This window comes from Pseudarthrobacter sp. RHLT3-21 (assembly GCF_059383495.1).
In genome coordinates this window covers 1-230686 of the sequence record NZ_JBWZCI010000001.1, presented here as the reverse complement: position 1 = coordinate 230686, position 230686 = coordinate 1, and the positions used below count along the sequence as shown (strand labels likewise).

Here is a 230686-nt window from a genome sequence, read left to right as displayed (position 1 = left end):
GCGGTGAGCAGCAGGCTCACGCCGGCGAGGGCTGCGAGGGACGTTCGGATGGCGGCGGGGTGGCGCACGGAAACCTCAGTTCAGTACAGGGATGGACTTCTTGCGTCTCCAAAAAGCTTACCCCTAAATGTGAATGATTCCTATTTAGGATAACCCCGCCTAATCTCCGTTCGGCTCGCCCAGCCTCCTGATGCCGGTGGCCTGGGTGGCGTCCCGGATCTCTCCCACGAGCTGTTCGATCACGTCTTCCAGGAAGAGGACGCCGTGGGTCTGCCCGTCCGCGCCGATCACGCGGGCCAGGTGTGAGCCCGTGCGCTGCATGACGGACATGGCCGTTTCAACTTCGTCGTGCAGCGCGAGGTTGGCCAGCGATCGGATCCGGCTCTCGGCGATGGGGTGCTGGTAGTCCGATTCGGGAATGGACAGCACATCCTTCACGTGGAGGTATCCGGACAGCATGCCGTCATCGTCCAGCATCGGGAACCTTGAGAACCCGGTCCTGCTGACGGCTTTTTCAAACTCCACCGGTGTGGTGGCTGCCTTCAGCATGACCAGATCGTCCAGCGGAACCATGAGGTCCGAAGCCGTATATTCGGAGAATTCCAGGGCGCCGGTGATCAGGCCTGCGTCATCGTCCACCAGCCCGTGGCGGGTGGACTCCTGCACGATCGACTGGACTTCTTCGAGCGTGAAGGACGAGTTCACCTCATCCTTGGGCTCAATCCGCAGGAGCTTGAGGATGTGGTTGGCGGACCAGTTCAGCGCGCTGATGGCCGGGTTGACCAGTTTGGCAACAAACATCAGCGGCGGCGCGAGCAGCAAGGCAGCCTTGTCCGCCACCGATACCGAGATGTTCTTCGGCACCATCTCGCCGAACGTCACGTGGAGGAAGGTCACCACCATCAGGGCAATGGCGAACGCTGCGACGTCGGCAATCTCCACCGGCAGCCCAACAGCTTCCAGGGGAGCCGCCATCAGGTGGTGGATGGCCGGTTCGGCCACCTGCAGGATCAGCAGCGAGCACACGGTGATGCCCAACTGCGCACAGGCCAGCATCAATGAGACGTTCTCCATGGCGCGCAATGTGGTCTGCGCCCGCTTGGAACCGGCCTCGGCAAGGGGTTCGATCTGGCTGCGCCTGGCAGACATCACGGCGAACTCGGCGCCGACAAAAAACGCGTTTCCCAGCAGGAGGACAACCAGCCAGGCAATTCCGGCCCAGTCACTCATCGTTCGCTCCCGTCTTCCGGAGCGGGCTCCGCTTCAGGCGCCGCCGGATGGAAGGAGATCCGTTCGATCCTTCGGCCGTCCATCCTGGTCACGCTCAGGGTGCCGCCGCCTACTTCGACGGTGTCCCCCACTGCGGCGATCCGGCCCAGTTCGCTCATGACGTACCCGCCCACGGTTTCGTAGGCGGCTTCGTCCGGAACAGTCAGCCCCGGGATCTGTTCGGAAAGCTCGTCGGGGCGCAGCAGCCCGGGGAAGTACCAGTCCCCGGAGGCGCTCTGGAGCAGTCCCGGGCGTACCTTGTCGTGCTCGTCGGACACTTCACCGACGATTTCCTCCACCAGGTCCTCAAGGGTGGCGATGCCGGCGGTTCCGCCGTATTCATCCAGGACAATGGCGAGTTGGAGGTTTCCCTCGCGAAGCTCGGCCAGGAGGGCATCGAGGTGGATGGTCTCCGGCACGCGGAGGACATCGGTCATGATGGCCCCGGCTTCCAGGTTGGCCCGCCGGTCCCACGGCACGGCAACGGCCTTTTTGACGTGGACCAGGCCCTTGATGTCGTCGGAGGACTCCCCGATGACGGGGAAGCGGGAGTACCCGGTGCGCCGTGCGGCGTCCAGGATGTCCGAGACAGGCTGGTCGGCGTCGATGGTTTCCACACGGATCCGAGGTGTCATAACGTCGGCGGCCGTCCGGGCCGAGAAGTTCAGTGTGCGCGCCACAAAGTTGGCCGTCCCGGCGTCGAGCGTTCCCATGGCGGCGGAGCGCCGCACCAGGGAGGCGAGCTCGGCCGGCGTCCGGGCACCGGAAATCTCTTCCTTGGCCTCCAGGCCAAAGACGTTCAGTACCTTGTTGGAAAAGCCGTTGAGCACCACGATGGCGGGCTTGAAGATGGCCGTAAAGACCAGCTGCGGCCGCGCCAATGCTTTGCCAACCTGGAAGGACAGCGCAATGGCCATGTTCTTGGGCACCAGTTCGCCAAGCAGCATGGAGAGCAGCGTGGCCAGCACCATGGCGATGACCAGGGAAACGGATGCGGCAGCCACTTCGGGAATTCCGACGGCGGCCAGCGGACCTTCGAGGATGCGGCCAACCGACGGTTGCATCACGTAACCGGTCAGGAGCGTGGTGAGGGTAATGCCGAGCTGACAGCTGGAAAGCTGGGTTGAGAGGGATTTCAGGCACTTGAGTAGCGGGACGGCACCGGTGTCACCGTTATCGATGGCACGTTGGACCGTGGCCTGGTCAAGGGCAATCAGGGAAAATTCGACGGCGACGAAAAAGCCGGTGCCGGCGATCAGCAGGAGGCCTGCCGCGAGGAGCAACCACTCCATTCAGCATCCCGCCCGAACATCGGGCGAGGTGCGTGTCCGGGGGAAACTGCCCGGCGGAGGATGATCGGCGGAAGCCGACGCTGTTTCCATAGGGGCTCCGTCGAGGTGGACTGACGGAGAGTGATGGGCACGTGTTCGGGGTTTGCCGGCTCTGCGGGTGGACTGCGCGGTGCTGTACTTCATGCTCCGCAGACAGCCCCCAGGCCGGCACCTAGATTTACTGTCCATAAGAATTTCAGTCTACAGGAGCAGATTGCGCCTTCCGGATGGCCGCCCGGAGGCCCTGGCACACCCGGGCACGGACAGCCTCCGGACGCCACAATCCGTGATCTCCGCGTCATTGCCATGATTTGGGTCACCGTTATTGGCAGTTAACACAGAATGCTCATTAGACTGGCAACGGTCCGGGTTCAGGACGCAGAGACTGGTTCGAATGTTGTGCTGCGGCACCGTGGCGGCCAGAGAGAAATCAAACTCATGGAAGAGGCGTATTTCAAGTGCCAGAGCAGCCTAGCCACCGTCTACCAGAGGAATTTGGCGGAAACGAGTGGCTCGTTGACGAACTGTACGAGCAGTATCAGAAAGACAAGAACACGGTGGATACCAAGTGGTGGCCCCTGTTCGAGTCCTTCGATTCAGGCAGCGGTTCTTCTTCCAACGGAAGCACGGCGGTAGCCGTGGCCCACCCAGCAACCCGCGAAATACCGGCTGTACCGCCGGCCCCTCCGGCTTCTGCAACTGCTGCACCGGCAACGTCGCCGGCCGCACAGCCCGCAGCGCCGGCCGCCGCCCCCGCGGCGGCAAAGAAAGCTCCCGCTACGGTCGCCCGCGATGGCGCGAAGAAGACCGAGCCCGGAAGCACGGCCCAGCCGATCCCCGCCCAGCTTCCCAAAAACGTCAAGGCACCCACGGCTCCGGAAGAGGACGTGGTCTCCGTTCTTCGCGGCCCGGCCAAGGCCATCGCCACCAACATGGTCACCAGCCTTGAGGTCCCCACGGCCACCAGCGTCCGGGCCATTCCGGCAAAGCTGCTGATCGACAACCGCGTGGTCATCAACTCCAACCTGGCCAGAGCACGCGGCGGCAAGGTTTCCTTCACGCACCTCATCGGCTACGCCGTGATCCGCGCACTCGCCCAGTTCCCGTCGATGAACGTCTACTACGACGAAATCGACGGCAAGCCCAGTGCTGTCCAGCCGGCCCACGTCAACTTCGGCATCGCCATTGACATGCCCAAGCCGGACGGCACCCGCCTGCTCATAGTGCCCAACATCAAGAAAGCGGAGACCCTCAACTTCTCCGAGTTCTGGCACACCTATGAAGACCTGATCAAGCGTGCCCGCAGCGGCAAGCTGACCGCTGATGACCACTCCGGCACCACGGTGTCCCTGACCAACCCCGGCGGCATCGGCACCGTTCACTCCGTGCCGCGTCTGTCCAAGGGACAGGCCGCCATCATCGGCGTCGGCGCGCTGGACTACCCGGCCGAGTTCCAGGGCGCCAGCGAAAAGATCATCGCGCAGAATGCCATCAGCAAGGTCCTTACGCTGACGTCCACCTATGACCACCGCGTCATCCAGGGAGCCGGCAGCGGCGAGTTCCTGAAGCTTGTGCACCAGCTGCTGCTCGGTGCCCAGAACTTCTACGACGACATCTTCGAGTCACTGCGCATCCCGTACGAGCCCATCCGCTGGAGCCCCGACCTTCAGGTGGACCCCGCTGACGAGATCAACAAGGTTGCCCGGATCCAGCAGCTGATCCACTCCTACCGTGTGCGCGGCCACTTGATGGCAGACACCGATCCCCTGGAGTATGTCCAGCGCAAGCACCCGGACCTTGACGTCCTCACCTACGGGCTGACGCTGTGGGACCTGGACCGTCAGTGGCCCACCGGCGGTTTCGGCGGCGCACCCATGCTCAAGTTCCGCGACATCCTCGGCGTACTCCGCGACGCCTACTGCCGCACCACGGGCATCGAGTACATGCACATCCAGGAGCCGGAAGAACGCAAGTGGTTCCAGGACCAGCTGGAGCACGCATACTCGAAGCCGAGCCGCGAAGAGCAGCTGCGCATCGTGTCCCGGCTCAACGCGGCCGAAGCGTTTGAAACCTTCCTGCAGACCAAGTTCGTCGGCCAGAAGCGCTTCTCCCTGGAAGGCGGCGAATCCCTGATTCCGCTGCTGGACGCCATCATTTCCGATGCCGCTGACGACGGACTGGACGAAGTTGCGATCGGCATGGCCCACCGCGGCCGCCTGAACGTCCTCACCAACATCGCCGGCAAGACCTACGCCCAGGTGTTCCGCGAATTCGAAGGCACCCAGGATCCCCGCTCCGTGCAGGGCTCCGGCGACGTGAAGTACCACCTCGGCACCGAAGGCACGTTCACCTCGGAAAACGGCAACGAGACCAAGGTCTACCTCGCCGCCAACCCGTCCCACCTCGAGGCTGTCGACTCGGTGCTCGAAGGCATCGTCCGCGCCAAGCAGGACCGCCTGGACCAGGGCGAGGCCTTCCCGGTCCTGCCCCTCATGGTCCACGGAGATGCTGCGTTCGCAGGCCAGGGGGTGGTTGCTGAGACGCTGAACCTGTCCCAGCTCCGCGGCTACCGGACCGGCGGCACCATCCACGTGGTGGTCAACAACCAGGTCGGCTTCACCACGGCGCCGTCGTCGTCGCGCTCGTCCACGTACTCCACGGACGTCGCCAAGATGATCCAGGCGCCGGTGTTCCACGTGAACGGTGACGATCCCGAGGCAGTGGTGCGCATCGCCCAGCTCGCCTACAAGTTCCGCCAGCGGTTCCACAAGGACGTTGTGATCGACATGGTATGCTACCGCCGCCGTGGCCACAACGAGGGTGACGACCCCTCGATGACCCAGCCCATGATGTACAACCTGATCGAAGCCAAGCGCTCCGTCCGCAAGCTGTACACCGAGGCGCTGATCGGCCGTGGCGACATCACCGAGGAAGAAGCCGAGCAGCTGCTCCGCGACTACCAGGAACGGCTGGAACGGGTCTTCGCCGAAACGCACGCGGCCCAGACCTCGCCCATTCCGATCATCACCGCGGACTCCGCCGCAGTCTCCGACATTGAGCGTCCCATCGCCCAGCAGGCTGACTCCGGCACCAACGCCCCGGCCTCCACTGCCATTTCGCCGGAAACCCTGGCGCACATCGGCAAGGCCCACGTCCAGATCCCCGAGGGCTTCACCGTCCACGCCAAGCTCAAGCAGCTCCTTGAGAAGCGCGAGCAGATGTCCCGCGAAGGCGGCATCGACTGGGGCTTTGGCGAGATCGCGGCCTTCGGCTCACTGATCATGGAAGGCGTTCCCGTCCGGCTTGCCGGCCAGGACTCGCGCCGCGGCACGTTTGTGCAGCGCCACGCAGTGTTCCACGACCGCGCCAACGGCAACGAGTGGCTGCCGCTGGGCCACCTCTCGGACAATCAGGCCAAGCTGTGGATCTATGACTCCCTGCTGTCCGAATACGCGGCCATGGGCTTCGAATACGGCTACTCGGTGGAACGCCCGGATGCCTTGGTGCTGTGGGAAGCGCAGTTCGGCGACTTCGTCAACGGCGCGCAGACCATCATTGATGAGTTCATCTCCTCGGCCGAACAGAAGTGGGGCCAGCGCTCCTCCCTGGTCCTGATGCTGCCGCACGGCTACGAAGGCCAGGGCCCGGACCACTCCTCCGCACGCATCGAACGCTTCCTGCTGATGTGCGCCGAAGAGAACATGATCGTGGCCAACCCCACCACGGCAGCATCACACTTCCACCTGCTGCGCCGCCAGGCCTACAGCAGGCCGCGCAAGCCGCTGATCGTCTTCACGCCGAAGCAGCTGCTGCGCCTCAAGGCAGCCGCATCGTCCGTCGAGGACTTCACCACCGGCGCCTTCCGCCCCGTCATCGGTGACCACGAGCAGCTGGCGGCAGACGCCGTCGAACGCGTACTGCTGGTCTCCGGCCGCCTGTACTACGATCTCCTGTCCACCCGGCAGAAGACCGATGACAAGACCACCGCGATTGTCCGCGTAGAGCAGCTCTACCCGCTGCCACACGAAGAAATCGCAGCGGAACTGGCCAAGTACCCGAACGCCGAGGTTGTCTGGGCACAGGACGAGCCCGCCAACCAGGGGCCGTGGCCGTTTATGGGCCTGAACCTCCCGGAGGCGCTGAACCGGCGCGTCCGCCTGGTGTCGCGTCCCGCGTCGGCCTCCACTGCGGCCGGCTCCATGAAGCGGCACGCTGCTGAGCAGGATACGCTCCTCAAGCAGGCATTTGCACGGAAGTAGTACCAGTGGCTGCCCGGCCGGACGTCGAAATACCAGACTCCGGCCGGGCAGTTCTGTTTAATGAAGATGGATCATAGCCACGCCGGTTGGCCTCAATCGGCACGGACGTAAAGAGGGACTTGTGGAAGACAGGAAGCTGCGGATCGCAGCTGTTGGAGATGAACTGCTGGCCGGGCTGGGCGATCCCAGGGCCCTCGGCTGGCTGGGCCGCGTGCTGGCCCGCACTCCGCAGGACGGCATGGTCATGGAGACCTACGCCCTCCCCTGTCCCCAGGAAGGAACGGAAGGGCTGGCAGCCCGCTGGCAGGAAGAGGCCGGACGGCGGTTCGGCGACCAGCACGAGAACCGCCTGGTGATCGGACTCTCGGGCCGGGACATCGAGTTCGGCCTCTCCACGGCCCGGAGCCGCCTGAACCTGGCCAACATCCTGGATACCGCCATGCAGAACGGGATCGAGGTGTTTGTGGTGGGCCCGCCGCCCACGCTGGACCCGGTCCAGAACCGCCGGCTCGCCGATCTGAACACGGCCTTCGCTGACGTCACCACCAGGCGCAAGCACCTCTACGTGGACACGTTCTCCCCGCTGCTGAACCACGAACAGTGGCGCCAGGACCTTGCGGCCAACACCGGCACTCCCGGGCAAGCGGGCTATGGCCTGATGGCCTGGCTGGTGCTCCACCGTGGCTGGTTCCAGTGGCTGGGCATGGACGCCCCCGAGTAGGGTTCCCCAGGATCCAGTCGCGATATATCTTGACGGGTCCAGCGGTCCGTTATATCTTGAAGTATCAGTCACGATATATCGCGATTTTGGAGGATTCATGACAGAAGACAGCTGGACCGTCACAGGTCCGCAAACCATCGATGTTGACAACGTCAGGTCGCTGAAGCTGGGCATGGTCCGCGGCAGGTTCGACGTCGTGACCCACTCCGACGCCGTTGCCCGCGTGGAGATCAACGAGGTCCATGGCGATCCCGTGTCGGTGACGCTGACGGACGGCAGGCTCGAGGTCCGCCACCAGCTGCACGGCCCCCAGGGCTGGTTCAAGAACCTGATGGGCACGGTCAACCACAACAGCAACAACTCCGCGGTTATCAGCATTGCCCTGCCGGCCGGCGTGGAGGTGGAGGCCGGCACGGTCAGCGGCGACGGCCTCGTCTCCGGAACCAGCGGGCACACCCGGCTCAATACCGTCTCGGGTTCTGTGATGGCAGACGGAACGTCCGGAGAACTTCACGTCAATACCGTCAGCGGAGAGGTCATCGCGCGAAACCACGACGGCGTCCTGACCGCCAAGAGCGTCTCCGGCGAGGTCACCGCATCGGGCCGGTTCAGCAACATCCGGGCTCACACCGTCAGCGGCGACATGAGTTTTGACCTGCTCGGCTTTACCCACGACTTCGGCGCCAATTCAGTCTCCGGCGACCTCACCATCAGGCTGCCCCACGACGTCGGGGTGGACATCGTGGCGAAGTCCGCCAGCGGCGTTGTGGTGATTGATGACCAGCAGTACTCCCAGCCCGGCGGCAAGGTGGAAACCATTGCCGGACCGGACGGCAAGCTGATGCTGGTCCGGATCAACTCGGTGTCCGGCAAGACGTCCATCTTCCATGGCCAGCCGGCCCGCAACGACGACGCAAGAAGCCCGGAAGCGGGGCACTGATGCCCCCGGTGTTCGCCCATGGTGCGCTCCGGCTGTACCTGCTCGCGCTGCTGGAGTCAGGGCCCAAACACGGCTATGAACTGATCAAAGCCCTCAGCGAACGGTTCGGCGGCACGTACTCCCCCAGCGCGGGGACCATCTATCCGCGGCTGGGGAAGCTGGAAGAAGAGGGGCTCGTCGACACCGAGTCTGTTGGCCGCCGCACCAACTACCGCATCACTGCGGCTGGCCTTGCTGAACTCAACAAGCGCCGGGAGGAACTCGCCGGCGTCGAGAACGACATTTCCGCTTCCGTCCGCCGCCTGGCGGACAACCTGCGGGCGGATATCCGCGCCAACATGCGCGGGTTGCGGGCAGACCTGGCGGCCACGGCAGAGGCGGCCCGTTCCACGGCGCGGGCCGCCGATTTCAGGAAGGCCGGCCGCCAGTCGTCGGAGGGGATCCGCGAGCTGAAGGAAGCGGAGATGCTGCTGCAGGCGTTCCGGGACGATCTGCGTGTGGAACTTCGGCTGCAGGCTACCCGACAGCCGCTCAGCGCCGTCACGCTGGAAACCGTCAGGACCGTCCTGGACCAGGCACGCATCTCCATCCGCAACTCACTGCCCGGCTGAGCCGCAGGCTCAGCCGACGGGCTGAGCAAACCGCCGGCCGGCGCCGCCGGTCGGTGTTGCCCCCGGTCACAGCCCGTTTCGGTTTCGCGGCGTGTCCCATGGTGTGGGAGACTTGAGGGCAGCTCTTTTGAGTACCAACATTTAAGGAGGCCAGCTATGAGCAAGCGTGCACGTAAACGTCGTGACCGTAAGCGTGGCGGCGCGAACCACGGGAAGCGCCCCAACGCCTAAGCTAAAGCTTGGAAAACGGTTTAAGCGAAGGACCCCGGAAGCCACACGGCTTCCGGGGTCCTTCGTCTTTGCGCTGCTTTTGCGCCTGCAGTACTGCTGACGGGCATCCCCGCAGTCAGGCGTCCACGCGGTCAGTCCCTGCAGACGGGTACCGCTTGTGTCAGGCGTCCACCGGGCGGATGGAGTGGATCCTGTCCAGGATGGCGTTCTTCAGGTTCTCCGGAGCAGCCTCGGTGCACGAGCGCTTCACCATGGTGCGGATCACGCACTCGAGGTCGTACTGCTCGGTGCACTCAGGGCACTCATCAAGGTGATGCTTGATTTCCCTGATGTCCTCCCGGGTCAAAGCCCCGTCGAGGTATTCGTAGATGCGTTGCATTCGGGCGTCATCGCAGTCGCCCAATCCCTGGCAGTCGCTCATTTCCTGTTCTCCTGTTTTGTGCTCGCGGCCGTGTCCTGTGATTCGACGGCGCCTTTGAATCCTCGTTCGGCGGCATAGTCCGCCAGCATGTCCCGCAGCATTTTCCGGCCGCGGTGAAGCCGGGACATCACTGTCCCGATGGGCGTGTTCATGATGTCCGAGATTTCCTTGTAGGCGAAGCCTTCGACGTCGGCGAAGTACACCGCCAGCCGGAACTCCTCGGGGATCGACTGGAGCGCCCGCTTGACGTCCGAGTCCGGCAGGTGGTCCAGCGCTTCAGCCTCGGCCGAGCGCAGGCCGCGGGACGTGTGTGACTCCGCCCTGGCCAGCTGCCAGTCCTCGATGGTGTCCGAGTTCGACTGCAGCGGTTCGCGCTGCCGCTTGCGGTACAGGTTGATGTACGTGTTGGTCAGGATGCGGTACAGCCAGGCCTTGAGGTTGGTACCGGGCTTGTACTGGTGGAACGCTGAGAACGCCTTGGTGTAGGCCTCCTGGACGAGGTCTTCCGCGTCGGCGGGGTTCCTGGCCATGCGCATGGCGGCCGAGTAAAGCTGATCCACGTACTGCATGGCATCACGCTCAAAACGGACCCGGCGTTCCTCCGCTGATTCGGTTGCCACGTCCACGGGTTGCTCAGCGGACACAGGCTCGGCAGGCTCAGCAGGCACAGGCTCAGCAGGCACAGGCTCAGCGGACACGGGCTCAGCGGACACGGGCTCGGCGGGCACGGGCTCAGCGGGCACGGGGACTTCCGCTTCAGGCTGTGCGTCACGCCCTGCCGGCGCGTCGCTGCTGGCAGTGGCGTCGCTGCTTGTTTTGGCTTCACGTTCGGAGGCCTCATACATGGCCTCTAGGGCCGGATCCAGGGTGCTCATTGCGTTCAAGTCTACTGTTACGGTCTTGGCGCGCGCCGTTCCGTACTCCGGAGGATCGGATTCCAGAGTCTGCAGTGCTACGGGTCCGGCGGACTTCGTCCCGTCCTTCAGTAACCTCAAGGGCAACTCCACTCTGTGTCAGGCCATGGTGTTCCAGGCAAATACCTGCCGGGCAATCCGTGGTGAGTCAATTCGTCCGGTGTTCGGCGGACCCGCAATCCATAACCGCTGGCGGCAGGCAAATATTCCTCAAAAGTGCAAGACTAGAACGGACTCCGCCGCATTCGGTGCGGTTCGTCCAGCCAGGAGGAAATCCATGTCCTTTGTCCGTACTCTCGCCCGCCCCATGCTGGCTTCCAGTTTCGTCGTCGCCGGACTGGACAAGCTGAAGAACGCCGATGACACCGCCACCCAGCTCTCGCCGCTCCTGCAGAAGGCGGCCGCGTCACTGCCGTTCCAGGCCGACGAGAAGATGCTGGCACGGGTGATCGGCGGAACGCAGGTGGGTGCCGGCGTACTGTTCGGCCTGGGCAAGTTCAGCCGCCTCTCGGCATCTCTGCTGACCGTTATCTCCCTCCTTAACACCTTTGTCGAGTGGCGCAGCGCGGACATCAGCACCAAGGAAGGCCGCCAGGCCCGCCGGAACCAGCTGCTCAAGAACATTTCCCTCAGCGGGGGCGCCCTGCTCGCCTCCGTGGACACCGCCGGCAAGCCGGGCCTGGCCTGGCGTGCCGAGCACCTCGCTGCGGACGCCCGGAAGACTGCTGCGGGTGCCCGGAAGACCACCGGCCAAAAGCTCCACAAGGCGGACAAGGCCGTGCGCCGCGCCGTGGATCACGCAACGGGGGAGTAAGGACGGATGACCGGTTCCACCCCGCCCGCAGCCACGGACTCCCACATCTCCACCGACACCGTTCCGCACTGGCCGGCACCCTTCGCCAGCAGGCCCATCAATGCCACCGTCACGGTGCCTGGTTCAAAGTCCCTGACCAACAGGTTCCTGGTCCTGGCCGCGCTGGCTGACGGGCCGTCCCGTCTCCGCGCACCCCTGCATTCCAGGGACTCCGCACTGATGATCGAGGCCCTCCGTCAGCTGGGAGCCACCATCACGGAAGTGCCCGGCGACGGCGCCTTCGGGCCGGACCTTGAGGTCACGCCCCTGAGCCAGGAGGCGCCGTCGTCGACGACGCACATCGATTGCGGCCTCGCCGGAACAGTGATGCGTTTTGTTCCGCCGCTGGCGGCACTGCGCAACGGCGTGAGCGTGTTCGACGGCGACCCCCACGCCCGGAAGCGTCCGATGGGCACCATCATCGAGGCCCTGAAGGCTCTCGGGGTGGCCCTGACCGCGGACGACGGCGGGACCCCCTCGTCGCTGCCGTTCACCGTTGAAGGCACCGGGGAAGTCCGGGGCGGCCACCTGGTGATCGACGCCAGCGCGTCATCCCAGTTCGTCTCGGCCCTCCTGCTGGTCGGCGCCCGGTTCACCGAGGGGCTCCACTTGGAGCATGTGGGCAAACCGGTGCCGAGCCTGGACCACATCAACATGACCGTGGCCGTACTTCGCGGCGTCGGCGTGGCAGTGGACGATTCTGTACCGAACCACTGGGTGGTGGCACCCGGTCCCATCCGCGCCTTTGATCAGCGCATTGAGCAGGACCTCTCCAACGCCGGCCCGTTTTTGGCAGCAGCGTTGGCCTCCGGCGGCACCGTCCGCATCCCGGACTGGCCCACCGGCACCACGCAGGTGGGAGATCTCTGGCGCAGCATCCTGGCGGAGATGGGCGCGGACGTCAGCCTGGCTGACGGGGTCCTGACCGTCATCGGCGGGCCAGAGATCATGGGTGCGGTTTTTGACGAAACCAGCGAACTCGCCCCCACCGTGGCGGCCCTCTGCGCCCTGGCCAGCGGACCTTCACGGCTGACGGGCATCGCGCACCTTCGCGGCCACGAAACGGACCGGCTGGCCGCGCTGGTCACCGAAATCAACCGCCTCGGCGGCGACGCGGAAGAGACCAGCGACGGCCTGGTGATCCGCCCGGCAAAGCTGCACGCCGGCGTCGTCCACAGCTACGCGGACCACCGGATGGCCACCGCGGGCGCCATCCTCGGCCTCGCAGTTCCGGGCATCGAGGTCCAGGACATCGCCACCACGGCTAAGACCATGCCGGAATTCCCGCAGATGTGGGCCGACATGCTGGCCCAGGGTGCGCCCGCCAATGACGCCACGGAAGGTCCCACTGGTGGCACGCAGCACTGATTCCTGGGACGAGTCCGATGTCCGGATCCGACCCAGCAAAAAGGGCTCCCGGCCGCGCACGAAGGACCGCCCCAGCCACGACGACGCCGTCACGGGCCGCATCATCACCGTGGACCGCGGCCGGTACACCGCCGTCGTCGGTGAGGACTCGGGCGACGAGCGGATCATTATCGCCGCGCGGGCCCGCGAACTGCGCCGCTCCCCCGTGGTGGCCGGCGACTTCGTCTCCCTTGTAGGCGATGTCTCCGGGGAGCCCGACACCCTGGCCCGCCTGGTCCGGATCCAGGACCGCAGGACCCTGCTGCGCCGCAGCGCCGATGACACGGATCCGATCGAACGTGCGGTGGTTGCCAACGCCGATCAGCTGGTGGTGGTGGTGGCCGCCGCGAACCCGGAGCCGCGCACCGGCTTCATTGACCGCGCCCTGGTGGCCGCTTACGACGCCGGCATTGAGCCGCTGCTGCTCGTCACCAAGGCAGATGTCAAGGATCCCGCGGAACTGTTGTCCAACTACGAACACCTGGACTTCCCGGTGATCATCAGCCGCACGTCGGACTCCGAGGCCTCCGGTATCGATGCCCGCTCCGATGACGGCCTCTCGGCCCGTTTGGACAGTGATGCAGTTTCGCAGCTCCGCGCATACCTTGAGGGCAAGGTCTCGGTGATGCTGGGGCATTCCGGCGTGGGCAAATCCACCATGGTCAACGCGCTCACGGGGGCCGAACGGGCTACCGGTGGCGTGAACGCGGTGACCGGTCGCGGCCGCCACACGTCGTCGTCGGCCCTTGCCCTGAAACTGACCGGAGCTCCCGCCGGAAGCTGGATCATCGATACTCCCGGCATCCGCTCGTTTGGCCTGGCCCATGTGGACCCGGACCGGATCCTGCGCTCCTTCCCGGACCTGGAGCCGGGCACGGATGCCTGCGAGCGTGGCTGCAAGCACAACACCGCGGCCGTCAACTGCGGAGTGGATGCCTGGGTGACGGCCGGCCACGCGGGCCCCACCGGCCCGTCCCGGCTCGCGTCGCTGCGGCGGCTGCTGGGTACTGATCCCCGACTGGTGGGCCAGGAAACCAAGGAACTGGGCAGCATCGGCTAGCGGCGGAACGCCGACGTCCCCAACCCCGCGGCCCTGAGACGGTAGTTTGGAACCATGATCCAACCCGCTTCGAGCTACAACGATGACCTGCGCCTTGCCCATGTGCTGGCCGATTCCGTGGATGACCAGACCATGAGCCGCTTCAAAGCACTGGACCTCCACATCGAGACCAAGCCGGACCTGACGCCGGTCACGGACGCGGACAAGTCCGCAGAGGAAGCCATCCGGGGCCAGCTCTCCCGCTCGCGTCCCCGGGACGCCGTGCTGGGCGAGGAATTCGGCAGCTCCGGCCACGGCTCCCGCCGCTGGATCATTGATCCCATCGACGGCACCAAGAACTTTGTCCGCGGTGTCCCCGTTTGGGCCACACTGATCGCCCTCGTGGACGAAGGCGAACCCGTGGTGGGAGTGGTCAGCGCGCCGGCACTGGGCAAGCGCTGGTGGGCCGCCAAGGGTTCCGGCGCGTACATGGGCAAGTCCCTCGCCGCCGCAACCCGGCTCCGGGTCTCGAACGTCGCTAAACTTTCGGATGCCTCGTTGTCCTACTCCAGCCTGGGCGGCTGGAAGGAACGCGGCAACCTGGATGAGTTCCTGGGCCTGACCGAGGACGTGTGGCGGACGCGCGCCTACGGCGATTTCTGGTCCTACTGCATGGTGGCCGAAGGTTCCGTGGACATCGCCTGCGAGCCGGAACTGAACCTGTACGACATGGCTGCCCTGGTGCCCATCGTGGTGGAAGCCGGCGGCCGGTTCACCTCCCTGGAGGGCCAGGACGGACCGTTCGGCGGCAACGCCCTGGCCACGAACTCCATCCTGCACTCAGAGGTCCTTAAGCGGCTGAACCCGGACCTGGACGATCTTCTGTAGGCACTTCTACCGAATTATCGACGGCGGGCGCCTCCTCAAGTGGGGCGCCCGCCGTCGTATCTTCGACAAATGTGCCATTCCTCAAACTCGCGTAACAAAGCCCTTAACATTGGGCCGGGCTTCCTTCTTGCCGCGGCCCATGTTCTACGCTCTTAACAGGTCACGAGTGCCAGCGCTAAACCCCGGTTTGCTGGCCGGCAACCCTCCATTCGCGGTGGGGTGCCCCGGGTGACGACCAGGCCGGTCCGGAACGGACACGGCAAGCGCGGATTCCCGGTACCGGGAGTCCTTTAAGAGTGAGGTCTCCGTGACTACTGCCACAGTCTCCCCCAACACTGTTTCTCCCAACAATGCCGCCCCCGCCAACGCCGCTTCGCTGTTCAGCGATGCCGCCGCCATCGCCGGGCGCCCCCTTTCCGCCGTCACCGGCGCGGAAATCCAGGCCCCGCTGATCCAGGGCGGTCATGTCCGCTATGCAAACCTGGACTACGGCGCATCCGCTCCCGCCCTCTCCGTGGTGTCCGCCTATCTCAACGAGATCCTGCCGTTCTACGCAAGCGTCCACCGCGGCGCCGGCTACGCGTCGCAGATCAGCACCTCCGTCTACGAGAACGCCCGGGACATCGTGCGCGACTTTGTGGGCGGGCGCCCGGACGACTCCGTCATCTTCACGCGGAACACCACCGACTCATTGAACCTGCTGGCGGGTTGCCTGCCAGCGACGGACGGGCGGCCGAATGGCGATGTCCTCTACCTGGACATCGAACACCACGCCAACCTCCTGCCCTGGCAGGGGGGCCCGCACCGGAGCGTCGTCGCCGCGGACACAATCGCAGGTACCATCGAGGTCCTCCGCGCCGAACTTGAGCAGGGCAACGTCAGCCTGCTCGCCGTCACGGGGGCGTCCAACGTCACCGGCGAGATCCTCCCGATCAGGGCCTTGGCCGCACTGGCCCATGAGTACGGCGCGCGGATCGTGGTGGACGCCGCGCAGCTCGCGCCGCACCGGCGCATCAGTATCAGCGCCGACGACGTCGACTACCTCGCCTTCTCCGGCCACAAGCTCTACGCACCCTTCGGCTCCGGGGTCCTGGTGGGCCGCGCCGACTGGCTCGACGCCGGAACTCCCCACCTGGCCGGCGGCGGCGCCGTTCGCGAGGCAAAGCTCGACGGCGTCAGCTGGGCCACCGGTCCGGCCCGGCATGAGGGCGGCTCCCCCAACGTCCTGGGCGCGGCCACCTTGGCCCGCGCCACCCAGGTCATCGCGTCCCTGGACCAGGACCGCTGGCATGCCCATGAGGCAGCTATCAGGTCATTCCTGGTAGACGGGCTCGGGAAGATCGACGGCGTCACCGTGCACCAGATCTTCTCGGACACGGACGCCGAGACCGGCACCATCGGCGTGGTGAACTTCTCCGTGGCAGGGTATGACGCCGGGCTGGTGGCTGCCTACCTGTCTGCCGAGCACGGCGTTGGCCTGCGGGATGGCCGCTTCTGCGCGCACCCGCTGCTCAAGCGCCTCGGCCTCCCCTCCGGTTCGCTGCGGGCCAGCTTCGGTGTGGGCTCCCGGTTGGAGGACGCCCAGCGGCTCCTTGCAGGCCTGGAACAGCTGCGCCGGAGCGGCCTGGGCTGGGACTACGTGGTGGACGCGGGCCGCTGGGTTCCGGCCAACGACACCCGCACGTACCCGCACTGGGCGCCCAACACGCCGGGCACCGCCGGCGCCGCCCCGTGCCTTGACGACTGACCGACGACTGACTGACCCGTTCCTCACCTGGCGGCTGCCCACCCGGCGGCGGCGCATACGGTAAATTCGAAGGATACCGACGGGCACAGTTGAAGGAGGCCGCACGTGGCACGGGGTGGCCCCAGGCTTGAGCACGGACGCCGCATGGAACTCGGACAGAGTTTCCAGGACGGCGGCGAACATTACCAGCGTGTACGGCCTGGCTACCCTGCCGAATCAGCGGACTGGCTGATCCCTGCCGGGGCCAGGGACGCTGCGGACGTGGGTGCCGGGACCGGCAAGTTCACCGCCCTGCTGCTTGAACGCGCGCTGGCGGTTTCCGCCGTGGACCCGTCGCAGGACATGCTTGGACAGCTGCAGGCCCACTACCCGGCGGCCGCAGCGACCCAAGGGACCGCAGAGGCCACCGGCCTCGCGGACTCCTCGTTCGACGTCGTGAGCGTTGCGCAGGCCTGGCATTGGTGCGATCCGCTGCCGGCGAGCACCGAGCTGGCGCGGATCCTGCGGCCCGGCGGAACCCTGGGGCTGATCTGGAACCAGCTGGACACGTCCGTTCCGTGGGTCCACCGGTTGTCCCGCATCATGCACGCGGGCGACGTCTACAAGCCCGGGTTCCGCCCGGTGGTCGGGCCGGAGTTTGAAGGCCTCGAAAGCCATGTGACGCGGTGGGAAGACAGCCTCAGTACGGCGGACATCATGGAACTGACGAAGTCCCGCAGCTACTACCTGCGCGCCGGCGAAGCCACCCGCAGCAAGGTCCTGGCCAACCTGGACTGGTACCTGCACGAGCTTCTGGGGCACGCCGTGGAAGAGGACATCAGCCTGCCGTACCTGACGCTGACGTGGCGGGCCACGAAGGCGTGACGGGCGCGGACCACCGGGTAGGCTTGGAGGCGTGAAGACCAGCGCGCCCTCCTCCTCGATCGAGGACTACGTCAAGGTCATCTACGGCTTCACGGAGTGGCAGGACAAACCGATCACGTCTTCCCAGCTCGCGCAGCGCCTGGGGGTGGCCAATTCCTCGGTCTCGGAGATGGTCCGAAAACTCAAGGACCAGGGCCTGGTGGACCACAAGCCATACAGCGCCATCACCCTGACGGACTCCGGGGTCCGGCTGGCATTGTCCATGGTGCGCCGGCACCGGCTCATTGAGACCTACCTCGTGCAGGAGCTCGGCTACAGCTGGGACGAAGTCCATGACGAAGCCGAACTGCTGGAGCACGCGGTGTCGGACACGTTTATTGAGCGCATGGCGGCGAAACTCGGCAACCCGCAACGTGATCCGCACGGTGACCCGATCCCCGCCGCGGACGGCACGGTGCTGCTGCCGGAGGCCCATCTCCTCGGCGGACTCGATCCCGGGCACACCGGCAGGATCACCCGGATCAGCGACGAGAATCCGGATCTGCTGCGGTATCTTTCCGCCGAGGAAATCGATCTCGATGCCGAGGTGGAGGTAGTGGGCCGCAAGCCGTTCGGCGGCGCGCTGATGGTGCGGATCAACAACGGGGGCCGGAAGCGGGACTACGATCTCGCGGATGAAGTCACCGCTGCGCTCTGGGTCCACAGCGTCCACCCCCACACCGGCTGCACCCTCAGCGACAGCTGAATGAGCAACGCCCACGTGCCGCGCTGGGGGGCCTGGCTGGCCGTTGCGGCAGGGGGCCTGGCCGGAACGGAACTGCGGTATGGCCTGGGACTCGCGTTTCCGGAAACCGCGGGGGCAATGCCTTGGACCACGCTGGGAATCAACGTCGTCGGAAGTTTTGTGCTGGCCGCCCTCACCACGGTCTGGATGGCCCGGCCGCATACAGCATTCTGGCTCCGCGCCGGCCTCGGGCCAGGCCTTCTGGGCTCGTTCACCACGTTCTCAGCCGTAATTTTCTCTCTTGACCAGCTGGCCACGGCCGGCGAACATCCCGTGTGGATTGCCTACCTGGGGTTGTCCCTGCTGCTGGGTCTGGGCGCCGCGGCCGGTGGCTGGCGGACCGGGCGGCTGCTCACCGACCGGCTGGAGGCAGCGTCATGATGGCCGCGGTCCTGGTGGGAGTGTGCGGCATGGCAGGCGCCCTGCTGCGCTTCGCCGTCGACAGCTGGTTCGCACACCGTGACGGGCTCCGTGCCACTGTCAGCGCCAGCGGTACGCCGCGGCACTGGCCGTGGGCCACGCTGACAGTCAACGTCACGGGGTGCTTGATCATCGGGCTCTCCATCGGCATCACCGGACGGCTCGGCCTTGGTCCCGAGTGGCAGACCGCCGTCGCCACCGGCCTTGCCGGCGGCCTCACCACGTTCAGCTCCTGGACCACCGCCACGGTGCGGCTCCTGAGTGAGTCGCGCTTCGGGGCGGCAGCCCTGAACATCGGAGCCAACCTCGCCGCGGGATTTGCCGCTGCGGCTGTGGGCATCGCACTGGCGTCGTAGGACGCTCTTTCGGGTTTGGCCCGGTCCCGTATCGTTGACTCTGATGATTAGCAGACGTGACGCGGCAATTGCCCTTGATGTACCGATGGAAATGGCCCAGCGCCATGGCATCCCCAAACGAATGACCGAGGCGGAGCTGGGCGACATCCTGGATAACCCGCCGGCATGGCTGACCCAGTCGCGGGCCAACAGGACCGGCAAGCGTCCGGTCTGGGTGCACCTGGAATGCGCCGTCTGCGGCTATGAGGAAGCGGCCCGGCCCAAGAAATGGTGGCCGGAATTCACGTATGTGGTGTGCGGGCACCATGCCCCGGATGAGGTTCCGTCGCTGCGTGCGGGCCTTATCAGGAGTGAGTTCGACGGCGTCGGGACCCGTTTTGTGGGCATCGCGGACGTTGCAGTTCCGGACTGATTCGGGGCATTACATTCGGGGCTGAACAGGCGTATTTTACGAAGTGGGACGCAGCCTGTCCCCCGTTGTAAGGAGCACGCCATGCCGGACAAGTCACCACACCAGCAGCTGCACAAAAAGCCGGTCAAAACCATCAAGGAAAAACGCGCCGAGAAGAAGGCCAAGAGCCCGATTGAAGGCCCGCAGGACCCGGTAGCGCACCTGAAGAAGCGCCGGTAGCGGTTTACCCGTTCCCGGCCATCTCTTCGGGCACTGCCACAATGTCCACTTCCTGGCCGTCCCTCAGCACACGGATCGGCAGCGGCTGGCCGATCGCATCGGCGAACAGCAGCTTCTGCAGGCTCTCAGCGTTGCTGACGGGGCGGCTTCCGGCTGTCAGGATGACGTCACCCGCCCGCAGGCCCCCGCGGTCTGCGGGCGAACCGGCCAGCACCTCCACCACGCGCAGCCCGTCCCGTTGTCCCGTCCTGATCACCGCGCTGGCATTGAGCCGGAAGGGTGTGCTGACAACGCCGAGATAAGCCCGCCTGACACGGCCGTCCTTCAGCAGCGCTGAGATGATGCGCCGCGTGGTGGTGTTGATGGGCACGGCCAGGCCCAGCCCGGCGCCGGCCACGGCGGTGTTGATTCCCACGATGCGGCCGTGCGTATCGGCCAGGGCACCGCCGGAACTGCCTGCGTTGAGTGCCGCGTCGGTCTGGATGACGTCCTCGATCACGCGCCGGTTGCCGCTGGACCACACCGGAATGGCGCGGCCCAGGCCGCTGACTACGCCTGCCGTGACTGATCCGGCCAGGCCCAGCGGATTTCCCACCGCAATGACCAGCTGGCCCACCCGGAGCGTCTCGGCATCGCCGAACTGCGCCGGGGCCACTTTCGGTGCCCGGCCGTGGACCACCGCGAGGTCGGACAGAGGATCCGCCCCTACCAGTTCAAGGTCGGTCCTGCTGCCGTCCGCAAAAGCGGCATGGCCTTGGTGTGTGCCGGCCACGACGTGTGAATTGGTCAGCAGGTAGCCGTCTTCCGTGAAGAGCACCGCCGAGCCGGCACCCATGCGGAAACGGCCGTTACGTCGGTTTCCGGTCATTTCAATGGCCGCAACATGCGGGGTGACTGTCTCAGCCACGCGCATGACGGTCTCCGAATACGAGTCAAGCGGACCGTCGTCGGCCGCTGCAGAGCTGGGTTCCCGCGCCGGGTCCATGGCGCACCTCCTGGCTGGCGTTGCTGCCTCCGGCTTCCAGACTTTGTGCTGCGCCGAAGCTTATTGTCGACAACCACGCGGTGGCGCCCGGTAGTCCCGGAACGGCTACGCCGTGGGTGAACAGGGCGCAGACACGGCGCTTAAATGCCAGAAGACCCGGACGCGGGTCCGGGTCTTCTGGCAATGTCTTGCGACATTCAAAATGTGGAGATGGGGGGAATTGAACCCCCGTCCGATATCGTGTTAACAGGTCTTCTCCGGGCGCAGTTTGCGTCGGATTTTCTCGGCCCCAGCCCTCCTGCAAACAGGTGGCTGATCCGGGCCCAGTCATCTAAGAGTCCCGTTTGCCCCGATGACGGAGGCAAGCAGCAGTGGCTATCTAAATGACGCCAGGATCCGGGGCAATAGCAACCTCGGGCTGACGGACTGTCTTACTGCTTAGGCAGCGAGAGCGAAGTCAGTGCGGTTTGATTTGGCACTTATTGGTTTGCAGACAGCGTTTACGAGATAATTCTGCATCCTCGGCCCGCTTCACCTGTCGCGACTAACATCGTCGAAACCGATCATCCCCGTATTTTGTTTTCAAACCGGCCGGGCTGTGCAGGCACAAATCCCTGCCGGACTACTTATTCTAACGCATGTCCGACGGAAATCATTCCTACCGGCGGTTGCGTTCCCGGACCTCGCGAAGGGCTTCGCGGTTGTCCTGCTGCTCACGCAGGGTCTGTCGCTTGTCGTACTCACGCTTACCGCGGGCGATCGCGATTTCCACCTTGGCCCGGCCGTCGAGGAAGTACAGCTGCAGCGGAACCACTGTGAAGCCGGACTCGCGGATCTTCACGGAGATCTTGTTGAGCTCCTCACGGTGCAACAACAGCTTCCGACGGCGGCGTGCGGAGTGATTGGTCCAGCTCCCCTGGTTGTACTCGGGGATATGGATGCCCTCCATCCACAGCTCATCGTTATAGAACGTGCAGAAGCCGTCCACCATGGAGGCGTGGCCTTCGCGCAGGGACTTGACCTCGGTCCCCATCAGGGCGATGCCGGCCTCGTAGGTATCCAGCACGAGGTAGTCATGCCGGGCCTTGCGGTTGGTGGCCACTACTTTACGGCCACTTTCTTTGGGCACGGTGGAACTCCTCAGTTCTTGGATCCTGGTATGGCTCCGGCCGTTCCGGCGCGGAGTCATACCAGTGTACGGCAGGCGCGGACGGTCGTTACAGCAACCGCATCGGGTCCACTGCGGCCCCGTTGAGCCAGGTTTCAAAGTGTGCGTGGCAGCCCGTTGAGTTGCCGGTGCTGCCCGAGTAGGCGATGAGCTGCCCGGCGGAAACCTGTTGGCCGTTGGAGACCACGATGCTGCTGTTGTGGTAATAGATCGTGGTCAGCGAGTTGCCTTCCACCACTCCGTGGGACAGCTTCACCCGCCAGCCGCCGCCGTCGGCGGAGTTCCAGCCTGAGGAGAAGACCTCACCGGCTGCCGCAGCGTAGACCGGTGTGCCGCAGGCGGCGCCGAAGTCGATGCCGGTGTGGAGGTAACCGCCGGTGCCGTAGAAGTCGATGGTTCCCGGCGGTGTGGCACGCCAGCCGAAGCCGGAGGTGATGGGCACGTCACCGGAGAAGGGGTGCCGCAGGCCAAAGGCCGACGGCGATCCCGTCACCGGGGCGTACGGCTGGACGGCCTGGCCCTTCGCAGCGGCAGCGGCGGCGGCAGCCTCCGCGAGCCGGCGCTGCTCCGCTTCCCACTGCTCGCGGAGCCTCCGGTCACGTTCGGCGATTTCGTTGGCAACGGAGTTCTGGCTTGCTGCAACCGCCGCCATCTGGCTCTGGATGCCCGGCTTTGCCGCCTGGAGTTCAGCGTCTAGCCGTGTTGTGTCGGCGATCAGCTGATCCACCTGGGCCTTCTTGGCAGCGGCCTCGTCGCGCGCGGCTTTTTCCCGCTCCAACGCAGCGTCAGCCTTGGCTTTGAGGTCCCTGATCTCGGCCTCAACGGCTTCGAGCCGGGCCTGGGAGTTCACGTTGGTTGCGCTTTGCTGGGACAGCTTGTCCATGGCGGCGTTCTGGCTGCGCATGGCCTGGTCCGCGAGGTCCATGGTGTCGGTCAGGCTGCCGCCGTTGGTGGCCCCGAAGAACAGAGTCAGGTTCGACGGAACGCCGCCGGACTTGTAGGCCTGGGTGGCGATCTGGCCGATCAGCTTCTTGGTGTCCGCAATTTTCTGCTTGTCAGCCTCAAGCTGCTGGGTGATTTTGGCCTTGTTCTGCTGCGCAAGGTCAACGCGCGCCGTCAGCGCTTCGACTTCCTTGACCGCACTGGCCACGCGCCCCTGGGCCTCCAGGAGGGCCTGCTGGGCGCCAGGCAGCTGGCCCTGGTAGATCACCAGGTCACCGGCGGCCTTCGCGATGCGTGAATCCACGAATTCCAAGGACTGCTGGACCCGGGCCGCCTCAGCTTCAAGGGCGGCACGCTTGTCATCGAGCTCATCAGCATGCGCCACCGGGGCTGAAGCACCCATGCTGGCGGCGAGCAGCAGTGCCAGGACGCCGCTGATCAGGCCGGCGCGGCGGCCTGCAGGTCGTCGGCGTTCGGCCCGGTGCCGGGGCGCAGTTCGGTGCAATTCGTTCATCAGGAGTCCTTGTTCGGTTTGCACAGCCTAAACCTTCAAATATCTGCGTAAGGTCAAGAGAGACGAAATTCCTGCCAAAGATCCGCCAAGGATCAGCAAGGCCGGCGCAAGAATCAGCGTCTGCCCCGGTGAGATAAAGGCCGTGTCCGGATACTGCTTGGACAGGTACTCGCCCAGGAAGAAGTGCGCCACCGCCCACAATGTGCCGGATGCCAGGGCTGCGCCGATCACTGCCGCAATCACGCCTTCCAGGATGAACGGGAGCTGGATGACCATTTTGGACGCGCCCACCAGACGCATGATCCCGGTCTCGCGGCGGCGGCTGAAGGCCGAGAGCCGGATGGTGGTGGCGATCAGGAGGATGGCGCAGACAATCATCACACCGGCGATGCTGACCGCCACGAGCGAGGCGGCGTTCATGGCGGAGAAAAGTCGCTCGAGCAGCTGGCGCTGGTCAATGACCGTTTCGACGCCCGGCTGCGAGGAGAACGTCTCGCTGATGATCTGGTATTTTTCCGGATCCTTCATGTTGATCCGGAAGGATGAAGGGAGCTGGTCCGGCGTGACGGAATCCACGATCGGAGAATTGGAGAACTGGTCCTTGAAGTGCTTGTAGGCCTCTTCCTTGGACTCGTACTGGAAATCGTTGACGTACTGGGCCACGGCAGGTGATTCGAGCAGGGTCGCCAGGTTGTCCTGCTGTTCCGGGGTGACCGGACCTGTGGCGCAACCGGCCGCCGTCGAACCATCACTGCAGAGGAAGATGGCAACCTGGACTTTGTCGTACCAGTAGCCCTTCATCTGGTTGATCTGGAGCTGCAGCATGCCTGCGGCACCCACGAATGTCAGTGAGACAAAGGTGACCAGGATGACCGAGACCACCATGGAAACGTTGCGTCGCAGTCCGCTGCCGATTTCACTGAGGACAAAGGCGAGCCTCATCGCTGCTCCTCCCCTGAGCCGGGATTGCGTTCGCCGGGTGCGGGGGGCTGAGCTTCATCCCGGCCGCTGGCGTCCCTGAGCCGGCGGGACTGGCCCACCACGGGGATCATGGAGGTATACAAAGCCCTGGCCTCGTCGCGGATCACGATGCCGTTCTTGAGCTCCACAACCCGCTTGCGCATCTCGTTGACGATGTCGTCGTCGTGCGTGGCCATGACCACCGTGGTGCCGTTCTGGTTGATCTTGTCCAGCACGCCCATGATGCCCATCGAGGTGGTGGGGTCCAAGTTGCCGGTGGGTTCGTCGGCAAGAAGAATGCCGGGGCGGTTGACTACCGCGCGGGCAATCGCCACACGCTGCTGCTCGCCGCCGGAAAGCTCATGGGGAAGGCGGTTCTCCTTGCCTTCCAGACCCACGGTCTTGAGCACTTCGGGGACAGTATCGCGGATGACGCTGCGGCTCTTGCCGATGACCTGCATCGCGAAGGCAACGTTGGCGAACACGCTCTTCTGCGGAAGGAGCCGGAAGTCCTGGAACACCACGCCGATGCCGCGGCGGAGCCTGGGCACGCGCCAGCTGGAGATCTTGGCGACATTCTGCCCGGCGACGTACACGGCGCCCGAGGAGGCCCGGTCTTCCTTCAGCACGAGCCGCAGGAAGGTGGACTTTCCGGAGCCGGAAGCGCCGACGAGGAAGGCAAATTCACCACGGTCAATCTCAAGGCTGACATCGTCCAGCGCAGGCCGGGCCGTCTGGTCGTAGACCTTGGTGACATTTTCGAATCGGATCATGGCCCTAAGTACCCTGCAGGGCATGGCTGGTACAGCCCAGATCTGCAGCCGGCGCACGGGCATTCGTTTGGGGGAAGTAGAGCTCCGGCTCCTCGACTATACGCAGTCTTTTCGCCGGTTTTCGGGGGCTTCGGGGGTGTGTCGCGCGATCCGGAGCACCGGGTAGGCATGGCAAGTGCTACTTCGCGGCGTTGCGGTTGTCGGTGCGCCAGCGGATCCCGGCGTCGATGAAGTCGTCAATTTCGCCGTCGAACACTGCGGAGGTGTTGCCCACCTCGTGTTCAGTCCGGAGGTCCTTGACCATCTGGTACGGGTTTAGGACGTAGGAGCGCATCTGGTCGCCCCAGGATGCCTTGACATCGCCGGCGAACGCTTTCTTTTCGGCATCCTCCTGCTCCTTTTTCAGGAGCAGCAGGCGGGACTGCAGAACCCGCAGGGCTGCTGCCCGGTTCTGGAGCTGCGATTTTTCGTTCTGCATGGACACCACGGTGCCGGTGGGGATGTGGGTAAGGCGCACCGCGGAGTCTGTGGTGTTGACGGACTGCCCGCCCGGGCCGGAGGACCTGAACACGTCCACACGGATCTCGTTGTCCGGGATGTCGATGGAGTCCGTGGATTCGATGAGCGGAATGACCTCGACGGCGGCGAAGGACGTCTGGCGGCGGCCCTGGTTGTCGAACGGGCTGATCCGCACCAGGCGGTGGGTTCCGGCTTCGACGCTGAGCGTGCCAAACGCATACGGTGCTTTGACTTCAAACGTTGCTGACTTCAGTCCGGCCTCTTCGGCGTAGGAGGTGTCCATCACGGTGGTGGGGTAACCGTGGCGTTCGGCCCAGCGCAGGTACATACGCATCAGCATTTCGGCGAAGTCTGCGGCGTCAACGCCGCCTGCCCCTGCCCTGATGGACACAACGGCTTCACGTTCGTCGTATTCTCCGGAAAGAAGGGTCACCACTTCGAGGTCTTTCAGCGATTTCCGGATGGACTCCAGCTCGGCAGCGGCTTCGCCCATGGAATCGGCGTCGTCCTCGTCCTGCCCGAGCTCCACCAGCACTTCGAGATCATCAATCCGCGACACCAGCTTGTTCAGCCGCTCCAGCTCGGACTGGCGGTGCGACAGGCGTGAGGTGATCTTCTGGGCCGCCGCGGGGTCATCCCACAGGTTGGGCTCGCCGGCGCGTTCGCTCAGTTCGGCGATGTCTTCCTTCAGAGCCTCAACATCGCTGACTTGCTCGATGGAGGTGTAGGTGGCGCGAAGAGCGCGGATTTCTGCGGAAAAATCAATAGTGGCCATGGTTCTTTAAGCCTACGCTATTAGGCCGGAGTGCCGGACTTCTCCTGACTTCTCCGCTTCCGGTCAGCGCGTGAGCCGGGAACGGGCCGTGGAGGCAGCCTCGATTCTGATGCCATCCGGCACCAGAAAGTTCACCACCGGCGGGTGGACTACAGCACTGAGAACCACGACGGCGGTGGACCCGTCAGGGCTGCCGGTCGCCGCTGAAACGGCTAACCCGTCGAACCGGGCCGACGACGGGTTCCGGGCGATAAGGTCGGCCGCAACGCTGCGGACGCGTCCAGAGCCCAGTACGGCTGAGGGGCTCCCGCCCTCTCCCCCGACCTCGCCCAAGGTGTAGCTGTCGGCGGCAGCCAGCGAGGCGCCGTCGGCCAGGGACAGCAGCCGCTTGTGTTCGAGGTAAACGCTGGAGATGCCGATGACGACGGTGACCACCAGCAGGGCCAGCAGGACGTAGCCGATGATCATGACCGAGGAACCGGGCGGACTGCGGTGTCAGGGTGCCCAACTCGACCAAGTGCTCAAGGCGGCTGGCCTTCACCACGAACTTCCGGATATTCACGGCCCAGTGCCTGCGGGTGACATCGGGAATGACCACGTGGAGTCTGGAGCCGTCGGGCAGGGCGGCATCTACAAAGGGCGATGACATGTCCAGGCGGCGGCCGGAACTCTTGAGCATGCGTTCCACCAGATCACGAACCTGCTGGTCAGTGAGGCTGAGGGAAGTCAGTTCCGATTCGCCGTTCCTGGCCACGTAAATTTCGTTGGGCGCGTTGATCCAGACTTCCTCGATGGTCGGATCGTCCAGCAGCGGCTGTAGGACGCCGAAGCCAGCCACCGCGTCGAAGACGAATCTGCGTGCGGCCTCCAGCGGACCAATCGGAGGAAGCGGTCCCATGAGGGCTCGTTCGTCGTAGTCGCTGACAGCAGCCTCGACCAGGCGGCGGACCTCTACCGCCTGCCGCAGCGGATCCAGACCCCGACGGCGGATCAGCTCGCGGACTTCGTCTTCAACGATTCGCACGGCGTCCATATTGTTCCCCAATACAACTGCCGCCCCCCGGCGGAGGCAGTTCAACTGGGATACAGCCTAGGGACCGTACACCATGCCGCCAAGTCATATGATGCGGGCTGTGGATAACAGTGACGCATCATTCACATTGGCAACACCGGAAACACTGGTCGCAGCAGACACTGCGGTGTTAGGGTGGGCGCGTTAAGACCCGATATTTCCAGTTCAGTGTCTCCTGAACTGCAACCCACTAGTGTCGCGCTCACGTTGGCGCCTCATTGTCTTCGGAGCCAAAATGAAGCGGAACCAGTCCAACAGTCGCCGTCCCCTCCTGCAAGTTTTGGGGACAGCACTTTTGGCTGCCGCTCTCATCGCGGGCCCCGGACTGGCGGGGGTTGCGTACGCGGTGGAGCCGACCCCGACTCCGACGCCGACGCCTTCAACATTCGCGCCGACGCCGGCTCCCACTACCGCGGTTTCTTCGCCCGCCCCGGAATCCACTACGACTGCATCCACTACGCCAGCTGCGCCAGCGCCTGATGCTACGCCGACCTCGACCGCGATGCCCTCGCCTGATCCTGCATCAGCCAGCAAGAACGAGTCCATGGCGGAGGCCGTAGGCGTCGGCGGTGCAGAAATGGGCCAACGCTCCGCACGAGTGGCTGCGTCATCCTCAAGCTCCAGCTTCAAAAAGCTCAGCGCTGAGTCGTTAGGAACCGAAGGTAGTTGGATGCCTACCTTTGGCGTCCAAGGACTGGACGTGAGCGGTCACCAGCCCAGTGTCGACTGGCAACAGCAGTGGAACATGGGTGCCCGATTTGCCTATGTCAAGGCCAGCGAGGGCAACTACTACACCAACCCGTCGTACAGCTCGCAATATCAGGGTTCACGGAACGTCGGCATGATCCGCGGGGCTTACCACTTCGCCATCCCCAACTGGTCCTCAGGCGCCGACCAGGCACGCTACTTCGTACAGAACGGCGGAGGCTGGACCGCCGATGGATACACGATGCCGCCGGTGCTGGACTTTGAGTTCAACCCGTACGAGGGCAGGACCATCAACGGCTTCTACTTCGGCAACACCTGCTATGGGATGTCTCCTGCACAGCTGACTTCCTGGGTCCGTGACTTCGGCACCACCATGCTCTCAATGACCGGCCGTTTGCCTGTCATCTACACCAATACAAACTGGTGGAACCAATGTCTCGGCAATCCCTCAGGTTTTGGTGACTACCCGCTTTGGGTTGCTGCCTACCCTGGTTCTCCGACAAACGACGCAGGCGCGATTCCCACAGCTAGCTGGAGCACCTACAGCATCTGGCAGTACAGCAGCACGGGACCGTTCGCCGGCGACTCGAATGTATGGAACGGGGACTACGGGAATCTGCTTGCCTTCGCGCGCGCTGGAGTGCCAGAGGAAGCAGCACGGGCCATTGCTGATGTCCGCGCGAGGACGCCCATCTTGGGAGGATCGACATCCGGAATTCTCTGTGGACTCCGCGATGGTGGTTGCTATCAAAATTTCCAATCCGGAGCAGTCGTGTGGTCGCCGGCGGCAAGTGCGCATCCGAGCCCTTCTGGCGCGGTCAGAACGGCCTGGCAACAGTCCGGCTTTGAAAACGGTGTTATGGGTTACCCAACATCGGCCGTCATCTGCGGCCTCAAAGACGGGGGCTGCTACCAGAATTTCCAAGGCGGCGCCATCATATGGACATCCGGCACCGGCGCAAGACTAAGCCCGAACGGCCCCATTCGCTCCGAGTGGGGAAATTCCGGGTTCGAAACCGGCCCCTTGGGCTACCCGCTCGGGGGACAAGTTTGTGGCCTATCGGGCGGGGGCTGCTACCAGGATTTCCAAGGCGGGGCCATCCTGTGGTCCGAGGCAACGGGGGCTCATCTCAGTCTCAACGGACCGGTGAGGTCGGCATGGCAGAAAACCGGATTTGAAGGTGGGCCGTTGGGTTACCCGACGAGTAATGCGCTCTGTGGGCTCAGGGATGGAGGATGCTTTCAGACCTTTCAGACTGGGAGCATTGCCTCTGCCAATGCAGCAGGAGCGCACGTCATCTGGGGAGAAATGGACTTGGCCTGGCGCGCGTCCGGACGCGAGAGCGGCCCCTTGGGATATCCCGTAGCTGACGAATCGTGTGGTCTCGTAAACGGCGGGTGCTACCAGAGCTTCGAAAAGGGGGCCACGATATGGTCTCCGGCCAGTGGTGCGCAACTATCCCCTAACGGACCCATACGAGCAGCGTGGCAGCAGCAGGGTTATGAAAACGGGGCTCTCGGGTACCCAACGACTGCACAGATTTGCGGGCTGGTCGACGGAGGCTGCTATCAAAGCTTTCAGGGCGGTGCAATCATCTGGTCGTCAGCGACGGGCGCTCAGGTCAGCGTTCCCGGCGCCATCCGCAGCGTCTGGGAGAAGAACGGCTTCGAAAACGGGCAACTGGGGTACCCCACGGGCTCTCAAACCTGCGGACTGGCGGAAGGTGGCTGCTACCAGAACTTTCAAAAAGGCACCATCAGCTGGACCCCGGCATACGGGGCGTTTTCCGTGCTGGGTCCAATCTTCACCAAATGGCAGGGGATGGAACGAGAGTTGGGACGGCTCAGCTTTCCGACAGCCGACCAGGTGTGCGGTCTCGTAGACGGAGGTTGCTACCAGAGCTTCAAGAATGGGGCAATGTTGTGGTCCGCGAAAACGAACGCCCAGCCAAGTGTCACGGGCGCCATACGTTCCACCTGGCAGGCCTCCGGATTTGAAACTGGCCCGCTTGGATATCCCACTGCAAGCGAAGTCTGTGGTCTTGCCGAAAACGGGTGTTTTCAAAACTTCCAGAACGGAACTGTCACGTGGACGCCGGCACGCGGCGCCTTCCCGGTGACAGGGCCGATCTTTGCTTCGTGGAACGCGCTGACGCGCGAGTCCGGGACCCTCGGATTCCCGACTTCGTCTCAGGAATGCGGACTCGTCGCCGGCGGCTGCTATCAGAACTTCCAAAAGGGAGCCATTCTCTGGTCGCCAGCGACCGGGGCGCAGGTCAGCCCAACGGGACCTATTCGCACCACTTGGGGATCGATGGGGTTCGAGCGCAGTGGCCTGGGATATCCCACGAGCGGGGTCGTCTGCGGCCTACGTGACGGCGGCTGCTACCAGAACTTCCAAGGCGGCGCCATTCTCTGGTCGCCGACCACCGGAGCCCAACCGAGCGTAGGACAAATTCGCCTTCGGTACGCCAGCCTGGGATACGAAAACAGCTCCCTTGGGTATCCCGTCACCGGAGACATTTGTACCTTGGCAAATGGCGGCTGTTACCAGAATTACCAACATGGTTCCATCACTTGGTACCCCGCAACGGGAACCACCGTCAGCAGCGTTCCCCGCTGACTGGGTTCGCTGTTCTTGAAGGGGAGAAGCTTCACGCTTCTCCCCTTCAGGATTTTCGCTGCTTAGGTGCTACGCGCCGTGCTCCAAGAGGTCGATCAGGTACCGCCCATAACCACTCTTGACAAGAGGCTCTGCCCGCTGGCGAAGCTCATCGTCACTGAGGAATCCGAGCCGCCAGGCAATTTCCTCTGGTGCACCAATCTTGAGCCCCTGACGGTTCTCAGTGGTCCTGACAAAGTTTGAGGCGTCGCTCAGGTCGTTGAAGGTTCCTGTATCGAGCCAGGCGGTGCCACGGGGCAATACTTCGACCTGGAGCTTGCCGCGCTCAAGATAGATCCGGTTGACATCCGTGATCTCAAGTTCGCCTCGGGGTGACGGTTTCAGATTCCTGGCGATTTCTATGACGTCATTGTCATAGAAATACAGTCCAGGCACGGCGTAGTGGCTCTTCGGTTTGGCGGGCTTTTCCTCCAAGGAGACTGCCTTGCCATCACCATCGAACTCCACCACCCCGTAGGCCTTCGGATCTGCCACCCAGTATCCGAACACCGCTCCCCCATCGATGTTCTCGAAGCGGCGCAACTGCGTCCCCATGCCCTGCCCATAGAAAATGTTGTCACCCAGCACCAGCGCAACGGGTCCATCGCCGATGTGCTCGGCACCCAAGACGAAGGCCTGGGCGAGTCCATCGGGGGAGGGCTGCTGGGTATAGGTGATGTTGATACCGAATTGGCTGCCATCCCCGAGCAGACGCTGGAACTGCTCGGCGTCGTGCGGCGTGGTGATGATGAGGATGTCCCGGATCCCCGCCAGCATCAAGGTGGACAGCGGGTAGTAGATCATCGGCTTGTCATACACCGGGACCAACTGCTTGCTGAGGCCCAATGTGATGGGATGGAGCCGAGAGCCGGTACCGCCGGCAAGTATTATTCCGCGCATGCCCCCCATCTTTCCCTTCGCTAACTGCAGCGGCAAATCCGGTACCCTTGGGAACTATGCAGCGACTTCTTGTTACCGGCGGCGCCGGCTTCATTGGTTCAAATTTTGTCCACTATGTTCTCGAAAACACCGATGACCATGTCACCGTGTTGGACAAACTGACCTACGCCGGCAACATGGAGTCACTCCGGGGGCTTCCGGAAGCCAGGTTTGAGTTCGTCCAGGGCGACATCTCAGACGCCTCCCTGGTGGATGGCCTGGTGGCCGGGACCGACGTCGTGGTCCACTACGCCGCAGAGTCGCACAATGACAACTCCCTGCACGACCCCCGCCCGTTCCTGGACACTAACATCATCGGCACCTACACGCTGATCGAGGCCGCCCGCAAGCACAACAAGCGCTTCCACCACATCTCCACCGACGAGGTCTACGGCGACCTCGAACTCGATGCCCCGGAGCGGTTCACTGAGGACACCCCGTACAACCCGTCCAGCCCGTACTCGTCCACGAAAGCCGGCTCGGACCTGCTGGTCCGGGCCTGGGTGCGTTCCTTCGGGCTGCAGGCGACCATCAGCAACTGCTCGAACAACTACGGCCCGTACCAGCACGTGGAGAAGTTCATCCCCCGCCAGATCACCAACATGATCGACGGCATCCGCCCCAAGCTCTACGGCAAGGGTGAGAACGTCCGTGACTGGATCCACGCCAACGACCACTCTTCCGCCGTCCTGGCCATCATCGCCAAGGGAAAGATCGGCGAAACCTACCTGATTGGCGCCGACGGGGAAAAGAACAACAAGGACGTCGTGGAGCTGATCCTCAAGCACATGGGCCAGTCAGCGGACGCCTACGACCACGTCGTGGACCGCGCCGGTCACGACCTGCGCTACGCGATCGACTCCGCCAAGCTCCGCGACGAACTCGGCTGGGAACCCCGCTTTTCCAACTTTGACGCGGGCATCGAGGACACTATCGCGTGGTACCGGAACAACGAGGACTGGTGGCGGCCGCAGAAGGCCGCCACAGAGGCCAAGTACAAGGAACAGGGCCAGTAGACCATGCCGATTGAGTTCTCCAAGAAGCTGACAGCGCACGAAACCCCCATTCCCGGAGTTGTGGTCTACGACCTTCCCGTCTATGGGGACAACCGTGGGTGGTTCAAAGAAAACTGGCAGCGGGAGAAGATGGTGGCCCTCGGGCTGCCGGACTTCCGGCCAGTGCAGAACAACATCTCGTTCAACGAGAAGGCCGGCACCACCCGCGGTATCCATGCCGAGCCGTGGGACAAGTTCATTTCAGTCGCCACGGGCAAGATCTTCGGCGCCTGGGTGGATCTCCGCGAAGGATCCTCCTTCGGTGCAGTCTTCACAACCGAACTGGACCCGAGCCAGGCGATCTTTATCCCCCGAGGCGTTGGCAATGCCTTCCAGACCCTGGAGGACAACACCGCCTACACGTACTTGGTGAACGACCACTGGTCCGCCGATGCCCAGGGCCAGTACACTTTCCTGAACCTCGCCGACGAAACAGCAGCGATCGACTGGCCCATCCCCCTGGATCAGGCAGAATTGTCGGACAAGGACAGGGCCCACCCGCTTCTCCCCGATGTCGTCGCGATGCCCAGAAAGAAAACGCTCGTGCTGGGCGCTGACGGCCAACTGGGCAAGGCTCTGCGGGAGATTTACGACGGCGACCCGTCAGTGGAGTTCGCGAGTCGGGCTGGCTTCGACCTCACCGATGAGGCGTCATACACAGATCGCAATTGGAAGGTTTACTCCACTGTCATCAACGCCGCGGCCTACACTGCCGTTGATGCAGCCGAAACCCCCGAAGGTCGCCAAGCCGCGTGGGCCATAAACGTCACAGCAGTCGCTCGACTGGCGCGGGCCGCCGTCGAACACGACCTGACGCTTGTCCAGGTTTCGTCCGACTACATCTTCGACGGCAGCCGCGAAAGCCACGATGAGGACGAGCCCGCCACGCCGCTGGGCGTCTACGGTCAGAGCAAGGCTGCAGGTGATGCCGCAGCTAGCGTCGTGTCCAGACATTACATCGTGCGGACGAGTTGGGTCATCGGTGAAGGCAATAACTTCGTCCGCACGATGGCGTCCCTCGCTGAACGTGGTGTCAAGCCCTCCGTCGTTAATGACCAGACCGGACGGCTAAGTTTCACAACAGACATTGCGTCAGGCATCAGACACCTGCTCGACACCGGAGCCCCCTACGGCACCTACAACCTGAGCAACGAGGGGGAACCCCAGACCTGGGCCGACATCGCGGCGGACGTCTTTGAACTAGCCGGAGCGGCGCGTGAAGATGTGACAGGAGTGAGTACGGCCGACTATTTTAAAGACAAAGCGGCTGCACCGCGTCCGCTCAATAGCACGCTGAACCTGGCCAAGCTCAAGTCTGTCGGCTTTGAGAGTGCGCCATCGGAAGCACGGCTACAGTCGTATGTGAAATCAACCATTGGTGCATCATGAACGCGCCAACTAGACGGCACGACACGCTTGTCATAATGCCTGCCTGGAATGAATCGGAATCCATCGGAAACACCATCCGCGAGGTCTACGAATTTGGTCCAGCCTGTGACGTGCTCGTTGTGGACGACGGCTCACGTGACAACACCGCCCAGGTGGCCCGCTCAGCTGGCGCGACCGTTGTGGAACTGCCGTTCAATATGGGTGTGGGCGGCGCCATGAGGACTGGCTTCAAGTACGCCAAACTACTGGGATACCAACAAGTCATCCAGGTTGACGCCGACGGTCAGCATGATCCCCGGGATATCAAGGCCGTGTTGGACGGCCTTCGCGGCGCCGACATCGCGATAGGCGCGCGCTTCGCTGATAAAGGAAGCTACGCCGTCAAGGGTCCGCGAAAATGGGCCATGAACGTGCTTGCGTGGACCATCTCTCGAATTGCACGCACCAAGCTAACAGACGTGACCTCAGGTTTCAGGGCCGCCAACGCCAAGGCAATCAGGCAGTATGTTGACCACTACCCGGCTGAGTACTTAGGCGACACAATCGATTCACTCGTCGTCGCCATCCGTTCCGGATGCACCGTATGCCAAGTCGGTGTCTCTATGCGGGAGCGCCAAGGTGGAACCCCCAGCCACGACCCCATAAAAGCGGCCATCTACTTGGCGCGGTCCGCCTTCGCACTTCTTTTTGCCTTGACCCGCAAGAAGAACGAACCCTCGTCCAACTAGGAGCTCAAGTTGAATATCTTCGTTGGCTTTTTACTCGTCCTCGCCATTCTGCTATTCGTATTCGAAATGCTGCGTAGGAAGCATCTGCGTGAAAAGTATGCCGTACTGTGGATCGTTATCGGCGTAGGTATGCTCGTATTAGTTGCGTTTCCGCAACTACTGTTTTGGGCCAGCCGGATGCTTGGCGTCCAAGTTCCCTCGAATCTTCTCTTCGCCATGGCCCTACTATTACTCGTTTCCGTCTGCCTGCACCTTTCGTTTGAGCAGTCGCAATCCGAAGACGAAGTGCGCATCCTCGCGGAAGAAGTCGGCATCTTGCGCCTGAAAGTCCAGGGACTCGAGGCCACAGTAACTGCACATGACGGTCCCAAAGCCGAAGGATAGTGGCCCGATCATGGAGTCTGCGGTGATGCTCCGGTCGCCTGGGTAAGACACGCGGTGGCGCTCTCGATGCTGTACTGCCAGTCCCTGGCAGCGCGGGGCCACCTCCGCTGCACGCATGCCGAGGGATCCGACGGCGTCTTTATCGCGTGCAGTAGTCGAACTGGGGGCGCGTCTCAATATTGACGCAACCCGATGACGTCTCCGTCCATGACGACGCCGGCAACCTCCGAATAGGCGCCAAATGCTGCACTGTGATCACCCACCCAATCGTTTGGGACAGGTGGCTCGAATTTCAGCCGTCACCGACCGCAGCATCACGAATTCCCGCTGCGCCTGCGCAGCAGCGAACGGTTGGCCCGGGACGACCTCCGGTTTCGAAACAAAAGGTGTGGAAACGGCACTGCCGTTTCCACACCTTTCAAGGACCGAACTCCCCCGGAGCGGCCGCACCGTTCGGCAACTGCCCCTAGCTGAATACGTGCTTAGCCAAACGGGGCAGAGAATCGGTCTTGCCCATAGCAATGGAACGCAATATTAGGGACGCGGCATTCAGACGGGAGGTGGTGTGGAAGCTCGCCGCCCTCGACGCTGAAGTCCATCCGAGCTGACCAAACCTGGCCGACTGGGATTCGAAGAAGGCCCGTTCCTCGTCAAAGCGACGACCGTCCAAGGCCCGCACTGATGAGTCAGATGCTGAATGACGGCGGTAGAGGAAAGAGAGTGTGGGGTCGACAACCATGGACCCTCCCTCGGCGGCGATGTCTAGGAGCAGGGCCAGGTCCTGAACGACATCAAGCCCTTCAGTGAACCCGATGCGCTTGATAACGTCCGTACGCCACGCCAGAGACGGGAAATAGGCCCAATCCGCGCGGACCAGGCTGGTTGCCATTTTTTCGCCCTGAAGTTCAAGCCGCACCTTGGTTGTCGGCGCGTATACCTTCTTTACAAGATCGACGAGTGGCGTACACGCGCGCCCCAATTCGTCGATGACTTGAACGCCGGGCTGCACAACGCTGGCCTCGGGAAACGCTTCAAAGGCCTTGGAGACCACATCGAGGTAGTTTGGCAGCATTATGTCATCGGCGCCCATGATGACTACTATCGGCGACTCGACCAGCTCAAGGGCCTTCCGGTAATTACCGTTGGCTCCTAGGTTCTGCTCGTTTTTTTGGTAGCTAACACGCGGGTCTCCGATGGACGCGAACCAACGTTCAGGCTCCGGGCTGGGATATCCGTCGTCAACTACGACGAGACGCCAATCCTGGAACTGCTGACTCATCACGCTCTGGGCGGCCAGTTTCATCAAGTCGACATCCCCGTAGTAGGGAAGCATTACGTCTACGGCCATAAGCCAGCTAGGTCCTTCTGTTAGTGCACGGTCCGATTGTTCGCTGTTCTGCGCACCTCTCTGGGCAGGGAGGTCACAGTCACACATCAACTATAAGTGAGGGTTCCGAGTCTCATGAGTTAACGTCAGCAGTCAGCAGCCCGGCAGGTTCATGTCTGAATATCCACACCTTGTAGAGCCAAAAATTCCACGTGGTGGTAACCACGGTCGCAACAACTTTTCCAATGCCGTAGGACATGCCCCAGAGGTCGAAGGCGTTCACTATGATGTCGATGGCCACCACATTGAAAACCACGAGCGCCAGATACTTGAGGAGGCTAACGTGGCGGCGGTTTTGGGCGCGGAAAGTGAACGAACGCTGAAGCACGAAATTGAAGACCAAACTCGCGACGAAGGCCAGCGGCGTTGCGATCCACAGGTCGACTCCGAACAGCTCGTGCAGCAATACGAGCAGGCCAAGATCGACGACGAAAGAAGCGCCTCCCACCAGGAGAAACTTGATCAGGTGGCTGCTCTCGACGATGCGAATAAGTTTGGCACCGAACTTTTGGGCGCGGTTCCAGAACCCACTCGTCCTGTTGGTTGTCTGCAAGCCGCTCCCCGTCATAGGTGCCTGGACAGTTATCTGCCAAGCCTAGGCAATTGTACCCGCACAACATTCCTCCTGAAGGCCTCCTGCGGCCGAGGGCCGCTGCCGCGCTGCATTTCTTGTAGTCCACGCCTCCTCTGCGGCGCAGGACAGGTTCGTCCCTGCTGATGGGAACAGCTGAACCAAACCCCGACCATCCAGCGCAAGGCTGCGACTAAATGGCCCGGGGCCGTTTTCTTCCGGCTCACGCTCATGCACAGAGGGACGATCCATGATGACGGTGCCGGGCGGGCGGCGATTCTGCTGTAGATTCATTCAGTACTGCCGTCACCGTCCAGGAAATTGACGCGCCGCCCGATCTGAGGAGTTCTCCCGGATCAGGCGTTCATGCAAGAAGGAAGAGCAGAGTGCCCCCGCAGAAAACGTCCACAATTCTGGGCGTCGGCCAACGAGGCTGGCGCTGGGCGACCGCCTCGGACCATCCAGCCCGAATCGCCGTCGTCGTGTTGTACGTAATACTGATTCTTACGGGTGGGACGACCTCGTCCATTGGAGTTGGCGATCTCCGGCAAGACCCTGGGCAGCCGCAAGGGCTCCAATTTGGTGCGGGTTCCTTGATCCGGTCCGACGAATACAACGCCTTCTCTCCAATCGCTATCTCCATCATGGCCACGGGCTCGGAACCGACCACCAGTGCCCTCGCGGCCCCGGCCGATGTCGTCCATCGGTACTCCTCCGGCGGATTCTTCGAATCGTTTGTGTACTTCGATTCAACGATCCTTCGTGCTGCGGCCGTACTTCCCGATGAAATGGTCTTTGCCGCCCGCTGGTGGCTCCCAGCCGTACTTCTGTTTCTGTTTTTGCCGAAATGGTTCTCCCAGATCGGTGCGTCCCGCCACATGGGCTGGATGGCAGCCTTCCTCATCGCGTTGTCTCCAGCCGCAGCCTGGTGGACGATGATGCCAATCCAGCTAATGGCGTACACCCTCGCGGGGTCCAGCCTGATGCTCTCGGCCTATAGCAACTTCAATTCCGGTCGCAAGGCGAGACCCGTTGTCCAGAGCATCGCAGCGGGTATTCTGCTGGCAGGGATCCCAAGTTTCTACATACCATGGTCACTGGTTTTGGGTTTGCCGCTCCTGGCTGCAACTTCCGTTTGGATCCTGACCCGGTCAGGCTCATGGCGACCAAAGGCGAAGGCGATTGGACTCGCTGGAGCCGTGGCGCTTCTGCTCGGTGTGGGCACCCTCGTGGAAAACCGAGACAGCATTAACGCGTTGTTGGATACCGTTTATCCGGGCGCGAGAAGATCCACAGGCGAGGCGCAGCCATTCGGTTTCCTTTTTGGCGCTCCATTCCTGGCCCATTTGAAAGACGCCGTACCGGTGGGGAGCAACCAGAGCGAACTCTCAACGGCATTCACCATAACATTCGTATGGGCCGTGTTGGTCTGGCTCGGTATCAGTGTCGTCGGCAGATGGCGGGACAACGTCGTTCCCCTCGTGCTTTCAATGTTTGGCGCCGTATGGCTGGTGTGGTGCACGGTTAATTTCGGGCCCCTCGGTGCCAAGATTCCTCTGCTCAACTACGTACAACCGGCTAGGGCAGCCCAGGTCTGCGGAATCATAGGCACCCTCTTGGTAGCGGTGCTGATATCCCGGCTGACTGACAGCCCGCGCTGGCGCCTCTCCGTCACCGCGGCGCTCTGCACTGGCCTCATAACAGCCTACGCCGGTTCCCAGCTGCAACTCACATATCTTCCAACAGCTTCAAGTGTCGGGCTTCTTCTCGCGGCCATGGGCGTCTCCGCTGTCGTCTTCTGCGTAACCAGCTTCCCGAAGGCCGTGTGGCCCGTTGGGCTCGCGGCGGTTCTTGCTTTCATCCCCGTTCTTGGCTCCAATCCCCTGATATTTGGTCTGGGAGACCTCCGCACTTCGGCGACGGCCAAGTATTTTTTTGAGGAAGGACGAGCCAGCCGCGAAGCCGGAACTCTTTGGGCAAGCGATAGGGCCTCGGTTGACACTGTCATGCTTGCCAATGGCGTGCCGTCCCTGACTGGTGTACAGCGTTCGGGCCCGGCTAAAGAGAAGTGGGCCGTCCTCGATCCGGAAGGCCATTTCGGGAATGACTGGAACCGGGGCGGCGGATTCATTCAGTTCGTGTGGACGCCAGGCATGCCTATGTCTTTCGGAAACAACGGCGGGGACAGGACGATTCTGCATATCGACCCGTGTGAACTCAAGAGGGTTGAACCTTCGCTGAACCACATCACTGCTTCGCAGGACATTTCCAGCGCGTGCCTAAGGTTTGAACGAGAGCTGATGTGGTCGGGTCAAAGCGTTCGGGTGTACAGCGTTTTGTGATCGAATGTGAGGATTTTCCCCGCAACGATAGACTGGACCCTCTGACCAGACGGCCCACCGTGCCCCGTCGAGCTGCCAAGTGTGCCAATGAAAAGGACTATTTGAAATGGACGACCACTCCGGCGCGCAAGTAATTGCGGTCATTTCAGCCTTCCATCCTCCTCAAGAACTGTCCGGAAGGGTCCAACGACTGATGCAACAGGTGGCTCACGTCGTCGTCGTTGATGACGGCTCTGATCCAACCGGGGTAAACCCATTCTGGGCGGATCTGGAAGCCGCAGGAGCCACGCTTGTGCGACTCGAGCGGAATTCAGGGATCGCCGCCGCGCTAAATCAAGGAATCCACACGGCGATAACCCTCTGGAAGCCTGGCTTCATCCTCACCCTGGATCAGGATTCCGAACTGGATAAAGGCTACGTCGCCGCTGCGCTCAAGACGTATTCGGATGCCACTCGGAGCGGTGTCGCCGTCGGTCTCGTTGCCGCACAGTCACACAATGACCGGAATGTGCCGCTGCTGGCTCCGTCCACAGGCTTTCAGGAAGCATTCGACCCCTTACAGTCTGGTGCGATCATTCCGTTGTCGACGTTTGAGAAAGTCGGGATGTTGGATGAACGGCTTTTCATTGACTGCGTCGATTCCGAATTCAACCTGAGGATACGGTCTCACGGCATGGCAACGCTTGTCGGACGTGGTTGCAACATGGAGCATGCGTTGGGTCACGCTCGCCCCATGACGATTTTGGGCTGGCACATTTCCGTGCGGGGCATTAAGCGCCACGTCCATTACCACGCACCATTCCGTGTGTACTACATCACGAGAAACAGCGCCTACCTTTGGCGGCAGTATGGGCTGCTGTTCCCCGGATGGCTCCTGAGACGGCTGCGGTTCCAGATGGAGAGCGACGGTTTTAGGCTTCTGTACGGACCCAAGCGGCGACAGCAAATCATCGCAATCCTCCGCGGTTTCGCTGACGGGCTTCGCGGTCATCTGGGCGAAATTGATGCCGCCCTCAAGACCAGGATCGGCGCATGACTGATAACAACGAAAATCCGGTTGTGTCGGTGTGTATGGCTACATATAACGGGGCGGAATTCATCAGTGACCAGATGTCCTCGATACTAGAGCAGCTGGGCCCTAGCGATGAGGTGATCGTAGTTGACGACGCCTCCTCGGACGGAACTCTCGACGTCATACGTAGCTTGGGCGACGCGAGGATTACCGTATTTCCCAGCACGGTCAATCGTGGCTATGTTTCGGCATTCGAAAGGGCCATTACAGAAAGCAAGGGCAGATACATACTGCTCTCCGATCAGGACGATGTCTGGATGACAGGCCGGGTCGACTCCATGATCGCCGCTCTGCAGGAAAACTGGTTTGTTGCCAGCAACTTTTCGGTTTTTGGCGGCGCTCCCAATAGGCTGCATAGGATCCTGCTGAGGGAGCGGGACAGCAAGCGCCGGCTGGCCAATCTCTTCGCGACGTGGGTCGGATACCGACCATATTACGGGTGCACGATGGCGTTTCGAGCGGAAGCAAAGCCTCTGATCCTTCCATTTCCTACCTACTTGACTGAAACTCACGACCAGTGGATAGCCATGGTGGCGAACCTTCACCGAAAGATGTATCACCTTGAGAAGCTCACCGTGGCACGCCGGCTTCACGATTTGAACACGACCCCCAAGGGGATCCGCCCGCTGAAGGTAATCATCGCCGCGCGCATAATGCTGGTGCGGGCCCTAGCTTCCGCCTGGGTTCGAAAGTCACGGGCAGCATGACGGCTTCGCCTCAGGGTCCCGAACTATCCTCGATTTCAAGCTCTTACACAGGCAGCTTCGGCGTGGTTGCCTTGGCGGCCTACCGACCCGACGAGAGCCTTTTCGAGCGCCAACTGCAGTCTATTCAGGCACAAAGCCACACCAATTTCCAGTGCCTGATCACCATAGACGGCGACCCCGCAATCGTCCGGGAATTGGTTGCCAAAATTTGCGGTGAAGACGACCGTTTTCGCGTGCTGGGTTTCAAAGAACGGCTCGGATTCCATCTCAACTTCGAGCGAGTCCTGAAAGTTGTGCCGGACGGGGCAAGGTGGATTGCGCTGAGCGATCAGGACGACTACTGGTACCCCGATAAAATCGCAACGCTGCTTCCGTTTCTCGCTGAAGCCGACCTCGTAACGGGCCAGGCCCGCGTCGTATCCACACGAATCGGCGACGGGTTTCATCCGGAAAGCGTCAGAACAAGCCGAAGGAACGTTCCCGCGGCAGACATGATCGCCACTAATCAGGCGACGGGATCGATGTGCGTTTTCAGAACCGAACTGCTGGCACTCGCACTGCCGTTTCCCCAGCTGGGGACGCCATCGCAGTACCACGACCATTGGCTCGGCCTGTGCGCTCTAGCCGGCGGCGGCATCCTGATCAGGGACTCAGTTCTTCAGGACTACATCCAGCATGAGGGCAACGTAGTCGGCGAATCGTCGCAAGCCTTGTCACGGTCAGTCCGGAACACACTCAAGATTGTGCGCCGCTTCGAACCAGACGCCAGCGTAGCGAGCATTTCCAGATTGATCTACAAAACCGGACTGGGCTGGCGAACGCTGATGGCCAGTACCCTGCTCAGTCGTCTCCGAGAGTCCGGACGGACGGCGCCAGAGGATGTAACAACCGCACTCCGAATATACGCATCCCCCAAGAGCATTCATGTCGTCAGCTCCCTCGCTAAAGGCGTGGCGAGAAGAAACGTCTCACCTGTCAGGTTCCTCGAAATCGCATTGGGAGTACTGATCCGCCCCTGGCTCCACAAGGGATAGCTCAGTTCCCCCCACACGCGCTGGTGTACCAGCGGTAGCGTACCTTGCTTATTCCGAGCCCCTGCAGCTGGCCAGCTGCAGGGGCTCGGAACGAAACGGCCAGCTTACTTGAACTTGGAACATCTCCCCCAGAGCAGGAACTAGCAGCGGATGGCCTGCCTGCGATCGACGGGGAGAGTGGCCAACAATTCTCCAGGGAGGCGTCTGGCTGGCCTGCTGGCAAACCCCTGCCAGTATCCCTTGGCTACGGCAACGAGCCAGTCCTTCTTGCTGCGGGCAGCTAATCCCTGCTGAAGCGAGTGTTGGATCAAAAGGAGCACGTCGAACACGTTCGTTCCCAGCGGAAACTCGCGTTCGCGGATGTACCAAATGCTGTTGCGGACATGAAAGAAGAGCCGGGAACCCATGTCTTCGCCAATCCCCTTGGACACCGGATGATTGACCTGGCTTTCCTTGACGGTCATCGCGAGCCCACTGCGGGACAGACGATGGGTGTACTCAGAGTCGTCGATCCAGATGAAGAAGTCGCTGAATGGAAGGTGCGTGGCAGCGGCGAGCTCCAGATTGATCAGGACCCCAACGAAGGTTGCCGCGTCTATCGCGATGCCGCCGAGCTCGCTCGCCTTCACCTGCTTCTGGGCGTCCTTGCTGATAACGGGAGGATTGCGTGTGTTGAAGTTTCCGCGGCCTGCAGTCACCAACGAGGCCAGGAAGGCAGGTTTCGGTGTCATAGACCCGAATTTGTCCACGAGCGGTGCCAACGCATCCAGCTCCGGCTCCGCGTCATCGTCCATAAGCCAAGCAGCCTCATGCCCGTGAGCCAGGGCGATCTCTACGCCCCAAGCGAAGCCGCCCGCGCCTCCGAGATTCTCTCCGGTCTCAAACATCGTGATGCCTGGGTGAGTCTGGCGAATGTAGTCAGCACTACCGTCCGTTGAACCGTTTTCAACGACGATTATTTCGTCCAGAGGGAGGGTCTGGTTTTCCAGAGCCGTGAGGCATTTTTTGAGATAATCCAGACGGTTGTATGAAACAACCACGGCTGCTACGGACATGCGCATTCCTGACTCATCGATTCAACTTCCCAATACATCGTAGTCGACCAAGGGAGAACCGGCCTTGACCGGCGACACACGCTGGCTGCTCTAAGCTAGATACTTTGGCACCACTCGCACACGGTTTCGCAAGTTGAAGGGCTCCGCGCTAAATGAAAGCAATTGCCGCAGCGCTGGCCAGACTGGCCACGTTCGCTTTGACAGTGGGCCTTGGCACAGTGGTGGGACTTATAGCGATCCCCATCATTACCGGAGTTGTGGGATCAGACGCATGGGCCGTCCAAGCGTTGGTTCAGGCGTTGGCAACGCTGTTCGGCGTTCTGGTAGCGTTCGGCTGGGGCACCGTAGGCCCCGCCATGATCGCCGCTGCTCCGCCGTCTCGGCGTCCCCAGATGTTCGCCGATTCACTCGTTACCCGAGGCTACCTATACCTACTGACAGCCCCGCTTATGGCCGGTGTCATGGTTCTACTTCAACCCGGCCACGCGTTATTCGTCGTTCTGTCGTCGCTGGCCTACCTACTGCCCTATTTGGGGGCCTCCTGGTACTTCATTGGAGAGGCTAAACCCCTTCGGCTATTCCTTGCCGACGCCCTCCCGCAACTCGTCGGCACCGTCATAGGACTCTTTGTCTTGACGGCTACACGGGACTTTACGTTGCTGGTGGCCACCCAGTTGATTTTCAACGTCATCGGAGTGTTAATCAGCTCCGCAGTGGTGCTCAGGGGAACGGCGCACATCGACTTTGACTTCGCGCTCCGAAGCTCCTTGTCCCGTATGGCACGTCAACGCCACGGTGTGGTCACTGCGGCCACCGGCGGCCTTTACGTGAACCTGCCCATAGTGGCGGTGAACTTGCTGCTCCCAGCCCAGCTGGATGTCTACGCTTTCGCAGACCGACTGTTCCGATTCTCTGCCACAGTCTTTTCCCCCATTCTTCAATTCATCCAAGGTTGGATACCGGAAGGAGGATCCGATGTGGTCGCCCACCGCATCAGGCGAGCCTCCCAGGTGGCCCCTGCTCTCGGCATCGTCGGCGGAACAGGCCTGGCCCTCCTTGGTCCCACCGCCGCCGAGATACTAGTGCAGGACTCGATCGATTTTGGTTTCAATCTGAGTGTTCCGATCGGCTTGTGCTTTGCAGCTGTCGCGGTGTCTCAGGTCCTAGGACTGGCTTGCCTCGTGTCGATCGGCCGATCAAAAGAACTAGCCCGATCCACCGTCGTGGGTGCCGTATTCGGAATCCCCCTCATTCTGGCTGGCGCTCTGCTGGCCGGGGTGGTTGGAGTGGCTTGGGCTGTAGCCGTCTCCGAGGTGTTAGTTGCCGGCTTCCAGTTTGTTGTGCTGCACCGGTACTTCCGCGCTCAGGACAAGTCGCGAGGCGCACAGGACGCAATGAAGTAGATGTGACTCCCACGCCGTCCGCAACCTCCGTGGGAGTTGGGACTGACCGCCGGGCACAGAATCCTGACCTCTGCACTGAACCGCACTCTGAGCAGGGGCGGCCCTGGCCCGGCGTTTGATGGTGTCCAAGTGTACTAAACCGCTACGCGAGGCCCGTGTGAAGTCTCATGGGGAAATGTGAGGTGCAGCGATAGGTGGCCGCGGCCCCACGATGAGTCGGCCCAAGCGCTCCACGATCATTGCCTGCAAGAATCCACTTTGTACAGCTTGGCGTCACCCTGCGAGTCCTCCAGAGTGGCTACCCCCTGAGCTACTAGGTCGTCCAAGCCCCGATAGCCGTGGTCCCGACCCTGGACCTCACGGTGCCCAAAGTCCAGGACGTATTGAACTCGCAGCCGTTCCACGCTCGCGCATACCTCAGGATCGGAGTTCGCAGCGTTAAGACCGTTGATGATTCCCTCAGCACCATCAGGCACCGCGCTCAGAATGTGCAGCTGCAGCAACTTCCGCTCTGCGAAGGCATAGGCCAGCGAGCTGCCGTTCCAAGGGTTACCAACCATGATCGCGTCCGGAGGAACCTGCTCCGGGAGTCGCTTGATGAGCGCCATCTCGTCGGTCGAAACCAGGGCCGAGTTTTCCGAGAGGCGATTAGAGTCTGCCATTGACTGCTGGGCCTCTCGAACGTTGGCCCCTTGAGTGCTGACAACCAGGATACCGATCAGCGCACCAGCTGCCAGCAAGCCCGGACCGTTCCGCCGGAGGAGCGCGGCGGAAGCGGTCCGGGCGGGACGTGCGACACCTTCGACGTGCCTGCTCCGATCGATATTTTCAGCAACGCGAGAACCCGCAGGCAATAGCCACTTGTCCCAGAGGTGAACGGCACCTCGGGTAGCGAGCGGAAGGGTGACAAGTGGAAGCAGAGAAGCCAAGCGCGGCGGGTCATTATACCAGATGCCGGTGATCAAGGTACGGAAGCCACCCGAAGGAAACGAAGCGACGACCACGAAGAGGAAAGTCCCCATGCCGTAAATGCCGACCATCCAGAGCTGGTTCCGCTCCAGGAGCGCCATGAAGAGCCCGATGACGGCAAGAACCATTACGGCCCACGCTACGGGCCGTCCGATTCCGGAACTCGAAATGACTTCACCTATGGCCTGGCCAGTAGTCTCAACCGGCGGCCAAAAGGCGGCCTCCTCCGGCGGGCGAACATACTTCCAGAGCACTACAAAAAGGACGGAGCCCGCAATCAGAACGGCGGCCATGGTACCCAAGGCCAGCCACCGGCGTCGAGCCTGCCGGCCTGCCATGCCCAGGGTTGCACGACCCCACACATAGAGCAACGGTGAAACCATGAGAGCGATAACCGCCATCATGCTGCTCGGGTGCGCCAGCATGATGCCAGGGGCTACGACTAGCAGCAGTAACCAGTCAATAATCCTGAATTGCGACTGCCGACGGGACAGTCCCAATGCCTGCACGCCGACTGCCAAGACGATCGGGAGAAGGGCGTTGCCAAGAAAGTTCGGGTAAAGCACGCCGAAGTCCAATAGCGACATCGGGAAAGCCCCGAAAGCTGCTGCTAAGACACCTGCGATCAGGCTAACGGCCGGGCGGTTTCCTAGGACGGTGTGGGCCAGATACATGCACCCGAGCGGCCAGACCAAAGAAGCTACGACGATGTTAACGACGTTGACTGAAACCGGGATGCTAGCGCCCGTCGCACTGAGCACGAGCGCTACGACGTCGTGCCAAGCCCCCGGGTAGAAACCTGCCCCCGTCATGGAATTAAGCGTTAGCGATGAGCCCGAACCGGTGTCCTGTATGTATCGGATGGCGTTTAAGTGGAAGACATTGTCGAACGTTTGCGAGAAAAACTCCGGCTCGCCGAGTGCCGCGACAAGTCGGCGGCCGATAAGCGTGGCTGCGAGAACGACGGCGGCAAACTGCGCGATTGCATTCGCCCAAGCAAAACGCATCCTAAAGGGGCGAATAGGGGCGGACGCGCGTCTCGAAACTAGCGATGCAACCGCATATGCCGTCAGGACCATGAAAACAGTGAAGCCTAGGACGGGAATAAGCGACCATCCGATTCCCACCAGGGGTGCCACTATGGCTGATACGGCCATAATGGTCATGCTGATTGCCGGCGCTATGGCAATGACAGGGAATCCCCGCACCCTGCTGGCATACGCCACGGCAGCCCCCGGAACAAAAACAATAGCCGCCGCAACAATGAGTTGCGGGACTACATTTAACCAGGGCACAAAAATCCTCCAGGGCAGGTGAGACGGTCGGGCTGCCGAACTCGTTGATCGGCCGGACAAGCACCTGAAAGATCTTACTTGATTGGACGCTCAGACCAGTTTCTACACCGAGGTTGTGGCGATGTCTGGTTGGTGGACAAGCGGCATCGTTGACGTCGTGAGCCGGCCCATTTCTAAGACCTCAGGAGGGCGACGGCGTCGTGAATCGGGCCGTCGAACATCACGTTTCCGTGCTCCAGCAGAATCCCGCGATCGCAGATGCGAGAAACAAGGTCCAGGTCATGGCTTACCACCACGAGGGTTTTGCCGTGCTCAGAGAGTTCTTGAATCTTGTCGATGCATTTACGCTGGAACGGTTCATCGCCTACAGCCAGAATCTCGTCGATCAGGAAGACTTCCGGGTCCGTGTGGACCGCTACCGAGAACGCCAGCCTCAAATACATCCCGGAAGAATAGAATTTAACCTCCGTGTCGATGAACTGGCCGATTTCGGAAAATTCAACGATGGCATCAAAGCAGTCATCCACCAGCTGCTCTGTCATACCCAGGATGGCACCATTGAGGTACACATTGTCGCGGCCGGACAGGTCCGGATGGAACCCGGCGCCTACTTCAATCAGCCCTGCCACCCGTCCCCGGGTGCGAACAGTGCCAGAATCGGGCAGCATCACGCCTGAAATGTGCTTCAGGAGTGTGGACTTACCGGAACCGTTCAGGCCCAAGAGGGCGACGGTTTCACCCGTCTCTATGTCCATGGAGACATTTTTCAGGGCATGGAATTTCTGGGACATATCGCCTTTTCGCCCCTTGGCCAGCCACACAACGGCTTCCTTGATGGAACGGGTATGGCGAAGAACGAACTCCTTGCTGATGCCGGAGACCTCTATTGCATTAGTCACTCACAGCTCCTGAGCAAAGCGGCCCTCAAGCCGCCGAAAAGTGAATTGTCCCAAAACGAGAACCGCGAGGGAAACTACGAGCCCTACTGGCAACCACAACACGAACAAATTCGGGGGTATCGCCGATGAACCGTCAGTCGTCGGGAACCAGAAAGCGTAGTGGAACAGCTCGACGCCAATCGTGACCGGGTTTGCCTGATAGATGGCATAACCGACAGAGCCAAGCTTGTCGTGCACCATGGTCCATGCGTACATCACCGGCGACGCCCAGGTCGCCACCATGAGCAACATATCTACGATGTTCTCGGAATCCCTGAAATACACGTTGACGGCCCCGAACAACAGGCCAAGCCCCGTGGCGAGCAAGGCCACCACTACGAATCCACAGAGTGCGGTGAGCAGCTGGAAGGCATCAGGACGCCAACCGGCAAACAGGCAGGCAGCCACCAGGACGACTAGCTGAGGAAAGAAATGAACTGCCGACACCCAGACCGACGCCACGGGAAACAATTCCCGGGGAAGGTAGATCTTCTTGATGAGATTGCCGTTATTGACTATCGACCGGGCGGCGTTCCCCAGTGCCTCGGAAAAGAAGTTGATGAGAACAATGCCTGAAAACAGGTATACGGCGTAGTTCGCCAATCCCTCCGGATTCCTCGGGCTGCGTTCCAGCCCGAGGAATACGCCCAAAGCCACATAGAAGACAATGAACTGCACGCCGGGCTTTACATAGGACCAGAGCATGCCTAAGGCGGAACCCCGGTAGCGGATTTTGAGTTCCTTGCGGACCAACAGTTTCAGTAGGAAACCCGATTGCCGGATGTCGCGGAGTCCTCCGCTCACCCCCGGCGCAGTCAGTTCCGCGGCACTGATACCGCTCACTTGATCTCGTTCTGAGTGTGCTCCTCGAACGTCTTCCGCCAGGAATCAATCGACGTGAGGTCATTCATGGCGGCCTTGTACCTCTTGCTGAGCGCCGGCCATTCTTTGAGGAGCTCTGCGTGCAGGCGCGCGCTTTCTGCCAACATCTTCCGAAGTTTCTTGGGATCGCGCCGGTACCAAGACGCGCCCGTTCCCTCGGCGTTGGACACTACAGCACTGTCGTACTGGGCCATCCGCCACCAACGGTTGTCCTGATGGGCGACAGTGGCCTGGGGACGTTCGCCGCTTAGTCCGCTGACCGGGGACGCTAGCTGCTTAATCACGGTTTTGGCCGCCCAGGGAAGGAGCGAGATCTTGGATGGCTGTGAAATCCCGTGTCCCCGGCGCGGAGGCTTGTCCATTTTCGGGGCTGGGAATTCATCAGGGTCGGAGCGGAAGACAGAATCGGAGTATCCCGACATCATCTCTTTGATCTGCGGCAGCTTGGCCGATAGCAGGTCGCGAAGTCCTTCCGGACCCTTCAGTACGTCTTCCAGCGCCCAACGGCGGCCGTGGGCGGTCGCATACTGCATGGAAACGAGATGCTTGATATCTGCATACTGCGACTCCCGTGGCACACGGCCACCGAATTCATACGGACCGTGCAGCAGCGCTACGATGGCACGATTTCGTGCGTGGAAGTAGGCCTGCCACCCGACGAGGTCATCCTTGTCAATCCAGGACACGTGCCAGACGGCAGATCCAGGAAGCGAGACCGTGGGGTAACCATGTGCCTTCGCTCGTAGTCCATATTCCGAATCGTCCCACTTAATGAACAAGGGAAGGGAGAGCCCGATTTCACGAATCACCTTCGTGGGAATCAGGCACATCCACCAGCCGTTGTAGTCCACGTCGCAGCGGCGGTGCAGCCAAGAAGTCTGGCGGAGGTTCGAGGACATGAAGTCGTGTCCAAGGATCATCTCTTCGTTGGGCAGCGAGGGCTGGAACCGATATGGGTTCACGGTTTCGCCGAAGGTGTGTAGAACTGTCCGGTTGTACAGGTCGAACATGTGTCCGCCGACGATCGTGGGCGTCTTGCAGCGGTCCGCGAATGTCAGCAGCCGCGTGATGCTTTCAGGTTCGACGACGACGTCGTCGTCCATCAGCAACACATAGTCGCTGCCGTTTTCAACAGCTTCAAACATCCCACGGGCGAACCCTCCGGAGCCGCCAAGGTTGGACTGGTTGATTATCCGCAGTTTCCCATCGAGGGAATCCCTGACCTCCGCGAAACCCTCCGCGTCCGCAACTTTCTGGGATCCCTGGTCGACCAGGAGGATTTCCTGGACGTTATCGAGCGCCTCGCCGTTTTCAGCGAGGAGGCGCAGGTTGTTAAGGCAGAAGTCGGTCTTGTTAAGGGTGGTGATCTGAAGCGTCACCGAACCATTGGGCTTCTCGGCCGCCGGTCCCTGCCATTCCGCATCGAGCATGACGAGGGGTTCCGAACCGGCCACGAGATCGAACCAATACCAGCCGCCGTCGCCGAAGGGTGCCAGGGAGAGATCGAAGAAGTTCTCCGAAATTCCCTCCACCCTGCGGGTGTCCACGCGCTGCAGCGAACCGCGCGCATTCGACTTGTAGACAATGACAGATCCAGCCCCTTGCGTGCGCACATGCAGGCGAATTTTGTCGACACTGGTCCAGCGGCGCCAGTAGCTGGCAGGAAATGCGTTGAAGTAGCTGCCGAAGGAAACCCGCTCGCCGGATCGGACTGACGTCGAGAAGCGCGACAGGAAGTCCTCAACGTGGGCCTCTTTCGTCGGGCTGCTAACGGTCCGCGGCTTGCTCGCCTTGTCGTCGCGGTCGCCCATAGTGGGCAGCTGGACTCCCGTGGCAGTACCCATATCCATATACAGAGGCACTGTATCCATCTGGCTGGAGCTGGGTAGGATTACCCGCTGCAGCGTATCCCAGCGTTCTTTGTTAGCCAGGGGGATTTCTGTGCCATTCGTGCTTTCCGTTGAGACACTCATGCGTCTACGCCTCCGCTTTCAAGCTTCGCTCCGGCCTCAAAATGCGGCCGAATCTGGTTGTCAAACATGGTCAGGGCCGAGCCGATGGCCATGTGCATGTCGAGGTACTTGTACGTGCCGAGCCGCCCGCCGAAGAGGACGTCCGTTTCGGCTGCAGCCAGGTCGCGGTATTTCAGCAGGCGTTCCCTGTCCGTGGGCGTGTTGATTGGGTAGTAGGGCTCGTCGCCCTTCTCCGCGGCTCGCGAGAATTCGCGCATAATGACGGTTTTTTCCGTCTGGTAGTCGCGCTCGGGGTGGAAATGCCGCGGCTCAATAATGCGTGTGTACTCCACATCCGCGTCGTTGTAGTTAACCACCGACGTTCCTTGGAAGTCGGCGACGTCGAGCACTTCTTCTTCGAAGTCGATCGTGCGCCAGGAGAGGTCACCCTCGGCAAAGTCAAAGTAACGGTCGACAGGACCCGTGTAGATAACGGGGATATTGCCGACGACCTTGTCTTTGCTGTACTCGTGCGACTCGTCGAAGAAGTCCGTGTTCAGTCGTACTTCAATGTTCGGGTGTTCCGCCATTTTTTCGATCCAGGCCGTGTACCCGTTGGTCGGCAGGCCCTCGTATTTGTCGTTGAAGTACCGGTTGTCGTAGTTGTAGCGCACCGGGAGGCGGGAGATGATGCCGGCGGGGAGATCCTTGGGATCTGTCTGCCACTGCTTGCCGGTGTAGTGCTTGATGAACGCTTCGTAGAGCGGCCGCCCGATGAGCTGGATGCCCTTGTCGTTCAGATTCTGCGGATCAGTTCCGGCGAGCTCGCCAGCCTGTTCCTGGATCAGTGCCTGGGCCTGGGCCGGCGTCAGGTTGGCGCGGAAGAATTGGTTGATCGTGGCCAGGTTGATTGGCAGCGAGTAGACCTCGCCTTTGTGCACGCCGTAGACCTTGTGGACGTAGTTCGTGAATTTGGTAAACCGGTTCACGTATTCCCACACGCGCTCGTTCGAGGTGTGGAACAGGTGAGCACCATAACGGTGCACCTCGATCCCGGTCTGCTCTTCCTTTTCGCTGTACGCGTTCCCACCGATGTGGTGGCGGCGGTCGAGGACGACCACCTTCAAGCCGAGCTCAGTGGCGGCCTGTTCTGCGATTGTCAGGCCAAAAAAGCCAGACCCTACGATGACGAGGTCAGCGGTCACAAAATCTCCTGGTTCGAAAGCGGGCAGCGCAATGTTGCGCATTGTCTGCTGAACCAGCCTACCCGAGACCCCATCGTGACCTACTAATCCGGGGCGGGCGCCACCATGCTGCCGAGCACATTACGGCCGCTAATCCCGCAACTCTCGCAGGCCGCCGTCGTGCTCCTCGTAGCGGATGCCAGTGCGCGGACACACCCACGAACCGTTGTGCTGATGCAGCGGAAGTCCCGCTTGACCCACCCAGCCAATGCGTTTGGCAGGGACACCTGCTACCAAGGCGAAGTCGGGCACATCGCGTGTCACCACTGCGCCGGCGGCTACCGTGGCCCAGGCACCGATGGTCACCGGAGCAATGCATACGGCACGAGCCCCGATCGCGGCACCTTCTTTGATGGTGACGCCCACCTTGTCCCAGTCATCCTCGGTCTTCAGGGTCCCATCGGCGTTGATGGCCCGTGGAAATACGTCATTCGTTAGCACCACCGCCGGACCTATAAAGACACCCTCCCCCAGCACGGCAGGCTCGTAGACCAAAGCGTAGTTCTGCACCTTGCAGTTGTTGCCCAGCTGCACGCCGGGACCAATGTAGGCGCCGCGGCCGACGATGCAGTTCTCCCCGAGCCTGGCCCCCTCGCGGACCTGCGCTAGGTGCCAGACCTTGGACCCCTTACCTATCTCTGAGCTGGCTGAAACGTCGGCGCTTGCTTCCACTGAACTCAAGGGAATCGCTCCTTCTGGTGGAGGGCTCGGACATTGCGTGCGGCGTAGTGCCACTGATCCTAACCGAGGCGTGCCGGCTGTGACAGGCTCCGAGGAGGCACCTGTGCTTATCCACATACGTCACTTCATCCGCGACACCCTCCTGCCTGATGGCTACGTTGGAAACAAGCTGACCGTTAGGAATTCCACATCATGCCGCTGCACTGCACCCTCGTTCGGAGCCCGGGCGCAGCGTTCCAGGAGCCACCCGTGGAGCTGACCATCGAGGGTCCACCCGGAGCTTCCGGTGCGGAACTGCAGGCCGCGCTGACGGCAAAGTTCGGGACCGGGATGGTGTCGGTCGACAGCCAGGCCGTCAGTGAGCTCACGCTCGGACGGCCTCCGCTGGTCAACGGAGCCACGCTCGTCGATGGAGCGGACCTCTCGGCGCGCAGGTCCCGGCAGCGCACCTCCGAGCCTCCGGCGTCACTGGCATTGGCAGTCCACAGCGGTGCCGGCTCGGGGACGGTTGTGCCGCTGCGGCGGGGCACGTACACAATCGGCCGCAGCAATGCCGACATTCTCATCCCAGACGCCGAGCTTTCGCGCGCCCACGCACGCCTGGTGGTCACGGAGACAGCCATCACGATTGTTGACCTGGACAGTGCCAACGGCACAGACGTGGGAGGCGAGCGCGTGAGGAATGCCGTGATTTCGACCGGCTCCACCATTCGTTGCGGCAACTCCACCATGTCGTTAGTGTTCCTCGAGCGTACCGGCGACGGCCCGGCCGACGCCGGGACGGATGTCCACCAGCCGTTGGTTGTCAGCCGCCGCGACGATCCCACGAACCGCGCGGCCCTGCTCCTGACGGCTGTGCTGCCGGTGGTCATCGGCGTGGGCCTTGCAGTCATGACCGGAATGTGGATGTTCCTGGCCTTCACCGCCGTCTCTGCAATCTCCATCCTGGTGCCGGTGATCGGCGGGCGCCGGCAACGCCGCGAACTCGCTGCCGCGGTCAGAGCCGCTGTAACCCAGGACCAGGAACGACGACGGCGGGCCGCGCCGCCGCTCTCGGACCTGACCATCGGGGGTACAACAGGTAGGGACAGGACCGGCCCGGTCACCAACGAGGGCATCTGGCTGCGGTTGGGCCAGGCCATTCAGCCAGCCAACATCCGGTTCGAGCCCACGGGTCCGGGCCGCGCAATTCCTGCGGCCGGCATGCTGCCACTCACACTCAGTCCGGCCAGGCCCGTCACCACCATCCGCGGGCCACGCGCCGCCGTCGACGGGCTGGTGCGCTCACTCCTGATGCAGCTCGCCGGTTATCCGTTAGGCCGGAATTCCCGGGTTGTCATCCATGGCAGCGCTGAGCAGCTCCCCCTCGCCGCACGATATCTGGACAGCGTCACTCTTTCCAGTAACTCCAGCACAATCGGGACCCTGCTCCAACAAGGCTTCGGACCTGCTCATGTACACGGACTGCTCCTTCTTATGGACGGCACGGAGTCCGCGGCCAGCATCACTGCCACGGCGTTGGAACACGGGTGGCAGGTCATCCATGTCCCGGAAGGCAGGACCATGCTGGCGACAGCCGACGTGGAACTCGGTGAACGCTCGTCCGTGTTCAACGCTGCTGACGAAAGCATCCGATTCGCCCCTGATCTGGCGCCCGTTGACGTCTTCAACAGGTTTTGCCACAGCTTGGCGCGGCATGAGAACCGGTCCGGCGGCTCAGGACGGACCATCCCCTCGGTCTGCCGGCTCGCAGAGCTGCTCCCCCACTCCACGCCCGACACATCCAGGCGATGGTCGGCAAACAGCAGCCGGCCCGGGCTAGCCGTTCCCATCGGGCGCGGTCTTGAGGGTGTCCGGACACTCGATCTCCAAAACGACGGACCGCACCTGCTGGTCGCCGGCACCACCGGATCAGGCAAATCCGAACTCCTGCGCAGCCTGACTGTTGCCCTCGCCCTCAGCTATGCGCCGGACCGCATCAACTTCCTGTTTGTGGATTTCAAGGGCGGCTCCGGACTCGGACCCCTGACCGGGCTCCCGCACTGTGTCGGAATGCTCACCGACCTGAGCAGCCACGAGCTCGAACGCGCCCTGCAGTCCCTCCGTGCAGAGATCAGGTTCCGCGAAGAGGCCCTCGCGGCAGTTCAGGCGCCGGATCTGACGTCATTCCGGGCGACATCGGCGGGCCGGGCCTCGCCGCTCCCCCACCTCGTGATTGTCATCGACGAATTCCGGATGCTGGTGGAGGTGGCACCCGAATCGCTCCGGGAACTCATGAGGATCGCCGCCATCGGCCGTTCGTTGGGGATCCACCTGATCATGGCCACGCAACGGCCCCAGGGCGCTCTGACAGCCGACATTCGCGCCAACGTCACCACCAGCATCGCGTTGCGCGTCCAGTCGGACATGGAATCGGTGGACATCATCAATTCGAAAGCCGCGGCCGGAATCAGCGTGGATACGCCGGGCCGGGCTTATCTGGCCCGCGGAACGGAGGCTCCTCTGGAGTTCCAGGCCGGATCGCTGACAGCCGGAGCCATCCGGTCCGAACCGGCGGGAGTCTCCGTATGGTTGGCCTCCGAGTTCATTGATGCCCCCGCCGTACCGGAGGGTTCCGGATCTCACGGCAGTGATCCGACTCCGGCTGAGGCAACCGCCCCGTTGATAGCTTCCATGTCCGGGTTGTGGAAGGCCATGAACCGTCCGGCCATCCGGAAGCCGATTGCTGCGCCGCTCCCCTGTCTCCTCCCCGAACCTGCCGGATCACCGGAGGAGTGTAGCGACGGCTGGTCGGTGAGGCTCGGCCTGATGGATCTGCCCACTGAACAGCGAACTGCACCTTTAGTCTGGGAACCTGCCGGCCACGGACACCTGGCGCTTGTCGGCGGACCGGAATCCGGAGTACCCGAAGCAATCCGACTGGCAGTCCTCCGTTTGGCATCCCACGCGCGGGAATCGCACTTGTATGTGCTGGACCCGGACAGTTCGTTCGCGGGATTGGCTTCCCACTGCCGGGTGGGCGCCAGGGCAGGACTGCACGAGCTTCGCCGTGCAGTACGCATCCTGGAGCGTCTGGCACGGGAGCAGTCCCGCCGGCTCGGACGTCCCGCCACTGAGGAAGACATACAGCTCGTGCTGGTGATCGCTGGCTGGGGATCCTGGCTCTCGGCTTTCCGTGCCGGGCCGCTGGCCTGGGCCGAGGACGTTCTCCATGACCTCGTCCGTGATGGAAGCCGGGCCGGAATTACGGTGATCATCTCCGGACAGCGGGAACTGGTCACTTCCAGGTTCTTCGCAGCCGTTCCCAGCCGCGTGTACTTCCCTACCGGCTCCAGCGACGACAGCCGGATTGCCTGGCCGAAACTGCCTCCGACAGCGCCCGTGGTTGGAAGGGGCGTCGCTGTGGGCGCGCTGTCGGGTGGAAGAACTGCCGTCTGCCAGTTCTTCACGGCCGCTGGCGCTCAGGACGCAGATCCGGGGGCAACCCAGGCGCAGGAGCTGTCCCTGCGGAGTCGGCCATTCCGCGTTGAGCCTTTGCCGGCCGTGGCGCCGGCGGCCAAGATCCGGGACCAGGCGGCCGCTCAGATCCCGAATGGATGGACAGCCAGGGTCACGCACGGGCATCGTCTCCTCCTCATCGGCGTCGGCGGCGACGAACTTGAACCGGCAGCCGTCCGGGTGCCAGCAGGTGGAGTGCTGGCCGTAATGGGCGGGCCGTCGTCGGGAAAGTCATCATTTCTCCGGCTCCTGTCGCGACTCAACCCTGAAGCAGGTCCGTGGCTCCGGCCGGAGCAGGACGCCGAGCCGGGGGCCTACTGGTCCGGGGTTCTGCGCCAAGCGACAGCCGGCGGCCTGGAACGGAACTCAGTGGCATTGGTTGACGATGCGGACCTGCTGCCGCAGGATGTCAACCACGACCTTGCCGACCTCAACACGCTTGGTGTCACAGTGGTGATGACGGCCGGATACAGCCCGATCCTCGCCCAGCGTGTTCCGCTGGCCCTCCAGGCGCGCAACCTGGGCTGCGGCATCCTGATCGCGCCCCGGACCTTCATGGATGGCGACCTCTTAGGTGTCCGCTTCGAGGCGGAACCCAACCCTCCACCCGGACGGAGCGTCCTTATCCAGAACGGCCGCGCTCTGGCAGTCCAACTGGGCTGGGTACCGCCGGATCAGTGGCTGGAACGAGTGGCAGCCTAGATGTCGGTAATACACCTAGAGTGCCGGGGGTAACCCGCCTGTCCGGGACGCATAGCTGATGACGCGTTTGTCGAACAGGAGCACTATGGCCGCAAGCGCCGGCACCAGCATGGCAATCCCCGCCCACACAACGCCACCGGTCAGGGTGGGGACGCCGATAGTAAGGACAAACAACTGGGCCACCAAGGCCGCTGCCCGCGTCCACCGGCGCCCCCGGAAGAGGAAGTGACCCACCGAATAGAGCCAGGCCGAGAACGCGAGCAGCAGCCCAAGGGTGAATACGGCTCCCCAGAAAGACAGGACCGGCGCACCGGTCAGGAGTTCGTAGCCATACCAGGCGGCGGCAATCAACAGCGCGGTGGCCTCGACGGCAACAACGAGCGCTATCGCCACAATGCCGCGCGGGCGCGTGGAAGGCGACGGATCAGTAGGGTTCATGGGGGGTCTTGACACACTGGCACCCTACCGGAGATAGTCGGAAAGTGGTGGGGGCCGGCGATGCCCGTGTGACGTATCGCTCAGCTATCCGGGGATTTCAAGCTCTATTACCCCTTGTTTACACAGCGTTAACATGACAGGCTTGACTGAGATGACCAAGGGGGCCCCTCAGGGCCCTTTTCCTTTGTAGCTACTAGTGAATTATTTCACAAACGGCTTATCCCAGAATTGGAGCAACTGATCAGCATGGATTGGCGTAACCGCGCGGCGTGCCTCGACAAGGACCCGGAACTGTTTTTCCCCGTAGGAAACACAGGGCCTGCCCTCCTCCAGATTGAGGAAGCCAAAAGCGTTTGCCGCCGCTGCCCCGTCGTTGACACGTGCCTCCAGTGGGCTCTCGAGTCCGGCCAGGACGCCGGCGTCTGGGGCGGCATGAGCGAAGACGAACGCCGCGCCCTTAAGCGCCGCGCCGCACGCGCCCGCCGCGCCTCCTAGGCTCAACTAACCAGGCCAATTACTAAAAGGCCAAAGCACCAACAGCCTCACATGCCGATGGCCGCGACCCTTCCGGGTTGCGGCCATCGGCGGTTATGTCACCGGCAGTTAAGTGACCGGCTAGCCACCCGGCTACCTGGCGGCCAGGCTGAGTCGGATCTGGACAGCCGTTCCGCCGCCGTCGCGCGGATGCCACGCGATAGTGCCGCCCAACTCACTGGTCACCAGCGTGCGGACAATCTGCAGCCCGAGTCCCTCGACGTGCGGCGTATCCGGGAGTCCCACACCGTCGTCGGCAATGGTGACGGTCAGCAGTTCCTCGCCGTCTTCCTCTTCGGAACGGTCGGCGATGAGCCATACGGTGCCCGTGCGTCCTTCGAGGCCATGCTCGACGGCGTTGGTCACCAGCTCGTTGATCACCAGTGCCAGCGGCGTGGCGAAGTCGCTGGGAAGTTCCCCAAAGAGTCCGGACTTCTCGGTCTTGACCTGTTGCGAGGGCGACGCGACCTCAGCGGACAACCTGAACTGGCGGCCGATGAGCTCGTCGAAGTCAACGCTCTGCGCCAAACCCTGTGACAGCGTCTCGTGGACCAGCGCGATGGTGGCCACGCGCCGCATCGCCTGCTCCAGGCCCTGCTTGGCCTCGTCGCTGACCATCCGGCGGGACTGCATTCGCAGCAGGGCCGCAACGGTCTGCAGGTTGTTTTTCACCCGGTGGTGGATCTCGCGGATCGTTGCATCCTTGGTGACGAGTTCCATCTCCCGGCGCCGCAGCTCCGAGACGTCCCGGCACAGCACCAGCGCACCAAAGCGCTGCTGTTCATCCCGCAGCGGGATGGCCCGCAGTGACAGGCTCACACCACGGGATTCGATCTCACTGCGCCACGGCATCCGCCCCGTCACAACCAGCGGCAGCGTCTCGTCCACGAGTCTCCGGTCCTTCAGCAGCCCGGCGGTCACCTCGGCCAGGGAACGGCCTTCCAGCGACTCTCCGTCGCCCAGCCGCCGGAAAGCCGACACCCCATTGGGGCTTGCGTACTGCACAATGCCCTCGGCATCGAGCCTGATCAGACCGTCCCCCACACGAGGCGCGCCGCGGCGCGAACCGGTGGGCGAGGCAAAGTCGGGCCACAGTCCCAGCGTTCCCATCCGGAGGAGATCGTAGGCGCACTGCCGGTACGTCAGCTCCAAACGGGACGGCATCCTGGAACTGGACAGGTCCATGTGAGTGGTCACCACGGCCAGGGTCCGGCCGTTGCGGACCATCGGCACAGCCTCCACCCGCAACGCCATGTCCGTGCTCCAGTTGGTCTCGCCGGACCGTTCGATGGCACGGCTGCTCCAGGCCTTGTCCACCAGCGGCTGCAGGTCCTGCCGGATGGGCTCGCCCACAAAGTCGCCGTGGAACACGGTGTGCGTGGTCGACGGCCTGACGTGCGCCAGCGCCACATAGCCGTGATCCGGGTGCGGGAACCACAACGCCAGGTCAGCGAACGCCAGGTCAGCGACCATCTGCCAGTCGCCCACCAGGAGGTGCAGCCATTCGGCATCGCCCGGCCCGAAATCAGCGTGTTCCCTGATGGGGTCCGTAAAGATTGCCACTGCACCTCCAGTTACGACGCCGGGATTCCTAGCGTCGGACGATTGACCTCAAGAGCCTCAATGCTACCGACAGTGACGCCATATCGTCGGCTTCGAGCGAGTTGACCTCGTCAAACATACTCTTCGCCCTGCCCAGCTGCTCGGCATTCTGGCGTTCCCAGTCCTTCAGCCTGTCCTCCGCAGAGTCCCCGGACGCTGTTGACTCGAGTACCGCCGTCGTCATGTCCGAGACGGTGGAATAGAGGTCATCCCGGAGTGCGGCCCTGGCCAGTGCCTGCCACCTGTCCTGGCGCGGCAGGCTGCTGATCCGTTCCAGCAGCGAGTCAGCGTGGAAGCGGTTGAACACGGTGTAGTAAACCGCCGCAATCTCCTCCACCGGTTCCTTACGGGCATGCACGATCTTGGCGATGTCCAGCAGGGCAAAGCTCTCGAAGAGCTCCGCCCAACGGAAGGCAAGCCCATCCGGAAGTTCCCACCCGTGCGCGGTCTCCAGCCAGCTGACAACGCGGTCACGGTCATCTCCACGGAGATAATCCAGCAGCCGCGCGCGCATCGGGTCCAGGAGCGGCTTGAATTCGGCCACGGTCACCGCGATGGGCCGGGACGTGCCGCCCTGGGCCAGCAGCCACCGGACAGCACGGTCCAGCAGGCGGCGGATGTCCAGGTGGACGGTGCTCCAGTGTTCGGTGGGGAACGACGCCGGCAGGCTGTTCAACTCCCCCACCATGGTGTTCAGGTCGAAGATCTCGCGGAGCGCCACGAAGGACTTGGCCACAGCCACCTCCGTGGCCGAGGTTTCCTCCATGGTGCGGAAGGCGAACGTGATGCCGCCCATGTTGATCATGTCGTTGGCCACCACCGTGGCAATGATCTCGCGCCGTAGTGGATGGGTGTCCAGTTCGGCGTCGAACCGTTCCCGCAGCTGCTGCGGGAAGTACGCACGCAGCGTCGCGCGGAACCAGGGATCGTCGGCGAGGTCGCTGTCACGCAGCGCCGATGCCAGCTCGATCTTCGCGTAAGCCGCCAGCACCGAGAGCTCCGGTGACGTCAGCCCCTGCCCCTGGCTGAGGCGCTCCCGCAGCGTTTCAGTGCTGGGCAGCGCTTCCAGTTCACGCTTCAGGTCAGCCGACTTTTCCAGCCAGTCCATCAGGCGCTCATAGCTGGGGCTCCACTCGGCCACGCGCATCCGGTCGTTCAGGAGCAGAATGTTCTGGTCCACGTTGTCCTCGAGGACCAGCCGCCCCACCTCGTCCGTCATGGAGGCGAGGAAGCCTGCCCGTTCCTCCGGGGACAGTTTGTCCGCAGCCACCATCCGGTCCACAAAGATCTTGATGTTCACTTCATGGTCGGAGCAGTCGACGCCGGCCGAGTTGTCGATCGCGTCGGTGTTCAGGATGACGCCCTGCAGGGCAGCTTCGATGCGGCCGCGCTGCGTCATGCCCAGGTTTCCGCCTTCGCCCACCACCTTGACCCGCAGGTCCTTGCCGTCCACGCGGATGGCGTCGTTGGCCTTGTCACCCACGGAGGCGTTGGACTCGGTGCTGGCCTTGACGTAGGTTCCGATCCCGCCGTTGTACAGAAGATCGGCGGGGGCGAGCAGAATGGCGCGGAGAAGCTCCGGCGGGCTCAGCTCTGTGGTCGCCTCGGGCAGGCCCAGGGCCGCCCGGACCTGCGGCGAGACCGGAATGGACTTGGCCTGGCGGGCGTACACGCCGCCGCCTTCGCTGATGAGGGATTTGTCGTAGTCGTCCCACGAGGACCGCGGCAGTTCGAACAGCCTCCGCCGTTCCACGAACGACGATTCCGTTTCCGGTGCGGGGTCAAGGAAGATGTGCCGGTGGTCGAAGGCTGCCAGCAGCCGGATGTGCCGGGACAGGAGCATGCCGTTGCCGAACACGTCGCCGGACATGTCCCCCACGCCCACCACGCTGAACGGCTGGGTCTGGGTGTCCACGTCCAGCTCGCTGAAGTGGCGTTTGACCGACTCCCAGGCACCACGGGCCGTGATTCCCATGGCCTTGTGGTCATACCCCACGGACCCTCCGGAGGCGAACGCGTCACCGAGCCAGAACCCGTATTCGGCCGCCAGCCCGTTGGCGATGTCCGAAAACGTGGCCGTCCCCTTGTCCGCCGCCACCACAAGGTAGGAATCGTCGTCGTCGTGCCTTACAACGTCCGACGGCGGCACTACAGTTTCGCCCTCAGCTCCCGCGACAAGGTTGTCAGTGAGGTCCAACAGACCCCGGATGAACGTTTTGTAGCTCTCAACACCCTCAGCCATCCAGGCCGCACGGTCCGCTGCGGGGTCGGGCAGCCGTTTGGCGAAGAAGCCGCCCTTGGCGCCGGTGGGAACGATGACGGCGTTTTTGACGGTCTGCGCCTTCACCAGGCCAAGGATCTCCGTCCGGAAATCCTCGCGCCGGTCAGACCAGCGCAAGCCGCCGCGGGCCACCTTGCCGAAGCGGAGGTGGACGCCCTCGACCCGTGGGGAATAGACCCAGATTTCGAACATGGGCCGCGGGAACGGCAGACCCTCAATCCGGGCAGGATCGAGCTTGAAGCTCAGGTGCGTCTTGTACTGGTAGTAGTTGGTGCGGAGGGTCGCCTCGATCAGGTTCGCCAAGGTCCGCAGCACACGGTCGGCGTCGAGCGTTGCCACCTCTTCAATGGCAGCTGACAGCTCGCCGCGGACTTTCTCCTGCGCCGCAAGGCGCTCGGTCCCACTCAGGGCGGGATCGAACCGGGCCGCGAAAAGAGCCGTCAGGGCCTTGGTGACATAGGGATTGGCGAGCAGCGTGTCCGCCATGAAGCCCACCGAGTTGGTGTTCCCCATCTGCCGCATGTACCGGGCGTAGGCCCGCAGGACGGTGATCTGGCGCCACTGCATCCCCTCACGCAGCACCAGCCGGTCAAAACTGTCCGACTCGACGGCGCCGGATACGGCGGCACCGAACGAGTCGGCCAGCAGCTGTCCGGTGGCCAGCGGATCAATGCCGGCAGGGTATTTCAGCCCCAGGTCGTACAGGAAAAAGTCCCGCTGGTCAGCCGTCTCGATCTCAAAAGGCCGCTCATCCAGCACCTCGAGTCCCAGATTGTGGAAGAACGGCAGGATCTGGCTCAGGCTCTTGGGTTCCAGCATGTACAGCTTGACGCGGGCGTCCTCTTCCAGCACTTCACCGGCACCCTTGGGCAAGTACACGTGGACGCCCGGCCGTTCCTGCCTGGCAGCGGCTGTGCGCTCGGCTTCAGCCCCGTATTTCTCGAACCGGGCGATGTCCTCCAGCGCGTCCTCAACCTCGTAATCCACGCGGTATCCGGCGGGAAAAGCCTCCGACCAGATCGCGGCGAGCTCCTTCGCCTGCTCATCAGCGCCGCGTTCCCGCAGGACTTCAGTGATGCCCTCACTCCACGAACGGGCCGCCCGGACCAGCCGCGCTTCAAGCTCATCAGCGTTGACGTGGCTGATCTCAGCGCCCTTGGGCAAGCGGATCCGGAAGAACAGGCGGGCGAGGGCCGATTCGGTCATCCGCGCCTCGTAGTCGATGGACTCCGCCTGGAACGTGGTCCGCAGTTCCTCCTCGATGCGGAGCCGGACATTGGTGGTGTACCGGTCACGCGGAAGGTAGACCAACGCGGACATAAAACGGCCGTAGATGTCCGGCCGGAGGAACAGACGGGTCCGCCGCCGCTCCTGCAATCTCTGGATGCCGGTTGCGGTGGCCGCCAGGTCCTCGGTCTCGATCTGGAACAGCTCGTCGCGGGGGTACGTCTCCAGGATCCCCAAAAGGTCCTTGCCGGAGTGTGAGTCCGGCGGGAAGCCCGCATTGCCCAGCACGGCGTCCACTTTTTCGCGCACGATGGGGATGTTCCGGACGGATCCGGCGTAGGCACTGGTCGCGAACAGGCCGATGAAGCGGCGCTCGCCGTTGACGTTGCCTGCGGCGTCAAAACTCTTCACGCCGATGTAGTCAAGGTACGCGGGACGGTGGACCGTGGACCGTGAGTTTGCCTTGGTGATTACCAGCGCCTTCTTTTCCCGCGCCTTTTTTCGTCCGGCGTCGGTGAGGTGCTGCATGTGCGGAGCGCCCGGCTTCGCCCGGAGCAGTCCGAGACCGCTGTCTTCACGCAGCTCCAGCACATCTTCACCGTCGACGGTGGCCAGGTCGTACTCGCGGTATCCGAGGAAAGTGAAGTTGCCGTCGTCGAGCCAGCGCAAAAGGTCCTGCGCCTGCCGCAGTTCGGCAATCTGGGCCGGGTGGGACACCTGGTCCAGGCTCGCGGCAATCTGTTGGGCCTTGTTTCGCATCTTGGGCCAGTCTTCGACGGCGGCGCGCACGTCTCCCAGAATGCGGTCCAGCCCGTCCAGCAACGACGCCTTTGCCTCGTCGGAGACGCGGTTGATTTCCACGGCGATCCACGACTCCATGTGGGAGGCGTTTTCGCCTTGCGCGATGAGGTGCGACAGCATGGGCATCGCCGCGGTGTCACCGCTGGAGAGACCGATGTGGGACGGGACCCGATCAACCTTAACCAGCTGCCCCGTTTCCCGGTTCCGGGTCACCACGAACAGCGGATGAAGGACAAGTCCGATGGCGGCGTTCTGGCGCACAAGCTCGGCGTTGACCGAGTCAACAAGGAAAGGCATATCGTCCGTGACGACATAGACGACGCTGCTGTCCTCCTCGTTGACGATGGAAACCTGAGCCTGGCCCGGCTGCCGGTTCGCGGCGACACCGCGGTGGGTTTCCGCCCGGCTGGCCTGCACCTCCGGGGAATAAGTCCGTGCATCCTCTTCGGCAAGATGCTGGTAATAATCCGCCAGGAATCCCTCCCGGTCACCAATAGCCAAGGCTTGATCCTCCACGCTGGATCCAGACGACATCAACAAACGCCTCCATCACAAGTTTGATGCTGCACCGTTGCAGCTCCTACGGTGAGCCTAGCCCTTTCGCTGAAGCCCAGGTGTGGAAGAAAATACAGAGGATCTGGAGGATCGCTGGACAGGTGCACAAACCAATTCGGCGATCGCGTGCCTGAGCTTGGAATCCGGCGCCGTTTCGAGCAGCAGCGAGCCGCCGAGCAGCGCCGCGTCCGTTGCGGGGCTGTCCGCCGGCAGGAAGGCTGCGATCTGCGACGACGGGCCATACCGCCCCCACGCATCCTTCAGCTGGCGTTCCGGGGATCTCCCCACCGCCGCCGCCCGGACCTTGTTCATCACCACAACAGGCGACACATGCGGTACTGCCATCTCGAGCTCCGCGAGGCCGCGGACCAGCCGGGGAACCCCCACCGGATCGGCGGCCCCCACGGCATAGACGGTGTCCGCCAGTTCCAGGCTCCGCAGTGTCGCGGCATTCCGGCGCGGAGCCAACGTGTCGAAGCTGAGTTCCTCGTCCGCCTCCAGGCAGAAGCCGGTGTCCACAACCACGACGTCGGCGACCTCCTTCGCACGTTCCAGCACCAGCGACAGTGCTGCTGCCCGCAATTCGGTCCACCTGTCCGCCCGCGTGATCCCGGTAAGTACCCGGAAAGTCCCAAGCTTGATGGTGACCGGCGTGGCCACCTTCAGCAACGCATCGGCGTCGAGCAGCCCCTGGTCCGCAAGCCGGCAGGCCTGCGCGATCCCCGCAGATTCATCCAGCAGGCCCAGGACTGCCGCGATGCTGGCCCCGTAACTGTCGGCGTCGATCAGGAGCACGGACTTCCCATCCGCAGCCAGCTCCCCCGCGATGTTGGCTGCAACGAAGGTCCGGCCGGGTGAACCGGCGGGACCCCACACGGCAATGATCTTGCCCGCCCCGGAGGCCGGCGGCACATCCGCCTGGTCGGCGGGACGCTGGCGCAGAGCGGCACTGGTGTCCCCCAACCCGCTACCGAACGTCGTATCCTTGGCGGTTCCGGTCAGCTGGGCAACCACCTCGGCAATCCTGCCGGCAAGGGCGGCAGACTCCACTCCGGTCAGCGCAGATGCCACGCCGATCCCGCGCAGTCTGGCGGCCTCGTCGGCGTCATCCGTGAGGGCGATGATCGCCACGCCCACGGCGCCGAGCCGGTCAACGAGCGAAGCAGTCAGGCCCTCGCAGCCATCGGCCACAACCGCCGCCCGCGCCAGTCCGCTCTGGCAGGCGGCCAGCAGTTCAGTCAGTTCGGCGCAGCGCCGGACCACCGTGACGGGACCGTGGAGCCGCTCCAACCCGCCCACCACGTCCTCGCGGGCCTGGCCCACGGTGACAACTGGGATGCTCATCGGGCCCCGCCGCCCGGGTTCCACACCACTGAAATCTTGGCCTGGTTCGCCTGCGCGCCGAGAATAGCCGGCATCTGGCTGTCGGCTACCAGCACCATCAGCACCGTGTTGCGGGAGGACCCCAAGGCCGTGGAACCAGAGGTCACCTGTGCAATTTCCGCGCCGGGCAGCAGGAGCTTCGGCTCACTGAAACCGTTGCGCGCATCCGGCAAGGCAACCCAGACATCCACCCGGGTCCCGGCCACCGCCTGCGGCGACAGTGCTTCATCAATGGTCACGGCCACGGGCTTGCGGTCCAACGCATCCACAGTGGCCAGACTTTCCTTGGGCACCAACTGGTTCTTGCCGATTCTTTGGACCGCCACCAGCCCGTCCGGGAGCCCTGCTTCAACGGTGACGTAATGCTGTTCGGTCTCACCCAGGCGGACCTTGGCCCGGACCACATTGTCCGCGGTCAGCTTCTCACCCACTGCAATGGAGTCCCGGGCGGCGTAAACCTCGGTGGTCTGATCAGCGCTGCCAACCAGGGAGATCACTCCCACCACCGATGCCAGGACCAGCAGTACGCCAACCAGCAGGCGGGGATCCTTCCACGACGGCGGTTTCAGCCTGGCACCTGTAGTAGCTGCATCGTGGCTCATGCTCTTCTCCCCCTTGCTCAAGGTCCAGACGGTTGGCTGCGCCCGGACACCTCATTGTTGCGGCATGGGCCCCGGAACAAAAGTCAAAAGACCAAACAACATCAAACTGTGGATAACCGCACTAGATGGCACCTTCAATGGCAAAATGGAACTATGCCCAGATTCCTCACTCTCGCCGATGTTGCTGAACAGCTGCAGATCAACTCGCCGGCTGCCTACGCCCTGGTCCGCAGCGGAGAGCTGAAAGCCATCCAGGTGGGTGGCCGCGGGCAGTGGCGCGTCGAGGAAAAGATGCTGGAGCAATACATCGAAGAGCGTTACGCCGAGGCCAGCCGCATGATCCAGGAAGCCAAGGCCAAACAGGGCTGATCCAGGCCCGGGCGTCCGCCGCCGATACCGGCCTGGACCCGGGTCCTCGGAGTTTTTGTCCAGATAATCGCCTCAAATGGGCCGGTAATCTCGATTATCTGGACAAAAACTCTGGCCCACCTACAGTTCCCCTACACTCCATGACCGGAGGGCACCCAGCGCCGCAAAGGGAATCGTGGCAACCTGCCTGACCTGCGATGCCCGCCGGGACTCCCCGGGACTGACCAGCGCCAGGTCCAAAAAGTCACTGCCCACCCTGTCAATGACTCCGGCCAGCCCGGCGTCCCGTTCCGGCACGTGGCGCAGAGTAACGGCAAGTTCGGCCCGGTCCCGCGCGAGGCCCCGAAGCGCATGTGCCAATCCGATCCGGCGCCGCACCTGCGAAGTCTCGGCTACGGACACCCGCCCCAGGCCCGCGTAGCGCGCCACCGCGCGATACGGGATCAGGACCTGGTGACGCAACTCGTTCAGGACCAGGGCGTCGGCGCCGGCATGGCTCAGGGTTCCTTCGAAGACGCGCCCACACGCCAGGTGCACGGCCACGTGGCTGTTCAGGGAACCCCGTAGGCGGTCAGCCAGGGCCAGGGAGGCTGTTTCCGCTCTTGCCCGCTCAGAGATCTCGGCATCGACGGCCAGCCGCTCGCCCTCGGCGAACTGTGCCTCCATATCACTGAACAGAGCATCCCAACGCATGGGGCCAAGCGTAAGGTGCGGTTTCATTCGCGGTCAATTCGCCAACAACTTCACTCCAGTCTCTGGACAAACCCAACATAGCTACGTCAAACTGGTTCTAGATACATTAAACTACATCAAACTGCATCAAACATAAGATAGGAACACCATGACGGCAGGTACAGTACGCGGGCTCCGCGCAGACGCAGTCATGGCGGCGTCCATCCTCCTGTTGGGATTCTTCCTCTGCCTTGCCGGCAGGGGCATGGTGGATCGGTGGCAACTGTCCACAGCCCGCCGGCAAGGCCCGGACGTCGATGACCTTCTTGGTGCTGTGGCTGTTGCGGCAGGGCTGGCCATCGTGGCGTGGTGGATCTTCTCGATGATATTGGCATCAACGGCTGCCGTCCTGGACAGGTGCGGCAAGCGGCAGGCCGCCAACAGGGCAGGCAAGTGCTGCCCGGCATTCATGCGCCGGCTCGCTGTGGCCGCGCTGTCGGTGCAGCTGCTGTCGGCACCGTTGGCTCAGGCGGCCGTACCCCCGGCCGGACCCGCCTGGGTACCCACGCAGGAAGTGACCGTCCAGGACGTACCGGTCCACGGCGTACCGGCCCACGGCGTACCGGCCCAGAGCGCAGCCATCCGGGCCCAGTGGTATCCCACAAGCGGCCACCCGCAGATCCCGGAACCGGAGGGCACAGCTCCCGGGGACACAGGAGAACAGGCCACCCAGGCTCCTGCGGCTGCGGTCCGGCCCGACTGGCGTCCCAGCCCGCCGGTCCCGGACCCCGGACTAATGGCCGCCCAGCCTGTCCGTGCGGAACAGGGCACACCGCCGGCGTTGAGTGAAGTCACGGTGCTGGCAGGCGACACACTATGGGACATCGCATCCCGCCACCTGGGCCCGGCGGCTTCGGATGTGGACGTCGCCCTGCACTGGCCTCGCTGGTACGAGGCCAACAAATCCCAGATCGGCGAGAGCCCGCACGTCCTGCTGCCAGGGCAGATTTTGAAAGCACCTTCCACGGCCTAGCCGACGTTCCGATATTCATCAGTTCACGACTAAGGGGAATCACATGTACGCAGTTACGCCAATCCGCTCCGCCACGGCCAACCCGGGCCGCGCGGCAGCAGCCCGCCAGGTTCCGCTGCGCACCACTACCGCACCGGTCGCGCCGCTGCGTGCAGCAGACGAAAACTCCGAAATCCTGGCGATCACACGCAGTACCGTGCAGGCGGCCATGGAAGTCCTCGCCGGCATCCGGCCGATCCACCAGCTCGCCCGCCGCATGGATCCTCGCTGCCTCGCCGTTCTGCAGCACCGCTCGGCCCTGATCCGCCGCGAACAGGCCCGGTCTGCCTCGCCATACCTGGCCCGGCTGCACAGGAACTCCATCGTGCGCTCAGTCCGCGCCTGCGAGGTCGCCCCGGGTATTTATGAGGCAAGCGCCGTGGTGGTCGATGATGTCCGCGCCCGGGCGGTGGCGGTCCGGCTTGAACGCAGCAAGCAGGTCTGGCGCGTGACCGAGTTTATGGTCGGCTGACCGGTTGTCCACAATTGGCAGGAAGTGTTCACAGACGAAGAAGTGCCCGGAGCTAGATTGCTCCGGGCACTTCGTATGTCCCGCTAAGGCCTACAGGTTTGTTCCTGGAAACCGTGGCTGGATCAGCGGCGTTTTTTCTTGGCCGGACGCTTGGTGGCGTCCTGCGCTGCAGCCTTGGCCGGATTGCCGGACTTGGACGAGGAACGGGCCTCCAGCCGGGTCTCGGATGCGCCGTCTTCACCGGGAGCCGTGTACTGCAGCTGGGCAGGCTTCTCCGGCGCTTCCAAGCCGGCCGCGTGGATCTGCGGCTCAACGTGTTCGGTGTGGCCACCGGCTGCGTCCGGAACCACCACATCCTGGGCCGGAGTCACCTCAACTTCAAGGTTGAACAGGAAACCGACGCTTTCCTCGCGGATGGCCTCCATCATGCTCTGGAACATGGTGAAGCCCTCGCGCTGGTATTCCACCAGCGGGTCACGCTGTGCCATGGCGCGCAGGCCGATGCCTTCCTTCAGGTAGTCCATCTCGTAGAGGTGTTCCTGCCACTTACGTCCGATAACCGACAGCACCACGCGGCGTTCCAGCTCGCGCATGCTTTCGGAACCGATGGTCTCTTCCCGGGTCTGGTAGACCACGCGGGCGTCGGAGAGCAGTTCTTCCTTGAGGAATTCAACCGTGAGCTTGGACTTGCCACCGGCTTCCTCGATGATCTCGTCCGCTGTGACGCTGACGGGGTAGAGCGTCTTGAGGTTGGTCCACAGCTGCGTGTAGTCCCAGTCGTCGCCATTGCCTTCGGCCGTGGCGGAGTCGATCAGGGCGGTGATGGTGTCCTCCACGAAGAACTGGACCTTCTCGTGCAGGTCGTCGCCCTCCAGGATCCGGCGGCGGTCACCGTAGATGGCTTCGCGCTGGCGGTTGAGGACGTCGTCGTACTTGAGAACATTCTTGCGCTGCTCGGCATTGCGGCCTTCAACCTGGCCCTGCGCCGACGCGATGGCCCGGGAAACCAGTTTCGATTCCAACGCCACGTCGTCCGGGACGGAGCTGTTCATCAGCCGTTCGGCCGCGCCGGAGTTGAAGAGCCGCATCAGGTCGTCGGTCAGGGAGAGGTAGAAGCGTGATTCGCCGGGGTCGCCCTGGCGGCCGGAACGGCCACGGAGCTGGTTGTCGATGCGGCGGGACTCGTGCCGCTCAGTTCCCAGGACATACAGCCCGCCGAGGTTCAGCACTTCCTCGTGTTCGTCCTTCACGGACTGCTTGGCCGCCTCCAGGGCAGCCGGCCAGGCGGCCTCGTACTCTTCGGAATTCTCTTCCGGGTCCAGCCCGCGCTTGGCCAGGTCGGCCACCGCGGTGAATTCGGCGTTGCCGCCCAGCATGATGTCGGTGCCTCGGCCTGCCATATTGGTGGCCACCGTGACAGCACCCTTACGTCCGGCCTGCGCAACGATGGCCGCTTCACGGGCGTGGTTCTTGGCGTTCAAGACTTCGTGCCTGATGCCCTCCTTGGCGAGCAGCCCGGAGAGGTATTCGCTTTTTTCGACACTCGTGGTGCCCACAAGGATCGGTTGGCCCTCTTCGTGACGCTCGGCGATGTCCTTCACGACGGCCTCGAACTTCACCTTTTCGTTCTTGAACACCAGGTCTGACTGGTCGAGACGCTGCATGTCCCGGTTCGTGGGGATGGCCACCACGCCGAGCTTGTACGTGCCCATGAACTCGGCGGCCTCAGTCTCGGCGGTGCCGGTCATGCCTGCCAGCTTGGAGTACATGCGGAAGTAGTTCTGGAGCGTCACGGTGGCCAGGGTCTGGTTTTCGGCCTTGATCTCCACGGCTTCCTTGGCCTCGATGGCCTGGTGCATACCCTCGTTGTAGCGGCGCCCGGCCAGGATGCGCCCAGTGTGTTCGTCAACGATCAGCACTTCGCCGTCGAGGATGACGTAGTCCTTGTCCCGTTTGAACAGTTCCTTGGCTTTGATGGCGTTGTTCAGGAACCCGATGAGCGGAGTGTTCGCGGATTCGTAGAGGTTCTGGATGCCCAGGTAGTCCTCCACCTTTTCGATGCCGCTCTCGAGGACACCGACGGTGCGCTTCTTCTCGTCCGCCTCGTAGTCCGCGCCGGCCTTCAGGCGCTGCACTACCTTGGCAAATTCGCTGTACCACCGGTTGGTGTCGCCCTGGGCGGGGCCGGAAATAATGAGCGGCGTGCGGGCCTCGTCGATGAGGATGGAGTCGACCTCATCAACGATGGCGAAATTGTGGCCGCGCTGGACCAGTTCTGACTGGTCCCACGCCATGTTGTCGCGCAGGTAGTCAAAGCCGAATTCGTTGTTCGTGCCGTACGTGATGTCCGCGGCGTACTGCTGCCGGCGCACCGCGGGATCCTGGTTGGACAGGATACAACCGCTGGTCAGGCCAAGGAAGCGGTAGACCCGGCCCATGAGGTCTGACTGGTATTCGGCAAGGTAGTCGTTCACCGTGATGACGTGGACGCCATTGCCGGTGAGGGCATTAAGGTAGGCGGGCGCGGTGGCCACGAGAGTCTTGCCTTCGCCGGTCTTCATTTCGGCGATATTGCCCAGGTGGAGTGCGGCGCCACCCATAAGCTGGACGTCAAAGTGACGCATACCCAGGGTGCGGGACGAGGCCTCGCGCACGGCGGCGAACGCCTCCGGGAGGAGATCGTCCAGTTGCTCGCCGTCCTGGTGGCGGGCGCGGAGGTGGTCAGTTTCCTCGCGGAGCTCAGCATCCGTAAAGGTCTTGAACGAGTCTTCGAGCGCATTGATGGAGTCGGCATAGCTCCGCAGTTGCCGCAGGGTTTTTTTGTCACCCGTGCGGAGAAGTTTTTCGATAAGTGATGCCACGTGAAGATACTCCCAGTCTTATGCTGCCGAATTCTGGCGTTTTTAGTCTACGGGAGAGACACAGGCCACGTGGCCGGTGTTCCCTGAGAGCGGAGCGGGCCGGTGCGGTGATGCAGGGCGCCCGTAAGGGACTCAGCCAGGTCCCCGGCCGGACTGACCACGATGTCCCCAAGCTCCAGCCACTCGGCCATCAGCTCCAGCTCGGCTGCGAGTTCGACGGCGGTCCCTGGCGGTGCGCCCGGCTCGCCGTACGCGGACCTGACCAGCAGTTTTCCTGCCGCACGGTCCGCTTTAAGGTCCACCCGCGCCACGATGGTGTCGCCCAGGAGAAAGGGCAGGACGTAGTACCCGAAGCGCCGGAGGTGCGCGGGCGTGTAAATCTCGATCCGGTAGTGGAAACCGAAGAGTTCCTCCAGTCTGCGGCGCTCGAAGACGAGGGAGTCAAAGGGACTGAGCAGGGCCCGCCCAGCTGCCCGCCGCGGCCTGGCGGCGTCGGCATGGAGGTACACCTTCCGATCCCAGCCAGCGACAGCCACCGGCTCCAGCCTCCCAAGGCTGACCAGATGGTCCACCGAGGCGGCTGCCGCCTTGACCGGCGTGCGAAAGTAATCCGCGAAACACTTCACAGTTCCGATGCCATGGGCTTGCGCGGCCGCATCGATGAGCCGGTGCATGGCCTCAACAGGATCCGGCGTGGCTTCGCGGGCCAGCCGGCGCGGCAGTACCTTGGCTGTCAGCGTGTACTTTCGCTCGAATTGTTCGGTTCTGGACGCCGCGGAGATGATGCCGGCCTCGAACAGGTCTTCAAGCACGCGTTTGACGGCGTTCCAGTTCCATCCCCAGTTGTCGTCACGCCGGTCCTCCACGTGCCCGATGTTCGCCGTCAGTTCCACCGCCGTCATGGGCCGTCCGGCGGCGAGGGCGCCGAGGATCTTTCCGGCCATCGCGTCGCGCAGTTCCGGGTCCATGGCGGACGCACCCACCCACGTGCGTTTCTGCCACAAGCGGAGGTCCTGGAAGTGCTCGGGCCGGATGAAGCTGGCCTCGTGCGCCCAGTACTCCATCATTCGTCTGGGAGGCGAGTTGGCCATCCGTTGAAGAATGGTGCGGTCGTAGTTGCCGAGCCTTGAGAAGAAGGGCAGAAAGTGACTGCGGGACAACACGTTGACGGAATCGATCTGGACAAGCTGGATCCGGGCAAAGGTACGGCCCACCGTCCGTGAAGTCACGGGGCCGGCGGGCCGTCCTTTGTCGAGTCCCTGAGCTGCCAGGGCGATCCGCCGGGCCTGGTTAAGGCTCAGCGTCGCTGGCACATCAGTCCTTTCATTGAGGGGCGTAAACCACCCTAGACTTTTGCAGCCTCATCATCGGAGCGGTAGGCGAGGATTTTTTCTTCGACGGCGGTGTCCCCCGGTTCGCATTCGTGGTCCAGGGTGATCACGCCGTATGTCCAGCCACGGCGCCGGTAGACCACCGAGGGCGTGTTGGTGGCTTTGTCCACAAACAGGTAGAAATCGTGGCCCACGAGCTCCATGTTGTCCACAGCATCGTCAAGGGTGAGGGAGGCCGCAGGGAAGACTTTGCGCCGGATCAGCACCGGGGAGTCCCCTGCCGGAATGTCGTTCTCGACCTCATAGGGCGATCGTTGAACGGCCGGCGCCTGGGGTTCGCTGCGATGGCTCGCCTCGACGTAAAGGGGTTCACTGGCACTTGCGGGCTCCAGTGCCGCGGTGGCCTCACGTACTGCCTTGGGGGTGTGGCGCCCGTGGTGGACCTTCTTGCGGTCCTTGGCGCGGCGAAGACGTTCAAGCAGCTTGGTGTAGGCGAGATCGAATGCAGCGAATTTGTCTGCGGCGCTGGCTTCGGCACGGATTACGGGTCCCCGGCCCAGGACTGTCACTTCAACGGTGAGCTGGTCGCCGGTCTGGCGTGCATTCGTTTCCTTGGAAACCTTCGCGTCAACCCGTTGGACCTTGTCGCCAAGTGACTCGATCTTCGAGATCTTCTCACCGGCGTATTCGCGGAAGCGGTCTGAGACCGTCAGATTTCGTCCGCTGATCATAAACTCCATGGTGCCCTCCAAATGACTTCGGTGACACGACGGCGGCACATTGCAAGGCCGATCTGCTTGACAGTCGAGCCCCTTTCCGAGCCGCCATCGAAAGGTACAACTTGTTCTTGGTACCCACAACCGACGTTAGTTCATAGCCACCTGTTATTCATCCTTTCTTGGTTTATTTTTTTCTAAGACGGGAGCTTTCCGCCAGCTCCCGGGCCGGGCGATTCGCCGCCAGCTGAATCGGGCGGGCGTGTCGCGGCGAGGACCACCGCCCCCACCACCAGGGCTCCGCTGAGGTGGAGCGCGCGGGCTGCTTCCGCGAGTGTGGCCCCTGTGGTGAGGACGTCGTCGACAATGATGCAGCGGCGTCCTGCCACCCGCACGCCCTGGCGTCCCGGGACCTTCATGGACCCCCTGACCCGGCTCGCCCGGGCACCGCGGCCGAGTCCCTTTTGGCCTCCAGGCAGCCGCTCCAGTGCGGCGCGGCGCCGGGATTTCCGGATCACGTCAACCACCGGTGTTCCGGGAATGGTGCTCCCCCGCCGCAACGCTGCGAGCAGGAGGTGGACCGGACTGAACCCCCTCTTGACGTAGCCGGCCGTACTGCTGGGCACCGGAACCAGGCAGACGCCGTCGACGCCGGCCACGGCCGCGGCAATGCCCTGCCCCAGTCCCCGCGCCAGGACCGATGTGAGCTGGTGCTGGCCATGTCTCTTGAACGAAAGCACGGCCTGCGCCAGCTCCTCGCGGTACACCCCGGCCGCCACCACGGGAAGGATCAGACCGCCGTCGACGTTCATCAGGGCCGGCGCCTGTTCCTCTGCCCGGAACGGGTGCCTGGTCAGCCAGCGGATCTGGCGTTCGCACGCGACGCACAGGGCAAGGTCCTCGGCACCGCAGCAGACGCAGTCCACGGGAACGGCAAGTGCCAGCAGCTCGGCGGCCGCGGCGCCCATCTGGTCGGCGGCCCGCAGCCACCGGCTGCGGTGGCCTTCGCGATGCTTGGCGGACTGCAGCGGAGGCGGCAGGAGGTCCGGATCCACGCCTGCCATACTTCTAGCCGGGCTGCCCCCGGCGCCACGCGCAGCACGGCCACCGGATCGGCGCACAGGAGAGCGCGCGGGAGGGTGGCGCGCAGGAGGACATTCGGGCTGGACTTCGGTCACACCCCATGGTGGCCTCCGTGCCGCGGCCCCGGAACCCCCAGGCCGCGCTATGTGGAAAGCACCTGACATGAAAATTGCATCCCCACAGCGGAGCGAAGCGCCCCTCAGGAACTAACCGGGGAATGAGGGGTCGATGGGACCCTTGAGCTGGGGCGACCAGCCATTGCCCAGCCGCTGGAAGATGCCCTCGGCCGACTGGCCGTAGATTTCCTCCAGCCCGTTGCCGGCGCTGAGCCACACCAGGCCGGGCCACGGCGCCAGCTGCTGGGGCTGTCCGGACGTGAGCGACAGCAGCTCCGGCGCGACGTTCGAGCCTGCGGATGCTTTCATCACGGCAACTGTTGTGTCGTTCACCCAGACTCCCTGGTCCGGTTCGCCGGAAGCCACCAGGGTGATCGGGGCAGTCAGTTCCCGGGGAGTCCCGTCGGCGTTCCGGATGATCCCGGCAATCTGCACCTTCGTCTTGCCGTTCTGTTCCGTAATGACCAGCGCCCGGACACCCTCACGGGAAATCCTCAGCTCCTTGACGGTTTTTCCGGCCAGCCAGGACGGCGTGAGGGTAACGGTGGGAACAGCGGCACCTTCGGCCACACCGATGGGCCGGTAGGCCACGACTTCCGTACCGCCGGTTGCTCCCGGCCCTGCGGCCCACACCCAGTCATAAAGACTGAAGGAAGGGTGCGTGATGGTGCTGCGCGTTGTCAGCGCCCGAGCGGGCTGCCCCGGCACCATGCTGTAGAGCGTCGTCCGGCTTTCGTTGAGGAAAGCCACGGTCTGGGAGACCGGGGATTCCGCCGGGTAGCGGGGCCCGAGGGAGGAAACAGGCTGCATATCCGGCAGCGGGGACACCCTGTTGTTTTCGTAGCGAACCAGCTCATTGCCGCTGACGGCGATCTCGCGGACCGGCACGTTTTTGTCCCGTACCGGGGGCAGCACAGAGCCGTTGTCCTCGACCCGGACCAGGTCCTGGTTGGCGTGCAGTTCCACACTAACGACGTCGGGCTGGTTGCGGAACGTGAGGGCAAGCTGTGTCTGCATGCGGAGCCTGTCCTCCGTGGACGCCTCTGTGAGTTCCTTGGCTGTGAGGTCCACCTGCGCGGCTCCGGACACCACCGGAACCGATTCGCGGGCAAGTTTGATACCGGACGGGAAGGCGCTCACCACAGCGCCCCGAAGGTATGGCGCGGGGCCGGCAAGCAGGGCGCTGGTCATGGCTTTGACGGTCTTGTTCTTGATGAACCAGCGGACGTCGGGCACAGCATAAGTGAAGCTGGGATCGTAGAAGTAGATGGGGTAGGCGCCGTAGATGACCTTGAAGGTTTCCTCCGGGATCGCTGTTCCGTCCGGGATGGCCGAGATCCGCCATTCGCCGTCCACCTGGGTGAGTGTGGCCGGGATGTTCTCTATGGTGCCCTCGGGCATCTGGGTGGCGATGCCGTCAACATCCACGCTGTAAGCAACGTCCAGCTGGTAGTTGTAGACGTTGTCGACGCCGGTGCCCACCACTTTCGCCTCGCGGTACACCAGCGCGCGCTGGTCGGGTTTCCAGGACACTGACGCTGCCTGCGTCAGGTATTCGCGGGCCACCGCGTAGTCACCCTCGTATCCGGTACCGGCACGGTAGAAGTAATCAATGACGTTTTCCGGAGTAGCCCCGGGCTGGGGCGCGGCAGGGAGGAACACAGGCGCATTGACGTTTCCGGCGCTGCCTTCCGCGCTCTTCCCCACCGGCCCGGCGGTGGGAATCCGCGCGCACGAGGCCAGCAGGAGGACAACGACGAGCAGCACAACGCTCCGCTTCAGCATTGCCCGAATTCTTAGTCCCATCATGAAGACTCCTTCGGTGTCGCGGCGGTCCCGGACGGGGCGCGTCCGGTGCCCTGGCCACGCCCGCCAGCGGTGGAACCAGACGCCCCGGTGGGGCCAGGCCCCAGGACCAGGACGTTCTTCGCGTGTGGCACGTCTGGGAGGATGATGTCCTCCGGCTCAAGCTGCACGGGTGAGCGGTCGATCTCCTCGCCCTGGCGTAAAGGAATGGTCAGCCGGAAGTTGGCCCCTCTGCCCTTGTTTCCCCATGCCTGCAGCCAGCCGTTGTGGAGCTTGGTGTCCTCCATCGCGATGGACAGGCCCAGGCCGCTGCCTCCTGTGGTGCGGGCCCGGGCCGGATCCGCACGCCAGAACCGGTCAAAGACCCGGGCGGCTTCGGCCGGAGTCATGCCGATCCCGTGGTCCCGGACAGCAACGCCCACCGCTGACTGGTTAGCCGCAACAGTCACGGTGACCGGCCGGCCTTCGCCGTGCTCCACCGCATTCAGGATGAGGTTCCGCAGGATCCTGTCGATCCTCCTGGCGTCCATTTCCGCGACAATTCCCTCGGCTGGCGCCTGGAGAATGATCTCCGAGCCGTACTCGGCCGCGACAGGCGCTGCTCCGTCAATGACGTGGGCGATCACCTGCAGGATGTCCTCGGGCTCGGCATCGAGCATGGCCACGCCGGCGTCGAAACGGGAGATCTCAAGCAGGTCGGCCAGCAGCGACTGGAACCTCTCCACCTGGTTGTACAGGAGTTCGGCGGAGCGCTTGTTGATGGGGTCGAAGTCGTGGCGTGCGTCGTACAACACTTCCGCGGCCATTCGCACCGTGGTCAGTGGCGTGCGGAGCTCGTGGGAGACATCGGAGACAAACCGCTGCTGCATCTGGGACAACATGGCCAGCTTGGTGATCTGCTCTTGGAGACTGGCGGCCATGTGGTTGAAGGATGCCCCGAGGCGGGCCACCTCGTCTTCGCCTTTGACCACCATGCGCTCCTGTAATTGGCCGGCCGCGAGCTTCTCCGACACCAGGGCAGCGTGGCTGACCGGGCTGACCACGTTGCGGGTGACGTACCAGGCGATGGCCCCGATCATCAGCACCAGCACCGCACCGCCGGCCAGGAGGACGCCCTGGATTTCGTCGAGCGTCTGCTGGGCAGTGTTGACGTCATAAATCAGGTAGAGCTCGTACACTGTGCCGTTGAATGTCACCTTGTTTCCTACCGCGATGCCGGGCCTGTCCTCGGTTCCCACCGGGATAATGGTGGATGCCCAGTACTGGTCCTTGCCCGTTTCCTGGACCGCCGTGCGGAGTCCAGGCGGGATGACGCTGACGGTCAGTTGGTCGGACGCCCGGGACTCCACCCAGCGGTTCCGGGGTTTGGTCTGTTCGGGCATGGCCTCAAAGACGTACCGCCGCTGGATCACGGAGCCGCGCCCCTCCACCGCGTTCAAGGTGTCGTAGACGAGGGTGATGACGCTGGACTGGTCGGTGACCTGGGCGCCGTCGAACGTCTCCTGGACCTGCTTGACGTAGTAACGGGTTTCGGATTCGGCCTGCGTAAGGCGTTCCTGGAACAGGTTGTTGGCGATCTGGTTGGACAGGTAGGCGCCCACGGCGCCAAAGGATGTCACGGCCAACAGCAGGGTGGTGAGGACGGTCCGGAACTGCAGGGACCGGCGCCAGCGCCGCCGCAGGGACCGCCCGGCAAAGCGGACCGCAGGGATGAACCGGGTCACGCCCATCTGGACAAGACGGCCCACCCGTAGCCCCACGATTACTCCACGGCGCCGCCAGATCCGGGCCCGGAACGGCAGCGTCGCCAGCTCCGCGGGCAGTGCATCAGTATGCTCCGGGCCCTTGGCTGCAGCAGGGTCCGGGGCGCGGTGCGCTTCTGGTCCTGAGGGCTCAGGAACCTGCTTTGTAGCCGACACCACGAACCGTCAATACAACTTCGGGAGCTTCCGGATCCCGTTCAATTTTTGACCGGAGGCGCTGGACATGGACGTTGACCAGCCGGGTGTCCGCCGCGTGGCGGTAGCCCCAGACCTGCTCCAGCAGCAGCTCGCGGGTGAACACCTGCCATGGCTTCCGTGCCAGGGCCACGAGGAGGTCAAACTCCAGGGGCGTCAGGGAAATCCGCTCATCGGCACGCTTGACGGTGTGGCCGGCGACGTCGATGGTGATATCTGCGATCCGCAGCGTTTCAGGCGCCTTCTGGTCGCCGGGCCGCAGGCGGGCACGCACGCGTGCCACCAGTTCGGCGGGCTTGAAGGGCTTGGGTACGTAGTCGTCTGCGCCGGACTCAAGGCCGCGGACGACGTCGGACGTATCCGACTTGGCGGTGAGCATCACGATGGGGACGTCCGATTCGGAGCGGATCTGCCGGCAGACCTCGATGCCGTCCACGCCGGGAAGCATCAGGTCAAGCAGTACGAGGTCCGGCTTCGATGAACGGAAAATATCCAGCGCCTGGCCGCCGTCGGCGCAAAAGACCGGCTCAAAGCCGTCATTGCGCAGAACAATCCCAATCATTTCGGCCAGCGCTTCGTCATCGTCAACTACCAGAATGCGTGCCTTCATAGTTATATATTCCCTTATTGAACAGGGTTTGTCCTGTTGAACGGCCTTACGGCATGGCGCAACGCTATGACGCTCGACGCCGGAACTATAGGCTGGCACGACGCGGACAGTCCCGCACGGGGGAAGGAACACGGTGCCACACCAGGATCCGAACATGCAGCAGCCGCATCCTGCCGGCGAGGCCGGGAGGGGCCAGTCTCCAGGGAGCCAGCCTCCGTGGAGTCAGGCTCCGAGGGAACAGCCTCCGTGGGGGCCACAGCCCGGCCCGGCACAGCCGCCTCAGGGTGGCCCCCCGGCTTGGGGCACTCCCCCGCACAACCCCTACGGCGCTCCGCCGCCCTACCAGCAGCCCCGTTATGTGGCCCCGCCCAAACCCGGCATCATTCCCCTGCGCCCGCTGATGTTCGGCGAGATCCTGGACGGTTCATTCCAGGCGATCCGGCGCAATGCCGAGGCCATGCTGGGCGCCGCGCTGCTGGCGCAGACACTCGCCGCAGTGCTGACGGCAGTCCTCACGGCATTCTCGGCCACGTCCGCGGCGTCGCTGGAGACCTGGGCGGAAGGCCTGACAGAGCAGGATCTGGTCCCGGTGGTGCTCACCTTCGCGTCCGGCGTCCTGCTCGTCTCGGTACTGACCGTTTTCCTGTCGGCAGTCCTTCAGGGCGCCATGGTGGTGCCGGTAGCCAGATCCGTCCTCAACCGCCCTACCGGGTTCAGGCAGATGTGGTCGCTGGCGCGGTCCCGTGCGGGAGCGCTGATCCGCCTCGCGGCGCTGCTGGTCGGCGCCGGTCTCCTCGTGGCGCTGCTGTTTGTGGCGTTGGCAGTACTGCTGGTCGGCACCGTAGGTGGAGTGGGCGCCCTGATCCTGATCCCGCTGGGTCTGGTGTGCTTTGTGCTGTACGTCTGGATCTATATCAAGCTCATGGTGGCGCCGGCCGCTGTGGTGGTGGAGGAGCTCGGGGCGCTGGCCGGCATACGCCGCTCCTGGGAACTCACGGGCAACAGCTGGTGGCGGCTCCTGGGCATCACGCTGGTGGTAGGCATCATGGTGGGGGTGATCGCCCAGATCGTCACCATTCCGGTCTCGCTGCTCTCCGGCTTTTACACCGGCGTGGTGTCACCGCACGGCGGTGCCGAGCAGGCGATCACGGCCGCCGTAGTGGCGGGCGTTGCCACCGCCGTTATCGGTGCGGTGGTCGGAGCGGTGGGGTTCGCCTTCCAGACCTCCGTGATGGCGCTGCTCTACCTTGATCTCAGGATGCGCCGGGACGGCCTGGATATCGCCCTGCTCCGGCTGCTGGAATCGGGCGCAGATCCCGACGGCGTCCCGGGCCGCGGCGTCCCGGTCTACAGGGCAGGACCCGGTCAAAATCCGTGGCCGCCCTACGTGGCGCCGCCAAACGGGACGCCGCCAAACGGGACACCGCCAAACGGGACGCCGCCCGGCGGGGCATGGCCCGATGGCCGCTGAACCACCGGTCCTGCCCGGCCGCGATGAGGCCCGCCGCTGGGCCGAAGAAGAACTTGCCAAGCCGGAATACCGTGACGCGGCCCCCGGCTGGCTGGACAGCGTGTGGGCGGACATCCTGGACTGGCTGCGGTCCCTGGACAGCGGCTCCGGTCCGGACAGCACCGTGGCGGCGCCGTGGATCGGTGTGGCCATCGCCGTGCTGATCGGCGCCGCGGTCATCCTGGCCCGCCCGCGCCTCAACGCGAAGGCCAAGCGTGCCGGGGACGTGTTCGACGCCGACGCAACAGTCAGCGCCGCGGCTTACCGCGGGCGCGCGGCGGCCGCAGCCGCAGCCGGCAACTGGAGTGCCGCCGTCGTGGACTGTTTCCGTGCGCTGGTGCGCACCGCCGAGGACAGAGCTGTGCTCGACGTGCGGCCGGGCCGGACCGCCGACGAGGTGGCACACGAACTGGCAACACCGTTTCCGTCCGAGGCCGGCCGTCTGACGGAAGCTGCGCGGACTTTCGACGGGATCCGCTACGGAAATGAGTCCGCCGGCCAGAACAACTATGCCGCAGTGCGCGAGCTGGATTTTGCCCTGCAGTCCCTCACGCCGGCGAGCGCCGCCCTGCCCGCTGAACATGACGAACCGGCGGTTCCCCGGTGACGCACACGGCAACGACGCCGGATGGTCTGACGCCTAATCTGCTGACGCCGGGTGGACCGGAGACGCAGCCGGGTTCCGCAGTTGCCGTCGGGGCCGGGGCCGCTGCCGGGTCCTGGCTCCGGCGGCACCGCGGCAGGGCAGCGATCGGTGCGGCGGCCGCCGTCGGACTGGCGGTGGTCATTTCCACCCAGCTCGCGCCAAAGGGTGATGTCCTACCCCTCTCCGTCCACAACGCCGGGCCGGACGGCGCCAGGGCGGTCAGCGAGATACTTGCCCGCCACGGCGTCGCGGTCAACGATGTTGAATCCTTCGACGACGCCCTGGCGGCACTCTCGGACCGGCCAGATGCGACCCTCCTCCTGTACGACCGGAGCGGTTTCCTGGACCGGTCACGGCTGGAAGAGCTGACCGCGCGCGCGGGACGGGTGGTGCTCGTGACGCCGCGGCTGGGCTCGCTGACGGCCCTCGATACCGGCATCAGCCAGGCGGGCGTGGTGCCGGAGTCAACGGCGCTCCTGGAACCGGGCTGCGGTCTCAGCGGTCCCGCGGCTGCGGGTGCTGTCTCCGGAACCGGCGGCTTCCTGTACGACGGCGGCACGGCTTGCTACCGCCCGCCGGGAAGCGCCGCCGGGCTGCTTGCCGGCACGGACGACGGCGGCCTGACGGTCCTGGGCAGCACCGCGCTCCTCAACAACGGCGGGCTGGACGAGCATGGCCATGCCGCGCTGGCCCTGCGGACGTTGGGCAGCTCAGAGGATCTTGTCTGGTACCTGCCCGGGCTGGGCGACGCGGCCGCCACGGAGTCAACGCAGACACTGGATGACCTCGCGCCTGACTGGGTGGCTTTCCTGGGGCCATGGCTGGTCTTTGTGGCCGTGCTGGCCATCGTGTGGCGGGGGCGCCGCCTCGGCCCGCTCGTCTTTGAACCGCTCCCGGTGGTGGTCAAGGCCGTGGAGACCGCCGAAGGCCGTGCCCGCCTCTATCAGGATTCCCACGCACTGGACCGGGCGCGGGACAACCTTCGGGCTGGCACCCTGGTTCGTCTGGCGCAAGCTCTTCGACTCGGATCCCAGTCCACTGCCGACGACGTCGTGCAGGCAGCGGCCCGGCACCTGGGCCGGCCGGCCACCGATATCAACGGCCTGATCCAGGAACAGCCCGGGACCGCCTCCAGGCTGGTGCACTGGTCACAGGAACTGGACAAACTAGAGAACGAGGTCAGGACCCGATGAACGAACCGTACGGCGCCCCGCAGATCATGGATTCTTCCCCGCAGACGCTGGATCCTGCCCGGCAGGCACTCCTGGACGTCCGCCACGAGGTTGCCAAGGCTGTGGTGGGCCAGGATGCCACCGTCACGGGACTCCTGATCGCACTGCTCTCCCAGGGTCACGTGCTCCTCGAAGGCGTGCCCGGGGTGGCCAAAACACTCTTAGTACGGGCGCTGTCCGCCGCGCTGAGCCTGGACACCAAACGCGTACAGTTCACCCCTGACCTGATGCCCGGCGACATCACCGGCTCCCTGGTCTATGACTCGCACACCTCGGAATTCAGTTTCCGCGAGGGACCGGTTTTCACCAACATCCTGCTGGCCGATGAAATCAACCGGACGCCGCCGAAAACGCAGGCCTCCCTGTTGGAAGCCATGGAAGAGCGACAGGTCTCCGTGGACGGAATGTCCCGGCCGCTGCCGGCGAACTTCCTGGTGGCGGCAACCCAGAACCCGGTGGAGTACGAGGGCACCTATCCCCTGCCAGAAGCCCAGCTGGACCGGTTCCTGCTCAAGCTCACCATGCCGCTGCCCGGCCGGACTGACGAGGTGGAAGTGATCCGGCGGCACGCGGCCGGCTTCAATCCGCGCGACCTTGCCGCCGCCGGTGTCCGGGCGGTGGCCGGCGCCGAGGACCTCGAACGGGCGCGGCAGGCTGTGGCCACCGTTGCCGTCGAACCGGAAATTATTGGCTACATCGTGGACCTGGTGCGTGCAACCAGGCAGGCGCCGTCGTTCCAGCTGGGCGTTTCGCCCCGCGGCGCAACTGCCCTGCTTAACACCTCCCGCGCCTGGGCATGGCTGTCCGGCCGCAGCTTCGTCACCCCCGACGACGTCAAGGCACTGGCGCTGCCGTGCCTGCGCCACCGGGTGGCCCTGCAGCCTGATGCCCAGATGGACGGGGTCCGCGTGGACGACGTCCTGGGCAGCATCCTGGCGTCCGTCCCCGTCCCCCGCTGATCCGGTTGCACATGGCACTCTCCGGACGGTTTGTCCTGCTGGCACTGCTGGGCCTGGTGCCGGTGCTGCTGTTCCCTGGCTGGGGAACGGTCCTGGGCGTGGTCGTGGCACTCGCCGCGCTCCTTGGCCTGGACCTTGTCCTGGCCGCTTCCGCGCGGGCCATCAACGTCACACGCGCCGAACCCGGCAACGTGACGCTGCACGGCACGGCCGCTTCGGTCCTCACACTGCGCAACGGTGGCCGGCGTCGCCTGCGCGCCACCGTCCGGGACGCGTGGCAGCCGTCTGCCGGGGCCGTGAATCCGGTCCAGGACCTGGACATCCCCGCCTTGGAAAGCCGCCGGATGACAGTCCGGTTACAGCCGGTCCGCCGTGGCGACATGGGCGCCCGGCACGTCACTGTCCGCTCCCAGGGACCCCTCCGGCTTGCGGCACGCCAGCGCACGTTTGACTGCACCGGCCTCCTGCGGGTCCTGCCGCCGTTCCATTCCCGCAGGCACCTGCCGTCGAAACTCAGGAAACTCCGCGAACTCGACGGCAAAGCCGCCGTGCAGATCCGTGGTGCCGGCACCGAATTCGACTCGTTGCGGGACTACGTCCGCGGGGACGACGTCCGGTCCATCGACTGGCGCGCAACCGCCCGCCGGTCCGCCGTCGTCGTCCGCACCTGGCGTCCGGAACGCGACCGGCGCGTGGTGATCATGCTGGATACGTCCCGTACCTCGGCGGCGAGGATCGAGGACGAACCCCGGCTGGATACCGGTATCGAAGCGGCGCTCCTGCTGGCGGTGCTGGCCGAGCGTGGCGGTGACAGGGTGGACTTTCTGGCTTACGACCGCCGTCCGCGCGCCAGGGCCGGCTCCGCCACCACCGGCAACCTCCTGGGGCAGCTGGTGCAGGCAATGGCGCCCCTCGAGGCCGAACTGATCGAGCTTGACTGGTCCAGCCTCCCCGGCCAGATCCGGGCGGTCTCCGCCCACCGGTCCCTGGTGGTGCTGCTGACGGCGTTGGACGGCGGAGCGCCGGAGGAAGGGCTCATTCCCGTGGCCGCGCAGCTCGCCCAGCAGCATGTTGTGGTGGTGGCAGCCGTCCGTGATCCCATGCTGGGGCAGATGCTGCGGGAGCGTGAGAACGCCGCCGGTGTATTCCGGGCGGCAGCGGCCGAACGCGTACTCCTGGAACGGGCAGCGGTCAGCGCCGAGCTCCGGCACCACGGGGTGGAAGTGGTGGATGCAGAGCCACACCAGCTGCCGCCGCAGCTTGCCGACATGTACATCCGGCTCAAGGCGGCCGGTAGATTGTGAATCACTGCAGCGCCGCTGACGGTACCGGCCAGGAGGTCACAATGAACGTCCCTATTTACCAGCGGGCCCTGGGCGAGGACTTCGCGCGGCTGCAGCCTGAGCTGCAGGACTACTTCTCACTGGCGCCCGGCTCGGGGCACTACGGCGTCGGGGAGGGCGTGTTCGACGTTGTAGGCTGCCGGCAGGCGTGGCTGCGGCCGCTGCTCAAGCTCACCTCCGGGGAGGACGCGTTCTTTCCGGATTACGGCGAAGGCATCCCCTTCCGGATCGAAAACCATGCGCACCAGGATCCGTTCGGCCGCCCCAGCCTCACTGCCCGGCGGGAAATCCGCTTCCCCGGGCACCTCCGGATCTTCCAGGACACCACCAGCCTCGTGGATTCCGACGGCGGCCCGCGGCTGGTGGACTACCTGGGCCGTTTCCGGCGCATGGTGACCGACCTCAAGCTCAGCGTGACGGACGGGGGCAGGCTGCGCGGCGTTTCCGAAGCGTCCCGGCTGTTCCTTGGCCCCCTCCGCCTGCCGCTGCCGGCCACGGTGGATGCCAAGGCCTACGCCGAGCAGTGGTGGGACGGTGCCGCCGGCGAGCATGGGCAGCACCGGATCCAGGTCAAGGTCATCCAGCCGCAGATCGGGCTGGTCCTGGTCTATGCGGGCAGCTTCGACTACCGCCTGCGCCCATACATCGGCGGCAGTTCGGCGCAGAGTTTCCTGCCCCGCCACGCCCAGCCGGACCGTTGGGAAAACCGGACGTAGCCGTGCGCCCGCTCAGCCGTGCGCGCGCTGGTTCAGGCCGTCGGCCACCTGGGTGAGCCGGCCCAGCACCGCTGTGGCCGTGGCCGGCGTGTGCCCGGCAAGTCCCGCCGAGGTGGTGACCCGGATGCTGCCCAGGGACGACGCCGGCAGGCCCAGCTGGTGCCACGGCCGCCACACGGACTCAACGACGTCGGCTGCCTTGGGCAGCGTGCCGCGGTTAGCGTCCAGCGCGCCGGCCCAGATCCGCTTGCCTGCCTCCACTGCTGTGGCCAGCTGCTCCCACTGCCGTGTGGTCAGGGCCCTCAGCGGCACGGCCACGCCGTCGGCGCCGGCGGCAATGATCCGGTCGATCGGGGCCTCAATCTCCGGGACGGACACAACAATTTCAGCCGCACCCGCGGCGCGCAGCGCCTCGATCACCACCTGCCAGGACTCGGTGACCTCCTGGGCACCCACCGCCCGCAGTGTGCGGTAACCACTCGACGTCGGAATAGTGCCGGCGAGGACGGCGGCGATATCAGGCTCGTCGACCTGGACCACCAGCTGCGCTCCCGGGACCGCGCTGGAAATCCGGGACAGGTAGCCGCCAACCCCTGCCGCCAGCGAGTCGGCAATGTCCCGGCGTGCGCCGTAATCGATCAGTGCCCGTTCGCCGTTGTGCAGGTGCAGGCCGGCGGCAATGCTCAGCGGACCAACCAGCTGGAGCTTGATTTCGGGGGCGGCGGTGTCCTCGGCGCCCGCAACGTCTGCCAAGACGTTGATGTCGGTGGACAGAGCCGACGCGGCCCGGCGGAAATCTTTGCCGGGCCGGTCCACGATGCGCCAGCCGTACGGCTGGACATCCACGGCCATTTCAACCAGGAGTGCGGCCGTCCGCCCCAAGGCGTCGGAGCCGACTCCGCGGTCCGGAAGTTCCGCCAGGAACGGCAGGTGCGGGCTGCCGAGCTCGCCGCGGATAATGCGGGCAGCCTCCACGGGGTCCTCCCCCGGCCAGGGCCCAAGCCCCGTGGCGGTTACTTCCACTCTGCAGCGGCCTGGTGGTCCTCGGCGATGGCTTCATGATGGCGGATGACCTCGCCGATGATGAAATTCAGGAACTTCTCAGCAAACGCGGGATCGAGGTGTGCATCCTCTGCCAACCGCCGGAGCCGCGCGATCTGGGCAGTTTCGCGGCCGGGATCCCCCGCCGGCAGCCGGTGTGCGGCCTTGAGGAAACCCACTTTCTGGGTGGCCTTGAACCGTTCGGCCAGGAGGTACACCAGGGTCGCATCGATGTTGTCGATGCTGGAGCGGATGGACAGCAGTTCCGCCATCACCGAGTTGTCCACCTGGCCTGCCAGCGAACTCGCGGCGGCATCGTAGGTGTCGGTGTCGGGAACATCATGGTTTTGCTGCGTCATGGTCCAAGTCTATGGGCAGCCGCGGAAATCCTTCCGGTGTTAAGCGGCGGACGGACACCCCGCCCGGTTGGGTGGGATGTCCGTCTGGTGGAGCCGCGACGGCTAGGTCGCTGGTGGTGCCTACTGGGCCAGCATCGCCCGGTGCGCTTCCCGGCGTCGGGCCTGTTCGTCCGGATCAGGAACCGGCAGCGAGGCAATCAGCCGTTTGGTGTAATCATGCTGCGGTGCGCCCATCACCTGGCTGCCGATGCCCTGCTCGACCAGCTTGCCCTTGTACAGGACGCCCACCCACTGCGACAGGATGTCCACCACCGCGAGGTCGTGGCTGATGAACAGCGCCGCAAACCCGAACTCGGCCTGGATTTCCTTGAACAGTTCCAAGACCTTTGCCTGCACGGAAACGTCCAGGGCCGACGTCGGCTCGTCAGCGATGAGGAGCCGCGGGTTCAGGATCAGTGCCCGCGCCAGCGACGCCCGCTGGCGCTGCCCTCCGGACAGCTCGTGCGGGTACCGTTGCGCGTACGACGCCGGCAGCTGCACCGATTCGAGCAGTTCGGCTACGCGTTTGCGCGCCTGCGCCGGGCTCGGGTTGGTGTGGATGATCATGGGTTCCGCTACGCAGTCGCCGATGGTCAGCTGGGGGTTGAAGGACGCGGCGGGATCCTGGAACACAAAGCCAATATCCTTCCGGAGGGGTTTGAACGTCCGCTCCTTGAGGTTCAGCATCTCGTAGCCGAGTACCTTCAGGCTGCCGCCCGTGGTCCGGTTCAGGCCCGCGATGGCCCGGCCGATGGTGGTTTTCCCCGAGCCGGATTCGCCCACCAGTCCAAAGACTTCGCCCTGGGACAAGGTGAAGCTGACCCCGTCCACGGCCTTGAAGGCCGGAGTTCCCAGCCTGCCGGGGTACTCGATGGTCAGGTTGGTTGCCTCCACGAGCACCGGCGAACCCTGGTGGGCGCGTTCCAGGAGACCCTCCGACGCCGAGTTCCGGCCCAGGTGGGGCACGGCGGCCAGCAGCTTCTTGGTGTAGTCCTGTTTGGGTTCGGCAAACAGCACACGCACCGGCGCTTCCTCCACCACATCGCCCTGGTACATCACCACCACCCGATCCGCGAGATCGGCCACCACGCCCATGTTGTGGGTGATCAGCACGATCGAGGTGCCGTACTTGTCCCGAAGGTCCCTGAGCAGCTCCAGGATTTCGGCCTGGACGGTGACATCCAGGGCGGTGGTGGGTTCATCGGCCACAATCAGTCCCGGGTTCAGGGCAAGAGCGGCCGCGATCACCACGCGCTGCTTCTGGCCACCGGAGAACTGGTGCGGATAGTAGTTGACCCGATGTTCCGGATCCGGGATCCCTACCTTGCGCAGCGCTTCAATGGCACGGACCTTGGCATCCCTGGCCGAAACCCGCTTCCCGCCGGCACCGCCGGCGTGGGCACGGATGCCCTCGGCTATCTGCCAGCCCACGGTGAACACCGGGTTCAGGGCCGTGGAGGGCTCCTGGAACACCATGGCGACATCGCGGCCGCGGATCTGCCTCAGCTTCGCGGCGCTGACGCTGATCACGTTGTTCCCGTTAATCAGGACGGCGCCCCCGCTGGTGGCGGTCTCCGGCAGCAGCCCGAGGATGGTTTTCGCGGTCACGGTCTTCCCGGAGCCGGATTCGCCCACGATGGCCAGGACTTCGCCGGAGCGGACGTCGAGGCTCACATCCTTCACGGCGTAGACGTCTCCCCCGTCCGTGGCGAAGGTGACTTTGAGGTGGTCGATCTCCAGAACGGGCTGGTCTGCCGGCCTGGACTGGTCAGATACCGAATCAATATTGATGGTCACAGTCCTCTCACATCCGCTGCGATGGCAGCCTGCGCGGCGGCCGGCGAGTCCGGCTTGCCCTTGCCGCTGGCCGCCTTGCGCCCGCGCAGCCGCGGATCGTTCAGGTCATTGATGCTTTCGCCCACGAGGGTGAGGCCAACCACAGTCAGGACGATGGCGATGCCGGGGAACACGCCGGTCCACCAGATGCCGGAAGAGGCATCGGCCATCGCCTTGTTCAGGTCAAAGCCCCATTCAGCGGCGGAACTTGGCTCGATACCGAAGCCAAGGAAGCCCAGGCCTGCCAGCGTGAGGATGGCTTCGGAGGCGTTGAGCGTGAAAATCAGCGGCAGGGTCCGGGTTGCGTTGGATAAGATGTGCCGGCTGATAATCCTGGCGCTTGAGGCGCCAACAACCTGGGCTGATTCCACAAACGGTTCAGCCTTTAGCCGGATGGTTTCAGCACGGATCACCCGGAAGTACTGCGGGACAAACACTGCCGTGATGGCGAAGCCGCAGGCGAGGATTCCACCCCAGAAGCCAGACTGCCCCTTGTTGATGGCAATCGACATCACGATAGCCACGAGGAGTGTCGGGAAGGCGTAGATTGCGTCAGCGATCACCACCAGCACGCGGTCCAACCAGCCGCCGAAGTAGCCGCTCACCAGTCCGAGGAACACCCCCAGGAAGATGGACATCAGCACGGCAGCAACAATCACCGCAAAGGCTGTCTGCGATCCCCAGATCACCCGGGACAGAACATCGTAGCCACCCACTGTTGTTCCCAACAGATGTTTGCCACCGGGTTCGGCCTGCGCCGGGAACGAACCGGCGTCATCGGAAATCTGGGAATACCCGTACGGCGCCAACAGCGGCGCAAGGATCGCAGCCACCACAAATACAGTGCAAAGAACGACGCCGATGAGCAGCATGGTGCGTTGCAGGCCGACGCTCTGGCGGATGTGGGACGAGACCGGAAGCCGGTCCAGCAAGGACTTCTTAGTTGGTTCCATTGATGTGGTGCCCATCAGTACCTCACTCGCGGATCAATCAGGGCAGCGGCAATATCCACCACGAAATTGGTGATCGCCACAATGACGGCCAGCAGCATAACGATGCCCTGGACGGCAACAAAGTCACGTGCAGTGAGGTACTGCGCCAGTTGATATCCGAGGCCTTTCCACTCGAAGGTGGTTTCGGTCAGCACCGCACCGCCGAGTAGCAGTGCAATCTGCAAACCCATCACCGTGATGATGGGAATCAGTGCCGGCTTGTAGGCATGCTTTGTCACCAGGCGGTATTCACTGACACCGCGGGACCGGCCTGCCTCAACATAGTCCTTGCCCAGCGTGCCGATTACGTTGGTGCGGACGAGACGGAGGAAGACGCCGGCGGTCAGGAGTCCCAGCGCCACGGCCGGAAGGACCGCGTGGTGGACAATGTCGCCTAAGGCTGTCAGGTTGCCGCTGCGAATGGCGTCCAGCCAGTAGACACCAGTGGGTGCTGCCAGCCTGCCCATCGCCAATTCCGTTGTAGTGGACGCACGGCCGGCTACCGGGAACCAGCCCAGGCCTACCGAAAAGGTCAGCTTCAGCAGCAAGCCGGCAAAGAAGACAGGGGTGGCATAGCAAAGGATTGCGAACATGCGCAGGAAAGCGTCCGGAACCTTGTCGCGTTTGTGGGCGGCGAACATTCCCAGCGGTATCCCCACGAGCAACGCCACAACCACGGCGTTGATGCTCAGTTCCAGGGTGGCGGCACCAAATCTGGCGAGCATCTCAATGACGGGCCGGCCATCTGAAATAGTCCGGCCGAAGTTTCCGGTGGCGATATTGCCAAGGTACTCGATGTATTGGATGAGCAGGCTCCGGTCGTACCCGGCCTGGTGAACCAAGGCGTCAATTTGTTCCTGCGGGAGGCGTCCGCCTTGGGCTGCGGTGATGGGATCGCCGGTGATCCGCATCAGAAAGAAAACGAGAGTGACGAGGATGAAGATCGTCGGGAAAATGAGCAGGAAGCGAACCAGGATGTACTTCCCGAGGCCACCTCCCGCGGACTTGGATGTGGGGGCCGCAACCGTTGGCGGCGGCGCATCAATCAATGTGGCCATGCTGTCCCTGCTTGGTTTGATCTAGAAATTGTGGAGCCAACACGTAGGAGGCAGGACCGTCCGGCCCTACCTCCTCACGCGGGTTTGTTCGGTGTTACTGGGAATCCAGGTCGCTACTTGGAAACGGTGCCGAGCCGGAACTTGAACGACGCATCCAGGGTGGATTCCACGCCCTTCACATCGGTCCCTGAAACGGCTACCTGGGCACCCTGCAGCAACGGCAGGGTGGAGATGTCCTTGGCAAGCAGGTTCTGGACCTCCTGGATGGCCCTCTCACGTTCAGCCTTGTCCGCAGTGACCAGCTGCTTGGCGACCAGCGTTTCGACCTCAGCGTTTGAGTAGTGGTTGTTCATGAAGCCACCGCCCACAAAGAAGGGTGTCAGGTAGTTGTCCGCGTCGCTGAAGTCCGGGAACCAGCCAAGCTGGAAGACGGGGTAGCTGTCCTTCTTGGACGCCGAGTTATACGTGACCCACTCGGTGGACTGCAGATCCACCGTGAACAGTCCGCTCTTCTCCAACTGGTCCTTGACCATGGCGTATTCGTCACCGGAAGACTTGCCGTAGTGGTCGGGGTTGTACTGCAGCTTGATGGTCACGGGGCCTGTGATACCGGCGTCGGCCATGACCTTCTTGGCCTTGTCCAGGCTGGGTTTGCCGGAGCCATCCCCGTACGCCTGCTTGAAGGATTCGTTGGCGCCTACGAAACCGGAGGGGACGTTGGACCACATCGGCAGGTAGGTACCCTTGTAGACCTGCTCCGAAATGGCCTGGCGGTCGATGAGGTCCGCAGCGGCCTGCCGGACGGCAAGCGCCTTCTTCGGGTCAGCGTCCGGAGCCTTGGCGCCGTACGGCATGGTGTCGAAGTTGAAGACGATGTACCGCATCTCGCCGCCGGGACCGACATGGACCTTGACTTTGGAGTCCTTTTTAAGGTCGTCGATGTCCGTGGCGCTCAGGCTGCGGTTGGCAACATCGATCTGGCCGCCCTTGACCTCCAACTTCATGTTGGTCTGATCGGTGTAGTACTTGATGGTGGCCCCTGCGTTGGCCGGCTTGCCAAGCACGCCCTTGTAGTCCGGCCATGCCTTCAGGCTGACCAGCGTGTTCTTGTTGAAGGAGTCGATGACGTACTGGCCGTAGAAGGCGTTGGCCTTGACAATTTCCTCGTCGCTGAGGAGCTTGTCTGCCGGGAAGACTTCATCGTCAACGATCGGACCGGCCGGGCTGGTCAGAATCTGCGGGAACGTTTGGTCGTTCGCCTTCTTCAGTGTGAAAACCACAGTGCTGGCATCAGGGGTAGCAATGGACTCGATGTTGGTCAGCAGTGATGCCGGGCCATTGGGATCGTTGATCTTAAGCTGGCGATCAAAGGAGAACTTGACGTCTTTGGAATCAAGCACATGTCCGTTGGCCCATCTGAGGTCGCTCTTAAGCTTGACCGTGAATTCGGTGGGCTTGGTGAACGAGGACGATTCGGCCAGGTCCGGCACTGGATCGGCGCCACCAGGTTTGGAGTTCAACAAGAACGAGTAAACTTGGTTCATCACCATAAACGAACCGTTGTCGTACGAGCCCGCCGGGTCCAGTGAGGTGACTTTGTCTGTGGTTCCGTACGCAATGACGCTGCTTACATTCTCCGATGCTGTGCTGCCACCGCCGCCGCCGGTTGGGCCGGTGCAGGCCGTCAATGCGAAGGCGGAAACGCCTGCGAGCGCGATAACGCTCCGCAAGGCTTTGGTGCTCTTGGTCATCTGTGAACTTTCTGTTCGATGAGTACGCGCTTGCCGCCCGCTAATGGGTGTCTTGGCTAAAGCGGGCAGCGCGCTGTCCTGATGCCTAGATTCAACCAGACGCCGGACTCATCAACCGGCTTTTTTGTGAGTTGAGACACAAAATTTACCTGACCAGGGTAAATTTGCTCCGCCTCAGAGCTCCGCGCGCTGCAAAGACCGGGCAGCGTCGATGGTGGCCTGGCCCAGGACGCGGCTGCCCTGGTACAGGACCACCGTCTGGCCGGGCGCCACACCGCGCAACGGATCCGTCAGGGTGACCAGCAGCTGGGGTGCATCCTCGCCGGGCAGCATACGCGCGGTTGCCGGCACGGGGTCCCCGTGGGCGCGGACCTGGGCATAGCAGTCAAACTCGGCGCCCGTTTCGATTTCCGCGATGGGCAGGCCGGCCCACGACACCTTGATGCCGCGGATCTCGTCAATGGCCAGCAGCGCCTGCGGCCCCACCACCACCTTGTTTTCCTTGGGCCGGATCTCCAGGACGAACCTGGGCTTGCCGTCCGCTGCAGGTGTGCCGAGCTTCAGGCCGCGGCGCTGGCCCACCGTAAACGCGTTGGCTCCCGGGTGCTCCCCCACCTTCGAGCCCGTCTCGTCCACGATGTCACCGGTGCTCATGTCGATCTTCTCGGCGAGCCAGCCCGCGGTGTCGCCGTCGGGAATGAAGCAGATATCGTGGCTGTCGGGCTTGTTGGCCACCGACAGTCCGCGGCGCTCGGCTTCTGCCCGCACCTCAGCCTTGGAGGGCGTATCCGCCAGCGGGAACATGGAGTGCTTGAGCTGCTCGTGGGTCAGGACACCCAGGACATAACTCTGATCCTTGGCCCAGTCCGCGGCCCGGTGAAGCTCGGGGTTGCCGTCGGCGTCCTTGATGACCTTGGCGTAATGCCCGGTGCAGACGGCGTCAAAGCCCAGGGCGATGGCCTTCTCCAGCAGGGCAGCAAATTTGATCCGCTCATTGCAGCGCATGCAGGGGTTGGGGGTTCGCCCGGCCGCATACTCATCAATGAAGTCCTGGACCACGTCTTCCTTGAACCGCTCCGAGAAATCCCAGACGTAATACGGAATACCCAGCACATCGCAAGCCCGCCAGGCATCTCGCGAGTCCTCGATGGTGCAGCAGCCGCGGCTGCCCGTCCGCAGGGTGCCGGGCATCCTGGACAGCGCAAGGTGAACGCCTACGACGTCGTGCCCGGCTTCAACGGCACGTGCTGCGGCAACGGCGGAGTCGACTCCACCGCTCATGGCTGCTAGAACTCGCATGCTGGCTTTCTTTAGGGTTCGGGGGATGCGGGCAGAGGGCGGCTGCCGTTCAACCGGCCGCCGCAGGAATAGCACAATGCCTGCCGCACCATTCTATCGCCACGCCGAATCCTCCCCGAAAGACCCTTGACCCCGCCGGCCTTCACTTCTAAAGTCAGAATTAACAGTTTTAGACTTCGAGCACGCATCAGCGGGAATCGGGCGGACATGGCTGAGGACATTGCTACCTCGGAGGACATCGTGATTGCCGGCGGCGGACTGGCCGGGGCCACCGCTGCCAAGACCCTGCGGGCAGAAGGGTTCGCCGGCCCGGTGACTATCATCGGCGCAGAGCGCCATCATCCCTACCTGCGCCCGCCCTTGTCCAAGGAGTATCTGCTGGGCAAGGCCGCCGAGGACGCCGTCCCGGTGGTGCCGCCAGGCTGGTACGCGGAGAACGACGTCGGCCTCCGCCTGGGTGTCCGCGTCACGGGCATCCGGCCGGACGCCAGGACGCTGGACCTGGACGACGGCAGCACGCTGGCATACGGCTCCCTGCTGCTCGCCACCGGGGCGACGCCCCGCACCCTGCGCCTGCCCGGCAGCGACCTTGCCGGCGTAACCACCTTCCGCACGCTGGATGACAGCCGGCGGCTGCGCACCGGCCTCGCGGCGGGAGGCCTGAACGTGGTGCTGATCGGCTCCGGCTGGATTGGCATGGAACTTGCTGCGGCCGCCGCCACGTACGGCAACAACGTCACCCTCCTCGGACTGGAAGAGATCCCCTTGGCCGGGGCTATCGGACCTGACCTCGGAAGGTTCTTCCGCAGTCTCCACGAAGCCAACGGAGTGAGCTTCCGGCTTCCTGCCTCAGCGCGGGAAATCACCGGCGACGGCGGGGCTGTCGCCGGAGTGGTCACTGATACCGGAGAGGTGCTCCCGGCGGACATCGTGGTCATCGCCGTCGGCGTGGTTCCCGAGACTGGACTCGCGCAGGCGGCCGGCCTCGCCCTGGACAACGGGATCCTCACGGACGCCTCCCTGCGGACCAGCGCGCCCGGCATTTTTGCCGCCGGCGACACCGCCAACGCCCTGCACCCCTTCACCGGTAAGCACCACCGCAGCGAGCACTGGTCCAACGCCCTGAACGGCGGAAAGGTGGCCGCCAGGGCCATGCTCGGCCAGGACGCCGTCCTGAGCACCATCCCCTACTTCTACACCGACCAGTACGACGTCAGCATGGAGTACTCCGGCTTCCCGGCCCTGGCTGCCGGCGCTGAGCCGGTGATCCGGGGATCGCTGGAGGACAAGGCGTTCATCGCGTTCTGGCAGCAGGATTCCAGGGTGGTGGCCGGCATGAGCGTCAACTGGCCGCGAAAGCCACAGCCCGGCGCGCAGAAGACCATCAAGGCCCTCATCTCGGCCAGGACGCCAGTCACAGCAGAGCGGCTGGCCGACAGCTCCGCTGGACTCGATCAGCTCCTGCCGGAGGACGCCTGACGCGCTACCGTTCCCGCAGTCTGGATCGAGGATTCATGCCCGGCCATCCCTGCCTGGCGGGCGCGCTGGTACGCGCCGGGGAGGGCTTTCAGCAAAGCATCCACGTCCCCGTCGGTTGAGGCATGCCCCAGGGTGAAGCGCTGCGCACCGCGGGCTGTCGCCTCGTCCAGCCCCATGGCCAGCAGCACGTGGGACGGGCGCGGGACACCGGCTGTGCAGGCCGATCCCGTAGAGGATTCCACCCCCGCCAGATCCAACAGGAACAGCAGGGAATCACCCTCGCAGCCAGGGAAGGTGAAATGCGCATTGCCGGGCAGCCGCCCCTCCCCCGGCGCGCCACGGAGCACAGCTTCGGGCACCTGCGCGAGGACGCCGTCGATTAGCCTGTCCCGCAGTGCCGCGATCCTCTCGGACTCCACGGCGAAGTGTGCGGTGGCAGCTGCGGCGGCCGCAGCGAAGGCGGCGATGGACGCCGTGTCCAGCGTCCCGGAGCGCACGTCGCGTTCCTGGCCGCCGCCGTGCTGCACCGGTGTCAGCTTGACAGCCCGCCCCAACAGGAGGGCACCAACGCCCACCGGTCCGCCGATCTTGTGCCCGGAAACGGACATGGCGTCCAGTCCGGAGGCCTTGAAATCCACCGGCACCGAGCCGAACGCCTGCACTGCGTCCGAATGAACCGGCACGCCGGCGGCATGCGCCAGCTCCACAATCCTGTGCACCGGCTGGATGGTGCCCACCTCGTTGTTGGCCCACATGACCGTCACGAGCGCAATGGTCCCGGGGTCCCGGGCCAGCTCGGCGGCGAGGACGTCCAGGTCCACCACGCCTTCGCTGTCCACGGGAAGCCACGTGACAGCGGCGCCCTCGTGCCGCTCCAGCCATTCCACGGTGTCCTGCACGGCATGATGCTCGACGGCGGAGCAGAGGATGCGTCGCCGTGCCGGGTCCTCGCCGGAACGGGCCCAGTACAGGCCCTTGACGGCAAGGTTGTCCGACTCAGTGCCCCCGGACGTAAAGATGACCTCTGAGGGATGGGCGCCGGCCGCCGTCGCGATGGCTTCCCTGGCGTCCTCCACGGAGCGCCGGGCACGGCGGCCCGAGCCGTGCAGGGACGAAGGATTGCCGGTGCGGGAAAGCTCCCGGGTCAGGACTGCCAGCGCCTCGGCAGAAAGTGGCGTGGTGGCTGCATGATCGAGGTAGACGGGCACACGTCAATTCTAGCGGCGCCCAGGGGCGCGCATCCGCGGCCCTGGCTGATCAGGCGTCAGGGCGGGGTGATCCTGGCACAGCACTGGCCCGGCTCACTGTTCGGCGCCACCCGCTCCTCCGACTCCCCGCACGCCGCCGCCGCGCCTTGCAGAAATGACCCGTTCATGGCGCAGACAACGTCCGGGTGCGCTTCCGAGAGCCGATGGAACGGGCAGTTCACCAGCACATAGCCGCCCGAGCCGTCAGGCCGGGGCTCGTAGCCTTCTCCTGCAAGGAAGTCCGCCAGGCTTGCGGCGCCGGAGGCCAGCGCCTGGCCCTTGCCGTACGACGTGGCCAGCAGGGAACCGCCCACCGCGCCGCCGGTCGCTGTGGAATGCTCGATCGCTGCGACCAACAGCTCAGCGGCGAGATCATAGTTGCGGTCAGGCACGGAGGCGCCGACCTCGCTTGCTGCCTGCCGGTACATTTTCGCTGGCCGCCCGGAGCCCGGACCCGACTTCCCGGCAGCCTTGTGGAATTCCACCGCAAGGAGTCCGTCCCGGACGAGCCTGTCGAGGTGGAAGGATGCCGTGCTCCTTGGCAGCCCCAGGGCCAGCGCGGCATCATCGCGCCCGACTGCGGTATCCGAGGCGGCAATCAGCTCAAATAGCTGCCGGCGCTTCTCGTCGCCCAATGACGCGACGGCCGCCATGCGGCGGCCCCACGGAAGTCTGCGCACCCTGTGCCCCTCACTCTAAAAACAACATCCATTGCTTAATGGTGCCGATCTTTCTAAAATAATGATACCTACTTTTAGAAGGAGTCCACCATGACAACCAACGCGAAAATCAACGCAGGCGGTCGGCTTCAGGCGATGGCACCGGACAGGCAGGCGTTCTTCCTGCTGCGCACCGTCTTCACCGTCGCACCGATTCTCTTCGGTCTGGACAAGTTCAGCAACATCCTGACCGACTGGACCATCTACCTCGCGCCGGTTGCCACGTCCGTGGTGCCGGTGTCGGCGCAGACGTTTATGTACATCGTCGGCGTCGTGGAGATCATCGCCGGTATAGCGGTGGCGGCCCGTCCCCGGTTCGGTTCCCTGCTCGTTGCCGTCTGGCTGTTGGGAATCATCATCAACCTGCTGGTCCTGGGCAGCTTCTACGACGTGGCCCTGCGGGACTTCGGCCTGCTCGTGGGCGCGCTTGCCCTGAACCGCCTTTCCCCCGCCGGGTCCTGGCGCAGGCACGTTAGGTAACCGGCACGGCTAGTTCGACGGCGGGACCACCAGGAGGCGTTCTGCGACGTCGGCCCGGGCGGCTGCCAGTGTGGCGTCGTCCGGGCAGGCCACGGAAATGTAGACCGATGATGCGGCGGCACCGAACACCCGGGCCATAACGGCCGTGGACCTGACGCCCGGTTGGCCGGGTTTCTCCAACACCAGCACTTCGGCCGACGGCCCCGGCTTGCCAGGCTCACCGCCCCAGCGCATCGTCGCGGCCTTCAGATATCCGGGCAGGATGCTTGGATCCAGGTACGTGAAGAGGCCAACAGTTGACTCCTTGTCGTCCTGGAGCGCCAGCGGGACCTGATTGGTGCGGACCTTGGCCGCAACCAGGCAGCCATCGGCCTTCAGGAATTGACTCTCGCCGGCCACGTTCTCCTTAACCTGCTGCCAGCCGGGTGCCTCCTTGAGGCCGTCGGAGATGCCCACGGGGACCCCTGCGGCCAGTGAACCGCCAGCGGAGAACGGCATGTCCTTGGCCGCCACCGCTTCTGCGTCATGGCCAGGAGTAATGGTGGGGGTGGCCAGGGCGGTGACGGTTGCCTCCACTTTCGGGGCGGCCGGATCGGGCACGCCAACACTGCAGCCTCCCAGTCCTGTCACGCCAAGCAGCGCCCCCGCCACGAGTACAGCCGCCGCCTGTGCCTTCACGCCCACCCCAATATGTTCGCCCGGACGGCCAGCCTGCCGTCATCCTCAAAGAGTCTAGACGCCGGCCACGGGAACCACTGAGGCCTGCGCAGACGTTGTGTGGGCAGGCCGTAAACTGGGGCCCACCGGGCTGCCTGCCGTGGACTGGCCAGACGACAAAAAAGGATGAGTGCTTGACCCAGAGCAGCAGCTCCCACTACGAGGTGCTCCGTGTCGCCGTGGCAGCCACCGACAAGGAGATCAAGGTGGCCTACCGCCGGGCCGCGCGAAAGGCCCATCCTGACCACGGCGGGGACGCCGCTGCCTTCCGGCAGGTGACGGCAGCCTACGAAACCCTGATAGACCCCACGCGCCGGAAGGCCTACGACCGCTCGTATGCCGCAGGCACGGCCGGCAATTCTGCCGGCGCGGGCGCCGCGGAAGCGCACTTTGATGCGCCGGCGGCGGGCAGCCACGCCTCGGCCACGGTGCACAGGCCCACCACGCCCCGGAATACCGCGGGAGACCCGCCCCTCTACGTCCCGCCCTACGACGCGGCGGCCTTCGAGGCGTCCGGCACGGTGCCGCTCATCCCGTTCGCCCAGGCCAGCCAGCAGGTACACGGGATGCCGCGCAAACGCGGCATCTTTGGTGCCGAGGCCCGGATCCAGCGCGAACTGCGCACCGTGCAGCTCATCACCCGCCAGGTCCTGCCCGCGATTCCTGCAGCCCGGCTCGTAAATGGCATGCAGTCCCCCGCCGACAACACCCATATCGACCATGCGCTCCTGTCGGGCTACCGGCTGGCGCTCATCGGGTCCATGCTCCTGCCCAAGGGTGCCTATGCCTGGGACGGACAGACGCTGAACCACGGTGGACGTTCCATCGCGCCGCCGCAACTGGCCCACGTTGTCCGGGCCATGCAGGACATCTTCCCGGAACTGAACGTCACCGGCTGGACAGTCATCCACAGCGCCGACGGCAACCTCCACGAACCCGTCATCGACCGCCACCGGCGAACAGCCGGCCCCTCCGAAACCATCCAGGTGGTGAACGCGGCAGGCCTGGTCCGCGGCCTCAAGCACTTCCTCTCCTCCGGTCCTACACCCAACACCGTCAATGTATCCGTCCTGGCCAGGCTGCTGCGCGGCATGCACTGAGCTGCTGCCGGCGTTGGGTTGCGTTTACCCGGCTGCATGCACTGAACCGTTGACCGGGATTGGTTGACTAGGATTGGACGGTGTTCCGAATCCTCTTCCACGCCCCCGAAATCCCCGGCAACACCGGCAACGCGATCAGGCTGGCCGCCATTACCGGCGCCGAACTGCACCTGGTGGAACCCCTCGGCTTTGATTTCTCCGATGCCAAGCTCCGGCGCGCCGGCCTGGACTACCACGACCTCGCCGTCGTCACCGTTCACAAAAGCATCGAGGATGCCTGGCGCAAACTGCAGCCGGAGCGTGTGTACGCCTTCACCTCGGACGGCACCGCCAGCTACGCGGACATCGCCTACCGCCCCGGCGATGTCCTGATGTTCGGCCAGGAATCAGTGGGCCTGCCTGAACACCTCAAGAGCGATCCGCATGTCACGGCCACCGTGCGGCTCCCCATGCTGCCGTCCCTGCGTTCGCTGAACCTGGCCAATGCGGCGTCCATTGCTGTCTACGAGGCCTGGCGCCAGCAAGGATTTTCCGGCGCCCAGATTTGAGCGCTTGCGGCCCATCCGCGGGGCTGCCCGCACCGAATCACTCCTGACAGCAATTCCGGGGCGAGGAAGGAGCGGCGGGTGACACTGCTAGAAACGAAGCGGGCGGCGCCGCCGGCTTTCCCCTTTACCAGGGGCAGCACCGCCCGCGATGCTCAGGTTTCACCGCCGGGCGACCTATGCTGGGTAGTGATGGAAACTCCCAACGCGCCAAACACCCCGGCCGCAGTCACTGACTCACCGGCGGATCTCAGCAAGCGCTTGGCCGGGCTGCTCGCCCGCATAGCAGGCGGCGACCAGGCCGCGTTTGCCGAGTTCTACCAATTGACATCGCGCAGGGTGTTCGGCATGGCGCGGCGAGTCCTCATCGATCCCGAACTCAGCGAAGACACCACGCAGGAGGTTTTCCTCCAGGTCTGGCAGAACGCCGCGAAGTTCAACCCGGAAGCGGGCAGTCCGCTCTCATGGCTGATGACCATTTCGCACCGCCGGGCCGTGGACAAGGTCCGTTCCTCGCAGTCAGCCACCGACCGTGAGGCCAAGTACGGCGCCAGCAGCCAGGACGTGGACCACGACTCCGTCTCCGCCGAGGTAGACAGCAAGCTCGAGGCCGAGGCGGTGGTCCGGTGCCTGGAAACGCTGACCGATACGCAACAGGAATCCGTGCGGCTGGCCTACTACGGCGGCCTCACTTACCGCGAAGTCGCCGAAAAGCTAAACGCGGCAGTACCCACCATCAAGTCCCGCATCCGCGACGGACTGATCCGCTTGAAGACCTGTCTGGGGGTGAGTTGAGATGACAGAAATGAATAGTCAGGGAGGCACCCGCCGTCCCGGCTCGTTCGGAACTGAGATCGCCGCCGACCTGGAATCCGGGCGGGCCGTGGACCTCGCCGAGCTCTATGCCCTGGACGCCATCAGCGATGCCGAACGCACCGCCATTGACCTGTACATCTCCGCTGCACCCGATGCCGAGCGCAGCGCCTTCTTTGAGCGTGTCCGCCAGGCCAGGGAGACCCTCGCGACGTCCTTTACGGCTGAGGCCGAGCCTCCCGCGGATCTTTTCGCACGGATCGTTTCGCAGTTGCCGTCCCTCGCGCAGCTGCCCGCCGATGGGCCTATCGCAGTCGTTGCGCCTGCCGCCACCGCCACGCCGGCCGCACAGCCGCCGGCAGAAGCCCTGGATGAGCTCGCGGCGGCCAGGGTCCGCAGGGAAGAACGACGCCGGCCTGCCGGCGCCCGCCGCTGGCTCACCGCAGTGGCAGCCGCCGCCGTGATCGCCCTCGGTGGCGTGGGCGTGGGTGCCTACATCACGGACCAGAACGATCCCCTGAACCAGGTGGTCCGGGCCGGCGACGTCCGCGAAGCATCCGTACCCGTCTCCGCCGGCGGCACCGCCACCGTGCTGATTTCGTCGTCGAAGGATGCCGTGGTGGTCAAAATGAACGGTGTACCCGCGCCGCCGGCCGGCAAGGTCTACCAGATGTGGCTGATCCCGAAGGACGGCTCGGCACCGGTTTCCCAGGGCCTGATGGACGAAGCTGCCCTGTCGAAGCCTGCCGTGGTGAAGGGTATTGCGTCCGCTGCAGCGCTCGGCATCACCGTGGAGCCCGTGGGCGGTTCGGCCACGCCGACGTTCCCCACCGTGGCTGCCGCACCTCTCGGAGCCTGACAGCCCCGTTTTGTCCCGTACCCCCGAGTTTTTGTCCAGATAATGTGCTTCAAACGGCGTTTAGGGCACGTTATCTGGACAAAAACTCACGGGGGCAGGCTCAGCGAGGCGTGACTTCCTAGAAGCCGGCGACGGTCCCCGGGCCGTTGACGGCGACCACGTGGAAGGCTTCGGCGCTGCGGCCCTCGGCAAAGCCCGCACGGCGTCCGTTCACGTGCATGCCGTTCCGCACCGCTGCTTCCATGGCGCCGACGTCGGGATGCTGGCTCACGTGCACGTGGAGTGCCTTGAGCTTGGCGTCCACGTGGTCGGTGACATCCACAAAGTGGTTCTCGCGCTCCTCCGGCCCGGCATAGAGCCACAGCCACGGCAGCTTGAACGCCGCAAGGCCTGCCTCAGCCAGCTCCGGATAGGCGAACGGGTTTTCCACCGCGGGATAGACGGCCCGGGTCACGGACTCCCCCACGGCAAGGTGGTCCGGGTGGCTTTTCTGGAGGCGGTTCCAGTTCCGTTCCGGATGCATGGCAAGCACAACGTCGGGACGGATTTCCCGGATCAGCTTCACCACACCTTTCATCACCTCGTGCGTCGGTTCCAGGTAGCCGTCGCGCTCATGGAGGTAGTGGATGTCGGTCACACCCACGAGTTCGGCGGCCCGGCGCTGCTCGGCCGCCCTGAGGGCGATAATCTCCGCCCGGTGCACCGGGTCGAAGCCGCCCGCGTCGCCGTCGGTCATGATGCAGTAGCTGACTTGGATTCCCGCGGCCGTCCAGGCGGCGATGGTGCCGGCCGCACCGAAGTCGATGTCGTCCGGGTGGGCGGCGAAACAGAGCACCCGCCCAATCCGGTGGATGTCCGGGTTGAACGGGCTCTGTGCTGAGGCAGCGGTGTGGGCCAAGGTCAGCCTTTTCGCTTCTTGATTTCTTCGGTGGCCTGCGGAAGGACGTCGAAGAGATCCCCGATGATGCCAAAATCGGCGATTTCGAAGATCGGCGACTCGGCGTCTTTGTTCACGGCCACGATGACCTTGGCGGTCTGCATCCCGGCTTTCTGCTGGATTGCACCGGAGATACCGGCGGAGATGTACAGCTGGGGCGACACGGTCTTGCCGGTCTGGCCCACCTGGGCGTCGTGGCTGATCCAGCCGGCGTCCGTGGCTGCACGGGAAGCACCGACGGCAGCACCGAGGGCGTCCGCAAGCTGCTCCACGGGGCCGAAGTCGCCGTCCACTCCGCGTCCGCCGGCCACCACGATGCGGGCGTCCGACAGATCAGGGCGGCCGCTGGCCACCTTCTGCTGGCGGGCAGTGATGCGGGCCGCCGTGGCCGTGCCGTCCGCCGGTACTTCGACGGTGGAACTCTCCGGGGCGGACGCCACGGATGCCGGCTCCGGCGTGACGTTGTTGGCCTTCACCGTCAGCACGGAAACCGCCGTGGTGGTCCTGGCAGCGGTGGTGTAGGAACCCGCGAGGACCGACTTGTGCGCTGTACCGTCGGCGTCGACCGCCACAACGTCGGTGATGACGCCGGCGTTGATCCGGATGCCGAGCCGCGCCGCGATCTCTTTGCCCTCGGGCGAGTTGTCCAGGAGAACGGTGCCTGCGCCGGCGGCACCGGCGGCGGCCGCGACAAAAGCTGCCTTAGCCGAGACGAGGTAGTCATCCAGGTCCTGGGCGGAGGGCCGGAAAACGGCGCTGACGCCGTATCCGGCGAGCGTGGCCGAAACATCCTGATGCAGATCGCCGTTCAGGGCGACAGCGGTCTCTCCGAGGGAACGTCCCAGGGTGAGCAGTTCGAGGGTGCTCTTCTTCAGGGAATCGCCGGGGTTGTCAATGAATACGAGTACGTTTGCCATGTCTGTGATCCCTCTTAGAGCAGCTTCTGGGCGGCCAGGAAGTCGACGAGCTTGATGCCGGCGTCGCCTTCGTCAGTGATGATGGTTCCGGCGGTGCGCGGCGGGCGTTCCTCGGCAGCGGTCACTATGGTCCAGGATCCGGCGTGGCCCACGTGCGCGGGATCAACTCCGATGTCAGCCAGCGACAGGGTGATGATGCTCTTGCGCTTGGCCGCGATGATGCCCTTGAAGTTGGGGTAGCGCGGCTCGTTGATCTGGTCCGTCACCGACACCACGGCCGGCAGGGATGCTTCGACGGTCTCCGAGTAGGTGTCGGCGTCGCGGCGCGCGGTGAGGCGGCCGCCGTCGACCGTCAGCGAGGACGCAAAGGTGACCTGCGGCAGGCCGAGGCGCTCGGCGAGCTGGGCCGGGACCAGTGACGTTTCGCCGTCGGTGGATGCCATTCCGGTGAGGACAAGGTCCACCGGGGCGCCGGTGCCGAGGTGGCGGATGGCGGCCGCGAGCGCAAGCGAAGTGGCGGCGGCGTCTGAGCCGGCCAGCGCACTGTCCGTGAGGTGCACTCCTTCGGTGGCGCCCATCTGGAGTGACTTCTTCACCGCGTTCACCGCACCGGACGCGCCCATGCTCAGCGCAATGACCTGGTTACCGGCTTTGGCGCCACCGCGGGCCTCCGCCAGCTGCAAAGCGGCCTCCAGCGCGTATTCGTCCAGCTCCGAAAGGATGCTTTCGTCACGGTCCGTCGTGTAGCCCTCGCCGGTGAGGTGACGGTCAAACTGTGCGTCCGGTACATGCTTGACCAGGACGATGATCTTCAATGTCTCTTCCACTGTATTTACAGCAGCCTTCCATGCTTGTGGACAGCCAGCCGGATGGGGTCATGGCCTCGGAACGCCCGGGGTACGGGTAGATCCTAGCTAACCATATAGCCGTCCCCCGTTGCCGTCCCGTTAACGCCTGTGTCACGGCCCTGCCGGGCGCGCACGGGGAACACGTACGACGGCGGCGGCGCAGGACGGTGGCAACAAAAGACGACGGCGGCGATCACCTTGGGTGAGCCCCGCCGTCGTCCGTGTTTATGGTTTGCCGTGTGTTCTGCTGCTCAGGCTTTACTGGTCAGCTGCGGTTCCAAGCGTGACGTCGAACGTCTGTTCCTGGCCGTTACGCAGGACCGTGAGCTTGACCTTGGAGCCGCCGGGCTGCTCGCGGACGGCCGCGGTCAGCTGGTTGGGCTCGCTGATGACCAGGTCATTGAACTTGGTCACCACATCGCCCACCTTGATGCCGGCCTTGGCTGCCGGTGAGTTTGCCTCTACCGTGGCCACGTCAGCGCCGACGGAGAATCCTGACGCCGTTCCACTGGAGGACTTGTCCTTGACGCTCACACCCAGCTGGCCGTGGGAGGCCTTGCCCGTGTTGATGATCTCCTGCGCCACCCGCTTGGCGTTGTTGATGGGGATGCTGAAGCCCACACCGATGTTGCCGCTCGACGCGGAATCGGAGCCGGCGGACGCGATGGCCACATTGACGCCGATGATTTCGCCCTTGGTGTTGACCAGTGCGCCGCCGGAGTTGCCGGGGTTGATGGCCGCATCCGTCTGGATCACGTTGATGGAGATGGAACCCTGGTTCGCGGTGCTTTGGCCCTGGCCACCGTTTGGCGGGGCGAACTGGAAGCCGCCGTCGCCGCTTTCGGTCTTGTCACCTTCTTTGGGTGCCGCCGACGAAGCAACACTGATGGTCCGGTTGAGGGTTGACACGATGCCGTCCGTGACGGTGCCCGTGAGGCCCAGCGGGGAGCCGATGGCGATGGCCGTGTCGCCGACGTTGAGCTTGCCGGAGTCTCCGAGGGTGGCAGGGGTGAGCCCGGATGCGTCGTCCACCTTGATGACCGCAAGGTCAGAAAGGGGGTCAGTGCCCACCAGTGTGGCCTTGAGGACCTTGCCCGCACTGGTGCGGACCTCCAGGGCTGCGTTGGCGCTCTGGCCATCCAGGGTCACCACGTGGGTGTTGGTCAGGATGTGGCCCTGGTCGTCCAGGACGATGCCCGAGCCGGTCCCGCCGGAGCTGCCGCTGGAAGCGCTGATGGTCACGACGCTGGGGGAAGCCTTCAGTGCGGCCGCCGTGATGGCGTTGACATCGTCCTTGTTGTTAACAATCACGGTCTCAGGCTGGCTGCTGCTGCTCGCGGCCGACGGCGAGCCATTGTTGAAGAGGTTGCCCGAACCGACCGTGGCCACGCCGCCGCCCACCAGGCCGGCGGCGAGGATGCTCGCCACGAGGGTCCCAACGCCGAAGGACGCTTTGCGGCGCGGTGCGTCAGCCGGGTTCGGGGCAGCGTTGTACTGGCCCGAAGCGTACTGGCCCGGGCTGTACTGGCCCGGGCTGTTCTGGCCCGCAGAGCCGCCGGGCGCGGCCGAATGCGCTCCGTGCTGGGCGTACTGGTGGCCGGGAGCCTGCTGGCTCGGTGAGTGCTGGCCCGGTGTCTGCTGGCCGTAGAAGGGATCGCGGGGAGGATAACCCGGACGGGGCGCACCCGGCAGCGGCTGGGTGGGGTTCTCGGGTGCCCCGGAGCGGTCCAGCTGCTCCGTCGGATTGTTGTGACCGACAGCGTCACTGCGGGCCTCCGCAGGGTTCTGGTCCGCGTTCCGGTTCTCATCCGGATTGCGGTTCTCCGGCGCTGCACCCTGGGTTGGGTTCTCAGTCATTGGACTTCCTTTCATGCTCGTCTGCATTAACTATGTACCGTCTGGCTGGAACTGGGGCGAACGTTGGCTGGGAGGTTGCTGTGAGACCGAATTTCGCTGCTAACAGGCACTTCCAAGGGTTTCGCTGGTGGCATATTCGCCGCTGTGGACGCACCAAGAGGTGCACCATAGAATCAAAAGGAAATGCCACAGCGACCTGCGGCTTTACACCACGCGTGGGGGCGCTGCTGCATTCTGAGACGCTCATTCGTCCCGAATCGGTGTCAGGCGTGCTGAAGGGTTGCACATGCGGTCAAAGTTCAAACGTATCCTCGCCGTGATCGGCCTGACCGGGCTGCTCGCGGTTCCTGCCGGCGCGGCCTGGGCTGAAGACCCGGTGACCATCCCATCCGGAACGAACATTGTCGATAACGCCAAGGTTCTCGGCGGACGCAGTGGCGAGGTCCAGGAAGCCATCCAGAAGCTCCTGAAGGACCACAAGTACAACCTCTATGTGGTCACGGTGGACTCCTTCGAGAACCCCACGAAGCCGGAGGACTGGGGCAAGGCCGTTGCGACGCAAAAGTCCATGGGCAAGGCCGATGTCCTGCTGGCCATCTCAACAGCAGGCCAGTTCTACTTTGCGACGGACGCTGCGAGCACCATCAGGTCCAAACAAGCCAACATCAGTCAAAACGCCGTCACGGCCAATCTTGCAGGCGGTAAAAAGGATTACGCCCAAGCAGCGATTGACACCGCGGCGGCCATTGGCGACGCAGCGGGCGGCGGCAGCGGCAACGTCCCCTCGGGTGGCGGCGCCGGCGCAGCTGTCCTTGTTGGCACGGGAGTAGTTGCGGCTGGTGGAGCCGGCGCCTACCTTTACTTCCGCAACAAGCGGAAGAAGGCGGCCTTGGCATCCAGCGCCAGCTACGGCCCCCAGGGCGTCGAGCTCGATCCGCTGGCTTCGCTCAGCGTCGAGGAACTCCGCCGCAAGAGCGGCTCGCTGATCATCGAGGCCGACGACGCCATCAAGTCCAGCGAGCAGGAACTCGGCTTCGCCGAGGCCCAGTACGGCGATGCCGCGGTGGGGAACTTCACCGAGGCCCTGGCCGAGGCCAAAGCCCACATGTCCGAATCCTTCAAGCTCCAGCAGCAGCTTGACGACCACATCCCGGACACGGAAGAACAGCAGCGCAGCTGGCTCGGCGAAATCATCCGCCGTTCAGAGGCAGCGCTCGGCTCTCTCCAGGAACAGAAGGCCGACTTCGACTCGCTCCGCGAGCTCGAGAAGAACGCCCCGCAGGCACTGGCAGCCATCAGCGCCGGAGCGCAGGAAGCCGAAGCCAAGATCGCCAGTGCCGAACAGTCACTGACGGCTTTGCGCGCCAAGTACGCGGACAGCGCGCTGGTGCAAGTCGCTGACAACATCACCCAGGCCAAGGAACGCCTGGACTTTGTGCAGAATGCCACGGCCACCGCCCAGGAGAAGCTCACCGCAGGCGAGGGCAGCCTCGCCGCGGTCGCCGTGCGGGCATCTGAAGAGAGCCTGCACCAGACCAACGTTCTGCTGGACGCCATCGCCAAGGTGTCCGCCAGCCTGGACGGGGCCCGCAACGGCCTGGATGCGGCCGTCGTCGAAACTACCCAGGACCTCGCACAGGCGAAGGCCATGATCCAGTCGGGCGAACACCCCGAACTGGCCGGCCCGGTCGCCGGCGTTGAGGCCGCTCTGGGCCAGGTCAAGGCCGAAATCCAGGGCGGGAAAATCGATCCCATCGCCACCCTGCAGCGCGTTGAAACAGCGCACCAGGCCCTGGACCAGTCCCTCACCGGCATCCGGAACCAGCAGGACCAGGCCCGCCGCGCGCAGGCGTCGCTGCAGCAGACCATCATGGCGGCGCAGGCGCAGATCAGCGCCACATCGGATTACATCACCGCCCGTCGTGGCGGCGTGGGCACCGAGGCCCGCACGCGGCTTGCAGAGTCCCAGCGCAACCTCGACTACGCGCTGTCCATCTCGCGTAACGATCCCGTTACCGCGTTGACTTACGCCCAACAGGCCCACGCCCTCGCGGCCCAGGCAGCGCAGCTGGCCCAGGCTGATGTCGATAACTTTGGTGGCTACGCCAACCAGGGCTTCGGCGGCGGGGGCATGTTCGGCGGGCGCGGCGGAGGCGGCGGCGGCCTCGGGGGCGCCATCCTTGGCGGTATCCTCATCAACTCCATCCTCAACGGCGGCAGCGGCGGAGGCTGGGGTGGAGGCCACAGTGACGGCGGCGGTTGGGGCGGTGACTCCGGCGGCGGGGACTTCGGCGGAGGAGATTTCGGCGGCGGAGACTCGGGAAGTTTCTGATCCGACAAAGGCTAGGCGCCGGACGGGATCACCCTGCCGGCGAAACAAGCGGTACAACAACTGTTCACTGATCTCAGTGGCCACCATTGAGCAGGACGAAAGGTAACACCATGGTTAAGCAGTCCATTTTCGGCCGGATCGCACAGCTGGCAAAGGCAAACATCAACACTTTGCTGGACAACGCTGAGGATCCGCAGAAGATGCTGGACCAGATGGTCCGGGACTACACAAACAATATTGCGGAGGCTGAATCCGCAGTCGCCCAGACCATCGGCAACCTGCGTATGCTTCAGGATGACTACCGCGAGGACATCAAGAATGCCCAGGACTGGGGCAACAAGGCCCTCGCCGCGTCACGCAAGGCTGACGAATACCGCAGCGCCGGCGATAGCGTAGACGCCGAGAAGTTCGACAACCTCGCGAAGGTAGCCCTGCAGCGCCAGATGTCCGCGGAAAGCGAAGCCAAGGGTGCTGAGCCGAGCATCGCCTCGCAGACCGAGGTAGTGGACAAGCTCAAGTCAGGCCTGGACCAGATGAAGGGCAAGCTCAACGAGCTGACCAGCAAACGCAACGAGCTGGTGGCGCGCTCCAAGACGGCCGCGGCACAGTCCCAGGTGCACGATGCCATCAAGAGCATCGACTTCTTGGATCCCACCAGCGAAGTTGGCCGCTTCGAAGAGAAAATCCGCCGCGAAGAGGCAAAGGTCCGCGGCCAGCAGGAGCTTTCCGCATCGAGCCTGGACGCCCAGTTCAACCAGCTTGAGGACCTCGGCGAGCAGGTGGAAATCGAAGCACGCCTGGCAGCCCTGAAGTCCGGTGGCGCCAAGCCGGCCATCGGCGCTTCCGGCGCCCGGTCTGAGTCCACGGTCGACGAAGCCGACTTCGACAAGCTGTAGCCAGCCGCGTCCGCCGCTGAGCGGGCCAGCCGGGGCCGGGGTTCATCACGAACCCCGGCCCTTGCCATGCCCGGACGGATCCTCCAACCGCCCGTGCGGCTGGTGTCGCGGATGTGTAGCGTGGAGGCCATGGCCTCCCCCGTCGCATCCTCCATCGTCTGGCTCCGTGACGACCTTCGACTGGACGATAACCCCGCCCTGTCCCACGCCGTCGAACTCGGCCTGCCACTCACGGTGGTCTACATCCTCGACGAGGAATCCCCCGGAATCCGTCCCCTGGGAGGCGCGGCCCGATGGTGGCTGCACCACTCACTGACGTCCCTGGCGGCGGCGCTTGCTGAGGCGAGTTCCATACTCACCCTCCGGCGTGGACCTGCCAGCCGCGTGATCCGGGACCTCGTTGCCGAAACCGGCGCGCAACACGTGCTGTGGAACCGGCGCTACGGCGGTCCCGAGCGGTCCCTGGACGCGGACATCAAGGCCTGGGCGGCAGAGAACGGCATCGAAGCCGCCAGCTTCCAGGCCAACCTGCTCTTCGAGCCGTGGACCATCACCACCGGCAGCGGCGGCCCCTACAAGGTGTTCACGCCCTACTGGCGGGCCTGCACATCGTCTGGCGAGCCCCGTGAGCCACTGGATGCGCCGGCCCGCCTGCCCTTCCCCGCCGTCGCCGGTTCGATGAAGCAGGCCGGCAGCGACACGCTGGCAGATTGGTCACTGCTGCCCGTGACTCCGGACTGGAGCGGAGGACTGGCTGCGACCTGGGAACCCGGGGAGGCCGGAGCACACAGCAGGCTTGAGGACTTCCTGGACGGGCCCGCACAGGACTACGGTACGGGGCGGGACATTCCCGGGGTGGAAGGCACTTCCAGGCTGTCCCCGCATCTTCGTTTCGGTGAGATCAGCCCGTTCCGGGTCTGGCATGAGCTCCGCCGCCACTTCCCGCGCGAGTTGACGCCCGACGTCGGGATCTTCCGGTCGGAGCTGGGCTGGCGGGAGTTCTGCTGGCAGCTGCTGTATGCCAATCCCCAGCTGGCTACGCGAAACTATCGGCCGGACTTCGACCGCTTCGAATGGCAGCAACCCACCGCGGCGGAACTGGAAGCATGGCAGCGGGGCCGGACCGGCTATCCGCTGGTGGACGCGGGGATGCGGCAGCTGTGGCAGACGGGCTGGATGCATAACCGGGTCCGGATGGCCGCGGCGTCGTTCCTCGTCAAGAACCTCCTGGCCGACTGGCGTATCGGCGAGGCCTGGTTCTGGGACACCCTGGTGGATGCAGATGCTGCCAGCAACCCCGCCAACTGGCAGTGGGTGGCAGGCTCAGGCGCCGACGCGTCCCCGTACTTCCGTATCTTCAATCCGGTGACGCAGAGCAAAAAGTTCGACGCCGACGGCCGGTACCTTCGCGAGTTCATTCCGGAACTCGCCCGGATGGACCGCAAAGCCATCCATGAGCCGTGGAAGCAGCCCAATGTCCAGGGCTACCCCGCGCCGGTGGTGGGACTCCCCGAGTCCAGGGAGCGTGCGCTGGCCACCTACCAGAAGCTTCGGGAGGACCAGCCAGGCCGGGACACGCCCACTGGCCCGGAAGTCAGCGGCTGACTTTGCCCATCAGGGAAGCGATAGGGCGAAGGAAGAGGGGACGGGCCAGGAACCAGGCTGCCACCATAACGGCAACCGAGGCCACGAAGACCCAGAATCCGAACCAGCCGGCGTCGTCGCTGCCGCCGTACATGTGGTTCAGGTTCCGCAGCGCACCGGTGGCGAGTACCAGGAAAACATGCACCACGATGAACGCCACGAAGTAGATCATGACCGGGAAGTGGATGGCCCGCGCGAGCTCAATGGGGTACGCCCTGTTGAGGGCGGTGGCCTTCTTGGGCCACGCGGAGGACGTCCGGATGCCGGAGATGAAAGCAAGCGGTGCGGCAATGAAGACAGTGGCGAAATACGTCAGCAGCTGAAGGGCGTTGTAGTTGACCCAGCCGTTGTCGGTGGGCCAGTTCAACGAAGCATACTGAAGCGCTGCGGAGAGAGCATTGGGGATAACGTCCCAGCTGGTGGGCACGATCCGCATCCATTGGCCGGTGGCGAACAGAAGGATGGCGAACACCAGGCCGTTGAGGACCCAGAGCGCGTCCAGCGTCAGGTGCAGCCAAAGCTCCAACGTGATCTTGGTGGGCGCGTTCTTGGTTTTGATCAGACTTTTGTTGTTGCGGGTCCAGTGGCCGCTGGGCCGCGTGGTGGTCCGCACCTGCCAGCCGGTCCTGATGATGAGCAGCAGGAAGAAGCCGTTCAGGAAGTGCTGCCAGGCCAGCCACGCCGGGAATCCCACAGGTGTGCCGTCAGGCAGTTCCGAATGTCCCGGATAGTCAGCCAGGAACGAGGCCACCGCAGGAAGGCCGGTCATCCACTTGGCCAGCAGCACCACGAGCACCAGCACGACGAGAGCGGCAGGAACACCCCAGTAGAGCCTGGACCGCTTGCCTGTCGAGGAGCCGGGCTTCTTCGTGGGTGTGGACATCGAACAACATTCCTCTCGAGAATGACTGACCAGGTGCCCAAAGGGCTTTGCGATCGAGAATACTAGGAAGCAGGTGTAATGAGGCAAAAGAAGACCCCGGCCGGCGTAATGCCGGTCGGGGTCTTCTACATGGTTGCGGGGACAGGATTTGAACCTGTGACCTCTGGGTTATGAGCCCAGCGAGCTACCGAACTGCTCCACCCCGCGTCGCTAAATCAACATTACCGTACTTTTGAGTAGACAATTACCAGTCGGGATTTGCGGTGGCCACGACCCCCGGGTTGCCTGCTTGGGTGGGGTCCGCTTAAACCAAAAAGTCCGGATTCTGTTTCCAGAATCCGGACTTTTCGCCAGTTGCGGGGACAGGATTTGAACCTGTGACCTCTGGGTTATGAGCCCAGCGAGCTACCGAACTGCTCCACCCCGCGTCGCAAGATCAACTCTACCGTCCGGTGAACGGGAGGCCAAATCCTGGTGGCGTGATGTGCGTCTCGCTGGGTCAAACCCCTTAGTTGCTGGCCGCAGGCGAGGGCGTCACCGTCGGCGTAGCTGCCGGCGACGGCGTAGCCTCGGGCGACGGCGTGGCTTCAGGGGCCGGCGCCGGAATCTTGCCCTCGGAGTCAATTGCCTTCTGCAGGGCCGCAGCCAGTTTCTTCTGCGCTTCTCCATAGGCTGCAAAGTCGCCGGCCGCCAGGGCTGCCTGGCCGGCCTTGATGGCCGCGTTCGCCTCATCCAGCGCGGCCTTCAGGTCAGCCTGGGCACCTGCGCTCACCGGCGGCGTAGTTCCCGTAGGGGGCGGGGTCTGGCCGGTGTTGTCGGAGTCGCCCGCGGCGGCTCCGGAGTCACCGCCGAAGAGTTGCTTCAGCGCCCCGTCGAGGGTCGGCGCAAAGCCGACCTTGTCACCGAAGGCCACCAGCACTCGCTGCAGGGTGGGGTAGGACGTCTCGCCGGTCGACTTGAGGTAAACCGGTTGGACATACAGGATGCCGCCGCCCACAGGTAATGTCAGCAGGTTGCCGTTGAGCACCTCGGAAGCGCCCTGCCTCAACAGGTTCAGGGCCTGGGACACGGTGGGGTCGGAGTTGAACTTGTTTTGCGCCTGCCCAGGCCCCGGGACCTGTGTTGCGGGTGGAATCTGAAGGAGGCGCAACTGGCCATAGCTGTCAGCTTTGACGCCCTTCTGGTTGCCCGCGTCAGAGTCCGCCGCCAGGAAGCCGTAAAGGACGTTCCGGGCAGTGTTGTTCACGATCTGCGGAATGAAGGAGGACGTGAGCTGGAACGCCGGTTGTTTCTGGTCCGGCATCTGCAGTGACATGTAGAACGGAGGCTGCTTTACATCTGTGGATACGGTGGGGTCGTTCGGCACGCTCCACACTTCGTCGCTCTTGTAGAAGCTCACGGAATCGGTGACGTGATACCGGCCCAGGAGCTCGCGCTGCACCTTGAACAGGTCCTCCGGGTAGCGGACATGGCTCATCACATCCCCGGACATCTCTGAGTACGGCTTAAGCGATGTGGGGAAGACTTTCTGCCACGCCTTCAGTACCGGGTCCTGGTCGTCCCACGCATAGAGGGTGACCGAGCCATCGTAGGCATCAACCGTGGCTTTCACTGAGTTCCTGATGTAGTTCACCGAACTGTTGGGAAGAGCAACGGTCCGGCCTGAGGTGGTTTGGGAGTCCGTGGTGGCAGCGGAGAGCTGCTCCTGCTGTGAGTACGGGTAGTACTGGCTGGTGGTGTAGCCGTCCACGATCCACTTGACGCGGCCGTCAACAACGGCCGGGTAGGCGTTGCCGTCCACCGTCAGGTACGGCGCGACTTTCTCGACCCGGTCACGCGGGCTGCGGTCGTACAGGATCTGGGATTCAGCGTTGACCCCGTCGGAGAGTAGGAGATCCGAGGACTGGAACTTGATCGAGTACAGGACCTTGTTGAAGAAGCTGCCCACATTGGGACCGCCGTTGCCGGTGAAGGTGTACTGGGTTTCCGCGTCCCCTTCCTTGCCGGAGGGCCTGTCCTGTTCGCGCTGTGGTGCGCCCGCCGGCGCGCCGACAATGGAGTACTCTGGGGAATTTTCGCCGAAGTAGATCCGTGGCTCGTAGGTGGAGTCATTGCCAAGGACTCCGGTTGATGGAATTCCCGACTGCAGGAACTCCGGCTTGCCGTCAACGGTGAACTTGTTTCCCTTGGCCGCCACCACGCCGTAGCCGTGCGTGTAGACGACGTGCTGGTTGAGCCAACCCTGCTGGTTTGTGGCGATGTTCGCCGGGTTCAGCTCGCGCACGGCGATGACGGTGTCCTGGATCTTGCCGTCCACCTCGTAGCGGTCGACATTCAATGCGTCCGGGAATTGGTAGTACGGGCGGTACTGCTCCAGCTGGGAAAACGCGTCGGAGATCAGGTTGGGGTCCAGGAGCCGGATGTTGGCTGTGGTCTGGGCGTCCGGGGCCAGGGCACCGGTGGTGGCGGTATTGGTGGCGTCGTACCGGTTCACCTGAATCTTGTCCAGGCCATAGGCGGCCCGGGTCATTTCGATGTTGCGGCCGATGAAGTCCTTCTCATACGTCTGCTCGGAAGGACGGACCTGGAACTGCTGGATGACCCACGGGTATACGCCGCCGGCGAGGATCGAGGTAATGATCAGCATTGCCGTGCCGATGACCGGCAGCCGCCAGCGGCCGATGACCGCCGCAACGATGAAGAGGATGGCCACCAGGCCTGCCGCCACGGCGAGGATCGCCTTGGTGGGGATCACGGCGTTTACGTCCGTGTACAGCGCGCCGGCCCAGCGCCCGCCGTTGCCCTGAAGGGCAGCGTAGCGGTCCAGCCAGAAGTTTGCGCCGAGCAGGATCAGGAAGGCTGCGCCGGTCACGGCGAGGTGGATCTGTGCGGCGCGGCTGGTGAACACGCCGCGTTCCATCAGCCGGATACTGCCGTAGAGGTAGTGGGTGAGGATTCCGGCGATGCCGGCCACCACAACCACGCTGATGAGGAACCCTGTGACGAATCCCAGGAACGGAAGAGTCATGAGGTAGAAGCTGATGTCCAGGCCGAACTCAGGATCGCTCTGGCCGAACGGTTCCTGGTTGAAGAACAGCAGCACTTTCTGCCATTGGCTGGCCGCAGCGCTGCCGGCGAAGAGTCCGAACAGGATGGGCAGGCCCACCATAACGACGCGGCGGACCGGCTCAAGCTGGGCCTGGTAGCGGTTCAGGTTGTCGCGCATCTCGGAGTCCGGCGCGTACACGGGACGTGCATGGTAGGCAACCCGGATGGCAAAAAAGACGGCCACGAACATAAGCGCGAAGCCGGCGAGGAAGATCCCGATCCGGGCGAGGTTTTCCGTGACAAACACTTCGAAGTAGCCGAGCTGCCGGTACCAGAGGACGTCAGTCCACACGTTGGCGAAGAAGATGAAGCCCACCACTGCGATGGCAACAACGATCAGCGTGGGCGTTAGGGCCCCGCGTCGCGAGGGGGGTCTTCCGGGCGGGATGGGGCTGGTAGGACGGGACAAACTCGGTACCTCATAGCTGGTCGTCAGGTTTACATGAGAAGCGTGCGTGCGGTTGACGTCCGGCACCGGTCAAGCGTGTGGCAACGTCCGTCATATCTGCCACGAGTGGCGGTAAAGCTTAGTTCCTGCCTCAGTCTAGTTGCTGGTGCAGACCGGCAAAGCGCCCATGTCCTGCCCGGATCCGGCGACTTCGACGGCGTGGCGCGCCTCTGTGATGTTCTCCACTTTGAGCACCTGCAGTCCGACCGGAATATGGCCGACAACCTCGTCGCAGTTTTCTGCCGGTGCGAGGAATACAGTGGCTCCCCCGGCCCGTGCGCCCAGCATCTTCTGGCGGATGCCCCCGATGGGGCCAACGGCGCCGTCGGGGGTGATGGTCCCCGTTCCGGCGACATGTTTGCCGCCGGTCAGGTCCCCCGGCGTGACCGTGTCGATGATGCCCAGGGAAAACATCAGCCCGGCGCTCGGTCCGCCAACCTTGTCCAGGGAAATCTTCACTTCAAAAGGAAACGTGAACAGGTACTTGAGCATGACTCCGAGAATGTAGCGGCCCGCGCCGTTGTCAATGGGCGTGATGGTCTGCGTGACGGATTCCCCTGCGCGCTGCACCACCAGGCTTGCCGGCGCTCCCTGGCCGGCGGCAAGTTCTTCCTGCACGACGGCGAGCGAGGTGATGGGCCTGCCGTTGATCGATTCGAAGATGTCGCCGTTTTCAACCTTGCCGGCCGACGGCGAACCGTCGGGGAGTCCCGCGGCCTGGAGTTGCTGGCCGAAGGGAATGCCAAGCTCCTTGAGCGCCGAGGCCACAGCGTTCTCCTGAGACGAGGTCATGGCCACGGAGCTCTGTTCGTCGGCCTGCTCCTTCGTGGTGCCGGTGGGGTACAGCAGTTCCACCGGGTGAACGGACTTGGAACCGCCAAGCCATGCGGTGAAGGCGCCCAGGATGCTCACGGGGCCGTTTGGGCCGCCGTCCACATAAACGGTGGTCAGGTCCAGGTTTCCTTTGGCGGGATAGGTCTCGTGGCCCGTGACGCTGATGACAGCGCTGCCCTGGCTCTGGCCGAGGGTGTTGAAGGTGGGTCCCGGTGATTCCACAACATATGGCACCGGAACAGTGACGGCCGCGATCCCCAGACCCAGCGCCAGGACGCCGGAAAGCATCATCACGGACACCCGCCGGTCCCCCGGCGGGGAGCTGCGGGGGGCATACTGCCCGGTCGGCGGGATGCCGGCCATACCCGATTCGGGTGTTGCGGCACCCGCGGTGGCGCCGGCGTCGAACTCTGGAGCGTGGTCCTCATGCGGATGATCGCCGCGGGTTGTAGTCACTGAATCAACACTACGCGGTGCCGCCCCCGGCCAGCTCTTTGCCTACAGCGAACGTGGCGCCTGTCCGGCAGACAGCCGGCCCGGCCCGGGGTACCGTGAAGTTGAACAGTCACACCGACGATCGGCGGGATCATGACCTCCAACCCACTCAATCCGTCCAACGGCGACGATACGCCGAAGGATCCGTTGACAGAGATGCTGCAGAACCTGATGGGCGGCAAGGGCATGGAAAACTTTGATCCTGCCGAACTCGCAAAGGCAGCAGGCCTGCCGAACGACCCCAATCTCCTGGCCCAGATGTTCTCCCAGGTCCAGGCCATGATGAGCGCCCCGTCCGAAGGGCCCGTCAACTGGCAGCTCGCGCACGAGAACGCCCGCCGGGTTGCCGCCAGCAGCGCCGACCCCTCCGTCACGTCCCTGCAGACCCGCGAAGTCGACGAGGCCCTGCGGCTGGCCGAACTGTGGCTCGATCCCGTGACCGACCTTTCTGCCACCGGCCTGATCGGCCGTGCGTGGTCCCGCGCTGAGTGGGTGGAAGCCACCCTCGGAACGTGGAAACGTTTGACCGAGCCCGTCGCCAACAGCATCGCCAACGCGCTCTCCAGCGCCATGACCGAACAGATGCCCGAAGAGATGAAGTCCATGATGGGCGGGGCCTCGTCCATGCTGCAGAACATGGGCGGTGCGATCTTCGGGATGCAGCTTGGGCAGGCCATCGGCGCACTGTCCGCAGAGGTTGTCAGCTCCACCGACATCGGCGTTCCCCTGGCCGACCTGGAAATGGCGCTGCTGCCGGCCAATGTGTCGAAGTTCGGCGAGGGCCTGAGCCTGCCGGAGAACGACATCCGGCTGTTCCTGGCCGTCCGCGAGGCAGCCCACGCGCGGCTGTTTGTCCAGGTGCCCTGGCTGCGTGGCCACTTGCTCGGTGCCATCGAGGCCTACGCCCGCGGCATCCACATCGACACGTCCAGGATTGAAGAGCTGGCCCGCGACCTGGACCCCAGCAACCCTGAAGGCATCCAGGAAGCGCTGTCCCAGGGTGTCTTTATGCCGCAGCGGACCCCTGCACAGGAGCAGGCGCTTGAAAAACTGGAGACCGCCCTGGCCCTCGTTGAAGGCTGGGTGGACGAGCTCACCGCTTCGGCCACGGAGAAGCTGCTGCCCTCCGCCGGCGCGCTCCGGGAAACAGTCCGGCGGCGCCGTGCCACCGGCGGTCCGGCGGAGCACGCTTTCTCGTCCCTGGTGGGACTGGAACTGCGTCCCCGCCGCCTGCGTGAGGCTGCCACGCTGTGGGCCGCGCTTAAGGACGAACGGGGCATTGCCGGACGCGATGCCATCTGGCAGCATCCGGACCTCCTCCCCACCGCCGAGGACCTCGATGACCCGCAGGGCTTCAGCGGCCGCCGCAAGCTGGCCGAGGCCAGCGACAGCGAAGTGGACGATGCCCTGCAGAAGCTGCTGAGCGGCGGCTTCGACGACGCGCCGCAGGATGATTCCGACGCCGGCGACGACGGGGACCAGCCCGCAGCCGATGGTGAGCAGCCCAAGGGTTAGCCAGACCGCAGGTTAGCTGGCCGGCCGGATCATGTCCGGTCCGGCCGGCTCCCGTAGTGCTTCACTGGAAGGTACGACGGCGGCCACGCCGCCTTTCCACCGCCGCTGGAGGTGTTCGGATGCGCAAGATCATCCTGATGATGTCGGTGTCTTTGGACGGATTCTTCGAGAAGGCCGACCGGGACATCAGCTGGCACCTGGTGGATGACGAACTCCTTCGCCACTTGAACGAGCAGTTCCGGACGATGGGGGCCTTTATGTCCGGGCGCATCACCCATGAGCTGATGGCCAGCTATTGGCCAACTGCCGACAAGGATCCGGACATCTCGGCGCCCATGGTCGAGTTCGCCGGGATCTGGCGCGAGATGCCCAAGTTCGTCTTTTCGCGGACCCTCACCCAGGCAGGCTGGAACACCACGGTGATTCACGACGTCGTGCCTGAACAAATCGCGGAACTGAAGGCGCAGCCCGGGGGCGACATCGCCCTGAGCGGCGCCGATTTGGCCTCCACTTTCATGCGGCACGGCCTGGTCGACGAATTCCGAATTCTCGTCCATCCCGTGGTTCTGGGGCGGGGCCGGCCGCTGTTCGAGGCTCCTGATGTCCGGATGGACCTCAGGCTCGAGGAGACGCGGACGTTCGGCAACGGCGTGGTTCTGCTCCACTACTCGCGCGGTGGCAAAGGTTAGACGACCCCCTGGCCGGCGTCGCCTGGCTCTGAATCATCACTGCCCGCGGTCAGGCCCCGGGAGGTGGCGAACGAGACGCCTTCCAGGAAGGCCTTGGCCCGCATCGTGTCGGGGTAGGACTCCAACAGCTTCCAGAAGGCGGCGTTGTGCCCGGCCACCAGCAGGTGGGCGAGCTCATGCAGGAGGACATAGTCGATGACCCACTGCGGCATGGGCCGGAGCTTGTCGGAGAGCCGGATGGATCCTTCCGACGGCGTTGCGGAGCCCCAGCGCGAGTTCTGGTTGCTGACCCAGCGGACGGACGTCGGGACTGCGCGTCCGCCGAAGTATCGGGCCGAAAGGTCTGCGGCGTGGGCGGCCAGTGCCGTATCCGTGGCCGGCTGTTTACTTCCTTTGCGGGCGCGCCGCTCCCCCTGGCGGTGCAGCTTCGCCAGCATGCGGTGCACCCATTCAGACTCCTGCGCGGCGGTGAACCGGGCCGGAATGGCCACCACTGCCGTCCCGTTCTCCCAGAAGGCAGCCACGGTCCTGGTCCGGCGGGCCGACCGCCGCACCTCAACCGGTGCTCCGTCCGCCGTGGTGAGGGGGAGGGTGTCTTGTCCTGCCGGCTGGCGGGTCACAGGGTGGTGCTTTCGACGAGCACCCGCAGAACGTCTTCGCCGTATTTTTCCAGTTTGGACGGACCCACGCCTGCCAGTGCCGCAAGCTCCTCCAGCGTGGACGGTTTGGCCTCAGCGATGGCCGTCAGCGTGGCATCCGTGAAGACCACAAACGCCGGCACCTCGGCAGCCAATGCGATTTCCTTCCGCCATTGCCGAAGGGCATCGAACGTCTGTTCTTCGTAACTGGGAGGACAGTCGTTGCAGCGGCCCACCTTGCGTTCGGCACCGCTGGACAGCATGCTCCCGCAGACCCTGCAGGTGGCGGGGGCAGCCGATTTCCGGCGCGGCGCCGGCCCTTTTCCGCGGGCACTGGAACTGGCCACCGAGTTGGGCCTGAGTCCGTCGAGGAAGCGTGAGGGTTTGCGGTTGGCCCGGCCGCCCGGTGTCCGCGCCGTGGACCAGGAAAGCGCCAGGTGCTCGCGTGCACGCGTGATGCCCACGTAAAGCAGGCGGCGCTCCTCATCCACGGCTTCCGGTGTGTCCGCGAAGGATATGGGCATCAGGCCTTCGCAGAGGCCCACCAGGAACACGGCGTCCCATTCGAGGCCCTTCGCGGCGTGCAGCGATGCAAGCGTCACGCCCTGGACAGTCGGCGCATGCTGCGCCAGCGACCGTTCCTGGAGTTCATTAACAAAGTCACCGAGACTGAACTGCTCACCGCGGACGTAGACCAGCTCGTCCGCGAGCGCCACCAGCGCTGCCAGGGACTCCCAGCGTTCGCGCAACGCGCCGCCGTTATGGGGCGGGGCGTCCGTGTAGCCGAGCGAGGCCACGATATCGCGGACCAGCTGGCCGAGCGGTTCCGGCGTCGCCGTTTCAGCGACGGCCCTGGTTGCCGCGCGCAGCTGAAGGATGGCATCGCGCACTTCCTTGCGCGCGAAGAACCGCTCACCGCCGCGAAGCTGGTAGCTGATCCCGGCAGCCGCGAGCGCCTGCTCGTAAGCCTGGGACTGACCGTTTGTGCGGAAAAGGACAGCGACCTGGCTCGCCGGAGTGCCGGCGTCGAGCAGTTCCTGGACCTTGATGGCCACGGTGGCGGCTTCGGCTTCATCGTCGGTGCATTCGGTGAACTGTGGGACGGGACCCGCCGGCCGCTGGGCCACCAGCTGCAGCGGAGCCGCCCAGGCAGCGTCGGCCACCGGTCCGCCGCCGCGCCGGGCGGCAAGGAGATCGTTGGCCAGCTTGACCACCTGGGGCGTGGAACGGTAATCCCGGATCAGTTTCACCACATTGGCCTCGGGGTACTGTGCCTTGAATCCCAGGAGGTGTTTGGGTGAAGCGCCGGTAAACGAGTAGATCGTCTGGCTCGCATCACCCACTACGCACAGCTCGTCCCGCCCGCCCAGCCACAGTTCCAGGAGCCGCTGCTGCAGCGGAGAAACGTCCTGGTACTCATCCACCACAAAATGCCGGTACTGCTCGCGGACTGTGGCCGCGACTTTCTGGTCCTCCTGTAGGATCCCGACCGTGATCAGGAGGACGTCCTCAAAATCAATGACGTTGCGGTCGGTCTTGACGTCCTCGTAGGACTGGAAGACCCGGGCGACGGCGGTGAGATCGAACCCGCCGGGGGTCCCCCTGTCCTGCGCGTTCTCCAGGTAGTTCGCCGGGGTGAGCATGGAAACTTTGGCCCACTCGATTTCGGAGGCGAGGTCCCTGATGGACGCGCGGTCAGTGCTGAGCCGCAGGCGGCGGGACGCTTCGGCGATCATCTGGGCCTTGTGGTCCAGCAGGTTGGGCAGGGTGCCGCCTACCGCCTGCGGCCAGAAAAACTGCAGCTGCCGAAGGGCGGCGGCGTGGAAGGTGCGCGCCTGCACGTTGCCCACGCCGAGGTCCCGCAGCCTGCTGCGCATTTCCGCTGCGGCCCGGGCCGTGAACGTCACAGCGAGGAGCCGCTGGGGACTGTATACGCCCGAGTGCACGCCGTAGGCAATCCGGTGCGTAATGGCCCGGGTCTTGCCGGTGCCGGCACCGGCAAGGACGCACAGCGGGCCGTTGAGCGTGCTGGCGACCTCGCGCTGTTCGGCGTCGAGTCCCCCGAGGATTCGTTCCTCAAGGGACTCTGTACTGTCAAAATTCTCTGTGGTCACTTCTGCTGCTCTGTTGTCGCGACTGCCACATGCTGGCGTCTGGCCAATGGTGATGCCTGTTCCGGGTATCAGGTATCTGTGCGGTCCTTGATCCGGCCGCCATACCAGTGCTCAATCAGCGAGCGTGCAATGGACAGTCGGCTGGAGATGGTGATTTCACCGGTGAGCACGGCGTCCTGGAGTTCCTCCCGGCTGAACCAGCGCGCACGGGTCACCTCCCCGCCGTCGGGCTTTGCCACGGCGTCTGCGGTGATGGCGGTAAATCCAAGCATAAGGGAGGCCGGGAACGGCCACGACTGCGAGCCCAGGTACTGGCAGCCGGTGACCCTGACGCCCACTTCTTCGTGGATTTCACGCACGACTGCCTGTTCAAGGGATTCGCCTGGTTCTACGAATCCGGCCAGAGTGGAGTAATTCTTCGCGTCAACGGGCCCGCCGCCGCCGAGCAGCAGCCGTCCGTCCGGCCCTACCACCGTGACGATGATGGCTGGATCCGTCCGGGGGTAGTGTTCCGAGCCGTCCTGGGGGCAGCGTCGGACCCAGCCGCCGGCTTCCACGACAGTGTGGGCTCCGCAGCGGGGGCAGTGCGTATGGCCGGCGTGCCAGTTGGCGATGGCGCTGGCCTCGACGAACAGCGCCGTATCGGTGGGGTTCAGGACGGCAGCGATGTCGCGGAAGCCGGCCCACTGCGCACTGGCCGGGATTCCGGCAGTGCCGGGCTCGGCAGGAAGGACAACAAGGACCACTTCGGTGCCGGCGGCAAGATCCGAGCCGTCCAGCGCGGCGCCAAGATAGATGACCTGCTCTGGGGCAAAGCCACGGTCCCGCAGGTCAGCCAGCAACTGGGCGGCTGCGGGTAGCAGAAGCTGGTTACCCTGCACCAGGGCCTGCCGCCCGGCAAGGACCACTGCCCGCGTGTGCTCGCTGTCCAGCAATTCCTCAACCATGCCGGGCCGGACACGGTCAACTGAGCCGCGGTCCACGGCAGCCGGGAGAACCGGCAGCACGGTATCGAACAGGTGGTTGGCTGGCAGCTGGACTGCCTGCGGCTGGTAGGCCGGTGTAACGGACTCCGCATGACTCATGTGTCCACCGTACTGACTCGGACTGACAATTTACATTCGGCAGGGACATGTGGCGTGGACGTCCGGACGGGGTGCGGGAGCCGACTTTTGCAGCATATCTGGAGACTCGCCGCCGCACATCGTTGTCTTGGACGCCACTCAATCTACCGTGGAACGGTGAGAAGAAAACCGATCGAACTGGCAGCCGTGGCAACCGCGGCAGTCCCCGGGCTGACCCCAACCGCCGTTAGCTCGGCTGCGGACGATCCCGCGGATTTCGACTCCGCGCTGCTGCTGGACTCCGAAGGCAAACAGTGGCGGGTCAGGTCCCCGCGGCATGCGGAAGCAAGCGCCAGGCTCGAGACGGAGTTCCTTGTCCTCCGCGCATTCGTACCGGCCATCCGGGCCGAGCTGCCCTTCCTGATGCCTACCGTGGCCGGCAGCGTCCGGCTGGGCAGCCTCAGTACCTTTGTCTACTCACATCTGGCCGGGAGTACGCAAAATGTGGAGGAACTCACCGCAGGTCCTGCCGCGCTCGCCCGGGAAATCGGGACAGCACTGGCGGCCATCCATGATCTTCCGCACTCCCTGGTCAGCAACGCGGACCTGCCCAGCTATACGCCCAACGAATTCCGCCAGCGACGGCTGAACGAACTCGACCAGGCGGCCACCACCGGAAAAATCCCGGCGTCGCTGCTGCTCCGCTGGGAGCATGCCCTTGAAGACGTTTCGCTGTGGCGGTTCAACCCGTGCGTTGTCCACGGGGACCTCCATGAGGACAACCTTCTTGTGGAAAGCGGCCGCGTCACGGCGGTTACGGGCTGGACGGACCTGCGGATCGGGGATCCCGCCGACGACTTCGCCTGGCTGGTTGCCTCGAACGAACAGGACTTCGTGGACGCCGTTCTTGCAAGTTACACGGGCAGCCGCCGCGACTCCCCGGACCAGCACCTGCTCCGGCGGGCTGCCCTGTCTGCCGAGTTCGCGTTGGCGCAATACCTGGTCAAGGGCATTGCTGCCGGCGATGCCGCGATGGTTGCCGAAGCCGAAGGCATGCTGGAAACTCTCGCGGCCGACGTCGAAGAGCACGGCGGACAGGCCATCAGTGTCGAGCCGCTGCCGGCCCCGGCCGCCCTGGCCGACGACGCCGCCCAGTCCTCTGCGGGCCAATCCCCTGCTGTGACTGTGGCCCCTGCTCCGGCGGTGACCATTGTCCCCGTGCCAGTCCCTGCGGTGGAGCCGGTTCCCGTCGTGCCCGCAGTGGAAATCAGCCCTATCCCGGCGGAGCCCATCCCGTCAGACGAAGCACCAGTGGATGAAGACTCGGCAGAGGACGAGTCGGCCGACAAGCCGTCCGTGCGCCCGTCCGCCGAGGACACATCCACCGCGGCCATCAGCATCGTCGAAGTCAGGAAGCACTGACGTCGAGGGCCGCGGCCACGATCTGTTCGAGTTCCTCAGCAGAGCCCAGATCGTGCGGCCGCACCACTTGGTTGTCGGCAACGTAGAAGAAGGCGGCCCTGACGTCCTCGACTGCCACGCCCTTGAGCCGGGCCCACGCCAGCCGGTACGCGGCGAGCTGCACCGATTTAGCCCGCAGCTGCGCGGCAGAGGGCCTGCGGCCGGTTTTCCAGTCCACCAGGTCCCACCGGCCGTCCGCGTCCTGGAAGACAGCGTCCATGCGTCCGCGGACCACAACATCGCCCACCCGGGTTTCCACCGGGACCTCGACAAATGCCGGTGACCTGTCGGCCCACTCCGAGGCTTTGAAGGTGGCCACCATGGTGTCGAGGTCATAGGCGGCGTCAATATGATCGTCGGAGCCGGGGGCCTCGCCGAGATCCAGCATGCCGGCCGCGCCGAAGTACTCTTCAACCCAGGCGTGGAATGCCGTCCCCTTCCGCGCCGACATGCCGGGCTCACGCGGAACAGGCCTTCGCAGCCGGCCCACTACCCCTGCCGGGTCCTCGCCAAGATCCACCAGCGTGGACGCAGAGATGTGGCCGGGCAGGTGAACGTCCTGGCCGGAGGCGCGCCTGGACCTCCGTTCCAGCAGCAAGGCAGCTTCCCTGGCCCAGCCCGCCGCATAGCCCCGGAGCCTTGGCCCGGACTCATTGTCGGATGCAGGCTCAAGGACGGGCACCGGGTCCTCAGGAACCAAGGGCTCCAAGGCTGCCCGGACGCGTGCCGCGGCGCTTTCCATGGCCAGCCGCCTGCCGGGAACAACCCGCAGGCGCTCTCCGGTCCGCGCGTCCACCGGGCCTTCGAGGGGGTCATAGGGCCATCCGGCCACCTCGGTTTCGGTAGTCAACGGGCTCTTTTCAGGCAAAGAGGCTTCGTCCACTGACGCCGGGTGCACCATGGCACACGTTCCCATGCCCTCCGCCGGGGCGGAGCTGGGGCCGGCAAGCTGTTCCAGTTCAGCGAGGAACGGGGACATCTCGGCACGGCCTGCCCTGGAGCCCACCCATGCTGCGCTGGAGACCCAGAGGACATGCTTTGCCCTGGTGTAGGCCACGTATGCCAGGCGGCGTTCCTCGCCCTCACCATGTACCTGGACGGCTGATTTGAAGTCCTTCTCTGCGTCGAGCCAGCCCTTCTGGTCCGGCTGGTCGGTATCCCATTGGGGAAGATCCGACCGGTCCCCCCGGAGAGGCCATGGCAGGGCCGCCGCGCCGCTGCTCCAGCGGGAGTCCTTGCTGCTGGGGAAGGCACCGGCGTTAAGACCCGGAACAAAAACGACGTCCCATTCCAGGCCCTTGGACGCATGGACGGTCAGCAGCTGCACAGCCTCGCGGTTGATATCCGACGGCGGAGCTTCGAGGCCGTTTTCTTCGGCCGCGGCAGCTTCAAGCCAGGCAAGGAACGCGAGGATGTCCACCCGGTGCGAGGTCCGCAGGAAGCCGGCCGCCGCGTCCTGGAAGGCATCCAGGTTTCGGCGGGCCTGGTGGATGCTGGTTCCCGGGCGCGCTGCCACTTCTATGTCGAGCAACATGGCGCGTTCCACTTCGCCGAGCAGGTTGGTGAGGTCGTCCCCGAGGTAGCCCCGCAGCTGCCTGAGTTCCGTCGAGAGTCTGCCGAGGCGGTCGCGGGCCGCCTCGGTCAATGATCGGCCGTGGGAAGAGGTCCAGTCTTCGCGTGGCAGCCAGTCCAGCGCTTCAACCAGGCTGGCACCGTCAGTCAGGTCGCTTTCGATGACGGCCTCGTCGGACGCGTCTGCGGGCCCGTCTTCCGGCGTGGCAGCGTTGGCCGGGCGGCCGCGGCGGCGTGCGAGCTGGCTGGACCAGTCGCGGAAGGCCATCAGGTCAGCGGGCCCGATGCGCCAGCGTGCGCCGGCCAGGAGGCGCATCAGGGAGTCCGAGCGTCCGGGATCAGCAAGTACCCGGAGCGTGGCCACCAGGTCAACGATTTCGGGGGTGTCGAGCAGCCCGCCGAGCCCCACGATTTCGTACGCGATCCCCCGCGCCTCGAACTCCCGCCGGATGGTTTCCATCTGGGCGCGGCGCCGGCACAGGACGGCCAGTGCCGGCGGTACCGGGGTGCCGTCGGCCTCCCGTTCGAAGTCCGTGACCCGGTACTTCATGACGTCCTCCGCAAGGGCGGCGGCTTCGTCAAGGTCTGTGCCGAAGCGGCCCAGAACCACCCGTCCGTCCACGGCGAAGGGGCTGGGCTGCAGGGGCGGCACATTCGCGGCCGCGGTAGCCGTGCCCGCCGGCATGGTGCCCGCTGGGGTGGCGCCTGCCGCAGCGGTGACCGCAGGGGCGCCGCCGGCAGGGGCCTTCTGGGCCTCGGCGCGCCCTAGTGCCTCTGACATGATGTTGGCGGCGGACAGGATGGCCCGGCCGTTGCGCCACGCCGTTGTGAGGTACGACGTAGGGGCCGGTACAAAGCGTCCCGGCCCGTCGTCCCCGTCCACGCGGACCGGGAATTCACGGACAAAGTGGAAGAGCTGACCTGCCGAAGCACCCCGGAAGCCGTAAATCGACTGGTTGGGGTCGCCCACGGCGATGACCGCGTGGCCCTCGCCGAAAAGCCGCGAAAACAGGACCAGCTGGGCATACGACGTGTCCTGGAACTCGTCGAGGAGCACCACTTTGTAGCGCTGGCGTTCCATGTCCGCAGCAAGCGGGATCTCGCGGGAGACACGGGCCGCAAGTGCCACCAGGTCGCCGAAATCCAATGCCCCCCGTGACTTCTTGGCGGTGGCGTAGCGGCCCACCATGTCAGCCACGCTGGCCCTGGTTCGCAGCATCGCAGCCAGTTCACCGGCTGCCTGGGGGGCGTTCTTCTTCGCTCCGGCCAGGTAGGGACGTTCTTCGAACTCGGCAAGGCGTGCCAGAAGCCAGGCCTCGACGTCGGCCGGTTCCTGCAGGTGCTCTGCGCACTCCCCCGCGAGCTGGATGACTGCCTTGACCAGCGTGGACTTGGCTGCCTTGAAGTGGCTGTAGTCGCCGTCGAACGCTTCCACCACTTCGCTGGCGAGCTGCCAGGCCTGGGCCCCGCCCAGCAGCACAACGTCGCGTTCCACGCCAAGCCGCAGCCCGTAGTCAGAAACGATCCCGCTGGCGAATGAGTGATAGGTGGAAACTTTGGGCTCAAGGGCGTCGCTGCTGAGCAGCCCCGCGGGGAACACGTCATGCCGCGTGTCCTGGGCAGCGACCCGTTGCAGTGCGGTCAGCTTGGCCCGGATCCGGGTGGCCAGCTCGCCGGCCGCCTTCCTGGTGAAGGTTACGCCCAGGACCTCCTCAGGCCTGACCCAGCCGTTGGCAACCAGCCAGACGACGCGGTCGGCCATGGTGGCGGTCTTGCCGGAGCCCGCTCCCGCGATCACCAGCCGGGGAGCCAGGGGTGAGGAAATGATGGCGGACTGTTCCGGGGTAGGGGTGTTCTTTTCGCCCAGCAACCTGGACAGCTGCTCGGGGCTGAACAGGGGCTCTGGAACCTGGGGTTGGCTCATTCGGTGACCTGCTTTCCGCGGACACAGAGCGGACAGACCTCAGGGAGCCTGCAGCCGTGGCCCCCATGGCTGCTTTTTGCGGGGTCATGCCTGGCTTCGAAGCTGTTGCCGGACATTATTGCGGCGGCATCGGTGACCATGTCCAGCGCCCAGTTCTCCTGGGCCTCAAGGGGTTCCTGTTGCTGGACGCCGGGGCTCTTGGTGGTGGTTCCGAGCTGCGCCAGCACGGCGCCGCCCGGCACCGTCCCGCCCGGTCCGGCCGTGCCACCCGATACGTCCGCGAAACCGCCGGCCAGGACCGCTGCCTGGTAGGCCCCCAGCTGGGGATGGCGGTTCAACTCTGTCTTGCCGGGCTGCCGCTTTCCCGTCTTGAGGTCCACAACAACCAGCCTTCCTTCGGCGTCGATCTCCAGCCGGTCAACCTGACCGCGGAGCACGGCGGCGCGGGCATCGCCGCCCTGGCCATCGCCCGGGACCGATGGCGCCGGCGTCGACCCCAACGCCGGCGGAACGTCGGGCAGCCGGACCTCAAAGTCCTGCTCGACGCCCAGCAGGCTCCGGCCCTCGGTCCGCATCACCAGGAGGTACTGGGCGAGCTTGCGCACCATTGTTTCGGCACGCTGGAAGTCGAGTTTGCCTTCCCAGTTGTCCTTCATCCCCAGGGTTGGCCACCGGCGGATGAGTTCGGCGACGTACTCGCCCCCGGAGGCCTCCGGCAGGTCCTGCGCGATGGCGTGGACCAGGGTGCCCAGGCTCCGGGCGAAATCGGTGGCGGCTTCTCCCCCGGCGGCTTGTACAAACCAGTCGAGCGGTGATTTCTGCACGGATTCGACCTTCGACGGCGAGACGTAAACGGTCCCTCCGGGCGGGACAACCGGCTCCGACGTCGTCAAGGAAGGCAGGCCCCACCAGCTGTCCGGATGCGCTCCCGGGACAGCCGGTTCCACTGCGGCAAGGCCGGCCAGGACCCTGGCGGCCTCGGCGGCTTCGTGCTCATACTTTCCATCCAGCTGCGCGTATTGGCGCAGTTCTGCCACCAGGGCACGAAGGGTCATGGGCCGTTCCACCGGCGTGAACACCCTGCCCTCGGCGCCCGGCTCAAGCGGCGCCACATAATCGAGGAAGGACGACGGCTGGTCGTCCTCGGACGAAACAGCGGTGCAGATCAGGATCGTGCAGGCCCGGGAAACGGCTGTGGAGAAGCTTCGGAGTTCGTCGTAGCGGATTTCGCGCAGCCGGCTCAGCGGGTCCAGCTGCAATGCATAGCTGACACCATGTTCGACGGCGTCAGCGTACAGGCTGCTGCCCAGAAGCTCACCGCGGAGCCGGGTATTGGGCCAGACGCCTTCCTGCAGCCCCGCCACAATGACCACGGGCCACTGCCGACCGGCAGCACTGGCCGGGGTCATCAGCTCGACGGCGTCGTCCACCTGGGCCCGCGCGGCCAGGGTATCCATGGGCAGCTCCTGGTTCAGGAGGTACTCCAGGAACTGCTCCGGCCCGGCGCCCGGCATCTGGTCCACGTAGCGCTCGGCGGTGTGGAATAGCGCCATCATGGCATCCAGGTCCCGGTCGGCGCGGGCTCCATGGGAACCGCCGGTGAGGGCGGATTCGGTCCACGCGTTGGACAGCCCGGTGGAGTGCCACAGGGCCCAGAGCACGGTCTCGGCGTTGGCTCCGGGCTCGGCGGCGGCGCTCCGCCCGGCCTGGATCATACGCGCGGTCCGGCGCGCGGAACGGCCTTCCAGGCCCAGCGTCCCCAGGGCTCCTGGTTCCAATAGTGCTTCAACCAGCAGGGCGTCACTGGTCCGTCCGCCACCGCCCAGCAGCTCCTCCCGCCTCAGCGACTGGCGGAGCCGACGCAGTTCAATGGACGTGGCGCCCCCGATGCGCGACGTCAACAGCGCGACGGCGGCCTCGGGGGTCAGCAGTTCGGGATCCAGCGCTATGGCGTAGGCGTCCAACAGCGGGCGCACGGCCACTTCATCGCGGACCGCGGATTCGGCCACCGGAACGCGTACCGGGATCCCCTGGCCCGTGAGGTAGCGCTGAAGCTCACTGAGCTGTCCGCCGTTACGCACAATCACGGCGATCTCGGCCAGGTTGCGGCCACAGTTTACGTGCTGGTCCAGGATGCGCTGGGCAACGTACCGCAGCTCGTGGACCGGCGACGGAACCAGGTGCGCCTCCACCTTGCCGGCGGACTGCGGTTGGAGTTCGACGACGGCGGCGGGGCCGTGCGCGGTTCCGGCCAGGGGTTCGGGCTGCTCGAGGCGCCTGGCCAGCTGGCCGCCCGCACGCTGCGAGATCCGGCCCGCGACGCCGAGCCAGGCCTCGGCGATGGCGGGGGCGTGCCGATGGGTGTGCCAGAGCGGCCGCTCGATGACGCCGGCTTCCCCAGAAAGCAGGCGCGGCAGTTCCGCGACCAGGTCGGGCCTGGCACCGCGGAATCCCTGCACCACGGTATCCGGGGAGAAGGCGACATAGCAGTCCTTGCCGGCGGCGATATCTGCGAGCAGTTCGAAAACGGCAGGGTTTGCCTCCTGCACATCGTCCACGAGCACCAGCTGGAGACGATCCCGTTCCGCGGCCAGGAAGTCAGGGGCGTCCTGGAAGATCTGCCGTGCAGTGGTGATGATGCCGGCAGGATCGAAGGCCTCCGGCATGCGCAGGTCCAGGACGTCCCGGTACTCTGCGTACAGTGCCGCCGCGGCGATCCAGTCCGGCCGGCCGCACTGGCGGCCGAGCTCCTCAAGGTCACCGGCGGTCCGGCCGGATTCGATGATCCGGTCGAAGAGTTGGCGTACCTCGTGGCGGAAGCCCCGCGTTTCCAGTGCCGCTTCCAGGTCCGCAGGCCACGGAAGTTCCAGCCCGGGCATCCGGTGACCCTCCAGGAGTTCGCGGATGATGAGGTCCTGTTCCGGGCCGGACAGGAGCCGCGGTGCGCGCGGAAGCGGAAGGATTCCTTCTGCCTTTGCCCGGCGGATCAGGTCAAACGCATAGGCTGCCCAAGTCCGGGCCGGCGTGGTGCTCAGGCTCCGGTCCAGCCGTGCGGTGAACCGGTCGCGGAGTGAGTCGGCGGCGAGGCGTCCGGGTGCCAGGATGAGGATCCGCTCCGGGTCCACGCCGTCCTGCAGTGCCCGTCGGACGGCGGATTCGATCAGGACTGTTGATTTTCCGGTTCCCGGTGCGCCGGGAACCAGGACCGGCCCGGAGCCGTGGGGAACGTCGACGGCGTCCCGCTGGTCTGCAGACAACGCCGGAACGTCGGCGTGCAGCTGCCGCGGCGGAAGAAGGCGCAGGCCCGTTCCGCCGGAACGTCCGGCCGCGGACGCGGGCCTGGCTGACGTGCGTGTGGACTCGGCGGGATCAACATCAGGGATTGTTACGGTCACACAGACATTTCATCATCAGCCACCGACAATCTATGCAGCCGCCGCTCCAGCTGCTCCGCAATGGCGTCGATCCGGTCGAAGTCATCCTCGCCGGGTGCCCAGCGTGCTGCCATCAGGTCCACCCGCCATTTACCCTCGCCGGTGCGCAGGAATGCATCGTGGTTGCCGAGCAGCGGCGTCCCCTCCTGCAGGTAGAGGCGGAGGGCTTCGGCCTCGTGGCCTTCCGGACCTTGGCCGCTTGCCTTCAGGATGCGCCACCACGCGACCTGTCCGCCGTAGTGGCTCATGGCGTGGCCCACCTGCCGGGGACCGCCGGACCCCAGCAGCTCGGCCACATCGCCGTAGGCCAGTGCGGTGCCGGGTGGAACCAGCTCGACCAGCGCGAGCACCGCTTCAATGTACTCAGTCCGCATGCATCAAGATTACCGGCAGTGGCGTTGGCGGATCCTGTCGGTGCTGGCCGGTAGCGTTGAAGCATGACCACCTGGAACAACCTTCCCCGCGCAGCCTTCGACCTCGAAACCACCGGACGGAATTCGCGTGCCGCGCGCATCGTCACGGCGTCGGTCACTGTGGTGGACCATAAGGGGGACGTGATCACCGAACACGAATGGCTGGCCGATCCCGGCGTCGAAATCCCTACCGAGGCCAGCGATATCCACGGCGTCACCACGGAGCAGGCCCAGAGTGAGGGACGGCCGGCCCATGAAGTCACTGGGGAGCTCGCAACTGTTCTGCAGGACCTGTTCGACGCCGGCATTCCGGTTATCGCCTTCAACGCCAGCTACGACTTCACCGTCCTGGCCGCTGAGTCCGCCCGCTACGGCGTCCGGCAGTTGAGCCGGTTCCCCGTCCTGGACCCGTTCATCATGAACAAGCAGGTGGACCGATACCGCAAGGGTAAGCGCACATTGACGGCCTTGTGTGAGGAATACGGCATCACGCTGGACAACGCCCATACGTCGGCCGCGGATGCTTTGGCCACCCTCCGGATGCTGGATGCCATGGCCATCAAGTTCCCGAAGCTCAAGATGCCGGCCAGCCAGCTTCACGAACTGCAAAAGGACTGGGCGGTCAGCCAAGCAGCGGACTTCCAGAACTACCTGCGCAAGACCAAGCCCGCCGCCGTGATCGAAGGGGAATGGCCCGTCCTTCCACCCGAAGACGCCAGCAGTGAATTCTAGCTGAGAGCTAACTCACAATTAGGCCGGAACCGCGGACCGCCATCGCCGGAACCCTCAGATTCGGCCGCAAAGGCAGTATTCATTCATCAGATGTTCGGGAAGAGTTTCCTTCATCCATTAATTCGGTCAAAAGCGCCTTTGGGCAAGTCTTTATTCGTCCGAAAGCGCTGAAAGCCGGAAATGAGATGATTAAGTTCAGCGGTAATCCCGCCCCGGCCGGCCGGCATTGGGGAGCAAGGCGCCAGGCGCCACACGCGCAGCCTTCGGCCCGGTTGATCTTATGACTCTGATGAAAGTGACTTTCTCATGAAGACCAAAGCCATGAAGTGGCTGACCAGCGTTCCTGTCGCGGTTGCCCTTGCTGTCTCGCTGGCCGCCTGCGGCACGGGGACTGCTCAGCCGAGCGGCACGCCCACCGATGCCCTTGCCGGCAGCGACCAGCAGACGCTGGATAAGTACACCACCGCCGATGTCACGCCCTTGGACCAGATCGACAAGACCAAGCTGGGCCTCAACACCGAAGGCAAGCTGGAGGTTGGCACGCTTTCCGACGCGCCGCCGAACATCTTCATCGACCCCGCCGGCAAGTTCACCGGCTACGACAACGAGGTGCTGCGCGCCGTTGCCGGCAAGCTTGGCCTCGAAGTTGAATTCGTGGCCACCGATTTCTCGGCGCTGCTCTCCCAGGTTCAGACCAAGCAGTTCGATGTGGGATCGTCTTCGATTTCCACCACTGACGCCCGTCGCGCCAACGTGGGCTTCACGAACGGCTACGACTTCGGCTTTATGGCTGTCGTTGCCAAGACCGACAGCGACGTCAAGGGTTTCGCAGACCTGGATGCCAATGTCCGTATCGGCGTCGTCCAGGGCACGGTTCAGGACGATTACGTCACGAACACCCTGAAGCTTGAGCCGGTCCGCTTCAAGGACTACGCCACCGTGTACGCCAATGTGCGCAACGGCCAGATCGATGCCTGGGTTGCACCCTCGCAGCAGGCAACCGGCCAGGTGAAGGAAGGCGACGGAACTGTCATCGCCGAGTCCGTGGTGAACACGCAGAACTTCACCGCCTACGCAGTGAACAAGGACAACAAGGCCCTGATCGACGCTTTGAACTCCGGGCTGGACGCTGTGATTGCTGACGGTACCTGGTCCAAGCTGACCAAGGAATGGTACCCGGACCGCGAGACCCCCGCCGACTGGAAGCCGGGAAGCAAAGCTGCTCCGGCTCCCCAGAGCTGATCTGGGCCTAACCGCTTATGGATCTCCTGGACCAGCTGGGTGAAACGTTCCTCAACTGGGAGGAAATGGCGAAAGTCGTTCCCTCTCTTCTCACGGTGGGCTTGCCCAACACCCTGATCCTGGCCTTGGCCTCGGGGATCCTCGGCTCCTTGCTGGGGTTGCTGCTCGCACTGATGGGTATTTCCCGGAATCCGGTGGCCCGCTGGGCAGCGAGGATCTACACCGACCTGTTCCGGGGGCTGCCCGCCATTCTGGTGATTCTGGTGATAGGCATTGGGCTCAGCCCCATTGCCCGGGAACTCACCGGTAACCGGAACCCATATCCGCTCGGGATCCTGGCTCTGACCCTGATCGCCGGCGCCTACATAGGTGAGATCTTCCGCTCCGGTATCCAGAGCGTGGAGAAAGGCCAGCTGGAGGCTTCCCGTGCTTTGGGGTTCAGCTACGGCAAGTCAATGCGCCTGGTGGTGGTGCCGCAGGGCATCCGCCGCGTGCTGCCTGCCCTGGTGAACCAGTTCATCTCGTTGCTGAAGGATTCCTCCCTGGTGTTCGTGCTGGGCCTGGCTGCCTCAGACCGCGAGATCTTCCGGATCGGAAATGACGCCATGGCCAACACGGGGAACCTTTCGCCGCTGGTGGCCGCAGGATTCGTGTACCTCATCCTGACCGTGCCGCTGACGCACCTGGTTAACTACATCGACAACCGGCTCCGTACCGGCCGGCCGGAGAAGAAGGAACCGGACGAGCTGGCGGCACCTATTGGCAAGGGGGCACAGGCATGACCGAATTTACTTCCGGCACCCTGACCGGCAAGAACCTGCACCTTTCGTTCGGGCATAACCATGTGCTCCGCGGCATCGACCTCCACGTGGAGAAAGGCACCACGGCTTCGGTCATCGGTCCGTCCGGCTCCGGAAAGTCGACGCTCCTGCGCGTCATGAACCGGCTGATCGAACCGGACCAGGGCGACATCCTGCTGGATGGCCGGTCGGTCCTGAAGGACAACCCGGACGAGCTGCGACAGCGGATCGGCATGGTGTTCCAGCAGTTCAACCTGTTCCCGCACAAGACAGTCCTGGACAACGTCTCGCTCGCGCTGCGCAAGCTCCGGAAGCTCTCCAAGGACCAGGCGCGTGCCGAAGCCCTTGAGCAGCTGGACCTGGTGGGCCTCAGGCACAAAGCTGACGCCCGTCCGGCCAACCTCTCCGGCGGCCAGCAGCAGCGCGTTGCGATCGCCCGCGCGCTGGCCATGAAGCCTGAGGTGATGTTCTTTGACGAGGCCACCTCCGCACTGGACCCCGAGCTCGTGAAGGGCGTCCTGGCGCTGATGGCCGACCTCGCCAAGGGCGGCATGACCATGGTGGTGGTGACTCACGAGATGGGCTTCTCCCGCAACGTCTCAGACTCTGTCACGTTCATGGACGCCGGTGTGGTGGTCGAATCGGGTCCGCCCGAGCAGATCTTCACGGCGCCCGCAACGGACCGCCTGAAGGGCTTCCTTTCGGACGTGCTGTAGACGCACCAACAGAAAATCCCCGTCTCCCGGACTTTCCCCCACGCATGGTGCGGGGATTCGTCCGGGAGACGGGGATTTTCTTGCTTAAGCCGTTGACGGCGAGGGAGGGCTCCCGACGCCGGGGCTAGCCTTCGGCGGCAGCGGCGGCCTGGGCGGCGGCCGGGAGAGCGTCAAAGATCCGGTTCATCGCGGCGTCGTCGTGGGCGGCCGAGAGGAACCAGGCCTCAAAGACCGACGGCGGCAGGTAAACGCCGGACTCCAGCATGGAGTGGAAAAACGGCGCGTACCGGAAGGTTTCCTGGGCCTGGGCGTCGGCATAGTTGTGGACGCCGTTGGCGGACGTGCCGAACGCGACGGAGAAGAGGTTTCCGGCGAACTGGACGGAGTGGTCCACACCGGCGCTGTCCAGGGCCGCGGACAACGCAGAGGAAAGCTCCAGCGAGCGGGCGTCCACAAACGAGTAGACATCGCGCGTGGCGTGCGTCAGGGTGGCTACACCGGCTGCCATGGCCACGGGGTTCCCGGAGAGTGTCCCAGCCTGGTACACCGGGCCGAGGGGCGCCAGGTAGTCCATAACGTCGGCACGGCCGCCGAGGGCCGCCGTCGGCATTCCGCCGCCGATGACCTTTCCGAAGGTGAGCAGGTCAGGGGTCCACGGGTCCGCGGCGTCAGCAGCGCCGCCGGTGAGCCCCCAGTAGCCGGAGTAACCGGTGCGGAAGCCGGTGAGCACTTCGTCCAGGATCAGCAGGGCGCCGTGCTCGCGGGTGATGCGGGACAGCCCCAGGTTGAAGCCCTCCCCCGGTGTTACCACGCCCATGTTGGCGGGGGCGGCTTCAGTGATGACGGCCGCGATGTTCGGCCCGTGCGCAGCAAACGCGGCTTCGACGGCGGCGAGGTCGTTGTAGGGCAGGACCAGCGTTTCGGCGGCAGTGGCTGCGGTGACTCCTGCCGAGCCCGGCAGGGCCAGGGTGGCAACACCCGATCCCGCAGCAGCCAGCAGTCCGTCCAGGTGGCCGTGGTAGCAGCCGGCGAACTTGATGATGAGGTTCCGGCCGGTGAAGCCTCGGGCCAGCCGGACTGCCGTCATGGTGGCCTCGGTGCCGGTGGAGACCATACGGACGCGTTCGGCGGCCGGCACGCGCTCGTGGACGATGGCTGCCAGGTTGGCCTCGTCCGGGGTGGACGCGCCGAAGGAGAGGCCGCGGTCAACCGCCGCGTGGACTGCCTCAAGGACGGCCGGGTGGGCGTGCCCCAGGAGGGCCGGGCCCCAGGAGCAGACCAGGTCGACGTATTCCTTGCCGTCGGCATCGGTCAGGTAGGGGCCCTTGGCCGACACCATAAACCGCGGGGTTCCACCCACCGAGCCGAAGGCACGGACGGGTGAGTTGACGCCGCCGGGCATCAGGGTCTGGGCACGGGCGAAGAGGGCTTCGGAACGAGTCATGCCCCTATTCTTCCATCCCGTGCGGTGGTATCCGGCGCCACGCCAGAGGCGGGCGCCGGATACAGTGGCCGCCTGCCTCAGCGATCCGCGAGCATGTCCGCAACGCGGGGTGCCACCTTGGAACCGAACAGTTCGATGGAGCGCATCATCTGCTCGTGGGGCAGCGTGCCGCTGCTGTACTTCATCTCGAAGCGGTCCGCCCCGAGGGTGCCCTTGAGCCTGGCGACCTTCGCCGCCACCGTTTCCGGCGAACCAATAAACAGGGCACCGTCCTCGTCGGCCGCGGCTTCGAACTCGCCGCGCCCGGCCGGTCCCCAGCCGCGCTCCGCCCCGATCTTGTTCCTGGTGGCGAGCCAATGCGGGTAGTACTCCTCGAGGGCCTGCTCATCGGTCTCGGCCACATAGCCGGGAGAGTGCACGGACAGAGCCTGCGGATCGTGGCCCTTCTCGGCCAGGGTGCGCCGGTAGAGGTCGGCGTAGGGACGGAAGCGCTCGGGCTCGCCGCCGATGATGGCCAGAACCATGGGGTAACCGTAGGAAGCGGTGCGGACCACGGACTGGGGTGATCCGCCTACGCCGATCCAGGTGGGAAGCAGGCGGCCTTCCACGTGCGGGTAGACCATCTGGCCGCGGAGGCTGGCCCGGGTGCGGCCGTCCCAGTTCACCGGGTTCTGGGACCGTACGCGGTCATAGATGTCCAGCTTCTCCTCGAACAGTGCGTCGTAGTCGCTGAGGTCGTAGCCAAAAAGCGGGAAAGACTCGGTGAACGAACCCCTGCCAAGGATGACTTCGGCGCGGCCCTTGGAGACGGCGTCGAGGGTGGCGAAGCGCTGGAAGACGCGGATGGGATCGTCCGAGCTCAGGACCGTGACCGCACTGCCGAGCCGGATGTTTTCAGTGGCCGTGGCGATGGCTGCCAGCACCACCTCCGGCGCGCTGACGGCGAAGTCCCTGCGGTGGTGCTCCCCCACACCGAAGGAGTGGAGTCCGACGGCGTCTGCCACCTTGGCCTGTTCCACCACCTGGCGCAGCACCTCGGCGTGGTGCTTGGGTGCGCCGTCGGCAGCCAGGTCGACGTCGCCGAAGGTACTGACGCCAAGCAGGATGGTGTCCGCAGGGACGGGGGCGGTGGGGTTGCCCGAGGTTGACGGAGTGGTTACGGAAGGCTCGGTATTTTCATGCATACGCATACAAACCACGGAGCGTCCGGAAACATTCCCTGCCGTGTCAGGATTCCTTAAGCCAGCCTGCAACTTCGGACGCCCAGTAGGTCAGCACCGTATCTGCGCCCGCCCGCTTGATGCCGAGGATGGATTCGGTGATGGCGCCCCGCCGGTCGATCCAGCCGTTGGCGGCGGCGGCCTCGATCATCGCGTATTCACCCGAGATCTGGTAGGCCGAGACAGGCACGGGGCTCATGGCGGCGATGTCGGCCAGGATATCCAGGTAGCTCATGGCCGGCTTCACCATGACCATGTCGGCGCCTTCCTCAAGGTCCAGTTCCACCTCGAGAACGGCTTCGCGGCGGTTGGCGGCGTCCATCTGGTAGGTACGGCGGTCGCCCTTGAGCTGCGAATCCACGGCTTCCCGGAAGGGACCGTAGAAGGCGGAGGCGTACTTGGCCGCGTAGGCCAGGATGACGGTGTTCTTGTGGCCGGATTCCTCAAGGGCCTGGCGGATAACGGCGATCTGGCCATCCATCATGCCGGAGGGCCCCAGCACGTGGGCCCCGGCATCGGCCTGGGCCACGGCCATCTGGCCGTAGATTTCCAGGGTGGCGTCGTTGTCCACGTAGCCGTCGGCATCCAGGACACCGCAATGGCCGTGGTCGGTGAATTCGTCCAGGCAGACGTCGCCCATGATGACCAGGTCATCGCCCACCTCGGCGCGGACATCGCGGATGGCCTTGTTGAGGACCCCGTCCGGGTCCAGGGACGCGGTGCCGCGGGCATCGCGCACGGCGGGAACGCCGAACAGCATGATGCCGCCGACGCCCAGTTCGACGGCTTCCGCGGCGGCACGCTTGAGGGACTCGGTGGTGTGCTGCACAACGCCGGGCATGGAGGTGATGGGCGACGGTTCGCCGAGGCCTTCGCGGATGAACGCGGGCAGGATCAGGTCCGCCGGAGCCAGGCGGTATTCGGCGGTGAGCCGGCGCATGGCGGGCGTGGTGCGGAGGCGGCGCGGGCGGTGGTTCGGAAAGCTCATCGGGTGTTCCCTTCGTTGGCGAATACGGTGCCCAGCGCGGCCACTATGCCGTCCGGGGTGGGTACTTTGGCGGTGGCGGCCACCGGGATGCCGAGGGCGGCAGCTTCTGCCGCCGTCGGGCGCCCGATGGCAATGAAACGGCAGCGGCCCAGCGGCAGGAGGGTCGCGGCGATGCGGCGGGCAGCGCTCGGCGAGGCTGCCACGACGGCGTCGAGCGTTCCGGCGTCGAGCTCCCTGCGGGTCTGCGACTGACTGAGCTCACGGGGAGCGCCAGGGTGGGAAACACCGACGGCGGACGGCAGTTCCGCTTGCAGGCGGAGTTCCGGCCGGGCCGGGTAATCCACGGTGTGGTAGGCCACAACAGCGGTAACGTCGGCACCCTTGGTTGCCAGGCCATCGCGCAGTAAAGCCGAAGCGATGTCTGCCTGTGGCAACAGCACGCGCGCCGGGGCGGCGGTCCAGAGGTCCACGAGCCCTTCGGCGGACTGGATGTCCACCGGGGCCAATGCCACGGCGATACCCGCGGCCTCCAGTATCCGCTGTGAGGACGGTCCGATCGTGGCCACCCGCGTTCCAGCCGGCACCAGAGAGGCCGGCGTGGTCCCGCGTGCGGCCGCCTTTTCCACGAGCATACGCACCGTGGTGATGCTGCTGACCACAAGCCAGTCGAAGCCACCGGCGGCCAGGGCATCCAGGGCGGCATCCAGGGCAGGCTGGTCCGCGGCCCGTTCAAAATCGATGAGCGGCAGGACCAGCGGTTCGGCCCCCAGGCTGCCGAGCAGCGCGGCCAGCGGCCCGGCACGGTCGGCGCTCCGGGTGATCAGGACGCGCCGACCGCCGAGAGTGCCTACCGGTGCATCAGGATGCGGCAAGGTCCGCGATCTCCGCGGCGCCGGCAGCCAGCAGGAGCTCAGCCACCTCGATGCCGAGCAGCGTGGCACCGACTTCAGTGAGTCCGTCCGTTGCCTTCTTTTCGCGCACCGTCCTGCTGCCGTCCACGGCGCATACGGCTGCCTCGAGGTACAGCATGCTGCCCTTGCGGTAGGCGAAGGCACCCACCGGGGCGGCGCAGCCGGCCTCGAGGCGTGCCAGCACGGCCCGCTCGGCGGTCACGGCGAGGCGGGTGTCCTCATCGTTGAGCGCGGCCAGGGCCTGCGCCAAAACACCATGCGAACCTTCGGTGGAACCTGCCTTGCGCGGGGCGTCAGCCGTCCGGCATTCAATGGCCAGTGCACCCTGTCCCGGCGCTGGCAGCATCACGTCCATCTCGAAGAACTCGCTGACGGCGTCCAGACGGCCGATGCGTTCCAGGCCGGCGGCGGCCAGTACGACGGCGTCGAGGTCGCCCGGTGCACCTGCCGCGTTGCCGGGCAGGCCGGGCACGCGGCCCAGGCGGGTATCCACGTTGCCGCGGATGTCCTGCACGTCCAGATCAGGGCGGGCGGCACGCAGCTGGGCGGCGCGGCGCGGAGAGCCGGTGCCCACCTTGGCACCCTGCGGCAGATCCGCCAGTTTGAGGCCGTCGCGTGCGCACAGCACATCCCGCACATCGACACGCTTGGGCGTCGCCGCGATGGTGAGGCCAACCGCAGCGCCCGTGGGGAGGTCCTTGAGCGAGTGCACAGCGACATCGCAGGTGTCCTGCAGCAGGGCATCGCGCAGGGCGGCGACAAACACCCCGGTGCCGCCCATCTGGGACAGCGATCCTGTCTTGACGTCGCCCTCGGTGGTGATGTGCACCAGCTCCACGGGGAAGCCTCCGACGGCGGCCAGCTGGTCGGCCGTCTGCTGGGTCTGGGTCAGGGCGAGCTTGCTGGCCCTGGTTCCGATCCGTACCGTCACTGCGTTCCTACTCCCCCGGCAGCGCCCGCGGATGGGGCCGGATATGCGTCATGTCCGGTGCCGACGGTGGTGTCGGCTCCGGCGATGGTGGGCTTTTCGCCGCGGAAATTCGCGCAGCAGCCCGGCCGGCAGACGTCGTACCAGGGGCCCAGGCCGGTCAAGGCCGGCCGGCCACTGATGTTGTTGGCGAGCGTCCGCTCCGAGATGAGGTCCACCAGGCCGTTCACAAACTTCCGGTGCGTGCCGGGCGTGGGTACACGCATGGCGGCAAGCCCAAGATTGCGGCAGGTTTCCAGGGCTTCGGTGTCCAGGTCCCAGACCACTTCCATGTGGTCGGTGACGAAGCCCAGCGGGACGATGACGATGCCTTTGATGCCCTGGCCCGCCAGGTCCGCGATGGCGTCATTGATGTCCGGTTCCAGCCACGGGACGTGGGGCGCGCCCGAGCGCGACTGATAGACGAGGGACCAGGGTGCGGTCAGGCCTGATTCGGCCTCCACACGGCTGATGACAGCTGCGCCGGTGGCCAGGTGCTGGGCCACGTACGCGGAACCTTCCTCGAACTCGCGCGGATCGTCTTCGGACCGTCCGGCGGCCTCGGCATCCCGGGTGGGGATGGAGTGGGTGGCAAATAGGATGTGCACGGCGGCGTCTGGCGTACCGGCGGCCGCGAGCTGCGCCCGCACGTCCGCTATCCCGGCTGCCGTGCCTTCAATGAAGGGCTCCACAAAACCGGGGTGGTCGAAGTACTGACGGACCTTATCCACCTCGAGCCGGCCGTCCAGCCCCGTCTCCGTCAGGGCGATGCCGATGTCCTCGCGGTACTGGCGGCAGCTGGAGTAACACGAGTAGGCACTCGTGGTGACCATCAGCAGTTTGCGGTGGCCGGCGTCGTACGCGTCCTGCAGGGTCTGCGGAATGTAGGGGTCCCAGTTGCGGTTGCCCCACAGCACGGGAAGCTGAATGCCGCGGGCAGCGAGCTCCGCTTCGAGGGCAGCCTTGAGCTGGCGGTTTTGCTGGTTGATGGGGCTGATGCCGCCGTTGGCCCGGTAGTGGTGCGAAACCTCTTCGAGCCGCTCGTCCGGGATGCCGCGGCCGCGGGTGACATTGCGCAGGAACGGGATGACGTCGTCCTGCCCCTCGGGTCCGCCAAAGGAGGCGAGCAGGACCCCGTCATAGTTTTTGGGCGCCATCCGGCCAGCGTCGGTGATCTGGTTGATTCCGGTGACCGCGGCGCCCGCTGAAGTATCGGGCTGGGTCATGAGAGGACCTCTGCGACCTCGGCTGCGGTGATGCGGCGGCCGGTGTAGAACGGGATTTCCTCCCGTACGTGGTTGCGGGCCTCGGTGGAACGCAGGTGGCGCATCAGGTCCACGAGGTCCACCAGTTCGGGAGCCTCCAGTCCCAGGATCCATTCCCAATCGCCCAGGGCGAAGGAGGACACGGTGTTGGAGATGACCTGCGGGAACTCACGGCCCAGCATGCCGTGGTCGCGCAGCATCTTGCCGCGTTCGGCGTCGGGCAGGAGGTACCACTCGTAGGAGCGCACGAACGGGTAGACGCAGAGCCACTCGGCCGGCGCGACACCACGCGAGTAGGCGGGGGTGTGGTTCTTGGCGAACTCGGCTTCGCGGTGAACGCCCATGGCGGACCAGACAATCTCGGTTCCGGCGAAAAGCGTGCTGCGGCGGATGTCGCGGATGGCCTGCTGCAGCGCTTCCGGCTTCGGGCCGTGGAGCCACACCATCACGTCGGCGTCGGCGCGCATGGCGGAGACGTCGTAGCTGCCGCGGTGGGTTACGCCGGCCTCGGCCAGGCGGACCAGGAGGGCATCGAAATCGGCGGCAGCGTCAGCGCTGCGCACCAGCTCCTCAGACCGCTTGAAAACAGTCCAGAGAGTGAAGAACTGCTCGGCTGATTCTTCGGTTTTAGTGACAGATTCGGCAGAAGTGTGGCTCATGGTTACCAGTTTGCCCCTTCCATACCGCCAAGTCGAAACCAGGGACTTCTACAAGACGTAGAAGTGCTTAATGTCACAGGTTCGGCGAAGTGTGGGTCTTGAGCCGATTCGGCACCGACGTCAGATCCGGCGGATCCGGGCAAAGAGGAGTCCTGCAGCTCCGGCGGACCCCACAAGTCCCACCCCAAGCCAGACCTTGGCGGGTTCGGCCGCGGCTTCAGCTTCCGTAGCCGAAGCCATGTTGTCCCGGCTGGCGGGAGCGTTTCCGGGGCGCTTTGGGTTGGAGACAGGGGTGGCGTTGGCGCTGTGGGCATCCTGCGTGGGCTGGCCCGCAGCAGGATCGGCATCCTGGCCGTCCTCCTGGCCGTCCTCCTGGCCGTCCTCCTGCGTCCCGGCGGCAGGCGCACCGGGCTGGCCGTTCGGCTGCGTGCCTGCCGGTGAACCGGCATCAGGGGACGTGCTCAGCGGCGCCGGAGCGCTCGACGGCGACCTGGGGCTCTGGGGCGCCGTACCCTGCGGAGTTGTGCCCTGCGGCGCCGGGCTGGCGGATGTCGTCGCAGCGGACGACGTCGGCGCCGTGGACGTAGCTGCGGGCGACGGTGTAGCCGTGGCCGTCGGGGTGGAAGAGCCTGACGGTGCGGGAGCCGGTTCGGGTGAGGCTGTGGAACGTCCGCCGGAACCGCCCTGGAGGCCATTCAGCAGGCCGTTGACCCCGTCGACGCCTCCGTCGGCTGCAACCTCGGCCGACGCGGTGGGATCAGTGCTGCCATCAGCCGCCTGGGATGCCGGGACGCCGGCGGACAGGACCAGTACCGCTCCGACGGCAGCCGCTGCAGCGCCACGCCGGAGTCCCCCATGGATACTGGTCCGGGAACGGGAAAATTCGGACCTGTAAATAACCATAGTTATCGACCCTAGCCACATCAGGGGGTGGATTGAAAACCGGAAACCGTGCCTCGGAGTGGTCCGTTCAAGGCCCATATTCCACTGAACAGGGGCGATGGTCAGCTGAGCAGGCTGCGAATTTCTTTTCGCGTATCGGCCACCACGGCGGCGAGTCCGTTGCCGGCAACCCATCCGCCCACAATGCCGAGGCCGGCCTCTGCCGCGCAGAGCTTCCTGACCTCGGCCACCCGGGCTTTGTGTCCCACGGCCGCGAACGGCAAGGCCCCTTGCCACCTGACAACATCCCAGCCGACGATGTCGGTCCCCTGCACCGGGACGTCCAGCAGGGCCGACGCGTCATGCAGGGCAGCAGCCAGAAGTTCTGCGTCGAGGGCGGGGGCGGAGCCGCCGGGTTCCGAGGCGACGGTTGCCGGGCTGCCAGGTTCCGCGGTCGCGGGTTCCGAGGCTTCCAGGCGGCCGTAGGAGAGCCGCAGCACGTGTGTCCCGGGACCTGCCGCAGCGGCAAGCCAATCCCACTTCGCTGTGGCGTGCGTGAGGGCTTTTGCCTGGATACCGGGCGTCTGGGGGGCTACCAGGATCCCGGTGCCCCGCGGCCTGCGGTCCAGTTCGGGCAGGTCCACCACCAGGGTGACGAGCCGGACGTCGGGCCCGTTTTCCGGACTCCTGCCGGCGAGTGCGGGCACGGACGTCCGAAGCAGCCCCACGGCTGCCGGGCCGGGCAGCGCCACCACCAGCAGGCCGCCGTCGTACGTTGCGTCACCGGCGGTGACCCGCCACCCTTCCGCCGTCGGTTCGACGGCGGCCGCGGCTGTTCCACTCATCAGCGTGACCCCGCGGCTTCGGAGATCGCTGAGCAGGGCCGCCACCAGGGTGTGCATCCCGCCTTCCAGACCGGCGACGGCGGAACCCGCCTTCGCGACGGACGGCTGGGTGGAACCGCGCCGCTGGGCGGCCACCGCGGCTGCGAGGGAACCGTGCTGACGGATTCCGGCTCGGAGGCCGGGGGCCACCATATCCACGTCCAGGAGACCGGGGTCCGCGGAGTGCACGCCGCCCACCACCGGGGCCACGAGGCGCTCCAACACGCGGCGGCCCATGCGGGCACGCACCAGTGACGCGACGCTGGTGACGTCCGCCGACGCGCCGAACGAAGCTGGCAGATACTTATCCAGGGACGCCCGCAGCGAGCCCACAAATCCCAACGACCGCCTAACCTCCGTGTCCCAGGGGTTGGCGGGAATGCCCAGGACTCCGGTCTTGGGCAGTTCGCGCGGGCCGTCCGGAAGCTGCACCCAGGCCCCGCCCGGGCGGGGCGCCACAATGTGGCTACCGAGTCCAAGTTCATCAGCAAGCTCAGCCACGGCTGAGGAGCGTGTGGCGAAGGACTCTGCTCCGCTGTCCAGGGTGAGGCCGGCCACCACGTGGCTGCCCACGCAGCCGCCCCAGGAAGCTGTGGCCTCCAGGACGGTCACGGTGCGTCCGACAGCCGACAGCTCCCGTGCGGCCAGCAGGCCGGAGATGCCGCCGCCGAGAACGAGGGCGGCCTGGGCCGGCTGCGACGAACTGTCCACGGTCCTACTCCGGGGAAATGGAGTGGATGAGTTCTACAACCCGGGTCAGGACGGTGGGGTCGGTTTCCGGCGGTACCCCGTGGCCAAGGTTGAGCACATGGCCGGGAGCAGAGGCGCCGGCCGCAATGACCGCACGCACATGGGCTTCCAGCACTTCCCACGGCGCGGACAGCAGCGCGGGGTCGATGTTGCCCTGCAGCGGCACCGTTCCGCCCAGGCGCCGGTTGGCCTCATCCAGCGGAAGGCGGTAGTCCACGCCCACTACGTCCACGCCGACGTCGCGCATCGCAACGAGCAGCTCGGAGGTTCCGGTACCGAAATGGATCAGCGGTGCGCCGAGGTGGCGGACGTGGTCCAGCGCGCGGGCCGAGGCCGGTGCCACGAACTTGGTGTAATCGGCCAGGCCCAGCGATCCTGCCCAGGAGTCAAACAGCTGTCCGGCGGAGGCGCCGGCTTCCAGCTGGGCGCGGAGGAACATCCCCGAGGCGTCGGCGGCCCAGTTGGCCAGCGCCGTCCACGTTTCCGGGTCCGCGTGCATCATGGTGCGCGGGCCCAGGTGGTCACGGGAGGGTTTGCCCTCCACCATGTACGCGGCAAGGGTAAATGGGGCACCGGCAAAGCCGATCAGCGGAGTTTTGCCCAGCTCGGCGACGGTCAGCCGCACGGCTTCGCGGATCGGCTCCAGCGCTTCCCAGGTCAGCTGCGGCAGGGCGGCAACGTCTTCAGCCGTGCGCACGGGCTTGTCCAGCACGGGGCCCACGCCGGGCACAATGTCCACGCCAACGCCGGCGAGCTTCAGGGGAATGACGATGTCCGAGAAGAAAATGGCAGCGTCCACGTCATGGCGCCGGACGGGCTGCAGGGTAATCTCGGCCGCCAACTCCGGCCGCAGGCAGGAATCCAGCATGGCCACGCCTTCGCGCACCTTCAGGTATTCCGGCAGGGAGCGTCCGGCCTGCCGCATGAACCACACCGGCCGCCGCGACGGCTTGCCGCCGCGGTAAGCGGTGATGAGCGGCGAATCTGCGGTGCGGCCGTCCATCAGCGGATGGCCGGCAGCAAGGGCACCGGCAGCAGACACGGCATTGGATACGGCGGAGCTGGAAGTCATGCCTTTGATTGTGCCCAAAATCGGCCCTAAAAGATAACGACAACCTGTCACCTGCAGGCGCCCCGGACGTACCGTGGCAGGAATCACAGCCCTCTACCGCCCGTGGCCCATCGGCGGGTTGTTCTACCGGGCAACGAAAAAGCTATGATTGATCTGCTGTGGTTCTTTTTTCATTGGTGGCTACACACGCCGACATCGACCTTGAGACCGTTGCTCAACTGAGCAACGGTGCTTCCGGTATCGCAACATCCGCACTCTCCGGATCGCCGGCAGTGACGGGTGCGGTGGTGCTTGCCACCTGCAACCGGTACGAAATTTACGGCGAAGCGCCCCACGCTGACGATGTTGAGGCTGCCCGTGCGGCTCTCGTGTCCGAGATCAGCGGACTCAGCGGACTCAACGAACAGCTCGTGTCCCGCTCCTTCAGCACACGCACCGGCCCCGAAGTCAGCCAGCACCTTTTCGCCGTCAGCGCCGGGCTGGACTCCGCCGTCGTGGGTGAACGTGAAATCGCCGGCCAGGTCCGCCGCGCACTCATCACTGCCCAGCACGAGGGCACTGCCAGCTCCGGCCTGGTCCGCCTCTTCCAGGCCGCCTCCAAGACGGCCAAAGATGTTGGCGCGCAGACCGCCCTCGGTTCCCGGGGCCTGTCCATCGTTTCAGTGGCACTGGATCTTGCCACCGATCTTTCCGAGAGCCCCGACTGGTCAGCGAAGAAGGTCGTGGTGTTCGGCACTGGCGCCTACGCCGGCGCCACCATGGCGCTGCTCCGCGAAAGGGGCTGCACCGACATCTCCGTGTTCTCCTCTTCGGGACGCGCCGAAGCGTTCGTCGCCACGCGCGGCGGAATAGCGCTGGACAGCGATTCCCTGCCAGTAGCCGTGGCGGCGGCCGACGTTATGATCGGCTGCAGCGGCTCTGACACCCGGGTCGAGGCCGGCGAACTTGCCGAGATCCGTGCGGACTCTCCCCAGCCGCTGATCGCGATTGACCTCGCCCTCACCCATGATTTTGACCCGGAAGTCGGCCAGCTCGACGGCGTTGAGCTGCTCACGCTGGAATCCGTGCGTTTGGCGGCACCCCAGGAACAGGCCGAATCCCTCACCCAGGCCAGCGGCATTGTGTCCGGCGCGGCCCAGGCCTTCGAACAGGAACGGGAAGCCCGATCGGTGGATTCCGCCATCGTGGCGCTCCGCCGGCACACCATGAACGTGCTGGACGCGGAGATGGAGCGCGTCCGTGCCCGCCACGGCTGCACGGCCGCCGCCGAGGAAGTGGAGTTCGCCCTCCGCCGGATGGTCAAGCAGCTGCTGCACGTGCCCACTGTCCGCGCCCGTGAGCTCGCCGCCAACGGCCAGCAGGACGACTACGTATCGGCGCTCGAAACCCTCTACGGCATTACCGTGGAGCAACCGGCCACAGCAACGCAGGCGGACTGCCCCGTGGACCACCGGGGCCTCGAAACCGCCTGACTCCCCCAGCGACGCTCTCTCACTTCTTGCAGGTTTCTTCACGACGCTCTCTCACTTCTTTCAAGAGAGTGAGAGAGCGTCGTTGAATTAGGGGCGAAAAGTGAGAGAGCGTCGTTGATGGGCAACCCGTCAGTAGACCGGCTTCTGCGGCTCCACGTCGCGCACCCAGGCCAGGATTCCGCCGTCGAGGTGGCTGACCCGCTGGTAGCCGGCCATCCGCGCAGCCTCCAGCACGTTGGCTGACCGAGTACCGGCCTTGCAGTGGAACACAATGTCCTTGTCCTGCGGGAGTTCCGCCCAGGCCTCCCCCGCGAGGATCCTGCCCTGCGGGATCAGCACCGAGCCGTCGATGCTCACGATGTCGTGTTCGCCGGTTTCCCTGACGTCCACCAATTCGAAGTCCTTCAGGCCTGCCTTCCGGGACGCGAGCATGGTGGCCAGCTGGGTTGCCGTCACGGTGTGCTCGTTGTCTGCGGAGACGGCAGGTGTGATGCCGCAGAAAGCTTCGTAGTCCGTCAGTTCCGTAATGGGTTCCGCCGCCGGGTCCTTGGACACGCGGATCTCGCGCCAGCTGCCGCCCAGCGCATCAAACAGGGCCACCCGGCCCAGGAGTGAACGCCCGACGCCGGTGATCAGCTTGACTGCCTCGGTCACCATGAGTGATCCCACAGCAGCGCAGAGCATGCCGAAGACGCCACCCTCGCCGCAGGAGGGCACGGATCCGGCCGGCGGGGCCTCGGGGTAAAGGTCCCGGTAGGTGGGTCCGTGCTTTTCCCAGAACACACTGACTTGGCCGTCGAAGCGGAAGATCGATCCCCACACATACGGCTTGCCGAGGATGGCCGCGGCATCGTTGACCAGGTAGCGGGTGGCGAAGTTGTCCGCCCCGTCCAGGATCAGGTCGTAGTCCGCAAACAGCTCCAGTGCGTTGGAGGCATCCAGCCTGATGTTGTGCAGCCGGACCTCCACCAGCGGGTTCAGTGCGGCGATGGCATCCCGCGCGGACTCGATCTTGGGCCGTCCTACATCGGCGACGCCGTGGATCACCTGGCGCTGCAGGTTGCTGAGGTCAACGTCGTCGTCGTCGATGATTCCCAGGGTGCCCACACCCGCTGCCGCCAGGTAGAGCAGCGCAGGCGAACCCAGTCCCCCGGCACCGATGACCAGAACCTTGGCGTTCTTCAGCCGCCGCTGCCCCACCGCTCCGATTTCGGGAATGATGAGGTGCCGCGAGTAGCGTTCCACCTCGGCCGGCGTCAGTTCACCGGCGGGCTCCACCAGCGGTTTAAGCGAGACAGAGGAATCATTTGCGGTCAAAGTCGAAGCCATACTTCAATGTATGCCCCGAGATGCCGCACGGTCATATTACCGCGCAGTATTGTGTAGGTAACGGCAAGGGAAAGTAGGGCAACTGTGGTCCATGAAGCACGGGCTGACCGGGCGTCCGGTGGCGAACCGGCCGCACCTCAACGGGCCGCGGGCCAGCGGTCCGCCCGGCTTCCCCGGGATGAACGCCGGGCGCAGCTCCTCGCGGCGGCCCAGGAGGTTTTTGTCGCCAACGGCTACCATGGCGCCGCCATGGATGAAATCGCCGAAACGGCCCATGTCAGCAAACCGGTGCTGTACCAGCACTTCCCGTCCAAACGGGAGCTGTATCTTGCCCTGTTGGACAGCCATCTCGCGTCGCTGACGGACCTGATGCTCGGTGCATTGAGCTCCACTACCGACAATGACGAACGTGTCCAGGCGGTGATGCGCGCCTACTACCGCTTCATCGCCAGCGACGACCAAGCCCACCGCCTGGTCTTCGAATCGGACCTCATCAACGATCCCGATGTCAGTTCACGCCTCGAGACATTCAACAAGACGTTCGCGGACGCCGTGGCACGCGTGATTGCCGAGGACACCAAACTGCCCCCCCTGGAGGCGCAGCTTCTGGGACGCGGCCTGGCCGGCATGGCCCAGGTCAGCGCGCGTTATTGGCTTGAAACGGATGGGAACCTGGACCTCGATGTGGCCAGCGACCTCATTTACCGTTTAGCTTGGCGCGGAATCTCGCGCTTCCCCAAAGAGTCCTAGACTACAAATGAGAGACCCCAAGAAACTTTGATTGGCTGGGAGGCCCCCTTTTGGAAATTAAGATCGGCATTCAGAACATTAGCCGCGAAATCGTCCTGGAATCGGCTCAGGATGCTGACACTGTAGCCACGGTCGTTGAAGAAGCCATCACCAAGGGCACCGACCTCCGCCTCAAGGACGACAAGGGACGCATCATCATCGTTCCCGGCAACGCCCTGGGCTACGTTGAAATCGGTGCCGAAGAGGCCCGCAAGGTCGGTTTCGGCCAGTTCTAGCACGTCCGCGGCCACCCGCCTTGGCGGTTGGCCGCTGCTTTCCGAGGAGATTCCATGCTTTCGCTGACTATCGTTGTCCTGGTCACAGTGGCCGCAGGCTTTGTTGTCTGGGCCAATGACAAGCGCCACGCCCGGTATGGGACGGGGTTGCCCGCAGGTGTTGCGGTTGTGGTGGGTGCGGGCAGTTGGATCATCTTCATCGCGGCAGGTTTTGGCTATCAGCCGGGCCTGACGTGGATTCCCTGGGTCCTGCCCATGGCGCTCGGCACCGTCGCTGCCATCGGGACAGTCATCTACCTCGGGCGGACACGCGAAAGCCACGATACGCAGCGGCTGACGCAGGCGCTCAAGCTGTAGGCCGGCCCGTCTACTTACGTACCGGTGACCACCACCCAGCAGGGTGCGTGGTCACGGTCTTTTAACCCACGGGCTGGGCAGTGGCACCGAGCCGGGCGGCAGCAGCACTCACGGCCGCCGCAGCAGCGGCATCCCGCTCAGTGACCTCGCCGCCGGCGTCGTGGGACGTATATCGGAGATGCACCTTGTTGAAGCGCCAGTCAAGGTCCGGATGGTGGTTCTGCTCTTCCGCCAGGCGTCCGACGGCGGCAATCAGCTCCAGTGCGGCGGCCGCCGTCGGCGTCTTATAGACAGCGACCAGCCCGCCCAGTCTGTACTGCCAGCCAGGCATCGCGGCGAGGACGGCCTCGATCCGCTCACGCGTGAGTGTGTCTTGCTTGCCGGGCATAGCGGCCTCCTTGGCTCGTCCGGTGAGCCCGCCCGGGCGTTTGGTCGAGGGCACCCGGCCTGGAGAAATCGGCCTACAGAAATTCTGCCCGGCCTTCCATGGCCGATGACGCCAAGGCGTGCTCGCGGCGCGGAATCCTGCCGGCCGCTTTCGCCAGCCTACCGGCGATGACGGCGTGTTTGAAGGCCTCCCCCATGAGTGCCGGGTTCTGCGCACGAGTGACTGCAGTGGCCAGCAGCACGGCATCACAGCCAATCTCCATGGCCAGTGCGGCGTCGGATGCCGTGCCGATGCCGGCGTCCAGCACCACGGGCACCGAGGCGCGCGAGACGATCAGTTCGATGTTGTGTGGATTCAGGATTCCCAGGCCGGTGCCGATGGGCGCTCCGAGCGGCATGACCGCGGTGGCACCCAGGTTTTCCAGCCGCAGGGCCAGGACCGGGTCATCGTTGGTGTAGGCGAACACTTTGAAGCCCCGGTTTACAAGCTGTTCCGTAGCATCCACGAGCTCCACGGCGTCCGGCAGCAGGGTCTGCTCGTCGGCGATGACTTCCAGCTTGATCCAGTCGGTTTCCAGCGCTTCGCGGGCGAGTTCCGCCGTCATGACCGCGTCCCGGGCGGTGAAGCAGCCTGCGGTGTTGGGCAGGATCCGGATCCCGTGGTCCACCAGGAGCTGGAAAAGGGACCCCGATTCAGCCGGCGAATAGCGCCGCATGGCCACCGTGGTCAGTTCGGTTCCGGACGCCAGCAGGGCTGCCCCCAGCCCGTCGAGGCTCGGGGCGCCACCGGTGCCCATGATGAGGCGGGAGCCGAGCTCGACGCCGTCGATGACCAGCCTGTCTGCGGCCTCGGGCCGGTTCTGTGTGCTGATGTTGCTGGTTACTGTCATGGTGTCAGCCTCCCTGGACTGCTGTGACCAGTTCGACGTCGTCACCTTCGGCGAGCGCCGTGACGAACCACTGGCTGCGGGGTACTACTTCGGAGTTATGGGCGACGGCGACGCCGAGTTTCTGCCCGTCTGTCGCCTGGCCGTTGGCTGCAAGTTGACGGCCCGTGATCTGGCTGATGAGGGTGGTGATGGAGGCGTCGTCCGTCACGGAATGGCGCGAGCCGTTGAGGGTGATGTTCATGCTGATTCCTTCTGTGGGTCGAGGTCCTTCGTGCTGCTGATGTCCTTGGGTGGGGACGGTACTCCGGCCAGTCCGTGCTCTGTGCCGGCCACCTGGTGCTTTCCGGAAAAGCGGGCCGGGCTGAGCGCCCCCCATCGCGGGTCTGTCCGGCCGTCCAGCAGGTCCCGGCAGATCGCCGCCGCCGCCGGAGCAAGCAGCACTCCGTGGCGGAAGAACCCGGTGGCAACAATCAGCCCGGCAATGTTCCCCGCGTTCCCCGCGCTGTGCCCGCTGCCGGTCCCGGCTGCCCGGTCCGGTACCCTGCCGAGAAGAGGTGCGTTGTCCGGAGTCGCCGGCCTTGCCCGCGCCGTGCATTCCAGGAGTTCAAGCTCCGAGACGGCCGGCACCAGGACCTGGGCGTCACGCAGCAACTGGTAGACGCCGCCGGCCGAGACAGCACCGTCGCCGGTCCCGGCGAGCGCGTCCTCCCGCTGCGTTGCCCCGATCACCACGGTGCCGTCCTGCCGGGGAACGATGTAGACCGGCACGCCATGGACCATTCCGCGGACCGTCGAGGTGAGGAGCGGGCGCAGGTGCTGCGGAACTGCTAGTCGAAGGATGTCACCGTAGACAGGCCGCAAGGGCAGCTGCAGTCCTTCCGGGAGGCCATCCAGCGACGCCGCCTGCAATCCGTTGGCCACGATGGTCTCGCGCGCTTGGACGGTTCCGCCGTGGGCGAGCTTCACGCCGCTGACGCGGCCGTCCTCCCAGAGAAGGGCAGCGGCCCGCTGGTCAACGGCAAATCCCCCGCGGGCACCTGCCACGGCGGTTCCTGCTCCCGGTTCGTGGACGGCCAGGACTTCCTGGAGGCACGCCACCAGTTTCCGTGGATCCACCTGGTGGTCGGCGGGGATGTCCAGGGCGCAGGATATTGCCGGGCTGAGCAGGGATTCCCTCGTCCTGGCCGCACGGACGGTCAGGGGTTCCACCACCAGGCCGCTGGCCTGCTGCACGGCCCGGAGGTCCATCAGCGCCCGGCGGTCCGCAGCGTCCGCGCCGATGGCGAGGGTCGGCGTCGTCAGATATCCGGTCTCTCCAGCCCCCGCCAGGGCGAGGTCTGCCGCGAAGGCAGGCCACAGGCCGGAGGACGCCAGCATCAGCTCCAGGAGGTCTTCCTCCTGGTAATGCAGTTCGCTCACAGGGGCAAGCATGCCGGCGGCTGCCCAGCTGGCCCCGTTCCCGGGCGCGTCATCGATCAGCACGACGGAACGGCCGGATCGCCGGGCCTCCCAGGCTATGGCGTGGCCGATGACTCCGCCGCCGATGACTGCCACGTCGGCGTGCAGCACGGCGGCCGGGCTGGCTGATGCAGTCTCAGGTTGGTTGCTTATTGCGGGGGGCATATGGTTCCTTCCCTACGCCGGTACTAGCCGGATCAGGTCAAGCGGTCGGCTCTGACGCCCTCTCAGCCCGGCCGCTTTGTGACGGCTGCATCGGGCTCCCGCAGTACCCGCCCAGTTTAGGGGAATTAGGCTGGTTTCCATGAACGCGCAATCTTTCGCCGCTGCAGGCACGTCCTCCGCCGCCTCTTCCACCCCCACATCCTTGACCGGAACAGACCCCACCGACGGCATAGACACGGGCCTCCCGCACAGCGCCAGGCTGTATCTGTGCACCGACGCGCGCCGTGACCGCGGGGACTTTGGCGAGTTTGTGGACGCGGCTTTTGCCGGCGGCGTCGACATCATCCAGCTCCGCGACAAGGCGATCGAGGCGGCGGAAGAGCTGGAGCTGCTGGCCGTGGTTCAGGCGGCGGCCGAACGTCACGGAAAGCTGTGGGCCGTCAACGACCGTGCCGATATCGCGATGCTGTCCAGCGCCCCCGTCTTCCACATCGGGCAGAAGGACCTGCCGGTCGCGTCCGCCCGCACCCTGCTCGGGGCCCCCGCGGCGATCGGGCTTTCCACACACACCGCCGAGCAGATTGAAGGCGCCATCCGGCTGTCCGGCGGGCTGACGTCCGAACGCGGCCTGGACTACTTCTGCGTCGGACCGGTCTGGGCCACTCCCACCAAACCCGGCCGGGCCGCCGTCGGCCTTGACCTGGTGCGGTACGCGGCGGATGCAGTCCGCGCTGCCGGTGGCACCCCGGCCACTTTCCCCTGGTTTGCCATCGGAGGCATCGATCTCGGCAACGTGGAGCAGGTGGTGGAGGCCGGTGCCGGCAGGATTGTTGTGGTGCGTGCCATCACCGAGGCCTCCGATCCCGCAGCGGCGGCGGCGGCGCTCCTGGCGGCCCTGGACGCGGGCGCATCCTGAGAATCCCCCGCGTCGCGGACGGCGGGCGTGCACGATCCGTGGAAATCGGGCTAACCTGACTTTCGTGTCACATCATCGGTTGGCCCCCAATGTCCACGAGCAGACCAACGACCTCGCGGCGGCACTGAGCGCCCTGCGGACCGAGCTGGAACTACCGGGACCCTACCCGGCGGAGGCGGTCCGGGACGCGGAAACGGCAGTGGCCGCGCACGAGTTGCCCGGCGCCGACCTGACGGACGTGGACTTCCTCACCATCGATCCGGCGTCGTCCACTGACCTGGACCAGGCCCTGTTCATCGAGCGCGCGGGCCCTGGCTACCGGGTGCTTTACGCCATCGCCGACGTGCCGTCCTTTGTCCGCCCCGGCGGCGGACTGGATGCAGAGACCCGGCGCCGCGGCCAGACGTTTTACGCCCCGGACGGCCGTATCCCGCTGCACCCGGAGGTCATCAGCGAAGGGGCCGGCAGCCTCCTGGCCGGGCAGCTCTGTTCCGCCTATGTGTGGGAGTTCGGGCTGGACGACACCGCACAGGTCTCCGCGGTGAGTGTCCGCAGGGCCACCATCCGCAGCCGGGCCAAGCTGAGCTACAAGGGAGTCCAGGCCGAACTCGACGCCGGGACGGCCGGCCCTGTCCTGCAGCTCCTGAAGGAAGTAGGGCTCAAGCGCGTTGAACTGGAGCGGCAGCGTGGCGGCGCCAGCCTGAACATGCCCGAGCAGGAAATCGTGCAACTGCCCGACGGCGGCTACCGGATTGCCGCGGCGCCGCAGCTTCCGGTGGAGGACTGGAACGCCCAGATTTCCCTGATGACCGGGATGGCGGCGGCAAACCTGATGTTGGCGGGAAAAGTGGGCATACTGCGCACCATGCCCGCGCCGGACGAGCGCTCCCTGCGTCACTTCCGCATCCAGACCGAGGCCTTGGGCAAGCCATGGGACGGAAAAATCAGCTACGGCGAATACCTCCGCAGCCTTGATCCGACCCAGCCCCGGCAACTGGCCATCCTGCACTCCGCCGGCATGCTGTTCCGCGGCGCCAGCTACACGGCGTTCGACGGCATCGTGCCGGACGACGCGATCCAGTCCGCCATCGGCGCCGCCTATGCCCACACCACAGCACCACTCCGGCGCCTGATCGACCGCTTTGTCCTGGTGATTTGCGAAGCCCTGAGCAACGGCAAGCAGGTACCGGACTGGGCACGGGAAGCCCTGCCGTCACTGCCGGAGATCATGGCCGGATCCGACCAGCTGGCATCGCGGATGGAACGCATGGCGCTGGACACCGTGGAGGCCGCGCTCCTGGTCAACCATGTGGGCCAGGAATTCGATGCGATCGTGATCTCCGGCTCCAAGCCGCAAAAGGACAACGGAAACGGCAACGGGAAAATCGGCAACGGTGCCAAGAACGGCGCTGCGAAAAACGGGAGCGGTCCCTCGGGGATCATCCAGATCGCCGTACCCGCCGTGACGGCCCGCTGCGCCGGGGACCTGGAATCCGGCACCAAGGTGCGGGTCCGCCTGATCTCCTCCGATATTGCCGCCCGCGAGGTCCACTTCGAGCTGCTGGCCTGAACGATGAGTGCCCGGCCTGATCGGCCCAAAGCCGGGATTCAGGGTCCGTGCGGCTAGACTGAAGAAGTAGATATGGATGCCCGGTCGTTGATTTCCTTGATTTTGAATTCAACAAGCCCGCCCCTACGCGATCTTGAGATACACCCGTTGGTCACCAGTGCCAGCATTTGATAGCCCGCGATCGGCTTCCACTGGATTTGCTTGCGCGCCAGAGCGTGCTCCGGAACGTCCACTTTGGCCGGCCCGTTGAGCAGGCAGCGCCAATGCCCAAATGAATAAGGAAACTCCCCTGTGAGTGAATTGCATACCCACCAGATCCTGACTGACGACTCCGGCATCGAGACGATCGAACCCGAAGAAACCATCATCTCGGACGAGAAGCCGCACGAGATCGAGGAGAAATCCTTCGCTGACTACAATGTCCGCGCCGACATCGTGGAATCCCTCGCCGACGCCGGGATCACCCACCCGTTCCCCATTCAGGCCATGACCCTGCCGGTGGCGCTTTCGGGCCACGACATCATCGGCCAGGCCAAGACCGGCACCGGCAAGACCCTCGGCTTCGGCATTCCCGCCCTGCAGCGCGTGGTGGGTCCGGACGACGCCGGCTACGACAAGCTCGCCGTTCCCGGCGCCCCGCAGGCCCTGGTCATTGTGCCCACCCGCGAGCTGGCCGTCCAGGTGGCCAACGATCTCCAGAACGCGTCCCGCAAACGCAACGCCCGCATCACCACCATCTACGGCGGCCGTGCCTACGAGCCCCAGGTGGAGGCCCTGCAGAACGGCGTCGAAGTGGTCGTGGGTACTCCCGGCCGCCTCATCGATCTCTACAAGCAGAAGCACCTTGTCCTGAAGAACGTCAAGATGGTCATCCTTGACGAGGCCGACGAAATGCTGGACCTCGGCTTCCTGCCGGACGTGGAAACGCTCATCGCCGGGACCCCTGCGGTCCGCCAGACCCTGCTGTTCTCCGCCACCATGCCCGGCCCGGTCATCGCCATGGCCCGCCGCTACATGACGCAGCCCACCCACATCCGGGCCGCTGATCCGGACGACGAAGGCCTGACCAAGCGCGACATCCGCCAGCTCATCTACCGTGCCCACAGCATGGACAAGATCGAAGTTGTGGCCCGCATCCTGCAGGCCCGCGGCCGCGGCCGGACCATCATCTTCACCAAGACCAAGCGCACCGCCGCGAAGGTTGCCGAGGAACTCCTGGACCGCGGCTTCGCCGCCGCCGCCATCCACGGCGACCTGGGCCAGGGCGCCCGCGAGCAGGCCCTCCGCGCCTTCCGCAACAACAAGGTGGACGTCCTGGTAGCCACCGACGTCGCCGCCCGCGGCATCGACGTCGACGACGTCACGCACGTCATCAACTACCAGTGCGTTGAAGACGAAAAGATCTACCTCCACCGTGTGGGCCGCACCGGCCGCGCCGGCAACAAGGGCACTGCCGTGACCTTCGTTGACTGGGATGACATGCCGCGCTGGGGCCTGATCAACAAGGCCCTGGGACTCAGCGTCCCGGAGCCGGTGGAAACGTACTCCTCCTCGCCGCACCTTTACGAAGAGCTGGATATTCCGGAAGGCACCAAGGGCCGCCTGCCCCGCAACAAGCGCGTGCTGGCCGGCGTCGACGCCGAGGTCCTTGAGGACCTGGGCGAGACCGGCAAAAAGAACACCCGCCCCAGCGGTGGCCGTGATGGCGGCCGCGACAGCAACCGTGAGGCCGGCCGCTCCGGTGGGCGCGACAGCAGCCGCCGCACCGGCGAGCCCGGCGGACGCTCCGGTGACCGCCGTCGTCGTACCTCTGATGCGGCAACCGCCGGCACCAGCCCGGCCCCGGAACCGGCTACGGCTACGGCTGCTCCGGCCGACGGCGAAGTGGACCCCCGTGCCCGCCGCAGCCGGACCCGCACCCGCCGCCGCAACGGCGAAGTGGTGGCCGGCGCCGACACCGGCGCGCAGCCCGGCAGCACCGAGGCATAACAGCCTCGATGACTGACACCGTCTGGGCGCCGGACGGCAGCAACCTGGTGGTTCACGCGGACAACGCGGAGTTCCTCCCCTCGCTGCCGGACGGCTCCTTCACCTTGATATACGTTGACCCGCCGTTCAACACCGGCAGGGTCCAGAAGCGCCAGGAAACGCGGATGGTGCTGAACACCGACGGCGACGGCGACCGCGTGGGCTTCAAGGGGCGCTCCTACGACACCATCAAGGGCGCCCTGCACCGGTACGATGACGCCTTCAGTGACTACTGGTCATTCCTGGAACCCCGGCTCGTGGAAGCGTGGCGGCTGCTGGCTGACGACGGCACGCTCTACCTCCACCTGGACTACCGGGAAGTCCACTACGCCAAGGTGATGCTTGACGCGATCTTCGGCCGGGAATGCTTCCTCAACGAGATCATCTGGGCATACGACTACGGTGCCCGCGCCAAGTACCGTTGGCCTACGAAGCACGACAACATCCTCGTATACGTTAAGAACCCGGCGAAATACCACTTCGACAACGCCGAGGTGGACCGTGAGCCATACATGGCACCCGGCCTGGTGACCCCGGCGAAGCGGGAGCTCGGGAAACTGCCCACCGACGTCTGGTGGCACACCATCGTCTCCCCCACGGGTAAGGAAAAGACCGGCTACCCCACGCAGAAGCCCGAGGGCCTCATCCGCCGGGTGGTGTCGGCGTCGAGCCGGCCCGGTGACTGGTGCCTGGACTTCTTCGCCGGTTCCGGGACGCTCGGCGCCGTGGCGGCCAAGCTGGACCGGAAGTTCGTGTGCGTGGACCAGAACCAGCCGGCCATCGACGTGATGGCCAAGCGGCTGGGTGCCAAGGCGACGTTTACCTCGTTCCCGCCCAATTAGCGGTCCAAAGCCGCTGTCGTCGCGCTCTTGGTGCGCCCCGCTGCAGCGGGAAGTCCCGGCACCGTCGAAGGTGCCGGGACTTTTGGCCCGGGGCCGTGGCTTTCAGCCGCGGTGCGGATCAGGGGCAGCCCTCGCCCAACTGGATGCCATGCTCGGTTTGCCGATTCACCAACACCGAACCCTGGGAGTCGCAGATGGCATTGACCAACAACGCATGGCCTTCACCGCTCTGGAAGTTGCCGTTTTCGCCAGGCAAGCCAAAGCCCTGGACTGTTCCCGGTGGGACAAATGCCCAGACTTCAGCAGCGCCGGGGAAGACGCTGGGAAGCCACGCCCAGTTGCCCTTCAGGATCGGACCGTCGGTACAATTGGCGCCACAGGCAGCGGGCGGCCTGCTGACGTTGGTACAGTCCAACGCGTTGGCGGCTACAGGGACGAACATAAAGGCGGCAGCAAGGCCAGCCGCGGCCAGGGATTTTTTGAACATGGATTCTCTCCGTCACTCGTTGGGCACTGCTTGCGACGAGACCTTCAATGGCGCGGCGTGCGCCGCTCCCCAGTAAGCGCTAGAGTACTCAGCGTTGGCGGTTAGTCAATACGCTATAGTAAGCTACTGCTCCGCACGCACCACGGCGGTTCCCGTGCCGAGTTCCTCGATCCTTGCAAGCACTTCCGCCGTGGTCAGGTTCTCTCCGAGCAGGTTCGGTTTGCCCGTTCCGTGGTAATCCGAAGAGCCCGTGATGAGCAGCCCGTGCTTGGCGGCCAGCCCACGCAGGAATTCCCGCCCCTCCTCCGGATTGTCGCGGTGCTCGATCTCCAAACCCAAGAGGCCGGCGTCGATCATTTCGCGGTAAGTGCGCTCACCCACCACTCGGCCGCGGCCAGACGCCACGGGATGGGCAAATACGGGGACGCCTCCGGCGGCACGGACAAGTTCGACGGCGGTGGCCGGGTCGGGTGCGTAGTGCTGGACAAAGTAGCGCGAATGGGACGTCAGGATGGACGCGAACGCCTCCGAGCGGTCCGACACCACACCGGCCGCCACCAGGGCATCAGCGATATGCGGGCGACCAAGGGTGGCCCCGGGAGCCACATGGTGGATGACGTCGTCCCACGTCAGCGGGTAGTCTTCGGCGAGCAAGGTCACCATACGTTCCGCCCGGGTGAGGCGCGCATCCTTGGCCTTGGTGATCTCTTCAAGGAGCCCCGGGTGGGCAGGATCGTGCAGATAGCTCAGCAGATGCACACTGATGCCCTGCCCGGTCCGGCAGGAAACCTCCATGCCGGGAACCAGCGCCACCCCGTTTTCCAGCGCCGCCAGGGACGCTTCAGCCCAGCCGTCCGTGGAATCATGGTCGGTCAGTGCCACCACGTCCAGGCCCGCCCGGGCAGCCGAAGCCATCACGTCGGCGGGGGTTTCGGTGCCGTCCGAAACATTCGAGTGGGCATGCAGGTCGATCCTCACCTGCCCAGCCTAGTTGACGGAGTTCGCTGAGGTACTGCTGCCCTCAATCCCCCGGCATCCTGATCACGCCGAGCTGCTGCATTAACCCCAGGTCATCCCTGCTGGACCAATGCTCCACGATCCGCCCGTGTTCGATGCGATGGATCGCCACCGCGCTCTCCCGCAGGTTGGCGCCGGTGGCAGGAAGCGGACCGGGAAGGTCGCCCTGGTGGGTTCCGGATGCGGTCAGGCGGGTTACCACGCGGTCCCCCTCAGCGACCTGGTCCTCGATCTCGTGCCGTCCAGGGGTGGCCGTCCAAAAGATACGGAAGGCCGCCTTGAGCCCCTCGCGCCCGCCCGGCATTCCGGGAAACGGCGGGTTGTGGTCAAGGTAATCTTCAGCGATCAGCTCGTCCATCGCATCAATATTTCCCGCATCGATCTCTGCGTAGAACCGCCGGACCAGAGCCTTATTGTCATCGGTTTCCATGGCCGTCTTTCCCGTTGCACGGAAGCCTGTTAGGTACCTGACATTCGCCGTGGAAGGCAATCGTAAACCCCTGCGTCCGCCCTGCGCGAGGGTTGCCGGGCCGTAGTGGCCCGTCGTCAACTCCCGTTGTGGTCCAAGCCTGCCCGCTGGTGAGACGATGGTGCGGTGAACGATGCCGAAAATACCCTGAACTCTGCCTCCCAGCCTCTCGACGAGCGCGTCAACAACCGCTCTCAGCGGCCCAGTTCCGCTGCCTTCAAGGCCTTTATGGCCAGCAATTGGGCGCCCTCCGAGCAACAACTTCCAGCGCTCGACGCCGTGGCACACTACGCCGCGGCCCGGCGCAAAGCCATCTCGGAGAAGTTCAAAGGCGAACGCCTGGTCATCCCCGCCGGTCCGCTGAAGGTCCGCTCCAACGACTGCGACTACAGGTTCCGTCCGCATTCGGGGTTTGCGCATCTCACCGGCCTGGGCCTGGACCACGAGCCGGACGCCGTCCTCATTCTTGAACCCGCCGGTGAAGGAAAGGGCGACGGCGGCAGTCACCACCGTGCCACGCTGTACTTCCGTCCGCTGGCCGGCCGGGATACAGAACAGTTCTACGCTGACTCCCGTTCCGGCGAGTTCTGGATCGGTGCACGGCCCACACTTGCCGAGTTCGAAACGCGCCTGGGCCTGGCCACCGCCCACATCGATGGACTTGAATCCGCGATCACCAAGAACGTGGGTGCCCCCGAGATCGGCGGAATCTCCATCCGGCTGGTCCGCAAGGTGGACGAGAACATCGACGCCCTGGTGGATACTGCCCGGTACAACACTGCCAAGGACCCGGACAACCTGGACCTCGCTGTCCTGGATGCGCTGGATGAAAAGCTGTCCGAAGTATTATCTGAACTCCGCCTCCTAAAGGATGAGTGGGAAATCGAACAGATGATGACTGCGGTGGCTGCGACTGTCGAGGGCTTCGTGGAGATAGTCAAGGCCCTGCCCCGCGCCCTGACCCATGCCCGCGGCGAGCGAGTTGTCGAAGGCGCGTTCTTTGCCCGTGCCCGCGAGGTGGGCAACGAACTGGGCTACGACACCATCGCCGCCGCCGGCAACAACGCCACCGTCCTGCACTGGACGCGGAACACCGGCAGGATCAACGCCGGCGAACTGCTGCTGCTGGACGCCGGCGTTGAAGCGGACTCGCTCTACACCGCAGACGTCACCCGGACACTGCCGGTCAACGGCACGTTCACCGCAGTCCAGCGCAAGGTCTACGAGGCAGTTCTGGATGCTGCCGACGCCGGATTCGCCGCTGCCCAGCCAGGTGCCAGGTTCCGGGACATCCACACCGCCGCCACCACCGTCTTGGCGGAACGCCTCGCCGAGTGGCGGCTGCTCCCGGTGAGCGTCGAGGAAGCCGTCAGCCCGGAAGGCCAGCAGCACCGCCGCTGGATGCCGCACGGCACCAGTCACCACCTTGGCCTGGATGTCCACGACTGTGCCCAGGCAAAGCGCGAACTGTACCTCGACGGCATCCTCACGGAGGGCATGGTCTTCACCATCGAACCCGGCCTCTATTTCAAGAACGAGGACCTGGCCATCCCGGCCGAGTACCGCGGCATTGGAGTGCGGATCGAGGACGACATCCTGATGACGGCCGACGGTCCCGTGAACCTCAGCGCCGCGCTGCCTCGCAAGGCCGACGACGTCGAGTCCTGGATGGCAGGCATCTACCAGGAGCTGGAGGGCGGCTTGGCAAGCGGCGACATCCGCTAGAGGTCGTTGTGTCCAGCGCATCTCCGCAGGGATGCGCTGGACGCCCATACCCCTTGATGAAGCTCTCATAACAGTTCTTGGCAATCGCTTGCCAAAAGTTGGCGTTGATGAATACGCTAGCCGCAGAGAAAGAAAATCGTAGACTGAATTTTAGTCTCGGGTCTCTGCCGCAATGTATGTCTTCAAAGGAGAAGCCTCATGGGTATGTCTAAACCGCGTCGCATCGGCACCATCACCGCAGCGGCCATTTCCGTTCTTATGCTTGCCGCGTGCGGCGGCTCGGGCGGCTCGGGCGGTGCGACCTCCGGCGCCTCGGGCGGCAAGGTGGACGGCACGGGAAAAACGCTCAATGTCCTGATGAACGTCACCGCGCAGTACCCCCAGGAACAGCAGGCCTGGTTCAAGGAAATGAGCGCCAAGTTCAAGACGGAAACCGGAGCTGACATCCAGTGGGAGACGTTCGCCACCGCCAATGACGAGATGACCCGGATCCAGACATCAGTCGTCTCGGGCCAGGGACCTGACGTCTACGGACTCGGCACCACCTTCACCCCCACGGCGTACTCCACCGGGGCGTTCGTGAAACTGGGCGACAACGAATGGAACCAGCTCGGCGGCAAGGACAAGTTCGTTCCCGCGGCGCTGGGCATTTCCGGTCCGGATGAGGGCAACCAGATCGGTATCCCGTTCGTGAGCCGGCCGTTCGTGATGGCCTACAACACCGAGCTGCTGGCTGCTGCCGGCATCGAAAAGCCTGCCACCACCTGGGATGAGTTCACCGAGCAGGCTAAGAAGCTCACCAAGGGCGACCAGTACGGTGTTGCCGTGGCATACAAGGACAACTTCGATCCCTGGAAGTACATCTGGGGCATGTCCATCCAGGCCGGCAACCCCATCATTGACGGAAGCAAGGTCCGTCTCGATGACCCCATCACCAAGAAGGCCTACGAGACCTACTTCGGCTGGGTGACCAAGGACAAGGTAGTTGACCCCTCTTCCGTTGGCTGGGCCAACCCGCAGGCCCTGGCCGCCTTCGCCGCCGGCAAGGCAGCGTACTTCCCCATGACCTCGCCGCTGTCCATCCCCGCCCTGGATGCCTCCGCGGTCAAGGGCAAGTACAAGTACGCCCTGATGCCCACTGTTCCCCCGGGCGAGACCTCCAACCCTTCGGACGGTAAGCCGGCCGCCAGTATCCTCTCCGGCGACAACCTCGTGGTAGCTGACTACTCGAAGCAGAAGGACCTGGCCTTCGCGTTCATCAAGATGATCACCAATAAGGACGTCCAGCTCAATTACTTCAAGGTCTTCGGCCAGCTTCCCGCCAACCAGGAAGCCGCGAAGGAACTGGCAACCAATGAAGTGATTGCGCCGGCCCTTGAGTCTGGTGCCAAGTCCGTAGCGACGCCGTTCAGCGGCGCGTGGGGCGATGTCCAGCTGTCGCTGACCAACGTGGTTGTCCAGTCCATTCCGGATCTTTCCTCCGGCGCAGTCAGCGAATCCAACCTGTCCCAGCGGCTCAAGGACGAACAGGCCAAATCGCAGACCGCACTGGACCGGGCTAAGAAGTAAGACCGACCCACCAATTGCGGAAGGTTAAGGAAATGGCTAGCAGCGTTACCGAGCCCCGGCCGTCGGACAGCGGTCCGGCGGCCGGGGCGGCCGCCGGACCCGGCGAAACTACACCCCCCGGGAAGCGCCGCAAGGGGCTCAGCGAGAAGAACCGGCCCCTGTGGCTCCTGATTCCCGGTGGACTGCTGATGACCCTTGTCATCCTCGTCCCCCTGGCTATGGGCATCTGGATGTCCCTGATCGATCTGGATCAGTACACCCTTCGCCAGTGGGTCAATGCCGAATTTATTGACATCCAGAACTATGTTGAAGCGGCACTCAGCAGCGAGTTGCTCCGGTCCATCTGGCTTTCCGTTTCCTTCGCGCTGATTTCCACGGTGGTGACCGTCCCGCTGGGCGTGGCCGCCGCCGTCGTCACCCAGAACGCTTACCGTGGCCGTGCCGTGGTGCGCTCCATCTTCCTGATCCCGTATGTCCTGCCGTCGTTTGTGGTGGCCAGCGTGTGGCGGACCATGTTGCAGCCGGATGGCATCGTGAATGTGACGCTGACCAACATGGGCGTGGGCGGCGGACTGTGGCTTAACGGTCCCAACGCGTACTGGACACTGGTGTGGGTGGAAATCTGGGCGGCCTGGCCGTTCATCTACCTGCTGGCGCTGTCCGGCCTGCAGGCGGTGGACCACGAGGTCCACGAGGCGTCGGCCCTGGATGGGGCACTGTGGTGGAACAAGCTGCGGTACGTGATCTTCCCTTATCTGAAGGGGCCGGTTTCGCTCGCCTTCCTGCTTGCCACGTTGAACCACATCAACAACTTCACTCTCCCCTATGTCCTGTTTGGTGCGCCGGCACCGTCGGATGTGAATGTCCTGCCGATCCTGGTTTACGTCACCAGCTTCCAGAGCTTCCGGTTTGGCCTCAGCGCCGCGATGGCCGTCGTTTCACTGATTCTGATTGCCATTCCGCTCTTCATCTACCTGCGCGCAGTCCGGCTTGATGTGCACGAAGGAGGCAAGAAATGACCATCGACGCGGCAAACCCGATCGAAAAGCAGAAGAAGCAGCCCATCCGGCGTGACGCAGCCCTAGAGGTCACACGCCTGATGCCGAGGCCGCTGCTGGCCACGCTCACGGTCCTGCTGTGCGCCCTGGTCCTCATCCCGATCGCATATATCTTCTTGGCGTCGCTGAACACGGATGTGGGAGTCGCCAGCGGCGAGTTCTGGCCGAGCAGCTTCTCTTTGGACAGCTACACCAAGATCTGGGATTCTGTGGGGCTGGCGAAGGCCATCGGCAACAGCCTGATCGTTTCCGGCGCCACGGCAGTCGTCTCTGCCATTATGGCTATCGGCACAGCCTACGTACTGGTCCGGTTTGAGTTCCGGGGGCGCCTGACCGTGCTGCGCGGGCTACTGGGCCTCCAGTCCATTCCGGGAACCCTGATGCTCCTGCCCGTGTTTGTGCTCTTCTCTTCCGCAGGCACCTACTTGGGCGTGACCGTCATCGGCACGCTCTGGGGCCTGTTTATCGCCTACCTGACGTTTGCGCTGCCGTTCTCAACCTGGGTGATGGTGACGTACCTCCGCGGCCTGCCGAGGGAACTGGAGGAAGCAGCGCGCATCGATGGCGCTTCCAACCTTGGGATCCTGTTCCGGATCATCATTCCGCTCAGCTGGCCCGGAATCATCGTTTCGGCAATTTTCGCCTTCCTGCTGGGCTGGAATGACGTGCTGTTCGCGTCCGTGTTCACCCGGCCGGACACGCACACTGCCGCGGTTGCGCTGCAGGTCTTCGCGTCCGCCGTGGAGGGTGGAGCAGTCCCGGTGTATTCGCAGATGATGGCGGCTTCGCTGGTCTGCGCCGTCCCTGTGGTGGTGCTGTACTTCATGTTCCAGAAGTACCTCGTTGGCGGCCTGACAGCCGGCAGCGTCAAATAATACAACTTTTCGAAGCGCAAACAACTCCGCCCGGTACAGCAACTGCTGTACCGGGCGGAGTTGTTTGTTTACTGCGTGTCTGGCTCCTCGGGCGTGCCTGGCTCCTCGGGCGTGGCTAAACCTGGCCTCCGGCGGCGCGGCCTAAAGGCGCTGCCTAGGGTTTGGATTCGCCGGAGTCCTTGGTGGAGTCAGGCTGGGACTGCGTCCCGGACCGATCTGGGCCGGACTGTTCTGAGCCGGGCTGTTCTGAGCCGGGCTGTTCTGAGCCGGGCTGTTCTGGGCCGGGCTGTTCTGAGCCGGGCTGTTCTGAGCCGGACCGATCTGAGCCGGGCTGTTCTGAGCCGGGCTGTTCTGAGCCGGGCTGTTCTGAGCCGGGCTGTTCTGAGCCGGGCTGTTCTGAGCCGGGCTGGGCCGTGGTGGTGTGTTCCATGCCGGGCTGGCCTGTGGTGGCCTGGTCCGTGACACGGACGCCATACTGGGGCCGGCCGTCAGGGAGGTCCGGGTAGCGGACGGCGGCAGCGGGAGCCTTGGCCGGCTGGGCCGCTGACTCCGGCTGCGTGCCTTGGTCCGGCCCGGCGGCGTGTGCCTGGCCGGCGCCTTGGGCTGTCCCTTGGCCCGGGGTACCAGCACCCTGCTGTCCGTAGGGGTCATTCCACGTGGCAGGGCGTGCGGGTGCCGGACCGGGCTGATTGCCCGGCTGCCCCGGCTGCCCCTGTTGGCCCTGCTGGCCGGGCTGCCCGGGCTGCCCGGACTGCTGACCCGTCTGGCCGTAAGGCTGGTTCTGGTAGCCCTGCGGATTGTAAGGGGCGGCAGCTGCGTCCGAGCGGTTCATGGGCAGTTGCTGGAGCAGCCGGCGCGCATCATGGGCGGCTTCCACCGACACCACAACGTCGTAGTTGGTGGCCACCACCTGGCTGGTGGAGGTGAAATCCCGCTTTCCGCGCTGCATGGCATACGTGACGATGCCGAACAGCATAAAGAAGGCGGCCCCCATCAGCACAGACGCCAGGATGGAGAAATAGCCCGGCGAAGGTGCGAAGAAGGAAAGCATGACACCGACGAAGAGGCCGAACCACATGCCGCTGAGCGCCCCGGAGAGAGCCACCCGAGGGTAGCTGAGGCGGCCGGTCACCCGCTCAACCATCTTCAGTTCGTTGCCCACGATGGAAACCATGTGGACCGGGAACTGCTGGTCAGCGAGGTAGTCCACCGCCTTCTGGGCATCCAAGTAGGAGGTGTACGAGCCGACGGTGTCACCGGTGGGCACCGTGCGGGCGTCGTCGGGCCCACTGGGGCCACCGGCCTTGGGAGCACCAAAAATGTTTGACATGAACCTATTCTTGCCCATCAGCATGTATGCCGTCTGTAAATTCAGCTAAAAGAGAGCAGACTCGGTAGCCTGTAGACGTGAGCACAAATCTTTCGCGCGTCTTTGTGGCCCGCCTGCTGGGTCTTGACGTCTTCGACCCCTTGGGCGACCGCTTGGGCAGGTTGCGCGATGTGGTGGTGCTCTCGCGTGGCAGCCGCGGTGCCCCGCACGTGGTGGGTATCGTCGTCGAAGTTCCCGGCAAAAAGCGGGTCTTTGTGCCGATGACACGCATTACCTCCATCGACCAGACACAGATCATCTGCACGGGCCTGGTCAACCTCCGGCGCTTTGAGCAGCGCGGCGCGGAGACGCTGGTGGTCGCGGAAATGTTCGACCGCCGCGTCACTCTCCGGGACGGCAGCGGCGACGCCACAATCGAGGACATCGCCATGGACCAGCACCGGTCCCACGACTGGTTCGTGAGCAAGCTGTTCGTCCGCCGGGGCCACTCCCTGTCCCCGCTCAGCCGGCTGCGCCGGAACGAGACCATGATCATCGATTGGGCCGACGCCCTCCAAGGTGCCCGCACCGAACCCCAGGCAGCCACCCAGTTCGTGGCCAACCATGAGGACCTCAAACCCGCAGACTTCGCCGAGGCCCTGCAGGAAATGAGCGACAAACGCCGCTTCGAAGTGGCCAGCGAACTCCAGGACGAACGCCTGGCCGACGTGCTGCAGGAAATGCCCGAAGACGACCAGGTGGAGATCCTCTCCGCCCTCGACGTCGAACGCGCGGCGGACGTCTTGGAGGAAATGGACCCCGACGACGCCGCCGACCTCCTCGCCGAGCTCCCCTCTGCACAGGCGGAGGAGCTTCTCCGCCTCATGGAACCCGAAGGCGCCGAGGACGTCAGGCGGCTCCTCGAATACGACGAGGACACCGCCGGTGGCCTGATGACGCCTGTTCCGGTGATCCTCCCCCCGGAGGCAACTGTCGCCGAGGCACTGGCCCACGTCCGCCGTGAGGAACTCTCCCCCGCCCTCGCCTCGTCCATCTTCATCACCCGGCCCCCGTTGGAAACCCCCACGGGACGGTTCCTGGGCGTTGTGCACATCCAGCAACTGCTCCGCTATCCGCCGCCGGAACCCCTGGGCAACCTCGTGGACAAGAACCTTGAGCCGGTCTCCGACCAGGCCCACATTAGCGAGGTGGCGCGCACCCTCGCCACCTACAACCTGAACTGTCTTCCCGTGGTCAATGACGCAGGCCGGCTCGTGGGGGCGGTGACTGTTGATGACGTTTTGGATCATCTGTTGCCGGATGACTGGCGCGCCTATGATGGCGAAGCCCCGATAAGAAAACTGGGAGGCCGCATTGGCTGACACCGGCGCCCCCAAGAATCCCAATAAGAAGGCGGCGGCCAAGGGCGGACTCGACACACCCCTAAGTGGCCGCCAGCGCATCCTGCCGAAGTTCTCACCCGACCCGGATGCATTCGGCCATGCGACGGAAGGCTTCGCCCGGTTTATGGGCACGCCGCAGTTCTTGGTCTATATGACGATCTTCGTCGTCATCTGGCTGGTCTGGAACACGTGGGCACCGGCGGAGTGGCAGTTCGATTCGCGCCTCCTGGGCTACACCCTCCTGACACTAATGCTTTCGCTGCAGGCCTCCTACGCGGCCCCGCTGCTGCTGCTGGCCCAGAACCGGCAGGACGACCGCGACCGGGTCTCCCTCCAGCAGGATCGCCAACAGGCGGCACGCAACCTGGCCGACACCGAGTACCTCACCCGGGAGCTGGCTTCACTGAGGATCGCGCTGCGCGAGGTTGCCACCCGCGACTACGTCCGGGCCGAACTGCGATCGCTCCTAGAGGACATGCTGGAAGCCCAGGAAGAGCTGCGGACCCACGATCACGCCGGTGCCGGCAGCCACGAGTCTCCGCGCGAGAAGATCAAGGACAGGCTCAAGGAAAAGCGCGATAAGCAGCGGAATCCCCGCACCCAGCAGCTTCCCAAGCTCAAGCCCGGCCACGCGGCCAAGGACCAGGCCGAGAATGAGCCATCCGTTCAGGACCCGGCCGACCCAAAGCACAACCCCACCACCGAAAGCTGAGCCCTGCCCGTATGAGCCTCCCCCTGGAGCAGGCAGTCCACGCTGCACTGGCAACCGTGATCGATCCTGAGCTCCGCCGTCCCATCACGGAACTGGGCATGGTGGAGTCCGTGGACATCTCTGCGGACGGCCATGTCAGGCTGGCCGTCCTGCTGACCATCGCGGGCTGTCCCCTGCGCGGGACCATTACTGCCGACTCCGAAAAGGCGCTGTCCGCAGTTCCGGGCGTGACCGCCGTCGAGGTTGAACTGAAAGTGATGAACCAGGCCCAGCGGGACGCCCTGAAGGAACAGCTCCGCGGCGCCTCCGGCCAGCGCGGGATTCCGTTCAACGAGCCGGGGTCGCTGACCAAGGTGTTTGCGGTGGCCAGCGGAAAGGGCGGCGTGGGCAAGTCTTCGCTGACGGTCAACCTGGCCTGCGCCCTGGCCGCCCAAGGGCTCCGTGTGGGCATCGTGGACGCCGACGTCCATGGCTTCTCGGTCCCGGCCCTGATGGGCATCACACAGGCACCCACCCGGGTGGACGACATGATCCTGCCGCCGGTGGCCTACGGCGTGAAAGTGATTTCCATCGGCATGTTCGTCGCCGGAAACCAGCCGGTTGCCTGGCGCGGGCCGATGCTCCACCGGGCCCTGGAACAGTTCCTGACCGACGTCTACTTCGGCGACCTCGACGCCCTTTTCCTCGACCTGCCGCCCGGCACCGGTGACATCGCGATTTCGGTGGCCCAGTTGCTGCCGAAGGCCGAGATCCTGGTGGTCACCACGCCGCAGGCTGCAGCTGCCGACGTCGCCGAGCGCGCCGGTGCCATCGCCACCCAGACAGGTCAGACGGTGGCTGGCGTCATCGAGAACATGTCATACCTGGAAATGCCCGACGGCGGCAGGATGGAGCTGTTTGGAAGCGGCGGCGGGGCGGTCCTCGCCGAAAGACTCACAACGACGGTGGGCAAGGATGTGCCGCTCCTGGGACAGATCCCGCTGGACATCCTGCTGCGGGAAGGCGGCGATACCGGCGCGCCTATAGTACTTGGCCGGCCAGAGACACCGGCGGCCATTGCCCTGACCGAAATCGCCGGAAAACTTGCAGCCAGGCCCAGAGGCCTGACGGGGATGAAGCTGGGCCTGCAACCCCGCTAGCGCATCATCGCCCACCAGAGGCGACGTGGCCCTAGGTTGCTTCGGTATCGAACGGCGCGGGTTCGCCCAGCGGCAGCGATTGGACCACTCGTTCCGGACGGGAGGCAGCCGTCCCGCCTGTGGTAACGGCCCCTGCATCGGCGACGGCAGCTACCGGCGCGCCGGCACTGACGGGTTTGGCGTCGTCGTCCAGGAGGGCTTCCTTGATGATGCGCCGCGGATCATACTGGCGGGGATCGTATTTCTTCCAGTCGACATCGTCGATGTCGATGCCGACTTCTTCCTTGATCTGCTCCCGTGCACCGGAGGCCATCCGGCGGACTTCCTTCACCAGATTCGCAAGTTTCTGGGTGTATTCGGGCAGGCGCTGGGGACCGATCACCAGGATGCCGATGATCAGCAGGAGGAAGAACTCCGGGCCGTTGATTCCAAACACTTTAGGAAGATTACCCTCTCCGGAGCCCCGCTGACGATTCCTGCCCGCCAGCGTCGCAAAGTGCCTGTATCACGGAGCCAGCATCTCCCCGAGTTTGCGGATTCCCCGCTCCAACCGGGCCGTGGGAGAGTCGTCCACTGCGGTCACCGGGGAGGCGTCAGGCGCCGTGCTGACACCCGCGTTAAGTCCTTCAACGGCGAGGACGCTGAGCCGCTGCAGCACCGGAACGGCGTCGTCGGCCTGTTCCGCCGGGAGGTCGGACTCAACCCTAAAAATGCCTGCCGCGGTCTCAACGGTGGCCGTCCAGGGTGCCAGGTTGCTGACCAGCGGCTTCCCATCGATCTGACCGGAGTTCTGCTCAGGGGTCTTTTCGGCGTCCGCGGGATGCTGTTCCACGATGGTGGCGTAGTGCCGCCCATCGGACAGGTGCATTTCCACCGCCGGCCGGCCATTGAGTGTTATGGCATTGGCGTTCCGGACGTGGAAGCCGAGTGACTGCAGTTCCGGACAGACCCAGCCTTCCGAGCGAAGGGCCAACAACTGCGCGGCGCTGAGCTCCCTGCCGTCGGCCGGCAGCTGGGCCGTATGCTGCACCAGGCTCCCATTGATGGCCGTTTGGGCTACGGGCAGGCTGTCCCCGGCCAGCGCAAACGCGCTGACCGCAAGAATTCCAGCGGCTGCAGCTGTCCCGCCGGCGGCTAATGCCAAGACTTTCGCGGCCCGGTACTGGCTCGGGGCTGGCTCCGCTGCGGCCGCGAGCAGTTGCGTCCTGGCCAGAAGCCGGGCCGTCAGGTCCTCGCTGGCAGGCGGCACGGCCGCGTCACGGAGCCGCTCGATGTACTGGCGTTCACGCTTCAGCGCCGCTGCACATTCCGCGCAGGTCTGCACGTGGCCGGCGCCGCGGTGATGCCGGCGGCCGAAGGGGTTCTGGGGCGTCATGGTGCCGATCAGAGGATGCTGGCGATGCGTGGCAGCGAAAGCTTTGGCTTTCGTCCTTGCTGCGGCCGGGGGTCGCGGTGGGCCAGCTTTTCGCGCAGCATGGTCCGGCCGCGGTGGATACGTGAACGGACCGTACCCAGTTTGACGCCGAGTGCAGCGGCCACTTCGTCGTAGGACAGGCCTTCCAGGTCGCAAAGTACGACGGCGGCGCGGAAGTCCGGGGGCAGTTCTTCCAAGGCAGCCTGGACATCGAGGTCCAGGTTGTTCAGTTCGAAGCTTTGTTCCGGTCCGGGCTCCCGCCCGGGAATCCGGGATTCGGCGTCATCGGCCAGCGAATCAAACCGGATACGGGTTTTCCGGCGCGCCTGGTCCAGGAACAGGTTGGTGGTGATGCGGTGCAGCCAGCCATCGAGGGTCCCTGGCTTGAAGTTCTCCAGTGACCGGAAGACACGGACGAACACCTCCTGGGTGAGGTCCTCGGCGTCGAACTTGTTCCCGGTCAGCCGGTAAGCCAGCCGGTAGACCTTGGCGGAGTGGTTGGCCACCACTTCCTCCCAGGTCGGCCTGACCCACACAGCGGCGGAATCTTGCGTTGCAGGGACAGGTGCCACATCTGATGCTGACATCGTCCACTCCCATCGTGGATTGCTATCGCCCGGATACTGTTGACATCTCTGGTTCGGCGCCGACCTCCTCACGGATGACCGGATATCCATCATTTCAAAGTTGGCTGGGAATTTCCTGACCGGGGCGGTTCTTCAGCCAGAGGCGCAACGATTCCCTTCCGCGGCTGGCACCCCTCCACACAGTAGGCTGTACTAAACACTCCCCTGCCGCCCAGAAAGCGAATCACATGAGCGCCGACAAATCCACGAGCTGGTCCTATGCAGAAGATCTGCCCGCAGAGGATGAGGTCATGCTTCGTGCCAGGGAGCGCTCCTTCGAACTGGGCGTGACGCCCATCGGCGCAGGTGTTGGTGCAGTCCTGACCGTTTTGGCCGCGGGTTCGAAGGCCCAGACCGCCGTCGAAATCGGGACCGGCGCAGGAGTCTCCGGAGTCTGCATTCTGCGGGGGCTTGGGCCGCAGGCCGTGCTGACCACCATCGACGTGGACGTGGAACATCTGAAAGCGGCACGTGAAGCGTTTTCGGAGGCTGGCAGCCCGGCCAACCGCACCCGCACCATTTCCGGCCGCGCCGGCGATGTCCTGCCGCGCCTGACCGACTCCGCTTATGACCTGGTGTTTGTCGACGCCGACAAGCCCGGCCTGCCCGGCTACGTGCAGCAGGCCGTCCGGCTCCTGAAGGCCGGCGGGCTGCTTATCATCAATGACGCACTGGACAAGGACCGCGTAGCCAACCCGGCCGTCCGGGAGGCCAATACTGTTGTGCTCCGCCAGGTGGGCAAAGCAATCCGCGACGACGACCGTCTGGCGTCCGCGATGCTGCCCACCGGCGACGGACTGCTGGTCGCGGTCAAGAAGTAAATCCGCAAGAAATAAGCCAGGGTCCGCAGCCGGTTGGCTGCGGACCCTGGCCCTGCGGGATTATTCGGCAACGCCGAACCGGATTATTCAGTCACGCCGACGAGGCATTCCTTAAGGTTGGCCGCCTCCGCAGCGTTCAGTTCCACCACAAGCCGTCCGCCGCCTTCGAGCGGTACGCGCATGATCAGGCTGCGGCCCTCTTTGGTGACTTCCATAGGGCCGTCGCCGGTGCGTGGTTTCATAGCCGCCATGAGGAATTTCCCCTCCATTTAGTCCCAGGACATATCAGCCCGGATGGGCTGTGTCCGCATGGTCAAATCAAGCCGCTATGGCGGCCCGTACTGATGCCGCCATGGCTGAACATTTCTGAATGCTTTTTGTCCCTGCTTACTTACTATTATCCCGTAATGACCCGCACGTAGCTAATCGATGGACATTTACGGCCGCGTCAGATTCCCCAATCCGGCGGCCAGGCGCCGCCCGTGATCACGGCGGATAATCGCCGCCGCCCGGAAGCTGCGCCCATGCCCACAGCCAGACGATCCACACGATCTGGAGCAGGATAAACATGGTCAGGACTGTGCCGCGGTAGGCCTTGGACCGGGACAGCAGCGCAGCAGCCAGGGCCAATGGAAACAACGGGAGCAGCATCCGGAAGGTGCTGGTCTGGGGGTCGAGGAACAGCAGGAGGTAAGCCATGTAGCAGGCGCACCACATGCGCATTTCCACACCAAGCCGGACCACCGGCGGGGAGAACAGCAGGAGCGCAAAGAGGCCTGCAAAGACGAATGGCGCCACCATCCCCAGGACGGGGCCAAAGAGGTCGACGCCGGTGTCGAACCAGGGCTTGAAGGGCACCAGATCGTGGCCGCGCCACACTGTTTCGGTTTTGGTGTACGCCTCAATGTCCCCGGTGGCGGCCCAGGCCGCTGCCGGCCATAGCAGGGCCGAAGTGCCGCACACAAGGGTAAGGCCCGCCAGGGAGGCCAGCTCCCCCAGGCTGTGGGTACCCGGCTGTTTCCCGCGCCCCCGTTCCGCGAGCCGCCAGAGGAGGAGCAGCCCCACCATGGCGGCAAAAGGAACGCCCACGGGACGGGACAGGCACAGCAGCAGTACCACCGGCATGGCCCGGACATAATGACGCCTGATGACCAACAGCAGCGCCGCGGCCAGCAGGAAAATGGTCAGGGGCTCCGCATACGGGACCTGGAGAATGGCGGACACCGGAAAAGTCGCGAAGAATGCCACCCCCCAAAGGGCCGCAGCGTGCGGCGCCTTGTGCCTGAACAGGCAGTACACAGCCAGCGCCGCCCCCAACCCCGAAAGCATGGCGATGACCGTCAGCGCCGCAGCAGGGCTGATTCCGGTCAGGCCTGCGAGCGCACGGCCCAGGGCCGGGAAGAGCGGGTAGAACGCCCACGCATTCTCCTGCACGTTGCCGGCTGCATCTGTTGGAAGTGGTGAGGGATACCCGTCAGTGATGATCCGGCCATACCATCGCCCATCCCAGATATTGATGAAGTTCCAGTAGTCAGGGATAGCCGGAAACCACGGGTTGGGCCCTTGGTGCAGGGCGGCTGCCATGAAGATGCATGCGCTGACCAGCCGGGCAGCAGCATAGAGGACGGCAACCTGCAGCCACCAAGGCCAGCGTTGGACCGCGCCCGCCGCGCGGACGCCGAATGCGGTGATCAACGCCGACGGACCTGTCCGGTCTCCCGTGTCAGTGCTCAAGCGCCGGCCTCCGGGCGCGCCGCCCGTTCCACTTCCAGCAGCCGTGCCCGGAGCCTGCCCACTTCTTCGTCTTTGGCCGCGATCTGGTCCCGCAGTTCGTCAAGGACCTGATCCACCTGGTCCATCCGATACCCACGCAGGCCGAGGGAAAAACGGACACGGTCGACGTCGGCCGGTGAGGCGTCTTCGGGCAACAGCACCGGCGGCAGGTTGGCGGGCGGCTGCCCGAAGCCCGGGTAGAGCATCGGATTCTCCGGGAGCTCGGCGCCGGCGGCAGGTTCGCTCCTCCGACGGAGGCTGCGCAGGATTCCGCGGCGGCCACCGGCGCCTGCCCACAGGGTGGCGGCGATCAGCACGATGGCGAGGTAAACCAGGAAAAAACTCACAGCCCCATCGTGCCAGATCCGGGCGGCGCTCTATTCGGGCCGTTGCTGGCCGTTGGTGGGAACCGGGGCTGTCCCGTGGAGCACCAGTTCCACCGCTTCGGCGGGATCGTCCACCACCTGGATGAGGTCCAGGTCCTTTTCGGAGACCATTCCTTCGGCCACGAGGGTGCCCCTGATCCATTCGATCATCGGCCCCCAGAAGGCGACGCCGAGGAGCACGATCGGGAACGAAGTCACCTTCCGGGTCTGAACCAGGACCATGGCTTCGAAAAGTTCATCCAGTGTGCCCAGTCCGCCGGGAAGGACGATGAAGCCCTGGGCATATTTGACGAACATGGTCTTCCGGGCGAAGAAGTAACGGAAGTTGATGCCCAGGTCCACCCACTGGTTCAGGCCCTGCTCGAAGGGCAACTCAATACCCAGGCCCACGGAGACGCCGTTGCCTTCCACGGTGCCGCGGTTGGCGGCCTCCATGGAGCCCGGACCGCCGCCGGTGATGACGGCTACGCCCGCGGCCGCCAGCTTCCGGCCCACCTCCATGCCCATTTCGTAGTACGGACTGCCGGGCTTGGTGCGCGCCGAGCCGAAAACACTGACGGCAGGCCCCAGATCGGCAAGCGCGCCGAATCCCTCGACGAACTCGCTCTGGATCCGAAGGACACGCCAAGGGTCTGAATGGACGAACTGTCCGGCGCCCTTGGTATCAAGCAGATGCTGGTCGGACATTTCCACAGCTGCCTGCTTGCGGCGGAGTTCAAGGGGCCCCTTGCGGCGCGGCTGGGAAGATTTGGCCGGATCTGCGTTGATGCTCATCCCCCAAGGCTAATGCCATGGCCAGCGTGCCCGTGGCAGGTATCTCTTGAATCACGATCCGCGGGAACATGGCGTGATTCACCTCATAACCAGCCAATGTTCGCTAGATTCTTCTTATGACTACTCATGTGCCCGGCGATGCGCTCGTCTCCCTGAATGGTGTGAATAAGCATTACGGTCAGTTGCACGTTTTGAAGGACATCAATCTCCACGTCCGGAAGGGCGAAGTGGTGGTGGTCATCGGCCCGTCAGGCTCAGGAAAGTCCACGTTGTGCCGTGCCATCAACCGTCTGGAAACCATCGAACGCGGCACCATCAGCATTGATGGAAAGGTGCTCCCGGAGGAGGGGAAGGAGCTGGCTCAGCTCCGCGCCGACGTCGGCATGGTCTTCCAGTCCTTCAACCTCTTCGCGCACAAGACCATCCTTGAGAACGTGACGCTTGGTCCCATCAAAGTCAAAGGCGTTGCCAAGGACCAGGCCGACAAGGAAGCCATGGCATTGCTCGAGCGCGTGGGTGTGGGTCACCAGGCCCCCAAACTCCCTGCGCAGCTCTCCGGCGGCCAGCAGCAGCGCGTGGCTATCGCCCGCGCCCTGGCCATGAAGCCCAAGGTCATGCTCTTTGATGAGCCCACCTCGGCGCTGGACCCCGAGATGATCAACGAGGTCCTCGACGTCATGATCCAGCTGGCCAAGGAAGGCATGACCATGGTTGTGGTGACGCACGAAATGGGCTTCGCCCGGAAGGCCGCTGACCGTGTGGTTTTTATGGCTGACGGACAGATCGTGGAGGACGCCAAGCCGGAAGAATTCTTCACCAACCCGAAGAGTGACCGCGCGAAGGACTTCCTGTCCAAGCTGCTCACCCACTGATTTTTTCCACCAACGAACACACACTCCAGTTCGCACCTAGGCCGTGACCCACGGCCGACCAATGAAAGGAATGTCATGAAGGCATTTATGACCCGCCGGAAGTCGTTCTTCGTGGCGGCTACTGCTGCCCTGGCGTTGTCCCTGAGCGCATGTGGCGGCACCACCCCCGGCACAACCAGCGATCCCACTGTTGCCGACAAACCGACGTTTGCCGCCGGCACCACCATGGCCAAGCTGTCCGCCGCAGGCACCATCAAGATCGGCACCAAGTACGACCAGCCGCTCTTCGGCCAGGTGGGCCTGGACGGCAAGCCGGTGGGCTTCGACGTCGAGATGGGCAAGCTGATCGCAGCCAAGCTGGGCATCGCTGCGGACAAGATCGAATGGTCAGAGACAGTCTCAGCCAACCGCGAGCCCTTCATCGAGCAGGGCAAGGTGGACCTTGTTATTGCCACGTACACCATCAATGACAAGCGCAAGCAGGTTGTCAGCTTCGCGGGCCCGTACTACCAGGCCGGCCAGGCGCTGATGGTGAACAAGGACAACACCTCCATCACCAAGCCCGAGGACGTCGCAGGCAAGAAGGTCTGCTCCGTGACCGGTTCCACCCCGGCCGCGACGATCGTGGACAAGTACAAGGCCGAGCTCGTTCCGGCAGCCACCTACTCCGCTTGCCTTGAGCCGCTGCGCAACAAGCAGGTCGAAGCGATCACCACGGACAACGTGATCCTGGCCGGCTTTGTGGACAAGGAACCGGATGCCTTCAAGCTGGCATCGGATAAAACCTTCACCAAAGAGCCGTACGGCATTGGCCTGAAGAAGGACGACACCGAGTTCCGCAACTGGATCAATGACCAGCTTGAGGCGTTCGGCAAGGACGGGTCCTACAAGAAGGCCTGGGAAGCAACGGCAGGTTCGGTCATCAAGACCGCCCCTGAACTTCCTGCCATCAACCGCTACTAGGTAGCCACGGCGGCTTCCGGGGAATTCGTTGAACGCGTTCCCCGGAAGCCGCCCGCCTGCTTTTTGACCCCCTACGCCCAGAGCCGAAGGATCCTATGGAAGTCATCATTGAAAACCTCCCCCTGTATTGGGAAGGCCTTCTCCGCACCCTTTTCCTGTCCGTCGTCTCCGGGATCATCGCCCTTATCCTCGGAACACTCCTGGCAGCAGCCCGCGTTTCCCCCGTTGCGGCCCTCCGGGGATTCAGCACCGTCTACGTGGAAATTCTCCGGAACACTCCTCTGACCATTGCCTTCTTCTTCGCAGCGATCGTCCTGCCCCGTCTCGGCGTGACATTCCAGCAGTTCGAGGTCGCAGCGATCATCGCCCTCAGCGCCTATACAGCGGCCTTCATTGCCGAAGCAGTCCGCTCAGGCGTTAACAGCGTCCCGCTCGGCCAGGCTGAGGCCGCGCGCAGCATCGGCATGAACTTCGGCCAGGTCCTGAATCTCATCATCCTGCCGCAGGCGCTTCGGACCGTGATCCCGCCGCTGATCAATATCCTGATCGCCCTGGTCAAAAACTCCTCCGTCGCCGGCGCGTTCTTTGTCCTGGAACTGTTCGGCTACGGCCGCCAAATGGCCAACGCCAACGGTGACCAGGTCATGGCAGTACTGCTCGGCGTAGCGTTCTTCTATCTGCTCCTCACCATTCCGCTGGGCATCCTGGCCAGCACGGTGGAACGAAAGGTGGCGATTGCCCGATGACTTCAGTCCTCTACGACGTTCCCGGCCCCAAAGCGCGCCGGGTCTCGCTGATCGGTTCCGTGGTTGGAACCGTGCTGATCCTGGGCCTCCTGGCATGGATCGTCATGACTCTCGCCCAGCAGGGCATTTTCGAAGGTCGCCGCTGGGCGATCTTCACCCGGGGCGACGTCTGGACGCTGCTCGCCAATGGCCTCGGCGCCACGCTCAGCGCCGCCGCCCTCGCCGCAGTGATCGCATTCCCCCTCGGCCTGATGTTCTGCCTGCTGCGCATCTCGCTGCTCGCCTGGATCCGGATTCCTGCCCGCGTGGTCCTGGAATTCCTGCGCGGCATGCCGGTTGTCCTGATGATGCTCTTCGTTCTGCTGGTATTCGGGACGAGTTCCTTCGTCGCAGTGGTGACGGGGCTCGTCCTCTACAACACCGCTATCTTCGCGGAGATCATCCGGGCCGGCATCCAATCACTGCCGAAGGGACAGCGGGAGGCGGGCCTGACCATCGGCCTGACCAGTTTCCAGTCCCGGATGCTCATCGAGCTGCCGCAGGCTGTCCGCCGCATGATGCCGTCGCTGGTTGCCCAACTCGTGGTGCTCCTGAAGGACACCTCCCTGGGCTACATCGTGGCGTACGGCGAACTTCTGCGCGCAGTGCAAGTCATGGCGGACTTCCTAGGGAACGCGTTCCTGTTCCCCATCTTCTTTGTGGCTGCCGCCATCTACATTGTGATCAACATCTGCGTTTCCCGGCTCGCAATCTGGATCGAGCGCCGGGGTTCCACGAGGGTTGCCGGCGGCGTGGCCAAAGCGCCAACCGCCGTCGTTGCTCCGGAACTACCGGAAGTACGGGAACCCAGGTAGCAACACCTCCACACAAGCAGAAGGGTCCGCAGCCTGCAGGCTGCGGACCCTTCTGCTTGCGGGCTACGCTGCGAGCCAGCTCCGCAACGCCCGCAGGCACTCCCGGATGGCATCGGCGTCGACGTGCTCGTTGTCCTTGTGCGCCAGCAGCGGGTCACCGGGGCCGAAGTTCACTGCCGGGATTCCCAGTTCGCTGAAACGCGCGACGTCGGTCCAGCCGTATTTCGGTTTGGGCTCCGCTCCTACGGCGGCCACGAAGGACGCGGCGGCCGGGTGGTTCAGTCCCGGACGGGCACCGGCGGCAGCGTCCGTGCGGACGACGTCGAAGCCTTCCAGCAGTTCCCGGACATGCGCCTCCGCCTGGTCCGGCGTCTTGTCCGGGGCGAAGCGGTAGTTGATTTCCACGACGCAGCGGTCCGGGATCACGTTGCCGGCTGTGCCGCCGTGGATCTTCACCGCATTCAGGCTCTCGCGGTAGTCCAGGCCATCCACATTGATGGTCCGCGGCTCGTAGTCCGCAAGCCGGGCCAGGATGGGTGCCGCCGCGTGGATGGCGTTGCTGCCCATCCATGCACGGGCGGAGTGCGCTGCCTCGCCCACCGTGGTGGCCTCAAAACGGCTGGTGCCGTTGCAGCCGCCCTCGACGGTGCCATGTGTCGGCTCCAGGAGGATGGCAAAGTCGCCGTCCAGAAGGCTGCCGTAGTTGCGGACCAGGCGGCCCAGGCCGCTCTTGACCGCTTCCACTTCCTCATGGTCGTAAAACACAAAGGTGACGTCCCGTTTGGGTGCCGCGCCGCCGTCGAACATTGTGGCCGCCAGCGCGAGTTGCACGGCGACGCCACCCTTCATGTCCGTCGCTCCGCGCCCGTAGAGCACGCCTTCCCCCGGGACACCTGATTCCCAGGTGGACGGGACGGTTCCGCGTGCTCCCGCGGTGACCGGCAACGGCACTGTGTCCAGGTGTCCGGCGAGGATGACGCGTTCCGCCCTGCCCAGTTCCGTGCGCGCGATGATGGAGTCACCGTCGCGAACCACCAGGAGTTCCGGGATGGCCCGCAGCGCCACTTCGACGGCGTCAGCCACTTCCGTCTCGTTCCCGGACACACTGTTGATGTCCATCAGGGCGGCGGTCAGCACCGAGACGTCCTGGCGGGGGTCCAAAGGCGCGGTGATCGATTTAGGGGCGGTTTCGGCAGTCACGTGGCCAGTCTAGTTCGAACGGGATGCCCGCCTCTCGCTAGACTGGGGCCATGACTGAGACCGCTACCTCCGCCGCGCCCGAGAACCAGAACGCAACTTCCGAAGCCCGCTCCGCCTACGGCTTCGGGTTGGCAACCATCGCTAGTGCCACGGGCGAGGAAAATGCTGAAGCCACCGTCCTGGACGTATGGTTCCCCGCGCCCGCGCTTGGAATTACGGCACAGAACCTGCGCGCCGTGGAGAATGCGGACGAAACACTGGTCCAGCTCGCCGAAAGCGGCACCGACGCGGACCGAGGGACCGAGCAGAAGGTGGTCTTCGTCCAGATCAACCTCGATGAAGCTCCGGCCGACACCGCCGACGCGTACCTCCGCCTGCACCTGCTCTCCCACCGGCTGGTCCGGCCCAACACCATCAACCTGGATGGCATCTTTGGCAAGCTCCCCAACGTGGTGTGGACCAACTTCGGCCCCGCCGCCGTGGAAGGCTTCGAACTGACCCGCGCCAAGCTTCGCCGCCGTGGCGCCGTTACTGTCTACGGCGTGGACAAGTTCCCCCGCATGGTGGACTACGTGGTGCCCTCCGGTGTCCGGATCGCCGACGCCGACCGCGTCCGCCTCGGTGCCCACCTCGCCGAAGGCACCACCGTGATGCATGAAGGCTTTGTGAACTTCAACGCCGGCACCCTGGGCGCTTCCATGGTGGAAGGTCGCATCTCGGCCGGCGTCGTCGCCGGCGACGGCAGCGACGTGGGAGGCGGCGCGTCGATCATGGGCACCCTGTCCGGGGGCGGCAAGGAAAGGATCGTCATCGGCGAGCGCGTCCTGCTGGGGGCCAACTCCGGCGTCGGCATCAGCATCGGCGATGACTCCGTGGTGGAGGCAGGCCTCTACGTCACCGCTGGAACCCGCGTACTCATTCCCGGGCCCAAGGACGAGGATGGCGAGGACACCGCCAGGATCGTGAAGGCAGCCGAGCTGTCCGGCGTCTCCAACCTCCTGTTCCGGCGCAACTCCACCACCGGCGCGGTAGAGGCGTTGCCGCGCAAGGGCCAGACTGTGGAACTCAACGACGCGCTCCACGCCAACTGACCTGTCTGTGGCACGTGGACGCAGTTTCGTTCGCCCCACCGTGCTGCTGCTTACCCTGGCGCTGGCCGGCGCCGGCATCTACACGGCGGTCTCCTTCCTGCAGCGCTCCGAAACCCTGGTCTCGGAGCGCTGCACGGCCGACGTCGGGACCCAGAGCGCTGAGCTTGCAACGGACCAGGCGGTTAATGCCTCACTGATTACAGCCGTGGCGGTGCAGCGCGGGCTGCCTCCCCGGGCAGCCAGCATCGCCCTTGCCACCGCCATGCAGGAATCCAAGCTGCGCAACATCGCCCATGGCGACCAGGCCGGCCCCGACTCCCGCGGACTCTTCCAGCAACGTCCCTCGCAGGGGTGGGGAACCGAGGCCCAGATCATGGACCCGTACTACGCTGCCAATGCTTTCTACGATGCGCTGGTCAAAATTCCCGGCTATGAGTCCCTGGAGATCACCGACGCCGCCCAGCGCGTCCAGCGCTCGGCTTACCCCCTCGCCTACGCTCAACACGAAGATATGGGCCGCTCCTTCGCGTCGGCCCTGACCGGCCAGACGCCCGCCTCTGTGCTGTGCACCTTGCGCGCACCGCAGGAACCGGGCATCCCCGCCGCCGTCGAGTCCGAGCTCGCCCAGGCGTACGGGCCGCTCGCCATCACCACGGAGAATGATTCCCTCGTGGTGGAAGCTGACGGCACCCAGGCCTGGTCCGTGGCGCAGTGGGCAGTTGCCAACGCCAAAGGCCTGGCTGTGACGCGCGTGGATGTTGCCGGCCGGAGCTGGGACCGCGAGGATCAGGGCGGCTGGCAGGAATCAGACGTGCCCGCCGCCCAGGTCCGCATTACTGTGGCGCCGGCCGGCACCGGCAGCTGACTGCCCGGGTGCTGACTGCGCAGCCTCAGACCAGGATGTCCACCACGGGCTGGACGTAGCTGCGGAAGAGCTCCGGCGCCGACATGAGGTTATGGCTCATGATGATCTTGTCCGGCTCCAGGTACCACGCCCGCTGTTCGTTCAGCGGCAGTTCGATGATGGTCAGGGTAAAGTCCCGCGACCCCCGGCCTACCTCCAGCAGGCGGTCATCCACCATGTCGCCCAACAGCTGGTCCGAACCGCTGGCCACCCGCTCGGCTTCCAGCCGGGCGTATTCACTGCGGCGCTCCCGCGCCCAGGTCAGCGCGGCACCGAAGTGGGCCTGCAGGACACGCTGGAGGGCAGGGGAATTTCCGAATTCCCCAAAGTCCGGAGGGGACAGCTCCGGCGAGGTCTGGGGATGTGCCTTCAGCAACTGCTCCCACCAGGCTTCCCATTCGGTTTTGAGCGCGCTCTGCCCGCCGACGTCGGCCGTGAGGTGGGCGTGGTCTGCATGGCGGATCTTCGGCGCGGCATGCGACAACGCGGGATGGCCGGCGCCGTCGAGTCCTGCCGCATCACGGACAAAGAGCGCGATCATCAGCGGCCCAGACGTGTCCGTGGTGATCTGCCAGCCGGAATCACCTGTGTGATGCATCCCTACTCCTCCTGTGACCTGCCTGTACCGGCTTGACCAGCCGGCTCCGCTCCCTGGCTCCCAGTCTATTCCCGATGCCACCGGACGGTAATGTCAGGCAGCCAGGCTCCTCAGGTGCCGGTCCAGGACGTCATGGCACATCTGCGCCGTCATCCAGGCGGGCTGCAGGAGGGCGTGCATGCACAGCCCGTCCAGCGTTGCCAGCAGCCTCTCCGCCTCGACCGCCAGCGACTGCTGCCCGTCGGCGTCGTCCGTTACCAGGGCCGTGATCACCTGCCCGACGACGGCAGCCACCTCCCGGTGGCTCCGATCGGCCTCGGCTGCGAGGAAGGGACGGATCCTGGCCGCGTTTTTGAAGGCCATCCACACACAGGCGTCCACGGCACGTTCCTCGTCGAGCGGCATAAATTCACTCAGCAGGGTTAAAACCGCTTCACGATGCGGGCCGGTCCCGGGCTCGTTGGCGGCCATCGCCGGCAATGCCGCGGTGAGCCGGCCCGTGATCCGGTCCACAACGGCGGCAAAAGAATGGCTGAGCAGTTCTTCACTGCCGGCAAAGTAGTGCCGGACGGAGCCCACGGCGAGGCCTGCTTCATCTGCCACCTCCCGCAGTGACGCCCGCTCGAGGCCGTCGACGGCGATGATCCTGAAGACCGCTTCAACGATCTCTGCGCGCCGGGCTTCGGCATCAACAATTTTGGGCACTCCTATTATTTAGCACACCTGTGCTGAAATCCACGCATCCGCGGAATTGGGATAGCGTGGGGGGCATGAAAATTCTGGTCACAGGCGGCACCGGGTACATCGGTTCGCACACAGTCTTGTCCCTGCAGGAAGCCGGCCACGATGTGGTGGTGATCGATAACCTGGTGAACTCCAGCGAAGAGTCGCTGCGCCGCGTCGCCGAACTCAGCGGCAAGACCGCGGAATTCCACAACGTGGACCTGGTGGACGATGCCGCCGTGGAAGGGGTCTTTGCCGCCCACGCGATCGACGCCGTGATCCACTTTGCCGGGCTCAAGGCCGTGGGCGAGTCGGTCCGCGAACCGCTCAAGTACTACTACAACAACCTCGTGGGCACGCTTAACCTGATCCGGGTGATGGACCGCCATGACGTCCGCTCCATCGTCTTCAGCTCGTCCGCCACCGTGTACGGCGAGCACAATCCCATCCCGTACGTGGAAAAGATGGAGATTGGCGCCAACAACCCGTACGGCCGCACCAAGGAACAGATCGAGGACATTCTCGCCGATCTTGGCGCCGCCGACAGCCGCTGGCACATTGCCCTGCTGCGCTACTTTAACCCGGTGGGCGCCCACCCGTCCGGCCGCATCGGCGAGGACCCCCAGGGCATCCCCAACAACCTGGTGCCCTTCATCGCCCAGGTGGCCGTGGGACGCCGCGACAAGCTCATGGTGTTTGGCGGCGACTACGACACCCCTGACGGCACCTGCCTGCGGGACTACATCCACGTGGTGGACCTCGCCGAAGGCCACGTGGCAGCCCTCAACCACGTCGCGGACCGCTCAGGCGTCTACCGCTGGAACCTGGGCTCCGGAAAGGGCTCCTCGGTCCTGGAGGTCCTGCGGTCCTTCGAGAAGGCCGTGGGGCAGCCCATCCCCTACGAGGTCACCGGCCGCCGAGAGGGGGACCTCCCGGCATTCTGGGCCGACGCCACCTCCGCCCTCGCCGACCTGAGCTGGTCCACCACCAAGACAGTGGACCAGATGTGCGAGGACCACTGGCGCTGGCAGAAGAACAACCCCCTCGGCTACGACTCCTAGCATCGATTGCTCCGCACGGGCCCTTTTGAGCGCCGAAAACGGCAGTTGCGAAGCAATCGATGGTGCTTAACGACTGCGGCCCCCACCTCGGAAGGTGGGCGGCCGCCGTCGTAATTCAGTTAGTCGGTCCGAATGAGAACCCGGCGCTTAGCGGACCGGGTAGTCGCGCTCCGGCTCGCCGATGTACAGCTGGCGCGGGCGGCCGATCTTGGTGTTCGGGTCGCTGATCATTTCACGCCACTGGGCAATCCAGCCCGGCAGGCGGCCGATCGCGAAGAGCACGGTGAACATCTTCTCCGGGAAGCCCATGGCCTTGTAGATCAGGCCGGTGTAGAAGTCGACGTTCGGGTACAGCTTGCGCTGGATGAAGTAGTCATCGTTGAGCGCCTTCTCTTCCAGGCGCATGGCGATCTCGAGCAGTTCGTCGTTGCCGCCGAGCTTGGTGAGGATCTCATGGGCCGTGGCCTTGACGATCTTCGCGCGAGGATCGTAGTTCTTGTAGACGCGGTGTCCGAAGCCCATAAGGCGGACGCCGTCTTCCTTGTTCTTGACCTTCTCCATGTAGTCCTCGGGCTTGGTGCCGTCGGCCTGGATCTGGCGGAGCATCTTCAGCACTGCCTCGTTGGCGCCGCCGTGGGCGGGACCGAAGAGGGCGTTGATGCCGGCTGACACCGATGCGAAGAGGTTGGCGTTGGAGGAGCCCACCAGCCGCACGGTGGAGGTGGAACAGTTCTGCTCGTGGTCCGCGTGCAGGATCAGGAGGAGATCCAGTGCCTTGGCGATGACCGGGTCAACCTCATACTGCTCGGCGGGAAGGCCGAAGCTCAGGCGCAGGAAGTTCTCCACGAGGTTGTGGGAGTTGTCCGGGTACAGCATGGGCTGGCCGATGCTCTTCTTCAGGGCGTAGGCGGCGATGACCGGCATCTTGGCCAGCAACCGGTAGGTGGAGACCTCGACCTGCTCGGCGTTGAAGGGGTCCAGCGAGTCCTGGTAGAACGTGGACAGCGCCGACACTGCCGAGGACAGCACGGGCATCGGGTGGGCGTCACGCGGGAAGCCGCTGAAGAAGCCCTTGAGCTCCTCGTGCAGCAGGGTGTGGTGACGGATGCGCTGGTCGAAGGCTTCCAGCTCGGTGGGGCTCGGCAGGTTGCCGTAGATCAGCAGGTAGGAAACCTCGAGGAAGCTGGAGTGCTGCGCCAGCTGCTCGATGGGGTACCCGCGGTAACGCAGGATGCCCGCGTCGCCGTCGATGTAGGTGATAGCGGAGGTGGTTGCTGCGGTGTTCATGAAGCCGGGGTCAAAGGTGACTGCGCCCGTCTGCTTGAGCAGCTTGGAAACGTCGTAGCCTTCGTTTCCTTCAACAACCTGGATGCGCGGGAGCTTGAGCTCGCCTCCTGCATGGTGCAGGGTTGCGCTGTTGGTCTCAGTCATGGAGTCCCCTTCATGAGGCGCGTGGGCCTCTGTCGAAAGCTTGATCCAACATCCGGTGAGCCGTGGCACTGACCCTGTTCATCCAGGAATCCAACACCCGGGCTGCCTTCTTGTAGAAAGCCACCATTGATAGTCACTTAAAAAGTACCGCCCGATTGCGGGTGTCACTAATCGGAAGCGTGGGAAACCCCCGTAAAATGCAGTCTTTGTGGTGCGAGTCACATGATTGTTACGGCGTCGTGGCCAGTCTGGCCACTGCGGCGTCAATCCGTTCATCCGTGCCCGTCAGTGCGACACGCACAAACCCGTTGCCGGCCTCGCCGTAGAAGACGCCCGGCCCCACCACGATGCCACGCTCGGCCAGCCGCGCCACGGTGTCCCAGGTGCTCTCTCCGGCGGTGGACCAAAGGTACAGTCCGGCGTCGGAATCCTTGATCTCCAGCCCAAAGCCCTGCAGGGCCGGCACCAGGCGCTCCCGGCGTCCGCGGTACAGGTCCTTCTGGGCCTGGACGTGGGCGTCATCGCCCAGCGCCACCCGCATTGCTTCCTGCACCGGGTACGGGACTATCATGCCTGCATGCTTGCGGCTGTTGACGAGGTTGGCCATGATGACCGGGTCACCGGCGACAAATGCTGCGCGGTAACCTGCCACGTTGGACTGCTTGCTCAGCGAGTACACGGCCAGGAGGCCCTCGTGGGACCCGCCGGAAACGCGCGGATCCAGGATGCTCGGCACGGGCTCGCCGCCGCGCTGCGCGTCCCAGGCGCCCCACCCGAGTTCGGCGTAGCACTCGTCCGACGCGACCACGGCGCCCAGTTCGCGGGCCTGCGCCACAATAGTTTTGAGGGACTCAACATCCCTGACGCTTCCGGTGGGGTTGCCCGGGGAGTTCACCCAGATCAGCCGCACGCGGGAGCGCGTGGCTTCGTCCAACTCGTCGAGGTTGTCGGTAGCCACAGAGGTGACGCCGGCGAAAGTAGCCCCGATGTCATAGGTGGGGTAGGCAACCTTGGGACGGACGACGACGTCGCCCGGCTTCAGCCCGAGCAGGAGCGGCAGCCACGCCACCAGTTCCTTGGAGCCCACGGTAGGCATGATGTTCTTCGGGTCCAGTCCGGGGACGCCGCGGCGGCGCTCAAACCACGCCGCAATGGCTTCCCGCAACGGAACGGTGCCGTGGACCGTGGGGTATCCCGGGGCGTCCGCGGCGGCCCTGAGGGCATCCTGGATCAACGCGGGCGTGGGGTCGACGGGCGTGCCGATCGAGAGGTTTACGGCCCCACCCTGATGCTCGGAGGCTTTGGCCAGGTACGGTGCCATGGCCCCCCACGGGTAGTCGGGCAGACTCAGGCCAAAGCTGTTCACGGCTGCGGTCAACGCGATGCCCGGCTCAGTGGTCTTGGTTCTGCAGCGGCAGGGCAGCGATCATCGGGTGGTCCTTGCCCGTGTTGCCAACCTTGGCGGCGCCGCCGGGCGAGCCAATGTCATCGAAGAACTCGACGTTGGCCTTGTAGTAGTCAGCCCATTCCTCCGGAGTGTCATCCTCGTAATAGATGGCCTCCACCGGGCAGACCGGCTCGCACGCACCACAGTCGACACACTCATCGGGGTGGATGTACAAGGAACGCTCACCCTCATAGATGCAGTCAACGGGGCATTCCTCGATACATGCCTTGTCCTTGACATCTACACACGGCTGCGCGATTACGTACGTCACGTCCCTTGCCTCTCCACGATATTTCCCGGCAACGGCCGGCACTTGAATCCGGCACCGGCCGGACTGTTGACTTCTGAGCCTATTATCTCCCAGCCCATCCACGCGAACCTAGCCGGCCGCCTTAGTATGAACTGGTGAGTCCCGCCCAGCCTACGCCCCGAGAATTTCTGGCCACCGCCCCGCCCGGAACACGGGTTGTGGTCCGTTACCGGATCGACGGCGGCCTGACCGACGCCCTGGGGCATCTGGTGGCCACTGACGACGGCGGCTGCACAGTCCGCACGCGGATGGCCGACGTCGTCATCCCCCTGGACCTCGTGGTGGCTGCCAAGGAAGTCCCGCCGGCGCCCGAGCGGCGCCCCGCCCGCGTCCGCAACTGACGTTTTTCCTGTCACAAAAGAAACTGCCGGCACGACGGCGGGATTCCCGCCTGCCGTACCGGCAGCTTCAAGGATTTTTTGTCCAGATATCGCGGGCTAAACCGCCCTAAAGTGCGTTTATCTGGACAAAAACTGGGTTAAGCCTTGGCGCGTGCCCGGGTGGACTTGGCGCGCTGGTTGACGTCCAGGATGAGCTTCCGGATGCGGATGGACTCCGGGGTGACCTCGACGCACTCGTCTTCGCGGGCGAATTCGAGGGACTCTTCGAGGGTCAGGTCGCGCGGCGGCGTCAGGTTCTCGAACGTGTCCGAGGAAGCCGCACGCATGTTGGTGAGCTTCTTTTCCTTGGTGATGTTGACGTCCATGTCGTCGGCGCGGGAGTTTTCGCCGACGATCTGGCCTTCGTAAACCTCGGAGGTGGGCCGGACGAAGAAGGAGCCACGTTCCTGCAGGTTGATCATGGCGAACGGCGTCACAACTCCGGCGCGGTCGGCCACCATCGAACCGTTGGTGCGGTACTCGATCGGGCCGGCCCAGGGCTCGTAGCCCTCGGAGATGGAGGCTGCAATGCCGGCGCCGCGGGTGTCCGTGAGGAACTTGGTGCGGAACCCGATCAGGCCACGGGCCGGAACGATGAACTCCATGCGGCACCAGCCGGTGCCGTGGTTGGCCATGTTGGTCATGCGGCCCTTGCGGGCGGCCATCAGCTGGGTGACGGCGCCCAGGTACTCTTCCGGCACGTCGATGGTCATGTGTTCCATCGGCTCGTGGATCTTGCCGTCGACGGTCCGGGTGACAACCTGCGGCTTGCCGACGGTCAGTTCGAAGCCTTCACGGCGCATCTGCTCGACCAGGATGGCCAGCGCAAGCTCGCCACGACCCTGGACTTCCCAGGCGTCAGGACGCTCGGTGGGGAGAACCCTGATGGAGACGTTACCGATCAGTTCCTTGTCCAGACGGTCCTTGACCTGGCGGGCCGTAACCTTGGCGCCCTTGACCCGGCCGGCCAGCGGCGAGGTGTTGATACCGATGGTCATGGAGATCGCGGGATCGTCCACGGTGATCAGGGGCAGCGGCTGCGGGTTGTCGACGTCGGTCAGGGTCTCACCAATGGTGATTTCCTCGATGCCAGCAACGGCGACGATTTCGCCCGGACCTGCCGACTCGGTGGGAACGCGGTCCAGTGCCTTGGTGGCCAGCAGCTCGGTGATCTTGACGTTCTTGAGCTCGCCGTTGGCGCGTGCCCAGGCAACGGTCTGGCCCTTGCGCAGGGTGCCGTTGTAGATGCGCAGCAGGGCAAGACGGCCCAGGAACGGGGAGGCGTCCAAGTTGGTGACGTGTGCCTGGAGCACACCGTTCGGGTTGTACGTCGGAGCCGGGATGTGCTCGATGATGGTCTTGAACAGCGGCTCGAGGTCCTCATTGTCCGGAGCGGAGCCGTCGGCGGGCTGGTCCAGGGAGGCGCGGCCTACCTTCGCTGCTGCGTAGACGACCGGTACTTCAAGGATCTTGTCCAGGTCCAGGTCCGGAACTTCGTCGGCGAGGTCCGAGGCGAGGCCCAGGAGGAGGTCCATCGACTCGTGGACAACTTCCTCGATGCGGGCGTCGGGGCGGTCAGTCTTGTTGACGAGGAGGATCACCGGGAGGTGCGCGGCCAGGGCCTTGCGCAGCACGAAGCGGGTCTGGGGCAGCGGGCCCTCGGAGGCGTCAACGAGGAGTACAACGCCGTCCACCATGGACAGGCCGCGCTCTACTTCGCCGCCGAAGTCGGCGTGGCCGGGGGTGTCGATGACGTTGATGGTGATGGTTTCACCGTTGGAGGACGGTCCGTTGTAGGCCACGGTGGTGTTCTTGGCCAGGATGGTGATGCCCTTTTCGCGTTCCAGGTCACCGGAGTCCATGACACGGTCTTCGAGGTGGTTGTGTTCGGCAAAGGAGTTGGTCTGCTTGAGCATGGCGTCGACCAGAGTGGTCTTGCCGTGGTCAACGTGGGCCACGATCGCGACGTTGCGGAGGTCACTGCGTGATGCAGTGGCTACCGCGGTGTTGGTGGTGGTTTCAGACATGCGTGATTGCTCGATTCAGTGGTGAAGTCAGCTGTTGTATCGCGACATTTCCAACCGGAACGCACGACGGATTAGCCCAATAACACAGGGCTCCTTCCCTCATTCTAAACGCTGAGCCTATTGTTGGCCTAAAAATCTTGGACCGGCCCAGCCCGGCAGGTGGGTAATTCCGGCCCGCCACCGCTCAAAGAGTGACCAAGCTCACTGGATTTTTGTGACTTGATGCCCCATCATTGCTGTGGTATCCACAGCAAGCCCGGAGAATCCCTGATGCGAAAAGCCTCGGCTCTGACCCGCTTTGTCGCCTCTGGAATCGCGGTAGCCGCGCTCCTGGGCGGCTGCGGTCAGACCCCAGCAGCCACACCGAATTCCGGCGTGCCATCCCCGGCACAGGGTGCGGTGGCCGGCGGATACCAGGCCCGCGGTGGCGATCCGATCGGCCTGCCTTCAGGTTCCGTGTACAGCAACCCGGCCAGCGGGCGTGACGAGGTGGTGGTGCCGGACATGCGCCACACGGCGCTCCTGATCGGCGATTCCCAATCCGAGCCCGCTAACGGGTGGCCGCGTCTTGGCCTTGCCGCCGTTGGCTACAAGGTCCACTTCTGCGGGCTCGGCGGAACGGGGTTCGTGGCGTCCAACGGCAAGACGGGCAACTACATCGACGCCTTGCAGCGCGGCGACTGGAAGCTGCCGTACGGGACGCCCGCGCTGATCGTCATCCAGGGGGGCGGCAACGACGCCGCCCGCGGCGCTACCGATGCCCAGATCGTGGCCAACGCCGACCGTCTGATCGGCGCACTGAAGGACCGCTATCCAGGCGCCAGGATGGCCATGATCGGCACCCTGGCCCGCGGCGCCAATTACGGCGGCGGTCGCAGGACGCAGGTGGACGCGCTGCTGGGCACGGTGGCGGCCCGGCACGGCATACCTTTTGTGGGCGTGGGCGACTGGCTGTCGAAATACAACCTCGCGAAGAACCTGGCAGATGCCGTCCACATGGATGCCGCAGGCCGCAGGTCACTGGGCGGGCTGCTCGGATCCAGGCTTCGGCAGTTGGGGCTCGAAGGCCCACCGCTGGACGGCACAGTCCCGGCGGCAACTCCCGCAGGCACCCCGGCGGGCTGAACAGCTCAGGCCGGACCGGACCGGCCCTTGGCGCGCTGAAGAGACTGTTTAGGCGCACTGAACAGACCGTTAAAAGGCGATGGAGCCGGTGCCTTGAAGGCACCGGCTCCATCCTTAACCCTGAATACCGCGTCCGGATCAGGCCACTTCGGGCGGAAGCATCAGCTTCGCACCGGGAATGGCGTTGAGCAATGCCTTGGTGTAGTCCTGCTGAGGGGACTCGAAGACATCGTCCGTGGAACCGGTCTCCACCAGCTTGCCCTTTTCCATCACACAGACGTGGTCGGCAATCTGCCGCACCACAGCCAGGTCATGGGTGATGAAGAGATAGGTCAGCCCGAGGTTGGCCTGCAGGTCCGCAAGCAGGTTGAGCACCTGTGCCTGGACCAGCACGTCCAGCGCGGACACGGCTTCGTCGCAGATGATCACCTCGGGGTCCAGGGCCAAGGCTCGCGCAATCGCAATGCGCTGACGCTGGCCACCCGAAAGCTCATTCGGGTACCGCTGCATGGTCGACTGAGGCAGAGCCACCTGGTCCAGGAGTTCGCGGACCTTCTTTTCACGACTGGCGGCGTCGCCGATTTTGTGGACCCGCAACGGCTCCTCGATGGTCCGGAAGATGTTGTACATCGGGTCCAGAGAGCCGTAAGGATCCTGAAAGATCGGCTGTACGCGTCGCCTGAACTTGAAAAGTTCCGAAGATTTCAGCAGCGAGGTGTCGACGCCGTCGAAAAGGATCTTCCCATCGGTCGGCTTTTCGAGCTGCAGCACCATCTTTGCCACAGTGGATTTGCCCGAGCCGGACTCCCCCACGATAGCCGTGGTGGTACCCCTCTTAACATCGAAGCTCACCCCGTCAACAGCAGCGAAGTCCGTCGTTTTCCCCAGGCCCTGGCGGAGCTTGTAGACCTTGCGCAGGTCCTGGATCTGCAGGACGTTGTCCGCGGCAGCTGCCTCCGCAGCAGTAGCCAGCAGGTCTGAGGCTTCGAGACCCTGCTCCTTGGCGACCTGGATCCTTCGGCTCGCCAGTGACGGCGCAGACTCAACCAGCCGCTTGGTGTACGGGTGCTGCGGATTCTGGAGCAATGCCAGCGAAGGTCCGGCCTCGACCACCTGCCCCCGGTACATCACCACAACCTTGTCGGCCCGCTCGGCGGCCAGCCCCAAGTCGTGGGTGATCAGCAGGACGGCTGTACCCAGGTCCGTGGTCATGGTGTCCAGGTGATCCAGGATCTGCCGCTGGACCGTGACGTCCAGTGCCGACGTCGGCTCATCCGCGATCAGCAGGCGCGGCTGGCAGGACAGTCCGATGGCAATCAGGGCGCGCTGGCGCATACCGCCTGAAAACTCATGCGGGTATTGTTTGGCGCGCCGGTGGGCATCCGGCAGCCCCGCCTCGGACAGTACCTGGGCGACATCATCCGGGCCGCTGGGCCGGCCATTGGCACGAAGGGTTTCCTTGACCTGGTAGCCGATCTTCCAGACCGGGTTCAGGTTGGACATGGGGTCCTGCGGGACCATGCCGATCGTGTTGCCCCGCAGTTCGATCATCCGCTGTTCCGTGGCGTGGGCGATGTCCTCGCCATCGAGCAGGATCTGCCCCGCGGAAACACGGCCGTTGTTGGGCAACAGGCCAATGGCGGCGAGTGCCGTAGTCGACTTGCCTGAGCCCGACTCCCCAACGATTGCCACGGTTTCTCCCGGCATGATGGTCAGGTGCGCGTTGCGGACTGCCTGGACTTCACCGCTGCCGGTGGTGAACGTGATGGCCAGGTCGCGGATTTCCAGCAGTGGCTTCACTTCGGCAGACCCGGCCTCATCGATGTGGATTTCTGGAGTAGTCATCTCTTTCTCTCTCATCGCTGCCGGCTCTTGGGATCGAGGGCGTCACGTACGGCGTCGCCGAGCATAATAAAGCTCAACACGGTAATGGACAGCGCCGCCGCCGGATAGAGCATGATTTCCGGCCTCGTTCGAATGGACGCCTGCGCACCGGCGATGTCATTGCCCCAGGACATGATGCTCTGCGGCAGGCCGATTCCCAGGAAGGAAAGGGTGGCTTCCGCCACGATGAAGACGCCCAGTTCGAGCGTGGCAAGGACGATAATCGGCGCCAGGGCGTTAGGGAGAACGTGGCGGACCAGGGCGCCAAACTTTGAAACGCCCAGTGAACGGGCAGCCGTCACAAAGTCTGCATTGCGCACTTCAATGACCGCGCCGCGGGTGATGCGCGCCATCTGCGGCCATGCCAGCAGCGCAATCACAAACACGACGCTCCAAACGCTCTTGTTTTCGCGGAAGAAAGGCAACTGCGTGATCACGAGTGCACCGAGAATCAGCGGGAGGGCAAAAAAGATGTCGCCCAGTCGGGCAAGCACAGCGTCGACCCAACCACCGTAGTAGCCCGCTAGAGCTCCGACGGTCACACCGACAACCAGGACGCAGAGCACGGAGAGAATACCCACTGAAAGTGAAGCCTGGGTTCCATGGACGACCCTGGAATAGATGTCGCAGCCCTGGAAGGTGAAGCCGAAGGGATGCCCGTCCGTGGGGCCGCCTTCCGAGTTGGCCAGTACGCAGCCGTCGTTCGGAGCGACGGACGAAAAAAGGCCCGGGAACAGCGCCACCACAGCAAGTGCCAGGATGAGCAACGCCGAAATAATGAACAGCGGACGACGGCGAAGCTTGCGCCAGGCGTCGGACCACAGACTCAGCGGTGCCTGGTCAGTCTTGACGGTGTCGGTTGCCAGCAACGGAGTTTCGTCGATGGGCGCCACAAAGTGGCTGTTATTACTGGTCATAGCGGATCCTCGGGTCAAGCCAGGCATACAGGAGATCAACGAGCAGGTTGGCCACCACGAAGACCAGCACCAGAACGCTGACAATGGAGACGATGGTGGGGCCTTCACTGCGCAGGACGGCCTGGTAGAGCTTGTTGCCGACGCCGGGGACGTTGAAGATGCCCTCCGTCACGATCGCACCGCCCATAAGACCGCCAAGGTTTGCGCCGAGGTACGTCACCACCGGAATCAACGAGTTACGCAGGATGTGCGCGATGACCACCCGCGGCCGTGACAGGCCTTTGGCGGTGGCAGTTCGCACGTAGTCGGCATTCATGTTTTCGCTGACCGAGGCGCGGGTCAGGCGGAGAACGTAGGCGAACGACACCAGGCCGAGGACGACTGCCGGAAGCAGCAGGCTGCCCCAATCGGCGTTGGCGCCGACGGTGGGTTTCGCCCAGCCGAGCTGCACGCCGAAGACCAGCTGGAAGACGAAGCCGAGGACAAACGTCGGGACCGCGATGACAACCAGCGAGACCACCAGGACAGTGGAGTCGAACCAGCCGCCACGGCGGAGGCCGGCGAAGACGCCGAAGGCCACTCCGAAGATTGCCTGAATGGCAAGTGCTTCAACGGCGAGCATTGCCGTCACGGGGAAGACCCGCGCCAAGCTCGCCGCGATGGGCTGGCCGGTGAAGTCGTTGCCGAGATTGAAGGTGAAGAGGTTCTGCAGGAAGAGCCCGTACTGGACCCAGAAAGGTTGGTCCAGGTGGTACTGGCTGCGCAGGGTGTCGATGACTGCCTGCGGGGGCTGGCGGTCTCCGAAGAGCGCCGCAATGGGATCGCCGGGGAGGGCGAAGACCATGTAATAGACCAAAAGCGTGGTGCCAATGAAGACGGGGATCACTTGCAGGAGTCGTTTCAGAATAAAGCGGACCACCGGATCACCAGCCTTCCGGATGCGAAGAGAGGTGTTTCATTTGTGCCTTCCTGCCGTGCAGGACAATGGGGGCCCGGCTTTGTGCCGGACCCCCATCCGCCTGGCGGCAAGTTAGTTCCTGGAGACTACTTGGCCGTGATGTTGTAGTAGAGGATTCCGCCGTTCCAGCCGGTTTCGGCCTTCACAACATTTTCGCTCCACACGATCGGCCGTGCCTGGTCCCAGAGAGGCAGTCCGGGCAGGTCCTCGAAGAGAACCTCCTGGGCCTGGTTGAACTTGGCGTTGGCCTCATCCGTGGTCTTGGCGGCAAGCCCTTCCTGGAGCAGCTTGTCGAACTGAGGGTTCGAATACTTCTCGTAGTTGGACGAAGCGCCCGTTGCCCAGACCGGTCCGAGGAAGTTGTAGAGCGACGGGTAGTCACCCTGCCAGCCGGCGCGGCTCAGGCCTGGGAGGGACTGGGACTTGCGCAGGTTCAGAACTTCAGCGAACTTGGCGAACGGCTGGATTTCGGCCTGGATGCCGAGGTTGTTCTTGAAGCCGTTGGCTACGGCGTCAATCCATTCCTTGTTGCCACCATCAGTGTTAGAGGCGATCTGCAGCGGCTTGGAGTTGTCGTACGGCTGGATCTTGTCAGCCTTGGCCCACAGGTCCTTAGCCTTGGCGGCGTCGAACTTGAGGACTTCGCTGCCCTTGAGGCTTTCCTTGAAGCCGTCGATGACCGGCGGGGCGAAGGCCTTGGCCGGGGTGCGGGTGCCGTTGAAGACTACCTTGGCGATTTCTTCGCGGTTGATGGCGTAGGACAGCGCCTGGCGGCGCAGCTTGCCGGCTTCACCCTGGAAGTTCGGGTTGTAGCCCGGGATGTTCAGCGTGGAGTTGGTGGCCACTGCCTTGGTGGAGTTGCGGTCCTGGAAGTCCGTGACGTAGGTCTTCAGTGCGTTGGAAGGCAGCACGTCGGTGACGTCCAGGTTGTTGCCTTGGAGATCCGTGTATGCGGGGCCCGGATCGGTGTAGAACTTGAAGGTCACGCCGCCGTTCTTCGATTCGCGGGGACCGCTGTAGTCAGCGTTCTTGACGAGGGAAATCGACTGGTCATGTACCCAGGAACCGGTCTTTTCGAACTTGTACGGGCCGTTGCCTACCGGGTTTTCGCCGAAGGTCTTCGGATCCGCCAAAGCTGCGGACGGCAGCGGGAAGAAGGCGGAGTAGCCGAGGCGGAGCGACCAGTCAGCTTCCGGCTGTGCCAGCTTCACCGTGAGAGTGGAATCGTCTTTGGCCGTCAGACCTGACATCGTTTCGGCGGTGGGCGCCGGAGTGGTGGTCTTCTTGCCATCGGCTGCTGTCGCCGTAGTCACGGCAGAGACATCTGCGTAGCCCTCGATGGACTCGAAGAAGAATCCGTTGTTCTGCAGGTTCTTGGAGTTGGCGGCGAAGTTCCAGGAATCGACGAACGTCTTGGCGGTGATCGCTTCGCCGTTCGTGAACTTCTGGCCCTGCTTGACCTTGATGGTCCAGTTCTGGGCGTCAGGCGACTCAATCGACTCTGCAAGCGAGTTGACCGGCTTGCCGTTGGCGTCGTAGCTGCGAAGACCTTCGAAGAGCAGCTCGACAACGCGGCCGCCGTAAACTTCGTTCGTATTTGCCGGCAGCAAGGGGTTCTGTGGTTCGTTGCTGTACGCCGTGATCACCTTGTTGGGATCGCCGGCCGACTGGCTGGCACCGTCATTGCTGCCGCCTCCAGCGCCGCAGCCGGTCAGGGCAAGAGCAGCGATCGCCACCATGCCGAGTGCTTTGGAAGTGCGCGTGAAACGCATTCCGCCTCCTATGAGTTGTGGGAGATGTTCAGGGGAAATCTTTTGCTCCCCGGCAGGCCGGTCACAGGTTCTCACTGTGACGTGGCCTACATATACGAGTAGCCTAACCGCACAAAGTCCAAATACTGGTACTCCGTTGCCAAACCGTAACCAGTTAACCGCCAATAACTAGCCGGTACTCGGAAGTTACGCAAGTCACATGCTACTCGTTGGTAGGAGTTGCTGCGAATCGAGGACGAGGCCCTGCTCCCACAACGGCGAAAGGCCCCCAGGGCGGCCTATTTGAGGCGCCACTCCCAGACATTCCACCAGACGCCCGAAGGGCCGGAGCTGGGCTTGATTCCCGTCACGCGGCTGCTGAAAGCGACAGTTCCCGTGGTCTGGTACAGCGGCAGGCCATAGGCGCTGTCCCATACGCGTTTGTCGATGTTAGCCAGCAGTTCGTCCTGCTTTGCGAGGTCCGTGGTGCCCGCCAATTGCTCCATAGCTTTGTCCGCGTCGCTGTCGGAATACCCGTTGAAGTTGCTGCCGCCACCGGTCTTGAATATCTGCGGGACGCGGCTGACGCCGACCCCGGGTCCGACAAAGCCGAGGATGGCGGCGTCGTAGCTGCCGCCACCGAGCGCTTTCGCCCAGTCCGAGCTGCCGAGGCCCGCGTCTTCAACCGTGAATCCGGCGAGGCGGGCGGAGTCGCGGATCAGGGAAAAGGCCCGCACCCGGTTGGGGTTGTCCTTGTTGTACAGGATGCGCACAGTGGGAGCAGCAGCCCGCAATTTCGACTTAGCGCCTTGGATGTCCACGGCGGCGTATTCGGCCGAACCGTTGTCCTTCACGGTGTCCGGATATTTGGGGTGGGCTGGCAGGAAGACCTGTGAGTTGAGGGGATTCGCGTCGGCGACGAATCCGCCCACCACGTCATCCACGATCTCCTGCCGCGGAACGGTCTTCAAAAACGCTTCGCGGACGTCCTTGTCCGCAAACGGTCCCGAAAAGTTGAGATCGAGGTGGTCGTAACCGGACTGGCTGTAGCGCTGGACGGTATTGCCCTGCTCCACCAGTCCGTCGAAGAGGCTTTCGGTACCGGCGGATGGCTGCGGTGCGATGATGTCCGCCTGGCCGTTCCTGAGTGCGGCAATGGCGGTGGAGGCGGCACCGGTGAACCGTACGGTGATCTCATCCAGATAGGGCTCCGGCCCCCAGACATAGTCCCTGTTCCGGACCAGCCGGATCGAGGCGTCCGGAACTATGTCCCTGACGATGTAGGGGCCGCTGGAAAGGTACATGACCGGGTCATCCGGAAGCGTCTTGGTGTCGAACCCTGAGTTCCAGAAGTCGCTGACCCGCTTCAGCGCGGCATTGACCGAGGGCTGCTTGGTGTCGCCCCGGGGCGAGTCCCTGATCAGGTCCACGAGGTCGTCTTCGTCGTTGAGGCCGCTCTTGGCGGCCACAACATGGGCGGGGAGCCCGACGTCGAACGCTACTTCCCAATCAGCGTACGGCGAAGCGTATTCAAGGGTGACGGAACGCCCGTCGCTGCCGATCTCCGGGAGTGTGGTGGCCGCCAGGCCTGTCTTGTCAGCCGCGGACGAAAAGTACGTTGTGCCGGTCCCCGATTGAGGTTCAGCATCGTCGAAGTAGCCCGAGCCGGCCGCCCAGGACAGGAGGAGGTCGCCGGCATCGATGGCTTCGCCGTCGGACCATTTCACACCCTCATTGACGGTGTACTTCACCTTCAGGGGCTTGTCGGAGATCTTTTCGTACCGGCCGAATTTCTCGTTCCGCACCACCTTTTCGGTGTCATCCACGTAGTAGAACCCCGAATGGGTGATGTGGCCGATCTTGGTGTTGATGTCCGTGTTTCCGTCGGCGCTGAGCGGGTTGAAGGACGTGAAGGCATTCACCTCGGCCACGGTGGCGCTGCCGCCGCGGTTCGTCTCACCGACCACCACGGGAGGCGCTCCCCCCGAAGGGGAGCATCCCGAGATAACCAGCGCCGCAGCGATGGCACCGGTGATGACCTGAATCAGACGCCTCAGGGGCATGCCGTCTCCTTTGCCTGTCCGGAATCACACGTTGAAGCGGAACGTACCTTTATATACCCGCACCGACGTTGAAACTCCTTGTTTTCCTTGAATTCTAGCGGTTCCGGGCATGGGCCAATGTCGTCCGGATTTACCCTCTTGCGGACCTCTTACGGACTTTCTGCGGAATGGAGGCCCATTGGTTGTCACACCAAACCGCTAGACTCACCGCGTCCACGAGCCTCCAACAGAACGGTCTCAGCCATGAACGCTACGAACACCACCACCAAAATGCCTAAGACAGTCCAAGAGCTCATCCTGCTGGCCAAAGAAATGGGTTTGACGGCATCGGAGCTGCTGGCCGACTTCGAGCGGACGCTCGGGGAACGCTGGTTCGAGGCTGACTCAGACATCACCACTAGCACCGTCACGGTGGACCCTTCCCCCGTTGTCGCCGCTCCTGAGGGCTTCATCCAGGCACGGGATGCCCTGCAACCGGATCTGCCGGCCGATCACTTCGACGGACCGTCCGAGACTGGCGACGGCTGGCGGATCGAAACCACATTCACGTTCGAGCGCGGCGTGACGTTCGAGCTCCTGGCGCTGGACTTCTCAGCCATCACCATGCTGACGGCCTCCCAGGCAATCGCCGCGGGCAATGCGCTGGCTGCCCTCGCTGCCAAGTACGCCGTGCCTCAGGGCGCCTGAGCCAGGCTAAGCAAGTAGGAACTGCCCCGGCACCTGTCATAGGTTCGGGGCTATTCTGTGCCGTCAGGGGTCGGGACAATTGCGCCACAGGCTGAGGCACAATTACGCAGCGGCTTGCTGCGTAAACTCGAGGGCATGGAAAATGACATGATCTGCGATGCGTGGCTGGAAGGCCCGAAAGGTAAGACGCGCTGCGAAGCTCCGGCGCCCTTTCAACTGGTACGGGTAGCGGACACAAACCAGTACGTCTGCCCTGACCATCTCGGCCCGGTGCTCATGCACGGCGCTAACCTGACGTGGCCGCCGGAGATCGAATGGCTGGGCCCCGACGAGCGGCCGTACAACTCGCTATCCCCTGAGCAGGCGGAGCGGAAGTTCGAGGCCTTCATGGAATCCATCCAAGGCGGGTTCTAACCGCGTAAGGATGTCCCACACGCTGCGGGACATTCGCGCGGCGGCCTGCTGGGTAATTCGTTGTCCATGAGAAACGGGCGGACATGACGGCGGGCGCTCGCTACAAGCATAGGTGGGGCGTCCTATTTCAGGTCGTGGCCAGTGCTGCCAAGTAGCTCTTGGCGGAGCACTGGGCCATGCCAAGGCAACCACGCCCTTGGACACCTATTCGCACCTGTGACCGACGGCGGAGGACCGCACCAGAGCCGCAGCGGGCGCCATGATGGATGACGCCCTGAACATTCCTGCGGACTCTGTGCGGACTGGCCTTGCTTATATCCACTGTTTACGCGGAAAACTGAGGCTAATCAGACGTTGAAGCGGAACTCCACTACATCGCCGTCAGCCATCACGTATTCTTTGCCTTCAATCCGGACCTTGCCGCGGGACTTGGCTTCAGCCATGGACCCGGCCTCGATGAGGTCATTGAAGGAAACCACTTCGGCCTTGATGAAGCCGCGCTGGAAATCGCTGTGGATGACCCCCGCTGCCTGCGGCGCGGTGTCGCCCTGATGGATCGTCCAGGCACGCGTTTCCTTCGGACCGGCCGTGAGGTAGGTCTGTAGCCCCAGGGTGTGGAAGCCGACGCGCGCCAACTGGTCGAGGCCGGACTCGTCCTGGCCGTTCATTTCTAGCATTTCGCGCGCCTCCTCCTCGTCCAGCTCCACGAGGTCGGATTCGAGCTTCGCATCGAGGAAGATGGCGTCCGCGGGGGCCACCAGGGCCCGCAGCTCGTCCTGCTTCTCCGGGCTGCCCAGGATGCCTTCGTCGGCGTTGAAGACGTAGATGAACGGCTTGGCGGTCAGGAGGCTGAGCTCCTTGAGGTGCTCCATCTCCAGCTTGTCGCTCTTGATCGAGGAGAAGATGGTGTCGCCGCGTTCCAGGACCGCCTGCGCGGCCTTGATGGCCGCCAGCTCCGCGGCGTCCCGTTTCTTGATCTTGACTTCTTTTTCGATCCGGGGAATCGCATTTTCGATGGTCTGAAGGTCAGCCAGGATCAGCTCGGTGTCGATGGTTTCCATATCCGAGCGGGGATCCACTTTGCCGTCGACGTGGATGACGTCGGGATCATCAAACACCCGAACCACCTGGACGATTGCCTCTGCCTCGCGGATGTTGGCAAGGAACTTGTTGCCCAGGCCTTCGCCCTCCGACGCGCCCTTCACGATTCCGGCGATGTCCACGAAGGACACCGGAGCCGGCAACAGGCGCTGCGAGCCAAAGATGTCAGCCAACTGCTGGAGCCGGGGATCCGGCAGGTTCACGACGCCGACATTGGGTTCGATCGTTGCGAACGGATAGTTCGCCGCGAGCACCTGGTTGCGGGTCAGTGCGTTGAAAAGAGTTGATTTGCCGACGTTGGGCAGTCCGACGATGCCAATAGTAAGAGCCACGAGCATTGATTCTACCGGTTGCCGGACACATGGGCCCCAGGCGGCACCCCGCGGTGTCGGCACCTTGGTGGACGCAGGGTCGAATATGTCGCTTCCGCAAATTGTCACAGGGTCATGCCACAGTGAGGATATGGATGCTTTAGCCCTGATTCTTGCCCTGTTGATGCTGCTGGTGGGTGCCGTCGCCGGCGCCGCCAGCGCCTACTTTTCCTTGCGCCGGCACAGTCGTGCCCTGGAGGAAGACTTCGACGCTGTCTCGTCGCGCCTTTCCGAGGTCAGCGCCCAGTTCGCCGCCGCGGACGCGGAGCGCCGCCTCCTTTCCCTGCAGAACCGGGAGCTCGGCGAGGCCCGCAACCAGGACGGGAGCGTGCTCCGGGCACTCGCCCCGGTGGCGGAAAAGCTGACGGCGGTGCAGCAGCAGGTGGCCCTGTTGGAACGCGACCGCCTTGAACAGTACGGCCAGCTGGCCCAGCAACTGCAGGAGGCCAGGCTTTCCGATGCCCAGCTGATCCGCTCCACGCACGCCCTCGAGTCAGCCCTGCGCTCCAACAGTGCGCGTGGACAGTGGGGCGAGGTTCAATTGCGCCGCGTGGTTGAAGCATCGGGCATGCTCAAGCACGTCGATTTTCTGGAGCAGGTCCACAGCGCCGGGACCGATTCAGCGGTCCGCCCCGACCTGGTAGTCCAGCTTCCTGGCCAGAAGCAGCTGGTGGTGGACGCCAAGGTGCCGTTGTCCTCGTATCTGGAGGCCCAGGAGCTGGGTGCGCGTCAGGATTCGGGCACAGCTGGGAACCCCGGCAGCCAGCAATCCCTGCTGGCCGCCCATGCCAAGGCGCTGCGGGCCCACGTGGACTCGCTGAGTAACAAGAAGTATTGGGACATCCCCGGGAACTCCCCCGAGCTGGTGATCTGCTTCCTGCCGGCCGAATCCATCCTGGCTGCCGCCTTGACGGCCGATGCGACGCTGTTGGACCACGCGCTCTCGAGGAATGTGGTTCTCGCCTCGCCAAGCACGCTGCTTGCAGTGCTCAAATCCGTGGCCTTCACGTGGCGCCAGGATGTGCTGACGGACAGTGCGCGGGAACTATTCGACCTCGCACGTCAGTTGTACGAACGCATGGGAACGCTCGGGGATAACGTGGGCAAGCTGGGTTCGTCCCTGAAGTCTTCGGTGGACCGGTACAACTCCCTGATCGGCACCCTGGAAGCGCGGATCCTGCCCACCGCACGGAAGCTCAATGCCATGGACGAATCCGGGCTGCTCACTCCACCAGCACTCGAGGTCACGCCGCGTTCGCTGGCGGCCCCGGAATTTCAGCAGGACGACGCCGCCGCCTGACACGCGGCGGGGTGGCCTGACACGCGGCGGGGCGGCCTGCGGTGTCAGTTGCGAGAGCGGCGTCCGCCGAGCGCCCGGCTGACGTCTCCGGCTTCCTTCAGGGTTGCGCGGAGCTCCTTGGGCAACGAAAAAAGGAGGTCTTCCTCGGCCGTGACAACTTCTTCCACGGAGCCATAGCCGTAGTCGGCCAACAGCCGCAGTACGTCCGTGACCAGGATTTCCGGCACAGAAGCCCCTGATGTGATTCCGACCGTTGCCACGCCTTCAAACCACGCCTCGTCCACTTCGTTGGCGAAGTCCACGCGGTAGGAGGCCTTGGCACCGTACTCCAGCGCAACTTCCACCAGGCGGACCGAGTTCGACGAGTTGGCCGATCCCACCACAATGACCAGGTCGGCCTGGGGTGAGATCTTCTTGATGGCCACCTGACGGTTGGTGGTGGCGTAGCAGATGTCGTCGCTGGGCGGATCCTGCAGGGTGGGAAACCGGGCCTTCAGCAGGCGGACCGTTTCCATGGTCTCGTCCACGCTGAGGGTGGTCTGGGACAGCCAGATGACCTTTTCGGGATCCCTGACGGTTACCTTGTCCACTTCGTGCGGACCGTTAATGATCTGGATGTGTTCCGGTGCTTCGCCGGCGGTGCCTTCAACTTCCTCGTGACCGTCGTGGCCGATCAGCAGGATGTCGAAGTCGTCCTTGGCGAACCTCACGGCTTCCTTATGAACCTTCGTCACCAGCGGGCAGGTGGCGTCAATGGTGCGCAGCCCGCGGTCCTCGGCGGACTGGACGACGGCGGGTGATACCCCGTGGGCGGAAAAGATCACCAGGGCGCCTTCCGGGACCTCGTCCGTCTCATCGACGAAGATGGCACCCTGTGCCTCCAGTGAGCTCACCACGTGGACGTTGTGCACGATCTGCTTCCGGACGTATACCGGCGGACCGTAGTGCTCCAAGGCCTTCTCGACGGCGATCACGGCTCTGTCCACCCCGGCGCAATAGCCGCGGGGCGCAGCCAGGAGTACCTTTTTGGGACCGGTCACCGGAGCCGCGGCGGCGACCTCCTCAGGCGAGCGCCGCCTGCGCGGGACAGTTGGCATCGAGAGGGACACAGCTGAGGAAGTCATCCCTCCATGCTACCGGGTGGGGTGCCGCCGCCCCGGCGAGGCGATCCGGATCACAAGGGCCGCCGCGACCAGTACACCGCCGGTTATCGCGGCACCACCGACCCAGGATTGGAAGCTGCTGGAAGCGGCCGCCACAAATGCATCCTTGAACATGTCCGAAAGCCCGTTGCCACTCGCCGTCCCAACGACCGCGTCCCTCGCGAGTTGCGAGCCGGCAGACCACAGGCCGGCCAGTACCAGCGCCGCAAGTCCCACAGCGAAGACCACCGACCAACGACGGCGGGCGGAAACCAGGGCAAGCGCGAAGGCGAAACTCGCTCCGATGGCAAGGGAGTAGCCGAGCGGCGCATAGGCGGACACCCGCTCGACCAGCTGGCGCTGCTCCGGTTCTCCAACGTTGACCAGCGTCTGCTCAGGCGCAGTCAGCGGCAGTCCGGTGGTGCGCGCGAGCTCCTCCGTTGCCAGTGCTACCAGGGGTGCCACGTCCAAGGTGAGCGACGATGGGGAGCCGGTTTCGGCAGGAACGGATTCGAGTCCGGCGAAGCTGAGCCGGTGGCTCTTCCGAAGAGTCTCCTCCCAGGCCGCCGGGTAGCCGGGCAACGCTGTGAGGGAACCGGCGGCCGCCTCAAGCACTGGCCTGACCAGACCTGCCAGGGCATCCGGGATGGCCCCCGTATCGATGGTACCCACAGCGGCCGCGGCGAGCCGCTGCTGGAACTCTGCGTCCTGCCCCAGCGGAGCAGCCAACGCCACAAAGCCATCCTCCTGGACCACATTGCGGTCAAGCCAGATGGCGGGAACGGCCAGGGCAGACAGTAAAACGCCCAGGACGACGGCGACGGCTGAAACGAAGGTACGCAAGAACAGATCCTCACTGGTTGGCGGCGGCACAGCCATCATAGGGCTGGTGTCTGGACAAAGAATGTCAGTCTCGGGTGATACAGCTTATGGATAAGGTTGAATGGCAACCGCCAGCTCACCGACAGCAGTCCGTTGACTGACAGCCGCCATTCAAACACGAACCGCCACCTGCCGAACAAAGGACAGCAATGCCGCCACCCACAGCTTCCCGGGGCAGCGGACATGTCTGAACAGGCCGCCCTGCCAGGCACTGCTGCCACCACGCTGCCTGCCACAGCCGCTGAGACCAGCCCGGACAATCCATGGCCGCTGCAGTTGCTGTCCCAGAAACTCAAAGCCCATATCGACCGCACACCGTCGGCGTGGGTCGAGGGCCAGGTCATCGAACTGAACCGCCGCGGCGGTAACGCGTATCTCACCCTCAGGGACGTGGACGCGGAAGTTTCCCTGCCGGCGTCGGTCTGGACCAAGGTTCTGGACCGCCAGAACATGCCCCTGGAGCGTGGCTCCCGCGTGGTGGCCTTGCTCAAGCCGGAGTTCTGGCTCAAGACCGGGCGGCTCAATATGCAGGTCAGGGACATCAGGCCTGTAGGGCTTGGCGATCTGCTGGCGCGGATCGAACGGTTGCGCCAGGCCCTCGCCGCCGAGGGGCTTTTTGCCGATTCACGGAAGAAACCTTTGCCGATGCTCCCCCACCGTATCGGCCTGATTACCGGACGGGACTCCGACGCTAAGAAAGACGTCGTCCAGAACGCCGCTCTGCGATGGCCCGCCGTCGAATTCGAGATCCGGGAGGTGGCGGTCCAGGGCAACACCGCGGTCGCGCAGATCATCCGCGCCCTTCAGGAGCTGGACGGACGCCCCGACGTGGACGTCATTGTCATCGCCCGCGGCGGCGGAGCCTTGGAGGACCTGCTGCCTTTCAACAGCGAGGAACTGATCCGTGCCGTGGCGGCCGCGGCTACCCCTGTGGTCAGCGCCATCGGACATGAGGCAGACCGCCCCCTTCTCGACGACGTGGCGGACCTCCGCGCGTCCACCCCCACCGATGCTGCCAAGCGGATCGTGCCTGACGTTGCCGAGGAACTGGCCGGCGTGCGCCAGGCACGGGAGCACCTGCGCCGGAGCATCGGCAGGCTCGTGGACAGGGAGTCGGACCGGTTGTCTGCACTCCATTCCCGGCCAGTTCTGGCCACCCCCGAGGTAATGGTCACCGGACGCGCGGAGGAAATCGAACGCCTCCTGAGGAGATCATCGGCCGCCGTTAGCTCAACGGTGGTGCGGGCGGCTGACCAGCTGGTTCATCTGCAGGCCCAGGTCCGTGCCCTATCACCGCAAAAGACGCTGGACCGCGGCTACGCCGTCGTGGAACTGGCCAACGGCCGGCCGGCCCGTGCCACTGAAGCTGCTGGCCATGCAGTGGTCCGTGACCCTTCGGAGGCGCCTTCAGGAACTGCGTTGTCCGTACGCGTGGCCCAGGGCCTGTTCGGCGCCACATCCACTGGGGAACTTCAACAAGGAGAAACACATGCCCGAGACAAAGCCTGACCCGGAAATCGAAGCCCTGAGCTACGAGGAAGCACGCGAACAGCTGGTGCAGGTGGTGGGGAAACTCGAGGCTGGCGGCGCCAGCCTCGAGGAATCGCTGGCACTCTGGGAACGCGGCGAGGCCCTGGCAAAGCGCTGCGAGGAGTGGTTGGAGGGCGCCCGCAAGCGGCTCGCTGCCGCACGCGACCAGCCGCTCTGACCGACGGCCCTAACCCACGGGTCTGGCCAGCCCGGCTGACGCACGGCCCTGAGCGGCCCCGCAGGGCGGCCGCCTACGACCTTTCGACGAGCTCGCGTTCCACGCCGAGGTCGAAGTCCGCTTTTGGCCATTCCAGCTGCAGGTCAGTCAGGGCGCCGAGCACCAGCTGCTGGACGGCGATCCTGGCGAACCACTTCTTGTTGGCCGGGACCACGTGCCACGGTGCCACCTCGCTGTTGGTGTTCTCGAAGGCCGCCTCGTAGGCTGCCATGTAGTCATCCCAGAAGGCCCGCTCCTTCAGGTCGCCGCTGGTGTACTTCCAGTGTTTGGCGGGGTTGTCCAGCCTGGCGAGGAGCCGTGACTTCTGTTCATCCTTGCTGATGTTGAGCATCACCTTGATGATTTTGGTTCCGGCATCGGTCTGACGCGCCTCGAACTCATTGATGGCCCGGTAGCGGCGCTTGAGTTCGTCGGGCGTCGCCCAGTTGTGGACTCTGTGGATCAGGACGTCCTCATAGTGGGAGCGGTCGAAGATCCCCACCATGCCCGCTGCCGGGACAGCCTTCTCGATCCGCCAGAGGAAGTCGTAGGATTCTTCCACGTCAGTGGGTGCTTTGAAGGCCTTGAACTGGACACCCTGCGGATCCATGGTGGCCATGACATGGTTGACGATCCCACCCTTACCTGCCGTGTCCATGGCCTGCAGGACCAGGAGGATCCGCTTCTTCCCGCCGAAACGGGACTCCGCGAAGAGCCTCTCCTGCAGCTCGGCCAGTTTCCCGTCCAGGTCCGCCAACAGGGCCTGGCCGTCGGCCTTGTTGCCGGCGTAGCCGGGGGTGGCATCCGGGTCAACATCCGCCAGGGCGAAGCCGTCCCCCACCTTCAGCGTTTGGGACGGGTGCTGCTTGAACTCAACCAAGCCGGCCATGGCGTTCCTTTGTCCGCAGTTACCGCGCCGAAAGACGCGTCACCACAGGCTAGTTCCCTTTGTACCTGCTCAGGAAGTCCCCCATGCGGTTGATGGCCTCCTCGAGGTCCTTCACCAGCGGCAGGGTGACCATCCGGAAGTGGTCGGGGCGGACCCAGTTGAAGGCCCGGCCGTGGGAGACCAGGATTTTCTGCTCGCGCAGCAGGTCCAAAACGAATTTCTCGTCGTCGCGGATGTGGAATACCTCGGGATCGAGCTTCGGGAAGAGGTACATAGCGCCCCGCGCCTGCTGCGTGCTGACGCCGGGGATGGCGTTGAGCATGTCGTAGGCTTTGTTCCGCTGTTCCAACAGCCGTCCGCCGGGCAGGATCAGGTCGTTGATGCTCTGGTAGCCGCCGAGAGCCGTCTGGATGGCATGTTGGGCGGGCACATTGGCACAGAGTCGCATGTTGGCCAGGAGGCTGATGCCTTCCAGATAGTCCGAGGCATCCTTCTTCGGGCCCGAGATGGCCATCCAGCCGGCACGGTAGCCGCAGACGCGGTAAGCCTTGGACAGTCCACTGAAGGTGAGGCACAGGACGTCGTCGCCCGTAAGTGCGGCCAGGTTGATGTGCACGGCGTCTTCGTACAGGATCTTTTCGTAGATTTCATCCGCGAAAAGGATTAGTCCGTGCTTTTCGGCCAAGGCCACGATCTTCTTCAGCGTCTCTTCCGGATAGACCGCGCCTGTGGGGTTATTGGGGTTGATCACCACGATGCCTTTAGTCCGTGGCGTGATCTTGGCTTCTAGATCCTCAAGGTCCGGCTGCCAGCCTGAGTCCTCATCGCAGAGGTAGTGCACGGGCTTCCCGCTCGCCAGCGCAACGGAAGCGGTCCACAGCGGGTAATCCGGTGTGGGGATCAGCACCTCGTCACCGTCGTTGAGTAGCGCCATGAGGGACATGGTGATCAGTTCGCTGACGCCGTTGCCCAGGTAGATGTCGTCCACGTGGATGTTCTGGATTCCGCGGGTCTGGTAGTACTGGGAGACGGCGGTCCGGGCCGAGAAGATGCCCCGGGAGTCACTGTAACCCTGGGCATGGGGCAGATGGCGGATCATGTCCACCAGGATGGCGTCCGGGGCTTCAAATCCAAACGGCGCCGGGTTTCCGATGTTCAGTTTGAGGATCCGGTGACCCTCCGCCTCCATCTGCTGGGCGGCCTGAAGGATCGGTCCACGGATGTCATAAAGGACGTTGTGAAGCTTGGTGGACTGCTTGAATTCTGCCATTCATCAAATATGCCATATGACGGATGTACTTCCGTTGAGACCTCAGACACAGAAGTGTAGAGAGCGCACGACGGCGGCTGCCGGCCCGTGCGGGTCCGGCAGCCGCCGTCGTGATTTTGCGTCCTGGAGTCAGGCGTTACTTGACGATGCCCTTGTCCTTGAGCCACGTTGCCGCTGCGTCTTTGGCATTCTGCTTCTGGCTGCCGCTGACTGCGCGGTTGAGGTTGACCAGGTCCTCAGTGGTCAGGATCTTCGATACGGCATTGAGCGCGTCCTTGGCCTTGTCGGTCATCTTTGCCTTGTTGTAGAGCGGCAGGACCTGCTGGGCCTTGAAGTTGTTCTTGGGATCCTCCAGCACCACCAGGTCGTTGTCCGCGATGGACGGTGTGGTGGTGTAGATGTCAGCGACCTGGACGTCGTCGGTCAGCAGTGCCTGCAGGGTCAGGTTGCCGCCGCCGTCGCTGAAGGGCTTCAGTGACTTGAGTTCGCAGCCGTAGTTCGCTTTGAGCCCGGGCAGGCCATAGGCCCGGGTTTCGAACGTGGCCGGGGCCGCCATGGTCAGGTCCTTGCAGACTTTGGCCAGGTCCTCAATGGACTTCAGCTGGTACTTCTCTGCGGTGGCTTTGGTGACCACCATGGCGTCCTTGGACTCAGCTTTGGCCGCCTCCAGCACTGCCAGGCCCTCGGGGAGTTTCCCTGGCAGGGCCTTGTAGATGTCGTCGGCCGAGACCTCTGCCGCCTTAGGATCCACATGCGAGAGCAGGTTGCCGGAGTAGTCCGGAACGAGGTCGACAGAGCCGTCCTGGACCGCCTTGAAGTAGATTTCACGCGCACCGATGTTGGGCTTGGTGGTTGCCGTGACCCCTGCCGCGGTCAGTGCCCCGGCGTAGATCTCAGCCACGATCTGGCTCTCCGGGAAGTCAGCCGAGCCGACCACCAACGATCCGCCGCCGGCGCTTCCGGCGCTGGTGCTGGGGGTGGCCAACGGGTCACTCCCGCCGCAGGCTGTCAGCGCGACGGCCAGGCCGACGCCGGCAGCCATGCCAGCCAGTCCCCGACGGGTAAGGATTGTCCTGGTGTTATCTTTCATGGGGTTCCTCCTTGAACAGGAGCTGACGCAGGCGCGGCAGCTGGGAGATCAGCAGTGGCCTTCTGGCCACCGTGCAGATCGGTTTTGAGGCCGGGCGAAAGAAGGATTCTTTGCACCGCGGCCAGGGTGAGGTCAATAACGATGGCCAGCCCGGCAATCAACAAGGACCCGGCAAGCATCCGCGGGAAGTCCTGCAGCGCCAGGCCATCAAAAAGGTAGCGACCCAGCCCGCCCAAGGGCAGGTACGCAACCACAGAAACCGTCGCGATGACCTGCAGAACTGCCGTTCGCACGCCGCCGAACATAACCTGCAGCCCGTTGGGCAGCTCAACCCGGAACAGGATCTGCAGCTCGGTCATGCCCACGGCCCGGGCAGCGTCCACCACCGCCCTGTCCACACTCGAAATGCCGGCGTACGTTCCGGCAAGGAGCGACGGCACGGTCAGTATGACCAGCGCCCACACCGGCGGCATCAGGCTGCTTCCCGCCAGGAGGGCGAAGAGGACCAGCAGGCCCAGGGTAGGCAGGGCCCGCAACGCGCCTGCCACCGCTACGGCCACCACGCGTCCGCGGCCCGTGTGCCCGATGTAGAGCCCTGCGGGAACCGCGATGGCAGCGGCAATCACCAGGACCAGACCGCTGTACTGGAGGTGCTCCAGCAACCGGACGGGGATGCCGGAACTGCCGGTCCAGTGCAGGGGATCGGCTATCCAGGCCAGGGTGTCTACAAAAATGTTGCTCACGGCGCGGCCCCCGTGTGGACGTTGGCATCGGCCAGGTAGCCGGCGCCAACAGGACCAAAGGGGCCGGACGCTTTAGCGGCTCGGGTCCACGGCGTCAGCAGCCGTTCGAGGAGGACCAACACGGCATCCATGAGCAGGGCGAGCACCAGAATGGCGATGATTCCCACCGCCACTTCCGTGACGAAGTTCCGCTGCAGGCCATCGGTAAAGAGCATGCCCAGGTTCCCCACGCCCAGGAGTGCCGCGACGCTCACCAGGGAGATGTTGCTGACCGAGACCACGCGCAGCCCGGCAAACATCACCGGGAGGGAAAGCGGCAGGTCGATCTGGGCAAAGCGGAGCCACGGCTTGTACCCCATGGCAATCGCAGCCTGCCGGAGATCCTCCTCCACGGAATCGAAGGCGTCGAGGGCCGCCCGGACCAGCAGCGCCACCGCATAAATGGTCAGCGCGACGATGACGTTGATCGGGTCCAGGATCCGGGTTCCAAGAATCGAGGGCAGGATGATGAACAGTGCCAGCGACGGGATGGTGTACAGCAATGAACTGGCGGTAACCACTACCGACCGCAGGGCCCGGTGGGTCCGCGCCAGCTGGGCCAGCGGGATGGAAATAACCAGCCCCAGGACCAGCGGAATGAGGGCAAGGACCAGGTGCTGGCCTGCCAGTCCCATGACCATGCCGCTGTTTACCAGGAACCACTCCATCAGAGCGCAGCCTGCCTGACCTGGCGGGCTTCTTCAATGACGCCGAGGACTTCCTGTGCCCTGACGGTTCCCACAACCCGGCCGTCGCCGTCTACCGCCACACCCTGGCCGGAAGGGGACGAAAGTGCCGAGTCCAGTGCCCGCCGCAGGGTCTCGCCGGGGCGGAAAAGTGACCCGCCGGGGATGAGCTCAGAGTCCGTCCCCGGCCTTGCCCAGCCCAGGGGGCGCAGGTCCGGATCCACCACGAGCTGCCAGTCGGTCACCGCAGCGGGATCGCCGGCGAACTGGCCGGTACTCATAACGAGCGTCGGCACCGGATGTATGGTCACGGCGTCGGACGTGGTGAACCCCAGGTGGCGGAAGCCGCGGTCCCGCCCCACGAAGGACGCCACAAAATCATTCGCCGGCGCCCGGAGAATTTCCTCCGGGGTGGCGTACTGGGCAAGCCGGCCACCAACGGCGAAGACGGCCACCTTGTCGCCGAGAATGGTTGCCTCATCGATATCGTGCGTGACGAAAACGATGGTTTTTGCGAGGTCTTTCTGCAGCCTCAGGAGCTCCTGCTGCAGTTCATCACGCACCACGGGGTCAACGGCACTGAACGGTTCATCCATCAGCAGGACGGGCGGATCGGCGGCGAGCGCCCGGGCTACACCGACGCGCTGCTGCTGGCCACCGGAGAGCTGGGACGGGTACCGTTTCCCGAGCGCGGAAGCCAGCCCGACGACGTCGAGCAGTTCCGTGGCGCGCTTGCGGGCCTCGGCCTTGGAAACGCCGTTGAGCCGGGGCACGGTGGCGATGTTGTCCAGCACGGAACGGTGGGGCATCAGCCCGGAGGACTGCATAACGTAGCCCATGGACCGTCTCAGCTCCGCGGCAGGCACCGAGGTCACATCCCGCCCGTCCACGGTGATCACGCCGGACGTCGGTTCCACCATCCGGTTGATCATCCGCAGCGAGGTGGTCTTGCCGCAGCCGGACGGCCCCACAAAAACGGTGATGGAGCCCTTGTCGATGGACATGGTGAGCTGGTCCACGGCAGGCTGCCCGCCCTGATACTGCTTGGTGACGCTCTGGAACTCAATCATGGCTTGGTCCATTCCCGGACTTACCTGTTCTGTTGGACGGCGTCGGACAGTGTTGGGTCATAAGCTCACTGATATTTACGGTAAACCAATCCGTTGCCAGCGTAACCGGATCAGCAGGGAATCCGGGCAAGCGAATCCCTACTGTAATCATTCGCAGGACAACCGCCCGCGGATGGGTCCTCGATCACGGCGTGCCGTGCTGCGCTTACGCCTGGCTCTGCCCCGGCCTAGAGTTGGACAGTGACCAACTTGGAAGTGGCTCCCCAGCAGGAACTTTGTCCGCCCGCCGGCCCCGAAGGTACGTCCGGCCCCTGCCTGCAGCTATGGCCGGAACGGGAGGTTCCGCTGGGCGGTGTACGGGCCATGAACGTCAGGCGCACGCTCCCGCAGCGCGGCCTGCCCACCATCGGCGCCTGGTGTTTCCTGGACAGTTTCGGTCCGGACCGCATTGCCATGTCCGTGTTCCCGCACCCGCACACCGGGCTGCAGACGGTGACTTGGCCGATTGCGGGGAACGTCCGGCACCGGGACAGCGTGGGCAGCGACGTGGTGGTCCGGCCGGGCGAGCTGAACATCATGACCGCCGGGCACGGGGTGTCCCACTCCGAGTTTGCCGTCCTGCCGGATTCCGACGCCGGCGCGCCGCTGCCCGTGCAGCGCGGCCTGCAGCTCTGGGTAGCGTTGCCGGACGCTGAACGCGACCGCGAACCCGCGTTCGAGCAGCACCGGGAACTGCCCTCGGTGACGGGGCCGGGTTTCACTGCGACGGTGATGGTGGGCGAATTCGCCGGAGCGGTGTCACCGGCCACGATGTAGTCCCCCATCGTCGGAGCAGACATCTCCTGCGAGGGCCTGGCCGTCCTGCCGTTGAACGCTCACTTTGAGCATGCCGTGCTGGTGCTCGACGGCGGACTGACGCTGGACGGGCAGGAGGTCCCGCCAGGGCCGCTGGGCTACCTGGGCGCGGGACGCCCGTCACTGGAGTTCCAGGCCCTGCCGGGCACGCGGTTCGTCCTGATCGGCGGGGAGCCTTTCCAGGAGGAACTGCTGATGTGGTGGAACTTCGTGGGCCGCACGCACGACGAAGTGGAGCAGGCCCGCGAGGACTGGGAAGCGCAGGCGGTCCTGGCCGATGATGCCGCCCGCGGGGCCCGCTACGGGCTGGTTGAAGGGCACAGCCCCGATGCAGGCACCGAAGCCGGCCGCATCCCCGCTCCCGTCATGCCGGCGGTCAGGTTGACGCCGCGGAAGCGGTCAGTGGGCCCCTGACTCTTCCGACACCAGCTTCAGGACGCCAAACACGGGGTCCTGGTCCAGGACACGGACATCGGTCACGCCGGCAGCCGCCAGGTGGCTCCGGAAGGCGTCCTGCAGCGGGACCACGTTCATGCCCAGTCCGCTGCCGAGAATGACCGGTCCGTCGATTCCAAGCTTCCGCAATGCCTGGGCGGCCAGGCCGGCAAGGTCCTGGCCGGCCTGGTCCAGCAGCTCCTGGCTGGCCGGGTGGCCTGCCGCGGCCGCGTCCACCACCAGGCGTGCCTGCTGGGCCCAGAACCGGCGGCCGGTATCCGGGGAGTGAAAAAGCGCAATCAGCCTGTTGGGGTGGTCCACTCCGCAGGCGGCAAGCAGCGCATCGGTCAGCTGGTCTACCGGGAGTCCCTGGTTCATCCGCCGCAGGCTGTGCCGGACCGCCTCACGGCCCAGCCAGTAGCCGCTGCCTTCGTCCCCGAGCAGGTAGCCCCAGCCGCCGGCCCGGGCCTCGTCGCCGGCGGCGTTCCGTCCCCAGGCGGCGGAGCCGGTTCCGGCAATGACGGCTACTCCGGTGCTGGCACCGCCCGCGGCTAGCAGCAGCCGCGAATCGTGGACTACCGTGACTTTGGCTCCCGGAACATGGGGTTCGATCAGGTCGGCGAGGGCGGCAGCGTCGTCGTCCGTGTCTATGCCCCCGGCCCCCGCATAAACCCGGGCCACACGGCCTCCCCCGATCCGGGCGAACAGATCCGCGAGGTTCAGTGCCGCCTGTTCGCGGCTGACGTTCTGGACGTTGGAGCTGCCGGCGGACTCGTCAGCCACGGCAACTCCGTCTTCAAACCTGACACCGCGGGTTTTTGTACCGCCGATGTCCAGGCCGATAATGACCCCTGTGAGGGGACCCGGGACGGCCGCAGACACGGGGCCGCCCACCGGCTGGCTTCGGGACGTTGTGGTCTGGGGGTGCTCGCTGTCAGTCACGCACCCAGCCTACTGAAATGCTGCCGGCGAATCGCCGCTGGGCCGCGGGCCGCCGTCGTGTCTCAACACGTCTTGCCTCAACTTCCCACGCTCTAGCCGTTCCCTGAGCGCGCGGCCACCAGGCCCGCCAGCAACCGGGGACCCTCCTGCAGGACCATCTCCCGGAAGAACCGGACCGGATCGGGCTCGGCATCGGGGCCAGGTTTCCGCCGGCGCCAGCCCAGCCCGATTTCCCGGTACGCAAGCCCGGATTCCAAGGCAAGCTCGACCCAGCCCAGGTTGCCCGTTTCCGGGCTGACATGGCGCCCCGGCGCATTGCCCCCGGGCGGCAGGATGCTGACACCAAGGCCCGCGGCGACCAGGCCACGGGCTGTGTGGGTGTCCTGGCTTTCGAACGCGATCCGCGGCCGGAATCCTGCCTCGCGGAACAGCGCATCGGTCAGTGACCGCATGCCGTACCCCGGCTCCAGCGCCACGAAGGGGTCCCGGCGGATGTCCTGCACGCTGACACTGCCCCGGCCGGCCAGCGGATGGCCGTGGTGAACCACCAGGCGGAGGGGCTCACGGTAGAGCGACGCCGAGGAGATGGTGCTGCTTGCGGACGGAACCGGGGCTGTCAGGGACAGGTCCGCCTGGCCCGAGGCGAGCTCCGCGAGGCAGGTGTCCCGCGCGCCCTGGCTGAGAGTGAAACCGGCCTCCGGATGGCGGCTGCGGAAGGCACTGATGAGCAGCGGCAGGGTGGCCTCGCCGAACGTGTGCTGAAAGGACAGGGACACTTTCCCCCGCACCACGTCCGACTCGTGCCGCACCAGGTCCAGTCCGGCCTGGAATTCGGTCAGGGCCGACTCGATGTACGGCAGCAACGTCCGGGCGGCAGCCGTGAGGCGGATGCCCCGTCCGTCACGGATCAGCAGTTCGGTTCCGACGACGGCGCTGGCCCGGGACAGTGCCCGGCTCACCGTGGACTGGGGTACTCCAAGGAGCTCGGCTGTTTCCGTGACGTGCTGGGTCCGGCCCAGTTCGGCCAGGATGGGGAGCAGTGGCAGTAGCTTCACCAACTGTTTGTGGTCGGCGTGCATTGGCCCCACCCTTCCGAATGTTCCATTTTGGACATGAATTGTGCCTAAAAGATGCATTGGAAGCATACATGGCGGGCGCCTACCCTTGAGCTATGCCACAAAATGCCGCAGCTCCAGGAACCTTCGCTCCACCGCAGGGTGACTGGGCGGGACATCCCAAAGGCTCCGCTGCCTACAACAAGATCCTGGCCGGCCTGGCCTTCGCGGGCGTGGCAACGTTCGCCCAGCTCTACTCCACCCAGGCGGTCTTGCCGCTCCTGGCCGCAGACCTGAAGGTGACCGCGGCAGAGGCAGCATTGACCATTTCGCTGGCCACCGTGGGCCTGGCCATCACCGTCATTCCCTGGTCCTTCCTGGCGGACAGGATCGGCCGGGTCAAGGCCATGGCATGGGGCATCTCCGCTGCTACCGTCCTGGGCCTCCTGGTACCGCTCGCCCCCACCTTCGGCGCACTGCTTGGCTTGCGGCTCCTCGAAGGCATGGCACTAGGCGGGATCCCGGCCATCGCCATCGCCTACCTGAACGAGGAAGTGAACAGGGCCCACGCGGCTATGGCCGCAGGCAGCTACGTTGCCGGCACAACGCTGGGCGGGCTGGCCGGCCGGCTGGTGGCCGGCCCGGCAGGTGAGTTATGGGGCTGGCGCACAGCCGCTTTGGCTGTGTCCCTGCTGGCAACGGTGGCCGCAGTGCTCTTCCTGGTCCTGGTTCCGAAGGCGAAAGGGTTCACCGCCGCCAAGGCCGCCGGGCTGCGCGGTGCCATGACGACGTTGGGCGGGCATGTGCGCAATCCCCGGCTGCTGGCGCTTTACATCCAGGCCTTCCTGATGATGGGCGGGTTTGTGGCCGTCTACAACTACCTTGGCTTCCGTCTGTCCGCCGAGCCCTTCACGCTGCCTGCCACCCTCATCAGCCTGATCTTCCTGGCCTACCTTTCGGGAACGTTCTCGTCCCGGTGGGCCGGCGGGCTGACGGCCAGATTCGGCCGCAGGAACGTGCTGCTCGTGGGCATCGTATTGATGGTGGCCGGGCTGGCTCTGACGCTGACACCGGTTCTCGCCCTGATCCTTGCCGGCCTGGTGGTCTTCACCGGCGGCTTCTTCGCGGCCCACAGCATCGGCGCCGGCTGGACCGGAAGCATCGCCACCACCGGCCGCGCCCAGGCGTCATCGCTCTACAACCTGGCCTATTACCTGGGCTCGAGCGTCATCGGCTGGGCGGGCGGACTGGTGTTCCAGTCCCTGGGCTGGACGGCGCTTGCCGCGGCACTCATGGTCCTGGCGTGCATCACGGCGGCGACAGTCGCCGTCGTACATCCCCGGGGGAACCACAAAACGGCAGCGCCCGCCACACCAGGGCGGGCGGAAACCGCGCGGCCGTAGAACTATCGGCCAACAAATCGCGCGTCTGTCTGGCGATTATTCGGCGCAACGGGTCGATCAGGGGTGATCGGACGGAAACCGACGTCTAGGATGAACTGACGGACATTCAAGGAGATTCCATGAGCAGCAACCCAAAGAACATCCGGCCGGCCAGCCACTTTGAGCCGCTGGATGCCATTGATGAACGGCTTCTCGCCGCTTTGGTGGACGATGCACGGATCTCCAACAAGCAGTTGGCAGAACTCGTGGGCATCGCCCCGTCCACCGCGCTTATGCGGACCCGTGCATTATCCGAACGTGGCATCGTCCAGGGATTTGAGGCGAAGCTCAGCCTCTCGGCCATCGGCAGGTCCGTCCAGGCACTGGTAGCCGTCCGGTTGAGGGCCCACGACCGGGACCAGATCGACCGCTTTACCGCCCGCGTTCCGCACCTGCCCGCGGTCCTCTCCACGTTCCACACGTCAGGCTCCGTGGACTACCTTCTGCACATCGCCGTTGCCAGCACCGAGGATCTGCGCGACTGGGTCCTGGACAATCTCGCCACCGATCCCGTGGTGGGCCACACCGAGACCACCCTCGTCTTTGAGCACATCCAGGGGAACCACGGTCCGCTGCCGGACTAGGCTCCCCGCTGCAGTGCTGTCCGAAGCGTCACGGCGGACAGCCCCAGTGCGGCGGCGCTGCAAAGCACCACAAAGCCCGTGACCGCCGCCGGCAGCCCGAACACCGCTGTGGCCCAGCCCAGCCCGATGACCGGCACAGCGCTGCCCAGGTACGTGATGACGTAAACGGTGCTGATGACCTGGGCATGTTGCGACGATTCCACTTTGGCGGCTACATCATTGAAGACCGTGCGGAAGGCGACACCCTGCCCCAGCCCCGCGCAGATGCTGGCAGCAGCCAGCAGCAGCGGACTGCTCCAGGCGGCCGCTGCCGCCAGGAGCAGCACCGATGCTCCCAGGACCGCCAGCCCGGCGGGCACCACAAAGCGGCCCCGCACGGACAGCACCTGGCTCAGGGCTGAGGCGGCGAGCGTCATCCCGGCCAGGGCGCCGATCAACGGGCGTGAATCCGTGTGAACGATCGGGGCGAAATAGGCCGGTGCAAGCGACAGACAGAATCCAAAGACGGAAAAGCTGAGGAATCCGACGGCGGCCGCCAGCCAGAACGCGCCCCTCGCCTCGGTGGACACCGATGGCCGGCGGGGAGCCAGGACCAGGACGGGGCGCCGGCCGGCCGGAAGCTTGATGGCTGGCCGGGCCTGAAGCAGGTACAGCGGCACCAGCATTCCCGCCAGGACAAGTGAGTGAACGTAGTACGGGGCGGTGGTGGGCCCCGGCAGCAGCGACAGGAGGCCGCCGATGACCGGACCGGCCGCCACCCCTCCCGCCGTCGCCAGCAGGGTGAAGCGCGTGGCCCACTCCGGCCGGGTCGGGAGCAGTTCCCGCAGCGCGGCGGCACTGGCACCCGTGGCGAGGGCAACGGCCACGCCTTGAAGGGCCCGTCCGGCAGAGAGCGCCACCAGGTTTTCGGCCTGCGAGAAGACCCAACTGCCCGCCAGCCCGGCGAGTACAGCCAGGATGAGCGCCGCCCGCCGGCCGATGTGGTCCGACCAGTGGCCGGCCAGCATCAGCGTTGCCACCAGCGCCAGGACATAGCTGGCAAAGGCCGCCGTCACCCCGAGTGCCGAGAGGCCGAGGCTGGCCTGGAGCAGCGGGTACAGGGGCGTGGCCAGGTTCGCTCCGACCAGCAAGGTGAAGATGACGGCACCGGCCATCACCAGCCGTGCGGTGGTGGATGCATCCCAGCCCTGACGCCCGGCGGTGGCCGGACGCATGCGGAGTTCATTGAAGACTGTCATTGGTGCTGCTGCCTTGGCGTCGACCGGGGCGGGAGGTCCTTGTGGGAAGCCGCCCCGGCTGGAAATTGATACCTAAAGAATGCTTCACTGTTGACTGATTGGGTCCTTGCAAGTGGAACAATTGAGCAAAATACCCAATTTCTTGTGCCACCAATAACTGAAAGTGACAGTTTGCCTACCCTTGATCCCACTGACCTGAAGATCCTGCTGGAACTCATCCGCGATCCCCGCGTCCAGATCGGCGAGCTGGCCGAGATGCTGGGGATTGCACGCAATACTGCGCAGGCGCGTGTGCGGCGCCTGCTGCGTGCCGGGGTACTCCATGACGGCGGCCGCGAGATCGACCTCGAGGCGGTGGGGTACGACGTCGTCGCTTTCGTCACGATTGAAGTGACGCACCGGGAGCTGGACGGAGTTGTGGGCGCCCTCCGGCTGCTCCCCCAGGTCCTGGAGGTCCACGAGATCTCCGGGCGGGGTGATGTCTGGTGCCGGGTGGTGGCCACCGATACGCACAATCTGCAGTCCGCCCTCCGCCAGATCCTCCGCATCAAGGGTGTCATCCGGACCGAAACAGTCCTGGCGCTTCACACCCACATTCCGTACCGGACCGAACCCCTGATCAGCCGCCTCGCACAGGCCGTTCCCGGCACCCCAACACGGCCCAGGGAATTGTCCGGGCGCGGCGGCGGGTCCCCTCAAGGCAGTTAGGATTCGAGCATGGATTGGCTTTCACATATTTCACAGATCAACTGGCTCGCCGTGGCGCTGGCCTTCATCTCGAGCATGGCTATCGGCTTTGTCTGGTACATGCCGGCCGTGCTGGGCAAGCGGTGGATGGCCGCCATCGGAAAGACTGAAGAGGACCTCAAGAACATTGGCGGCGGCGCGGGGATCTGGGTTCCCATGATGGTTGCGGCCGCCCTGACCGCCGTTCTGCTGGCTGTCCTGATCAGCAAGCTGGGCCTGGACAGTGCACTGGCGGGCGGCTGGTTCGCCCTAGTGCTCGCACTGGTGTTCCGCGCCGGGGGGCATGTCATCCATAACGGGTTCGCAGGCCGCCCCACGGCTGTCACCCTGATCGATTCCGGACACGACCTGCTCGCCATAACGGTGTCCGGCGCGATCATCGGGGCCATGTCCTGACGTGACCATCATCGACAATGCCGTTTACGTGGACGGCGTCCGCAGCGCGGAGCCGGAGAGCCTGGAGCAGACTTTCGAAACCCTCTCGGAGCACGGGGGCATGGCCTGGATCGGGCTGTACCGGCCCACGGCGGCGGAAATGACCGCTGTGGCCACCGAATTCGGGCTGCATCCGCTGGCGGTGGAGGACGCCATTTCGGCGCACCAGCGTCCCAAGCTGGAACGGTACGAGGACAGCCTTTTTACGGTGCTGCGCCCGGCGCGGTACCTGGATGCCACCGAGACAGTGGAGTTCGGCGAGCTGCACATCTTCACCGGCCGGAATTTTGTGGTCACCATCCGCCATGCCGAAATGGCCGGCGTTGCCCGGGTGAGGCGGCGCCTGGAGGGCCGCCCCGACCTGCTCCGGCACGGCCCGGAATCTGTTCTGTACGCGCTGCTGGACCTGGTGGTGGACGACTACGCGCCGGTGGTGGCCGGGCTGGAAAACGACATTGACGAGATCGAGGACCAGCTCTTCAGCGGGGACACCAACGTCTCCCGCCGCATCTATGAACTGGCCCGCGAAGTCATCCAGTTCCAGCGCGCCATCCATCCCCTGCCGGACATGATGCAGCAGCTCAAGCGGGGCTTTGAAAAGTACGGCGTGGATTCTGAACTGCAGCACAGCCTGCGGGACGTCGAGGACCATGTGGAACGGGTCATCTCGCGCGCGGATTCATTCCGTGACCTGTTGCAGAACGCCCTCACGCTGGACGGAACGCTGACCGCCAACCGGCAGAACCAGGCCAGCGCCGAACAGAACGAACAGGTCAAGAAGATCTCCTCATGGGCGGCGATTTTCTTTGCGCCTTCCTTCGTGGCCGGGGTCTACGGGATGAACTTCGACCACATGCCCGAACTCCACTGGACCGTCGGCTACCCGATGGCCATCGGGCTGATGGCAGCCACCGCAACCCTGATGTATGCCATCTTCAAACGGAAAGGCTGGCTGTAAGGCTGGATCCGATGCGGGGATTCAGGTGGCGCGGCCTCAGGCGACCTGAAGGTCCACGGTCCCGTGGCCCGACGCTTCAGCGCTGAACACCAGACGGCGGTTGGCGATCTTGTCAGTGAAGAAACGGTCGTGGCTGACCACCACCACTGCGCCCGGGAAATGCAGCAGGGCGCGCTCCATGACCTGGGTGCTGGAGAGGTCCAGGTGGTTGGTGGGCTCATCCAGCAGCAGGACCGAGGCACCGGAAAGCAGGCATTGGGCCATGGCCACGCGGGCGCGCTGGCCGCCTGAGAGGTTGCCGATCCTTTGCTTGAGATCAGCTTCGGAGAACTGGAACATGGCCAGGAACCTGTTCACCGACTTCTTCGTCGCAGTCAATGCCAGGCTGTCAGGCATCGCGTTGACCGCATGGGTGACGGTGTCGTCGTCGTCCAGTCCTTCCAGGACCTGGTTGTAGGAGACCATTCCGGCGCCCTTGGCCCAGGCCACGCTGCCTGAATCGGCAGGCTCTTCGCCGGTGAGTGCCCGGAGCAACGTGGTCTTTCCGCTGCCGTTGGACCCGATGACGGCGATCCGGTTACCGCGCCCGATCTCGAAACTGAGGCCGCTGAACAGTGTCCTGCCGCCGTAGGCCTTGCTCAGGGATTCCACCCGGCACAGGACGTCCTTGACGTACAGGCCGCCGTAGATCTCCGTGATGATCTGGTCCACTGGCCGGGGCGCCCGGGACTTCTTGATCCTGGCAAGCTGGTTTGCCAGTCCCTTGCCTGCCGCCTTGGCCGCTTCCCGCCGGTCCGAGATGCCCTCGGCTTCGAAGGCGAGCAGCTCGGACTCATGGACGAACTGGCTCTCCAGGCTCTTGAGCTTGAACTGCTTCGCCACCACGTACTCGGCGAAGTTGCCCGGGTATTCGTGGAGGTGGAAATTCTCCACCTCCATGATCCGGGTAACAACGGAATCCAGGAACTTCCGGTCGTGCGAGACGATGATCGCAGCGCCTTTGAAGGTCCGGAACCAGCCTTCGAGCCATTCGACGCCGGCTACGTCAAGATAGTTCGTGGGTTCATCAAGCAGGAGGACGTCCGGGGCTTCCAGCAGGATCTTTGCCAGTGCTGCCCGGTTCCGCCAGCCGCCGGAGAGCTCGTCGATGGCGCAGGTGCGGTGGTGGTCGCTGAAGCCGAGGGTGGTCAGTACTTTGTCGATGCTGCGCTGATAGTCCCAGCCATCCAGCCGGTCCATCGCCTCAAAGAGTTCGGACTGGCGGTGGATCAGTTCATCCAGCCGCGCTGCGTCCGAGGAGTCGGCGGCGATGGCCGCGTCGATGCCGGCGAGCTCGGCTTCGATCTCTTTCACGTGGGCGAACAGCCCGTCAAGGACCTCTGCGATGGTGGCTTCGCCGTTCAACTCTGAGAACTGCGAGAAGTAGGCGGCCTTGGTTCCGAGCTCGACGGCGACCGTCCCGGCATCGGGAGCCACCTGGCCCTGGATCAGCTTCAGGATGGTGGACTTGCCCGAACCGTTCTTGCCGATCAGGCCGACCCTGTCCCCTGCTTCAAGCTTGAAAAAGGCCTCGCGGAGAACCTGGGTTTTGTCAAAGCTCACGTTGACGTCGTTCAGCCGGATCAAACTCATTGATGGTGTCCAATCCAGTGTTAGTAACTTCCGATCCCCGATGGACAAGTTTACGTTAGGTGTGAGGGCGCCGATGGACGCAGGACTCTCCGCCCACGACCCTGGCCGGCCTGGGCTTAGGCGATCTTGCGCCGGTACGCGGCCATGGCGAAGACGTAGGCGAGGACGAGGATCCCGACGCACCATGCGAGAGCGATCCAGATGTCGCTGCCGACAGGTCGTTGTGCAAACAGATCCTGGATCGTGTTGACGATCGACGTAACCGGCTGGTTCTCAGCGAAGACGCGCACGGGACCCGGCATGGTGTCCGTGGGGACGAAAGCCGAACTGATGCACGGCAGGAAGATGAGCGGGTAGGAGAATCCGCCGGCGCCGTCCACGGACTTCGCTGACAGGCCGGCGATGATTGCCAGCCAGGTGAGCGCCAGGGTGAACAGTGCCAGGATTCCGGCAACAGCGAGCAAGCTCGGGGCGTTCGGGGTGCACCTCGCCGCCCAGCTGGAGAGACAGCAATTGGCCGCCAGCCGCCGCGAGGTGCTCCGCCTCGCTGAAGGCAACACCATGCGCACTTCCATCCTGCGTGCCGTGTCCCACGACCTCCGAACACCCCTGGCCAGCATCAAACTCGCCGTCGGGAGCCTCCTCCAAAAAGACGTGCAGTACGGCCCCGAACTTGCCCACGAACTGCTCCTGGCCATCGATGAATCCTCGGACCGGCTGGACCTGCTCGTGGGGAACCTGCTCGACATGTCCCGGATCACCACGGACGCGGCCAACCCGCTGCCGAAACGGGTGCGCTGGAACGACGTCATCCCGGCCGCCCTCCACGGCATCCCCGCCGGGAGCGCGCGTATGGAACTGCCACCGAACATGCCCGAAATCGAGGCAGACCCGGGCATGCTCGAGCGCGTCATAGCAAATATCGTCGAAAACGCCGTCAAGTACGCGCCCGGATCCGATCTGGTCCTGGTCGGCACTGCCGGCGGACTCAGCACCGAAACACTGGCAGGCCAACCCGCAGGTGAACTCCGCATCATCGATCACGGCCGGGGCGTCTCCGCGGAAAACGTCGTTGAAATGTTCCGGCCCTTCCAACGGCTCACCGATGTTCCCCAGACGACAGGCGTCGGCTTGGGCCTGGCCGTCGCGAAAGGGTTCACCGAGGCAATGGGTGGCACACTGACAGCAGAACAAACCCCTGGAGGAGGACTCACCATGGTCATCAGGCTGCCACTGTCCACAGGCGTACCCGCCCGCTACACAACAGCCCAAGCGCCAGTGAAGCCCCAGTCCCTATTGTCCGGATGGACATCGCGCCATCAGCCCTCCACCCAGGAAAAACCATGACTTCCGTCCTCGTAGTCGACGATGACCCGCACCTGCTTAAGGTCCTCAACATCGCCCTCCAGGCCAACGGTTACGCCGTCATTACCGCCACAGACGGCCAATCAGCCCTTCTCTCGGCTACACAGCATGCCTTTGCCCTCATCATCGTGGATCTCGGCCTGCCCGACATCGACGGCATAGCAGTCATCAAACAACTACGGACCTGGAACGAAGTCCCGATCCTCGTCCTGTCGGCCCGCCACACCTCCGATGACAAAGTCGAAGCCTTGGACGCCGGCGCCGACGCCGACGACTACATCACCAAGCCATTCGGCCCGGACGAACTCCTCGCCCGTCTCCGCGCCCTGCTCCGCCGGACCGCGGATCACAAAACACCCGAAGCCGTCATCACAACCGATAACTTCACCGTCGACCTTGCCAAGCATCGTGTCACCCGCGATGGCACCGATGTCCGCCTGACACCCATCGAGTGGAACATCCTGGAGATCCTGGTCAGAAACCCCGAAAAACTCATCACCCAACGCCAACTCCTGACCGAGGTCTGGGGACCCGCGTACGCCAAAGACGCAAACTACCTCCGCGTCTACATGGCCCAGCTGCGCCGCAAACTCGAACCCGACACCGGAAACCCCCGCCATCTCCTGACCGAAGCAGGCATCGGCTACAGATTCCAGCCCTGACGAGGTCCGCCGGGTAACACCAGCGCTGGCGGCGTTAAGGATGCGTTAAGATCCTGGGTTTGCCCGCTGGGGGCCCCTGGCGCGGTGCTACGCTCCGTTGGTTATTCACAGCAATCCCGCCTGGGCGGGGTAAAGAAAGTAACCCGTTGACTGCACCCACCCGCTTCTCCATTCCCGCCAGCGTTCCCAACCCGGAACGCGACGGGGGACCCGGAAACGGGCTCACCCGGTGGCTGCTGGAACACACGGTCCACCAGCCGGTGGGCCCGGAAACTGCGGAGGACCATGCACCCACCCAGAGCTGGTGGAAGGTCATGTGCCTCACCGGGGTGGACTATTTTTCCACCCTCTCCTACTTGCCCGGTATCGCGGCCCTCGCCGCCGGGGCGCTCTCCCCGCTGGCCACCCTGCTGATAGTCGGCCTCACCCTGCTGGGCATGCTGCCGATGTACCGGAGGGTCGCCCACGAAAGCCCCCACGGACAGGGATCGGTGGCCATGCTGGAAAAGCTCCTGCCGTTCTGGCGCGGGAAAATCTTTGTGCTCATCCTGCTCGGCTTCGTCGCCACCTCCTGGATCATCACCATCACCCTGTCCGCCGCCGACGCCACCGTCCACATGCTCGAGAACCCCTACTTGCCGCCCTTCCTGGACGGCCAGGCAGTCGCCATCACCGTGGTGCTCCTGCTCATCCTCGGCGGGGTGTTCCTGCTCGGATTCTCCGAGGCGGTCGCCGTCGCCATCCCCCTGGTGGGCATCTTCCTCGTGCTCAACGCGGTGGTCATCGGTGTGGGGCTGTACGACGCCGTCACCCAGCCGGGTGCCATGACTGACTGGACCGCGGCGCTCACCTCCTCCGGAACCGGCTTCGGCGACATCGCAGGACCCGCCCTGCTCGCCTTCCCACTGCTGGTCCTGGGCCTGTCCGGCTTCGAGACCGGCGTCAGCATGATGCCACTGGTCGCGGCCAAGGGCGCCACCGCCCAGGAACGCCTGGCCGCCCGTGTCCGGAACACCCGCAAGCTCCTCACCACCGCAGCCCTGATCATGAGCGTGTACCTCCTGGGCAGCAGTTTCGTGACGACGGTGCTGATCCCCGCCGAGGCCTTCCAGGCAGGTGGCGAGGCCAACGGCCGTGCCCTGGCCTACCTCGCCCACGAACTGCTGGGCAACGGCTTCGGTTCCGTCTACGACGTCAGCAGCATCCTGATCCTGTGGTTCGCCGGCGCGTCCGCCATGGCCGGACTGATTAACATCGTTCCCCGCTACCTTCCGTCCTACGGCATGGCCCCGGACTGGTCCCGGGCCGTGCGCCCGGTCGTTCTGGTGTACACCGCCATCAGCATCCTGATCACCATCGGTTTCAACGCCGACGTCAACGCCCAGGCCGGCGCGTACGCCACCGGCATCCTGGCCATGATGGTTTCCGGCGCCGTCGCGGTCAGCATCTCCGCCGCCCGCAGCAAGAGGCGGGGCGCCACCGTCGGCTTCACCATCCTGACCCTGATCCTGCTGTACGCGCTGGGGGCCAATGTGATCGCCAAGCCGGACGGAATCGCAATCTCCGGCTTCTTCATCCTGGGCATCATCGTGGTGTCCCTGGTCTCCCGGGTCAGCCGCACCACCGAACTCCGGGTCCACAAGATCGAGTTCGACGACGAAGCCCGCCGCTTCATCACCGACACGCTCGACTTTGACGGGCGGATCAACCTGATCGCCAACCGTCCCCAGGCCCGCGACGCCGCCGAATACCGCGAGAAGGAAGCCGAGCAGCGGGCGAACAACCCTGTTCCCGGAACCGCCGACGTGATCTTCCTGGAGATCGAAGTCACCGACCCCTCTGGCTTCAGCGACGTCCTCGAGGTGCGCGGCATCGAAGTGGACGGACACCGCGTCCTCCGTGCCGAAAGCCCGGCCGCTCCCAACGCCATCGCCGCCATCCTGCTGGCCCTCCGCGACGCCACCGGCGTCCGGCCCCACGCCTACTTCGAATGGGCCGAAGGCAATCCCCTGGCGCACCTCATGCGCTACCTGCTGCTGGGCCGCGGCGACACCGCCCCCGTGGTCCGCGAGATCATCAGGGAAAACGAGCCCGAACCGGACCGCCGACCCGGCATCCACGTGGGCTGACGGGCAGTCCGATGACCGCACGTGGTGCCATCCCCGGCGTGAAGGGACCTGTCCCCCTGACGAAGGGCAGCGGCCTTGGCCGTGGCCCTGCACGGTGGAAGGGCAAAGCAGTCAAAGCCGGCAAGGACAACGCCGTCCGGCGGGCCCTCTCGCACCCGGTCCGTTCGGTACCCCTGGCATTCCTTGCAGTCATCATCCTGGGAGCATCCCTGCTGATGCTGCCAGCCGCCCGGACCGGCAGCGACCCCGCAACCGACCCTCTGATGGCCGCGCTCTTCACCGCCGTCTCAGCTGTCTGCGTCACCGGGCTGATCACGGTGGACACGGCCACGTACTGGACGCCGTTCGGGCAGAGCGTGATCCTGGGACTGATCCAGGTAGGCGGGTTCGGCATCATGACGCTGGCCACGCTCCTAGCCCTGCTGGTCCGCAAAAGCATCGGCCTGCGCGGCCAACTGGTGGCGCAATCCGAAACGCACACGCTCAACCTGGGCGATGTCCGCGCCGTGCTGCTCCGCGTGGCCAAGGTCATGGTCGGCATAGAGGCAGCCACCGCCGCGGTCCTGACCGGGCGTTTCTGGCTGGCCTACGACCAGAATCCGGCCACGGCGCTGTGGCACGGAGTGTTCCACGCCGTCTCGTCGTTCAACAATGCCGGCTTCGCGCTGTACAGCGACAACCTCATCGGCTTCGCCGAGGACCCCTGGATCATCGTTCCCATCTGTACCGCTATTATGGCCGGCGGCCTGGGGTTCCCGGTCATCATCCAACTGCTCCGGGGAAACCTCAAAGCCAGCAACTGGAGCGTCCACCTCCGCCTGACCATCTACGGCACGCTGGTGCTCCTTGCTGCCGGCATCGGGCTCTTCGCCGCTTTCGAATGGAACAGGGACGAAACACTCGGCGGCCTGTCCCTGACCGGCAAGCTGCTGGGTTCCCTGGCCGGCGGCGTCTTCCCCCGAACGGCCGGCTTCAACAGCATCGACTACGGTGTGGCGTCACCGGAAACGCTCATGGTCACCAACATCCTGATGTTCATCGGCGGCGGTAGCGCCGGCACCGCCGGCGGCATCAAGATCACCACGTTCCTGGTACTGGGTTTCTCCATCTGGAACGAGGTCCGCGGCCGCGACGAGGTGACCATCGCCCACCGCTCCATCAGCGCCTCCTCCCAACGCCAGGCCCTGTCCGTGGCGCTGCTGGGTGTGGCCGCGGTGGTGGGCGGCACCCTGGCGCTGCTGATGCTGACCGACTACAGCCTGGAAAAAGTACTGTTCGAAGCAATCTCCGCGTTCGCCACCGTGGGGATGAGCACCGGCATCACCTACAACCTCCCGCCGTCGGCCGAATGGGTGCTTATGGCACTGATGTTCATTGGCCGAATCGGCACCGTGACGGTCGCGTCCGCGCTGGCATTGTCCTCACGACCGCGCCTCTACAGCCTGCCTGAGGAACGCCCCATCATCGGCTGATAGGCAGTTCGGTGCGGACGCAATGCCATGGCCTTTGGTTTTGAAACGTCGGGCTGGCCAAAAACAGGCAAGAGAAAAGCCCCCTAACCCAACGTTTCCGCAGGTCAAAGGACCTTCTTTGTGGAGCTAAGGAGATTCGAACTCCTGACCTCTTCGATGCGAACTCAGAATAGCGCAGGTTCACACGCTCTCACTAAAACACTGCCTGACCTGCGGGAACGCTTTTCGAGCTTCACGGTAGGTCATGGCGACTCACGCCGTGTTCACGCAGGTTCACGGTCAAAGTGTTATTCAAAGTGTTATTTCCTTGGCCAAGTACAACTGAGCCGCCGTCACGCCAGTCCACGCATAGACGTCAGCGTGAACACAACTAACGAGAAAACAAGTGACGGCGTCCCCGGGATACCGACGAGACTGATGACCCGCGCCGAGGCTGCAACTTACCTCCGGCGGTCGACCGGGACGCTCAATAACTGGGCTTCGCAGCGGAAGGGGCCGCCCTATTTCCGGCAGGAACACGGTGCTGTCGTGTACGCGGTGGAAGATCTGGCCGAGTGGCTTGCGGCACAACGTGTCATGCCGAAGGTGGCGTAATGGCAAACCACGAGACACGGCCAGGATCTTGGGGAAAGATGCCACCGGCCAAGAAGACCCCAACGGGCTCTGGAAAGCGACCGGCCGATACAAAACCAACGACGGTAAGTTGGTCCAAAGGTTCCGGACCGGCAAAACCGCGCGCAGGGCGGAGGACGCCCTTCTTGAGCTCTTCCAGAAAATGGCAGCCGAGGACGAGCAGAAGTCCACGGCGAGGAGGGAAAATCCGGCGTCGGAGCGCTCAACCGGAGCCGACCCCCCGGCGATTCGGACCGTTATGCCGGTGGCGTAGCCTGCATCGTCGGAGAGAAGCCAGACAGCCGCTCCCGCGATCTCGTCGGGCTTCCCCGCACGGCCCATCGGGATCGCAGCCGCGACCTTGGCAAAAGCGAAGGCGTTCAAAGCAGCCTCAGGCCCGTCCCGAAAACGACCGTATTCGCTACAACCCAGCCGACTCGTTCAAAGGATGTGACTGTTCGACAACGGCGTCAGCGGGTCCACGACGGAACGCCCCCAGTTCTCCAATGTTAGCTGCAACTTTAAACTGACCAGAGACGGCAATTTGGATTGACCGTTCGCGGCAGTGGTTTTGACCAGTGGCTGCAAGTACTTTTGACCAGTTCTTGGCCGTGCG

Annotated in this window: 201 protein-coding genes, 2 tRNA genes, 1 other RNA gene, 7 pseudogenes and 2 riboswitches (1 of these 213 cut by a window edge); of the genes and pseudogenes, 95 read left to right on the top strand and 116 right to left on the bottom strand. The window is 64.6% G+C overall.

What is annotated here, in order from left to right; translation table 11 throughout:
• The 3 genes from AC50YA_RS01055 to AC50YA_RS01045 all read right to left on the bottom strand — a co-directional run.
• Window positions 1-68, bottom strand: partial view of a metal ABC transporter solute-binding protein, Zn/Mn family gene (locus AC50YA_RS01055; RefSeq protein WP_494980545.1) — the beginning only. 937 nt of this gene lie to the left of the window's left edge; the window shows 68 of its 1005 coding nt (coding positions 1-68); the start codon lies at window positions 66-68; its stop codon lies off the left edge, out of view.
• Window positions 69-159: 91 nt separating this feature from the next.
• The gene (locus AC50YA_RS01050; protein ID WP_494980544.1) at window positions 160-1230 is read right to left on the bottom strand and encodes a hemolysin family protein; all 1071 of its coding nucleotides are present in this window, start codon (window positions 1228-1230) and stop codon (window positions 160-162) included.
• The gene (locus AC50YA_RS01045; RefSeq protein ID WP_494980543.1) at window positions 1227-2561 is read right to left on the bottom strand and encodes a hemolysin family protein; all 1335 of its coding nucleotides are present in this window, start codon (window positions 2559-2561) and stop codon (window positions 1227-1229) included. Before AC50YA_RS01045 ends, AC50YA_RS01050 begins: the two co-directional genes overlap by 4 nt.
• A gap of 497 nt (window positions 2562-3058) precedes the next feature.
• On the opposite strand from AC50YA_RS01045, the gene AC50YA_RS01040 reads away from it, so the two are divergent.
• From AC50YA_RS01040 to AC50YA_RS01020, 5 genes are all read left to right on the top strand, one after another.
• The gene (locus tag AC50YA_RS01040) at window positions 3059-6859 is read left to right on the top strand and encodes a multifunctional oxoglutarate decarboxylase/oxoglutarate dehydrogenase thiamine pyrophosphate-binding subunit/dihydrolipoyllysine-residue succinyltransferase subunit (RefSeq protein ID WP_494980542.1); all 3801 of its coding nucleotides are present in this window, start codon (window positions 3059-3061) and stop codon (window positions 6857-6859) included.
• Between the two features lie 121 nt (window positions 6860-6980).
• Window positions 6981-7580: a GDSL-type esterase/lipase family protein gene (locus AC50YA_RS01035; RefSeq protein ID WP_494980541.1), complete on the top strand. Its 600-nt coding sequence runs from the start codon at window positions 6981-6983 to the stop codon at window positions 7578-7580.
• Between the two features lie 97 nt (window positions 7581-7677).
• Window positions 7678-8520, top strand: coding sequence for a DUF4097 family beta strand repeat-containing protein (locus AC50YA_RS01030; protein ID WP_494980540.1), 843 nt, complete (start codon window positions 7678-7680; stop codon window positions 8518-8520).
• Complete coding sequence (locus AC50YA_RS01025; protein ID WP_494980539.1) at window positions 8520-9131, top strand: PadR family transcriptional regulator; 612 nt, start codon at window positions 8520-8522, stop codon at window positions 9129-9131. Before AC50YA_RS01030 ends, AC50YA_RS01025 begins: the two co-directional genes overlap by 1 nt.
• A gap of 156 nt (window positions 9132-9287) precedes the next feature.
• Entirely contained in the window at window positions 9288-9362 is a 75-nt protein-coding gene (locus AC50YA_RS01020; RefSeq protein ID WP_104061284.1) for a 50S ribosomal protein bL37, read from the top strand.
• Between the two features lie 160 nt (window positions 9363-9522).
• On the opposite strand, the gene rsrA is transcribed toward AC50YA_RS01020, so the two are convergent.
• Together rsrA and AC50YA_RS01010 are read right to left on the bottom strand one after the other, a co-directional pair.
• On the bottom strand, window positions 9523-9783 hold the full coding sequence (gene rsrA, locus AC50YA_RS01015) for a mycothiol system anti-sigma-R factor (protein WP_354252195.1): 261 nt from the start codon (window positions 9781-9783) through the stop codon (window positions 9523-9525).
• A complete protein-coding gene (locus AC50YA_RS01010; RefSeq protein WP_494980538.1) occupies window positions 9780-10658 on the bottom strand; it encodes a sigma-70 family RNA polymerase sigma factor in 879 nt (292 codons plus the stop codon). Before AC50YA_RS01010 ends, rsrA begins: the two co-directional genes overlap by 4 nt.
• A gap of 316 nt (window positions 10659-10974) precedes the next feature.
• Between AC50YA_RS01010 and AC50YA_RS01005 the strand changes: the two genes are divergently transcribed.
• The 11 genes from AC50YA_RS01005 to AC50YA_RS00955 all read left to right on the top strand — a co-directional run bounded on the left by AC50YA_RS01005 (window position 10975) and on the right by AC50YA_RS00955 (window position 19686).
• Window positions 10975-11511: a DoxX family protein gene (locus AC50YA_RS01005; protein ID WP_494980537.1), complete on the top strand. Its 537-nt coding sequence runs from the start codon at window positions 10975-10977 to the stop codon at window positions 11509-11511.
• Window positions 11512-11517: 6 nt separating this feature from the next.
• Window positions 11518-12918, top strand: coding sequence for a 3-phosphoshikimate 1-carboxyvinyltransferase (gene aroA / locus AC50YA_RS01000; protein ID WP_494980536.1), 1401 nt, complete (start codon window positions 11518-11520; stop codon window positions 12916-12918).
• Window positions 12902-14017, top strand: coding sequence for a ribosome small subunit-dependent GTPase A (gene rsgA, locus AC50YA_RS00995; protein ID WP_160672142.1), 1116 nt, complete (start codon window positions 12902-12904; stop codon window positions 14015-14017). The genes aroA and rsgA overlap by 17 nt, the downstream gene beginning before the upstream one ends.
• A gap of 54 nt (window positions 14018-14071) precedes the next feature.
• Entirely contained in the window at window positions 14072-14884 is an 813-nt protein-coding gene (hisN, locus tag AC50YA_RS00990; protein WP_494980535.1) for a histidinol-phosphatase, read from the top strand.
• Between the two features lie 158 nt (window positions 14885-15042).
• Window positions 15043-15156, top strand: a riboswitch (SAM riboswitch).
• 35 nt (window positions 15157-15191) lie between these two features.
• Window positions 15192-16631: an aminotransferase class V-fold PLP-dependent enzyme gene (locus AC50YA_RS00985; RefSeq protein WP_494980534.1), complete on the top strand. Its 1440-nt coding sequence runs from the start codon at window positions 15192-15194 to the stop codon at window positions 16629-16631.
• Window positions 16632-16736: 105 nt separating this feature from the next.
• Entirely contained in the window at window positions 16737-17495 is a 759-nt protein-coding gene (locus AC50YA_RS00980) for a class I SAM-dependent methyltransferase (protein ID WP_494980533.1), read from the top strand.
• 31 nt (window positions 17496-17526) lie between these two features.
• Window positions 17527-18240, top strand: coding sequence for a metal-dependent transcriptional regulator (locus tag AC50YA_RS00975; RefSeq protein ID WP_494980532.1), 714 nt, complete (start codon window positions 17527-17529; stop codon window positions 18238-18240).
• Window positions 18241-18660, top strand: coding sequence for a fluoride efflux transporter FluC (locus AC50YA_RS00970; RefSeq protein ID WP_494980531.1), 420 nt, complete (start codon window positions 18241-18243; stop codon window positions 18658-18660).
• Window positions 18657-19055 (top strand): fluoride efflux transporter FluC, encoded by a 399-nt coding sequence (locus AC50YA_RS00965; RefSeq protein WP_494980530.1) that lies wholly within the window; start codon window positions 18657-18659, stop codon window positions 19053-19055. Before AC50YA_RS00970 ends, AC50YA_RS00965 begins: the two co-directional genes overlap by 4 nt.
• A 43-nt stretch (window positions 19056-19098) precedes the next feature.
• Window positions 19099-19467 carry a hypothetical protein gene (locus tag AC50YA_RS00960; RefSeq protein WP_494980529.1) on the top strand — a complete coding sequence of 123 codons (369 nt, stop codon included), beginning with the start codon at window positions 19099-19101 and terminating at the stop codon, window positions 19465-19467.
• Window positions 19468-19548: 81 nt separating this feature from the next.
• Entirely contained in the window at window positions 19549-19686 is a 138-nt protein-coding gene (locus AC50YA_RS00955; RefSeq protein WP_185260969.1) for a hypothetical protein, read from the top strand.
• Window positions 19687-19690: 4 nt separating this feature from the next.
• Here the strand turns inward: AC50YA_RS00955 and AC50YA_RS00950 are convergent, their stop codons facing one another.
• The 9 genes and pseudogenes from AC50YA_RS00950 to AC50YA_RS00910 all read right to left on the bottom strand — a co-directional run.
• On the bottom strand, window positions 19691-20671 hold the full coding sequence (locus AC50YA_RS00950) for a S1C family serine protease (RefSeq protein ID WP_494980528.1): 981 nt from the start codon (window positions 20669-20671) through the stop codon (window positions 19691-19693).
• A 202-nt stretch (window positions 20672-20873) separates the two neighbouring features.
• Window positions 20874-21242: a transfer-messenger RNA gene (gene ssrA / locus AC50YA_RS00945) on the bottom strand.
• A gap of 87 nt (window positions 21243-21329) precedes the next feature.
• Window positions 21330-21800 carry an SsrA-binding protein SmpB gene (gene smpB / locus AC50YA_RS00940; protein WP_160672161.1) on the bottom strand — a complete coding sequence of 157 codons (471 nt, stop codon included), beginning with the start codon at window positions 21798-21800 and terminating at the stop codon, window positions 21330-21332.
• Between the two features lie 88 nt (window positions 21801-21888).
• Window positions 21889-23295 carry a M23 family metallopeptidase gene (locus AC50YA_RS00935; protein WP_494980527.1) on the bottom strand — a complete coding sequence of 469 codons (1407 nt, stop codon included), beginning with the start codon at window positions 23293-23295 and terminating at the stop codon, window positions 21889-21891.
• A 27-nt stretch (window positions 23296-23322) separates the two neighbouring features.
• Window positions 23323-24237 (bottom strand): permease-like cell division protein FtsX, encoded by a 915-nt coding sequence (gene ftsX / locus AC50YA_RS00930; protein ID WP_494980526.1) that lies wholly within the window; start codon window positions 24235-24237, stop codon window positions 23323-23325.
• On the bottom strand, window positions 24234-25028 hold the full coding sequence (gene ftsE, locus AC50YA_RS00925) for a cell division ATP-binding protein FtsE (RefSeq protein WP_494980525.1): 795 nt from the start codon (window positions 25026-25028) through the stop codon (window positions 24234-24236). Before ftsE ends, ftsX begins: the two co-directional genes overlap by 4 nt.
• 178 nt (window positions 25029-25206) lie before the next feature.
• A complete protein-coding gene (prfB, locus tag AC50YA_RS00920) occupies window positions 25207-26322 on the bottom strand; it encodes a peptide chain release factor 2 (RefSeq protein ID WP_160672173.1) in 1116 nt (371 codons plus the stop codon).
• Between the two features lie 63 nt (window positions 26323-26385).
• A complete protein-coding gene (locus AC50YA_RS00915; RefSeq protein WP_494980524.1) occupies window positions 26386-26790 on the bottom strand; it encodes a pilus assembly protein TadG-related protein in 405 nt (134 codons plus the stop codon).
• 1 nt (window position 26791) lies between these two features.
• Window positions 26792-27355 (bottom strand): annotated as a pseudogene (locus AC50YA_RS00910) (CpaF family protein); the annotation flags it as partial.
• 709 nt (window positions 27356-28064) lie between these two features.
• On the opposite strand from AC50YA_RS00910, the gene AC50YA_RS00905 reads away from it, so the two are divergent.
• Entirely contained in the window at window positions 28065-30725 is a 2661-nt protein-coding gene (locus AC50YA_RS00905; RefSeq protein ID WP_494980523.1) for a GH25 family lysozyme, read from the top strand.
• Window positions 30726-30794: 69 nt separating this feature from the next.
• Here AC50YA_RS00905 and rfbA read toward each other — a convergent pair whose 3' ends face one another.
• Window positions 30795-31664 carry a glucose-1-phosphate thymidylyltransferase RfbA gene (gene rfbA, locus AC50YA_RS00900; RefSeq protein WP_494980522.1) on the bottom strand — a complete coding sequence of 290 codons (870 nt, stop codon included), beginning with the start codon at window positions 31662-31664 and terminating at the stop codon, window positions 30795-30797.
• A 56-nt stretch (window positions 31665-31720) separates the two neighbouring features.
• Between rfbA and rfbB the strand changes: the two genes are divergently transcribed.
• Genes rfbB through AC50YA_RS00880 form a run of 4 tightly spaced genes read left to right on the top strand, consistent with a single transcriptional unit; the run spans window position 31721 to window position 35259 of the window.
• Window positions 31721-32719, top strand: a complete 999-nt coding sequence (rfbB, locus tag AC50YA_RS00895) for a dTDP-glucose 4,6-dehydratase (RefSeq protein WP_494980521.1) — start codon at window positions 31721-31723, stop codon at window positions 32717-32719.
• A gap of 3 nt (window positions 32720-32722) precedes the next feature.
• Window positions 32723-34147 (top strand): sugar nucleotide-binding protein, encoded by a 1425-nt coding sequence (locus AC50YA_RS00890; RefSeq protein WP_494980520.1) that lies wholly within the window; start codon window positions 32723-32725, stop codon window positions 34145-34147.
• Between the two features lie 35 nt (window positions 34148-34182).
• Window positions 34183-34875 (top strand): glycosyltransferase family 2 protein, encoded by a 693-nt coding sequence (locus AC50YA_RS00885; protein WP_494980519.1) that lies wholly within the window; start codon window positions 34183-34185, stop codon window positions 34873-34875.
• A gap of 9 nt (window positions 34876-34884) precedes the next feature.
• Entirely contained in the window at window positions 34885-35259 is a 375-nt protein-coding gene (locus AC50YA_RS00880; protein ID WP_494980518.1) for a DUF2304 domain-containing protein, read from the top strand.
• 466 nt (window positions 35260-35725) lie between these two features.
• On the opposite strand, the gene AC50YA_RS00875 is transcribed toward AC50YA_RS00880, so the two are convergent.
• Both AC50YA_RS00875 and AC50YA_RS00870 read right to left on the bottom strand, forming a co-directional pair.
• Complete coding sequence (locus tag AC50YA_RS00875) at window positions 35726-36607, bottom strand: glycosyltransferase family 2 protein (protein ID WP_494980517.1); 882 nt, start codon at window positions 36605-36607, stop codon at window positions 35726-35728.
• Window positions 36608-36719: 112 nt separating this feature from the next.
• Window positions 36720-37199, bottom strand: coding sequence for a GtrA family protein (locus AC50YA_RS00870; protein WP_494980516.1), 480 nt, complete (start codon window positions 37197-37199; stop codon window positions 36720-36722).
• 404 nt (window positions 37200-37603) lie between these two features.
• Between AC50YA_RS00870 and AC50YA_RS00865 the strand changes: the two genes are divergently transcribed.
• The 4 genes from AC50YA_RS00865 (at window position 37604) to AC50YA_RS00850 (ending at window position 42372) form a co-directional block, all read left to right on the top strand.
• A complete protein-coding gene (locus AC50YA_RS00865) occupies window positions 37604-39559 on the top strand; it encodes a DUF7657 domain-containing protein (protein WP_494980515.1) in 1956 nt (651 codons plus the stop codon).
• Window positions 39560-39665: 106 nt separating this feature from the next.
• Window positions 39666-40595: a glycosyltransferase gene (locus tag AC50YA_RS00860; RefSeq protein WP_494980514.1), complete on the top strand. Its 930-nt coding sequence runs from the start codon at window positions 39666-39668 to the stop codon at window positions 40593-40595.
• Entirely contained in the window at window positions 40592-41338 is a 747-nt protein-coding gene (locus AC50YA_RS00855; RefSeq protein WP_494980513.1) for a glycosyltransferase, read from the top strand. The genes AC50YA_RS00860 and AC50YA_RS00855 overlap by 4 nt, the downstream gene beginning before the upstream one ends.
• The gene (locus AC50YA_RS00850; RefSeq protein ID WP_494980512.1) at window positions 41335-42372 is read left to right on the top strand and encodes a glycosyltransferase; all 1038 of its coding nucleotides are present in this window, start codon (window positions 41335-41337) and stop codon (window positions 42370-42372) included. Before AC50YA_RS00855 ends, AC50YA_RS00850 begins: the two co-directional genes overlap by 4 nt.
• Before the next feature lie 140 nt (window positions 42373-42512).
• On the opposite strand, the gene AC50YA_RS00845 is transcribed toward AC50YA_RS00850, so the two are convergent.
• The gene (locus AC50YA_RS00845) at window positions 42513-43427 is read right to left on the bottom strand and encodes a glycosyltransferase family 2 protein (protein ID WP_494980511.1); all 915 of its coding nucleotides are present in this window, start codon (window positions 43425-43427) and stop codon (window positions 42513-42515) included.
• A 152-nt stretch (window positions 43428-43579) separates the two neighbouring features.
• Here AC50YA_RS00845 and AC50YA_RS00840 point away from each other — a divergent pair, with 152 nt between their 5' ends.
• Entirely contained in the window at window positions 43580-44830 is a 1251-nt protein-coding gene (locus AC50YA_RS00840; RefSeq protein WP_494980510.1) for a lipopolysaccharide biosynthesis protein, read from the top strand.
• 236 nt (window positions 44831-45066) lie between these two features.
• On the opposite strand, the gene AC50YA_RS00835 is transcribed toward AC50YA_RS00840, so the two are convergent.
• From AC50YA_RS00835 to AC50YA_RS00810, 6 genes are all read right to left on the bottom strand, one after another.
• A complete protein-coding gene (locus tag AC50YA_RS00835) occupies window positions 45067-47094 on the bottom strand; it encodes a DUF6541 family protein (protein ID WP_494980509.1) in 2028 nt (675 codons plus the stop codon).
• 173 nt (window positions 47095-47267) lie between these two features.
• Window positions 47268-47993: an ABC transporter ATP-binding protein gene (locus AC50YA_RS00830; protein ID WP_494980508.1), complete on the bottom strand. Its 726-nt coding sequence runs from the start codon at window positions 47991-47993 to the stop codon at window positions 47268-47270.
• On the bottom strand, window positions 47994-48875 hold the full coding sequence (locus AC50YA_RS00825; protein ID WP_494980507.1) for an ABC transporter permease: 882 nt from the start codon (window positions 48873-48875) through the stop codon (window positions 47994-47996). It abuts the gene before it with no gap.
• Window positions 48872-50887, bottom strand: coding sequence for a glycosyltransferase (locus AC50YA_RS00820; protein WP_494980506.1), 2016 nt, complete (start codon window positions 50885-50887; stop codon window positions 48872-48874). The genes AC50YA_RS00825 and AC50YA_RS00820 overlap by 4 nt, the downstream gene beginning before the upstream one ends.
• Window positions 50884-52071 carry a UDP-galactopyranose mutase gene (gene glf, locus AC50YA_RS00815; protein WP_494980505.1) on the bottom strand — a complete coding sequence of 396 codons (1188 nt, stop codon included), beginning with the start codon at window positions 52069-52071 and terminating at the stop codon, window positions 50884-50886. Before glf ends, AC50YA_RS00820 begins: the two co-directional genes overlap by 4 nt.
• A 129-nt stretch (window positions 52072-52200) precedes the next feature.
• A complete protein-coding gene (locus tag AC50YA_RS00810) occupies window positions 52201-52791 on the bottom strand; it encodes an acyltransferase (RefSeq protein ID WP_494980504.1) in 591 nt (196 codons plus the stop codon).
• A gap of 192 nt (window positions 52792-52983) precedes the next feature.
• On the opposite strand from AC50YA_RS00810, the gene AC50YA_RS00805 reads away from it, so the two are divergent.
• Window positions 52984-56991, top strand: a complete 4008-nt coding sequence (locus AC50YA_RS00805) for an FtsK/SpoIIIE domain-containing protein (protein ID WP_494980503.1) — start codon at window positions 52984-52986, stop codon at window positions 56989-56991.
• 15 nt (window positions 56992-57006) lie between these two features.
• On the opposite strand, the gene AC50YA_RS00800 is transcribed toward AC50YA_RS00805, so the two are convergent.
• Complete coding sequence (locus tag AC50YA_RS00800; protein ID WP_494980502.1) at window positions 57007-57429, bottom strand: hypothetical protein; 423 nt, start codon at window positions 57427-57429, stop codon at window positions 57007-57009.
• Between the two features lie 246 nt (window positions 57430-57675).
• Between AC50YA_RS00800 and AC50YA_RS00795 the strand changes: the two genes are divergently transcribed.
• The gene (locus AC50YA_RS00795; protein WP_003804966.1) at window positions 57676-57924 is read left to right on the top strand and encodes a WhiB family transcriptional regulator; all 249 of its coding nucleotides are present in this window, start codon (window positions 57676-57678) and stop codon (window positions 57922-57924) included.
• Window positions 57925-58056: 132 nt separating this feature from the next.
• On the opposite strand, the gene AC50YA_RS00790 is transcribed toward AC50YA_RS00795, so the two are convergent.
• Genes AC50YA_RS00790 through AC50YA_RS00775 form a run of 4 tightly spaced genes read right to left on the bottom strand, consistent with a single transcriptional unit; the run spans window position 58057 to window position 66414 of the window.
• The gene (locus AC50YA_RS00790) at window positions 58057-59526 is read right to left on the bottom strand and encodes a sensor histidine kinase (protein WP_494980501.1); all 1470 of its coding nucleotides are present in this window, start codon (window positions 59524-59526) and stop codon (window positions 58057-58059) included.
• Window positions 59527-59554: 28 nt separating this feature from the next.
• A complete protein-coding gene (locus AC50YA_RS00785; RefSeq protein ID WP_494980500.1) occupies window positions 59555-64408 on the bottom strand; it encodes an NAD-glutamate dehydrogenase in 4854 nt (1617 codons plus the stop codon).
• Between the two features lie 57 nt (window positions 64409-64465).
• Window positions 64466-65773: a CpaE/TadZ family protein gene (locus AC50YA_RS00780; protein WP_494980499.1), complete on the bottom strand. Its 1308-nt coding sequence runs from the start codon at window positions 65771-65773 to the stop codon at window positions 64466-64468.
• Entirely contained in the window at window positions 65770-66414 is a 645-nt protein-coding gene (locus tag AC50YA_RS00775) for a hypothetical protein (RefSeq protein WP_494980498.1), read from the bottom strand. The genes AC50YA_RS00780 and AC50YA_RS00775 overlap by 4 nt, the downstream gene beginning before the upstream one ends.
• A gap of 153 nt (window positions 66415-66567) precedes the next feature.
• On the opposite strand from AC50YA_RS00775, the gene AC50YA_RS00770 reads away from it, so the two are divergent.
• Window positions 66568-66783: a helix-turn-helix domain-containing protein gene (locus AC50YA_RS00770; protein ID WP_104062208.1), complete on the top strand. Its 216-nt coding sequence runs from the start codon at window positions 66568-66570 to the stop codon at window positions 66781-66783.
• 120 nt (window positions 66784-66903) lie between these two features.
• Here AC50YA_RS00770 and AC50YA_RS00765 read toward each other — a convergent pair whose 3' ends face one another.
• Window positions 66904-67476, bottom strand: a complete 573-nt coding sequence (locus tag AC50YA_RS00765) for a hypothetical protein (protein ID WP_494980497.1) — start codon at window positions 67474-67476, stop codon at window positions 66904-66906.
• Window positions 67477-67624: 148 nt separating this feature from the next.
• Here AC50YA_RS00765 and AC50YA_RS00760 point away from each other — a divergent pair, with 148 nt between their 5' ends.
• A complete protein-coding gene (locus tag AC50YA_RS00760) occupies window positions 67625-68488 on the top strand; it encodes a LysM peptidoglycan-binding domain-containing protein (protein ID WP_494980496.1) in 864 nt (287 codons plus the stop codon).
• 43 nt (window positions 68489-68531) lie between these two features.
• Window positions 68532-68999 carry an Rv3235 family protein gene (locus AC50YA_RS00755; protein ID WP_494980495.1) on the top strand — a complete coding sequence of 156 codons (468 nt, stop codon included), beginning with the start codon at window positions 68532-68534 and terminating at the stop codon, window positions 68997-68999.
• Between the two features lie 122 nt (window positions 69000-69121).
• Here the strand turns inward: AC50YA_RS00755 and secA are convergent, their stop codons facing one another.
• The 7 genes from secA to mtrA form a co-directional block, all read right to left on the bottom strand.
• Window positions 69122-71860, bottom strand: a complete 2739-nt coding sequence (gene secA, locus AC50YA_RS00750; RefSeq protein ID WP_494980494.1) for a preprotein translocase subunit SecA — start codon at window positions 71858-71860, stop codon at window positions 69122-69124.
• Between the two features lie 47 nt (window positions 71861-71907).
• Window positions 71908-73173: a winged helix-turn-helix domain-containing protein gene (locus AC50YA_RS00745; protein ID WP_494980493.1), complete on the bottom strand. Its 1266-nt coding sequence runs from the start codon at window positions 73171-73173 to the stop codon at window positions 71908-71910.
• Between the two features lie 32 nt (window positions 73174-73205).
• Window positions 73206-73931, bottom strand: a complete 726-nt coding sequence (gene hpf / locus AC50YA_RS00740; protein ID WP_494980492.1) for a ribosome hibernation-promoting factor, HPF/YfiA family — start codon at window positions 73929-73931, stop codon at window positions 73206-73208.
• Window positions 73932-74104: 173 nt separating this feature from the next.
• Window positions 74105-74971 carry a ComF family protein gene (locus tag AC50YA_RS00735; protein WP_494980491.1) on the bottom strand — a complete coding sequence of 289 codons (867 nt, stop codon included), beginning with the start codon at window positions 74969-74971 and terminating at the stop codon, window positions 74105-74107.
• A gap of 225 nt (window positions 74972-75196) precedes the next feature.
• On the bottom strand, window positions 75197-76891 hold the full coding sequence (locus tag AC50YA_RS00730; RefSeq protein ID WP_494980490.1) for an LpqB family beta-propeller domain-containing protein: 1695 nt from the start codon (window positions 76889-76891) through the stop codon (window positions 75197-75199).
• A 20-nt stretch (window positions 76892-76911) separates the two neighbouring features.
• Complete coding sequence (gene mtrB / locus AC50YA_RS00725; protein WP_494980826.1) at window positions 76912-78831, bottom strand: MtrAB system histidine kinase MtrB; 1920 nt, start codon at window positions 78829-78831, stop codon at window positions 76912-76914.
• Window positions 78806-79480 carry an MtrAB system response regulator MtrA gene (gene mtrA, locus AC50YA_RS00720; protein ID WP_354146011.1) on the bottom strand — a complete coding sequence of 225 codons (675 nt, stop codon included), beginning with the start codon at window positions 79478-79480 and terminating at the stop codon, window positions 78806-78808. The genes mtrB and mtrA overlap by 26 nt, the downstream gene beginning before the upstream one ends.
• A gap of 358 nt (window positions 79481-79838) precedes the next feature.
• Here mtrA and AC50YA_RS00715 point away from each other — a divergent pair, with 358 nt between their 5' ends.
• The 6 genes from AC50YA_RS00715 to AC50YA_RS00690 are packed head-to-tail and all read left to right on the top strand — an operon-like array spanning window position 79839 to window position 85886.
• A complete protein-coding gene (locus AC50YA_RS00715; RefSeq protein WP_494980489.1) occupies window positions 79839-80951 on the top strand; it encodes a DUF7847 domain-containing protein in 1113 nt (370 codons plus the stop codon).
• Complete coding sequence (locus AC50YA_RS00710) at window positions 80941-81597, top strand: DUF4129 domain-containing protein (protein WP_494980488.1); 657 nt, start codon at window positions 80941-80943, stop codon at window positions 81595-81597. Before AC50YA_RS00715 ends, AC50YA_RS00710 begins: the two co-directional genes overlap by 11 nt.
• A complete protein-coding gene (locus AC50YA_RS00705) occupies window positions 81594-82829 on the top strand; it encodes a DUF4350 domain-containing protein (protein WP_494980487.1) in 1236 nt (411 codons plus the stop codon). The genes AC50YA_RS00710 and AC50YA_RS00705 overlap by 4 nt, the downstream gene beginning before the upstream one ends.
• Window positions 82826-83827 (top strand): AAA family ATPase, encoded by a 1002-nt coding sequence (locus AC50YA_RS00700; protein WP_494980486.1) that lies wholly within the window; start codon window positions 82826-82828, stop codon window positions 83825-83827. Before AC50YA_RS00705 ends, AC50YA_RS00700 begins: the two co-directional genes overlap by 4 nt.
• Window positions 83828-83838: 11 nt before the next feature.
• Complete coding sequence (locus AC50YA_RS00695; RefSeq protein ID WP_494980485.1) at window positions 83839-85131, top strand: DUF58 domain-containing protein; 1293 nt, start codon at window positions 83839-83841, stop codon at window positions 85129-85131.
• Between the two features lie 41 nt (window positions 85132-85172).
• Window positions 85173-85886, top strand: a complete 714-nt coding sequence (locus tag AC50YA_RS00690) for a DUF4166 domain-containing protein (RefSeq protein ID WP_494980484.1) — start codon at window positions 85173-85175, stop codon at window positions 85884-85886.
• A gap of 12 nt (window positions 85887-85898) precedes the next feature.
• Here the strand turns inward: AC50YA_RS00690 and AC50YA_RS00685 are convergent, their stop codons facing one another.
• The 7 genes from AC50YA_RS00685 to mnmA form a co-directional block, all read right to left on the bottom strand.
• Window positions 85899-86909 (bottom strand): uroporphyrinogen decarboxylase/cobalamine-independent methonine synthase family protein, encoded by a 1011-nt coding sequence (locus tag AC50YA_RS00685; protein WP_494980483.1) that lies wholly within the window; start codon window positions 86907-86909, stop codon window positions 85899-85901.
• Window positions 86900-87286 carry a chorismate mutase gene (locus tag AC50YA_RS00680; protein WP_494980482.1) on the bottom strand — a complete coding sequence of 129 codons (387 nt, stop codon included), beginning with the start codon at window positions 87284-87286 and terminating at the stop codon, window positions 86900-86902. The genes AC50YA_RS00685 and AC50YA_RS00680 overlap by 10 nt, the downstream gene beginning before the upstream one ends.
• 120 nt (window positions 87287-87406) lie before the next feature.
• Window positions 87407-89122 (bottom strand): ABC transporter ATP-binding protein, encoded by a 1716-nt coding sequence (locus tag AC50YA_RS00675; protein WP_494980481.1) that lies wholly within the window; start codon window positions 89120-89122, stop codon window positions 87407-87409.
• On the bottom strand, window positions 89119-90129 hold the full coding sequence (locus AC50YA_RS00670; protein ID WP_494980480.1) for an ABC transporter permease: 1011 nt from the start codon (window positions 90127-90129) through the stop codon (window positions 89119-89121). Before AC50YA_RS00670 ends, AC50YA_RS00675 begins: the two co-directional genes overlap by 4 nt.
• Window positions 90129-91211, bottom strand: a complete 1083-nt coding sequence (locus AC50YA_RS00665) for an ABC transporter permease (protein WP_494980479.1) — start codon at window positions 91209-91211, stop codon at window positions 90129-90131. The genes AC50YA_RS00670 and AC50YA_RS00665 overlap by 1 nt, the downstream gene beginning before the upstream one ends.
• 113 nt (window positions 91212-91324) lie before the next feature.
• Window positions 91325-92962: an ABC transporter substrate-binding protein gene (locus AC50YA_RS00660; protein ID WP_494980478.1), complete on the bottom strand. Its 1638-nt coding sequence runs from the start codon at window positions 92960-92962 to the stop codon at window positions 91325-91327.
• 174 nt (window positions 92963-93136) lie between these two features.
• Window positions 93137-94261, bottom strand: coding sequence for a tRNA 2-thiouridine(34) synthase MnmA (mnmA, locus tag AC50YA_RS00655; RefSeq protein WP_494980477.1), 1125 nt, complete (start codon window positions 94259-94261; stop codon window positions 93137-93139).
• A gap of 207 nt (window positions 94262-94468) precedes the next feature.
• Here mnmA and AC50YA_RS00650 point away from each other — a divergent pair, with 207 nt between their 5' ends.
• Window positions 94469-95740, top strand: a complete 1272-nt coding sequence (locus AC50YA_RS00650) for an NAD(P)/FAD-dependent oxidoreductase (protein ID WP_494980476.1) — start codon at window positions 94469-94471, stop codon at window positions 95738-95740.
• Here the strand turns inward: AC50YA_RS00650 and AC50YA_RS00645 are convergent.
• Entirely contained in the window at window positions 95716-96948 is a 1233-nt protein-coding gene (locus AC50YA_RS00645) for a cysteine desulfurase family protein (protein WP_494980475.1), read from the bottom strand. The two genes, AC50YA_RS00650 and AC50YA_RS00645, sit on opposite strands and share 25 nt — an antisense overlap.
• Before the next feature lie 56 nt (window positions 96949-97004).
• Window positions 97005-97667 carry a helix-turn-helix transcriptional regulator gene (locus tag AC50YA_RS00640; protein ID WP_494980474.1) on the bottom strand — a complete coding sequence of 221 codons (663 nt, stop codon included), beginning with the start codon at window positions 97665-97667 and terminating at the stop codon, window positions 97005-97007.
• A gap of 90 nt (window positions 97668-97757) precedes the next feature.
• Here AC50YA_RS00640 and AC50YA_RS00635 point away from each other — a divergent pair, with 90 nt between their 5' ends.
• Window positions 97758-98186 carry a hypothetical protein gene (locus AC50YA_RS00635; RefSeq protein WP_494980473.1) on the top strand — a complete coding sequence of 143 codons (429 nt, stop codon included), beginning with the start codon at window positions 97758-97760 and terminating at the stop codon, window positions 98184-98186.
• A gap of 9 nt (window positions 98187-98195) precedes the next feature.
• Here AC50YA_RS00635 and AC50YA_RS00630 read toward each other — a convergent pair whose 3' ends face one another.
• On the bottom strand, window positions 98196-98870 hold the full coding sequence (locus AC50YA_RS00630; protein WP_494980472.1) for a hypothetical protein: 675 nt from the start codon (window positions 98868-98870) through the stop codon (window positions 98196-98198).
• Window positions 98871-99037: 167 nt separating this feature from the next.
• On the opposite strand from AC50YA_RS00630, the gene AC50YA_RS00625 reads away from it, so the two are divergent.
• The 4 genes from AC50YA_RS00625 to AC50YA_RS00610 all read left to right on the top strand — a co-directional run bounded on the left by AC50YA_RS00625 (window position 99038) and on the right by AC50YA_RS00610 (window position 102220).
• Entirely contained in the window at window positions 99038-100003 is a 966-nt protein-coding gene (locus AC50YA_RS00625; RefSeq protein WP_494980471.1) for a J domain-containing protein, read from the top strand.
• Window positions 100004-100083: 80 nt separating this feature from the next.
• Entirely contained in the window at window positions 100084-100551 is a 468-nt protein-coding gene (locus tag AC50YA_RS00620; RefSeq protein ID WP_160672321.1) for a tRNA (cytidine(34)-2'-O)-methyltransferase, read from the top strand.
• Between the two features lie 189 nt (window positions 100552-100740).
• Window positions 100741-101343: a sigma-70 family RNA polymerase sigma factor gene (locus AC50YA_RS00615; RefSeq protein WP_494980470.1), complete on the top strand. Its 603-nt coding sequence runs from the start codon at window positions 100741-100743 to the stop codon at window positions 101341-101343.
• Window position 101344: 1 nt separating this feature from the next.
• Window positions 101345-102220 (top strand): anti-sigma factor, encoded by an 876-nt coding sequence (locus AC50YA_RS00610; protein WP_494980469.1) that lies wholly within the window; start codon window positions 101345-101347, stop codon window positions 102218-102220.
• Window positions 102221-102338: 118 nt separating this feature from the next.
• Here the strand turns inward: AC50YA_RS00610 and AC50YA_RS00605 are convergent, their stop codons facing one another.
• The 4 genes from AC50YA_RS00605 to AC50YA_RS00590 all read right to left on the bottom strand — a co-directional run bounded on the left by AC50YA_RS00605 (window position 102339) and on the right by AC50YA_RS00590 (window position 106779).
• A complete protein-coding gene (locus AC50YA_RS00605; protein ID WP_494980468.1) occupies window positions 102339-103118 on the bottom strand; it encodes a PIG-L deacetylase family protein in 780 nt (259 codons plus the stop codon).
• 2 nt (window positions 103119-103120) lie between these two features.
• Window positions 103121-104074, bottom strand: a complete 954-nt coding sequence (locus tag AC50YA_RS00600; protein ID WP_494980467.1) for an electron transfer flavoprotein subunit alpha/FixB family protein — start codon at window positions 104072-104074, stop codon at window positions 103121-103123.
• Between the two features lie 14 nt (window positions 104075-104088).
• Complete coding sequence (locus AC50YA_RS00595) at window positions 104089-104889, bottom strand: electron transfer flavoprotein subunit beta/FixA family protein (RefSeq protein ID WP_494980825.1); 801 nt, start codon at window positions 104887-104889, stop codon at window positions 104089-104091.
• A 291-nt stretch (window positions 104890-105180) separates the two neighbouring features.
• Complete coding sequence (locus tag AC50YA_RS00590) at window positions 105181-106779, bottom strand: S1C family serine protease (protein ID WP_494980466.1); 1599 nt, start codon at window positions 106777-106779, stop codon at window positions 105181-105183.
• Between the two features lie 286 nt (window positions 106780-107065).
• Here AC50YA_RS00590 and AC50YA_RS00585 point away from each other — a divergent pair, with 286 nt between their 5' ends.
• From AC50YA_RS00585 to AC50YA_RS00575, 3 genes are all read left to right on the top strand, one after another.
• Window positions 107066-109111, top strand: coding sequence for a TPM domain-containing protein (locus AC50YA_RS00585; protein ID WP_494980465.1), 2046 nt, complete (start codon window positions 107066-107068; stop codon window positions 109109-109111).
• A 110-nt stretch (window positions 109112-109221) separates the two neighbouring features.
• The gene (locus AC50YA_RS00580) at window positions 109222-110007 is read left to right on the top strand and encodes a PspA/IM30 family protein (RefSeq protein ID WP_494980464.1); all 786 of its coding nucleotides are present in this window, start codon (window positions 109222-109224) and stop codon (window positions 110005-110007) included.
• A gap of 129 nt (window positions 110008-110136) precedes the next feature.
• A complete protein-coding gene (locus AC50YA_RS00575) occupies window positions 110137-111612 on the top strand; it encodes a cryptochrome/photolyase family protein (protein ID WP_494980463.1) in 1476 nt (491 codons plus the stop codon).
• On the opposite strand, the gene AC50YA_RS00570 is transcribed toward AC50YA_RS00575, so the two are convergent.
• The 5 genes from AC50YA_RS00570 to AC50YA_RS00550 all read right to left on the bottom strand — a co-directional run bounded on the left by AC50YA_RS00570 (window position 111602) and on the right by AC50YA_RS00550 (window position 117380).
• A complete protein-coding gene (locus tag AC50YA_RS00570; protein WP_494980462.1) occupies window positions 111602-112534 on the bottom strand; it encodes a cytochrome b/b6 domain-containing protein in 933 nt (310 codons plus the stop codon). The genes AC50YA_RS00575 and AC50YA_RS00570 overlap by 11 nt on opposite strands.
• Window positions 112535-112664: 130 nt before the next feature.
• Window positions 112665-112741, bottom strand: a tRNA-Met gene (locus AC50YA_RS00565).
• A gap of 147 nt (window positions 112742-112888) precedes the next feature.
• Window positions 112889-112962: transfer RNA gene (locus AC50YA_RS00560), tRNA-Met, on the bottom strand.
• 80 nt (window positions 112963-113042) lie between these two features.
• A complete protein-coding gene (locus AC50YA_RS00555) occupies window positions 113043-116051 on the bottom strand; it encodes a UPF0182 family membrane protein (protein WP_494980461.1) in 3009 nt (1002 codons plus the stop codon).
• A gap of 135 nt (window positions 116052-116186) precedes the next feature.
• A complete protein-coding gene (locus tag AC50YA_RS00550) occupies window positions 116187-117380 on the bottom strand; it encodes a YlbL family protein (RefSeq protein WP_494980460.1) in 1194 nt (397 codons plus the stop codon).
• A gap of 132 nt (window positions 117381-117512) precedes the next feature.
• Between AC50YA_RS00550 and AC50YA_RS00545 the strand changes: the two genes are divergently transcribed.
• A complete protein-coding gene (locus AC50YA_RS00545; protein WP_494980459.1) occupies window positions 117513-118934 on the top strand; it encodes a zinc-dependent metalloprotease in 1422 nt (473 codons plus the stop codon).
• 119 nt (window positions 118935-119053) lie between these two features.
• The gene (locus AC50YA_RS00540; RefSeq protein ID WP_494980458.1) at window positions 119054-119623 is read left to right on the top strand and encodes a dihydrofolate reductase family protein; all 570 of its coding nucleotides are present in this window, start codon (window positions 119054-119056) and stop codon (window positions 119621-119623) included.
• On the opposite strand, the gene AC50YA_RS00535 is transcribed toward AC50YA_RS00540, so the two are convergent.
• The 3 genes from AC50YA_RS00535 to nudC all read right to left on the bottom strand — a co-directional run bounded on the left by AC50YA_RS00535 (window position 119620) and on the right by nudC (window position 123460).
• Window positions 119620-120243 carry a M48 family metallopeptidase gene (locus AC50YA_RS00535; RefSeq protein WP_494980457.1) on the bottom strand — a complete coding sequence of 208 codons (624 nt, stop codon included), beginning with the start codon at window positions 120241-120243 and terminating at the stop codon, window positions 119620-119622. The genes AC50YA_RS00540 and AC50YA_RS00535 overlap by 4 nt on opposite strands.
• Complete coding sequence (locus AC50YA_RS00530) at window positions 120240-122375, bottom strand: ATP-dependent DNA helicase UvrD2 (RefSeq protein WP_494980456.1); 2136 nt, start codon at window positions 122373-122375, stop codon at window positions 120240-120242. Before AC50YA_RS00530 ends, AC50YA_RS00535 begins: the two co-directional genes overlap by 4 nt.
• A 68-nt stretch (window positions 122376-122443) precedes the next feature.
• Window positions 122444-123460: an NAD(+) diphosphatase gene (gene nudC / locus AC50YA_RS00525; protein ID WP_494980455.1), complete on the bottom strand. Its 1017-nt coding sequence runs from the start codon at window positions 123458-123460 to the stop codon at window positions 122444-122446.
• Window positions 123461-123616: 156 nt separating this feature from the next.
• Between nudC and AC50YA_RS00520 the strand changes: the two genes are divergently transcribed.
• Window positions 123617-124861 carry a macrolide 2'-phosphotransferase gene (locus tag AC50YA_RS00520; RefSeq protein ID WP_494980454.1) on the top strand — a complete coding sequence of 415 codons (1245 nt, stop codon included), beginning with the start codon at window positions 123617-123619 and terminating at the stop codon, window positions 124859-124861.
• Here the strand turns inward: AC50YA_RS00520 and AC50YA_RS00515 are convergent.
• From AC50YA_RS00515 to AC50YA_RS00505, 3 genes are all read right to left on the bottom strand, one after another.
• The gene (locus AC50YA_RS00515; protein WP_494980453.1) at window positions 124848-128396 is read right to left on the bottom strand and encodes an ATP-dependent helicase; all 3549 of its coding nucleotides are present in this window, start codon (window positions 128394-128396) and stop codon (window positions 124848-124850) included. The two genes, AC50YA_RS00520 and AC50YA_RS00515, sit on opposite strands and share 14 nt — an antisense overlap.
• Entirely contained in the window at window positions 128393-131698 is a 3306-nt protein-coding gene (locus tag AC50YA_RS00510; protein WP_494980824.1) for an ATP-dependent helicase, read from the bottom strand. The genes AC50YA_RS00515 and AC50YA_RS00510 overlap by 4 nt, the downstream gene beginning before the upstream one ends.
• An 89-nt stretch (window positions 131699-131787) precedes the next feature.
• Window positions 131788-132204, bottom strand: a complete 417-nt coding sequence (locus tag AC50YA_RS00505; RefSeq protein ID WP_494980452.1) for an MGMT family protein — start codon at window positions 132202-132204, stop codon at window positions 131788-131790.
• A 63-nt stretch (window positions 132205-132267) separates the two neighbouring features.
• Between AC50YA_RS00505 and AC50YA_RS00500 the strand changes: the two genes are divergently transcribed.
• From AC50YA_RS00500 to AC50YA_RS00485, 4 genes are all read left to right on the top strand, one after another.
• Window positions 132268-132975: a 3'-5' exonuclease gene (locus AC50YA_RS00500; RefSeq protein ID WP_494980451.1), complete on the top strand. Its 708-nt coding sequence runs from the start codon at window positions 132268-132270 to the stop codon at window positions 132973-132975.
• Between the two features lie 306 nt (window positions 132976-133281).
• Window positions 133282-134217 carry a substrate-binding periplasmic protein gene (locus AC50YA_RS00495; RefSeq protein ID WP_494980450.1) on the top strand — a complete coding sequence of 312 codons (936 nt, stop codon included), beginning with the start codon at window positions 133282-133284 and terminating at the stop codon, window positions 134215-134217.
• A 17-nt stretch (window positions 134218-134234) separates the two neighbouring features.
• A complete protein-coding gene (locus AC50YA_RS00490) occupies window positions 134235-134999 on the top strand; it encodes an amino acid ABC transporter permease (RefSeq protein ID WP_494980449.1) in 765 nt (254 codons plus the stop codon).
• The gene (locus tag AC50YA_RS00485) at window positions 134996-135733 is read left to right on the top strand and encodes an amino acid ABC transporter ATP-binding protein (RefSeq protein WP_494980448.1); all 738 of its coding nucleotides are present in this window, start codon (window positions 134996-134998) and stop codon (window positions 135731-135733) included. The genes AC50YA_RS00490 and AC50YA_RS00485 overlap by 4 nt, the downstream gene beginning before the upstream one ends.
• Before the next feature lie 124 nt (window positions 135734-135857).
• On the opposite strand, the gene hemL is transcribed toward AC50YA_RS00485, so the two are convergent.
• The 10 genes from hemL to hemE all read right to left on the bottom strand — a co-directional run bounded on the left by hemL (window position 135858) and on the right by hemE (window position 146775).
• Window positions 135858-137177 carry a glutamate-1-semialdehyde 2,1-aminomutase gene (hemL, locus tag AC50YA_RS00480; RefSeq protein ID WP_494980447.1) on the bottom strand — a complete coding sequence of 440 codons (1320 nt, stop codon included), beginning with the start codon at window positions 137175-137177 and terminating at the stop codon, window positions 135858-135860.
• A 77-nt stretch (window positions 137178-137254) separates the two neighbouring features.
• A complete protein-coding gene (locus tag AC50YA_RS00475; RefSeq protein WP_494980446.1) occupies window positions 137255-138361 on the bottom strand; it encodes an LLM class flavin-dependent oxidoreductase in 1107 nt (368 codons plus the stop codon).
• A gap of 43 nt (window positions 138362-138404) precedes the next feature.
• The gene (gene hemB / locus AC50YA_RS00470) at window positions 138405-139385 is read right to left on the bottom strand and encodes a porphobilinogen synthase (protein WP_494980445.1); all 981 of its coding nucleotides are present in this window, start codon (window positions 139383-139385) and stop codon (window positions 138405-138407) included.
• Window positions 139382-140257, bottom strand: a complete 876-nt coding sequence (locus AC50YA_RS00465; protein WP_494980444.1) for a uroporphyrinogen-III synthase — start codon at window positions 140255-140257, stop codon at window positions 139382-139384. Before AC50YA_RS00465 ends, hemB begins: the two co-directional genes overlap by 4 nt.
• A complete protein-coding gene (gene hemC, locus AC50YA_RS00460; RefSeq protein ID WP_494980443.1) occupies window positions 140244-141227 on the bottom strand; it encodes a hydroxymethylbilane synthase in 984 nt (327 codons plus the stop codon). Before hemC ends, AC50YA_RS00465 begins: the two co-directional genes overlap by 14 nt.
• Complete coding sequence (locus AC50YA_RS00455) at window positions 141224-142489, bottom strand: ferrochelatase (RefSeq protein WP_494980442.1); 1266 nt, start codon at window positions 142487-142489, stop codon at window positions 141224-141226. The genes hemC and AC50YA_RS00455 overlap by 4 nt, the downstream gene beginning before the upstream one ends.
• Window positions 142486-143187 carry a hydrogen peroxide-dependent heme synthase gene (gene hemQ / locus AC50YA_RS00450; RefSeq protein ID WP_494980441.1) on the bottom strand — a complete coding sequence of 234 codons (702 nt, stop codon included), beginning with the start codon at window positions 143185-143187 and terminating at the stop codon, window positions 142486-142488. The genes AC50YA_RS00455 and hemQ overlap by 4 nt, the downstream gene beginning before the upstream one ends.
• A gap of 120 nt (window positions 143188-143307) precedes the next feature.
• Window positions 143308-144090 carry a hypothetical protein gene (locus AC50YA_RS00445; protein WP_494980440.1) on the bottom strand — a complete coding sequence of 261 codons (783 nt, stop codon included), beginning with the start codon at window positions 144088-144090 and terminating at the stop codon, window positions 143308-143310.
• A gap of 101 nt (window positions 144091-144191) precedes the next feature.
• Entirely contained in the window at window positions 144192-145664 is a 1473-nt protein-coding gene (locus AC50YA_RS00440) for a protoporphyrinogen/coproporphyrinogen oxidase (protein ID WP_494980439.1), read from the bottom strand.
• Window positions 145665-145668: 4 nt separating this feature from the next.
• Window positions 145669-146775 (bottom strand): uroporphyrinogen decarboxylase, encoded by a 1107-nt coding sequence (gene hemE, locus AC50YA_RS00435; protein ID WP_494980438.1) that lies wholly within the window; start codon window positions 146773-146775, stop codon window positions 145669-145671.
• Between the two features lie 158 nt (window positions 146776-146933).
• Here hemE and AC50YA_RS00430 point away from each other — a divergent pair, with 158 nt between their 5' ends.
• Window positions 146934-148247 carry a glutamyl-tRNA reductase gene (locus AC50YA_RS00430; RefSeq protein ID WP_494980437.1) on the top strand — a complete coding sequence of 438 codons (1314 nt, stop codon included), beginning with the start codon at window positions 146934-146936 and terminating at the stop codon, window positions 148245-148247.
• 129 nt (window positions 148248-148376) lie between these two features.
• Here the strand turns inward: AC50YA_RS00430 and moeB are convergent, their stop codons facing one another.
• Window positions 148377-149576 carry a molybdopterin-synthase adenylyltransferase MoeB gene (gene moeB, locus AC50YA_RS00425; RefSeq protein ID WP_494980436.1) on the bottom strand — a complete coding sequence of 400 codons (1200 nt, stop codon included), beginning with the start codon at window positions 149574-149576 and terminating at the stop codon, window positions 148377-148379.
• An 84-nt stretch (window positions 149577-149660) separates the two neighbouring features.
• Between moeB and AC50YA_RS00420 the strand changes: the two genes are divergently transcribed.
• Genes AC50YA_RS00420 through AC50YA_RS00410 form a run of 3 tightly spaced genes read left to right on the top strand, consistent with a single transcriptional unit; the run spans window position 149661 to window position 150958 of the window.
• The gene (locus tag AC50YA_RS00420; protein ID WP_494980435.1) at window positions 149661-150326 is read left to right on the top strand and encodes a TetR/AcrR family transcriptional regulator; all 666 of its coding nucleotides are present in this window, start codon (window positions 149661-149663) and stop codon (window positions 150324-150326) included.
• Window positions 150327-150376: 50 nt separating this feature from the next.
• On the top strand, window positions 150377-150601 hold the full coding sequence (locus tag AC50YA_RS00415; RefSeq protein WP_494980434.1) for a DUF3107 domain-containing protein: 225 nt from the start codon (window positions 150377-150379) through the stop codon (window positions 150599-150601).
• Between the two features lie 54 nt (window positions 150602-150655).
• Window positions 150656-150958: a hypothetical protein gene (locus AC50YA_RS00410; RefSeq protein ID WP_494980433.1), complete on the top strand. Its 303-nt coding sequence runs from the start codon at window positions 150656-150658 to the stop codon at window positions 150956-150958.
• Between the two features lie 61 nt (window positions 150959-151019).
• Here the strand turns inward: AC50YA_RS00410 and AC50YA_RS00405 are convergent, their stop codons facing one another.
• The 4 genes from AC50YA_RS00405 to thiO all read right to left on the bottom strand — a co-directional run bounded on the left by AC50YA_RS00405 (window position 151020) and on the right by thiO (window position 153858).
• Window positions 151020-151346 (bottom strand): 4a-hydroxytetrahydrobiopterin dehydratase, encoded by a 327-nt coding sequence (locus AC50YA_RS00405; protein ID WP_494980432.1) that lies wholly within the window; start codon window positions 151344-151346, stop codon window positions 151020-151022.
• Window positions 151347-151419: 73 nt separating this feature from the next.
• A complete protein-coding gene (locus AC50YA_RS00400) occupies window positions 151420-152235 on the bottom strand; it encodes a thiazole synthase (RefSeq protein WP_494980431.1) in 816 nt (271 codons plus the stop codon).
• Between the two features lie 4 nt (window positions 152236-152239).
• Window positions 152240-152476, bottom strand: coding sequence for a sulfur carrier protein ThiS (gene thiS, locus AC50YA_RS00395; protein WP_494980430.1), 237 nt, complete (start codon window positions 152474-152476; stop codon window positions 152240-152242).
• Window positions 152473-153858 (bottom strand): glycine oxidase ThiO, encoded by a 1386-nt coding sequence (gene thiO, locus AC50YA_RS00390; protein ID WP_494980429.1) that lies wholly within the window; start codon window positions 153856-153858, stop codon window positions 152473-152475. Before thiO ends, thiS begins: the two co-directional genes overlap by 4 nt.
• Window positions 153851-153970: riboswitch (TPP riboswitch) on the bottom strand. Its footprint overlaps the gene before it by 8 nt.
• Window positions 153971-153997: 27 nt before the next feature.
• On the opposite strand from thiO, the gene thiE reads away from it, so the two are divergent.
• The 4 genes from thiE (at window position 153998) to AC50YA_RS00370 (ending at window position 159214) form a co-directional block, all read left to right on the top strand.
• Entirely contained in the window at window positions 153998-154774 is a 777-nt protein-coding gene (thiE, locus tag AC50YA_RS00385) for a thiamine phosphate synthase (RefSeq protein WP_494980428.1), read from the top strand.
• Window positions 154775-154838: 64 nt separating this feature from the next.
• Window positions 154839-156344: an RNB domain-containing ribonuclease gene (locus AC50YA_RS00380; protein ID WP_494980427.1), complete on the top strand. Its 1506-nt coding sequence runs from the start codon at window positions 154839-154841 to the stop codon at window positions 156342-156344.
• Window positions 156345-156635: 291 nt separating this feature from the next.
• Complete coding sequence (locus AC50YA_RS00375) at window positions 156636-158333, top strand: DEAD/DEAH box helicase (RefSeq protein ID WP_494980426.1); 1698 nt, start codon at window positions 156636-156638, stop codon at window positions 158331-158333.
• A gap of 8 nt (window positions 158334-158341) precedes the next feature.
• Entirely contained in the window at window positions 158342-159214 is an 873-nt protein-coding gene (locus AC50YA_RS00370) for a DNA-methyltransferase (RefSeq protein ID WP_494980425.1), read from the top strand.
• Window positions 159215-159332: 118 nt separating this feature from the next.
• Here the strand turns inward: AC50YA_RS00370 and AC50YA_RS00365 are convergent, their stop codons facing one another.
• The 3 genes from AC50YA_RS00365 to AC50YA_RS00355 form a co-directional block, all read right to left on the bottom strand.
• Window positions 159333-159701, bottom strand: coding sequence for a hypothetical protein (locus AC50YA_RS00365; RefSeq protein WP_494980424.1), 369 nt, complete (start codon window positions 159699-159701; stop codon window positions 159333-159335).
• Window positions 159702-159824: 123 nt separating this feature from the next.
• Entirely contained in the window at window positions 159825-160679 is an 855-nt protein-coding gene (locus AC50YA_RS00360) for a PHP domain-containing protein (protein WP_494980423.1), read from the bottom strand.
• Window positions 160680-160722: 43 nt separating this feature from the next.
• A complete protein-coding gene (locus AC50YA_RS00355; RefSeq protein WP_494980422.1) occupies window positions 160723-161148 on the bottom strand; it encodes an ester cyclase in 426 nt (141 codons plus the stop codon).
• 165 nt (window positions 161149-161313) lie between these two features.
• On the opposite strand from AC50YA_RS00355, the gene AC50YA_RS00350 reads away from it, so the two are divergent.
• The 5 genes and pseudogenes from AC50YA_RS00350 to AC50YA_RS00330 form a co-directional block, all read left to right on the top strand.
• The gene (locus AC50YA_RS00350; RefSeq protein ID WP_494980421.1) at window positions 161314-162912 is read left to right on the top strand and encodes an aminopeptidase P family protein; all 1599 of its coding nucleotides are present in this window, start codon (window positions 161314-161316) and stop codon (window positions 162910-162912) included.
• A gap of 204 nt (window positions 162913-163116) precedes the next feature.
• Window positions 163117-164481, top strand: a complete 1365-nt coding sequence (locus AC50YA_RS00345) for an ABC transporter substrate-binding protein (RefSeq protein WP_494980420.1) — start codon at window positions 163117-163119, stop codon at window positions 164479-164481.
• A gap of 32 nt (window positions 164482-164513) precedes the next feature.
• Complete coding sequence (locus AC50YA_RS00340) at window positions 164514-165500, top strand: carbohydrate ABC transporter permease (protein ID WP_494980419.1); 987 nt, start codon at window positions 164514-164516, stop codon at window positions 165498-165500.
• Window positions 165501-165580: 80 nt separating this feature from the next.
• Window positions 165581-166414 carry a carbohydrate ABC transporter permease gene (locus AC50YA_RS00335; RefSeq protein ID WP_494980823.1) on the top strand — a complete coding sequence of 278 codons (834 nt, stop codon included), beginning with the start codon at window positions 165581-165583 and terminating at the stop codon, window positions 166412-166414.
• 75 nt (window positions 166415-166489) lie between these two features.
• Window positions 166490-166765 (top strand): annotated as a pseudogene (locus AC50YA_RS00330) (pentapeptide repeat-containing protein); the annotation flags it as partial.
• Here AC50YA_RS00330 and AC50YA_RS00325 read toward each other — a convergent pair.
• Window positions 166731-167744 (bottom strand): annotated as a pseudogene (locus AC50YA_RS00325) (YflT domain-containing protein); the annotation flags it as partial. The pseudogenes AC50YA_RS00330 and AC50YA_RS00325 sit on opposite strands and share 35 nt — an antisense overlap.
• Before the next feature lie 77 nt (window positions 167745-167821).
• Here AC50YA_RS00325 and AC50YA_RS00320 point away from each other — a divergent pair.
• From AC50YA_RS00320 to AC50YA_RS00310, 3 genes are read left to right on the top strand one after another with little or no spacing between them, the layout of a single operon-like run.
• Window positions 167822-169105: a magnesium transporter MgtE N-terminal domain-containing protein gene (locus tag AC50YA_RS00320; RefSeq protein WP_494980418.1), complete on the top strand. Its 1284-nt coding sequence runs from the start codon at window positions 167822-167824 to the stop codon at window positions 169103-169105.
• Entirely contained in the window at window positions 169098-169838 is a 741-nt protein-coding gene (locus AC50YA_RS00315) for a DUF1003 domain-containing protein (RefSeq protein WP_494980417.1), read from the top strand. Before AC50YA_RS00320 ends, AC50YA_RS00315 begins: the two co-directional genes overlap by 8 nt.
• A gap of 11 nt (window positions 169839-169849) precedes the next feature.
• Window positions 169850-170977, top strand: a complete 1128-nt coding sequence (locus AC50YA_RS00310) for an Mrp/NBP35 family ATP-binding protein (protein WP_494980416.1) — start codon at window positions 169850-169852, stop codon at window positions 170975-170977.
• 31 nt (window positions 170978-171008) lie between these two features.
• Here the strand turns inward: AC50YA_RS00310 and AC50YA_RS00305 are convergent, their stop codons facing one another.
• From AC50YA_RS00305 to sigE, 3 genes are all read right to left on the bottom strand, one after another.
• Window positions 171009-171413 carry a twin-arginine translocase TatA/TatE family subunit gene (locus tag AC50YA_RS00305; protein WP_494980415.1) on the bottom strand — a complete coding sequence of 135 codons (405 nt, stop codon included), beginning with the start codon at window positions 171411-171413 and terminating at the stop codon, window positions 171009-171011.
• A 69-nt stretch (window positions 171414-171482) separates the two neighbouring features.
• Window positions 171483-172352, bottom strand: coding sequence for an anti-sigma factor (locus AC50YA_RS00300; protein WP_494980414.1), 870 nt, complete (start codon window positions 172350-172352; stop codon window positions 171483-171485).
• A gap of 8 nt (window positions 172353-172360) precedes the next feature.
• The gene (gene sigE, locus AC50YA_RS00295; RefSeq protein WP_494980413.1) at window positions 172361-172978 is read right to left on the bottom strand and encodes an RNA polymerase sigma factor SigE; all 618 of its coding nucleotides are present in this window, start codon (window positions 172976-172978) and stop codon (window positions 172361-172363) included.
• A gap of 227 nt (window positions 172979-173205) precedes the next feature.
• Here sigE and AC50YA_RS00290 point away from each other — a divergent pair, with 227 nt between their 5' ends.
• Window positions 173206-173838 (top strand): O-methyltransferase, encoded by a 633-nt coding sequence (locus AC50YA_RS00290; protein ID WP_494980412.1) that lies wholly within the window; start codon window positions 173206-173208, stop codon window positions 173836-173838.
• Window positions 173839-173921: 83 nt separating this feature from the next.
• Here AC50YA_RS00290 and AC50YA_RS00285 read toward each other — a convergent pair whose 3' ends face one another.
• From AC50YA_RS00285 to AC50YA_RS00270, 4 genes are all read right to left on the bottom strand, one after another.
• The gene (locus AC50YA_RS00285; protein WP_009357720.1) at window positions 173922-174089 is read right to left on the bottom strand and encodes a DUF3117 domain-containing protein; all 168 of its coding nucleotides are present in this window, start codon (window positions 174087-174089) and stop codon (window positions 173922-173924) included.
• A 235-nt stretch (window positions 174090-174324) separates the two neighbouring features.
• A complete protein-coding gene (locus tag AC50YA_RS00280) occupies window positions 174325-175572 on the bottom strand; it encodes a hypothetical protein (protein WP_494980411.1) in 1248 nt (415 codons plus the stop codon).
• A complete protein-coding gene (locus AC50YA_RS00275) occupies window positions 175569-175958 on the bottom strand; it encodes a DivIVA domain-containing protein (RefSeq protein ID WP_494980410.1) in 390 nt (129 codons plus the stop codon). Before AC50YA_RS00275 ends, AC50YA_RS00280 begins: the two co-directional genes overlap by 4 nt.
• 30 nt (window positions 175959-175988) lie before the next feature.
• A complete protein-coding gene (locus AC50YA_RS00270; RefSeq protein ID WP_494980409.1) occupies window positions 175989-176771 on the bottom strand; it encodes an LOG family protein in 783 nt (260 codons plus the stop codon).
• Between the two features lie 116 nt (window positions 176772-176887).
• Between AC50YA_RS00270 and AC50YA_RS00265 the strand changes: the two genes are divergently transcribed.
• From AC50YA_RS00265 to AC50YA_RS00250, 4 genes are all read left to right on the top strand, one after another.
• The gene (locus AC50YA_RS00265) at window positions 176888-177643 is read left to right on the top strand and encodes an amino acid ABC transporter ATP-binding protein (RefSeq protein WP_494980408.1); all 756 of its coding nucleotides are present in this window, start codon (window positions 176888-176890) and stop codon (window positions 177641-177643) included.
• 75 nt (window positions 177644-177718) lie between these two features.
• Window positions 177719-178606: a glutamate ABC transporter substrate-binding protein gene (locus AC50YA_RS00260; RefSeq protein WP_494980407.1), complete on the top strand. Its 888-nt coding sequence runs from the start codon at window positions 177719-177721 to the stop codon at window positions 178604-178606.
• A gap of 95 nt (window positions 178607-178701) precedes the next feature.
• Window positions 178702-179352, top strand: a complete 651-nt coding sequence (locus tag AC50YA_RS00255; protein WP_056343998.1) for an amino acid ABC transporter permease — start codon at window positions 178702-178704, stop codon at window positions 179350-179352.
• Window positions 179349-180206: an amino acid ABC transporter permease gene (locus tag AC50YA_RS00250; protein WP_494980406.1), complete on the top strand. Its 858-nt coding sequence runs from the start codon at window positions 179349-179351 to the stop codon at window positions 180204-180206. Before AC50YA_RS00255 ends, AC50YA_RS00250 begins: the two co-directional genes overlap by 4 nt.
• Before the next feature lie 63 nt (window positions 180207-180269).
• Here the strand turns inward: AC50YA_RS00250 and dapE are convergent, their stop codons facing one another.
• The gene (dapE, locus tag AC50YA_RS00245; RefSeq protein ID WP_494980405.1) at window positions 180270-181406 is read right to left on the bottom strand and encodes a succinyl-diaminopimelate desuccinylase; all 1137 of its coding nucleotides are present in this window, start codon (window positions 181404-181406) and stop codon (window positions 180270-180272) included.
• Between the two features lie 50 nt (window positions 181407-181456).
• Between dapE and dapD the strand changes: the two genes are divergently transcribed.
• Together dapD and AC50YA_RS00235 are read left to right on the top strand one after the other, a co-directional pair.
• Window positions 181457-182497: a 2,3,4,5-tetrahydropyridine-2,6-dicarboxylate N-succinyltransferase gene (dapD, locus tag AC50YA_RS00240; RefSeq protein WP_494980404.1), complete on the top strand. Its 1041-nt coding sequence runs from the start codon at window positions 181457-181459 to the stop codon at window positions 182495-182497.
• A 7-nt stretch (window positions 182498-182504) separates the two neighbouring features.
• Window positions 182505-183362 (top strand): transglycosylase SLT domain-containing protein, encoded by an 858-nt coding sequence (locus tag AC50YA_RS00235; RefSeq protein ID WP_494980403.1) that lies wholly within the window; start codon window positions 182505-182507, stop codon window positions 183360-183362.
• 25 nt (window positions 183363-183387) lie between these two features.
• Here AC50YA_RS00235 and AC50YA_RS00230 read toward each other — a convergent pair whose 3' ends face one another.
• Complete coding sequence (locus AC50YA_RS00230) at window positions 183388-183999, bottom strand: hypothetical protein (RefSeq protein ID WP_494980402.1); 612 nt, start codon at window positions 183997-183999, stop codon at window positions 183388-183390.
• Between the two features lie 93 nt (window positions 184000-184092).
• Entirely contained in the window at window positions 184093-184704 is a 612-nt protein-coding gene (locus tag AC50YA_RS00225) for a TetR/AcrR family transcriptional regulator (protein WP_494980401.1), read from the bottom strand.
• Between the two features lie 65 nt (window positions 184705-184769).
• Between AC50YA_RS00225 and galE the strand changes: the two genes are divergently transcribed.
• A complete protein-coding gene (gene galE, locus AC50YA_RS00220) occupies window positions 184770-185783 on the top strand; it encodes a UDP-glucose 4-epimerase GalE (RefSeq protein ID WP_494980400.1) in 1014 nt (337 codons plus the stop codon).
• Window positions 185784-185930: 147 nt separating this feature from the next.
• Here the strand turns inward: galE and AC50YA_RS00215 are convergent, their stop codons facing one another.
• The 3 genes from AC50YA_RS00215 to fdxA all read right to left on the bottom strand — a co-directional run bounded on the left by AC50YA_RS00215 (window position 185931) and on the right by fdxA (window position 188932).
• Window positions 185931-187214: a citrate synthase gene (locus AC50YA_RS00215; RefSeq protein ID WP_160672493.1), complete on the bottom strand. Its 1284-nt coding sequence runs from the start codon at window positions 187212-187214 to the stop codon at window positions 185931-185933.
• A 229-nt stretch (window positions 187215-187443) separates the two neighbouring features.
• Complete coding sequence (dapC, locus tag AC50YA_RS00210) at window positions 187444-188592, bottom strand: succinyldiaminopimelate transaminase (RefSeq protein ID WP_494980399.1); 1149 nt, start codon at window positions 188590-188592, stop codon at window positions 187444-187446.
• Window positions 188593-188605: 13 nt separating this feature from the next.
• A complete protein-coding gene (gene fdxA / locus AC50YA_RS00205) occupies window positions 188606-188932 on the bottom strand; it encodes a ferredoxin (RefSeq protein WP_494980398.1) in 327 nt (108 codons plus the stop codon).
• A 134-nt stretch (window positions 188933-189066) separates the two neighbouring features.
• On the opposite strand from fdxA, the gene AC50YA_RS00200 reads away from it, so the two are divergent.
• Window positions 189067-189312, top strand: a complete 246-nt coding sequence (locus AC50YA_RS00200) for a putative acetyltransferase (protein WP_494980397.1) — start codon at window positions 189067-189069, stop codon at window positions 189310-189312.
• Window positions 189313-189449: 137 nt separating this feature from the next.
• On the opposite strand, the gene typA is transcribed toward AC50YA_RS00200, so the two are convergent.
• Window positions 189450-191378 (bottom strand): translational GTPase TypA, encoded by a 1929-nt coding sequence (gene typA, locus AC50YA_RS00195; RefSeq protein WP_494980396.1) that lies wholly within the window; start codon window positions 191376-191378, stop codon window positions 189450-189452.
• A 270-nt stretch (window positions 191379-191648) separates the two neighbouring features.
• Here typA and AC50YA_RS00190 point away from each other — a divergent pair, with 270 nt between their 5' ends.
• The gene (locus AC50YA_RS00190) at window positions 191649-192503 is read left to right on the top strand and encodes an SGNH/GDSL hydrolase family protein (protein ID WP_494980395.1); all 855 of its coding nucleotides are present in this window, start codon (window positions 191649-191651) and stop codon (window positions 192501-192503) included.
• A gap of 138 nt (window positions 192504-192641) precedes the next feature.
• Here AC50YA_RS00190 and AC50YA_RS00185 read toward each other — a convergent pair whose 3' ends face one another.
• The 5 genes from AC50YA_RS00185 to AC50YA_RS00165 form a co-directional block, all read right to left on the bottom strand.
• A complete protein-coding gene (locus AC50YA_RS00185) occupies window positions 192642-194348 on the bottom strand; it encodes a dipeptide ABC transporter ATP-binding protein (RefSeq protein ID WP_494980394.1) in 1707 nt (568 codons plus the stop codon).
• An 11-nt stretch (window positions 194349-194359) separates the two neighbouring features.
• The gene (locus AC50YA_RS00180) at window positions 194360-195304 is read right to left on the bottom strand and encodes an ABC transporter permease (protein ID WP_494980393.1); all 945 of its coding nucleotides are present in this window, start codon (window positions 195302-195304) and stop codon (window positions 194360-194362) included.
• A complete protein-coding gene (locus AC50YA_RS00175) occupies window positions 195294-196223 on the bottom strand; it encodes an ABC transporter permease subunit (protein ID WP_354158255.1) in 930 nt (309 codons plus the stop codon). Before AC50YA_RS00175 ends, AC50YA_RS00180 begins: the two co-directional genes overlap by 11 nt.
• A 125-nt stretch (window positions 196224-196348) precedes the next feature.
• Window positions 196349-198034, bottom strand: a complete 1686-nt coding sequence (locus AC50YA_RS00170) for a peptide ABC transporter substrate-binding protein (RefSeq protein ID WP_494980392.1) — start codon at window positions 198032-198034, stop codon at window positions 196349-196351.
• Window positions 198035-198312: 278 nt separating this feature from the next.
• The gene (locus AC50YA_RS00165) at window positions 198313-200076 is read right to left on the bottom strand and encodes an ABC transporter family substrate-binding protein (RefSeq protein ID WP_494980391.1); all 1764 of its coding nucleotides are present in this window, start codon (window positions 200074-200076) and stop codon (window positions 198313-198315) included.
• 243 nt (window positions 200077-200319) lie between these two features.
• On the opposite strand from AC50YA_RS00165, the gene AC50YA_RS00160 reads away from it, so the two are divergent.
• On the top strand, window positions 200320-200763 hold the full coding sequence (locus tag AC50YA_RS00160) for a hypothetical protein (RefSeq protein WP_494980390.1): 444 nt from the start codon (window positions 200320-200322) through the stop codon (window positions 200761-200763).
• Window positions 200764-200898: 135 nt separating this feature from the next.
• The gene (locus tag AC50YA_RS00155; RefSeq protein WP_494980389.1) at window positions 200899-201177 is read left to right on the top strand and encodes a hypothetical protein; all 279 of its coding nucleotides are present in this window, start codon (window positions 200899-200901) and stop codon (window positions 201175-201177) included.
• 347 nt (window positions 201178-201524) lie between these two features.
• Here AC50YA_RS00155 and ychF read toward each other — a convergent pair whose 3' ends face one another.
• On the bottom strand, window positions 201525-202610 hold the full coding sequence (ychF, locus tag AC50YA_RS00150; RefSeq protein WP_494980388.1) for a redox-regulated ATPase YchF: 1086 nt from the start codon (window positions 202608-202610) through the stop codon (window positions 201525-201527).
• A 130-nt stretch (window positions 202611-202740) separates the two neighbouring features.
• Here ychF and AC50YA_RS00145 point away from each other — a divergent pair, with 130 nt between their 5' ends.
• Complete coding sequence (locus AC50YA_RS00145) at window positions 202741-203949, top strand: DNA recombination protein RmuC (protein ID WP_494980387.1); 1209 nt, start codon at window positions 202741-202743, stop codon at window positions 203947-203949.
• Between the two features lie 44 nt (window positions 203950-203993).
• Here the strand turns inward: AC50YA_RS00145 and AC50YA_RS00140 are convergent, their stop codons facing one another.
• On the bottom strand, window positions 203994-205073 hold the full coding sequence (locus AC50YA_RS00140) for a 4-hydroxy-3-methylbut-2-enyl diphosphate reductase (protein ID WP_494980386.1): 1080 nt from the start codon (window positions 205071-205073) through the stop codon (window positions 203994-203996).
• A 9-nt stretch (window positions 205074-205082) separates the two neighbouring features.
• Complete coding sequence (locus AC50YA_RS00135; protein WP_494980385.1) at window positions 205083-205934, bottom strand: hypothetical protein; 852 nt, start codon at window positions 205932-205934, stop codon at window positions 205083-205085.
• 222 nt (window positions 205935-206156) lie between these two features.
• Here AC50YA_RS00135 and xseA point away from each other — a divergent pair, with 222 nt between their 5' ends.
• Together xseA and AC50YA_RS00125 are read left to right on the top strand one after the other, a co-directional pair.
• Window positions 206157-207482 carry an exodeoxyribonuclease VII large subunit gene (xseA, locus tag AC50YA_RS00130; protein WP_494980384.1) on the top strand — a complete coding sequence of 442 codons (1326 nt, stop codon included), beginning with the start codon at window positions 206157-206159 and terminating at the stop codon, window positions 207480-207482.
• Complete coding sequence (locus AC50YA_RS00125) at window positions 207463-207681, top strand: exodeoxyribonuclease VII small subunit (RefSeq protein WP_056344066.1); 219 nt, start codon at window positions 207463-207465, stop codon at window positions 207679-207681. The genes xseA and AC50YA_RS00125 overlap by 20 nt, the downstream gene beginning before the upstream one ends.
• A gap of 73 nt (window positions 207682-207754) precedes the next feature.
• Here AC50YA_RS00125 and AC50YA_RS00120 read toward each other — a convergent pair whose 3' ends face one another.
• The 6 genes from AC50YA_RS00120 to AC50YA_RS00095 form a co-directional block, all read right to left on the bottom strand.
• Window positions 207755-208609: a polyphosphate kinase 2 family protein gene (locus AC50YA_RS00120; RefSeq protein ID WP_494980383.1), complete on the bottom strand. Its 855-nt coding sequence runs from the start codon at window positions 208607-208609 to the stop codon at window positions 207755-207757.
• Window positions 208610-208658: 49 nt separating this feature from the next.
• Window positions 208659-209879, bottom strand: coding sequence for a pyridoxal phosphate-dependent aminotransferase (locus tag AC50YA_RS00115; protein ID WP_494980382.1), 1221 nt, complete (start codon window positions 209877-209879; stop codon window positions 208659-208661).
• Between the two features lie 136 nt (window positions 209880-210015).
• Entirely contained in the window at window positions 210016-210969 is a 954-nt protein-coding gene (locus tag AC50YA_RS00110; protein WP_494980381.1) for an ABC transporter substrate-binding protein, read from the bottom strand.
• Window positions 210966-211712 (bottom strand): ABC transporter permease, encoded by a 747-nt coding sequence (locus tag AC50YA_RS00105; RefSeq protein WP_494980380.1) that lies wholly within the window; start codon window positions 211710-211712, stop codon window positions 210966-210968. The genes AC50YA_RS00110 and AC50YA_RS00105 overlap by 4 nt, the downstream gene beginning before the upstream one ends.
• Window positions 211709-212419 carry an ABC transporter permease gene (locus tag AC50YA_RS00100; RefSeq protein ID WP_494980379.1) on the bottom strand — a complete coding sequence of 237 codons (711 nt, stop codon included), beginning with the start codon at window positions 212417-212419 and terminating at the stop codon, window positions 211709-211711. The genes AC50YA_RS00105 and AC50YA_RS00100 overlap by 4 nt, the downstream gene beginning before the upstream one ends.
• Window positions 212419-213519 carry an ABC transporter ATP-binding protein gene (locus AC50YA_RS00095; protein WP_494980378.1) on the bottom strand — a complete coding sequence of 367 codons (1101 nt, stop codon included), beginning with the start codon at window positions 213517-213519 and terminating at the stop codon, window positions 212419-212421. The genes AC50YA_RS00100 and AC50YA_RS00095 overlap by 1 nt, the downstream gene beginning before the upstream one ends.
• A gap of 228 nt (window positions 213520-213747) precedes the next feature.
• Here AC50YA_RS00095 and AC50YA_RS00090 point away from each other — a divergent pair.
• Window positions 213748-214776 (top strand): annotated as a pseudogene (locus AC50YA_RS00090) (pirin family protein).
• Here AC50YA_RS00090 and AC50YA_RS00085 read toward each other — a convergent pair.
• Window positions 214762-215691: an N-acetylglucosamine kinase gene (locus AC50YA_RS00085; protein ID WP_494980822.1), complete on the bottom strand. Its 930-nt coding sequence runs from the start codon at window positions 215689-215691 to the stop codon at window positions 214762-214764. The pseudogene AC50YA_RS00090 and the gene AC50YA_RS00085 sit on opposite strands and share 15 nt — an antisense overlap.
• Before the next feature lie 140 nt (window positions 215692-215831).
• Complete coding sequence (locus AC50YA_RS00080) at window positions 215832-216818, bottom strand: LysR substrate-binding domain-containing protein (protein WP_494980377.1); 987 nt, start codon at window positions 216816-216818, stop codon at window positions 215832-215834.
• Window positions 216819-216910: 92 nt separating this feature from the next.
• Here AC50YA_RS00080 and AC50YA_RS00075 point away from each other — a divergent pair, with 92 nt between their 5' ends.
• Both AC50YA_RS00075 and AC50YA_RS00070 read left to right on the top strand, forming a co-directional pair.
• Window positions 216911-218197, top strand: a complete 1287-nt coding sequence (locus AC50YA_RS00075; protein WP_494980376.1) for an MFS transporter — start codon at window positions 216911-216913, stop codon at window positions 218195-218197.
• 119 nt (window positions 218198-218316) lie between these two features.
• Window positions 218317-218820, top strand: a complete 504-nt coding sequence (locus AC50YA_RS00070) for an Lrp/AsnC family transcriptional regulator (RefSeq protein WP_111908434.1) — start codon at window positions 218317-218319, stop codon at window positions 218818-218820.
• Here the strand turns inward: AC50YA_RS00070 and AC50YA_RS00065 are convergent.
• Window positions 218817-220058, bottom strand: a complete 1242-nt coding sequence (locus tag AC50YA_RS00065) for an MFS transporter (protein WP_494980375.1) — start codon at window positions 220056-220058, stop codon at window positions 218817-218819. The two genes, AC50YA_RS00070 and AC50YA_RS00065, sit on opposite strands and share 4 nt — an antisense overlap.
• A 171-nt stretch (window positions 220059-220229) precedes the next feature.
• Here AC50YA_RS00065 and AC50YA_RS00060 point away from each other — a divergent pair, with 171 nt between their 5' ends.
• Genes AC50YA_RS00060 through corA form a run of 3 tightly spaced genes read left to right on the top strand, consistent with a single transcriptional unit; the run spans window position 220230 to window position 222198 of the window.
• Window positions 220230-220766: an Lrp/AsnC family transcriptional regulator gene (locus AC50YA_RS00060; RefSeq protein ID WP_494980374.1), complete on the top strand. Its 537-nt coding sequence runs from the start codon at window positions 220230-220232 to the stop codon at window positions 220764-220766.
• Between the two features lie 9 nt (window positions 220767-220775).
• Window positions 220776-221201: a DUF1761 domain-containing protein gene (locus AC50YA_RS00055; protein WP_494980373.1), complete on the top strand. Its 426-nt coding sequence runs from the start codon at window positions 220776-220778 to the stop codon at window positions 221199-221201.
• A 1-nt stretch (window position 221202) separates the two neighbouring features.
• Window positions 221203-222198, top strand: coding sequence for a magnesium/cobalt transporter CorA (corA, locus tag AC50YA_RS00050; RefSeq protein WP_494980372.1), 996 nt, complete (start codon window positions 221203-221205; stop codon window positions 222196-222198).
• Between the two features lie 36 nt (window positions 222199-222234).
• Here corA and AC50YA_RS00045 read toward each other — a convergent pair whose 3' ends face one another.
• The gene (locus AC50YA_RS00045; RefSeq protein ID WP_494980371.1) at window positions 222235-223830 is read right to left on the bottom strand and encodes an ABC-F family ATP-binding cassette domain-containing protein; all 1596 of its coding nucleotides are present in this window, start codon (window positions 223828-223830) and stop codon (window positions 222235-222237) included.
• Between the two features lie 116 nt (window positions 223831-223946).
• Window positions 223947-224291, bottom strand: a pseudogene (locus AC50YA_RS00040) (ABC transporter permease); the annotation flags it as partial.
• A gap of 4 nt (window positions 224292-224295) precedes the next feature.
• Here AC50YA_RS00040 and AC50YA_RS00035 point away from each other — a divergent pair.
• The 5 genes and pseudogenes from AC50YA_RS00035 to AC50YA_RS00015 form a co-directional block, all read left to right on the top strand.
• Window positions 224296-225177, top strand: a pseudogene (locus tag AC50YA_RS00035) (sensor histidine kinase); the annotation flags it as partial.
• Entirely contained in the window at window positions 225174-225857 is a 684-nt protein-coding gene (locus tag AC50YA_RS00030) for a response regulator (protein WP_494980370.1), read from the top strand. The pseudogene AC50YA_RS00035 and the gene AC50YA_RS00030, both read left to right, overlap by 4 nt.
• A 146-nt stretch (window positions 225858-226003) precedes the next feature.
• Window positions 226004-227986: an APC family permease gene (locus AC50YA_RS00025; protein WP_494980369.1), complete on the top strand. Its 1983-nt coding sequence runs from the start codon at window positions 226004-226006 to the stop codon at window positions 227984-227986.
• Window positions 227987-227997: 11 nt separating this feature from the next.
• Complete coding sequence (locus AC50YA_RS00020; protein WP_494980368.1) at window positions 227998-229458, top strand: TrkH family potassium uptake protein; 1461 nt, start codon at window positions 227998-228000, stop codon at window positions 229456-229458.
• Window positions 229459-229614: 156 nt separating this feature from the next.
• Complete coding sequence (locus AC50YA_RS00015) at window positions 229615-230052, top strand: helix-turn-helix domain-containing protein (protein WP_494980821.1); 438 nt, start codon at window positions 229615-229617, stop codon at window positions 230050-230052.
• 267 nt (window positions 230053-230319) lie between these two features.
• On the opposite strand, the pseudogene AC50YA_RS00010 reads toward AC50YA_RS00015, so the two are convergent.
• Window positions 230320-230454, bottom strand: a pseudogene (locus AC50YA_RS00010) (SDR family oxidoreductase); the annotation flags it as partial.
• Between the two features lie 37 nt (window positions 230455-230491).
• A partial coding sequence (locus AC50YA_RS00005) for a hypothetical protein (RefSeq protein WP_494980367.1) occupies window positions 230492-230686 on the bottom strand: 195 nt, incomplete at its 5' end.

Bases quoted from the DNA above. Each gene is read 5' to 3' on its own strand.
- AC50YA_RS00760 (WP_494980496.1), top strand. From the start codon at position 67,625: ATGACGGCAGGTACAGTACGCGGGCTCCGCGCAGACGCAGTCATGGCG.
- AC50YA_RS00570 (WP_494980462.1), bottom strand. From the start codon at position 112,534: ATGTCCACACCCACGAAGAAGCCCGGCTCCTCGACAGGCAAGCGGTCC.
- AC50YA_RS00455 (WP_494980442.1), bottom strand. From the start codon at position 142,489: ATGACCCAGCCCGATACTTCAGCGGGCGCCGCGGTCACCGGAATCAAC.
- AC50YA_RS00155 (WP_494980389.1), top strand. From the start codon at position 200,899: ATGGAAAATGACATGATCTGCGATGCGTGGCTGGAAGGCCCGAAAGGT.
- AC50YA_RS00730 (WP_494980490.1), bottom strand. From the start codon at position 76,891: ATGCTGAAGCGGAGCGTTGTGCTGCTCGTCGTTGTCCTCCTGCTGGCC.
- AC50YA_RS00905 (WP_494980523.1), top strand. From the start codon at position 28,065: ATGCCTACCTTTGGCGTCCAAGGACTGGACGTGAGCGGTCACCAGCCC.
- AC50YA_RS00260 (WP_494980407.1), top strand. From the start codon at position 177,719: ATGAAGGCATTTATGACCCGCCGGAAGTCGTTCTTCGTGGCGGCTACT.
- AC50YA_RS00445 (WP_494980440.1), bottom strand. From the start codon at position 144,090: ATGGTTATTTACAGGTCCGAATTTTCCCGTTCCCGGACCAGTATCCAT.
- AC50YA_RS00775 (WP_494980498.1), bottom strand. From the start codon at position 66,414: ATGAGCCACGATGCAGCTACTACAGGTGCCAGGCTGAAACCGCCGTCG.
- AC50YA_RS00140 (WP_494980386.1), bottom strand. From the start codon at position 205,073: ATGACTTCCTCAGCTGTGTCCCTCTCGATGCCAACTGTCCCGCGCAGG.
- AC50YA_RS00850 (WP_494980512.1), top strand. From the start codon at position 41,335: ATGACGGCTTCGCCTCAGGGTCCCGAACTATCCTCGATTTCAAGCTCT.
- AC50YA_RS00795 (WP_003804966.1), top strand. From the start codon at position 57,676: ATGGATTGGCGTAACCGCGCGGCGTGCCTCGACAAGGACCCGGAACTG.
- AC50YA_RS00290 (WP_494980412.1), top strand. From the start codon at position 173,206: ATGAGCGCCGACAAATCCACGAGCTGGTCCTATGCAGAAGATCTGCCC.
- AC50YA_RS00300 (WP_494980414.1), bottom strand. From the start codon at position 172,352: ATGACGCCCCAGAACCCCTTCGGCCGCCGGCATCACCGCGGCGCCGGC.
- AC50YA_RS00845 (WP_494980511.1), bottom strand. From the start codon at position 43,427: ATGTCCGTAGCAGCCGTGGTTGTTTCATACAACCGTCTGGATTATCTC.
- AC50YA_RS00410 (WP_494980433.1), top strand. From the start codon at position 150,656: ATGCTTTCGCTGACTATCGTTGTCCTGGTCACAGTGGCCGCAGGCTTT.
- AC50YA_RS00935 (WP_494980527.1), bottom strand. From the start codon at position 23,295: ATGAACGAATTGCACCGAACTGCGCCCCGGCACCGGGCCGAACGCCGA.
- hemL (WP_494980447.1), bottom strand. From the start codon at position 137,177: ATGACTCGTTCCGAAGCCCTCTTCGCCCGTGCCCAGACCCTGATGCCC.
- AC50YA_RS00890 (WP_494980520.1), top strand. From the start codon at position 32,723: ATGCCGATTGAGTTCTCCAAGAAGCTGACAGCGCACGAAACCCCCATT.
- mnmA (WP_494980477.1), bottom strand. From the start codon at position 94,261: ATGCGAGTTCTAGCAGCCATGAGCGGTGGAGTCGACTCCGCCGTTGCC.
- typA (WP_494980396.1), bottom strand. From the start codon at position 191,378: ATGTCTGAAACCACCACCAACACCGCGGTAGCCACTGCATCACGCAGT.
- AC50YA_RS00145 (WP_494980387.1), top strand. From the start codon at position 202,741: ATGGATGCTTTAGCCCTGATTCTTGCCCTGTTGATGCTGCTGGTGGGT.
- AC50YA_RS00875 (WP_494980517.1), bottom strand. From the start codon at position 36,607: ATGGCCGTAGACGTAATGCTTCCCTACTACGGGGATGTCGACTTGATG.
- AC50YA_RS00885 (WP_494980519.1), top strand. From the start codon at position 34,183: ATGCCTGCCTGGAATGAATCGGAATCCATCGGAAACACCATCCGCGAG.
- AC50YA_RS00405 (WP_494980432.1), bottom strand. From the start codon at position 151,346: ATGCCCGGCAAGCAAGACACACTCACGCGTGAGCGGATCGAGGCCGTC.
- AC50YA_RS00485 (WP_494980448.1), top strand. From the start codon at position 134,996: ATGACCGAATTTACTTCCGGCACCCTGACCGGCAAGAACCTGCACCTT.
- AC50YA_RS00695 (WP_494980485.1), top strand. From the start codon at position 83,839: ATGGCACTCTCCGGACGGTTTGTCCTGCTGGCACTGCTGGGCCTGGTG.
- AC50YA_RS00690 (WP_494980484.1), top strand. From the start codon at position 85,173: ATGAACGTCCCTATTTACCAGCGGGCCCTGGGCGAGGACTTCGCGCGG.
- AC50YA_RS00190 (WP_494980395.1), top strand. From the start codon at position 191,649: ATGCGAAAAGCCTCGGCTCTGACCCGCTTTGTCGCCTCTGGAATCGCG.
- hpf (WP_494980492.1), bottom strand. From the start codon at position 73,931: ATGGAGTTTATGATCAGCGGACGAAATCTGACGGTCTCAGACCGCTTC.
- prfB (WP_160672173.1), bottom strand. From the start codon at position 26,322: ATGGCCACTATTGATTTTTCCGCAGAAATCCGCGCTCTTCGCGCCACC.
- AC50YA_RS00800 (WP_494980502.1), bottom strand. From the start codon at position 57,429: ATGAACCCTACTGATCCGTCGCCTTCCACGCGCCCGCGCGGCATTGTG.
- AC50YA_RS00680 (WP_494980482.1), bottom strand. From the start codon at position 87,286: ATGACGCAGCAAAACCATGATGTTCCCGACACCGACACCTACGATGCC.
- AC50YA_RS00265 (WP_494980408.1), top strand. From the start codon at position 176,888: ATGACTACTCATGTGCCCGGCGATGCGCTCGTCTCCCTGAATGGTGTG.
- AC50YA_RS00780 (WP_494980499.1), bottom strand. From the start codon at position 65,773: ATGAGCATCCCAGTTGTCACCGTGGGCCAGGCCCGCGAGGACGTGGTG.
- AC50YA_RS00475 (WP_494980446.1), bottom strand. From the start codon at position 138,361: ATGCATGAAAATACCGAGCCTTCCGTAACCACTCCGTCAACCTCGGGC.
- AC50YA_RS01045 (WP_494980543.1), bottom strand. From the start codon at position 2,561: ATGGAGTGGTTGCTCCTCGCGGCAGGCCTCCTGCTGATCGCCGGCACC.
- AC50YA_RS00545 (WP_494980459.1), top strand. From the start codon at position 117,513: ATGACCTCCAACCCACTCAATCCGTCCAACGGCGACGATACGCCGAAG.
- nudC (WP_494980455.1), bottom strand. From the start codon at position 123,460: ATGAGTCATGCGGAGTCCGTTACACCGGCCTACCAGCCGCAGGCAGTC.
- AC50YA_RS00185 (WP_494980394.1), bottom strand. From the start codon at position 194,348: ATGACTACTCCAGAAATCCACATCGATGAGGCCGGGTCTGCCGAAGTG.
- hisN (WP_494980535.1), top strand. From the start codon at position 14,072: ATGATCCAACCCGCTTCGAGCTACAACGATGACCTGCGCCTTGCCCAT.
- AC50YA_RS00585 (WP_494980465.1), top strand. From the start codon at position 107,066: ATGCGGTCAAAGTTCAAACGTATCCTCGCCGTGATCGGCCTGACCGGG.
- AC50YA_RS00370 (WP_494980425.1), top strand. From the start codon at position 158,342: ATGACTGACACCGTCTGGGCGCCGGACGGCAGCAACCTGGTGGTTCAC.
- ftsE (WP_494980525.1), bottom strand. From the start codon at position 25,028: ATGATCCGATTCGAAAATGTCACCAAGGTCTACGACCAGACGGCCCGG.
- hemB (WP_494980445.1), bottom strand. From the start codon at position 139,385: ATGAGCTTTCCGAACCACCGCCCGCGCCGCCTCCGCACCACGCCCGCC.
- AC50YA_RS00735 (WP_494980491.1), bottom strand. From the start codon at position 74,971: ATGGCAGGCGTGGATCCGGACCTCCTGCCGCCTCCGCTGCAGTCCGCC.
- moeB (WP_494980436.1), bottom strand. From the start codon at position 149,576: ATGGCTTCGACTTTGACCGCAAATGATTCCTCTGTCTCGCTTAAACCG.
- AC50YA_RS00495 (WP_494980450.1), top strand. From the start codon at position 133,282: ATGAAGACCAAAGCCATGAAGTGGCTGACCAGCGTTCCTGTCGCGGTT.
- AC50YA_RS00180 (WP_494980393.1), bottom strand. From the start codon at position 195,304: ATGACCAGTAATAACAGCCACTTTGTGGCGCCCATCGACGAAACTCCG.
- ftsX (WP_494980526.1), bottom strand. From the start codon at position 24,237: ATGAGGCTCGCCTTTGTCCTCAGTGAAATCGGCAGCGGACTGCGACGC.
- AC50YA_RS00770 (WP_104062208.1), top strand. From the start codon at position 66,568: ATGCCCAGATTCCTCACTCTCGCCGATGTTGCTGAACAGCTGCAGATC.
- AC50YA_RS00805 (WP_494980503.1), top strand. From the start codon at position 52,984: ATGCCGCTGCACTGCACCCTCGTTCGGAGCCCGGGCGCAGCGTTCCAG.
- AC50YA_RS00400 (WP_494980431.1), bottom strand. From the start codon at position 152,235: ATGACAGTAACCAGCAACATCAGCACACAGAACCGGCCCGAGGCCGCA.
- rsrA (WP_354252195.1), bottom strand. From the start codon at position 9,783: ATGAGCGACTGCCAGGGATTGGGCGACTGCGATGACGCCCGAATGCAA.
- AC50YA_RS00045 (WP_494980371.1), bottom strand. From the start codon at position 223,830: ATGAGTTTGATCCGGCTGAACGACGTCAACGTGAGCTTTGACAAAACC.
- AC50YA_RS00965 (WP_494980530.1), top strand. From the start codon at position 18,657: ATGATGGCCGCGGTCCTGGTGGGAGTGTGCGGCATGGCAGGCGCCCTG.
- AC50YA_RS00285 (WP_009357720.1), bottom strand. From the start codon at position 174,089: ATGGCGGCTATGAAACCACGCACCGGCGACGGCCCTATGGAAGTCACC.
- AC50YA_RS00635 (WP_494980473.1), top strand. From the start codon at position 97,758: ATGACAACCAACGCGAAAATCAACGCAGGCGGTCGGCTTCAGGCGATG.
- AC50YA_RS00540 (WP_494980458.1), top strand. From the start codon at position 119,054: ATGCGCAAGATCATCCTGATGATGTCGGTGTCTTTGGACGGATTCTTC.
- mtrA (WP_354146011.1), bottom strand. From the start codon at position 79,480: ATGAAGGCACGCATTCTGGTAGTTGACGATGACGAAGCGCTGGCCGAA.
- AC50YA_RS00070 (WP_111908434.1), top strand. From the start codon at position 218,317: ATGAGCAGCAACCCAAAGAACATCCGGCCGGCCAGCCACTTTGAGCCG.
- AC50YA_RS00615 (WP_494980470.1), top strand. From the start codon at position 100,741: ATGGAAACTCCCAACGCGCCAAACACCCCGGCCGCAGTCACTGACTCA.
- AC50YA_RS00915 (WP_494980524.1), bottom strand. From the start codon at position 26,790: ATGATCATCGGCTACGTCCTGCTGGCCCTGCTGGTGGTCACCGTCGTC.
- AC50YA_RS00955 (WP_185260969.1), top strand. From the start codon at position 19,549: ATGCCGGACAAGTCACCACACCAGCAGCTGCACAAAAAGCCGGTCAAA.
- AC50YA_RS00055 (WP_494980373.1), top strand. From the start codon at position 220,776: ATGGATTGGCTTTCACATATTTCACAGATCAACTGGCTCGCCGTGGCG.
- AC50YA_RS01025 (WP_494980539.1), top strand. From the start codon at position 8,520: ATGCCCCCGGTGTTCGCCCATGGTGCGCTCCGGCTGTACCTGCTCGCG.
- AC50YA_RS00215 (WP_160672493.1), bottom strand. From the start codon at position 187,214: ATGACTGAGACCAACAGCGCAACCCTGCACCATGCAGGAGGCGAGCTC.
- AC50YA_RS00365 (WP_494980424.1), bottom strand. From the start codon at position 159,701: ATGTTCAAAAAATCCCTGGCCGCGGCTGGCCTTGCTGCCGCCTTTATG.
- AC50YA_RS00115 (WP_494980382.1), bottom strand. From the start codon at position 209,879: ATGGCAGAATTCAAGCAGTCCACCAAGCTTCACAACGTCCTTTATGAC.
- xseA (WP_494980384.1), top strand. From the start codon at position 206,157: ATGTCTGAACAGGCCGCCCTGCCAGGCACTGCTGCCACCACGCTGCCT.
- AC50YA_RS00335 (WP_494980823.1), top strand. From the start codon at position 165,581: ATGCCGAGGCCGCTGCTGGCCACGCTCACGGTCCTGCTGTGCGCCCTG.
- AC50YA_RS00960 (WP_494980529.1), top strand. From the start codon at position 19,099: ATGATTAGCAGACGTGACGCGGCAATTGCCCTTGATGTACCGATGGAA.
- AC50YA_RS00100 (WP_494980379.1), bottom strand. From the start codon at position 212,419: ATGGAGTGGTTCCTGGTAAACAGCGGCATGGTCATGGGACTGGCAGGC.
- thiO (WP_494980429.1), bottom strand. From the start codon at position 153,858: ATGCCCCCCGCAATAAGCAACCAACCTGAGACTGCATCAGCCAGCCCG.
- AC50YA_RS00345 (WP_494980420.1), top strand. From the start codon at position 163,117: ATGTCTAAACCGCGTCGCATCGGCACCATCACCGCAGCGGCCATTTCC.
- AC50YA_RS00610 (WP_494980469.1), top strand. From the start codon at position 101,345: ATGACAGAAATGAATAGTCAGGGAGGCACCCGCCGTCCCGGCTCGTTC.
- AC50YA_RS00660 (WP_494980478.1), bottom strand. From the start codon at position 92,962: ATGACCAAGAGCACCAAAGCCTTGCGGAGCGTTATCGCGCTCGCAGGC.
- AC50YA_RS00340 (WP_494980419.1), top strand. From the start codon at position 164,514: ATGGCTAGCAGCGTTACCGAGCCCCGGCCGTCGGACAGCGGTCCGGCG.
- AC50YA_RS00270 (WP_494980409.1), bottom strand. From the start codon at position 176,771: ATGAGCATCAACGCAGATCCGGCCAAATCTTCCCAGCCGCGCCGCAAG.
- AC50YA_RS00785 (WP_494980500.1), bottom strand. From the start codon at position 64,408: ATGTCGTCTGGATCCAGCGTGGAGGATCAAGCCTTGGCTATTGGTGAC.
- AC50YA_RS00505 (WP_494980452.1), bottom strand. From the start codon at position 132,204: ATGCGGACTGAGTACATTGAAGCGGTGCTCGCGCTGGTCGAGCTGGTT.
- AC50YA_RS01005 (WP_494980537.1), top strand. From the start codon at position 10,975: ATGTCCTTTGTCCGTACTCTCGCCCGCCCCATGCTGGCTTCCAGTTTC.
- AC50YA_RS00120 (WP_494980383.1), bottom strand. From the start codon at position 208,609: ATGGCCGGCTTGGTTGAGTTCAAGCAGCACCCGTCCCAAACGCTGAAG.
- dapD (WP_494980404.1), top strand. From the start codon at position 181,457: ATGACTGAGACCGCTACCTCCGCCGCGCCCGAGAACCAGAACGCAACT.
- AC50YA_RS01010 (WP_494980538.1), bottom strand. From the start codon at position 10,658: ATGAGCACCCTGGATCCGGCCCTAGAGGCCATGTATGAGGCCTCCGAA.
- AC50YA_RS00095 (WP_494980378.1), bottom strand. From the start codon at position 213,519: ATGGACCAAGCCATGATTGAGTTCCAGAGCGTCACCAAGCAGTATCAG.
- AC50YA_RS00855 (WP_494980513.1), top strand. From the start codon at position 40,592: ATGACTGATAACAACGAAAATCCGGTTGTGTCGGTGTGTATGGCTACA.
- AC50YA_RS00765 (WP_494980497.1), bottom strand. From the start codon at position 67,476: ATGCGTTGGGATGCTCTGTTCAGTGATATGGAGGCACAGTTCGCCGAG.
- AC50YA_RS00670 (WP_494980480.1), bottom strand. From the start codon at position 90,129: ATGGGCACCACATCAATGGAACCAACTAAGAAGTCCTTGCTGGACCGG.
- aroA (WP_494980536.1), top strand. From the start codon at position 11,518: ATGACCGGTTCCACCCCGCCCGCAGCCACGGACTCCCACATCTCCACC.
- AC50YA_RS01030 (WP_494980540.1), top strand. From the start codon at position 7,678: ATGACAGAAGACAGCTGGACCGTCACAGGTCCGCAAACCATCGATGTT.
- AC50YA_RS00710 (WP_494980488.1), top strand. From the start codon at position 80,941: ATGGCCGCTGAACCACCGGTCCTGCCCGGCCGCGATGAGGCCCGCCGC.
- AC50YA_RS00255 (WP_056343998.1), top strand. From the start codon at position 178,702: ATGGAAGTCATCATTGAAAACCTCCCCCTGTATTGGGAAGGCCTTCTC.
- AC50YA_RS00820 (WP_494980506.1), bottom strand. From the start codon at position 50,887: ATGAGTGTCTCAACGGAAAGCACGAATGGCACAGAAATCCCCCTGGCT.
- sigE (WP_494980413.1), bottom strand. From the start codon at position 172,978: ATGTCAGCATCAGATGTGGCACCTGTCCCTGCAACGCAAGATTCCGCC.
- AC50YA_RS00840 (WP_494980510.1), top strand. From the start codon at position 43,580: ATGAAAGCAATTGCCGCAGCGCTGGCCAGACTGGCCACGTTCGCTTTG.
- AC50YA_RS00580 (WP_494980464.1), top strand. From the start codon at position 109,222: ATGGTTAAGCAGTCCATTTTCGGCCGGATCGCACAGCTGGCAAAGGCA.
- thiE (WP_494980428.1), top strand. From the start codon at position 153,998: ATGAACGCGCAATCTTTCGCCGCTGCAGGCACGTCCTCCGCCGCCTCT.
- AC50YA_RS00160 (WP_494980390.1), top strand. From the start codon at position 200,320: ATGAACGCTACGAACACCACCACCAAAATGCCTAAGACAGTCCAAGAG.
- AC50YA_RS00030 (WP_494980370.1), top strand. From the start codon at position 225,174: ATGACTTCCGTCCTCGTAGTCGACGATGACCCGCACCTGCTTAAGGTC.
- AC50YA_RS00065 (WP_494980375.1), bottom strand. From the start codon at position 220,058: ATGACAGTCTTCAATGAACTCCGCATGCGTCCGGCCACCGCCGGGCGT.
- hemQ (WP_494980441.1), bottom strand. From the start codon at position 143,187: ATGAGCCACACTTCTGCCGAATCTGTCACTAAAACCGAAGAATCAGCC.
- AC50YA_RS00075 (WP_494980376.1), top strand. From the start codon at position 216,911: ATGCCACAAAATGCCGCAGCTCCAGGAACCTTCGCTCCACCGCAGGGT.
- thiS (WP_494980430.1), bottom strand. From the start codon at position 152,476: ATGAACATCACCCTCAACGGCTCGCGCCATTCCGTGACGGACGACGCC.
- rfbB (WP_494980521.1), top strand. From the start codon at position 31,721: ATGCAGCGACTTCTTGTTACCGGCGGCGCCGGCTTCATTGGTTCAAAT.
- AC50YA_RS00650 (WP_494980476.1), top strand. From the start codon at position 94,469: ATGGCTGAGGACATTGCTACCTCGGAGGACATCGTGATTGCCGGCGGC.
- AC50YA_RS00490 (WP_494980449.1), top strand. From the start codon at position 134,235: ATGGATCTCCTGGACCAGCTGGGTGAAACGTTCCTCAACTGGGAGGAA.
- AC50YA_RS00575 (WP_494980463.1), top strand. From the start codon at position 110,137: ATGGCCTCCCCCGTCGCATCCTCCATCGTCTGGCTCCGTGACGACCTT.
- AC50YA_RS00170 (WP_494980392.1), bottom strand. From the start codon at position 198,034: ATGCGTTTCACGCGCACTTCCAAAGCACTCGGCATGGTGGCGATCGCT.
- AC50YA_RS00600 (WP_494980467.1), bottom strand. From the start codon at position 104,074: ATGGCAAACGTACTCGTATTCATTGACAACCCCGGCGATTCCCTGAAG.
- AC50YA_RS00700 (WP_494980486.1), top strand. From the start codon at position 82,826: ATGAACGAACCGTACGGCGCCCCGCAGATCATGGATTCTTCCCCGCAG.
- rfbA (WP_494980522.1), bottom strand. From the start codon at position 31,664: ATGCGCGGAATAATACTTGCCGGCGGTACCGGCTCTCGGCTCCATCCC.
- AC50YA_RS00665 (WP_494980479.1), bottom strand. From the start codon at position 91,211: ATGGCCACATTGATTGATGCGCCGCCGCCAACGGTTGCGGCCCCCACA.
- AC50YA_RS00110 (WP_494980381.1), bottom strand. From the start codon at position 210,969: ATGAAAGATAACACCAGGACAATCCTTACCCGTCGGGGACTGGCTGGC.
- AC50YA_RS00310 (WP_494980416.1), top strand. From the start codon at position 169,850: ATGAGCCTCCCCCTGGAGCAGGCAGTCCACGCTGCACTGGCAACCGTG.
- AC50YA_RS00500 (WP_494980451.1), top strand. From the start codon at position 132,268: ATGACCACCTGGAACAACCTTCCCCGCGCAGCCTTCGACCTCGAAACC.
- AC50YA_RS00125 (WP_056344066.1), top strand. From the start codon at position 207,463: ATGCCCGAGACAAAGCCTGACCCGGAAATCGAAGCCCTGAGCTACGAG.
- hemE (WP_494980438.1), bottom strand. From the start codon at position 146,775: ATGACTTCCAGCTCCGCCGTATCCAATGCCGTGTCTGCTGCCGGTGCC.
- AC50YA_RS00515 (WP_494980453.1), bottom strand. From the start codon at position 128,396: ATGAGCCAACCCCAGGTTCCAGAGCCCCTGTTCAGCCCCGAGCAGCTG.
- AC50YA_RS00080 (WP_494980377.1), bottom strand. From the start codon at position 216,818: ATGCACGCCGACCACAAACAGTTGGTGAAGCTACTGCCACTGCTCCCC.
- AC50YA_RS00020 (WP_494980368.1), top strand. From the start codon at position 227,998: ATGACCGCACGTGGTGCCATCCCCGGCGTGAAGGGACCTGTCCCCCTG.
- AC50YA_RS00970 (WP_494980531.1), top strand. From the start codon at position 18,241: ATGAGCAACGCCCACGTGCCGCGCTGGGGGGCCTGGCTGGCCGTTGCG.
- AC50YA_RS00355 (WP_494980422.1), bottom strand. From the start codon at position 161,148: ATGGAAACCGATGACAATAAGGCTCTGGTCCGGCGGTTCTACGCAGAG.
- AC50YA_RS00230 (WP_494980402.1), bottom strand. From the start codon at position 183,999: ATGCATCACACAGGTGATTCCGGCTGGCAGATCACCACGGACACGTCT.
- AC50YA_RS00755 (WP_494980495.1), top strand. From the start codon at position 68,532: ATGTACGCAGTTACGCCAATCCGCTCCGCCACGGCCAACCCGGGCCGC.
- AC50YA_RS00950 (WP_494980528.1), bottom strand. From the start codon at position 20,671: ATGGACCCGGCGCGGGAACCCAGCTCTGCAGCGGCCGACGACGGTCCG.
- galE (WP_494980400.1), top strand. From the start codon at position 184,770: ATGAAAATTCTGGTCACAGGCGGCACCGGGTACATCGGTTCGCACACA.
- AC50YA_RS00015 (WP_494980821.1), top strand. From the start codon at position 229,615: ATGCGAACTCAGAATAGCGCAGGTTCACACGCTCTCACTAAAACACTG.
- AC50YA_RS00590 (WP_494980466.1), bottom strand. From the start codon at position 106,779: ATGACTGAGAACCCAACCCAGGGTGCAGCGCCGGAGAACCGCAATCCG.
- AC50YA_RS01050 (WP_494980544.1), bottom strand. From the start codon at position 1,230: ATGAGTGACTGGGCCGGAATTGCCTGGCTGGTTGTCCTCCTGCTGGGA.
- AC50YA_RS00860 (WP_494980514.1), top strand. From the start codon at position 39,666: ATGGACGACCACTCCGGCGCGCAAGTAATTGCGGTCATTTCAGCCTTC.
- AC50YA_RS00165 (WP_494980391.1), bottom strand. From the start codon at position 200,076: ATGCCCCTGAGGCGTCTGATTCAGGTCATCACCGGTGCCATCGCTGCG.
- AC50YA_RS00250 (WP_494980406.1), top strand. From the start codon at position 179,349: ATGACTTCAGTCCTCTACGACGTTCCCGGCCCCAAAGCGCGCCGGGTC.